Origin of the sequence: Pseudomonas sp. AAC (assembly GCF_000725445.1) — a bacterium.
GTDB lineage: Bacteria > Pseudomonadota > Gammaproteobacteria > Pseudomonadales > Pseudomonadaceae > Pseudomonas > Pseudomonas citronellolis.
The window spans coordinates 197607-428292 of the sequence record NZ_KL647094.1 but is presented as its reverse complement, the minus strand read 5'-3'; the positions used below and the strand labels follow the sequence as shown (position 1 = coordinate 428292).

The 230686-nt window shown below is 66.7% G+C and carries 164 protein-coding genes, 1 other RNA gene and 3 pseudogenes; 114 read left to right on the top strand and 54 right to left on the bottom strand.

Features of this window, described 5'->3' with window-relative positions; all coding sequences use genetic code 11:
* Nucleotides 1-53 precede the first annotated feature (53 nt).
* The 3 genes from FG99_RS01615 to metH form a co-directional block, all read right to left on the bottom strand.
* Nucleotides 54-707, bottom strand: coding sequence for a potassium channel family protein (locus FG99_RS01615; RefSeq protein ID WP_043266833.1), 654 nt, complete (start codon nt 705-707; stop codon nt 54-56).
* Nucleotides 708-1079: 372 nt separating this feature from the next.
* Nucleotides 1080-1430, bottom strand: coding sequence for a 50S ribosome-binding protein YggL (locus FG99_RS01610; protein ID WP_043266831.1), 351 nt, complete (start codon nt 1428-1430; stop codon nt 1080-1082).
* Between the two features lie 21 nt (nt 1431-1451).
* Nucleotides 1452-5144 carry a methionine synthase gene (gene metH, locus FG99_RS01605; RefSeq protein WP_043266829.1) on the bottom strand — a complete coding sequence of 1231 codons (3693 nt, stop codon included), beginning with the start codon at nt 5142-5144 and terminating at the stop codon, nt 1452-1454.
* A 175-nt stretch (nt 5145-5319) separates the two neighbouring features.
* Here metH and FG99_RS01600 point away from each other — a divergent pair, with 175 nt between their 5' ends.
* Nucleotides 5320-7608 (top strand): fatty acid cis/trans isomerase, encoded by a 2289-nt coding sequence (locus FG99_RS01600; protein WP_043266827.1) that lies wholly within the window; start codon nt 5320-5322, stop codon nt 7606-7608.
* 170 nt (nt 7609-7778) lie between these two features.
* Nucleotides 7779-8363, top strand: coding sequence for a Fe-S biogenesis protein NfuA (gene nfuA, locus FG99_RS01595; RefSeq protein WP_009619251.1), 585 nt, complete (start codon nt 7779-7781; stop codon nt 8361-8363).
* A 388-nt stretch (nt 8364-8751) separates the two neighbouring features.
* Here the strand turns inward: nfuA and FG99_RS01590 are convergent, their stop codons facing one another.
* The 4 genes from FG99_RS01590 to FG99_RS01575 all read right to left on the bottom strand — a co-directional run bounded on the left by FG99_RS01590 (nt 8752) and on the right by FG99_RS01575 (nt 11984).
* Nucleotides 8752-9921, bottom strand: a complete 1170-nt coding sequence (locus tag FG99_RS01590) for an MFS transporter (protein WP_141766251.1) — start codon at nt 9919-9921, stop codon at nt 8752-8754.
* 13 nt (nt 9922-9934) lie between these two features.
* On the bottom strand, nt 9935-10177 hold the full coding sequence (locus FG99_RS01585; RefSeq protein ID WP_009619253.1) for a DUF1272 domain-containing protein: 243 nt from the start codon (nt 10175-10177) through the stop codon (nt 9935-9937).
* Between the two features lie 23 nt (nt 10178-10200).
* Nucleotides 10201-11211, bottom strand: coding sequence for a GlxA family transcriptional regulator (locus FG99_RS01580; protein ID WP_043266823.1), 1011 nt, complete (start codon nt 11209-11211; stop codon nt 10201-10203).
* Between the two features lie 500 nt (nt 11212-11711).
* Nucleotides 11712-11984, bottom strand: coding sequence for a hypothetical protein (locus FG99_RS01575; protein ID WP_009619255.1), 273 nt, complete (start codon nt 11982-11984; stop codon nt 11712-11714).
* A gap of 350 nt (nt 11985-12334) precedes the next feature.
* Between FG99_RS01575 and FG99_RS01570 the strand changes: the two genes are divergently transcribed.
* From FG99_RS01570 to FG99_RS01515, 13 genes are all read left to right on the top strand, one after another.
* Nucleotides 12335-13459 (top strand): M14 family metallopeptidase, encoded by a 1125-nt coding sequence (locus tag FG99_RS01570; RefSeq protein ID WP_043266821.1) that lies wholly within the window; start codon nt 12335-12337, stop codon nt 13457-13459.
* Nucleotides 13460-13521: 62 nt separating this feature from the next.
* A complete protein-coding gene (locus tag FG99_RS32425; protein ID WP_009619258.1) occupies nt 13522-13677 on the top strand; it encodes a hypothetical protein in 156 nt (51 codons plus the stop codon).
* Between the two features lie 234 nt (nt 13678-13911).
* Nucleotides 13912-14928 carry a phosphate ABC transporter substrate-binding protein PstS gene (pstS, locus tag FG99_RS01565; protein ID WP_009619259.1) on the top strand — a complete coding sequence of 339 codons (1017 nt, stop codon included), beginning with the start codon at nt 13912-13914 and terminating at the stop codon, nt 14926-14928.
* Between the two features lie 96 nt (nt 14929-15024).
* Nucleotides 15025-15990 carry a phosphate ABC transporter permease subunit PstC gene (pstC, locus tag FG99_RS01560; RefSeq protein WP_371263856.1) on the top strand — a complete coding sequence of 322 codons (966 nt, stop codon included), beginning with the start codon at nt 15025-15027 and terminating at the stop codon, nt 15988-15990.
* A 1-nt stretch (nt 15991) separates the two neighbouring features.
* Entirely contained in the window at nt 15992-16864 is an 873-nt protein-coding gene (gene pstA, locus FG99_RS01555) for a phosphate ABC transporter permease PstA (protein ID WP_009619261.1), read from the top strand.
* Complete coding sequence (gene pstB / locus FG99_RS01550; protein WP_009619262.1) at nt 16864-17649, top strand: phosphate ABC transporter ATP-binding protein PstB; 786 nt, start codon at nt 16864-16866, stop codon at nt 17647-17649. Before pstA ends, pstB begins: the two co-directional genes overlap by 1 nt.
* A 286-nt stretch (nt 17650-17935) precedes the next feature.
* Nucleotides 17936-18406 (top strand): hypothetical protein, encoded by a 471-nt coding sequence (locus FG99_RS30705; protein ID WP_051878348.1) that lies wholly within the window; start codon nt 17936-17938, stop codon nt 18404-18406.
* 136 nt (nt 18407-18542) lie between these two features.
* A complete protein-coding gene (locus FG99_RS01540; RefSeq protein ID WP_256204824.1) occupies nt 18543-18944 on the top strand; it encodes a hypothetical protein in 402 nt (133 codons plus the stop codon).
* Between the two features lie 81 nt (nt 18945-19025).
* Nucleotides 19026-19478, top strand: coding sequence for a PaaI family thioesterase (locus FG99_RS01535; RefSeq protein WP_043266815.1), 453 nt, complete (start codon nt 19026-19028; stop codon nt 19476-19478).
* Between the two features lie 379 nt (nt 19479-19857).
* Nucleotides 19858-20772 (top strand): polyphosphate kinase 2, encoded by a 915-nt coding sequence (gene ppk2 / locus FG99_RS01530; protein ID WP_043266813.1) that lies wholly within the window; start codon nt 19858-19860, stop codon nt 20770-20772.
* Nucleotides 20773-20973: 201 nt separating this feature from the next.
* Nucleotides 20974-21243 (top strand): hypothetical protein, encoded by a 270-nt coding sequence (locus FG99_RS01525; protein WP_009619271.1) that lies wholly within the window; start codon nt 20974-20976, stop codon nt 21241-21243.
* 305 nt (nt 21244-21548) lie between these two features.
* Entirely contained in the window at nt 21549-22847 is a 1299-nt protein-coding gene (locus tag FG99_RS01520; protein WP_043266812.1) for an MFS transporter, read from the top strand.
* 59 nt (nt 22848-22906) lie between these two features.
* On the top strand, nt 22907-23560 hold the full coding sequence (locus FG99_RS01515) for an HAD family hydrolase (RefSeq protein ID WP_043266810.1): 654 nt from the start codon (nt 22907-22909) through the stop codon (nt 23558-23560).
* A gap of 860 nt (nt 23561-24420) precedes the next feature.
* Here the strand turns inward: FG99_RS01515 and FG99_RS01510 are convergent.
* The 9 genes from FG99_RS01510 to FG99_RS01490 form a co-directional block, all read right to left on the bottom strand.
* Nucleotides 24421-24816: a hypothetical protein gene (locus FG99_RS01510; RefSeq protein WP_043266808.1), complete on the bottom strand. Its 396-nt coding sequence runs from the start codon at nt 24814-24816 to the stop codon at nt 24421-24423.
* Nucleotides 24817-25835: 1019 nt separating this feature from the next.
* Nucleotides 25836-26234 (bottom strand): hypothetical protein, encoded by a 399-nt coding sequence (locus tag FG99_RS31880; RefSeq protein ID WP_141766249.1) that lies wholly within the window; start codon nt 26232-26234, stop codon nt 25836-25838.
* Between the two features lie 926 nt (nt 26235-27160).
* Nucleotides 27161-27553 carry a hypothetical protein gene (locus FG99_RS31875; RefSeq protein WP_134163409.1) on the bottom strand — a complete coding sequence of 131 codons (393 nt, stop codon included), beginning with the start codon at nt 27551-27553 and terminating at the stop codon, nt 27161-27163.
* Nucleotides 27554-27859: 306 nt separating this feature from the next.
* A complete protein-coding gene (locus FG99_RS31870) occupies nt 27860-28261 on the bottom strand; it encodes a hypothetical protein (RefSeq protein WP_141766250.1) in 402 nt (133 codons plus the stop codon).
* On the bottom strand, nt 28258-29337 hold the full coding sequence (locus FG99_RS01505; RefSeq protein WP_256204823.1) for a hypothetical protein: 1080 nt from the start codon (nt 29335-29337) through the stop codon (nt 28258-28260). Before FG99_RS01505 ends, FG99_RS31870 begins: the two co-directional genes overlap by 4 nt.
* Nucleotides 29338-29707: 370 nt before the next feature.
* Entirely contained in the window at nt 29708-30205 is a 498-nt protein-coding gene (locus tag FG99_RS01500) for a BRO-N domain-containing protein (protein ID WP_043266806.1), read from the bottom strand.
* Between the two features lie 436 nt (nt 30206-30641).
* Entirely contained in the window at nt 30642-31214 is a 573-nt protein-coding gene (locus tag FG99_RS31865; RefSeq protein WP_141766248.1) for a hypothetical protein, read from the bottom strand.
* A 116-nt stretch (nt 31215-31330) separates the two neighbouring features.
* Nucleotides 31331-32485: a catalase family protein gene (locus FG99_RS01495; RefSeq protein WP_043266804.1), complete on the bottom strand. Its 1155-nt coding sequence runs from the start codon at nt 32483-32485 to the stop codon at nt 31331-31333.
* Nucleotides 32486-32645: 160 nt separating this feature from the next.
* Nucleotides 32646-34541, bottom strand: coding sequence for a c-type cytochrome (locus tag FG99_RS01490; RefSeq protein WP_043266803.1), 1896 nt, complete (start codon nt 34539-34541; stop codon nt 32646-32648).
* A gap of 197 nt (nt 34542-34738) precedes the next feature.
* Between FG99_RS01490 and zapE the strand changes: the two genes are divergently transcribed.
* The 16 genes from zapE (at nt 34739) to FG99_RS01410 (ending at nt 54830) form a co-directional block, all read left to right on the top strand.
* Entirely contained in the window at nt 34739-35809 is a 1071-nt protein-coding gene (gene zapE / locus FG99_RS01485) for a cell division protein ZapE (protein ID WP_043266801.1), read from the top strand.
* Between the two features lie 238 nt (nt 35810-36047).
* On the top strand, nt 36048-36890 hold the full coding sequence (locus tag FG99_RS01480) for an IclR family transcriptional regulator domain-containing protein (protein WP_043266799.1): 843 nt from the start codon (nt 36048-36050) through the stop codon (nt 36888-36890).
* Nucleotides 36891-37821: 931 nt separating this feature from the next.
* Complete coding sequence (locus FG99_RS01475) at nt 37822-38325, top strand: GspH/FimT family pseudopilin (protein ID WP_081884545.1); 504 nt, start codon at nt 37822-37824, stop codon at nt 38323-38325.
* On the top strand, nt 38322-38867 hold the full coding sequence (gene pilV, locus FG99_RS01470; RefSeq protein ID WP_043266796.1) for a type IV pilus modification protein PilV: 546 nt from the start codon (nt 38322-38324) through the stop codon (nt 38865-38867). Before FG99_RS01475 ends, pilV begins: the two co-directional genes overlap by 4 nt.
* A complete protein-coding gene (locus tag FG99_RS01465) occupies nt 38868-39644 on the top strand; it encodes a PilW family protein (protein WP_043266794.1) in 777 nt (258 codons plus the stop codon).
* Nucleotides 39641-40183 carry a pilus assembly PilX family protein gene (locus tag FG99_RS01460; RefSeq protein WP_043266792.1) on the top strand — a complete coding sequence of 181 codons (543 nt, stop codon included), beginning with the start codon at nt 39641-39643 and terminating at the stop codon, nt 40181-40183. Before FG99_RS01465 ends, FG99_RS01460 begins: the two co-directional genes overlap by 4 nt.
* 23 nt (nt 40184-40206) lie before the next feature.
* Entirely contained in the window at nt 40207-44493 is a 4287-nt protein-coding gene (locus FG99_RS01455; RefSeq protein ID WP_043266790.1) for a pilus assembly protein, read from the top strand.
* An 11-nt stretch (nt 44494-44504) separates the two neighbouring features.
* Nucleotides 44505-44918 (top strand): type IV pilin protein, encoded by a 414-nt coding sequence (locus FG99_RS01450; protein WP_043266788.1) that lies wholly within the window; start codon nt 44505-44507, stop codon nt 44916-44918.
* Nucleotides 44919-45151: 233 nt separating this feature from the next.
* Nucleotides 45152-46105, top strand: a complete 954-nt coding sequence (locus FG99_RS01445) for an AraC family transcriptional regulator (protein WP_043266786.1) — start codon at nt 45152-45154, stop codon at nt 46103-46105.
* A gap of 360 nt (nt 46106-46465) precedes the next feature.
* A complete protein-coding gene (benA, locus tag FG99_RS01440; RefSeq protein ID WP_043266784.1) occupies nt 46466-47830 on the top strand; it encodes a benzoate 1,2-dioxygenase large subunit in 1365 nt (454 codons plus the stop codon).
* Nucleotides 47830-48315, top strand: a complete 486-nt coding sequence (gene benB / locus FG99_RS01435; protein ID WP_043266782.1) for a benzoate 1,2-dioxygenase small subunit — start codon at nt 47830-47832, stop codon at nt 48313-48315. The genes benA and benB overlap by 1 nt, the downstream gene beginning before the upstream one ends.
* Before the next feature lie 10 nt (nt 48316-48325).
* Nucleotides 48326-49339, top strand: a complete 1014-nt coding sequence (gene benC / locus FG99_RS01430) for a benzoate 1,2-dioxygenase electron transfer component BenC (RefSeq protein ID WP_043266781.1) — start codon at nt 48326-48328, stop codon at nt 49337-49339.
* A gap of 246 nt (nt 49340-49585) precedes the next feature.
* Nucleotides 49586-50359 carry a 1,6-dihydroxycyclohexa-2,4-diene-1-carboxylate dehydrogenase gene (locus FG99_RS01425; protein ID WP_043266779.1) on the top strand — a complete coding sequence of 258 codons (774 nt, stop codon included), beginning with the start codon at nt 49586-49588 and terminating at the stop codon, nt 50357-50359.
* 165 nt (nt 50360-50524) lie between these two features.
* Complete coding sequence (locus FG99_RS01420; RefSeq protein ID WP_043266778.1) at nt 50525-51853, top strand: MFS transporter; 1329 nt, start codon at nt 50525-50527, stop codon at nt 51851-51853.
* 81 nt (nt 51854-51934) lie between these two features.
* Nucleotides 51935-53440: an amidase gene (locus FG99_RS01415; protein WP_081884544.1), complete on the top strand. Its 1506-nt coding sequence runs from the start codon at nt 51935-51937 to the stop codon at nt 53438-53440.
* Between the two features lie 43 nt (nt 53441-53483).
* Nucleotides 53484-54830 (top strand): OprD family outer membrane porin, encoded by a 1347-nt coding sequence (locus FG99_RS01410; RefSeq protein ID WP_043266776.1) that lies wholly within the window; start codon nt 53484-53486, stop codon nt 54828-54830.
* 9 nt (nt 54831-54839) lie between these two features.
* On the opposite strand, the gene FG99_RS01405 is transcribed toward FG99_RS01410, so the two are convergent.
* Nucleotides 54840-55712, bottom strand: a complete 873-nt coding sequence (locus tag FG99_RS01405) for a LysR family transcriptional regulator (protein WP_043266775.1) — start codon at nt 55710-55712, stop codon at nt 54840-54842.
* Nucleotides 55713-55866: 154 nt separating this feature from the next.
* On the opposite strand from FG99_RS01405, the gene FG99_RS01400 reads away from it, so the two are divergent.
* The 19 genes and pseudogenes from FG99_RS01400 to FG99_RS01315 all read left to right on the top strand — a co-directional run bounded on the left by FG99_RS01400 (nt 55867) and on the right by FG99_RS01315 (nt 75623).
* Entirely contained in the window at nt 55867-56988 is a 1122-nt protein-coding gene (locus tag FG99_RS01400) for a muconate cycloisomerase family protein (RefSeq protein ID WP_043266773.1), read from the top strand.
* A gap of 37 nt (nt 56989-57025) precedes the next feature.
* Nucleotides 57026-57316, top strand: a complete 291-nt coding sequence (gene catC / locus FG99_RS01395; RefSeq protein WP_043266771.1) for a muconolactone Delta-isomerase — start codon at nt 57026-57028, stop codon at nt 57314-57316.
* 54 nt (nt 57317-57370) lie between these two features.
* On the top strand, nt 57371-58300 hold the full coding sequence (catA, locus tag FG99_RS01390; RefSeq protein WP_043267893.1) for a catechol 1,2-dioxygenase: 930 nt from the start codon (nt 57371-57373) through the stop codon (nt 58298-58300).
* Between the two features lie 317 nt (nt 58301-58617).
* Nucleotides 58618-59817 (top strand): benzoate/H(+) symporter BenE family transporter, encoded by a 1200-nt coding sequence (locus FG99_RS01385; protein ID WP_043266769.1) that lies wholly within the window; start codon nt 58618-58620, stop codon nt 59815-59817.
* Between the two features lie 199 nt (nt 59818-60016).
* Nucleotides 60017-61283 (top strand): annotated as a pseudogene (locus tag FG99_RS01380) (OprD family porin).
* Between the two features lie 177 nt (nt 61284-61460).
* Nucleotides 61461-62921, top strand: a complete 1461-nt coding sequence (locus tag FG99_RS01375; RefSeq protein WP_371263851.1) for a 2-hydroxymuconic semialdehyde dehydrogenase — start codon at nt 61461-61463, stop codon at nt 62919-62921.
* 15 nt (nt 62922-62936) lie between these two features.
* On the top strand, nt 62937-63740 hold the full coding sequence (locus FG99_RS01370; RefSeq protein WP_043266766.1) for a 2-keto-4-pentenoate hydratase: 804 nt from the start codon (nt 62937-62939) through the stop codon (nt 63738-63740).
* A gap of 147 nt (nt 63741-63887) precedes the next feature.
* Nucleotides 63888-64820 carry an acetaldehyde dehydrogenase (acetylating) gene (locus FG99_RS01365; RefSeq protein WP_043266764.1) on the top strand — a complete coding sequence of 311 codons (933 nt, stop codon included), beginning with the start codon at nt 63888-63890 and terminating at the stop codon, nt 64818-64820.
* Entirely contained in the window at nt 64817-65830 is a 1014-nt protein-coding gene (gene mhpE / locus FG99_RS01360; protein WP_009619332.1) for a 4-hydroxy-2-oxovalerate aldolase, read from the top strand. Before FG99_RS01365 ends, mhpE begins: the two co-directional genes overlap by 4 nt.
* A 199-nt stretch (nt 65831-66029) precedes the next feature.
* On the top strand, nt 66030-66818 hold the full coding sequence (locus FG99_RS01355; protein WP_009619334.1) for a 2-keto-4-pentenoate hydratase: 789 nt from the start codon (nt 66030-66032) through the stop codon (nt 66816-66818).
* Entirely contained in the window at nt 66815-67240 is a 426-nt protein-coding gene (locus FG99_RS01350) for a RidA family protein (protein WP_043266762.1), read from the top strand. The genes FG99_RS01355 and FG99_RS01350 overlap by 4 nt, the downstream gene beginning before the upstream one ends.
* 20 nt (nt 67241-67260) lie before the next feature.
* On the top strand, nt 67261-67833 hold the full coding sequence (locus tag FG99_RS01345) for a 3-hydroxyanthranilate 3,4-dioxygenase (protein WP_043266760.1): 573 nt from the start codon (nt 67261-67263) through the stop codon (nt 67831-67833).
* Complete coding sequence (locus FG99_RS01340; RefSeq protein ID WP_043266758.1) at nt 67830-68816, top strand: amidohydrolase family protein; 987 nt, start codon at nt 67830-67832, stop codon at nt 68814-68816. Before FG99_RS01345 ends, FG99_RS01340 begins: the two co-directional genes overlap by 4 nt.
* Nucleotides 68817-69006: 190 nt before the next feature.
* A complete protein-coding gene (locus tag FG99_RS01335; RefSeq protein WP_051878337.1) occupies nt 69007-70002 on the top strand; it encodes an MBL fold metallo-hydrolase in 996 nt (331 codons plus the stop codon).
* Nucleotides 70003-70088: 86 nt separating this feature from the next.
* The gene (locus FG99_RS01330) at nt 70089-71351 is read left to right on the top strand and encodes an OprD family porin (RefSeq protein WP_043266756.1); all 1263 of its coding nucleotides are present in this window, start codon (nt 70089-70091) and stop codon (nt 71349-71351) included.
* Nucleotides 71352-71384: 33 nt separating this feature from the next.
* Nucleotides 71385-72725 (top strand): MFS transporter, encoded by a 1341-nt coding sequence (locus tag FG99_RS01325; RefSeq protein ID WP_043266754.1) that lies wholly within the window; start codon nt 71385-71387, stop codon nt 72723-72725.
* A gap of 47 nt (nt 72726-72772) precedes the next feature.
* Nucleotides 72773-74452 (top strand): arylsulfatase, encoded by a 1680-nt coding sequence (locus tag FG99_RS01320; RefSeq protein ID WP_043266752.1) that lies wholly within the window; start codon nt 72773-72775, stop codon nt 74450-74452.
* A 68-nt stretch (nt 74453-74520) separates the two neighbouring features.
* Nucleotides 74521-74646: a hypothetical protein gene (locus FG99_RS32705; protein WP_255314656.1), complete on the top strand. Its 126-nt coding sequence runs from the start codon at nt 74521-74523 to the stop codon at nt 74644-74646.
* 20 nt (nt 74647-74666) lie between these two features.
* A complete protein-coding gene (locus tag FG99_RS01315; protein ID WP_043266750.1) occupies nt 74667-75623 on the top strand; it encodes a LysR substrate-binding domain-containing protein in 957 nt (318 codons plus the stop codon).
* 247 nt (nt 75624-75870) lie between these two features.
* On the opposite strand, the gene antC is transcribed toward FG99_RS01315, so the two are convergent.
* Genes antC through antA form a run of 3 tightly spaced genes read right to left on the bottom strand, consistent with a single transcriptional unit; the run spans nt 75871 to nt 78780 of the window.
* Entirely contained in the window at nt 75871-76887 is a 1017-nt protein-coding gene (gene antC / locus FG99_RS01310; RefSeq protein ID WP_043266748.1) for an anthranilate 1,2-dioxygenase electron transfer component AntC, read from the bottom strand.
* Between the two features lie 10 nt (nt 76888-76897).
* Complete coding sequence (gene antB, locus FG99_RS01305) at nt 76898-77389, bottom strand: anthranilate 1,2-dioxygenase small subunit (protein WP_009619357.1); 492 nt, start codon at nt 77387-77389, stop codon at nt 76898-76900.
* On the bottom strand, nt 77386-78780 hold the full coding sequence (gene antA, locus FG99_RS01300; protein WP_043266746.1) for an anthranilate 1,2-dioxygenase large subunit: 1395 nt from the start codon (nt 78778-78780) through the stop codon (nt 77386-77388). The genes antB and antA overlap by 4 nt, the downstream gene beginning before the upstream one ends.
* Before the next feature lie 339 nt (nt 78781-79119).
* Here antA and FG99_RS01295 point away from each other — a divergent pair, with 339 nt between their 5' ends.
* Nucleotides 79120-80127 (top strand): AraC family transcriptional regulator, encoded by a 1008-nt coding sequence (locus FG99_RS01295; protein ID WP_043266744.1) that lies wholly within the window; start codon nt 79120-79122, stop codon nt 80125-80127.
* Nucleotides 80128-80425: 298 nt separating this feature from the next.
* Here FG99_RS01295 and FG99_RS01290 read toward each other — a convergent pair whose 3' ends face one another.
* Nucleotides 80426-80707, bottom strand: a complete 282-nt coding sequence (locus FG99_RS01290) for a pyrimidine/purine nucleoside phosphorylase (protein WP_043266742.1) — start codon at nt 80705-80707, stop codon at nt 80426-80428.
* Between the two features lie 87 nt (nt 80708-80794).
* On the bottom strand, nt 80795-81334 hold the full coding sequence (locus tag FG99_RS01285) for a 3'-5' exonuclease (protein WP_009619365.1): 540 nt from the start codon (nt 81332-81334) through the stop codon (nt 80795-80797).
* A 132-nt stretch (nt 81335-81466) separates the two neighbouring features.
* Here FG99_RS01285 and FG99_RS01280 point away from each other — a divergent pair, with 132 nt between their 5' ends.
* Entirely contained in the window at nt 81467-82339 is an 873-nt protein-coding gene (locus FG99_RS01280) for an NAD(P)-dependent oxidoreductase (RefSeq protein ID WP_043266741.1), read from the top strand.
* Between the two features lies 1 nt (nt 82340).
* Here FG99_RS01280 and FG99_RS01275 read toward each other — a convergent pair whose 3' ends face one another.
* Entirely contained in the window at nt 82341-82682 is a 342-nt protein-coding gene (locus FG99_RS01275; RefSeq protein WP_043266739.1) for a DMT family protein, read from the bottom strand.
* Between the two features lie 174 nt (nt 82683-82856).
* Between FG99_RS01275 and FG99_RS01270 the strand changes: the two genes are divergently transcribed.
* Nucleotides 82857-83111 (top strand): YkgJ family cysteine cluster protein, encoded by a 255-nt coding sequence (locus FG99_RS01270; protein WP_043266737.1) that lies wholly within the window; start codon nt 82857-82859, stop codon nt 83109-83111.
* A gap of 136 nt (nt 83112-83247) precedes the next feature.
* Nucleotides 83248-83856, top strand: coding sequence for an START domain-containing protein (locus tag FG99_RS01265; RefSeq protein WP_009619372.1), 609 nt, complete (start codon nt 83248-83250; stop codon nt 83854-83856).
* 799 nt (nt 83857-84655) lie between these two features.
* Here FG99_RS01265 and gltA read toward each other — a convergent pair.
* Entirely contained in the window at nt 84656-85942 is a 1287-nt protein-coding gene (gene gltA, locus FG99_RS01260; RefSeq protein ID WP_009619373.1) for a citrate synthase, read from the bottom strand.
* 356 nt (nt 85943-86298) lie between these two features.
* Between gltA and sdhC the strand changes: the two genes are divergently transcribed.
* The 10 genes from sdhC to brnQ all read left to right on the top strand — a co-directional run bounded on the left by sdhC (nt 86299) and on the right by brnQ (nt 99381).
* Nucleotides 86299-86685 (top strand): succinate dehydrogenase, cytochrome b556 subunit, encoded by a 387-nt coding sequence (gene sdhC, locus FG99_RS01255; protein ID WP_009619374.1) that lies wholly within the window; start codon nt 86299-86301, stop codon nt 86683-86685.
* Nucleotides 86679-87047, top strand: coding sequence for a succinate dehydrogenase, hydrophobic membrane anchor protein (gene sdhD, locus FG99_RS01250; RefSeq protein ID WP_009619375.1), 369 nt, complete (start codon nt 86679-86681; stop codon nt 87045-87047). The genes sdhC and sdhD overlap by 7 nt, the downstream gene beginning before the upstream one ends.
* Before the next feature lie 3 nt (nt 87048-87050).
* Nucleotides 87051-88823 carry a succinate dehydrogenase flavoprotein subunit gene (gene sdhA, locus FG99_RS01245; protein WP_043266732.1) on the top strand — a complete coding sequence of 591 codons (1773 nt, stop codon included), beginning with the start codon at nt 87051-87053 and terminating at the stop codon, nt 88821-88823.
* 11 nt (nt 88824-88834) lie between these two features.
* The gene (locus FG99_RS01240; protein WP_009619377.1) at nt 88835-89542 is read left to right on the top strand and encodes a succinate dehydrogenase iron-sulfur subunit; all 708 of its coding nucleotides are present in this window, start codon (nt 88835-88837) and stop codon (nt 89540-89542) included.
* 249 nt (nt 89543-89791) lie between these two features.
* On the top strand, nt 89792-92623 hold the full coding sequence (locus FG99_RS01235; RefSeq protein ID WP_043266730.1) for a 2-oxoglutarate dehydrogenase E1 component: 2832 nt from the start codon (nt 89792-89794) through the stop codon (nt 92621-92623).
* 42 nt (nt 92624-92665) lie between these two features.
* Nucleotides 92666-93907 carry a 2-oxoglutarate dehydrogenase complex dihydrolipoyllysine-residue succinyltransferase gene (gene odhB / locus FG99_RS01230; RefSeq protein WP_043266728.1) on the top strand — a complete coding sequence of 414 codons (1242 nt, stop codon included), beginning with the start codon at nt 92666-92668 and terminating at the stop codon, nt 93905-93907.
* An 81-nt stretch (nt 93908-93988) separates the two neighbouring features.
* The gene (gene lpdA / locus FG99_RS01225; protein WP_043266726.1) at nt 93989-95425 is read left to right on the top strand and encodes a dihydrolipoyl dehydrogenase; all 1437 of its coding nucleotides are present in this window, start codon (nt 93989-93991) and stop codon (nt 95423-95425) included.
* A 161-nt stretch (nt 95426-95586) separates the two neighbouring features.
* The gene (sucC, locus tag FG99_RS01220; protein ID WP_009619383.1) at nt 95587-96753 is read left to right on the top strand and encodes an ADP-forming succinate--CoA ligase subunit beta; all 1167 of its coding nucleotides are present in this window, start codon (nt 95587-95589) and stop codon (nt 96751-96753) included.
* The gene (gene sucD, locus FG99_RS01215; RefSeq protein ID WP_009619384.1) at nt 96753-97634 is read left to right on the top strand and encodes a succinate--CoA ligase subunit alpha; all 882 of its coding nucleotides are present in this window, start codon (nt 96753-96755) and stop codon (nt 97632-97634) included. Before sucC ends, sucD begins: the two co-directional genes overlap by 1 nt.
* Nucleotides 97635-98073: 439 nt before the next feature.
* Nucleotides 98074-99381, top strand: coding sequence for a branched-chain amino acid transport system II carrier protein (gene brnQ / locus FG99_RS01210; RefSeq protein ID WP_043266724.1), 1308 nt, complete (start codon nt 98074-98076; stop codon nt 99379-99381).
* Nucleotides 99382-99667: 286 nt separating this feature from the next.
* On the opposite strand, the gene FG99_RS01205 is transcribed toward brnQ, so the two are convergent.
* Nucleotides 99668-100198, bottom strand: a complete 531-nt coding sequence (locus FG99_RS01205) for a fimbrial protein (RefSeq protein ID WP_009619388.1) — start codon at nt 100196-100198, stop codon at nt 99668-99670.
* Nucleotides 100199-100499: 301 nt separating this feature from the next.
* Between FG99_RS01205 and FG99_RS01200 the strand changes: the two genes are divergently transcribed.
* Entirely contained in the window at nt 100500-101246 is a 747-nt protein-coding gene (locus tag FG99_RS01200; RefSeq protein WP_009619389.1) for a DUF599 domain-containing protein, read from the top strand.
* A gap of 55 nt (nt 101247-101301) precedes the next feature.
* Here the strand turns inward: FG99_RS01200 and FG99_RS01195 are convergent, their stop codons facing one another.
* Complete coding sequence (locus FG99_RS01195; protein ID WP_009619390.1) at nt 101302-101520, bottom strand: hypothetical protein; 219 nt, start codon at nt 101518-101520, stop codon at nt 101302-101304.
* Between the two features lie 161 nt (nt 101521-101681).
* Between FG99_RS01195 and FG99_RS01190 the strand changes: the two genes are divergently transcribed.
* The 5 genes from FG99_RS01190 (at nt 101682) to FG99_RS01170 (ending at nt 106644) form a co-directional block, all read left to right on the top strand.
* On the top strand, nt 101682-102149 hold the full coding sequence (locus FG99_RS01190) for a PaaI family thioesterase (RefSeq protein WP_043266722.1): 468 nt from the start codon (nt 101682-101684) through the stop codon (nt 102147-102149).
* Nucleotides 102146-102592 carry a PaaI family thioesterase gene (locus FG99_RS01185; protein WP_043266720.1) on the top strand — a complete coding sequence of 149 codons (447 nt, stop codon included), beginning with the start codon at nt 102146-102148 and terminating at the stop codon, nt 102590-102592. The genes FG99_RS01190 and FG99_RS01185 overlap by 4 nt, the downstream gene beginning before the upstream one ends.
* Nucleotides 102593-102606: 14 nt before the next feature.
* On the top strand, nt 102607-103836 hold the full coding sequence (locus FG99_RS01180) for a hypothetical protein (protein ID WP_043266719.1): 1230 nt from the start codon (nt 102607-102609) through the stop codon (nt 103834-103836).
* A 98-nt stretch (nt 103837-103934) separates the two neighbouring features.
* A complete protein-coding gene (htpG, locus tag FG99_RS01175; RefSeq protein ID WP_043266717.1) occupies nt 103935-105839 on the top strand; it encodes a molecular chaperone HtpG in 1905 nt (634 codons plus the stop codon).
* Between the two features lie 73 nt (nt 105840-105912).
* Complete coding sequence (locus FG99_RS01170; RefSeq protein ID WP_043266715.1) at nt 105913-106644, top strand: dienelactone hydrolase family protein; 732 nt, start codon at nt 105913-105915, stop codon at nt 106642-106644.
* A 251-nt stretch (nt 106645-106895) separates the two neighbouring features.
* Here the strand turns inward: FG99_RS01170 and FG99_RS01165 are convergent, their stop codons facing one another.
* Both FG99_RS01165 and FG99_RS01160 read right to left on the bottom strand, forming a co-directional pair.
* On the bottom strand, nt 106896-108146 hold the full coding sequence (locus tag FG99_RS01165) for a sugar MFS transporter (RefSeq protein ID WP_043266713.1): 1251 nt from the start codon (nt 108144-108146) through the stop codon (nt 106896-106898).
* Nucleotides 108147-108188: 42 nt separating this feature from the next.
* Nucleotides 108189-109055 (bottom strand): pirin family protein, encoded by an 867-nt coding sequence (locus FG99_RS01160; protein ID WP_043266711.1) that lies wholly within the window; start codon nt 109053-109055, stop codon nt 108189-108191.
* A gap of 446 nt (nt 109056-109501) precedes the next feature.
* Between FG99_RS01160 and FG99_RS01155 the strand changes: the two genes are divergently transcribed.
* Together FG99_RS01155 and FG99_RS01150 are read left to right on the top strand one after the other, a co-directional pair.
* Nucleotides 109502-111475 (top strand): DUF1302 domain-containing protein, encoded by a 1974-nt coding sequence (locus FG99_RS01155; protein WP_081884543.1) that lies wholly within the window; start codon nt 109502-109504, stop codon nt 111473-111475.
* Nucleotides 111476-111498: 23 nt separating this feature from the next.
* The gene (locus FG99_RS01150) at nt 111499-112869 is read left to right on the top strand and encodes a DUF1329 domain-containing protein (RefSeq protein WP_043266710.1); all 1371 of its coding nucleotides are present in this window, start codon (nt 111499-111501) and stop codon (nt 112867-112869) included.
* A gap of 382 nt (nt 112870-113251) precedes the next feature.
* Here FG99_RS01150 and FG99_RS01145 read toward each other — a convergent pair whose 3' ends face one another.
* The 4 genes from FG99_RS01145 to FG99_RS01130 all read right to left on the bottom strand — a co-directional run bounded on the left by FG99_RS01145 (nt 113252) and on the right by FG99_RS01130 (nt 118397).
* Nucleotides 113252-114664 carry an efflux transporter outer membrane subunit gene (locus FG99_RS01145; RefSeq protein ID WP_043266708.1) on the bottom strand — a complete coding sequence of 471 codons (1413 nt, stop codon included), beginning with the start codon at nt 114662-114664 and terminating at the stop codon, nt 113252-113254.
* Entirely contained in the window at nt 114661-115728 is a 1068-nt protein-coding gene (locus FG99_RS01140) for an HlyD family secretion protein (protein WP_043266707.1), read from the bottom strand. The genes FG99_RS01145 and FG99_RS01140 overlap by 4 nt, the downstream gene beginning before the upstream one ends.
* Nucleotides 115729-115744: 16 nt before the next feature.
* On the bottom strand, nt 115745-117316 hold the full coding sequence (locus tag FG99_RS01135; protein WP_043266705.1) for an MFS transporter: 1572 nt from the start codon (nt 117314-117316) through the stop codon (nt 115745-115747).
* A gap of 157 nt (nt 117317-117473) precedes the next feature.
* Entirely contained in the window at nt 117474-118397 is a 924-nt protein-coding gene (locus FG99_RS01130) for a LysR family transcriptional regulator (protein WP_009619405.1), read from the bottom strand.
* Between the two features lie 143 nt (nt 118398-118540).
* Here FG99_RS01130 and FG99_RS01125 point away from each other — a divergent pair, with 143 nt between their 5' ends.
* Entirely contained in the window at nt 118541-118963 is a 423-nt protein-coding gene (locus FG99_RS01125) for a universal stress protein (protein ID WP_009619406.1), read from the top strand.
* 486 nt (nt 118964-119449) lie between these two features.
* On the opposite strand, the gene guaD is transcribed toward FG99_RS01125, so the two are convergent.
* The 5 genes from guaD to FG99_RS01100 all read right to left on the bottom strand — a co-directional run bounded on the left by guaD (nt 119450) and on the right by FG99_RS01100 (nt 127129).
* On the bottom strand, nt 119450-120748 hold the full coding sequence (gene guaD / locus FG99_RS01120) for a guanine deaminase (protein WP_043266704.1): 1299 nt from the start codon (nt 120746-120748) through the stop codon (nt 119450-119452).
* Nucleotides 120749-120811: 63 nt separating this feature from the next.
* On the bottom strand, nt 120812-121663 hold the full coding sequence (gene xdhC / locus FG99_RS01115; protein ID WP_043266702.1) for a xanthine dehydrogenase accessory protein XdhC: 852 nt from the start codon (nt 121661-121663) through the stop codon (nt 120812-120814).
* Between the two features lie 91 nt (nt 121664-121754).
* On the bottom strand, nt 121755-124145 hold the full coding sequence (xdhB, locus tag FG99_RS01110; RefSeq protein WP_043266700.1) for a xanthine dehydrogenase molybdopterin binding subunit: 2391 nt from the start codon (nt 124143-124145) through the stop codon (nt 121755-121757).
* Nucleotides 124138-125601, bottom strand: coding sequence for a xanthine dehydrogenase small subunit (gene xdhA / locus FG99_RS01105; RefSeq protein ID WP_043266698.1), 1464 nt, complete (start codon nt 125599-125601; stop codon nt 124138-124140). Before xdhA ends, xdhB begins: the two co-directional genes overlap by 8 nt.
* 394 nt (nt 125602-125995) lie before the next feature.
* Nucleotides 125996-127129: an alkane 1-monooxygenase gene (locus FG99_RS01100; RefSeq protein ID WP_043266697.1), complete on the bottom strand. Its 1134-nt coding sequence runs from the start codon at nt 127127-127129 to the stop codon at nt 125996-125998.
* Nucleotides 127130-127302: 173 nt separating this feature from the next.
* Between FG99_RS01100 and FG99_RS01095 the strand changes: the two genes are divergently transcribed.
* The 6 genes from FG99_RS01095 to FG99_RS01070 all read left to right on the top strand — a co-directional run bounded on the left by FG99_RS01095 (nt 127303) and on the right by FG99_RS01070 (nt 135854).
* Nucleotides 127303-127962, top strand: a complete 660-nt coding sequence (locus FG99_RS01095) for a GntR family transcriptional regulator (protein ID WP_043266695.1) — start codon at nt 127303-127305, stop codon at nt 127960-127962.
* Nucleotides 127963-127972: 10 nt separating this feature from the next.
* Nucleotides 127973-131461, top strand: coding sequence for a chromosome segregation protein SMC (smc, locus tag FG99_RS01090; protein ID WP_043266694.1), 3489 nt, complete (start codon nt 127973-127975; stop codon nt 131459-131461).
* Between the two features lie 299 nt (nt 131462-131760).
* The gene (zipA, locus tag FG99_RS01085; RefSeq protein WP_043266692.1) at nt 131761-132657 is read left to right on the top strand and encodes a cell division protein ZipA; all 897 of its coding nucleotides are present in this window, start codon (nt 131761-131763) and stop codon (nt 132655-132657) included.
* 110 nt (nt 132658-132767) lie between these two features.
* Entirely contained in the window at nt 132768-135152 is a 2385-nt protein-coding gene (gene ligA, locus FG99_RS01080) for an NAD-dependent DNA ligase LigA (protein WP_043266690.1), read from the top strand.
* 33 nt (nt 135153-135185) lie between these two features.
* A complete protein-coding gene (locus FG99_RS01075; RefSeq protein WP_009619418.1) occupies nt 135186-135464 on the top strand; it encodes an HU family DNA-binding protein in 279 nt (92 codons plus the stop codon).
* 12 nt (nt 135465-135476) lie between these two features.
* Nucleotides 135477-135854, top strand: coding sequence for a cbb3-type cytochrome c oxidase subunit 3 (locus FG99_RS01070; RefSeq protein WP_043266688.1), 378 nt, complete (start codon nt 135477-135479; stop codon nt 135852-135854).
* A gap of 41 nt (nt 135855-135895) precedes the next feature.
* Here the strand turns inward: FG99_RS01070 and FG99_RS01065 are convergent, their stop codons facing one another.
* Nucleotides 135896-136270, bottom strand: a complete 375-nt coding sequence (locus FG99_RS01065; RefSeq protein WP_009619420.1) for a fimbrial protein — start codon at nt 136268-136270, stop codon at nt 135896-135898.
* Between the two features lie 234 nt (nt 136271-136504).
* Between FG99_RS01065 and ffs the strand changes: the two genes are divergently transcribed.
* The 3 genes and pseudogenes from ffs to FG99_RS01060 all read left to right on the top strand — a co-directional run bounded on the left by ffs (nt 136505) and on the right by FG99_RS01060 (nt 138168).
* An RNA gene (gene ffs, locus FG99_RS30970) (signal recognition particle sRNA small type) lies at nt 136505-136601 on the top strand.
* A gap of 82 nt (nt 136602-136683) precedes the next feature.
* Nucleotides 136684-136818 (top strand): annotated as a pseudogene (locus tag FG99_RS33135) (DUF6538 domain-containing protein); the annotation flags it as partial.
* A 366-nt stretch (nt 136819-137184) separates the two neighbouring features.
* Nucleotides 137185-138168, top strand: coding sequence for a site-specific integrase (locus FG99_RS01060; RefSeq protein ID WP_254475832.1), 984 nt, complete (start codon nt 137185-137187; stop codon nt 138166-138168).
* A gap of 72 nt (nt 138169-138240) precedes the next feature.
* Here the strand turns inward: FG99_RS01060 and rnhA are convergent, their stop codons facing one another.
* From rnhA to FG99_RS01045, 3 genes are all read right to left on the bottom strand, one after another.
* Complete coding sequence (gene rnhA, locus FG99_RS01055) at nt 138241-138726, bottom strand: ribonuclease HI (RefSeq protein WP_043266684.1); 486 nt, start codon at nt 138724-138726, stop codon at nt 138241-138243.
* A gap of 204 nt (nt 138727-138930) precedes the next feature.
* On the bottom strand, nt 138931-139875 hold the full coding sequence (locus tag FG99_RS01050; protein ID WP_254475830.1) for a hypothetical protein: 945 nt from the start codon (nt 139873-139875) through the stop codon (nt 138931-138933).
* 3 nt (nt 139876-139878) lie between these two features.
* Nucleotides 139879-140499, bottom strand: a complete 621-nt coding sequence (locus FG99_RS01045; RefSeq protein ID WP_043266682.1) for a hypothetical protein — start codon at nt 140497-140499, stop codon at nt 139879-139881.
* 1671 nt (nt 140500-142170) lie between these two features.
* Between FG99_RS01045 and FG99_RS01040 the strand changes: the two genes are divergently transcribed.
* The 3 genes from FG99_RS01040 to FG99_RS01035 are packed head-to-tail and all read left to right on the top strand — an operon-like array spanning nt 142171 to nt 148205.
* The gene (locus FG99_RS01040; RefSeq protein WP_051878332.1) at nt 142171-143733 is read left to right on the top strand and encodes a type I restriction-modification system subunit M; all 1563 of its coding nucleotides are present in this window, start codon (nt 142171-142173) and stop codon (nt 143731-143733) included.
* On the top strand, nt 143730-145007 hold the full coding sequence (locus FG99_RS30965) for a restriction endonuclease subunit S (RefSeq protein ID WP_081884542.1): 1278 nt from the start codon (nt 143730-143732) through the stop codon (nt 145005-145007). The genes FG99_RS01040 and FG99_RS30965 overlap by 4 nt, the downstream gene beginning before the upstream one ends.
* 15 nt (nt 145008-145022) lie before the next feature.
* A complete protein-coding gene (locus FG99_RS01035) occupies nt 145023-148205 on the top strand; it encodes a type I restriction endonuclease subunit R (RefSeq protein ID WP_043266681.1) in 3183 nt (1060 codons plus the stop codon).
* Between the two features lie 72 nt (nt 148206-148277).
* Here FG99_RS01035 and FG99_RS01030 read toward each other — a convergent pair whose 3' ends face one another.
* Both FG99_RS01030 and FG99_RS01025 read right to left on the bottom strand, forming a co-directional pair.
* Nucleotides 148278-148838, bottom strand: coding sequence for a recombinase family protein (locus FG99_RS01030; RefSeq protein ID WP_043266679.1), 561 nt, complete (start codon nt 148836-148838; stop codon nt 148278-148280).
* Between the two features lie 204 nt (nt 148839-149042).
* Nucleotides 149043-149888: a helix-turn-helix transcriptional regulator gene (locus FG99_RS01025; RefSeq protein WP_043266677.1), complete on the bottom strand. Its 846-nt coding sequence runs from the start codon at nt 149886-149888 to the stop codon at nt 149043-149045.
* Nucleotides 149889-150544: 656 nt separating this feature from the next.
* Here FG99_RS01025 and FG99_RS01020 point away from each other — a divergent pair.
* The 14 genes from FG99_RS01020 to FG99_RS00955 all read left to right on the top strand — a co-directional run bounded on the left by FG99_RS01020 (nt 150545) and on the right by FG99_RS00955 (nt 194397).
* Nucleotides 150545-151264 carry a response regulator gene (locus tag FG99_RS01020; RefSeq protein WP_306153398.1) on the top strand — a complete coding sequence of 240 codons (720 nt, stop codon included), beginning with the start codon at nt 150545-150547 and terminating at the stop codon, nt 151262-151264.
* A 336-nt stretch (nt 151265-151600) separates the two neighbouring features.
* Nucleotides 151601-162949 (top strand): Ig-like domain-containing protein, encoded by an 11349-nt coding sequence (locus FG99_RS01015; protein WP_043266675.1) that lies wholly within the window; start codon nt 151601-151603, stop codon nt 162947-162949.
* 288 nt (nt 162950-163237) lie between these two features.
* Complete coding sequence (locus tag FG99_RS01010) at nt 163238-166312, top strand: Ig-like domain-containing protein (RefSeq protein WP_043266673.1); 3075 nt, start codon at nt 163238-163240, stop codon at nt 166310-166312.
* A gap of 1062 nt (nt 166313-167374) precedes the next feature.
* A complete protein-coding gene (locus FG99_RS01005) occupies nt 167375-176572 on the top strand; it encodes an Ig-like domain-containing protein (protein WP_043266671.1) in 9198 nt (3065 codons plus the stop codon).
* 1060 nt (nt 176573-177632) lie between these two features.
* Complete coding sequence (locus FG99_RS01000; RefSeq protein ID WP_051878329.1) at nt 177633-181721, top strand: VCBS repeat-containing protein; 4089 nt, start codon at nt 177633-177635, stop codon at nt 181719-181721.
* 289 nt (nt 181722-182010) lie between these two features.
* Complete coding sequence (locus tag FG99_RS00995; RefSeq protein WP_043267881.1) at nt 182011-183267, top strand: HlyD family secretion protein; 1257 nt, start codon at nt 182011-182013, stop codon at nt 183265-183267.
* 13 nt (nt 183268-183280) lie between these two features.
* Nucleotides 183281-185425: a peptidase domain-containing ABC transporter gene (locus FG99_RS00990; protein ID WP_043266669.1), complete on the top strand. Its 2145-nt coding sequence runs from the start codon at nt 183281-183283 to the stop codon at nt 185423-185425.
* Entirely contained in the window at nt 185422-186831 is a 1410-nt protein-coding gene (locus FG99_RS00985) for a TolC family protein (RefSeq protein ID WP_043266667.1), read from the top strand. Before FG99_RS00990 ends, FG99_RS00985 begins: the two co-directional genes overlap by 4 nt.
* A 354-nt stretch (nt 186832-187185) precedes the next feature.
* The gene (locus FG99_RS30700) at nt 187186-187578 is read left to right on the top strand and encodes a hypothetical protein (RefSeq protein ID WP_051878328.1); all 393 of its coding nucleotides are present in this window, start codon (nt 187186-187188) and stop codon (nt 187576-187578) included.
* A 120-nt stretch (nt 187579-187698) separates the two neighbouring features.
* Complete coding sequence (locus FG99_RS00975) at nt 187699-188016, top strand: hypothetical protein (RefSeq protein WP_043266665.1); 318 nt, start codon at nt 187699-187701, stop codon at nt 188014-188016.
* 294 nt (nt 188017-188310) lie between these two features.
* Nucleotides 188311-189723: a TolC family outer membrane protein gene (locus FG99_RS00970; RefSeq protein ID WP_043266663.1), complete on the top strand. Its 1413-nt coding sequence runs from the start codon at nt 188311-188313 to the stop codon at nt 189721-189723.
* A complete protein-coding gene (locus tag FG99_RS00965) occupies nt 189720-191885 on the top strand; it encodes a type I secretion system permease/ATPase (protein ID WP_009619434.1) in 2166 nt (721 codons plus the stop codon). Before FG99_RS00970 ends, FG99_RS00965 begins: the two co-directional genes overlap by 4 nt.
* Before the next feature lie 53 nt (nt 191886-191938).
* Nucleotides 191939-193138 (top strand): HlyD family type I secretion periplasmic adaptor subunit, encoded by a 1200-nt coding sequence (locus tag FG99_RS00960; protein ID WP_009619435.1) that lies wholly within the window; start codon nt 191939-191941, stop codon nt 193136-193138.
* Nucleotides 193139-193149: 11 nt separating this feature from the next.
* Nucleotides 193150-194397 carry a tetratricopeptide repeat protein gene (locus FG99_RS00955; RefSeq protein WP_051878324.1) on the top strand — a complete coding sequence of 416 codons (1248 nt, stop codon included), beginning with the start codon at nt 193150-193152 and terminating at the stop codon, nt 194395-194397.
* Between the two features lie 76 nt (nt 194398-194473).
* Here FG99_RS00955 and FG99_RS00950 read toward each other — a convergent pair whose 3' ends face one another.
* The gene (locus FG99_RS00950) at nt 194474-195196 is read right to left on the bottom strand and encodes a substrate-binding periplasmic protein (protein ID WP_043266659.1); all 723 of its coding nucleotides are present in this window, start codon (nt 195194-195196) and stop codon (nt 194474-194476) included.
* A 140-nt stretch (nt 195197-195336) separates the two neighbouring features.
* Here FG99_RS00950 and dnaX point away from each other — a divergent pair, with 140 nt between their 5' ends.
* From dnaX to FG99_RS00930, 4 genes are all read left to right on the top strand, one after another.
* Nucleotides 195337-197493, top strand: coding sequence for a DNA polymerase III subunit gamma/tau (dnaX, locus tag FG99_RS00945; protein ID WP_043266657.1), 2157 nt, complete (start codon nt 195337-195339; stop codon nt 197491-197493).
* 43 nt (nt 197494-197536) lie between these two features.
* A complete protein-coding gene (locus FG99_RS00940) occupies nt 197537-197863 on the top strand; it encodes a YbaB/EbfC family nucleoid-associated protein (RefSeq protein ID WP_009619439.1) in 327 nt (108 codons plus the stop codon).
* A 127-nt stretch (nt 197864-197990) separates the two neighbouring features.
* Nucleotides 197991-198587, top strand: coding sequence for a recombination mediator RecR (gene recR, locus FG99_RS00935; protein WP_009619440.1), 597 nt, complete (start codon nt 197991-197993; stop codon nt 198585-198587).
* Nucleotides 198588-198692: 105 nt separating this feature from the next.
* Nucleotides 198693-199841 (top strand): acyl-CoA dehydrogenase family protein, encoded by a 1149-nt coding sequence (locus tag FG99_RS00930; protein ID WP_043266655.1) that lies wholly within the window; start codon nt 198693-198695, stop codon nt 199839-199841.
* Between the two features lie 848 nt (nt 199842-200689).
* Here FG99_RS00930 and FG99_RS00925 read toward each other — a convergent pair.
* Nucleotides 200690-201574: an SDR family NAD(P)-dependent oxidoreductase gene (locus FG99_RS00925; RefSeq protein WP_043266653.1), complete on the bottom strand. Its 885-nt coding sequence runs from the start codon at nt 201572-201574 to the stop codon at nt 200690-200692.
* A pseudogene (locus FG99_RS00920) lies at nt 201571-203155 on the bottom strand (flavin-containing monooxygenase). Before FG99_RS00920 ends, FG99_RS00925 begins: the two are co-directional and overlap by 4 nt.
* A gap of 78 nt (nt 203156-203233) precedes the next feature.
* Between FG99_RS00920 and FG99_RS00915 the strand changes: the two are divergent.
* On the top strand, nt 203234-203923 hold the full coding sequence (locus FG99_RS00915) for a TetR family transcriptional regulator (RefSeq protein WP_043266649.1): 690 nt from the start codon (nt 203234-203236) through the stop codon (nt 203921-203923).
* A 580-nt stretch (nt 203924-204503) separates the two neighbouring features.
* Here FG99_RS00915 and FG99_RS00910 read toward each other — a convergent pair.
* A complete protein-coding gene (locus FG99_RS00910; RefSeq protein WP_043266648.1) occupies nt 204504-205334 on the bottom strand; it encodes a metal-dependent hydrolase in 831 nt (276 codons plus the stop codon).
* A gap of 423 nt (nt 205335-205757) precedes the next feature.
* Nucleotides 205758-206687 carry a LysR family transcriptional regulator gene (locus tag FG99_RS00905; RefSeq protein ID WP_009619446.1) on the bottom strand — a complete coding sequence of 310 codons (930 nt, stop codon included), beginning with the start codon at nt 206685-206687 and terminating at the stop codon, nt 205758-205760.
* A 166-nt stretch (nt 206688-206853) separates the two neighbouring features.
* On the opposite strand from FG99_RS00905, the gene FG99_RS00900 reads away from it, so the two are divergent.
* Nucleotides 206854-208062: an acyl-CoA dehydrogenase gene (locus FG99_RS00900; RefSeq protein ID WP_043266646.1), complete on the top strand. Its 1209-nt coding sequence runs from the start codon at nt 206854-206856 to the stop codon at nt 208060-208062.
* 526 nt (nt 208063-208588) lie between these two features.
* Here FG99_RS00900 and FG99_RS00895 read toward each other — a convergent pair.
* A complete protein-coding gene (locus FG99_RS00895) occupies nt 208589-210703 on the bottom strand; it encodes a putative bifunctional diguanylate cyclase/phosphodiesterase (protein WP_061561337.1) in 2115 nt (704 codons plus the stop codon).
* Nucleotides 210704-210737: 34 nt separating this feature from the next.
* On the bottom strand, nt 210738-210908 hold the full coding sequence (locus FG99_RS31860; RefSeq protein WP_156060048.1) for a hypothetical protein: 171 nt from the start codon (nt 210906-210908) through the stop codon (nt 210738-210740).
* Between the two features lie 220 nt (nt 210909-211128).
* Between FG99_RS31860 and FG99_RS00890 the strand changes: the two genes are divergently transcribed.
* The gene (locus FG99_RS00890) at nt 211129-211476 is read left to right on the top strand and encodes a helix-turn-helix domain-containing protein (RefSeq protein ID WP_009619450.1); all 348 of its coding nucleotides are present in this window, start codon (nt 211129-211131) and stop codon (nt 211474-211476) included.
* A gap of 38 nt (nt 211477-211514) precedes the next feature.
* Here FG99_RS00890 and FG99_RS00885 read toward each other — a convergent pair whose 3' ends face one another.
* The 3 genes from FG99_RS00885 to FG99_RS00875 form a co-directional block, all read right to left on the bottom strand.
* Complete coding sequence (locus tag FG99_RS00885) at nt 211515-211700, bottom strand: hypothetical protein (RefSeq protein WP_009619452.1); 186 nt, start codon at nt 211698-211700, stop codon at nt 211515-211517.
* Nucleotides 211669-212709: a TerC family protein gene (locus tag FG99_RS00880; RefSeq protein ID WP_009619453.1), complete on the bottom strand. Its 1041-nt coding sequence runs from the start codon at nt 212707-212709 to the stop codon at nt 211669-211671. The genes FG99_RS00885 and FG99_RS00880 overlap by 32 nt, the downstream gene beginning before the upstream one ends.
* 199 nt (nt 212710-212908) lie before the next feature.
* Nucleotides 212909-214288, bottom strand: a complete 1380-nt coding sequence (locus tag FG99_RS00875; RefSeq protein ID WP_043266644.1) for a substrate-binding domain-containing protein — start codon at nt 214286-214288, stop codon at nt 212909-212911.
* 166 nt (nt 214289-214454) lie between these two features.
* Between FG99_RS00875 and FG99_RS00870 the strand changes: the two genes are divergently transcribed.
* On the top strand, nt 214455-218042 hold the full coding sequence (locus tag FG99_RS00870) for an ATP-binding protein (RefSeq protein ID WP_043266642.1): 3588 nt from the start codon (nt 214455-214457) through the stop codon (nt 218040-218042).
* Here the strand turns inward: FG99_RS00870 and xthA are convergent, their stop codons facing one another.
* A complete protein-coding gene (gene xthA, locus FG99_RS00865) occupies nt 218043-218855 on the bottom strand; it encodes an exodeoxyribonuclease III (protein WP_009619456.1) in 813 nt (270 codons plus the stop codon). It lies immediately after the preceding gene.
* A 149-nt stretch (nt 218856-219004) separates the two neighbouring features.
* Here xthA and FG99_RS00860 point away from each other — a divergent pair, with 149 nt between their 5' ends.
* The 7 genes from FG99_RS00860 to mgtA all read left to right on the top strand — a co-directional run bounded on the left by FG99_RS00860 (nt 219005) and on the right by mgtA (nt 230278).
* A complete protein-coding gene (locus FG99_RS00860) occupies nt 219005-219652 on the top strand; it encodes a GNAT family N-acetyltransferase (RefSeq protein ID WP_009619457.1) in 648 nt (215 codons plus the stop codon).
* A 115-nt stretch (nt 219653-219767) separates the two neighbouring features.
* Nucleotides 219768-221465, top strand: a complete 1698-nt coding sequence (locus FG99_RS00855; RefSeq protein WP_043266640.1) for an autotransporter assembly complex protein TamA — start codon at nt 219768-219770, stop codon at nt 221463-221465.
* A complete protein-coding gene (locus FG99_RS00850; protein WP_043266639.1) occupies nt 221462-225127 on the top strand; it encodes a translocation/assembly module TamB domain-containing protein in 3666 nt (1221 codons plus the stop codon). Before FG99_RS00855 ends, FG99_RS00850 begins: the two co-directional genes overlap by 4 nt.
* A gap of 113 nt (nt 225128-225240) precedes the next feature.
* Nucleotides 225241-225852 carry a CDP-alcohol phosphatidyltransferase family protein gene (locus tag FG99_RS00845; protein WP_043266637.1) on the top strand — a complete coding sequence of 204 codons (612 nt, stop codon included), beginning with the start codon at nt 225241-225243 and terminating at the stop codon, nt 225850-225852.
* A gap of 50 nt (nt 225853-225902) precedes the next feature.
* Entirely contained in the window at nt 225903-226532 is a 630-nt protein-coding gene (locus FG99_RS00840) for a lysophospholipid acyltransferase family protein (protein ID WP_043266635.1), read from the top strand.
* Between the two features lies 1 nt (nt 226533).
* Nucleotides 226534-227466: a phosphatidate cytidylyltransferase gene (locus tag FG99_RS00835; RefSeq protein ID WP_043266633.1), complete on the top strand. Its 933-nt coding sequence runs from the start codon at nt 226534-226536 to the stop codon at nt 227464-227466.
* A 91-nt stretch (nt 227467-227557) separates the two neighbouring features.
* Complete coding sequence (gene mgtA, locus FG99_RS00830; protein WP_043266631.1) at nt 227558-230278, top strand: magnesium-translocating P-type ATPase; 2721 nt, start codon at nt 227558-227560, stop codon at nt 230276-230278.
* The last annotated feature ends 408 nt before the right edge of the window (nt 230279-230686 follow it).

Genomic DNA, 230686 nt, shown 5'->3' with positions numbered 1-230686 from the left:
GCCTAGCGTAACGGGCGCGGCGATGCCCGCTCGATCGTCGCGCGGGCCCGGCTTCAGCGACGGCTGACGCTCATGGCGATCAGCCGCGAAACCACCAGGGCGAGGTACATCACGCCGGCAAATTCCTCGATCATCACCAGCGAGCGGGCCGCGGGCGTCAGCGGCAATATGTCGCCCAGGCCGACCCCGGACAGGGTGGTGAAACTGAGGAACAGCAGCTCGGTCCAGGTGCGCGGCTCATCGGCGTCCAGCGCGGCGCTGAAGCTGCCGGGGACGGCCAACTGGCAGAAGCTGAACAGATGGGCGAAGGCCCAGGCCAGCAGGGTGAAGGTGGCGCCGGCGGCGTACAGCTCGTCGGTGGTGGCGCGCTGGTCGGCGTTCATGTACGCGATCAGGCTGGCCGCGGCATAGAAGTAGAAGGCCGCCTCCAGCGCCGGCACCAGCAGCTCCAGCATGCGGCTGGCCAGCCAGAGGTCGAGCAGGCCGAGGGTGAGCACCAGCAAGGCCAGCACCGCGGCGACCCAGCTATGCACCGGGCTGCGCTTGACCACCTGCAGCGCCAGGCCCAGCACCAGCAGGCCGAAGGCGCCGAACAGCGCGCGGCCCAGGGGGCTGTCGTCCATCCAGGGGTAGAGCAGCACGCCGAGCAACTGGACGAACAGCAGGATGGCGGAGGGGTGGCGCTTGAGGTGGGCGAGGGCGGGCATGATGTCGCTCGGTTACGGGTCGACTTAACCATAGCCGCTGCCGGCCCTGCGGGCCGGATCGCGGACAAGGTCCGCTCCTACGGGGAAACACCATGCCTCCCGGGGCGGATTGTAGGAGCGGGCCCTGCCCGCGATTCGCGCGCAGGGCGCGCTCCTACAGGGAATGGTGTGGGTGGGGTGGTGTAGGCGGATCTCATCCGCGAATCGCGCCGGAGGTTCCGGTTATCGCGGACAAGGTCCGCGGGGCAGGGGCGCCGAGGTGCTTTTCGTAGGATGGGTTGAGCTTGCGATACCCATGCGGTCACGGTGATGGGTATCGCTTCGCTCAACCCATCCTACGGGGTGTTTTGTCTCCGCCCGTCCGCGATTTCGTCAGTCGAGCAGCCCGTGCCAGCAGTCGCTCAGCTCGCCGAGCTCGGAGGAGGTGCACCAGGTCTGGCTCTGCAGCCACTGGCGGACGGTTTCACGGTCGGCTTCGTCGAGGCTGCCGACGGCATTCAGGCACAGGTAGCCGGTGAACTCGCCGTCCTCGGTGGCGCCGCCGACGAACAGCCAGCCCTGGGATTCGACGAAGGCGATCCACTGGTCCAGCACTTCGTCCAGGTCGCCGCTGTAGTTCACTTCCAGGCTGAAGCCCAGTTCCTTGAACTCGGCCAGGCGCAGTTTCTTGCGCAGGCGGCGCTTGCGCGGTTTTTCCATCTGTTCGGGGGTGAGGTATTTCATCTTTCGCTCCTGGAAGGCGGATCAGGCGTCGTAGCCCAGGTTCGGCGACAGCCAGCGTTCGCTGACCGCCACGTCCTGGCCCTTGCGGGCGCTGTAGGCGTCGATCTGGTCCTTGTCGACCTTGCCCACGGCGAAGTACTGCGCCTGCGGATGCGCGAAGTACCAGCCGCTGACCGCGGCCGCCGGGAACATGGCGTAGTGTTCGGTGAGGGTGACGCCGGACAGGCCCTTGGGGTCCAGCAGCTGGAACAGGGTGCCTTTCTCGGTGTGGTCCGGGCAGGCCGGGTAGCCGGGGGCCGGGCGGATGCCGACGTACTGCTCGCGGATCAGCGCGTCGTTGTCCAGGTGTTCTTCGGGCTGGTAGCCCCAGTATTCCTTGCGCACGCGCTCGTGCAGCCATTCGGCGCAGGCTTCGGCGAGGCGGTCGGCCAGGGCCTTGACCATGATCGCGTTGTAGTCGTCGCCTTGGGCCTCGTAGGCCTTGGCCACTTCCTCGGCGCCGATGCCGGCGGTGGTGATGAAGCCGCCGACGTAGTCCTTGATGCCGCTGTCTTTGGGCGCGACGAAGTCGGCCAGGCTGAAGTTCGGCTTGCCGTCGGGCTTGATGGTCTGCTGGCGCAGGTGGTGCAGGGTGGCCAGCTTGTGGCCGTCCTCGGCGTACACCTCCAGGTCGTCGTGGTTGACCTGGTTGGCCGGCCAGAAGCCGAACACGGCGCGGGCCTTGATCAGCTTGCCGTCGATCAGCTTGCGCAGGATGTCCTGGGCGTCGTTGAACAGGCTGGTGGCGGCTTCGCCGACCACTTCGTCGCTGAGGATGCGCGGGTACTTGCCGGCCAGGTTCCAGGAGACGAAGAAGGGCGTCCAGTCGATGTACTCGGCCAGCACGTTCAGGTCGATGTCCTCCAGCACCTTCACGCCGGTGAAGGTGGGCACCGGCGGCTGGTAGCCGGCCCAGTCGAACTGCGGCTTGGCGGCGATGGCCGCCGCGTAGCTCAGGCGCTCGGTGCGGGCGCTGCGGTTGGCGGTGCGCTCGCGGACCTCGGCGTACTCCTCGCGCAGCTTGCGTGCGTAGTCGGGCTTCATTTCCTTCGACAGCAGGGTGGTGGCCACGCCCACCGCGCGCGAGGCGTCGGTGACATAAACCACCGCGTCGTTGCTGTACTGCGGGTCGATCTTCACCGCCGTGTGCGCCTTGGAGGTGGTGGCGCCGCCGATCATCAGCGGCAGGCTGAAGTTCTGCCGCTGCATTTCCTTGGCGACGTGGACCATCTCGTCCAGCGACGGCGTGATCAGCCCGGACAGGCCGATGATGTCGCACTTCTCGGCGATGGCGGTCTGCAGGATCTTCTCCGCCGGCACCATCACGCCGAGGTCGACGATGTCGTAGCCGTTGCAGCCCAGCACCACGCCGACGATGTTCTTGCCGATGTCGTGCACGTCGCCCTTCACCGTGGCCATGAGGATCTTGCCCTTGGCCTCGGGCTTGTCGCCTTTCTCCGCCTCGATGAAGGGGATTAGGTGGGCCACCGCCTGCTTCATCACCCGGGCCGACTTGACCACCTGCGGGAGGAACATCTTGCCGGCGCCGAACAGGTCGCCGACCACGTTCATGCCGCTCATCAGCGGGCCTTCGATGACCTCGATGGGCCGCGCACACTTCTGCCGGCATTCCTCGGTGTCTTCGACGATGTAGGTGGTGATGCCCTTGACCAGGGCGTGCTCCAGGCGCTTCTCGACGCTATGGCTGCGCCATTCCTCGTCTTCCACTTCCTTGGCTGCGCCGCCGCCCTTGTAGTCGTCGGCGATGGCCAGCAGCGCCTCGGTGGCGTCCGGGTTGCGGTTGAGCACCACGTCCTCGACCTTGTCGCGCAGCTCCTTCGGGATCTCGTCGTAGATCTCCAGCTGGCCGGCGTTGACGATGCCCATGGTCAGGCCGTTCTTGATGGCGTAGTAGAGGAACACCGAGTGGATGGCCTCGCGCACCGGGTTGTTGCCGCGGAACGAGAAGGACACGTTGGACACCCCGCCCGAGGAGAGCGCGTAGGGCAGGTTGTCGCGGATGTAGGCGCAGGCGTTGATGAAGTCGACCGCGTAGTTGTTGTGCTCCTCGATGCCGGTGGCCACCGCGAAGATGTTCGGGTCGAAGATGATGTCCTCCGGCGGGAAGCCCACTTCGTTGACCAGGATGTCGTAGGAGCGCTGGCAGATTTCTTCCTTGCGCGCCTGGGTGTCGGCCTGGCCGGCCTCGTCGAAGGCCATCACCACCACCGCGGCGCCGTAGCGCCTGCACAGGCGGGCGTGGTGCTTGAACTGCTCGACGCCTTCCTTCATGGAGATGGAGTTGACGATGCCCTTGCCCTGGATGCACTTGAGGCCCGCTTCGATCACCTCCCACTTGGAGGAGTCGATCATGATCGGCACGCGGGAGATGTCCGGCTCGCCGGCGATGAGGTTGAGGAACTTCACCATCGCCGCCTTGGAGTCGAGCATGCCCTCGTCCATGTTGATGTCGATCACCTGGGCGCCGGCTTCCACCTGCTGCTGGGCCACTTCCAGGGCCTCGGCGTAGTTCTCCTCGCGGATCAGCCGGGCGAACTTCGCCGAACCGGTGATGTTGGTGCGCTCGCCGACGTTCACGAACAGCGAGCTGCGGTCGATGGTGAACGGCTCAAGGCCCGACAGCCGGCAGGCCCTGGGGATTTCCGGGATCGCCCGCGGCGGGTACTTGGCCACCGCCTCGGCGATCGCCTGGATGTGCGCCGGGGTGGTGCCGCAGCAGCCGCCGATGATGTTGAGGAAGCCGGACGCGGCGAACTCCTCGACCACCTCGGCCATCTGCGCCGGGGTCTCGTCGTACTCGCCGAAGGCGTTCGGCAGGCCGGCGTTGGGGTGCGCGGAAACGTGGGTGTCGGCCTTGGTCGCCAGCTCCTCCAGGTAGGGGCGCAGGTCCTTGGCGCCGAGGGCGCAGTTCAGGCCGACGGAAATCGGCCTGGCGTGGCGCACCGAGTTCCAGAAGGCCTCGGTGGTCTGCCCCGACAGGGTGCGCCCGGAGGCGTCGGTGATGGTGCCGGAGATCATGATCGGCAGCTCGAAGCCGAGCTCGTCGTAGACGCCCTGCACGGCGAAGATCGCCGCCTTGGCGTTGAGGGTGTCGAAGATGGTCTCGATCAGGATCAGGTCGGCGCCGCCCTCGATCAGGCCGCGGGTGGCCTCGCTGTAGTTCGCCACCAGCTCGTCGAAGGTGACGTTGCGGTAGCCCGGGTCGTTGACGTCCGGGGAGATCGAGCAGGTGCGGCTGGTCGGGCCGAGCACGCCGGCGACGAAGCGCGGCTTGTCCGGGGTCTCGGCGGTCTTGGCGTCGGCCACTTCGCGGGCCAGGCGCGCGCCCTCGACGTTCAGCTCGTAGACCAGTTCTTCCATGCCGTAGTCGGCCTGGGACACCTGGGTGGCGTTGAAGGTGTTGGTCTCGAGGATGTCGGCGCCGGCGTCCAGGTAGGCTTTCTCGATGGCCTGGATGACGTCCGGGCGGCTGAGCAGCAGCAGGTCGTTGTTGCCCTTCACGTCGCTCGGCCAGTCTGCGAAGCGCTCGCCGCGGTAGTCCTCTTCCTGCAGCTTGTAGCTCTGGATCATGGTGCCCATGCCGCCGTCGAGGATCAGGATGCGCTCCTTCAGGGCTTTCTGCAGGGCTTGCTGGCGGGCGGCACGATCGGACATGGGAACTACCTGGAAACGGCTGTGGCAAAGGGTCGCTGATGATAGCAAACCTGCAGGGGATTTGAGCCGACCGGGCTTTTACATGAGCGCAGTTCATGTTGTACCGGCCATCGGTTGGCCGCAAAAGCCCGCGGAGCCGCTAGAATCCGCCTATTCACGAGGTATGGAGTCCCCGATGTCCTTGCGCGCATCCTTTGCGTTGACCATTGCGTTCATGCTGCTTTCAGCCGTTGCTCAGGCAGCCGGCATTTCCTACAGCAAGGACATACAGCCGATCTTCACCGACAAGTGCGTGGCCTGCCACGCCTGCTACGACTCGCCGTGCCAGCTCAACCTGAGCGCCGCCGAGGGTGCCCAGCGCGGCGCCAACAAGCTGCCGGTGTACGACGGCACCCGCACCAAGGCCCAGGAAACCACGCGCTTGTTCCTCGATGCACACGGCGCCGACGCCTGGCGGCGCAAGGACTTCTGGTCGGTGCTGGACGCCCGCGGCGGCCAGGCGGCGCTGATGCAGCGCATGCTCGACTTGGGCCAGGCCCACCCGCTGGTGCCCAACGCGAAGATCCCCGAAGGCCTGGACCTGTCGATCGACCGCAGCAACCAGTGCCCAACGCCGGACAGCATCGACGAGTTCGTGCAGAAGAACCCGCGCAGCGGCATGCCCTTCGCCGTCACCGGCCTCAGCGCCCAGCAGTACGCCACCCTGAAGCAATGGCTGGCCGAGGGCGCGCCGGTGGACGAGCAGGCCTGGCAGCCCGGCGCCGGCGAGGCGCGGCAGATCGCCGAGTGGGAGCGCTTCCTGAACCAGCCCGGCGCCCGCGAGAGCCTGGTTTCGCGCTGGCTCTACGAGCACCTGTTCCTCGCCCACCTGTACTTCGAAGAGCAGGGCGCGCCGGGGCACTTCTTCCAGTTGGTGCGCTCGCGCACGCCCAGCGGCCAGCCCATCGACCCCATCGCCACGCGGCGGCCCAACGACGACCCCGGCGCGGCCTTCTACTACCGCCTGTGGCCGATCCAGGGCGTGATCGTGCACAAGACGCACATCACCTACCCGCTGAGCCCCGCGAAGCTGGCGCATACTCGCGAGCTGTTCTTCGCCGGCGCCTGGGCGGCCGACAAGGTGCCCGGCTACGGCCTGCAGCACCGCGCCAACCCCTTCGAGACCTTCGCCGCCATCCCGGCGCGGGCGCGCTACCAGTTCATGCTGGACAACGCCGAGTACTTCGTCCGCACCTTCATCCGCGGCCCGGTGTGCCGCGGGCAGATCGCCACCGACGTGATCCGCGACAACTTCTGGGCGATCTTCCAGGACCCGGCCCACGACCTCTACGTCACCGACCCGGCCTACCGGGCCAAGGCCACGCCGCTGCTGGGCCTGCCCGGGCAGATCGACGACATGGGCCAGATGCTCCAGCAATGGACCAGCTACCGCGACAAGCGCAACGAATACGAGGCGCTGCGCCTGGACGCCTACGAAGAGGCCGCGGCGCCGACCTGGGCGGACATCTGGCACGGCAACGACAACGCGCTGCTGTCGATCTTCCGCCAGTACGACAGCGCCTCGGTGCGCAAGGGCCTGATCGGCGGCGTCCCGCAGACGCTGTGGTGGATGGACTACCCGCTGCTGGAGCGCACCTACTACCAGCTGGTGGTCAACTTCGACGTCTACGGCAACGTCTCGCACCAGGCGCAGACGCGCCTGTACTTCGACCTGATCCGCAATGGCGCCGAGCAGAACTTCCTGCGCCTGATGCCGGTGGCCGCGCGCAAGCACCTGCTCGACGACTGGTACCAGAACAGCGGCCGGCTGAAGATGTGGCTGGACTACCAGAACCTCGACAACGACGCGCCCAGCGGCCTGGACCTGCCGGAGAAGGGCGCCAAGAATGCCTTCGCCGTGCAGTTGCTGAGCCGCTACGCCAGCCTCGATGCGCGGCCCGACCCGATCAACCTGTGCCAGGACGGCGGCTGCTACCGGCGCAACGTCCCGCGCCCGCTGCAGGACGCCGAGCAGGCCTTCAGCCGCCTGGTCAGCCGCCCGGCGGCGGGGCTGAAGGTGATCGAGCAGTTCCCCGAGGCGACCATCCTGCGCGTCGAACTGCCCGGCGGAAAACGCGAGATCTACACGGCGCTGCGTAACCGCGCGCACAGTAACGTCGCCTTCATGCTCGGCGAGTCGCTGCGCTACCAGCCGGGGCTGGACACCCTGACCATCTACCCGGGCGTGCTCTCCAGCTACCCGAACTTCATGTTCGACCTCAAGGCGGAGGAGGCCGGCGACTTCGTCTCGGCGCTGGAGCAGGTGCAGAGCCAGGAGAGTTTCGACAAGGTGGTGGAGCGCTGGGGCATCCGCCGCAGCAACCCGCAGTTCTGGCGCTACTTCCACGACCTCGACGCCTACCTGCGCGAGACCGAGCCGGTGGAGGCGGGCATCCTCGACATGAACCGCTATGAAAATCTTTGAGGCGGCTGCAGGCTGCAGGCGGCAGGCAAGAGCGCTTTGGAGCCTGCGGCCTGAAGCTTGAAGCCTGAAGCCTGAAGCCGCTACTTGCGAACTATTCCTACTAAATTGGTAGGGCTTTATCCGGGGCGGGCGAATGGCGTAAACTGCCTCCACGTTTGCGAGGAGTTGCCATGAGCGCCATCACCATTACCGAAGCTGCCCAGGATTACCTGGCCGAACTGCTGGTCAAGCAGGACACCCCCGGGATCGGCATTCGCATCTTCATCACCCAGCCGGGCACCCAGTACGCGGAAACCTGCATCGCCTACTGCAAGCCGGGCGAACAGAAGCCGGAAGACACCCCGATCGGCCTGAAGGACTTCACCGCCTGGGTCGATGGCATCAGCGAGCCCTTCCTGGAAGACGCCGTCGTCGACTACGCCACCGACCGCATGGGCGGCCAACTGACCATCAAGGCGCCGAACGCCAAGGTGCCGATGGTCAACGAAGACAGCCCGATCAACGAACGCATCAACTACTACCTGCAGACCGAGATCAACCCCGGCCTGGCCAGCCACGGCGGCCAGGTCAGCCTGGTCGAGGTGGTCGAGGACAACATCGCCGTGCTGCGCTTCGGCGGCGGCTGCCAGGGCTGCGGCATGGTCGACATGACCCTCAAGGACGGCGTCGAGAAGACCCTGATCGAACGCATCCCGGAACTGAAAGGCGTGCGCGACGTCACCGACCACAGCAACAAGGAAAACGCCTACTACTGAGTGGTGGGTGTTTCGGCAAAACAGCCGCCCTTCGGGGCGGCTTTTTTGTGGTTCTACCTGGAGCGGGCCCTGCCCGCGAAATCGCGCGCAGGGCGCGCTCCTACAATGGGAATGGCGCGGGTGGGGCAGCGTAGGAGCGGACTTTGTCCGCGAATCGCGCCGGGATGGCCGGCTATCGCGGACAAGGTCCGCTCCGGGGGAGGAATACCGTGGCTCCCGGCGACCTGTAGGAGCGGGCCCTGCCCGCGAAATCGCGCGCAGGGCGCGCTCCTACAATGGGAATGGCGCGGGTGGGGCAGCGTAGGAGCGGACCTTGTCCGCGAATCGCGCCGGGATGGCCGGCTATCGCGGACAAGGTCCGCTCCTACGGGGGGAGGAATACCGTGGCTCAGGCGCTGGCCGGCTGGCGTCGGCGCGCCGGCCAGAGCAGCGCCAGGGCGAACGCCAGCACCGGCCACACCAGCAGGTTCACCGCGCTCCAGCCCAGGCTGGTGATGAGCGCGCCGGAGCTGAACGACATCAGCGCCGCCATCAGGCTGTTGCCTTGCTCCATCAACCCCTGCGCCTGGCCGCGCTCGTCCGCGCCGTGGCCTTCGCCGAGCAGGGTGGTGCCGGCCACCAGCAGCAGGTTCCAGCCCATGCCCAGCAGCAGCGAGCTGGCCAGGAAGTGGCCGTGGTCCAGGCCGGCCAGGGCCACGGCTGCGCTGGCCGCCAGCAGGGCGATGCCGAGCAGGGCCACGCGGCGGCTGCCCAGGCGGTCCACCAGCGGGCCGGCGACGAAGGCCGGGAGGAACATGCCGAGGATGTGCCACTGGATCACGCTCGCCGAGCTTTCCAGGGACAGCCCGCAGAACTGCATGGCCAGCGGCGTGGCGTTCATGATCAGGATCATCAGCCCGTGGCCGGCGGCGGTGCAGGCCATGGCCGCGCGCACCAGCGGCCGGCCGAGCAGCGCGCGCATCGCTGCGATGCCCCCGTGCGGCGGGCGTGGCGCGGTGCCTTCGCGCAGGCGCGCCATCAGCAGCAGGCCGACGAGCGCCAACGCGGCGATGGCCAGGTAGGCGCCGACGAAGGGCGTGGGCAGCGCCGTGCGGGCCCATAGCGCCAGGCCCGGAGCTAGCAGTGCGGCCAGCACGCCGCCGCCGATCACATAGGCGCTGGCTCGACCTTTCTCGGTCTCGCCCACCGCTTCCAGGGCGGCGAAGCGGTAGTACATCGCCGAGGCCTGGTAGCCACCGATCGGCAGGGCGCCCAGGCACAGCAGCCAGAACGAGCCCAGTTGCACGCCCAGGGCGCAGGTCAGCCCGCCGAGCACGCCGCCGGCGGCGCCGAGCATCAGCCCGGGGCGGCGGCCATGGCGCTGCATGAACAGCGACAGCGGCTGCACCGCCAGCAGGTTGCCCAGCACCAGCAGGGCCAGGGGCAGGGTGGCCAGGCCGTTGAGCGGTGCCAGTTGCGTGCCGATCAGCGAGGTCAGGGTGATGCCGATCAGCGAGCACGACCAGTACAGCGCCTGGCCGAGGAACAGCAGGCGCAGCGCGCCGTTGCGCAGTAGCAGCATGTCCGCGCCCTCAGTTCCGGCAGCCGCCGGGCTTGAGCACCCGCTGCGTCGAGGCCGGGTGGCGCAGCAGCGCCTCGCTCGGGCGCCGTGGCCGTTGCAGCAGCTCGCCGCCGCAGTTCGGGCACTGGCCGCCGAGCACGCTTTCGGCGCAGTCGCGGCAGAAGGTGCATTCGAAGGTGCAGATGCGCGCGTCCGTGCTATCGGCCGGCAGGTCGCGGTCGCAACATTCGCAGTTGGGGCGCAGTTCGAGCATGGCGAGGTCCTTCTGGCTGGGGATCAGGCGTCGGTGAGCTGGCCGAAGCGTTCGGCGTATTCCTGGGGGCTCACCGCAAGGTGCTTGTGGAAAGTGCGCCGCAGGTTCTCCGGGTGGCCGAAGCCGCACAGCCGGGCCACGGTGGCGATCGACGCCCGGGCGTCCTGCAGCAGGGCGCGGGCGGCCTCCAGGCGCACCTTCTCGACATAGCGGCCGGGCGCCACGCCCAGCTCATTGATGAACACCCGCGACAGGGTGCGCGGGCTCATGCAGGCCTGCTCGGCCAGGGCTTCCAGCGACAGGTCGGCGCCGAGGTTGGCCGGAATCCACTCCAGCAACGCGGCCAGGCGCGGTGCGCGCACCGGCTCGGGCGTCAGCCAGGCGCTGAACTGCGCCTGCCCGCCGGGGCGCCTGAGGAACATCACCAGGCGCCGGGCCACGGCCAGGGCCAGCGGGCGGCCGAGGTCGGCCTCCACCAGCGCCAGGGCCAGGTCGATGCCGGCGGTGACTCCGGCGGAGGTGAACACGTGGTCGTCGCCGTCGCGGCGGCTGGGGTCGTAGGTGTGCAGGCGGTCGCCCTGCACGTGGACTGCGGGGTGGCACTCGCGCAGGGTGTCGACGTCGGCCCAGTGGGTGGTGGCGCTGCGCCCGTCGAGTACCCCGGCGGCGGCCAGCAGCAGGGCGCCGGAGCACACCGAGCCGAGGCGCCGCACCTGGCCTTCGGCGGCGCGCAGCCAGGCCAGCAGCGCGGGGTTGGCGCACTGCGCCTCCACGCCCAGGCCGCCGGGGACCAGCAGGGTGTCGAGGCTGGCGGCGTCGGTATCGGCCCAGGCGGCGTCGGCGCAGATGCGTAGGCCGGCGGAGGTGGCCACGGGGCCTTCGTTTTCGCCCAGCACCAGCAGTTCGTAGGGCGCCGGCAGGCCCTGGCGCTGGCGCTCGACGTTGGCCGAGGCGAACACCTGCAGCGGGCCGGTGACGTCCAGGCTCATCACGTCGGGGTAGATCAGGCAGGCGATGCGGCGGGTGACGGGCATGGCGGGCGACTCCCGGGGTTTGCCGGGAGTGTGCGCCGGGTGGGGAGTGGCGGCAATGACATGGGCCCCACGGATCTTGCCAATCGCTCAGCCGCTTTTCGTAGGAGCGAGCTTGCTCGCGAACAGCGTTTCCTGGGATGCAGGTATCTTGGATTGACTCCGCTCCCTCACCCCAGCCCTCTCCCAGAGGGAGAGGGGGCCGTTTGGAGCGAGCTGGAAGTTCGGCATTCTCCTGACAGTCCCATCAGCCAACTGCAGCCACAGGACTACGCCGAACCCACAACCTGCAGAGGACAGCCCCCTCTCCCTTCAGGGAGAGGGTTGGGGAGAGGGGACGGAGTTCAGCCGGGCTCCGAAATAACCGGGAAACTCTGTTCGCGAGCAAGCTCGCTCCTACAACAGCCCCCGCTCCCCAAAACGCCCTGCCGGAAATAAAAAACGCCGTTTCCCTCCCCGAGGAAAACGGCGCTTTTCAAGCACCGGGCCACAAGGCCTGGGCTTCACTCCGGCATATGCCATTCCTGCAGGTCATAGCCTTCGCGGTTCAGCTCTTCGCGGGCCTGGGTCAGCAGGTCGGCCAGGCGCGCCGGGTCGGAGTATTCGGTGCAGGGGATGCGCGTCAGGCCCAGCAGGCGCGTGCCGGTGCGGTCGAGGACGGACAGGTCGAGGCTGCCGTCGCCGCCGGACTGGTCGATCCAGGTGACGCAGTGGAAGGGTTGGAAGGCTCGTCCGGTGATCAGCAGAGCCTCGTTGAAACGAAGGGTCGCGTTCATGGTGGTTACACTCTCTGCGCAGGTCATCCATTGCTCTGTTAAGGGGACGGCGCTTCACTGATCCGTCCGATCTGAGCCCATTGACACCGCGAGCCGCGCAAAAAGTCACAACGCCTGTCGCTTTTGTGCACAAGGTTGTCGCATTGGAAACCGGAAAATTGCCGGCAATCTTCCGGGAAACCGCCGGTAAATGGCTCTGCCACGCGGCTTTCATCGAACTTGCGGGGTGCGCCGTTGCGTCGCAGGGGGCGCGAGCCCTTGGGCCGGCTTTTCCACGGCCAATTCGTGACAGCCGGGGCAGGGCGCCGCAAGATAGGGGCTTTGCATCCGCTTTTGCCTGAGGAGGTTTCATGGAGATTCGCTGCGACTTCGACAGCGGCAACATCCAGGTGCTGGATGCCAGCGACCCGCAGGACGTGCGCCTGGCCCTGCGCCCGGACCTGAACAGCCCGCACTTCCAGTGGTTCCACTTCTGCGCCGACGGCCTGACCCCGGGCCAGCGCTACACCTTCGACCTGACCAACGCCGGGCACTCCAGCTACACCGGCGGCTGGCCGGGCTACCGCGCGCTGGCCTCCTACGACCAGCGCGACTGGTTCCGCGTGGACAGCAGCTACGACGGCCAGTCCCTGCGCTTCAGCCTCGACGCCGAGCAGCCCCGGGCCTGGTTCGCCTACTTCGAGCCCTACAGCCGCGAGCGCCATGCCGCGCTGGTGCGCCAGGCCATCGAGCAGGCCGGCGCCGAACTGGTGGCCACCGGGCGCAGCATCGAGGGCCGCGACATCCCGCTGCTGCGCATCCGCCGCAACCCGCAGGCCACGCGCAAGCTGTGGCTGATCGCCCAGCAGCACCCCGGCGAGCACATGGCCGAATGGTTCATGGAAGGCCTGATCGAGCGCCTGCAGCAGAAGGATGCGGAACTCGACTACCTGCTGCAGCACGCCGAGCTGTACCTGGTGCCGAACATGAACCCCGACGGCGCCTTCCGCGGCCACCTGCGCACCAACGCCGCCGGCACCGACCTCAACCGCGCCTGGGCCTCGCCCAGCGCCGAGACCAGCCCGGAAGTGCTGTTCGTCCAGGCGCACATGCGCCAGCAGGGCGTCGACCTGTTCCTCGACATCCACGGCGACGAGGAAATCCCCTACGTGTTCGCCGCCGGCTGCGAGGGCAACCCCGGCTACAGCGAGCGCCAGGCGTACCTCGAAGCGGAGTTCCGCAAGCGCCTGGAGGAGCGTGGCGAGTTCCAGAGCCTGCACGGCTACCCGCGCAGCGCGCCGGGCAAGGCCAACATGACGCTGGCCTGCAACCACGTCGGTGAAACCTACCAGTGCCTGGCGCTGACCCTGGAGATGCCGTTCAAGGACCACGACCTGGCCCCGGATGCCCGCACCGGCTGGAGCGGCGCGCGCGCCAAGCGCCTGGCCGGCGCGGTGCTCTCGACGCTGTCGAGCCTGGTGGAAGAACTGCGCTGACTGGAATCTTCGCCGCCGCGTGCCAGTCTAAAGCTGTGAGGAACTTGCATGCGGAGGTGTCCATGTACAGGACGCGCAAGCTGTTGACCCCCCAGGAGATCGAGGACCTGCAGGAACGCATGGAGGCCATGGAGGAACTGGACTTCCGCGAACGCCGCGAAGTCCGCAAGAACCGCACGGGCGACCATCGCCCGCGCCTGGCCGCAGCGCCGGCCTGACCGGCGCGCCGCGCACCCGGCCGCCGGCCGGGTGCGTATAGGGCGCCTGCTCTGGCAGCCGTGGCCGGGGCACGTGGCCGGGGAGGGCGGACACCCGCGCTGCCATTAAGTTGCCAGTACGCGGATTATTAATCTCGCTGTCATAAAGCGTACATATTCACGGCATTAAATCATCACGTCTTCTAACCAACCGGGGACTTCCCGGACTTCCTCCCATATTGAGGTATTGACGTGATGCTGCTCAGCAAAACCCGCTTGTCCGTCCTGCTGGCTTCCATGGCCCTGACCGGCCTGGCCCATGCCACTGATGTCACCGGCGCCGGCTCCAGCTTCGTTTACCCGGTGCTGTCGAAGTGGTCCCAGGAATACAGCAAGTCTTCCAGCAATCGCATCAACTACCAGTCCATCGGCTCCGGCGGCGGCATCGCCCAGATCAAGGCCGCCACCGTCGACTTCGGCGCCTCCGACGCCCCGCTGTCGGCCGACGACCTGAAAGCGGCCGGCCTGGGCCAGTTCCCCAGCGTGATCGGCGGCATCGTGCCGGTGGTCAACCTGGACGGCGTCGAGCCGGGCAAGCTGCACCTGGACGGTGAAACCCTGGCCAAGATCTTCCTCGGCAGCATCACCGACTGGAACGACCCGGCCATCGCCGCGCTGAACCCCGAGCTGAAGCTGCCGGCCACCAAGATCACCGTGGTCCGCCGTTCCGACGGTTCGGGCACTTCCTACAACTTCACCAACTACCTGTCCAAGGTCAGCCCGGAGTGGAAGGACAAGATCGGCTTCGGCACCACCGTACCCTGGCCGGTCGGCATGGGCGGCAAGGGCAACGAAGGCGTCTCCGCCTACGTCAAGCAGATCAAGAACTCCATCGGCTACGTCGAGTACGCCTACGCCCTGCAGAACAAGATGGCCTACGCCTCGCTGAAGAACGCCGCCGGCAAGTTCGTGCAGCCCAACACCAAGAGCTTCCAGGCTGCCGCCGACACCGCCGACTGGGCCAACGCCAAAGACTTCAACCTGCTGATGACCAACGCCCCGGGCGACACCGCGTGGCCGATCACCGCCACCACCTGGATCATCATGTACAAGCAACCGAAGAACGCGGAACAGGCCCAGGCCGCCTTCCACTTCTTCAAGTGGTCCCTGGAGAACGGCCAGCAGCAGGCCGCCGCCCTGGACTACGTGGCGCTGCCGGAATCCCTGGTCAAGCGCATCGAAGGCTACTGGAAGTCGGACTTCGCCCGCTGATCGGGTGAATGACCAGGACCGCCGCCCGGAACCCCCGTGCGGCGGTTCGCTTGCTTGGATGAACCGATGTCTACCGAATCCTCACCGTCCCTCGCCATGCCCAACCTGAAGGCCGCCGAAGCCGAAGACCGCGCCCAGCGCGACCAGCGCCACGATCGCTGGTTCCGCAACGCCATGTTCGGCTCCGCGCTGCTGGTGCTGTTGCTGCTCGCCGGCGTCGCCGGCTCCACCCTGTGGGGCGGCAGCCTGGCCTTCTCGCACTTCGGCCTGGACTTCCTCACCAGCACCGAATGGGATGCGGTGAACAACAAATTCGGCGCCCTGGTACCAATCTACGGGACCCTGGTCACCTCCTTCCTGGCGCTGCTGATCGCCGTACCGGTCAGCTTCGGCATCGCCATCTTCCTCACCGAGCTGGCGCCGCCGTGGCTGCGCATGCCGGTGGCCGCGGCCGTCGAGCTGCTGGCCGGCATCCCCTCGATCATCTACGGCATGTGGGGCCTGTTCGTCTTCGGCCCGTTCATGGCCCAGCACATCGCCCCCTGGCTGAACGACTACCTGGGCGCGCTGCCGCTGATCGGCGGCCTGTTCCAGGGCCCGCCGCTGGGCATCGGCATGCTCAGCGCCGGCATCGTCCTGGCGATCATGATCATCCCCTTCATCACCTCGGTGATGAACGAAGTGTTCAACAGCGTACCGACCACCCTGAAGGAATCTGCCTACGCCCTGGGCAACACCACCTGGGAAGTGGTCTGGGACATCGTCCTGCCCTACACCCGCTCGGCGGTGGTCGGCGGCATCTTCCTCGGCCTCGGCCGCGCCCTGGGCGAGACCATGGCGGTGACCTTCGTGCTGGGCAACTCGCAGCACTTCTCCGCCTCGCTGCTGATGCCCAGCAGCTCCATCGCCTCGGTGATCGCCAACGAATTCAACGAGGCCTACACCGACCTGCACCGCTCCTCGCTGATCGCCCTGGGCTTCCTGCTCTTCGTGGTCACCTTCATCGTTCTCGCCGCCGCTCGCCTGATGCTGCTGCGCCTGGCCCAGAAGGAGGGCAAGTGACATGGCCGGCAACGAAAGCCTGTATCGCACCCGCGCGCTGAAGAACCGCGCCGCCATGCTGCTCAGCTGCGGCGCCACCCTGTTCGGCCTGATGTGGCTGGCGTGGATCCTGCTGACCACCATCAGCCACGGCATCGAGGCGCTGAACCTCAACCTGTTCACCAAGATGACGCCGCCGCCGGGGGCCGAGGGCGGCCTGGCCAACGCCTTCTACGGCAGCGTGCTGATGAGCGCGCTGGCGCTGCTGATCGGCACCCCCATCGGCCTGATGGCGGGCATCTGGCTGGCCGAATACGCCCGCCACACCCGCATGGGCACCGTGGTGCGCTTCATCAACGACATCCTGCTGTCGGCGCCGTCCATCGTCCTGGGCCTGTTCGTCTACACCAGCGTGATCCTGCCGCTGAACTACCTCACCGACCACCGCGTGGGCTTCTCCGCCATCGCCGGCGCCCTGGCCCTGGCCCTGCTGGTGATCCCGGTGGTGGTGCGGACCACCGACGAAATGCTCCAGCTGCAGCCGACCACCATGCGCGAAGCCGCGCTGGCCCTGGGCGTGCCGCAATGGAAGCTGACCCTGCAGATCGTCCTGCGCGCCGCCCGCGCCGGGGTGATCACCGGCATCCTCCTGGCCCTGGCGCGCATCACCGGCGAAACCGCGCCGCTGCTGTTCACCGCCTTCGGCAACCAGTTCTGGAGCAGCGACCTGCTCAAGCCCATGGCCAGCGTGCCCGTCGTGGTCTTCCAGTACGCCATGAGCCCCTTCAGCGACTGGAACGCCCTGGCCTGGGCCGGCGCCCTGGTGCTGACCCTGTTCGTACTGCTGCTCAGCCTCACCTCCCGTCTCATCCTTCTGCGCAATAGGGCATCCTGATGACTGCCATGACCACCGCCATCGCCGCCGAACGCACCAAGATCCGCGTTCGCGACCTGGAGTTCTTCTACGGCGAGCACCGTTCGCTCAAGTCCATCAACATGGACATCCCGGAGAAGTGCATCACCGCCATCATCGGCCCGTCCGGCTGCGGCAAGTCGACCCTGCTGCGCATCTTCAACCGCATCTACTCCCTGTACCCGAAGCAGGAAGCGCGCGGCGAGGTGCTGCTCAACGGCGAGAACATCCTCGCCCCCGGCTACTCCATGAACCGCCTGCGCAGCCAGGTGGGCATGGTGTTCCAGAAGCCGGTGCCGTTCCCGATGACCATCTACGAGAACATCGCCTACGCGGTGCGCCACCATGAAAAGGTCAGCCGCCGCGAGATGGACGACCGCGTCGAGCAGGCCCTGCGCGGCGCGGCCCTGTGGGACGAGGTGAAAGACAAGCTGAACGCCAGCGCCCAGGGCCTTTCCGGCGGCCAGCAGCAGCGCCTGTGCATCGCCCGCACCATCGCGCTCAAGCCCCAGGTGCTGCTGCTCGACGAGCCGACCTCGGCGCTGGACCCGATCTCCACCGGGCGCATCGAGCAGCTGATCACCGAGCTCAAGCAGGAGTTCACCGTGGTCATCGTCACCCACAACATGCAGCAGGCCGCGCGCTGCTCGGACTACACCGCCTTCATGTTCCTCGGCGACCTGATCGAGTTCGGCGACACCGACACCCTGTTCACCAAGCCGGCCAAGGAGCAGACCGAGGACTACATCACCGGTCGCTTCGGCTGAGCCCAGGCGTTAACCCGACGCCCGCCACGGTGCAAGCCGCGGCGGGCGTTTTCATTGTGGATTCCGGCAAGCCCTTGCCACCCACGGCAGGCGCTTGCCGACGGCAGGCTCTTCGTAGGAGCGAGCTTGCTCGCGAACGGCTTTTCCCGGCTGCACCGCTGCCATGCGGTTCGCGAGCAAGCTCGCTCCTACAGGGGAGGGCGGCGCCGTCATGACCGCCGGCCGGCATCCTGGCGTGTTTCTTGCCCGATACAAGCTTCCCTTCTTCGGCACGGGAGACCTGCCCATGAACATCATCGACGGCCTGAGCGGCATCGGCCTGGCGAGCAAGCTGGTGCGCGGCGTGGTCGCCGGCGCCAGCGAGTTCGCCAGCTACCTGGCCAACGCCAGCAGCGCGAGCGCGACGACGAGCGGTACGAGCGAGGCGCCCTCCGGCGCGGTAGCATCCTCCGGCGGCGCCGCGCAGAGTGGCGGCGGCCCCCTGGACGAATTCCTCGCCTACATGAAGCTCAGCCCCGGCGAAAAGCTGCGGCACAGCGTCATGCAGGACATGGACGTCACCCAGGAACAGCTCGACGCCATGCCCGCCGAGGACCGCGAGCGCATCGAGAACGAAATAGCCCAGCGCATCAGGGAAAAGATCACGCAGCAGGCCGACTCCGGCAGCCAGCCGGTCGCACCCACTGCCACTCCGGTGGCCCTGAAGCAGATGTATGGCGTCGAACGAACCCAGCCCAGCCTCGACCTCCTCGGCTGACCCCGCCCCGGCCGGCCCTCGCGCCGGCCTCAAGCCTTGTATCGGAACCGATATGGGACGCTACCCGATGCTGGCTGCATCGCTGAACTCCCTTGCCTAGACTGCGGTCTTCCGCAGTGAACCCACGTTTGTGCACATGTCTTCCATGCAATCCCACAGCAGACTCATCAGCCACGTTCCCCGGCACCTGATCCAGCAGGCCGTAGCGAAGAAGGTCGGGCGCGGCTGGCGCGCCGACTTCAACGTCGCGGTGTGGCTGCACCTGGCCACCACCGGCGACGCCCAGGTGACGCTGAAAGTCAGCTACCAGGACGGCGAGACCGTCCGCGAGCAACTGATCGACCGCGGCCGCGTCGGCTTCAACCAGCGCATCCTGCTGTGCGGCATCGCGCGCCTGGAATACAACCAGGCCATCGAATCCATGAGCCTGTCGCTGCTGTGCGAGGAACCCATCCAGACGCTGATGGTGGACGAGCTGTTCGTCCAGGCGGTGGAACTGCAGCGCGACGGCGAGCGCAACCGCAAGGGGCGGCGCTGAAGATTCATCCGAAGGAGTGATACGCCGGGGCTGGCCGATGCGTTGAAATGATCCTGCCCGTCAACTTCCACCGGATGGCCCATGAGCTTCGACCCTTCGCACCTGCAGTCCTACACCGAATACCGTGGCATCGAGATTCCCTTTCTCGACCACCTGAAGTTCCGCTACCAGCCGGCCGGCGCCGGCGAGCACGACGGTCACCTGGTGCTGCGCGTGGAGCGCGAGCACCTCAATGGCTGGCGCAACGCCCACGGCGGCGTGCTCATGAGCCTGCTCGACGTGGCCATGGCTCTGGCCTGCAGCCATGCCGACGAGGAAGGCCGCGGCTGCGTGACCGTCGAAATGAAGACCAGCTTCCTGCGCCCCGGCGGCGACGTCGGCGAAGTGCTCGAAGCCTTCGGCCAGGTCCGCCACCGCACCCGCTCCATCGCCTTCTGCGAAGCCGAAGTCCGCAACGCCGCGGGCGAAACCGTGGCCACCGCCAGCGGCACCTTCAAGTACCAGAACAAACAGCGCCCGGTGATCGACGCCTGAACCTGCGCCCCGGAGTGACTGTAGGAGCGGACCTTGTCCGCGATAACCTGAACCACCGGCGCGATTCGCGGATGAGATCCTCCTACGCTGCCCCAGCCGCGCCGCTCCCCTGTAGGAGCGCGCCCTGCGCGCGAATCGCGGGCAGGGCCCGCAGCTGGGAAATCGCAGTGTTCCCCCCGTAGGAGCGGACTCCGTCCGCGATTCCCTCCCATGGCACCCTGCCACCCCCAACCGCTCTGGTCCGCAGCTTTTCGTGAGGCGAAAGGCCCTTTTGTCATGATTCTGTCATCAGTCGTAACTACATTTTTCTGTCATGAAAATGTCACGCCTGAGTGACGGAGCCAGTGACGGCCCATACCGACTTGCGAGTGCTGACCCCATGCTGCTCAACGACAAGACCCTGCCCCAGCGCATCCGCCAGGAGGCGCTCGACGACCGCGACGAGGAACTCGAACTCGACTGGCAGGAGCTCTACGACCTCGACGGCCTGCGCGCCGACACCCTGGAAAACTTCGAACAGCACCTGCTGCGCCAGCGCTACTTCGGCGAACTGTTCCGCCTGCAGGGCGAACTGGTGAAACTGCAGAACTGGGTGGTCAAGACCGGACACAAGCTGGTGGTGCTCTTCGAAGGCCGCGACGCCGCAGGCAAGGGCGGGGTGATCAAGCGCATCACCCAGCGCCTCAACCCGCGCGTGTGCCGTGTCGCCGCGCTGCCGGCGCCGAACGACCGCGAGCGCACCCAGTGGTACTTCCAGCGCTACGTCTCGCACCTGCCGGCGGCGGGGGAGATCGTGCTGTTCGACCGCAGCTGGTACAACCGCGCCGGGGTGGAGCGGGTGATGGGCTTCTGCAACGACGAGCAGTACGAAGAGTTCTTCCGCAGCGTGCCGGAGTTCGAGCGCATGCTGGCGCGTTCGGGCATCCAACTGGTCAAGTACTGGTTCTCGATCACCGACGAGGAGCAGCACCTGCGCTTCCTCAGCCGCATCCACGACCCGCTCAAGCAATGGAAGCTCAGCCCCATGGACCTGGAATCGCGGCGGCGCTGGGAGGCCTACACCAAGGCCAAGGAAACCATGCTCGAACGCACCCACATCGCCGAGGCGCCCTGGTGGGTGGTGCAGGCGGATGACAAGAGGCGCGCGCGGCTGAACTGCATCCACCACCTGCTCGGCCAGGTGCCCTACGAAGAAGTGGCGCACAAGCCCATCGAACTACCGGCGCGCCAACGCCACGCCGACTACGTGCGAATCCCCACGCCAGCGGAAATGCTGGTGCCGGAGCAGTATTGAGCCCAGGCCTGGCGTAGGGCGTATAACGCCTCTGGCGTTATCCGCCGTTTGACCTTGGTTACCGGCCCGCTCGGTGTCGAGCCTGACCTCGGCCACCGTCCACTCGGCATCGAACCTGGCATTACCACCCCGACCAGCGGCCCCCCACCCAGGCGACGACCTGCGCCTTCCCGTAATAAATGTGTGGCTATGCTTGGGCCCATGGACATCCGGATCGAACAGACCGATGGTGATCCGCCCGCATGGAAGGTCTTCCTGGGGACGTTCTTCATCGTATGCGCCAGTGAAGACGAAGCCTCAGCCTGCGCCGAGGCCGCGCGCCGCTACGCCAGCGCCAACCCCGCCATCCACTGCGACCTGCCCAGCCCGCCGGCGGCCGTGGCGCCGTTGCGCGCCGGCTGCCGCCCACCCAGCGGCACCGAACTGGAGGCCTGGGAGCTGCGCTGGCCGGAGCGCTACCTGGGCACCTGAGCGCCAACGCCAGGCAAACGCCCTCTGAATCCCGGCCCGCCGCCAAAGCCCCGCCCGTCACCTGCCCACGCCACACTCTTGCCGGAGACGGGCGGATTTCCGACAGTTCTGCCTCGCCCTTGCCGTAGCTGATTTCCGCAATTGCGCCGAGCGTTGTGGGACTTGACCCCAGGGGTTCGCCGCGTGAGCCGGCGGTCAAGTTCTGCGCGGCGCGCCACCCCTAAGATCGCCCCCACGCGCCGGACCAGGCCTTGCCGTGCACCGGTCGCACCCACGACAAGAACAACCAATGGGGGACCACCACCATGCAGATTCGAAGCGGCGGCTGGACGGCCCGGCAGCGCTGGCGCATCCAGATCTTCGCCATCACCTGGCTGGCCTACGCCGCCTTCTACTTCACTCGCAAGGCCTTCTCCGTAGCCAAGCTCGGCATCGGCGAAGACCCCGGCTTCGTCCTCGACAAGGCGGCCATGGCCGACCTGGACGCCCTTTACCTCGCCGCCTACGCCGTGGGCCAGTTCGTCTGGGGCAGCTTCGCCGACCGCTTCGGCCCGCGCGTGGTGGTGGGCGGCGGGCTGTTCGTCTCGGCCCTGGCGGCGCTGGCCATGGGCACCTTCGCCACCGTGCCGATCTTCGCCACCTGCATGGTCGTCCAGGGCCTGGCGCAGTCCACCGGCTGGTCGGGGCTGTGCAAGAACATGGGCGGCTTCTTCTCCACCGCCGAGCGCGGCCGCGCCATGGGCTACTGGAGCACCTGCTACGCCTTCGGCGGCCTGGTGGCCACGCCCTTCGTCGGCTGGTGCGCCTACCAGCTCAGCGACGACTGGCAGGTAGCTTTCAGCGCCTCCGCCGGCGTGGTGCTGGCCGTGGGCTGCCTATTCCTGCTGCTGCAACGCAACCGCCCGGAAGACGTCGGCCTGCCGCCAGCGGACGACGAACAGGAAACGCAGGCGCAAGCCACCACCGGCCTGTGGGACTCACTGCGCCAGGTGCTGCGCAACCGCACCGTGCTGGTCCTGGGGCTGGCCTACTTTCTGCTCAAGCCGGCGCGCTACGCCATCCTGTTCTGGGGCCCGGTGATCATCTACGAACGCATGCCGGAAATCGGCAAGGTCGCCGCCGCCGTCGTCCCCACCGCCTTCGAGGTCGCCGGCCTGCTCGGGCCCATCCTCATCGGCCTGGCCTCGGACCGGCTGTTCGGCGCCCGGCGCATGCCCACCTGCGTGCTCAGCCTGCTGGCGCTGGCGGCGTGCCTGGCGCTGTTCACCCCGGTGCTGCTCAGCGGCAACCTGTACCTGGTGGTGGGGCTGCTGTTCCTCATGGGCGTCACCCTCTACGGCCCCGACTCGATGATCAGCGGCGCCGCCGCCATCGACTTCGGCACCCGCCAGGCCGCCGGTACCGCCACCGGCTTCGTCAACGGCTGCGGTTCGGTGGGGGCGATCCTCGGAGGCCTGCTGCCCGGTTACTTCGACACCTTCTCGGTGTTCATCCTCTTCACCTGCGCCGCGCTGACCGCATGCCTGCTGCTGGTGCCGTTCTGGCACAGCCTCCCGCAGGGGAGGGCAGGCGCCGCACCCGCCACCGCCCTGCAAGCCCGCTGAGCCACCACCGGGCCGCCCGCGGCCCGGCCAGCATTCCCGACTAAACAAGGAGAACGCCCATGGCCCTCGCACTCTTCGACCTGGACGACACCCTCATCGACGGCGACTGCGCCAGCCTGTGGAGCCGGCACATGGCCGACCTGGGCTGGGTGGAAGGCGACGCCTTCGTCCGCCACGAACGGGCACTCATGGCCCTGTACGCCGAAGGCCGGCTGGCGATGGAAGACTACATGGCCTTCACCCTGGCGCCCTTGGCCGGGCGCACCGCCGAAGCCGTTGCCGCGGCGGTCGAACCCTTCGTCACGGAAGTCATAGGCCCCTGCATCCGCTTCGACGCCATGGGCTGCCTGAACCAGCACCGCGAAGCCGGCGACCGCCTGCTGGTCATCTCCGCCTCGGCGCACTTCCTAGTCGCCAGCATCGCCGCCCGCCTGGGCGTGGCCGAAGTCCTGGCCATCGACCTGGAGCAGCACCAGGGCACCTACAGCGGCCGCACTCAGGGCACCCTGACCTACCGCGAAGGCAAGGTCACCCGCCTGCAAGCCTGGCTGCAAGAGCAGAACGAAAGCCTGGCCGGCGCCCACTTCTACTCCGACTCCCGCAACGACCTGGCCCTGCTATCCCTGGTCCAAAACCCCCGCGCGGTAAACCCCGACCCAGCCCTGCGCCACCACGCCGAAACCGCCGGCTGGCCGATCCTCGACTGGCGCTGAAACACCCACCGCCACTTAAAGGCGACTCTAGCGTTGCAGGCCGATGCCGACCCTCCCGCCCACACCAAACGGCCCCCTCTCCCTTCAGGGAGAGGGCTGGGGAGAGGGAGCGGAGTCCCCCCCAAACACCGCAATCACCGGGAAACGCAAGCCCCTACAACCCAGCACTTCACACCGTACCCCTTGTAGGAGCGCGCCCTGCGCGCGAATCGCGGGCAGGGCCCGCTCCTACAGGTCGGCACCGACCCTCCCCGCCACGCCGAACGACTCCCTCTCCCTTCAGGGAGAGGGCTGGGGAGAGGGAACGGAGTCATCCCCAAACGCTGCAATTACCGGGAAACGCAAGCACCTACAACCCAGCACGTCACACCGCCCCCCTTGTAGGAGCGCACCCTGCGCGCGAATCGCAGGCAAGACCAGCTAACGTTACAGGCAACCACGGCTTTTCGTAGGAGCGAGCTTGCTCGCGAACAAACGCGGTGCCATGCGGTTCGCAAGCAAGCTCGCTCCTACGAAAACCACCTACCTCAACCGCCGAGCCCACTCCCGCCAACTCGCTCGCGCTTCAGCAGACCCCCGCACCACCCGCGGCAACTCCGCCATGTTCACCCACAACTGCCCCTGCCAATCCAGCACCCGCACACCCTGCCGCCTCCAACTCAGGCACAACTGCCGCGGCCCGCCATCGCCGCCCTGACAACGCACCTCCGGCACCCCCTGCGTACTGATCCACCGCCGCTATTTTTCCCTGCAATCTCCCCGTCTCATTCGCCGCCTACGTAATTTTCAGCTTCCGCCATCAGAAATTTCTAAGTGGTGAAGCTTTACGTACCGATGAGACCCGAACTGCATGGGGTCTGTTAGTTCACACCACTTAGCTTCAGTAGGGCGAGCATCAGGCCCAGCCAAGCCATTCCCACGATAACCATCCAGGTTGAAATCAGTAGGCGGCGCCTGAGTGCGGGCGGGAAGTTGCGCATGTCCTCCCTATCAAGAAGGCCTCGGCGAATACTCCTGTCGGGAAGCAGAAGGGCGCCGCCGATGGAGCTGACCAGATGGCAGCGAGAGATAAGGTCTTGGCTACCCAAGATGAGACTTGTTCGTTTGGGTAGCTCGCTATTTGAAAGCGCTACCAGTATGCCCTTGAAGTCGCGGCTGCAAGCAATGTAGATGCCAAGAGCCATACCGGACAGGCTAACTAGGAATGGGCTGAGCATGAATGAAAATGCCCACCATGAATTCCAGAATTCGTTCATATTGTTGTTTGTAGTATGTAAATTTGATTTGTGATTTCTGCAAAGCTCATCCTTCGGCCTGAAAGGATTTCAGTGCTTCAGGATGGATGGAGGGATGGTTAGCTAAATAATAGTGATCCCGTGATTATCCATGTCAGACTTATGCCAAGTAGCCAAGACGATAGAAGTGCTCTGAACTTAATATTTTGGGGGACGTTTAGTAGTTCTTCGTGCTCAAGCTCTCCGCGGCTCAGGTAGTACCGGGACATGAGTATTGCCCCGCATATTGTATTTAGCTGCATGTAGCGAGAGAGAAAGCCAGAGCCTTTCCAGATTATAGTCTGTCTTTTCACGTAGATGCTTTTTGGAAATACTGAGAGCAATGTTTCAAGATCGTGCCTGACCATGAAGAGAGTGATTAACTTTCCTGCTACCCCTATAGCGAAGGGCGTTAAGAAAAAAGTTATCTGTAATAATAATGGCCAATCGTCAAACCAGCTTTCAAAGCTCACTTCTTGTGGACTCCTTCATAGATTTTCTCTCCAGCCGTTTCACCAAATTTCTCACCGGTCGAGCCTGCTGCAAATGAGGCACCTCCAACTACAAGAACTACGCAAACAGCACCGCCAATTCTCGCAGAGCCGAGTCCAATCGCTGCGCAGATCGGTATGGCAGCAAAACGGCCAACCAGAGGAACGGCAATTGCGCCTCCTCCAAGTCCTCCTACGAAACTCCCTGTTTCAGTAAATCGCGCTCTTTCGCAAGCCTCGGACTCTCCAGCCCGACACACCTCCTGCACCTTCAACGCAGACGCAGTAGCCCCAAAGCCAATGCCGATATAGCCGCCGTACTTCAGATATCGCGCCGCCTTGTCCACCTCTTCGATATGTGTGGCATAGCCGGGAATCTGTCCGGGGGCGCCGGAGCGGCTCCAGTGGTGGGCCAGGCTGCGGGTGGAAATGCCCAGGTCGCGGCGCAGCAGGGGGTGGTGGCCGAGACGGCCTGGGGGCTTTTCTTTCTCTGCGGAATGATGAGGGGGGTCATTTCACGCCGCTGAGTTTGAGCAGGCTGAATCCAATGGCTGCCCAAGCTACTCCCGTAAATACAAAAACAAGGGAAACGACCAGAAGACGTTTGATGGCGGGAGGGAAACTGCGTAGTTCTTCAGGATCCAGGGTGCCCCGACGAAGATGGGAGCCTGGCCAGAGGATGATGCCTCCCATCATGGATACCTGAATAAGACGCGCCCCCAGGCTCGAGCCGGACCAGTTCCCGACGAAACCCCGAACGATCGGGCTTCTCTGAAAGCCTGCGGTGATTTTCTGGTGGTGGTAAAGCGCTATGTAAACCTGAATAGCCATGCCGGGAGTTCCTATTGCCACTGGCGCAATAAGAAAGGCAATCCGGGCGTAAGGGTGCCAGCTGTAAAAGTCAATCATTGGAGCACCCTGTAGATTTCTTCACCTGCCATTTCGCCACCCCATTCTCCACCTTTGCCACTGATGTAACTGCCTATGCCTATCAATACCAAGCTGCAGACAAACCCTCCGGCCCCGGCAGAGGCGAATCCGATGGCACCACAAAGGTAAGGAGCACTTGCGGTCGTTGCCGCTGTACTGAGTCCTCCAAGCCCAATCCCGCCGAAAAAGCTGGCTGTTTCAGTGAAGCGTGCCTTCTTGCAGGCCTCGGTTTCTCCACCCCGACAGACTTCCTGTACTTGCAGCGCAGACGCCGTACCCCCCAACCCGATGCCGATATAGCCGCCGTACTTCAGATATCGTGCGGTTTTGACCCTCTCCTCTATATGTGTGGCATAGCATGAGGGCATCATTTAAGGAGACCAAGTTCATCGGGCATCGCTCAGTCGGATGAGGCCAATACCGACAAGCAACCAAAGGGATCCAATGATGCAGAGCCACCAGGCAATCCATATCAGACGTCTAACGGAGCAAGGAAACCTCCTAATCTCCTCGGCATTCAGTTCTCCACGTTGTATCGCTCCCCTCGGCCATAACACGAAGCTGGATATGGTGATGACTTGTAGATGTCGAGCCTGGAAACTGGGGGCCGCCCAGAATCTGGCGGTATTTCTCACGCCTGCACTATTCGGGAGGGCAGTGGTAATGGTTTTATAATGACGATTGGAGATATAGCCAATTAGTGTTACTCCCGCGACACAGATGATGAAAAGGGATTAGTCCAAACGCAATCTGAAGGCTTAGCGGCCAAGTGTTGATGTTAGTCAAATTTGCACCTTGTAAACTTTTCTCCTAGCCAACCACCAAAACCTTCTCTTTCCACACCTCTCAGGTAACTTCCTGCTCCAATCGGAGCCAATCTGCAAAGCACACTATCGAAGTCGGCGCTACGATGAATAGCTGAGCTTGAGTAGTAAAACACTTAATACTCCCCAGAGAACCCCGGTAATCATGAGGCCAGCAGAAATACTCATGATAAGCCTTATGGAGTAGGGGAAGTTACGTATTTCTTCAGGGTCGAGGTCTCCGCGTCTAATATGAATGGTTGGCCAGAGAATGATGCCGCTAACCATGGATGTTTGAATGAGGCGCGCTGGAATACTATGGCCCATCCATGTTGCCATGTGGTTTCGAATAATTGGACTGTTGGGGAAGGCTCTAGTGATTGTTTCACGGTGGCGAAATGTAACGTAGATATGAGCCGCCATGCCTAGAATTCCAATAGCATAAGGAGCAGTCATGAAGAAAAAGGCCCATTCTGAACTCCAGAATTTACTCATCTCCTGCTTTGCTCATATATATGCTCCCCAATCCACTCACCCCCTGTCCCTCCACTCTTTCCCCCTATATAGCTTCCTATTCCGATCAGCACTAGGCTGCATGCCACTGCACCGGCTCCCCCCCGAAGGAACTCCAAGTGCTGCACAAATATATGGCGTGATCATGCCTGTCGCTCCTGCGCTGAGTCCGCCAAGCGCGAGGGCTCCAGTAAAGCTCGCTGTCTCGGTAAGTTGAGTTCTTTCGCCAGCCTCGGTTTCGCACATCTTTTGCGCCTTGGCGCAGGCTGGTATTGCTGGCTGGTCTGGTCACTTCACGCCACTGAGCTTGAGCAGGCCCACAAGTAGAAACAGCCATGCTGAACCCACGAGCAGAAGGCTGCCTGAAATGAGCATGAGCCGCCTGATATCAGGTGGGAAATTACATAGGTCTTCGGGGCTCAGATGGCCACGACGAATATTGATTTTTGTCAGCAGAAGTACGAAGCCAGCTGTGCTGGAGACCTGCATACAGCGCGAGCGGAAACTGGAGCCCGCCCATATTCGGTTGTAATTATTGACGCCAGGACTATTGGGAAACGCAGCGAGGATCCGCTCATAGTGGCGGTGCGTTGTATAGGCCAGGACCGCTGCGCCGGACAGCAAGATTACGAAGGGTGAAAGAAGGCAAGCTATTCGGAGATAGGGATGCCAACTGTAGAAATCGATCATCGTTGCACCTTATAGACTTCTTCGGCAGCCAATTCTCCTGCCCATTCGCCGCCTTTGCCGCCTGCGTAACTTGCAACGCCTACTACCACTAGGCCGCAAACGACACCGCCAACTCCACCTGCAATCCCGAGGGCAGTGCAGACCGAACCTGCTGTCCCACCGGAGAGCAGCCAGCCGGCGGCGGCTCCCCCGGTCAAACCGCCAACGAAACCTCCCGTCTCGGTAAACCGAACCTTCTTGCATTGCTCGGTATCACCGGCTCGACACACTTCCTGCACTTTCAGTGCAGACGCCGTACCCCCCAACCCGATGCCGATATAGCCGCCGTACTTCAGATACCGTGCCGCCTTGGCCACCTCCTCGATGTGTGTGGCATAGCCAGGAATCTGCCCCGGCGCGCCGGAGCGGCTCCAGTGGTGGACCAGGCTGCGGGTGGAAATGCCCAGGTCACGGTGCAGTAGGGGGTGGTGGCCGAGGTTGAGTTGCTTGTTCATGAAGGTGGCCTTGAGCTGGGAGTCCAGGTGGGTGAGCAGCTGGCGGCGGCTGACGAAGAAGTTATGGCTGCGCAGGTGGCCATGGGTGGCGAATTCGGTCTGGTGCAGGTATTCGATGTCGCGCAGGGTTTCGCCGATCTGCCGCAGGCCCTTGTCCAGCACGTCCTTGGTCAGCCCCAGCGAGGTGCCGGCGCCGCCGAGGATGTTGGCGATCTCGGCCTGGTGCCTGACCATGAAATCCGCTTCCTCCTCGCTCAGCGGTTCCAGGGCCGTGCGTACTTGAGCGGCGGCGGCCATCAGCTCGGCTTCTTCGCGCAGGCAGGCGGTAGGGTTGAGCAGGTCGCCGATCACGAAGATTTCCCCGGCCTTGAAACCCTGGGCATGAGTGGGGTTGAGCGCCTTGAGGCGGCTGATGAGGTAGGAATGGGCCTTTTCGGGGAAGAGGTGCGCCAGCAACTGCTCGAAACTCATGCTGCGCTGCACGATATGGAAGCCGGGCTCCAGCTTGGCCGGGCGCTTGAACAGGCCGGATGGTGGCTGGCCGACCTCGGGTACGCGTTCGGGCTTGGGCTCCCAGGCCACGAAGGAGGCGCCGCCGTTGTCCTGGCGGCGCCTGGGTGGTTCGGTGAAGCGGCTCCAGCCCTTGTCCGGTGCCCAGCTGCGGTCGGTATGCCAGTCGCTGGAAGGCTTCCAGTCGGGCTCTGGGGCCCAACTGCGGTCGAAGGGGTAGGCGGCTGCTCGGAAATCATCCGCACTCATGCTTGCTGCCCTGCTTGGCCGGGGTGAAGCGGGCCAAGCTAGACAAGCGATCGAGCCTTGAATGTCGGGCGGATTCCTAGGGTGGGATTAGCTGCTTGTGGGAATTTTCCGTTCGATCAGCATATATGGCGTCGGTAGCATTCAGGCCGGTGTGAGCACTAGCCCGTAATGGGCATCGCGCTCTGTATAAGCCCTACCTCAACCGCCGAGCCCACTCCCGCCAACCCGCCCGCGCCTCGGCAGACCCGCGCACCACCCGCGGCAACTCCGCCATGTTCACCCACAACTGCCCCTGCCAATCCAGCACCCGCACACCCTGCCGCCCCCAACTCAGGCACAACTGCCGCGGCCCGCCATCGCCGCCCTGACAACGCACCTCCGGCACCACCTGCGTACTGATCCACCGCCGCAACCCACCCAGATCGGCATGGGCGAAATGGAACAACAACGCATAAGCACCGGACTCGCTGACCAGCAGCCGCTCCAGGCTGCCGCCATCGTCCAGGCGCAGCCACTGCGTGCACAACTGGTCATCCTCCAGACGCCTGGCCAGCCGTTCGCAGCTGGGATGGCCGATCAACCGGCGCAGATCGTCCAGCACGAACCAGACCTGGTCGTCAAGCAACAGGGCGCGGAGGGTGCGGTGCTTGTGGAAGAAGTAGAGCGGGGTGGGGAGGGTGGATTCGTCCATGGGAATGGTCCTTTCTTTGGTCTGAAAGTCCGCCGCCAGGCCGCTGCTAACCGGAGTTGGAGGCGGAGCCGTACGGGGTTAGCAGACCGGGACCAAAGGACCGGCAGACCCGAAGGTCTCCCCATACGGCCCGCCATTGCGGCAATTTCAGCGCGAGTTCCATCGCGGTGATTCGCCGAGGCGTTTCCGTCCTTTGGTCATTCGGGCTGCTAAACCCGGCCCCGTCGTTTTTACGGGGCGGGTAGAGGGTAGGGACGAGATGAGGTGCGGTCAAGAGAAGTTATGGTCTATTCAATGGGTGTAGCAAGGAGTCAGAGAGCGTTAGGCGATTACTGAAAGAGTCATGAATTCGAATGAAAGCTTCTCAAAACCAAATTTCTTGGTTCTATATTTGCCAAGTGAGAATTGCCGTGCGCTTTATTGGCTTTTGGCTAAGTTAATTTGGTGTTTTATGCCAGATTGTCGCCATTCGCAACATTTGGTACGCATTGTCACTATCCAGCGCATATGCCGGTTGCTTGGTGAAGGGCAGCGAACTCATGGTGAAAACCAGTAGCGGTTCGTCCGTTCCTCGCTCTTGCACTACACGAGCCTCGATCGAAGTGAACTCTTCACGGTTATTGAGGGCTTCGAGGGTCTTTAGACGCTGTGCTGCTGGCAGTTCACTCCAAGCCAGGAATTCAGTGATGGGCTCCAGGCCGTCGGGGAAGGTAGCGCGTTCGATACGTTTTCCAAAGGTTATGTATTTGGGACCGAGGTCATCGGTGAAATCCATCCATTTGTCATTATCCGCAATTCGCATTGGCAGCATGCGAGGAGCACGGCTAGCCGAGCGTACGCCCGTATCTTCATCGAAATCACTATAGCGGATGTCGGTTTTATACAGTTCGAAGAAACGCATGGTCGCGACTTTGTCGAACGCTGAAACATTGTGTCCAACTTGCTCCCAGCTGCAGCCGGAAAGTGTAAGAGTCAAGGCCAGCGGTAGAATGCCAAGGTATTTACGCATGTTTTTCCCTTCAGGATTGAAGCGTTCCGTGCAACACGAGCTTCAAGTCGTACCGGTTTACCGTATCGGGGAGGGCTGCAGATCGCTATTTAGAGGAGTCGCACAGCCGGGGCAACTCACTCCCCACCCACCCCATTCCTCTCATGCCGATAAACACTCACCGCCTCATAAACCGCCTTGCGCAACCGGTTGATCCCACCAATCGGCCGGTGCTCCGGCAGGGCGTGCCAGGGGTTGAAGGAGAGGTTGTCGCACATCAGGTTTTGGTCGCGGCTGTCGAAGTCCTGCGGGGGGATGCTGACCAGGGCGACGGTCTGGAAGGGGGAGTCCTTTTCTTTCCATTCCACGCTGGTGTCTTCGATGGGCATGTATTTGCTGGCGTCCTGTTTTTGCACCTGTAGCGCGAAGCAGGCCGGGACGCGGTCTATCGAGAGCTGCTGGTAGAGCGCGGTGCGCAGGAAGTTCGGCAGTTTTTCGTTGAGCTTGGGCAACTGGTAGTTGGGGCAGGCGCCCGGGGCTGGGACGCTGCGGAATTTGATGTTGTTCTGTTCGCCGAGCTTGTACGGGGCTATGCCGAAGTAGCTGGCCTGCAGCGGGCTGGCCGGGGCCGGGGCGAGGGTTTGCAGGGCGATCAGCAGGTGGCGGAGTTCCCAGGTGTTGGGCTTCCAGCTGGGGAAGAAGGCGAGGATCTTCTGGCCGTTGGCCTGGGCGTTGAAGTTCTGCCGGTATTCGGCCACGTCGCGGACGAAGAACACCGGGTGGTTGAACATGACGAAGTCCTGCTCGCCGTCGTGGCCCTTGCCGGGCATCAGTTTGGCGCCGGGCACGTCGAGCAGCTTGATGGCCATGCCGCGGGCGTCGTTGGCGCTGTCCTGCTGCGGGTAGGCGTTGCCGTTGGAGAAGCGCACCCAGGCGTTCCACACCTTGCCCGGCTGGGCGAACACGCCCTGGCGCAGGTCGGTGGGCAGGTTGGGGTTGACGGTGACTTCGGCCTTCACGCAGCCGTGGGCCTTGGCGTGGGCGTCGCGCAGCACGCGGGTGTTGTCGCGGTGCTGTTCGACGATGCGGATGGCGTCTTCGATGATGGCCTGGGTCTGTTGGGCTTCGTTCGCCGGGATCTGTTCCTGGGTCGAGACCGGGCCGCTGAACTTGATGCTGTAGTACACCCAGCCGATGCCCAGGCCGACGAGGCCGAGCAGGGCCAGGCAGAGGATGGGCAGCGCCACCCATTTGCCGAGGAGGTTCCAGATCCGGGTGAGCAGTGCGCGCATGGGGGCGGTCCTTTGCGGGGGGGCTTTCTTGGTTTTCTTCTGTGGGTTGGGTGCGGCGGGGGAGGTGGGTTCCCTCTCCCCAGCCCTCTCCCTGAAGGGAGAGGGGGCCGTATGGCGCGAGGTGGGGCTACATCGTCAGCCGGTCAGCTCCGCTCGGGCATCACTCGCAGTTCGGGCCTGGTGTCCAGGGTGGGGTGGGTTCGTCGGTCAGGCGGCTTTCGTAGGCCGGGTTGCCCAGGACCTTCAGGTATTCCACCAGCGCCCAGCGTTCGTCCGGGCTCAGGGCGCGGCCGATGGCGCCGTCCTTGCGGCAGCCGTCGCGGAATTCGTGGCCGCGGTTGCTGTTGCCGGTGACGCCGGTCTTGTACAGGAAGCCGCCGGGGAAGCGTTCGGTGCGGTAGCCGACGAATTTCGGGTCGAAGTCGAAGGTGCCGACGTAGAACTGGGTGTCGCGCTCGGCCACCGGCGAGAGCAGCTGGAACAGGTTGGGCACCGAGCCGTTGTGCAGGAACGGCGGGGTGGCCCAGACGCCGTCCAGCGGGCGGGCCTTGTAGGCGGTCAGTTCGCGCACGCCGATCTCCAGGCCGTAGCCGTTCATGCGCTTCTGCTCCTCGGGGCTGGTGTTGGCGTCCTTGTAGGCGCGCTGCTCGACGTAGGCGGTGATGTAGGCCAGGCCCTTGGCGGCGGAGAGCCTGGACAGGTCCAGCGGCTGGCTGGGCGGCGGCATCAGCACCACGTTGAGTTTGTCCAGCTCGTCGAGCTGCCATTTCAGCGGGGTGAGGTCGTAGGTGTGGTTGGCGATGTTGTCCGCGGTGGTCGGGTCGGTGCCGATCACCGCGGTGGGGATCATGCTCATCTTCCATTCCGGGTCGCGCGCGGGGGCCAGGCGCTGGTCCGGTTCCACCACGTGGGGGCCGTGGCAGCGCTGGCAGTTCTCGCGGAACAGCGCGCGGCCCTGGGAGGCGCGCTTGAGGTCGATGGCGCCGAACACCTGCTCCGGCCAGGCCGGCGGCTTGAGGGTCTTGAGGCCTTCTTCCAGGGCATGCAGGTCCTGCACCCGCACGCTGGAGGCATAGCGCGCGTCGCCCAGCACCGGCTGGCCGTCGGCGTCGAGCAGGCCGAGGGTGGCGCCCACGCCCAGGGCCTCGCCGATGTTGCGGGCCATGGGCTGCATGGCCGAGCCGTTCCACTGCACCCAGTCGAACTTCCAGATGTCCCACAGCTGCGGGTAGTTCACCGGGGCGTTGGCCACGCGGTAGTTGTCGGCGCTGATGTGGTCGCCGAACACGCCGTTGGCGATGCGCCCGAAGGCGTCGGCGCGGCCGGGGCCTTCCTCGGTGGGGTAGAGGCGCCGGCGGCTGTCGTTCCAGGCGGTGCCCAGCAGGGTGCCGAGCACGTCCTTGAAGCCGGCGCGCAGTTCGGCCTTGGCCTCTTTATCAGGGTTCTTGCCCAGCACGTCTTCGGCGAAGCGGTCGAACTTCCAGGGGTTGATGTAGGTGAACAGCATGCTCATGCCCAGCGCCTGGCCGAAGGCGCCGCCGCGCACGGTGGGCACGGTGGAGGCGATGGAGTGCATGGCCGCGCCGCCGTCGATGCGCACGGCTTGGCCGTTGTAGCGCAGCTCGCCGGTATGGCAGGCGGAGCAGGTGATGTCGAGGTATTCCGGGCCGTTCTCGCCGTTGCGGTGGCGGGCGAAGCCCACCGGCAGGTTGCCGGGGTTGTTCGGGTCGAGCTTGCGCTCCTTCGCCGGCTTGAGCTGCTCGGGGTCGATGAGGAAGCCGTAGCGGGCGAGGTTGGCCGGATCGGCGAATTTCTCGCTGGAGAAGGGCTGGCGCAGGTGGATGAACCAGTCGTAGAGCAGGCCCTTCACCTGGGTGCCCTGGGGCGTGTAGTAGTAGTGCTCGCGGGCTTGCTGGTCCCATTGCGGGAGGAGGTTGAGCTTGTCCGGTGCGGTGTACTGCGGCACGTTGGGGTGGGCGACGTACCACAGCAGCACGCCGCCCACGAGCAGGAGCAATAGGACGATAGCGAGTATGATCCGTCCGATTATGCGCATCGCAACTTCCTTGTTTCTTGAGGCCCGGGGCCATCGTTATGCCAATACCGGCACCGGTTGGCAAGGTGATGCCGCACACAAGCCAGGGTTTTTGCCTGCCACCATGCCACCCCGCAGCAGGCACAGGCCAGGTCCGTTCGCGGTTTATCCGCTGTTTTGCAAGGGACATCACTGTCGGTGATGTCGAAAGGTGTGTCTTGAGTTCCGACCATTCCCTCGACGACGAATCGGTGGCCGCGCGGGTGCTGCGGCACTTCCGCGTGGCCCTGGACGAGCGCGGCTACAGCGCCGACGGCTCGCAGCAGTCGGCCATCGAGCACCTGGCCGACTGGCTGGACGGCTTCCTCGGCGGCCGCCGCTCCTGGCTGCGCAAGCCGCCCGCGGGCGTGTACCTGTGGGGCAGCGTGGGCCGCGGCAAGAGCTTCGTGATGGACTGCTTCTATGCCGCTGCGCCGCTGCAGGCCAAGCGCCGCGTGCATTTCCACGCCTTCCTGCAGGAGCTGCAGCAACGCATGATGGCCTTCGCCGGCCAGGCTGACCCGCTGGCGCGGGCCGCCCGCGACATAGCCGCGCAGACTCGGCTGCTGTGCTTCGACGAGTTCCACGTGCACGACATCGGCGACGCCATGCTGCTCGGGCGCATGCTCAAGGTGCTGGTGGAGGAGGGCGTGGGCATGGTCTGCACCTCCAACTACGAGCCCGAGGGCCTGTGCCCCAACCCGCTGTACCGCGAGCGCTTCCGTCCGGCCATCGAGCTGATCGAGAAGCGCTTCGACGTGGTGCCGCTGGATGGCGGCGAGGACTATCGCCTGCGCGCCACGCCCCTGGAGAACTGGGGCAGCTACCTGTGGCCGGCGCGCGCCGACGATCTGGACCTGATCGGCAAGCGCCTGGGCCTGGACGAGCAGGCGCAGTTCGACCAGGTGCTGGACGTCAACCATCACCCGCTGCGCATCCACGCCCTGGAGGAGGGGCGCGCCTGGCTCGACTTCAGCGAACTGTTCGAACGCCCGCGCTCGGCGGCCGACTACCTGTGGCTGATCGAGCACTTCCCGCGCATGGCGGTCAGCGGCCTGGGCCCGCTGGGCGACTACCCGCCGGACGTGAGCATGCGCTTCCTCAACTTCATCGACATCGCCTACGACCGCCAGCTGCGCCTGCAGCTGTTCGCCAGCGTGTCGCTGGAGCGCCTGGCCGAAGGTGGCACCGCCATCGATTTCGGGCGGACCCTGAGCCGCTTGCGGCAGTTGAAGCTGGAGCCGTTGTAGGGGAATCGGGCCCGGCTTCGGCGGGGCGGGTGTGCCTGGTGTATCGGCGTACAGGTCGATCATGGCGTAGGGCGAATAACCGTTCGCGGTTATCCGCCGCCTGACCTTGGCATGACCCACCTCGGGCTCGGCCCGGACTGCCCCTCTGCAGGTGTGGGCGATTATCGCCCCATTTCATTTGCGATTATCGCCCGACGCTTCGATAATCGGCCGAATCTGCCGCCAACAGGACCTCGCCATGACCGACGAACATTCCGCCAGCCAGGCCACCCTGGCCCCGCCCATCGTCGCTTCGCCGGCCAAGCGCATCGAGGCCTTCACCGGCGATCCCAACTTCATGACCTCGCTGGCCCGCGGCCTGGCGGTGATCCATGCATTCCAGGAGCGCAAGCGCCACCTGACCATCGCCCAGGTCAGCCACCGCACCGAGATTCCCCGCGCCGCCGTGCGCCGTTGCCTGCACACGCTGATGAAGCTGGGCTACGTGACCACCGACGGGCGCACCTATTCGCTGCTGCCCAAGGTGCTGACCCTCGGCCATGCCTACCTGTCCTCGACGCCGCTGGCGGTCACCGCGCAGCCGCTGCTGGACCGCGTCAGCGAGCAGCTGCGCGAGGCCTGTTCCATGGCCACGCTGGAAGGCGACGAGATTCTCTACATCGCCCGCTCGGCCACGCCGCAGCGGCTGATCTCGGTAGACCTCAGCGTGGGCAGCCGGCTGCCGGCCTACTGCACGTCCATGGGCCGCATCCTCCTGGCCGGGCTCGACGACCAGGCCCTGGAGGACTACCTGGCCCACGCCGACCTGCAGGTAAAGACCAGCCGCACGGTGTGCACCCCGGAGGGCCTGCGCGCGAGCATCGCCGAGATCCGCCGGCAGGGCTGGGTGATCATCGACCAGGAGCTGGAGATGGGCCTGCGCTCGGTGGCGGTGCCGCTGAAGGACTCCGCCGGCCAGGTGCTGGCGGCGCTGAACGTCGGCACCCACGTCGGCCGGGTGTCGCGCCAGGAGCTGGAGACGCGCTTCCTACCGGTGCTGCTGGAGGCCAGCCGGGAGCTGAGCACGCGGCTGTTCCACTGAGCGCCAGGGTTTTGGTCGATAACCGCCCGCAATGGCGATTATCGAATTGAAGCTCTGACAGGCAATTCGTACTGTGGGCCGTCCGCCCGCGAGGGCATCGAATAACAACAATGAGTGACGGCCGCGATCGCCAGCGCGGCGGTGGTGATGATGGGTATCGCTTCGCTCAACCCATCCTACGACGGTGTTCCGCCACCCGTAGGGCGGATAACGCCTAAGGCGTTATCCGCCGTTTGGCCTTGACTCCCAGCGGCTCCAGGGTTGGCCCGGGCGTTGGTCGTGGCCTCGGTGTATCGGCGGATAACCGCGAACGGTTATTCGCCCTACGCTCCCGGGAGGCTCCGTCGCAGGGGCGACTGTCTTGCCGGCTGCGCCGAGGCGCTTTTCGTAGGATGGGTTGAGCCTTGGCGAAACCCATTCGGTCGTGGTGATGGGTATCGCTTCGCTCAACCCATCCTACGACGCTGTTTCCCCACCCGTAGGGCGCATAACGCCTAAGGCGTTATCCGCCGTTTGGCCTTGACTCCCAGCGACTCCAGGGTTGGCCCGGGCGTTGGTCATGGCCTCGGTGTATCGGCGGATAACCGCGAACGGTTATTCGCCCTACGCTCCCGGGAGGTTCCGTCGCAGGGGCGACTGTCTTGCCGGCTGTGCCGAGGCGCTTTTCGTAGGATGGGTTGAGCCTTGGCGAAACCCATGCGGTCGTCAGCCCCGGCAAACCCCCTTCGCGAGCAAGCTCGCTCCTACGAAGAGCCGCCCCGAAAAACGACAACAGACGAGCGGTCACCCCCCACCTGCGAGCGGTAGCGAATGTATCGCCGATGAAAAATTAAGGACACATCCCGCCGCTAACGCCGGCTCGACAATAGGCCCATCGCATCCCGGCCCTCGGCCGGGGTTTCACGCAACTGTCGTTCGAGCGGTTCGGGCCATGAGCTTTGTCATTCACCCGCGCAGACCTGTACCCAGGGAGGGGGCCGGCGGTCAGCGTGCCTTCACCCTGATCGAGTTGATGGTGGTCGTCGCCCTGGTGGCGATCTTCGCCAGCATCGCCGTGCCGGCCTTCGGTTCGCTGATCGAGTCCAGCCGGGTGAAGTCCTCCGCCTCGGCGCTCTATCGTCTGCTCCAGGCCGCCCGCGCCGATGCCGTGAGCACGCGCACCGCCACCAGCCTGTGCCAGAACGGCAGCGCCTACGAGTGGCTGCTGCTGCGCGCCGGCAGTTGCGCCTCGCTCGATTCCAGCCTGGTGTCGCAGCGCCTCAGCCTGCCGACCAGCATCGGTATCAGCAGCAGCGTCAGCGCACTGACCTTCCATGCCGACGGCAGCGCCGCGGTGGCCAGCCTGAGCCTCAGCGGCAGCAAGAGCGGCAGCAGCTACAGCATCAAGGTCGCCGCTTCGGGCTACATGAGCTTTGGCTCGGGGAGCAGCCAATGACGCGCCGTGGCCTGGCCGGCTTCAGCCTGATCGAAGTGCTGGTGGCGCTGCTGGTGATCTGCGTCGGCGTGCTGGGCATGCTCGCCATGCAGGGCAGGGCGATCGCCTATTCCCAGGACATGGCGGTGCGCGGCACGGCGGCGGCGCTGGCCGACGAGCTGATGGAGACCCTCCGCACCGACCTCTATTCCACCCAGGACGCCGGCACGCCGCTGACCCCGCCGGCCAGCTCCGACTACTACAAGGCCACCGGCAGCGCCTTCCCCGCAGCACCGAGCAGTTGCGCCTCGCTGGCCGCGCTGAGCTCCTCGCAGCGCCTGGGCTGCTGGGCGCAGCGGGTGCAGCAGGCGCTGCCCGATGCCGCCAGCCTGATGAGCAGCGACTTCCACATCTGTCGCAGCAACGGCGCCAGCACCTGCAGCGGCACCGGCTCGGCCATCGAGATCCAGCTGGCCTGGCGGGTGAAGTCCGGCGAGTGCCTGGAGGCCAGCCCCGGCAGCGACCCGACCATCTGCCACTACGTGCTGCGCGAGGAGCCCTGAATGCCCGCCCATTCCCGCCGCCAGGCCGGCCTCTCGCTGGTCGAGCTGATGGTGGCCATGACCCTCGGCCTGTTCCTGATACTGGGCGTCACCCAGATGTACCTCGACGGCAGCATCCGCACCCGCTACTTCGCTGGCCAGTCCGAGAACCTCGACAACGCCCGCTACCTGCAGCAGGTACTGGACGCGCGCCTGTCCCGGGCCGGCTACCGGCGCCAGCCGTCGGCGCGCATGAGCACCGCCTTCCCGGCGCAGAGCAAGAACGGCTGCAGCTTCGCCGCCGGCCAGGCGCTGGTGCGGGTGGACGCCAACACCCTGTGCCTGCGCTACCAGCCGCGCGACGCCGCCGACACCGACTGCACCGGCGCCTCCCTGGCCAGCCTGCCGGGGCTGACCACGCCCTACGCGACCTTCAGCCCGAGCAACGACGTGGTGGAGAAGATCGGCCTGGCCAGCGGCCAGCTCAGCTGCAACGGCAGCGTGCTGGCCGACAACGTGGCGGCGGTGCACTTCGACTACGGCGTGGACATCGGCACCGACGAGAACGCCCGCCAGGTCGCCAAGTACGTCGCCAGCCCGGGCAGCGCGCAGACCGTGCGCAGCCTGCGCTACACGCTGCTGCTGGCCAGCAGCGGGAGCAACCTGACCGGCGGCATGAGCACCACCACCTGCGCCAACTGGACGACCCTGAGCGGCGGCAGCGCCTGCACCGACGGCGACGGCACCCTGCGGCGCATCGTCAGCGGCAGCAGCATGTTGAGGAACCTGATGCCATGACTATTTCCGTGCACGGGCGGCAGCGCGGCGCCGTACTGTTCGTCGCCCTGGTGATGCTGCTGGTGCTGACCCTGCTGGCGGTCGGCGGCATGCGCGAGATGCAGCTGGAAGGGCGGATGACCGGCAACCGCCTGGAGCTGCAGCGGCTGACCAGCGCCGCCGAATCGGCGCTGCGCGAAGGCGAGGGCAGGGTGAGCCAGAGCAGCCGCGCGCTGGAGGCCTGCTCGTCGTCCAGCCCCTGCTACACCGGCCTGGCCAGCAGCTATGCCGCGGACTTCTCCGGGGCCACGGTCTACACCGGGCTGGACGGCGCCACCAGCCTGCCGCGCAATGCGCGCTGGTACCTGCGCTACATCGGCAACAGCTGCAAGGGCGGCTCCGGCGGCAGCGCCAACGCCTACCTGTCCAAGGGCCAGGCCGGCTGCACCTATTACTACGAAGTCAACGCCCAGGCCTACAAGGACAGCGCCAGCGTCAGCACCGGCTGCGCCGCCAACACCCTGTGCCTGCGCTCCAGCACCGCGCTGGTGATCCCATGAGGCCCGCAAGGAGGCTCCCCGCCATGAAACCGCTGCGCATGCTGGCGCTGTTCCTGCTGTCCTGCCTGCTGTGCGCCGGCGCCCGGGCCTCGGTGCTGGCGCAGACGCCGCTGTTCGTCAGCAACATCGCCCCGCCGATGAACATGCTGGTGGTCGGCCGCGACCAGAAGCTCTACTTCCCGGCCTACAACGACGCCTCGGACATCGACGGCGATGGCCAGCTGGACATCTACTACAAGCCGAGCATCGACTACACCGGCTATTTCGACTCGTACAAGTGCTACAGCTACGACAGCAGCAACAACGTCTTCGTCCCGAAGAGCGTCACCAGCACCAAGAAATGCAGCAGCCAGTGGAGCGGCGACTTCCTCAACTACCTGACCATGTCGCGCCTGGACGTGCTGCGCAAGGTGCTCTACGGCGGCTACCGCTCCACCGACAGCGCCACCGCCACGGTGCTGGAGCGCACCTTCATTCCCAACGACGCGCACAGCTGGGGCAAGGAGTACCAGAGCGTCACTCGCGACGGCTACAACATCGCCGACTACGCGCCGCTGACCGCGCCTGGCAGCGGCAAATACATCCTCTTCGCCAACACCTCGCGGCCGGCCAGCGGCACGTCCACGCTGACCGGCTACAGCAGCAGCGCCGTGCCCAAGCTGCGGGTGATCAGCAATACCAGCTACCGCATCTGGAACTGGGTTTCGCGGGAGGACCCGCAGGCCACCAACACCATTTCCTCCAGCGCCAGCGTCACCCCCAGCCCGGACATGACCGTGCGCGTGCAGGCCTGCGTCAGCGGCCTGCTGGAAAGCAACTGCGTGCAGTACGGCAGCGTCTACAAGCCCACCGGCGTGCTGCACGACTACGGCGCCTCGAACAAGATGTACTTCGGCCTGATGACCGGCACCTACACCAACAACCTGCGTGGCGGCGTGCTGCGCAAGGCGCCGGCCAGCTTCGGCGACGAATACACCGCCAGCAACGGGCGCTTCCTCACCGACTCCACCTCCGGCACCGGCTGCCTGAACTCGCGCTGCTACGTGAACAACAGCGGCATAGTCGCTAACCTCGACCGCCTGGTGTATTACCAGCGCTGCACCGACTCCAACGCCTACAACCTCAACCCGCTGACCAATGGCAAATGCCCGGACTGGGGTAACCCGCTGGGCGAGATGGCCTACGAGGCGCTGCGCTACTACGCCGGCAAGAAGCTCAACAGCAACTACGCGGCGGGCAGCACCGACACCACCCTGGGCCTGTCCAGCGTGGCCACCTGGAGCAACCCCTACTCGACCTATCCGTCGTGCACCCGGCCGTTCATGACGCTGATGAGCGACATCAACCCCAGCTACGACTCGGACGTGCCCGGCAGCACCCTGGGCAGCGACGTGAAGCCCACCGACGACATCGGCTTCGACTTCGCCACCCTGGGTTCCACCCTGTGGAGCAAGGAGGTGGGCGCCAGCGCCAAGGTCAACATCGGCGAATCCTCCGGCACCACCAACGACTCGGCGCCCACCGCCAAGTCCGCCAGCAGCTTCGCCAGCATCCGCGGCCTGGCCGAGGAGCCGACGCGCCAGGGCAGCTACAGCACCGCCGCGGTGAGCTACTTCGGCAGCCAGACGGTGCTGACCACTGCCGGATCGAACAAGGTGCAGAGCTTCTCCATCGCGCTGTCTTCGACCTTGCCCAACATCAAGATCACCACCAGCAAGGGCAGCCTCAAGCTGGTGCCCTTCAGCATGGACGTGACCCAGGGCGTGGTCAGCCAGATCACCGGCTTCTACATCGACACCCTGACCAAGGACAGCAGCGGCAACATCAGCACCATCACCTTCCGCGTGGTCTACGACGACTCGGCCCAGGGCAGCGACTACGACATGGACGCCATCGTGCTCTACACGGTGACGGCCAACAGCGACGGCACCGTGTCGGTCACCTCCAAGACCGAATATTCGGTGGCCTCCTACGAGTCGCACATGGGCTACACCATGTCCGGCACCACCAAGGACGGCGTCTACCTGGAGGTCACCGGCGGCGGCAGCGGGACCACGCGCTACAAGCTCGACACCCCGGACGGCAAGTACCCCGGCGACTGCTCGGCGACCAACGCCAACTGCAGCTACCTGCCGGGCCTGGCGAACAACAGCGCGAGCATCAGCGGGCGTTCCGACTCGCACACCCGAACCTTCACGCCATCCACCTCCACCGCCGTCACCACCCTGCAGGACCCGCTGTGGTACGCCGCCAAGTACGGCAAGAGCGACCTCAGCACCTGGGATACCGACGGCGACGGCACCCCGGACAACTACTTCCTGGTGAGCAACCCGAGCAAGCTGGCCAGCCAGCTGAAGTCGGCCTTCGACGACATCCTCCAGCTCAACGCCTCGGTCACCGCGGTGGCGGTGGACTCGCAGTCGCTGGACGACGGCGACTACGTCTACAGCACCAACTTCAGCTCCAGCGACTGGACCGGCGACCTGATCAAGAAGCAGAAGATCAAGACCACCTCCAGCAGCGGCGCCACCAGCACGACCACCACCACCCTGTGGAAGGCCTCGGCGCAGTTGCCCAGCAGCCGCAACATCTACTTCGCCAAGAACGGCAGCCTGACCTCGTTCACCTGGGCCAACCTCAGCAGCGCCCAGCAGACCGCGCTCAACCGCACCGCCGCCGGCGTGGTCGACAGCAAGGGCTCGACCCGCGTGGACTTCCTGCGCGGCAGCAACACCAGCTTCCGCAGCCGCTCCTCGCTGCTCGGCGACATCGTCAACTCCTCGCCGGTGCTGGTCAGCGGCGCCGACTACATCACCGCGCGGGCCGACGCCCTGGAAGGCAGCACCAGCTACGCCGCCTACGCCAGCGAGCAGGCCGCCAAGCCGGCGGCGGTCTACGTCGGCGCCAACGACGGCATGTTGCACGCCTTCAACGCCAGCAGCGGGGCCGAGCTGTTCGCCTTCATCCCCAGCGCGGTGATCGCCAACCTGAACATCCTCACCGCCAGCGACTACGGCCAGGACGAAGGCACCGAGCACCGCTACTTCGTCGACGGCACCCCGGTGGTGGCCGACGTCTACTACGGCTCGGCCTGGCACAAGGTGCTGGTCGGCAGCCTCGGCGCCGGCGGCCGCGAGGTGTTCGCCCTGGACATCACCGACCCGGCCTCGCCGAGCCTGCTCTGGGAGTTCACCAGCGACAACGACGCCAGCCTCGGCTACACCGCCGCCAAGCCCAGCATCGCCCGCCTGCATGACGGCAAGTGGGTGGCCCTGGTGCCCAACGGCTACGAGAGCGGCAGCAACAGCGCCTCGCTGCTGATCATCGACATCCAGAGCGGCGCCCTGCTGAAGAAGATCACCGCCACCCCCAGCCTGACCACCACCGACACTGGCGCGCTCGACAGCCTGGCCAACGGCCTGTCGCGGCTCTACGTGGCCGACGTGAACAGCGACGGCATCGCCGACTACGCCTACGCCGGCGACCTGCTGGGCGACCTCTGGCGCTTCGACCTGATCGACACCAGCGCCAGCAGCCCGCTCACCGCCAGCGCCGCCGACGCCAAGTTCGCCGTGGCCTTCGGCGGCAACCCGCTGTACGTGGCGCGCAACGCCAGCAACGTGCGCCAGCCGATCACCGCGGCGCCGAGCCTGGTCGAACATCCCAGCGGCACCGGCTACATCGTCGCCTTCGGCAGCGGCCGCTACCTGACCACCTCAGACAAGACCTCCACCGCCACCCAGAGCGTCTACGGCATCTGGGACCGCAAGACCGCCGGCGAGGCCACCAGCGCTTCGCTGACCGCGGCCAGGACGCGCAGCGACCTGCAACAGCAGACGCTGACCGCCGGCACCACCGACGGCACCACCACCTATACCCTGAGCGAGAGCGACGTCGCCTGGTACGACAGCAGCGGCAACACCGCCGACGCCAACGTCGCCACCTGGGGCTGGTACTTCGACTTCCCGCGCACTGGCGAGCGGCTGATCTACGACATGACGCTGTACGGCTCCAGCCTGATCTTCGCCAGCTCCACGCCGCAGACCGGCACCTGCGCCGCGGGGTTGTCCGGCACCGTCTACGCGGTGGACCCGGAGAGCGGCGGCAAGACCGACTACAACGTCTTCGACCTGAACAGCGACGGCACCTACGAGTCGATATCCGGCTTCGTCACCGACGGCGGCGACATCACCCTGTCCGGCGGCTACACCTGGGGCAACTCCGAAAATACCCTCGACGGCGTGGCCACCAACACCGGCACGGTCAGCGGCCGGCGCAGCTGGCAGGTACTGCCGAGCGATTCCAACTGAAAGGGCCAGCGATGAAACCTGCACAGCGAAGCCGCGGCTTCACCCTGATAGAAATGATGATCGTCGTGGTCATCCTGGCGATACTCGCGGCCATCGCGCTGCCCAGCTACCAGAAGTATGTGCTGCGCAGCCACCGCGCCGAAGGCCAGGCGCTGCTCAGCGAGGCCGCGGCGCGGCAGGAGCGCTACTTCGCGCAAAACAACAGCTACGCCAGCAGCGCCGCGGCGCTGAACATGACCAGCTACGTCGCCGGCCTGCAGTACTACGGCCTGGCCATCTCCAACGTCAGCGCCTCGACCTACACCCTGACCGCCACGGCCACCGGCAGCCAGGCCAGGGACAGCGAATGCCTGACGCTCACCCTCGACCAGGCCGGCACCCGCGGCGCCACCGGCACCGGCACGGCCAGCAGTTGCTGGCAATGAGCCGGGGCGAAAGCGTGCGATAAGCGAACACTGCGCCACAGGTCGAATTGCGCCGCCCGCCTTCCGGCCTTTAGGGTGGCCGGACGGCAGGCGGGCCAGCCGTCCCCGATCCGGGGTGGCCCGCACGACCGTCCATCTCTGCCGGGCCCCGCCATCCCGGCCCCGGCATAGACTGGACGGGCACGAGCCGCGACGAAGAGCGCGGACGACAACAACAAAGAGTGAGTGCCTGTATGGAGAACCTGCTGAGCGAGCGCAGCCGGGTATTCGAGCGAGCCGACCCCTACGCGGTGTCCGGCTACGTCAACCAGCACGTCGGCAACCACGCCCTGCGCATGCCCGCCCACGGCCGCCCCGAGGCCAGCCTCAACCACCGCAAGTTCGCCAGCCTCGACCTCTGCCGCATCCGCTACGGCGCCGCCGTGCGCGTCACCTCGCCGGCGCTGGAAACCATCTACCACCTGCAGGTATTGCTGCATGGCCACTGCTTGTGGCGCGGCCAGGGCCGGGAGCACTACCTGGAGCCCGGCGAACTGCTGCTGATCAACCCGGACGACCCGGTCGACCTGACCTACTCGGACGACTGCGAGAAATTCATCATCAAGATCCCCACCGCGGTGCTCGAAGGCATCTGCGCCGAACAGCGCTGGGCCCACCCGCGCCAGGGCCCGCGCTTCATCGAGAGCCGCTACCGACTGGGCGAGCTGGAAGGCTTCGTCAACCTGCTGGGCATGGTCTGCATGGAAGCCGAATCCAGCCAGCGCCTGCCGCGCATCGAGGAGCACTACCAGCAGATCGTCGCCAGCAAGCTGCTGACCCTGCTGCAGACCAACGTCAGCCGCGAATGCCTGGCCGCGCCCATGGCCTGCTTCGAGCGCATCGACGACTACATAGGGCGCAACCTGCGGCAGGACATCGACATCGAGGAACTGGCCCGCCAGGCGAAGATGAGCCTGCGCTCGCTCTACGCCCTGTTCGAACGCCACGCCAGCGCCACCCCGCGCCAGTATATCCGCCGGCGCAAGCTCGAACGCATCCGCGCCTGCCTCGCCGACCCCAGCTGCAACGTGCGCAGCGTCACCGAACTGGCGCTGGACTACGGCTTCCTGCACCTGGGGCGCTTCTCCGAAAGCTACCGCCAGCAGTTCGGCGAACTGCCCTCGGAAACCCTCAAGCGCCGCGGCTGAGCCTGGGCGACCCGCACATTCCTGTCCCTCTGCGTAGGGCGCATAACGCCTACGGCGGATAGCCGCGAACGGTTATGCGCCCTGCACCGGAGTGCTTTTCGTAGGATGGCGTTGAGCGAAGCGATACCCATCAGCGCAACCGCATGGGTTTCGCAAGCTCAACCCATCCTACGAAAAGCCACGCTCGCTCATGCCCTGCGGATTTCCAGGGAAATCTCCGCGCGCCCCCAGAAGCGCCCCGAAACACCCCGCAACCCCGCCTGCAAAAACCGGATAACGCTCTGCACAAAGCGGATATTGCCCCCGCCCACCCAGCCCTAACCTGAGCCTGCCTGAACAATAACAACGGAGGCCCCGGCCATGACCCTGGGTATCGACTACTTGCGTTCCCTGCTCGAAGAAGACCCCGCCAAGGGCGTCTACCGCTGCAAGCGCGAAATGTTCACCGACCCGCGCCTGTTCGAACTGGAGATGAAGCACATCTTCGAAGGCAACTGGGTCTACCTCGCCCACGAAAGCCAGATTCCCGAGAAGAACGACTTCCTGACCACCATGATCGGTCGCCAGTCGATCTTCATCGCGCGCAACAAGGATGGCGTGCTCAATGCCTTCCTCAACGCCTGCAGCCACAAGGGCGCCATGCTCTGCCGGCACAAGTCGGGCAACCGCTCCAGCTACACCTGCCCGTTCCACGGCTGGACCTTCAACAACTCCGGCAAACTGCTCAAGGTCAAGGACCCGGCCGAGGCCGGCTACCCGTCGAGCTTCAACTGCGAAGGCTCCCACGACCTGACTAAGGTCGCCCGCTTCGAGTCCTACCGCGGCTTCCTCTTCGGCAGCCTCAACCCCGACGTGCGCCCGCTGGTGGAGCACCTGGGCGAGTCGGCGAAGATCATCGACATGATCGTCGACCAGTCCCCCGAAGGCCTGGAAGTGCTGCGCGGATCGAGCAGCTACATCTACGAAGGCAACTGGAAGCTCACCGCCGAGAACGGCGCCGACGGCTACCACGTCAGCTCCGTGCACTGGAACTACGCCGCCACCCAGAACCAGCGCAAGCAGCGCGAGGCCGGCGAGGAAGTGAAGACCATGAGCGCCGGCGGCTGGGCCAAGCACGGCGGCGGCTTCTACTCCTTCGAGCATGGCCACATGCTGCTCTGGACGCGCTGGGCCAACCCCGAGGACCGCCCGGCCTTCGAGCGCCGCGAACAGCTCGCCGCCGACTTCGGCCAGGCCCGCGCCGACTGGATGATCCAGAACTCGCGCAACCTCTGCCTGTACCCCAACGTCTACCTGATGGACCAGTTCAGCTCGCAGATCCGCATCGCCCGGCCGATCGACGTCAACCGCACCGAAATCACCATCTACTGCATCGCGCCCAAGGGCGAGAGTGCCGAGGCCCGCGCCCAGCGCATCCGCCAGTACGAGGACTTCTTCAACGTCAGCGGCATGGCCACCCCGGACGACCTGGAGGAGTTCCGCTCCTGCCAGCAGGCCTACCAGGGCAGCGCCGAAGGCTGGAACGACATGTCCCGCGGGGCCGCGCACTGGATCGACGGCGCCGACGCCGCCGCGCAGGAAATCGACCTGCACCCGCAGCTCTCCGGCGTGCGCACCGAAGACGAAGGCCTGTTCGTGCTGCAGCACAAGTACTGGCTGCAGGCGATGAGCGAAGCCCTGGCCGCCGAAGAAGCCAGGCGCATTCCGCTCGAGGAGGCCGTGTGATGAGCCGCTACGAAACCGTCCGCGACTTCCTCTACCGCGAAGCCCGCTACCTCGACGACAAGGACTGGGACGCCTGGCTGGAGCTGTACGCCAGCGACGCCAGCTTCTGGATGCCGGCCTGGGACGACCGCGACGAGCTGACCCAGGACCCGCAGCGGGAAATCTCGCTGATCTGGTACGGCAACCGCGGCGGCCTGGAAGACCGCGTGTTCCGCATCAAGACCGAACGCTCCAGCGCGACCATGCCGGACACCCGCACCTCGCACAACATCAGCAACATCGAAGTGCTGGGCGAGGAAGACGGCATCTGCCAGGTGCGCTTCAACTGGCACACCCTGAGCTTCCGCTACAAGACCACCGACAGCTACTTCGGCACCAGCTTCTACACCCTCGACCTGCGCGGCGAGAACCCGCTGATCAAGGCCAAGAAGGTGGTGCTGAAGAACGACTACGTCCGCCAGGTCATCGACATCTACCACATCTGAGGTGGCCGCCATGAGCTATTCGATCGCACTGAACTTCGAAGACGGCGTCACCCGCTTCATCGACGCCAACCCCGACGAAACCGTCGCCGACGCGGCCTACCGCCAGGGCGTGAACATCCCGCTGGACTGCCGCGACGGCGCCTGCGGCACCTGCAAGTGCTTCGCCGAAGCCGGCCGCTACGACCTGGGCCAGGACTACATCGAGGATGCGCTGAGCGAGGAAGAAGCCGAGCAAGGCTACGTGCTGACCTGCCAGATGCGCGCCGAAAGCGACTGCGTGGTGCGCGTGCCGGCGGCCTCGGACGTCTGCAAGACCCAGCAGGCCAGCTACCAGGCGGCCATCAGCGAGGTGCGCCAGCTGTCCGAGAGCACCATCGCCTTGTCGGTCAAGGGCGAGTCCCTGAGCAAGCTGGCCTTCCTGCCGGGGCAGTACGTCAACCTGCAGGTGCCGGGCAGCGGCCAGAGCCGCGCCTACTCCTTCAGCTCGCTGCAGAAGGGCGGCGAGGTCAGCTTCCTGATCCGCAACGTGCCCGGCGGGCTGATGAGCAGCTTCCTCACCAGCCTGGCCAAGGCCGGCGACAGCCTGGAATTGGCCGGCCCGCTGGGCAGCTTCTACCTGCGCGACATCAGGCGGCCCTTGCTGCTGCTGGCCGGCGGCACGGGCCTGGCGCCCTTCACCGCGATGCTGGAGAAGATCGCCGAGCAGGGCAGCGAACACCCGCTGCACCTGATCTACGGGGTGACCAACGACTTCGACCTGGTGGAGCTGGACAAGCTCGAAGCCTTCGCCGCGCGCATCCCCAACTTCAGCTTCAGCGCCTGTGTGGCCAACCCCGAGAGCAACTACCCGCACAAGGGCTACGTCACCCAGCACATCACGCCTGCGCATCTCAACGAAGGCGAGGTGGACATCTACCTGTGCGGCCCGCCGCCGATGGTCGAGGCGGTGAGCGCGTACATCCGCGAGCAGGGGATCACGCCGGCGAATTTCTACTACGAGAAGTTTGCGGCGAGTGCGGCTTGAACGGGTGGCTAAGAGCCCCTCTCCCTAACCCTCTCCCTGAAGGGAGAGGGGACTGTCCTGAGCTGCTGGTCTGCATGGCTTCAGCCGGAGGTTTCGGCATACACGGAGCTGCCGGTTGAAACCTTGGATGACGCAGGCACGGACAAGCTCCCTCTCCCTTCGGAGCGGGGCGCGCAGCCAGGGCGGGGGGAGAGGGCAGCCAGGCCACGCACGTAATCCCAGGACGCAACCCCAACCGAGGTACCCATGAACAGATTCCCCCACAAAGTCGCCCTGGTCACCGGCGCCGCCCAGGGCATCGGCCGCCGCGTCGCCGAGCGTCTGGCGGAGGAGGGCGCCCGCCTGGTCGCCGTGGACCGCTCCGAGCTGGTCCACGAACTGCAGGACGAACTCGGCCAACACGCCGAAGTGTTGACCCTCACCGCCGACCTGGAGCAATTCGCCGAAGCCCAGCGCGTGGTCAACGAAGCCGTGCAACGCTTCGGCCGCCTGGACATCCTGGTCAACAACGTCGGCGGCACCATCTGGGCCAAGCCCTTCGAGCACTACGCCGAACACGAGATCGAAGCCGAGGTGCGCCGCTCGCTGTTCCCCACCCTGTGGTGCTGCCGCGCCGCCCTGGTGCCGATGCTGGAGCAGGGCGCCGGGGCCATCGTCAACGTCTCCTCCATCGCCACCCGCGGCGTCAACCGCGTGCCCTACGGCGCGGCCAAGGGCGGGGTGAACGCGCTGACCGCCTGCCTGGCCTTCGAGACCGCCGAGCGTGGCGTGCGAGTGAATGCCACCGCGCCGGGCGGCACCGAGGCGCCGCCGCGGCGCATCCCACGCAACACCGCCGAGCAGAGCGCGCAGGAGAAGGTCTGGTACCAGCAGATCGTCGACCAGACCGTGAACAGCAGCCTGATGAAGCGCTACGGCAGCATCGACGAACAGGTCGGCGCCATCCTCTTCCTGGCCTCCGACGAAGCCTCCTACATCACCGGCGTGACCCTGCCGGTAGGCGGTGGCGACCTGGGCTGAAAACCCGACCCGAACCAACCCGTAGGATGGCGTTGAGCGCAGCGATACCCATCACCCGAGGCGATGGGTAGCGCCTCCGGCCCAACGCCATCCTACGCAAAGACGGACCGCCCACGACGCGGCCCCAACGGCTTCTCGCACAACAACAAAAAAGAGAGTGATGCCATGCGGAAAATCGACGTACACGACGTCATCGACAACGCGCGCTTCGGCCGCTTCCACTGGATGGTCATGGCCTGGTGCGCCTTGCTGCTGATCTTCGACGGCTACGACCTGTTCATCTACGGCGTGGTGCTGCCGGTGCTGATGAAGGAGTGGGGCCTGACCCCGCTGCAGGCCGGCGCGCTGGGCAGCTACGCGCTGTTCGGCATGATGGCCGGGGCGCTGTTCTTCGGCCCGCTGGCCGACAAGGTCGGGCGCAAGAAGGGCATCGCCATCTGCTTCGTGCTCTTCTCCGGCTTCACCGTGGTCAACGGTTTCGCCAGCAACCCCACGCAGTTCGGCATCTGCCGCTTCATGGCCGGCCTCGGCATCGGCGGGCTGATGCCCAACGTGGTAGCGCTGATGAACGAATACGCGCCGAGGAAACTGCGCAGCACCCTGGTGGCGGTGATGTTCAGCGGCTACTCGCTGGGCGGCATGCTCTCCGCCGGCGTGGGCATCTACATGCTGCCGCGCTTCGGCTGGGAGGCGATGTTCTTCGCCGCGCTGCTGCCGCTGCTGATGCTGCCGCTGATCCTCTGGCAGTTGCCGGAGTCGGTGGGCTTCCTGTTGCGCCAGGGGCGTACCGAACAGGCCCGCGCCATCCTCCGCCGCATTTCCCCGGAAACCACCCTGGAGGAGGCCGCCGAGCTGCACCTGGGCGAGAGCAAGCCACAGGGCGCGCCGGTGCTTGAGCTGTTCCGCGAGGGTCGCGCGCTGCGCACCCTGATGCTCTGGGTGGCGTTCTTCTGCTGCCTGCTGATGGTCTACGCGCTCAGCTCCTGGCTGCCGAAGCTGATGGCCAACGCCGGCTACAGCCTGGGTTCGAGCCTGTCGTTCCTGCTGGCGCTGAACTTCGGCGGCATGTTCGGGGCCATCTTCGGCGGCTGGCTGGGCGACCGCTTCAACCTGCCCAAGGTGGTGGCGCTGTTTTTCGTCGCCGCTGCCGTTTCCATCACTCTGCTGGGCTTCAACACGCCGATGCCGGTGCTCTACCTGCTGATCGGCATCGCCGGGGCCACCACCATCGGCACGCAGATCCTGCTCTACGCCACCGCCGCGCAGTTCTACGGCCTGGCCATCCGCTCCACCGGCCTGGGCTGGGCCTCGGGCATCGGCCGCAACGGCGCCATCGTCGGCCCGCTGCTGGGCGGCTCGCTGCTGGCCATCGAGCTGCCGCTGCACCTGAACTTCATGGCCTTCGCCATCCCCGGCGCGCTGGCGGCCCTGGCCATGTACCTGGTCAGCCGCAGCGAGCGGGTGCTCGCGCCCCTGGCCGAAGCCCGGGCCTGAACCGACAACGGAAGGGCGGGGCCGGCCACTCCGGCACCCGCCGCAGGCTTCCGCGCTGACGGGAGCCAAGGAGGGAACAGCATGCAACGCAGAGATTTCATGACCGGTGCCGCGGCCTTGTTCGCCGGCTTGTTGCTCGGCAGGAACGCGCTGGCCGCCAGCGTGAAGCAAGGGCAGGCGGCGCTCGCGCTGCCGGATGCGCCGCTGTGGCAATGGCAGGCCAGCGAGCTGGCCGCCGGCATCGCCAGCGGCGCCATCAGCAGCCGGGAGGCGGTGGAAAGCTGCCTCGGGCGCATCGCCGAGGCCAACCCCGGGCTCAAGGCGGTGGTCCACGAGATGCGCGACGAGGCCCTGCGCGCGGCGCAGCGCGCCGACCAGCGGCGGGGTAGCGACGCGCTGCCGCCGCTGCACGGGGTGCCGGTCACCGTCAAGGTCAACCAGAACGTCGCCGGCCAGCCCAACACCAACGGGCTGCTGGCGCGCCGCGACAACATCGCCGCCGACAACAGCCCGGTGGTGCAGAACCTGCTGGACAACGGCGCGGTCATCATCGGCCTGACCAGCACGCCGGAGTTCTCCTTCCGCTGGTACACCGAAAGCCCGCTGTACGGCCGCACGCTGAACCCCTGGCGCGCCGACATCACCCCGGGCGGCTCCAGCGGCGGCGCGGCCTCGGCCGTGGCCGCGGGCATGTGCCCGATCGCCCACGGCAACGACATCGCCGGCTCCATCCGCTACCCGGCCTATGCCTGCGGCGTGGTCGGCCTGCGCCCCAGCGTCGGGCGCATTCCCACCGGGCTCGGCCTGGGCTTCGCCGGTCAGCAGATCGCCACCCAGGGGCCGCTGGCGCGCAGCGTGGCCGATGCGCGCCTGGCCTTCCTGGCGATGGCCAGCAGCGGCGGCGCCGACCCCAACTGGGTGAGCCCCGTGGCGTCGCCCGAGGCGCGCGAGAAGCGGGTGGTCGGCCTGGTCAACGAACTGCCCGGCATCCCCCTCGACGCTTCGGTGCGGGACAACCTGGCGGCGGTGGCGAAGATGCTCGAGGACGCCGGCTACCGCGTCGAGCCGGTGAGCCTGCCGGACCACGAGCTGGCCACCCAGACCTGGCTGCGCATCGTCATGACCGAGATCCGCCTGCAACTGCTGCCGGTCATGCGGCGCGAGGGCAGCGAGGCGCTGCAGGCGGCCGTGCAGGGCATGCTGGAGGCGACGCCGGAGACCGGCCTGGACGAATACGTCGTCGCGCTGGCCACCCGCAACAACCTGCGGGTGAAGTGGCGCGCGCTGTTCCAGCGCTACGACGCGCTGATCGCCCCGGTGTCCGCCAGCGCGCCGCTGCCCTGGGGCCTGGATGCCCAGGGCGGCGCGGCCATGGCACAGATCATGCGCCAGCAGGCGATCCTGATGAGCGTCGCGCTCAGTGGCCTGCCGGCGCTCAGCGTGCCCAGCGGCCTGCAGGGCGAGCGCCTGCCGGCCGGCGTGCAGGTCATCGCCGACCACTACCGCGAGGACCGCTGCTTCCAGGTGGCCGCCGTGATCGAGGCGGCGGCGCGGATGCCGCGCGCCTATCAGACCGGGCCCGTCTGAGCGCCCATGCCAGACGACAACAACAATGAAGAGGCATGACCCGATGCACATAAGCGAAACCCGGGCCCGGCGCTTCGCCGGCCCCCTGGCGCTGCTGGCGCCCTTCACCGCCGAACTGGCCCTGGCCGACGAGCGCCGCCTGTTCGAAGATAGCTCGCTGGTGCTGAACACCCGCCACTGGTATTCCCATGAAATCGCCCGCAAGGACAGCTACTTCCGGGTGCCCGACGACGAGGGCGGGCGCCCGGTGCGCGACCGCGTGGCCTGGCTGCAGGGCCTGAAGCTCGACTACCGGTCCGGCTACAGCCAGGGCGAGCAGGGCCTGGGCATGGACTTCTCGCTGTACGGCGCGGTGGCCCTGGAACGCAGCCGCGAAGCGGTGGCCGGCGGCAGCACCCGCCTGCTGGTGGAGCGCGACGGCGAGGTGGTGGACCAGTGGGGCAAGGTGGGCATCGCCGCGCTCAAGCTGAAAGCCGGCGAAACCGAGGCGAAGCTCGGCCGCCAGCAGATCCGCACGCCGGTGATGAGCTACGCCGACACCCGCACCCTGCCGGCCTCCTTCGATGGCTTCTCGCTGGAGAGCCATGACCTGCCCGGGCTGACCTTCAAGGCCGGGCACTTCCAGCGCGCCACGCCGCGCACCGGCGCCGGCAGCCAGGACCTGAGCCTGACCTTCGCCACGCGCCTGGTGGAAAGCGACTGGATCGCCTATGCCGGCGGCGACTACCGCCTCGGCGAGCGGGGCCGGGCCAGCCTCTACCTGTCGCGTTTCGACGACATCTGGGACCGCACCTACGCCGGCTGGGCGCAGCGCTACCGCCTGGGCGAGCTGGACCTGGGCCTGCGCCTGGACTTCTACGACACCCGCTCCAGCGGCCGCGAGAACGCCGGGCGCATCGGCCAGCGGGCCTATGGCGCGAGCGTCGCGCCGGGCTACGCCAACCACACGTTGAAGCTGGCCTTCCAGCAGATCGACGGCGACGAGTACTTCGACTTTCCCGCCGAGTCCAACGCCTTCGACCTGCCCAACGCCATGCTCTCGTACTACAACGGGCCCAACGAGCGCTCCTTCCAGGTCAGCTACGGCACCGACTGGACGCCCTACGGCCTGCCGGGCTTCAAGAGCCTGTTCTGGTACGTCAAGGGCTGGGGCATCGACGGCAGCGGCTACGACGGCGGTCCCCGCGCGGCCTACAACTCGGTGCTGGGGCAGAAGGGCGAGAGCCACTACGAGGTCGGCGGCCTGTTCAGCTACGCCGTGCAATCCGGGCCGCTGCGCGGCGTCGGCCTGTCGACCGGCTACATCTGGCACCGCGCCAGCGCGGGGCAGATCGAGGGCAACCTGGAGGAGTTCCGCCTGATCATCGACGCGCCCCTGAGGCTGCTCTGAGTGGCATGCTCAGTGGTTGACCTGCTCGATCAGCGCCAGGCAGCGCTGGACCATGGCGCTGACATCGCCGGCGCGGCGGCTGAGGACGATCGGCGACACCGCCTCGGGTTCCAGCACGGCGACGTAGCCGATGTCCGGGCGGTGCTGCTGCTGCACCGAGGCCGGCACCAGGGCCACGCCCAGGCCGGCGGCGACCAGGCCGATGGCGGTCTGCAGCTCGTTGGCCCACTGCGCCACGCGGATGCCCAGGCCGTGGTTGGCGAACAGCGCCAGCACGTGGTCGGCATAGCTCGGCCGCGGGTTGGCCGGGTACAGCACGAAGGGCTCGCGGGACAGCCGCTGCAGGCTCACCGGCGCGCCCAGCAGCGGGTGCCCGGTGGGCAGCACCGCCACCAGCGGGTCCTCGCGCAGCACCTGCTGGTGGATGGCCGGGTCGTCGAAACGCATGCGCCCGAAGCCGATGTCGATGCGCCCGCTCTTCAGCGCCTCGACCTGCTGCAGGGTGGTCATTTCCTGCAAGCCCAGCTCCAGCTCGGCGTCGCCGCGCAGCTCGCGGATCAGCTCCGGCAGCACCGCGTAGAGCGTCGAAGGCGCGAAGCCGATGCCCAGCCACTGGCGCTGGCCCAGGCCGATGCGGCGGGTGTTGTCGCAGATGTTCTGCAGCTGTTCCAGCAGGGTGCCGCTCTGCTCGTAGAAGAAGCGCCCGGCCTCGGTCAGGCGCAGCGGCCGGCCGCGTTCCAGCAGCTCGACGCCGAGCAGTTCCTCCAGCTGCTGGATCTGCCGGCTCAACGGCGGCTGGGCGATGTGCAGGCGCTCGGCGGCGCGGGTGAAGTTGAGGGTTTCGGCGACCGCCTGGAAGTACCGCAGGTGTCGAAGCTCCATGATACCTCCAGGGTATGGAACGAGAGGGCAATGATATTGGACTGCTCGCAACCGCTGGCGCAATCCTTCGGTGTGCAACAAAAGACCTGGAAGGTATCGGCCGCACCAGACGGCCGGGCCTCGACAAGCAGCCTAGCGTGATATGGAACCCGAGATGACCCAAGCCCTGATCGAACGCCTCGAAGCGATCATCGTCGACCTGCCGACCATCCGCCCGCACAAGCTGGCGATGCACACCATGCAGCAGCAGACCCTGGTGATCCTGCGCCTGCGCTGCAGCGACGGCATCGAGGGCCTCGGCGAGGCCACCACCATCGGTGGCCTGGCCTATGGCAACGAAAGCCCGGAAAGCATCAAGGCCAACCTGGAGGCGCACTTCGCGCCGCTGCTGATCGGCCAGGACGCCTGCAACATCAACGCCGCCATGCAGCGTCTGGACAAGGCCATCAAGGGCAACACCTTCGCCCGCTCGGCGGTGGAAACCGCGCTGCTCGACGCCCAGGGCAAGCGCCTGGGCCTGGCCGTCAGCGAACTGCTCGGCGGCCGCGTGCGCGACGGCCTGGAAGTGGCCTGGACGCTGGCCAGCGGCGACACCGCCCGCGACATCGAGGAAGCCGAGCGCATGCTCGACCTGCGCCGCCACCGCATCTTCAAGCTGAAGATCGGCGCCCATGCGCTGGAGCAGGACCTCAAGCACGTGGTGGCGATCAAGCGCGCCCTGGGCGAGCGCGCCAGCGTGCGCGTGGACGTCAACCAGTACTGGGACGAATCCCAGGCCATCCGCGGCTGCCAGGTGCTCGGCGAGAACGGCATCGACCTCGTCGAGCAGCCCATCTCGCGGATCAACCGCGCCGGCCAGGTGCGCCTGAACCTGCGCAGCCCGGCGCCGATCATGGCCGACGAATCCATCGAGAGCGTCGAGGACGCCTTCAGCCTGGCCGCCGACGGCGCCGCCAGCATCTTCGCCCTGAAGATCGCCAAGAACGGTGGCCCGCGCGCCGTGCTGCGCACCGCGCAGATCGCCGAGGCGGCCGGCATCGCCCTGTACGGCGGGACCATGCTCGAAGGCGCCATCGGCACCCTGGCCTCGGCCCACGCCTTCCTCACCCTCAAGCAGCTGACCTGGCACACCGAACTGTTTGGCCCGCTGCTGCTGACCGAGGAGATCGTCAGCGAGCCGCCGGTGTACCGCGACTTCCAACTGCTGGTGCCCAACGCCCCGGGCCTCGGCCTGAGCCTGGACGAGGAGCGCCTCAAGCGCTTCCGCCGCCCCTGAATTCCGCTGCCCCTGATTTCGAGAGAGGAGAAGCCCCATGCTGTTCCACGTGAAGATGACGGTGAAACTGCCCGTCGACATGGACCCGGCCCGCGCCGCCCAGCTCAAGGCCGACGAGAAGGAACTGGCCCAGCGCCTGCAGCGCGAGGGCAAGTGGCGCCATCTGTGGCGCATCGCCGGGCACTACGCCAGCTACAGCGTCTTCGACGTCGCCAGCGTCGAGGAACTGCACGACACCCTGATGCAACTGCCGCTGTTCCCCTACATGGACATCGAGGTCGACGGGCTCTGCCGCCATCCGTCCTCCATCCATGCCGATGACCGCTGAGCCCTGAACCCCAACGACGAAACCCTTGTATAAGAACAAGACGAGGTGAACATCATGACCGTGAAGATTTCCCAGACTGCCGAGATCCAGAAGTTCTTCGAAGAAGCCGCCGGCTACGGCAACGACAACGGCAGCCCGCGCCTTAAGCAGATCGTCCTGCGCGTGCTGCAGGACACCGCGAAGATCATCGAGGACCTGGAAGTCACCGACGACGAATTCTGGACCGCCGTGGACTACCTGAACCGCCTGGGCGGCCGCGGCGAAGCCGGCCTGCTGGTGGCGGGCCTGGGCATCGAGCACTTCATCGACCTGCTCAACGACGCCAAGGACGCGCAGATCGGCAAGACCGGCGGCACCCCGCGCACCATCGAAGGCCCGCTGTACGTGGCCGGTGCGCCCATCGTCGAGGGCGAGGCGCGCATGGACGACGGCAGCGAAGACGGCGTGGCCACCGTGATGTTCCTCGAAGGCCAGGTGCTGGACCTGGACGGCAAGCCCATCGCCGGCGCCACCGTCGACCTGTGGCACGCCAACACCAAGGGCAACTACTCCTACTTCGACCAGAGCCAGAGCGAGTACAACCTGCGCCGCCGCATCATCACCGACGCCGAGGGCCGCTACCGCGCCCGCAGCATCGTCCCCAGCGGCTACGGCTGCGACCCGCAGGGCCCGACCCAGGAATGCCTGGACCAGCTCGGCCGCCACGGCCAGCGCCCGGCGCACATCCACTTCTTCATCTCGGCGCCGGGCTACCGCCACCTGACCACCCAGATCAACCTGTCCGGCGACCAGTACCTGTGGGACGACTTCGCCTACGCCACCCGCGACGGCCTGGTCGGCGAAGTGAAGTTCGCCGAGAACGTCCGCGGCATCGACGGCCGCGTGGCCGAGCTGGAATTCAGCTTCCAGCTGCAGAAGGCTGCCAGCGCCGAAGACGAACAGCGCAGCCAGCGCCCGCGTGCGCTGCAGGTGCAGGGCGCCTGAGGCGCTGTCCACTGGGTTCCCGCCTGCGCGGAGACCCAGAAACAGCGTAGGAGCAACTGTCTTGCGCCGAAGCGCTCTTCGTAGGATGGGTTGAGCTTGCGATACCCATCGGACCCTGGCGATGGGTATTGCTTCGCTCAACGCCATCCTACGAAAAGCCGTGCTTCCTGGAACCGTAGGACCTTGTCCGCGATAGCCGGAACCACCGGCGCGAATCGCGGATGAGATCCGCTACGGTGTTACCCCCAGGCATCGTCCCGAGCCGGCTTGCCGGCACGGCGAAGCCTTGCGTGCAGAACAAGAAAAAGTGAGGCGCCATGAAAGACCTCATCCGCGACTTCTCGCTGTCCGCCCTGGTGGCCGGGTTGATCGCCACCCTGATTTCCTATGCCGGCCCCCTGGTGATCATCTTCCAGGCGGCCAAGAGCGCCGGCCTGCCCGACGCCGCGGTGTCGTCCTGGGTGTGGGCGATCTCCATCGGCAGCGGCGTGCTCGGCATCCTCCTCAGCCTGCGCTACAAGGTGCCGCTGGTGATCGCCTGGTCGGCGCCCGGCTCGGCGCTGCTGGTGGCGCTGCTGCCGGGCATCAGCCTGAACGAGGCGGTGGGCGCCTACCTGGCGTCGAGCCTGATCATCTTCCTGGTGGGCATCTCCGGCGCCTTCGACCGCGTGGTCGGCAAGCTGCCGCCGGCCATCTCCGCGGCCATGCTGGCCGGCATCCTGTTCAGCTTCGGCACCCAGCTGTTCGTCTCGCTGCAGGCCAAGCCGGCGCTGGTGCTGGCGATGTTCGTCGCCTACCTGCTGGGCAAGCGCCTGGCGCCGCGCTACGCGGTGGCCCTGGTGCTGCTGGTGGGCTGCGCCATGGCCATCGGCGGCGGCGAGCTGAACGCCTCGGCGCTGGTGATCGGCCTGGCCACGCCGCAATGGATCGCCCCTGAATTCAGCCTCCATGCGCTGCTCAACATCGCCCTGCCGCTGGTGGTGGTGGCGCTCACCGGGCAGTTCGTGCCGGGCATCGCCGTGCTGCGCAACGACGGCTACCAGACCCCGGCGCGCCCGCTGATCGCCAGCAGCGCCCTGGGCACCTTGCTGCTGGCGCCCTTCGGCTGCCACGGCCTGAACCTCGCCGCCATCACCGCGGCCATCTGCACCGGCCGCGAGGCCCACGAAGACCCGGCGCGGCGCTATGTCGCCGGGGTGGTGGGCGGCGTCGCCTACCTGCTGCTGGGGCTGTTCGGCGCCACCCTGGTGTCGCTGTTCAGCGCCTTCCCCCGCGAGCTGATCGCCGCGCTGGCGGGCCTTGCGCTGTTCGGCGCCATCGGCGGAGCCCTGGCCGGCGCCATGGGTGTGCCGGAGGACCGCGAGGCGGCGCTGATCACCTTCCTGGTCACCGCCTCGGGCATGTCCTTCCTCGGCCTGTCGGCGGCCTTCTGGGGCCTGATCTTCGGCCTGGCCGCGCACCTGCTGCTGGTGCGCCGCCGCGCTCCTCGACGCGAGGCGCGCGCCGTGCGCGCCTGACCACCGGGCAACGGCAAGCGGGCGCCCGGCCGGGGCGCCCGCCCAAGGCAACACGGCAGCGGAAGCAGGGCAGGGCGGCTGAGCGAAGCGGACAGCCCCGGGCCCCCGTCGCCGGTACATGACTCCCCGCCCTGCGCCAAGCCGCGGCCCTCCGGTCGCTCGGCAGGGGATCGCACAACCATAAGAACAAGAGAAAACCATGAGCAATCGCGTATGCGTGACCGCCGTCGCGCTGGGCATCGGCGTGGCCGCCGCCCAGCCGGCGGCCGCGGCCGAAGGGCTGATCGAAGGTGCCAGCGCCACCCTGCAGGCACGCAACTACTACTTCAGCCGCGACTTCTCCGACATCGTCGGGCCCAACCGGCAGTCCAAAGCGGAGGAGTGGGCCCAGGGCTTCATCCTCGACTTCCGTTCCGGCTACACCCCTGGGCCCATCGGCTTCGGCCTGGACGCCATCGGCGTATTGGGCCTGAAGCTGGACAGCAGCCCCGAGCGCACCAACAGCGGCCTGCTGCCGGTGGGCGGCGACGGCCGCGCGCCGGACGACTACAGCCGCCTGGGCGTGGCCGGCAAGATGAAGTTCTCCAAGACCGAGCTGAAAATCGGCGAGCTGCAGCCCAACCTGCCGGTGCTGGTGTTCAGCGACATCCGCCTGCTGCCGCCCAGCTACCAGGGCACCTCGCTGACCTCCAGCGAAATCCCCGGGCTGACCTTGCAGGCCGGGCACCTCACCTCCACACACCTGCGCAACGAGGGCGGCGACGAGAAGATGCTCGCCATGCTCAGCTACCAGCCGCAGCGCCAGGCCGAGAGCGATGCCTTCAACTATGCCGGCGGCGACTACGACTTCAACGCCAAGCGCACCCGCGTCAGCGCCTGGTACGGCCAGCTGGAAGACATCTACAAACAGCGCTTCCTCGGCCTCAAGCACGCGCAGCCGCTGGGCGACTGGGTGCTGGGCGCTGGGCGCCAACCTCGGCTACTTCGACGCCAGCGAGGACGGCAAGCACCTGCTCGGCGACATCGACAACCGCGCCTTCTACTCGCTGTTCTTGGCCAGGCATGGCGGGCACACCTTCTACCTCGGCTACCAGGGCATGTTCGGCGACAGCGCCTTCCCCCGGGTGTTCGCCAACGTCTCGCCGCTGGGCAACGAGGTGCCGACCTACGAGTTCGCCTCCACCGACGAGCGCTCCTGGCAGGCGCGCTACGACTACGACTTCGTCGCCCTCGGCGTGCCCGGCCTGACCACCACCGTGCGCTACATCAGCGGCAACAACGTCGACACCGGGCAGGGCTTCGAGGGCAAGGACCGCGAGCGCGACCTGGACATCGGCTACACCGTGCAGAGCGGCCCGGTGGCCGGGCTCAACCTGCGCGTGCGCAACGTCATGGCGCGCTCCAACTACCGCAGCGACATCGACGAGAACCGCCTGATCCTCAGCTACACCTGGAAGCTGTTCTGAACCTCTCCGGGGCCGCTTGGCCCCCTGTCCGCCCCGGCTACCGGGGCGGATGGAGGAGGGCGCCCGAGGGTATTTCCGGTATTCCTGTAAGGGATACCTGAGAGCGCTTTTTTGATTATCCGCTTATAGGCGGTCTCCCTAGACTCGGCGAAAAACAAGCCTATGCAGGAGGTCGCCGTGTCCCATTCCTTGCTCCGCCACTACATCGCCGGAGCTTTCGTAGCCAGCAGCCGCACCTTCGACAACGTCTCCCCGGTGGATGGCCGCGTCCTCGGCCAGGTCTGCGAGGCCGGCGAGGTGGAGGTCGATGCCGCGGTCAGCGCCGCCGCGCAGGCACAGAACGGCCCCTGGGCCAGCTACAGCGCCGCCCAGCGCGCCGAGCTGCTGGAACGCATCGCCGACGGCATCGAGCGGCGCTTCGAGGACTTCGTCGCCGCCGAGGTGGCCGACACCGGCCGCCCCGTGCACCAGGCCCGCAGCCTCGACGTGGCCCGTGGCGTGCAGAACTTTCGCACCTTCGCCGACCTGGTGCGCCAGGGCGGCAGCGAGTTCTTCGAGATGCGCACCGGCGACGGCAGCGACGTGTTCAGCTACACGGTGCGCAAGCCTCATGGCGTGGTGGCGATCATCTCGCCGTGGAACCTGCCGCTGCTGCTGCTCACCTGGAAGGTCGCGCCGGCCCTGGCCTGCGGCAACTCGGTGGTGGTCAAGCCCTCGGAAGACACGCCCTCCAGCGCCACCCTGCTGGCCGAGGTGATGCACGAGGTGGGCGTGCCCGCCGGGGCCTTCAACCTGGTCCACGGCTTCGGGCCGAACTCCGCCGGCGAGTTCCTCACCCGCCACCCGGAAGTCGACGCCATCACCTTCACCGGCGAGTCGCGCACCGGCTCGACCATCATGCGCGCCGCCGCCGAAGGCGTGCGCGAAGTCTCCTTCGAACTGGGCGGCAAGAACGCCGCGGTGGTCTTCGCCGACTGCGACTTCGACGCCGCCGTGGCCGGGGTGCTGCGTTCCAGCTTCACCAACTCCGGGCAGGTCTGCCTGTGCTCCGAGCGCGTCTACGTCGAGCGGCCGATCTACGAGCGCTTCGTCGCCGCGCTCAAGGCGGGCGCCGAGCAGCTGAAGATCGGCTACCCCGACGAAGACGGCGTGAACATGGGCTCGCTGATCTCCCACAAGCATCGCGACAAGGTGCTGGGTTACTTCCAGCTGGCCCGCGAGGAGGGCGCCACCGTGGTCAGCGGCGGCGGCGTGCCGAAGTTCGGCGATGCGCGCGACAACGGCGCCTTCGTCCAGCCGACCATCTGGACCGGCCTCGCCGACGACGCCCGCTGCATGCGCGAGGAAGTCTTCGGCCCGGTCTGCCACATCGCGCCCTTCGACAGCGACGAGGAAGTGCTGCGCCGCGTCAACGACTCCGCCTACGGCCTGGCCGCCTCGCTGTGGACCCGCGACCTGGGCCGTGCGCACCGCGTCTCGCGGCGCATCCACGTGGGCATGGTGTGGGTCAACACCTGGTTCCTGCGCGATTTGCGCACGCCCTTCGGCGGCGCCCGGCTGTCCGGCCTGGGCCGCGAGGGCGGCCGCCACTCGCTGGATTTCTATTCCGAACTCACCACCATCTGCGTCAACCCCTGAGGCCAGGAGAAGCCCATGCATCCAGCCATCGCCGAAGCCGCCGCGCGTCTGCGCCAGGCCCGTGAACAGGGCCAGCCGTGCGCGCCGGTGCGCGACCTCGTCCAGCAGGCCGCCAATGAACAAGGGGCTGCCGCCCTCGACCTGGCCTACGCCGTACAGCAACGCAACAACGTCGCCGACATCGCCGCCGGCTGGCGCCCGGTGGGCCACAAGATCGGCCTGACCTCTCGCGCCGTGCAGCGCCAGCTGGGCGTCGACCAACCGGACTTCGGCCGCCTGTTCGCCCAGATGGCCCGCGGCGACGGCCAGCCCATCGCCTGGACGGACTGCCAGCAGCCCAAGGTGGAGGCGGAAATCGCCCTGGTCCTGGAACACGACCTGTGCCACGAGCGCCACACCCTGGCCGACATCATCCGCGCCACCGCCTTCGCCCTGCCGGCCATCGAGGTCGTCGGCAGCCGCGTCGCCAACTGGGACATCAGCCTGCTCGACACCGTGGCGGACAACGCCTCCTCCGGGCTCTTCGTCCTCGGCAGCCGTCCGGTGCGCCTGGAGCGGCTGGACCTGGTGAACTGCGGCATGAGCCTGAGCCTGCGCGGCGAGCCGGTATCCGTCGGCGCCGGCGCCGCCTGCCTGGACAACCCGCTGAACGCCGCGCTCTGGCTGGCCGACACCATGGCCCGCCTGGGTGAGCCGCTGCGCGCCGGCGACGTGGTGCTCACCGGCGCCCTGGGGCCGATGGTGGCGGTGCGCCCGGGCGATGTATTCAGCGCCGAAATCCAGGGGTTGGGGCGCGTTACTGCGGCCTTCCAGGGCTAAGAGCCGAAAAAAGCGCTGAAGGCTGGAGGCTGAACGACAAGCGATCCCTGCCACGGCGGAGGTCGGTGCTCTTTCGTCCAGCCTCCAGCCTCCAGCGCTCTTAATCGAGCTCTTTGCTCTTGATCGAATGCTTTTCGAGGGGTGTTTATGAGTAAGAAGAGAAAAGCCGCCATCATCGGTTCCGGCAACATCGGCACCGACCTGATGATCAAGATCCTGCGCAACTCGCAGCATCTGGAAATGGCCGCCATGGTCGGTATCGACCCGGCCTCCGACGGTCTGGCCCGCGCCGCCCGCATGGGCGTGGCGACCACCCACGAGGGTGTCGAAGGGCTGGTGAAACTGCCGGTGTTCGCCGACATCGACTTCGTTTTCGATGCCACTTCCGCCAGCGCCCACGTGAAGAACGACGCCTTCCTGCTCGGCGTTAAGCCCGGGCTGCGGATAATCGACCTGACTCCGGCCGCGATTGGTCCCTATTGCGTGCCGGTGGTCAACCTGGAGCAGCACCTCACGGCCAGCAACGTGAACATGGTGACCTGCGGTGGGCAGGCGACCATTCCGATGGTGGCTGCCGTGTCCCGTGTGGCCAAGGTCCACTACGCGGAAATCATCGCTTCCATCGCGTCGAAATCCGCCGGCCCCGGCACCCGCGCCAATATCGACGAGTTCACCGAGACCACCTCGAAAGCCATCGAAGTGATCGGCGGCGCGGCGAAGGGCAAGGCGATCATCATCATGAACCCGGCGGAGCCGCCGCTGATCATGCGCGACACCGTGTACGTGCTGAGCGAAGCGGTGGACCCCTCCAAGGTCGAGGCCAGCATCGAGGAAATGGCCGCCGCCGTGCAGGCCTACGTCCCCGGCTATCGCCTGAAGCAGAAGGTCCAGTTCGACCTGGTGACCGACCTTAACATCCCCGGCCACGGCAGCTTCAGCGGCCTGAAAACCTCGGTGTTCCTCGAAGTGGAAGGCGCCGCCCACTACCTGCCGGCCTACGCCGGCAACCTCGACATCATGACCTCCGCCGCGCTGGCCACCGCCGAGCGCATGGCACAGGCAATGGAGGCTTCGGCATGAGCCAGAAACTCTATATCTCCGACGTGACGCTGCGTGACGGTATGCACGCGATCCGTCACCAGTACAGCCTGGAAGACGTGCGGGCCATCGCCGCCGCCCTCGACCTCGCCAAGGTGGACTCCATCGAAGTGGCTCACGGCGATGGCCTGCAAGGCTCGTCCTTCAACTATGGCTTTGGCGCCCACACCGATCTGGAATGGATCGAAGCGGCGGCGGACGTGGTGAAGCACGCGAAGATCGCCACGCTGCTGCTGCCGGGCATCGGCACCATCCACGACCTGAAGAACGCCTACAACGCCGGCGCTCGCGTGGTTCGCGTGGCGACGCACTGCACCGAGGCCGACGTCTCCAAGCAGCACATCGAATATGCCCGCGAGCTGGGCATGGACACCGTCGGCTTCCTGATGATGAGCCACATGCAGACGCCCGAAGGTCTCGCTCAGCAGGCGAAGCTGATGGAGAGCTACGGCGCCACCTGCATCTACGTGGTCGACTCCGGTGGCGCGATGAACATGGACGATATCCGCGCGCGCTTCCGCGCCGTGAAAGCGGTCCTGAAGCCCGAAACCGAAACCGGCATCCACGCCCACCACAACCTCAGCCTCGGTGTGGCGAATTCCATCGCCGCGGTGGAGGAGGGCTGCAACCGCATCGACGCCAGCCTGGCCGGCATGGGCGCGGGCGCCGGCAATGCGCCGCTGGAGGTGTTCATTGCCGCCGCCGACAAGCTCGGCTGGCACCACGGCACCGATCTCTACGCGCTGATGGATGCGGCGGATGACCTGGTGCGCCCGCTGCAGGACCGCCCGGTGCGCGTCGACCGCGAAACCCTCGCCCTGGGCTACGCAGGCGTCTACTCCAGCTTCCTGCGCCACGCCGAAGTGGCCTCGGCCAAGTACGGCATCAAGGCGGTGGACATCCTCGTCGAACTGGGCAAACGCCGCATGGTCGGCGGCCAGGAAGACATGATCGTCGACGTGGCCCTGGACCTGCTGGCCGCCCGCGCCTGACCTCGACCTCGACTGTAGGAGCAGGCCCTGCCTGCGATTCGCGCGCAGGGCGCGCTCCTACAGAGGAACGACGTGGCGGAGGCGCAGGAGAAACACCTCCGTAGGATGGGTTGAGCGAAGCGATACCCATCGCCATGCCCGATGGGTTTCGCAGGCTCAACCCATCCTACGAAAAGCCTAAATCGCAGGAGTAGTGCACATGAGCACCGACATCCCCCGCATCGCCCAGGCCCTCGACCAGGCCGCGCGGCATGCCGAACCGCTGGCGCAGTTCAGCGCCAGCACGCCCTTCAGCCTGGATGACGCCTACCGCATCCAGCGCGCTTCCATGCAGCGCCGCTACGACGACGGCGAGCGCAGCATCGGCGTCAAGCTGGGCTTCACCAGCCGCGCCAAGATGGTCCAGATGGGCGTCGACAGCCTGATCTGGGGCTGGCTCACCGACGCCATGCTGGAAGAGGACGGCGGCCTGGTCGACCTGGCCCGCTACATCCACCCGCGCGTCGAGCCGGAAGTCTGCTTCCTCACCCGCCGCGCCATCGATCGCCCGCTGACGCTGCTGGAAGCCGCCGACTACATCGAGGCCGTGGCCCCGGCGCTGGAGATCATCGACTCGCGCTACCAGGCCTTCAAGTTCAGCCTCGAGGACGTGGTGGCGGACAACTGCTCCTCCGCCGGCCTCACCGTCGGCCCCTGGTCGCGGGACTTCGGCGCCCTGGCCAATGCCGGCGTGGTGCTACGCCTGGACGGCCGCGTGGTCCAGGCCGGCTCCACCGCCGCCATCCTCGGCAACCCGCTGCGCAGCCTGGTGCAGGCCTCGCGCCTGCTGCACCAGGCGCAGATCGAACTGCCCGCCGGCAGCCTGGTGATGGCCGGCGCCGCCACCGCCGCCGAGGCGCTGCGCCCCGGCATGCACGTCAGCGTCGAAGTCCAGGGCCTGGGGCAGAGCAGTTTCAGCGTCCGCAACCCTCAAGGAGCAGCAGCATGAGCGAAACCAAATCCACCGTGGTCGCCGGCAAGGCCACCCCGCGCGGGCGCTTCCCGCACATCAAGCGCGCCGGTGATTTCCTCTTCGTCTCCGGCACCAGCTCGCGGCGCCCGGACAACAGCTTCGTCGGCGTCGAGGTGGATGCCATGGGCACCACCAACCTCGACATCCGCGCCCAGACCCGCGCGGTGATCGAGAACATCCGCGACATCCTCGCCAGCGAGGGCGCCAGTCTGGCGGACGTCGTGGAGATCAGCAGCTTCCTCGTCGATATGAACGACTTCGGCGGCTACAACCAGGTCTACGCCGAGTTCTTCGACGAGAACGGCCCGACCCGCACCACCGTGGCCGTGCACCAACTGCCGCACCCGCACCTGCGCATCGAGATCAAGGCGGTGGCCTACGCCCCCCGCACCCGTTGAACCGCTGGGAGACAACAACAATGGACAAGCACCACTTCAGCGCACCCTTCAATTTCAACCGCTGGCTCGACGAGCACGCCCACCTGCTCGAGCCGCCGGTGAACAACCAGCAGATCTGGCAGGGCAGCGACTACATGGTCACCGTGGTCGGCGGCCCCAACCAGCGCACCGACTTCCACGACGACCCGGTGGAAGAGTTCTTCTACCAGTTCAAGGGCAACGCCTACCTGAACATCTGGGACCGCGGCCGCTACGAGCGGGTGGACCTCAAGGAAGGCGACATCTACCTGATGGCCCCGCACGTCATCCATTCGCCGCAGCGCCCCGAGCCCGGCAGCCTGTGCCTGGTCATCGAGCACCGCCGCCCGGCGGGCCAGCACGATGCCCTGCAGTGGTCCTGCGCGCGCTGCGGCTGCCTGATCAAGCGCTACGAAATGCAGTTGCAGAGCATCGTCGCCGACCTGCCGCCGGTGTACGAGCAGTTCTACGCCACCTCCGACGAGGAACGCCGCTGCCACGAATGCGGCGAGATCCACCCCGGCCGCGACTGGCAGGCCTGGCACCAGACACTCAACGAGTTCCATCGCCCATGAAGATCGACATCCACTCGCACTTCTTCCCGCGCATCACCCAGGCCGAGGCCGCGCGCCTGCACCCGCAGAGCGCGCCCTGGCTGCACACCGAGGGCCGCCACGGGCAGATCATGCTCGGCGACAAGCCGTTCCGCCCGGTGCACGACGTGCTCTGGGACGCCCAGCGGCGCATCGAGCACCTGGACGAGCAGGGCCTGGACGCCCAGGTGATGTGCGCCACCCCGGTGATGTTCGGCTACGACCAGCCCATCGAGCGCGCCTTGCCCTGGGCGCAGTTGATGAACGACCGCGCCCTGGAGATGACCGCCATCGCCCCGGAGCGCCTCAAGGTGCTGGCCCAGGTGCCGCTGCAGGACATCGACGCCGCCTGCCGCGAAGCCAGCCGGGCCATGGCCTGCGGCCACGTCGGCGTGCAGATCGGCAACCACGTCGGCGAGCGCGACCTGAACGACTCCGGCCTGGAGATCTTCCTGCGCCACTGCGCCAACGAAGGCATCCCGCTGCTGGTGCACCCCTGGGACATGATGGGCCGCGAGCGCATGAAGAAGTGGATGCTGCCCTGGCTGGTGGCCATGCCGGCGGAAACCCAGCTGGGCATCCTCTCGCTGATCCTCTCCGGCGCCTTCGAGTGCCTGCCCGAGTCGCTGCGCATCTGCTTCGCCCACGGCGGCGGCGGCTTCGCCTTCCTGCTCGGCCGCGTGGACAACGCCTGGCGCCACCGCGACATCGTCCGCGAGGACTGCCCGCAGCTGCCGTCCAGCTACGTCAAGCGCTTCTTCGTCGACTCGGCGGTATTCGACCCCGGCGCGCTGCGCCTGCTGGTGGACGTGATGGGCGCCGACCGCGTGATGCTCGGCTCCGACTCGCCCTTCCCGCTGGGCGAACAGAGCATCGGTGCCGGCGTGCTGGAGCACCCGCAGCTCAGCGAGCAGGACAAGGCGCGCATCTGCGCCGGCAACGCCCAGGCTTTCTTCGGTCTTTGAAAGGGGATACGGCGGCGGCTTCCGACCCGGCGGCCGCGAGCCGGGCGGCGTGGCGAGCGCAGCGGCACTCAGCGGATCGAAGCCGCCGACTATGCGGATAGACCGGCAGGGCGCGGCGGCCGGTAATGGCTGGGCGTGCCGGGCCGGTACCGGCCAAGTGACCCATAACAACAATAGAAGGTAGAACACGATGAAAGCTCTGCGCATCCTGGGCGCCGTCGGCGCCGCCTTGCTGGCGCTGCATGGCGCCCCCGCCTCCGCGGCGGCGGAAGACAGCATCAAGGTGACCCTGCTGGGCACCGGGACCCCCATCCTCAACGTCAACCGCTTCGGCATGAGCACCCTGGTCGAGGCCGGCCCGCACAAACTGCTGTTCGACGCCGGGCGCGGCGCGGCCATCCGCCTGCACCAGTTGCAGGTGCCGCTGCGCGATATCGAGGCGGTGTTCATCACCCACCTGCACTCCGATCACCTCACCGGCCTGCCGGACCTGTACGCCACCGCGCCGCTGCCTACTGACGACGGCCGGCGCACCCAGGCCCTGCCGGTCTATGGGCCCAAGGGCATCGACAGCGTGGCGCGGGGCATCGAGCAGATGTTCAGCGAGAACAACCGCATCCGCGGCAAGGAGACCAACGCGCAGGCCGCGCGTATCGCCGACCAGGCCATAGCGGCGGACGGCGGCGTGGTCTTCGACAAAGAGGGGGTGAAGGTCACCGCGTTCCTGGTGGACCACGGCTACGTGAAGCCGGCCTACGGTTATCGCATCGACTATGCGGGGCGGTCGGTGGTGCTTTCCGGCGACACCACCTACGCCCCCAACCTGGTTAGCCAGGCCAAGGGCGTGGACCTGCTGGTGCACTCCCTGTCGATCGCCAGCCATCAGTTGGAAAAGGCCTACCCCGACTACGTGAAGCACTTCTACGACTACCTGGCCAACCCGGAGACGGTGGCGAAGGTGCTCAGCGAAACGCGCCCGCGCGATGCGGTGTTCTCGCACATCTCGCTGTACAGCCGCGGCGACATCGGCCGCGCTTCCGAAGAGGACATCCGTTCGCGCGTGGCCCAGGGCTACGACGGTTCCTTCGTCATCGGCCAGGACCTGATGGCCTTCGAGCTGACGCCCAAGGGCGTAGTGCGCGAGCCCTACGACGCCGCGTTGCGCCAGCGCGAACCGGTGAACTGACGATTCCGCTACCGACTCATTCCTGCCGCCGGGCTGCCGGTGGCAGGGGACGCTTTGCCTACAACAACGAGAAGAGTGCAAGCAGCATGAGCAATCACCCCAAACTGTCCCTGGCGGTGCTCGCCTCCGGCACCCTGGCGGCGCTGCCCCAGGTCGAGGCCGGCGAGGGCCTGGTCGAGGGCGCCAGCGCCACCCTGCAGGCGCGCAACTACTACTTCAGCCGCGACTATTCGGACATCGTCGGCGCCAGCCGGCAATCGAAGGCGGAGGAGTGGGCCCAGGGCTTCATCCTCGACTTCCGTTCCGGCTACACGGCGGGGCCCGTGGGCTTCGGCGTGGACGCCATAGGCCTGCTCGGCCTGAAGCTGGACAGCAGCCCGGACCGCGCCAACACCGGCCTGCTGCCGGTGGACGGCGACGACCGCGCGCCGGACGACTACAGCCGCCTGGGCGTGGCGCTGAAGGCGAAGGTCTCGCACAGCGAACTCAAGCTCGGCGAACTGCAGCCCAACCTGCCGGTGCTGCCGGCCAGCGACAACCGCCTGCTGCCGCCGACCTACCAGGGCGCCATGCTGGCCTCCGCGGAGATTCCCGGCCTGGCCCTGCAGGCGGGCCGGCTGAAGTCATACAGCATGCGCAACGAGGCCGGCACCAGCGACCTGCAGGCGATGGTCGGCGCGACGCCCTACCGCCAGGTGGAAAGCGACGCCTTCAACTTCGCAGGCGGCGACTACGACTTCAACGCCAAGCGCACCCGCGCCAGCCTGTGGTACGGCCAGTTGGAAGACATCTACCGCCAGGGCTTTGTCGGCCTCAAGCACAGCCAGAGCGTCGGCGACTGGGTGCTGGGCGGCAACCTCGGCTACTACGACGCCAACGAGGACGGCAAGCGCCTGCTCGGCAACCTGGACAACCGCGCCTTCTACGCGCTGCTCTCGGCCAGGCGCGGCGGGCACAGCTTCTACGTCGGCTACCAGGGCATGTTCGGCGACGACGGCTTCCCGCGGGTGTTCCCCAACGTCGCGCCGCTGGGCAACGAGGTGCCCACTTTCATGTTCGCCTCGGCCGACGAGCGTTCCTGGCAGGTGCGCCACGACTACGACTTCGCCGCCCTCGGCATCCCCGGCCTGAGTACCACGCTGCGCTACCTGCGCGGCAGCAACGTCGACACCGGCAGGGGCTTCGAGGGCCGCGACCGCGAGCGCGACCTGGAGCTGGCCTACACGCTGCAGGGCGGCCCGCTGGCCGGGCTGAACGTCCGCCTGCGCAACGCCGTGGCCCGCTCCAACTACCTCACCGACGTCGACGAGAACCGCCTGATCCTCAGTTACACCTGGAAGCTCTTCTGAGCCGGCCCACCCCCTAGCAACGAGAAGAACGCCATGAACAGACAAACCCTGCGCGTCAGCGACCTGATCGACAACAGTCCGCTGTCCGCCCTGCAGATCCGCGTGTTGCTGCTGTGCTTCCTGGTGGTGGTGCTCGACGGCTTCGACACCGCCGCCATCGGCTATATCGCCCCCGAGCTGATCCGCGACTGGGGCATCACCCGCGGCCAACTGGCCCCGGCCTTCGCCGCCGGGCTGTTCGGCATGCTGGTGGGCAGCGTCGGCTTCGGCCCGGTGGCCGACCGCAAGGGGCGCAAGTTCGTCCTGCTGCTCAGCCTGGGCATAGTCGCCCTGGGCACCCTGGCCTGCGCCCTGGCGCCGAACATCGAGGTGCTCACCGCGCTGCGCTTCTTCACCGGCCTGGGCCTGGGCGGCGTGCTGCCCAATGCCATCACCTTGAGTTCGGAATACTCGCCGGCGCGGCGGCGCATGCTGCTGGTGACCCTGAGCTATTCCGGCTTCACCCTGGGCCTGGCCCTGGGCGGCTGGGTGGCCGGCCTGCTGCTGCCGCTGGTGGGCTGGAAGGGCCTGCTGCTGTGCGGCGGCCTGACGCCGCTGGTGCTGTTGCCGGCGCTGGTCCTGGCGCTGCCGGAGTCCACCTGCTTCATGGCCGGCAGCCCGGCGCACGCCCAGCGGCTGCGGGCGATCCTCGGGCGCATCAGCGCTCGCCAGGACCTGGACGAAGTGACCCTGGTCGGCGACGTCGCCGCCGCGCAACAGCGCTCGCCGGCCTCGACCCTGTTCGCCGAGGGCCGGGCGCTGCGCACCCTGATGCTGTGGCTGACCTTCTTCTGCTGCCTGTTCGTTTTCTACCTGCTGACCAGCTGGCTGCCGACCATCCTCCGCGGCAGCGGCTACGGCACCCAGGAGACCTCGCACATCGCCGCGATGATCCCCTTCGGCGGGGTGATCGGCGGCATCGTCATGGCCCTGCTGATGGACCGTTTCGGCGCCCAGCGCCTGCTGCCGCCGCTGTGCCTGTGCGCCGCCGTGGCCCTGGCGCTGACCGGCACCCAGCTGGGCAACGGCCTGGCGCTGCTGCTGATGGTCTTCGCCGTGGGCTTCACCCTCACCGGCGCGCTGAACAACCTGAGCATCCTCGCCGCCACCCTGTACCCCACCCACGCCCGCGCCACCGGCGTGAGCTGGGCGCTGAGCGCCGGGCGCGCCGGCTCGATCATCGGTTCGCTGCTCGGCGCCTGGCTGTTCGAGGCCGCCGGTGGCCTGCAGGTGTTCTTCATCTGGCTCGCCGCGCCGGCGCTGCTGGCCAGCCTGGCGCTGTTCGTCATGGCCCTGCGCCGCGCACCGGGCGCCGCGCGGGGTGAACTCGCCTGAGGCGCCCGCGGCTGGCCGACAACGACAGGAAGGAGGGCCTCATCCCCATGCATACCTTGCTCAAGTGGCTGGCCGCTGCGCTGCTGGCCAGCGCATTACCCTTCGCCCAGGCCGCCGACGGCGGCCAGCGGCCCAACGTGCTGCTGATCGTCGCCGACGATCTGGGCTTTTCCGACATAGGCGCGCTGGGTGGCGAAATCGCCACCCCCAACCTCGACCGCCTGGCCCGCCAGGGCATGACCTTCCTCGACTTCCACGCCACGCCCAGTTGCTCCACCACGCGCTCGGCGCTGCTCTCGGGCAACGACCCGCACCTGGTCGGCGTCGGCATGATGGCCGAATGGCGTGGCCGCCTGCCACCTGCGCAGCGCGAACGCCTGCGCCCCGGCTACGAAGGTGTGCTGGCGGCCAGGGTGCCGACCCTCGCCGAGCTGCTGGGCGATGCCGGCTACCACACCTACATCGCCGGCAAGTGGCACCTGGGCAAGCAGCCGGAACTGCAGCCGCAAAAGCGGGGCTTCGAGGAGTCCTACGTGCTGCTCGAAGGCGGCGCGGCCAACTTCAAGCAGGCCAACATGGCGCTGCTGCCCAACTACAGCACCACCTACCTGCACGACGGCCAGGGCATCGAGCTGCCGGATGATTTCTATTCCAGCACCTGGTACACCGACTGCCTGATCGAGATGATCGACCGCCGCGCCGGCGACGGCCGGCCGTTCTTCGCCTTCGCCGCCTACACCGCGCCGCACTGGCCGCTGCAGGCGCCGGATGCCTACCTGGCGAAGTACCGCGGGCGCTACGACGCCGGCTACCAGGCCATCGCCGACCAGCGCCTGGCGCGCCAGCGCGAACTGGGGCTGATCCCCGAGGGCTATCCCTTGCAGGCGCAACTGGAAGGCGTGCCGGCCTGGTCCACGCTGAGCGAAGAGCAGCGGCGCCAGTCGGCGCGCACCATGGAGGTCTATGCGGCCATGGTCGAGGCCTTCGACGCCGAGGTCGGCCGTCTGCTCGACCACCTGCGCCGCAGCGGGCAACTGGACAACACCCTGGTGCTGTTCATGTCCGACAACGGCCCGGAAGGGCGCGACAGCATGGACGCCAGGTGGGTGGCGGAGCACTTCGACAACCACCTGGAAAACTATGGCCGGCGCGACTCCTTCCTGCTGCAGGGCAGCGCCTGGGCGCAGGTCAGCGCGTTGCCCGGGCGGCGCTACAAGATGACCACCTACCAGGGCGGCTACCGGGTGCCGCTGTTCGCCTACATGCCCCAGCGCATCGCCGCCGGGCGCACCACGCAGCTGGCGCGGGTGCACGACCTGCTGCCGACCCTGCTGGAGCTGGCCGGCGCCGAGCAGCCCGGGCCGCGCTACCGGGGCCGCGAGGTCATCCCGCCGCAGGGCCTGTCGATGCTGCCGCTGCTGTTCGGCCGCGACGCGCGCGTGCATGCCGCCGACGAGCCGCTGGGCTGGGAGCTCAATGGCAACGCCGCCCTGCGCAAGGGCTCGCTGAAGCTGCTCTACGACGTCAAGGACGCCCAGGCGCGCTGGCGCCTCTACGACCTCGCCACGGACCCGGGCGAGCGCCACGACCTGGCCGCGCAGCGGCCCCAGGCGCTGGCCGAACTGCTGCGCGACTGGCGCGCCTATGCCCAGCGCAACAACCTGCGCCTGGACGCGCAGGGCAGGCCGCTGGTGCCGCAGTTGCTGGAAGCCGCCAGCAGCCGATGAACCCCTTTGCAGGCCCGGTCATTACGGCCGGGCCACCTCCGTTGCCATTTCCGACATGAGGACCGCCCATGCCGATGCTCGCCCGCATCCCGAAGAAAACCACACCGTTCACCCCCAGGCCGGGCCTGCCGGCGCTCACCCGGGCCGGCGACGGCACGGCCTGCCTGTCGATGCGTGGTACTTTCCGTTTCTGAGCCGGATGTCGGGGTAGCCCATGAAGTCGAGTGTGGTATCGGTCGCGCGCAAGCTGAAGTTCTACCAGCTGGTGGTGCTCGACCAGGTGGTGCAGAGCGGTTCGCTGCTGCGCGCGGCGCAGGTGCTGAACCTGACCCAGCCGGCGGTGACCAAGGTCATCCACGAGCTGGAGTCGTACTTCGATGCGCCGCTGCTCGAACGCAGCAACCGCGGGGTGAAGGTCACCGAACTGGGCGAGCTGGTGCTGCGCCGGGCGCGCTCGATGCTCGCCGAGCTGCGGGCCCTGAGCGACGAGGTGGAGGCCTTCCGCGACGGCACTTCCGGGCACGTGGTGGTGGGTACCCTGATCTCCGCCTCCACCTCGCTGTTGCCGCGCGCCCTGCGCCTGCTCAAGAGCCGCGCGCCGCGGGTGCTGGTGTCGGTGCGCATCGGCCAGTTCGACCAGCTGTTCCCGGCCCTCATCGGCGGCGAGGTGGACCTGGTGGTGGGCCGCGTGCCGGACGACTGGCAGGCCCGCGGCGAGGCGCGGGCGCTGGGCGTGGACGTGCTCTACGACGAGCGCCTGTGCATCGTCGGCGGCCATGGCCACCCGCTGCATGCCGGCGGCGCGGTGAGCCTGGCCGAGCTGCACGCCTACCCCTGGGTGCTGCCGCCGCCCGGCTCGCTGCTGCGGCAGACGGTGGACCACCTGTTCGCCCAGGCCGGCCTGGCGCTGCCGGGTAATGTCATCGAGTCGCTGTCGGTGCTCACCAACGTCGCCCTGATGCAGGACCAGCAGACCGTCGGCCTGCTGCCCCTGGAAACCGCCCGGCAACTGGCCGATGGCGGCGGCGTCCGCGCCTTCGAGCTGGACATAGCGTTGCGCTTCGGCGACATCGGTTGCTTCCACCCCAGCGGCCGCGAACTGGGCCCGGCGGCGCGGCTGTTCCGCGAATGCCTGCGCGCCGCCAGCGAGGAGCTGGGCGAGGAAGGCTGAGGCCGCCGCTTTCGTAGGATGGGTTGAGCTTGCGAAACCCATGGGGCCGTGGTGATGGGTATCGCTTCGCTCAACGCCATCCTACGAAAAACCGTGCTTCCTGGAACTGTAGCGGGCCCTGCCCGCGATTTCGCGCGCAGGGCGCGCTCCTACCAAACAATGCAGGGCCGCGGTGTTTCGGGACAACGGCGGATAACCGCGAACGGTTATTCGCCCTACGCCCAGCCCACCCGCGGTGTTTGTGGGATCAATTGTTGCTCTGGGTGAATTTCTCCAGATACAGCCGGCCGTTCTCCAGGCCCTGCGCCTGCAACCATTCCTTCACCGACTCGACCATCGGCGGCGGGCCGCACAGGTACATGTCGAAGGGCACATCGCGCAGGGCCGCGGCGTCGAAGTGCTCGGTGACGTAGCCGCGCTTTCCATCCCAGCCGGCGTCATCGCTGATCACCGGGGTGAAGGCGAAGCCCGGGATGCGCTCGGCGTAGGCTGCGATGCGCTCCAGCTCGCAGAGGTCCGCCGCCTGGCGCACGCCGTAGTACAGGTGCACCGGCTGGCCGCAGCCGCCGGCCTCGGCCAGTTCGTCGAGCATGCCGAGGAAGGCCGACAGCCCGGTGCCGCCGGCCACCAGCAGCAGCGGGCGTTCGACGTGGCGCAGGTAGAAGGCGCCCAGCGGCGCCTCGAAGCGGATTTCGTCGCCCGGCTGGCAGCGCTCGCGGATGTAGTCGCTCATGGCGCCGTCGGGCAGCAGGCGGATGAGGAACTGCAGCTGGTTCTGCGCGTTGGGCCGGTTGGCGAAGGAGTAGGAGCGCACCGCGTCCGTGCCCGGCACGCGCAGGCGCGCGTACTGGCCGGGCAGGTAGTCCAGCGCCGGGCCTTCGACCTGCAGGCGCAGGATGGCGGTGCTCGCCGAGACCTGCTCGACGCCGCTGACCACGCCGCGGTGGCTGGCCGGGCCGGCGGCGCTGCACAGGCTGGAGTCGAAGTCGAAGTAGAACGCGGCGTCGGACTGCACGCGGGTCTGGCAGCTGAGGATCTTGCGCTGGGCCAGGTCCTCGGCGGAGAGGGTTTCCTCGTCGGCGTAGTCCATCGCGTAGCTGCCGGATTCGCAGCGGCCCATGCAGGTGCCGCAGACGCCTTCGCGGCAGTCCAGGGGGATCTTGATGCCGTTGCGCAGCGCCGCGTCGAGCAGGATTTCGTTGCCCTGCACGGGGAAGAACAGCGTCTTGCCGTCGGCGAAGCTGAAGGCGACCTTGTGGTTCATCGGGCCATCCTCACAGGTGGTAGAAGTCGAGCACCGAATCGATGCGGTCGTTGAGCAGCAGCACGTGCTTGCGGGCGATCAGCCAGCTCTCGCCATGGGGGCGCAGGCGGTAGGTGGCGTGGCCGAAGAACTGCCCGGGCGTCTCCAGGCGGTAGAACAGTGTGTGCCAGTTGGCCCGCACCTCCAGCTCGCCGCCGTCCAGTTCGCGGATGCGCACGTTGTCGATGCCATGCAGGGTGCGCGGCATGGGGATGGTCGAGGCGGCCTTGCCGGTGCGGATGCGGAACACCCGGTCCTCCAGGCCGGCGCGGCTGGGGTAGTAGATCAGCGACATGCCGCGCTTCGGGTCGGTGGTGTAGACGTGCTCGGAATCCCACTGCGGGACGTGGAACTCGCTGTCCTCGCTGAACATGTCGAGGTAGGCGTCCCAGTCCTGGGCGTCGCAGGCCTCGGCGTTGCGGTAGAGGAACTGTTCCACCCGGTATTGCAGTTGCGCGTTCATGCCTGCACCTCCTTGGGCTGCAGGGCCTTGCGTTCCAGGCCGTCGAGGAGGAAGCGCTGCCAGTGCTGGTGCTGGTTGACGTAGAGGCCTTCGTGGGTGATCTCGGTGCCGGTGAGCACCGGGGCGATGCCCAGCGTCTGGCTGTTCGGCGTCGGGCCCCCGACCCATTTGCCGTGGCCGCGGGAGATGTCGCTCCAGCGCTCCAGGCGGCCCTGGAAACCGCGCTGCTGCTCGCGGAATTCCACCAGGTCGTCCGGGGTGCCCATGCCGGAGACGTTGAAGAAGTCCTCGAACTGGCGGATGCGGTTCTCGCGGTCCTGGTCGGACTCGCCCTTCACGCCGATGCACTGGCTGATGACTTCGGTCCGGTTCCAGGCGATGGGGCGGACGATGCGCAGCTGCGAGCTGATCTGGTCCATGAAGAACAGGCTGGGGTAGATGTTCAGGTTGCGCAGGCGGTGCATCATCCACTCGGCCCTGGCCTGGCCGTGTTCCTCTACCAGGCGCGGCATCACGCTGGCGTAGCCGGGGCGCACGGCGGGGTTGGGCATGTCGCTGAACAGCACGCTGTGGCCGTTGCGGAAGCTGAACCAGCCGTCGTCGGTCTGCGCGTCGCCGGCGCCGAGCTTGCTGTAGTCCAGGGTGCCGCTGGCCGTGCCGTTCTCCACGTTGACCTGCTGGCGGTGCTGCACGGTGGCCACGTAGTTGTAGTGCACGGTGCTGACGTGATAGCCGTCCAGGCCGTTCTCGTTCTGCAGCTTCCAGTTGCCCTCGAAGGTGTAGGCGGAGCGGCCCGGCAGCACTTCCAGCTCGCCGGTGGGGGACTGCGCCACCATCATGTCGAAGAACACTTTCGCATCGCCGAGGAAGTCTTCCAGGCTGTCCGTGGCGCTCGCGTCCAGGCTGATAAAGACGAAGCCCCTGTAGCTGTCGATGCGCGCCTTCTTCAGGCCGCGGCTGGCCTTGTCGAAGTCCGCCGGGTATTCGCCGGGCGCCTTGATCTTCACCAGGCGCCCGTCGCTCTTGTAGCACCAGGCGTGGAAGGGGCAGGTGAAGGTGGACTGGTTGCCCTTGCACACCCGGGTGAGGGTGGAGCCGCGGTGCTGGCAGGCGTTGACCAGGGCGTTCAACTGGCCGCCGGCGTCGCGGGTGACGATCATCGGCTGGCGCCCGGCGCGCAGGGTGATGAAGTCGTTGGGATTGGGGATTTCGCTTTCGTGGCAGGCGTAGATCCACTGCTTCTCGAAGATCAGCTCCATCTCCAGGTCGAACAGTTCCGGCTCGGTGAACATGTCCCGGGCGATGCGGTACACCCCTTCGGCGGGGCGGAAATCCAGGCAGCCACGGATGTAGTCCTGCCACTGCGCAAGGCTCTTGCTTGGTGCGTTCATTGTTGTTGTCCCATCGGGCGGATCGGTGGCGCCATTTCACGGCCGGCGCGCCATGGCGGTCTATCCGCCCAGTGGGGGAAGGCGATCCGCAAAATTGGCGGCGGCGGGGTAACACCGCGGTGCGGGGGCTGGGTAGAAGCTGCCCAGCCGCGCTGCGCCGGGCGGCGGCGGAGGGGGCGGGTGGGGCGCCGGCGGGGTGCGAATGGTCCGGAAAATGGTCGAACACTATCCGCATACTGAGGCTTTGCCGACGATCCGTGGCCCGCGGGTACGCGTCTTGCTGCACACTGGGCGCAAGCGCCGTCAGAGCCGCCCCGAACAAGCCGTGAGTGCCCAGCGATGAATCCGAAGAACCCCGGTCACTTCCGTGACATCCACGCCGATCGCCTCGACCTTGCCGCCGCCCGCAACTGGATGTCGGCCATCTGCGGGCCCCACCGCCTGCACGCCGGCCACCCCGAGGCGGTGCGCTTCCAGCACAGCGGCAGCGTGCTCAAGGGCATGTCCACCACCCTGGGCTGCATCGAGTACGGCACCGAGGTGACCATCGGCATCGTCGAGACCGAGTGCTTCAACAGCTACAGCCTGAGCCTGCCGCTGGTGGGCGAGCAGGAGCTGAGCGTGGCCGGGCGCTACCTGCAGTCGAACCCGCAGCGCGGGGTGATCGTCTCGCCCAACCAGAGCCAGGAGCTGAACATCACCGGCGACTGCCGCAAGCTGCAGGTGGTGATTCCGCTGCTGGCCATGCGCCGGACCCTGGAGGAAATGCTCCAGCGCCCGGCCGAGCAGCCCCTGGTGTTCGAGCCGGAGATGGACGCCCATGACGGCGCGGCGGCCGCCTGGTGGCGCATGGTCCGCCACCTGAACGAGGAGATGGCGCTGAGCGAGCTGTTCGGCCAGGCCTTCTTCAGCCGCGACCTGGAGCGCGCGCTGCTCAAGGGGCTGATCCTCGCCCAGCCGAACAACTACAGCGAGGCGCTGCGCCGCTGCCTGGCCGAGAAGGTGCCGCACTACCTGCTGCGCGCCCGCGAGCACATCCATGCCCATGCGCGCGAGGCCCTGTGCCTGGATGACCTGGAGGCGGCGGCCGGGGTATCGCGGTTCAAGCTGTTCGAGGGGTTTCGCAAGTACTTTGGCAGTGCGCCCATGACCTATCTGAAGCATTACCGGCTGCATGGGGTGCGCGAGGACATTCTTGCGGGCGGGGCGCGCAGCATTTCCGAGATCGCGATGGGGTGGGGCTTTGCTCACCTGGGGCGTTTTGCGGGGGATTACCGCAAGTTGTTCGGGGAGACGCCCAGTGCAACGCAGCAGCGGTTGCAGAGGCTTGGTGGGAGAGGCGTGTAGGAGGGGCTTGCTCGCGAATGGTGCTTACCGGTTACTCCGGCGCCTGGGGTAACTCCGCTCTCTCTCCCCAGCCCTCGGCTGCGCGCCCCGCCCTGAAGGGAGAGGGGGCCGTTCGGTGTGCTCTGGTAGTCAGGCTTAAGCCGGAAACTGCAGGAGTGCGCTGATGCTTCGATTGGCAGAGGACAGTCCCCTCTCCCTTCAGGGAGAGGGCGCTCTTCGGCATTACGCCACTGCTTTCGCAAGCCACCCAATAAAAAACCGGCCCCAAAGGCCGGTTTCTTCACCACACCACCCGAACTCAGCGGTACTCGCAGAGGTAAGCAGTCTCCACCGCAACCTTCAGCTGGAACTTGCTGTTCCCCGGCACGGTGAACTGGCTGCCGGCGGCGAAGGTTTCCCACTCGTCGCTGCCCGGCAGCTTGACGGTCAGGGCGCCGGCGACCACGTGCATGATCTCCAGCTGGGCGGTGCCGAATTCGTACTCGCCGGGGGCCATCACGCCGATGGTGGCCGGGCCCTCGGTCATGCCGAAGGCGATGGATTTGACGGTGCCGTCGAAGTACTCGTTGACCTTGAACATGGGGCTGCTCCTGCAACAGGGGGTAGGGAGGGCGAAAAAAGGAGCGCCAGTATGCCCAAGGCGATGGGCAGCGTCACTACGCGGCCGTCACAGCGCCAGCGGCAGCAGCCGGGCGGTGTTGCGCGCGTCTTCCAGGGCGCGGTGCTGCTGGCCCTGGAAGTGCAGCCCGGCCAGTTGCAGCGCGGTGTTCAGGCCCACCGGGCGCTTGAGCTGGCGGGCCTGGGCGAAGCGCTGCTTGAGGTTCAGGTGCGGCACCTGGCTGAGGTGGCTGTCGATGTGCTGCTGGCGCCATTCCAGTTCCAGCTGGCGGCGGTCGTAGTCGCCCCAGCTGGCCCAGCCGGCCAGGCGCGGGCTGTGCTGCGCGAGCCAGCGCTCGAACTGCGGCCAGACCTCGGTGAGCGGTGCGGCGCCGTCGACGTCGGCCTGGCTGATGTGGGTGAGTTCACGGCAGAAGCTGGTCAGCAGCGGGCGGCGCTGTGGCCGCACGAAGCGCTGGAAGTGGTCCAGCTCGCGGCCGTCGGCGGCGGCCACGAGGCTCGCGCCGATCTCGATGATCTCCATTTCCTCGACCGGCCAGCCGCCTTCCTCGGTGGTGGCTTCCAGGTCGATCACCAGCCAGTGGGGCATAGGGCCTGCTCGTGCGCTGAAGTGGGACGGTCCGGACCGCGTGCGCGGTGCCTGGCATGCAGTATGGAAGGCCTTTCGGGGCTCGGCAAACCGCTGCTAGGCTAGCCCGATCGACAACAGGGGAACCGAGCCATGGCGAAAGTCGCGTTCATCGGCCTGGGCGTCATGGGCTATCCCATGGCCGGGCATCTGCAGGCCAAGGGGCATGAGGTCTGCGTCTACAACCGTACCCCGGCGCGCGCCGCGCAGTGGGTCGCCGAGCACGGCGGCAGCAGTGCGCCCACGCCGCGCGAGGCTGCGGCGCAGGCGGAATTCGTGATGTGCTGCGTGGGCAACGACGACGACCTGCGCAGCGTGGTGCTGGGGCCGGACGGCGCCCTCGCCGGGATGCAGCCGGGCAGCGTGTTCGTCGACCACACCACGGCCTCGGCGGCGGTGGCCCGGGAGCTGGCGGTGCAGGCCGCCGAGCGCGAGCTGGGCTTCCTCGATGCGCCGGTGTCCGGCGGCCAGGCCGGCGCCGAGAATGGCGTGCTGACGGTGATGGTGGGCGGCGAGGAGGTCTTCTACCGGCGCGCCGAGCCGCTGATCGCCGCCTATGCGCGGATGGTCCGGCTGATGGGCCACAGCGGCGCCGGGCAACTGACCAAGATGGTCAACCAGATCTGCATCGGCGGCCTGCTCCAGGGCTTGTCCGAGGCCCTGCATTTCGCCCAGTGCGCGGGGCTGGACGGCGAGGCCGCCATCGAGGTCATCAGCAAGGGCGCGGCGCAGTCCTGGCAGATGGAGAACCGCCACAAGAGCATGCTGGAAGGGCGCTTCGACTTCGGCTTCGCCGTGGACTGGATGCGCAAGGACTTCGGCATCGTGCTCGACGAGGCGCGGCACAACGGCGCGCAATTGCCGGTGACGGCGCTGGTCGACCAGTTCTATGCCGAGGTGCAGGCCGCCGGCGGCGGGCGCTGGGACACTTCCAGCCTGATCACCCGGCTGAAGCCGCGCGGGTGAATCAGCTGCGGAAGATGAAGTAGACCGCGCCCATCAGGCACAGGCCCGCCCACAGGTAGTCCAGCTTCAGCGGCTGCTGCATGAAGAACACGCTGAAGGGCACGAACACCGCCAGGGTGATGACCTCCTGCATGATCTTCAGCTGGCCCACCGACAGCGCGGTATAGCCGATGCGGTTGGCCGGCACCTGCAGCAGGTACTCGAACAGCGCGATGCCCCAGCTGACCAGGGCGGCGATGATCCAGGGCTTGGTGTTCAGCGTTTTCAGGTGGCCGTACCAGGCGAAGGTCATGAACAGGTTGGAGAACGCCAGGAGGGTGGCGGTTTGGGCCCAGACCGGCATGGGGAGCTCTCGGAGGTGAGGAGGGCGCCAGCCTAAATCGCCGCGCTCGCGCCGCCAAGGGGGAGGGCGATGCAAGGCCCTTGGCGGCGGGCGTCGCTGGGCTTATCCTTCGCGCCGCGCACCGGCCCTGCGGTGCGCGATCTTCCTCCGTGCCTTTTTATGAGCCCAGCAACGATGCAATGCCGTGCCGGCTGTGGCGCCTGCTGCGTGGCGCCGTCGATTTCCTCGCCCATCCCCGGCATGCCCGGCGGCAAGCCCGCGGGCGTGCGCTGCGTGCAACTGGACGAGCGCAACCTCTGCCGCCTGTTCGGCCGGCCCGAGCGCCCGGCGGTGTGCGCGGCCTTCGACGCCGACGCCGAGGCTTGCGGCAGCAGCAACGAGGAGGCGCTGCACATCCTCACCGAATGGGAACGGATCACCGCCGCCTGAGTGACTTGGAAGTCACGTTTCCAGGGGCCATACTGGCGCCCATCCTGACTGCCGAACCGCTCAGGATCGCGGATTTGCAACGGGTACGGCCCTTCGCCGGCCCGGCCAGACCAACAATAACCAGAGGAAGATGACGATGCGTGGCATCCTGCGTATGACCCTGTTGAGCGCCGCCCTGCTGGGCGCCTCCGGCGCCGCCATGGCCGAGGACTGGCAACTGGCCAAGGACGAGGACGGCGTCAAGGTCTACCTGAGCAGCGTCCCGGGCTCCAAGTACAAGGCCTACCGCGGCGTGGTCGACATCAAGGCCGACGTGGCCAGCATCAACGCCCTGCAGGAAGACGTGAAGGGCTCCTGCAAGTGGATCCATGCCTGCGCCGAGATGCGCCTGCTCAAGAGCGAGGGCGACAATTCCTGGACCTACTCGAAGATCGACATGCCCTGGCCCGTGACCGGCCGCGACGTGGTGATCCACGTGACCACCGAGAAGACCGCCGACGGCGGCCTCATCCGCCACCTGCAGGCCGAGCCGACCTACATCCCGGAAGAGAAGGGCGAGATCCGCGTGCCCAAGCTGGTCGGCGAGTGGAAGCTGGTGCCCAAGGGCGCGGGCGTCACCGAGGTGACCTACCAGGTGCAGACCGAGCCGGGCGGCAGCATTCCGTCCTGGCTGGCCAACAGCTTCGTGGTGGATGCGCCGATGAATACCCTGAAGGGGCTGCGTGCGGCGGCCGAGAAGCGCTGAGGCTTGGCGTTATGGAAAAGGCCGCCTGGGCGGCCTTTTTTTGTGTTTGGGGGGAGGGGAGAGGGCTCGCTCGTGAATGGGGTTTGCCGGTGGCTGCGGAGTTGGGGTTAAGAGCGCCCTCTCCCCAACCCCCTCTCCCTGAAGGGAGAGGGGGCTGTCCTGAGCTGCCGGGAAGCCCAGAGTCATCCTGATACTCCTCACTCCCCCTCGCCATTCCCGCGAACGCGGGACGCGGCTCCATCGCGAACAGCGCTTGCGCTGGCCCGAAGGGGAATAACCCAGTGACGGGCGGTTCGCGAGCAAGCTCGCTCCTACGAAAAGCAAAAGCGCGTTTGCTCTTGGACTTCCAGAGAAATAGCCGAGCGCACCGGAGTGCCCCTTCAGAAGGCCGAGCGAAACCCGCGCTCAGGAGGTCATGCGACATGGATGTCGCGAGAGCCCCGATGGGCTACAGGGACGTACCCTCGGGGCGGGCCTCCGTGGCGGGGGAATTCGTGAGGGTAGCCCGACTGTGTCGGGCCCGTATGTCGGGGCAAGCCTTCTTGGTTACTTCTTTGGCGTTTGAAAGAAGTGACTCGCCCGAGGGGGCGAAACAAGACGGTCGGGCAAACTCGGAGCGGCGCAGAAACACCCAAGCCAAGGCAGCTGGGTTATTCCCCGTCGGGCCAGCGCAAGCGCTGTTCGCGATGGAGCCGCGTCCCGCGTTCGCGGAATGACAGGTTTGAGTTGCGGAGTGAGAAAGGAGGGCAGGGCAACAAAAAAGGCTGCCGAAGCAGCCTTTCCCGTATCCCGGCGAAACTTACTTGCGAGCGCCGAGCTCGACGAAATCGCGCTGGGTGTGGCCGGTGTACAGCTGGCGCGGGCGGCCGATCTTGTACGGGCCGGAGAGCATTTCCTGCCAGTGCGAGATCCAGCCCACGGTACGCGCCAGGGCGAAGATCACGGTGAACATGCTGGTCGGGATGCCGATGGCCTTGAGGATGATGCCCGAGTAGAAGTCCACGTTCGGGTAGAGGTTGCGCTCCACGAAGTAGGGGTCGTGGCGGGCGATCTCTTCCAGCTTCATGGCCAGTTCCAGCTGCGGATCGTTGATGCCCAGCTCGCTGAGCACCTCGTCGCAGGTCTGCTTCATGACCTTGGCGCGCGGGTCGAAGTTCTTGTACACGCGGTGGCCGAAGCCCATCAGCTTGAACGGATCGTTCTTGTCCTTGGCCTTGGCCACGAACTTCTCGATGTTCGAAACGTCACCGATCTCGTCCAGCATGCGCAGTACCGCTTCGTTCGCACCACCGTGGGCCGGGCCCCAGAGGGCGGCGATGCCGGAGGCGATGCAGGCGAACGGGTTGGCGCCGGAGGAGCCGGCCAGGCGCACGGTCGAGGTCGAGGCGTTCTGCTCGTGGTCGGCGTGCAGGATGAAGATGCGGTCCATGGCCTTGGCCAGCACGGGGCTGATCGGCTTGGTCTCGCAGGGGGTGTTGAACATCATGTGCAGGAAGTTTTCTGCGTAGCTCAGGTCGTTGCGCGGATACATCATCGGCTGACCCATGGAGTACTTGTACACCATGGCGGCGATGGTCGGCATCTTGGCGACCAGGCGATGCGCGGAAATCTCGCGATGCTTGGGATTATTGATGTCCAGGGAGTCGTGGTAGAAGGCGGAGAGGGCGCCGATCACGCCGCACATGATGGCCATCGGGTGGGCATCGCGGCGGAAGCCGTTGAAGAAGGTCTTCAGCTGCTCGTGAACCATGGTGTGGTTCTTGATGGTGCCGACGAACTGTTCCTTCTGCTCGGCGGTGGGCAGTTCGCCCTTGAGCAGCAGGTAGCAGGTTTCCAGGTAGTCGGATTTCTCGGCCAGTTGCTCGATCGGATAGCCGCGGTGCAGCAGCACGCCCTTGTCGCCGTCGATATAAGTGATCTTCGACTCGCAGGAGGCGGTGGACATGAAGCCAGGATCGAACGTGAAGTGGCCCGTGGAGGTCAGACCCCGCACATCCACTACATCGGGGCCCAGCGTGCCGGAGAGGACGGGCAGTTCGACGGGGGCTGCGCCCTCGATGATCAACTGCGCTTTCTTGTCAGCCATGATTAGGCCTCCTATTAATGCTTGAAATCATCTGTACGACCCCCCACGCAGGGCCCGCACCACTATAGAGAGATAAATCCGATTGTCAATTTGCAAGAATCGGTAGCGGACAGCCCCTCCAACTGCCTGTTTTGGCGAAAAAAATCGCCTATTTACGCCTTTTATGGGGGTGCGGCAATAAGTCCTTAGGCGAAGGCGATTCCGTTGTCATTAGGAGCCTAACTGTCTATACTCGGCGACCAGCCGCCGGGGCCCTCCAGGCCTCGCTCCACAGGCGGTTGTCACTCCCGAAGGTGATGGGTACCTGACAAGTGCACCTCCCGACAACTAGCCCTGCAGTTCGAAGGGCTCTCAGTGTGAAAAAAGCCGTGAATAGCAAACGACCTGTAAACCTAGACCTAAGGACCATCAAACTCCCTGTCACTGCTTACACGTCCATTCTCCACCGCATCTCTGGCGTCATCCTGTTCCTGGGCATTGCCGTGCTGCTGTTCGCGCTCGACAAGTCCCTCGCATCGGAAGACAGCTTCGAGCAGGTGAAGGCGTGTCTGGCCCATCCGTTGGCCAAGCTTGTGATCTGGGGCCTGCTCTCCGCGCTGCTGTACCACCTGGTAGCCGGCATTCGTCACCTCGTCATGGACGCAGGTATCGGCGAGACGCTGGAAGGTGGCAAGCGTGGTTCGAAAATCGTCATCGCCATTGCCGTGGTGCTGATCGTTCTGGCGGGGGTCTGGGTATGGTAACTAACGTCACAAACTTCTCGCGTTCCGGCCTCTACGACTGGATGGCCCAACGCGTTTCTGCGGTCGTTCTCGCGGCTTATGTGCTTTTCCTGCTGGGTTACCTGATCGCACACCCGAACATCTCCTACGAGGAGTGGCATGGTCTGTTCTCCCACGGCCTGATGAAGATCTTCAGTCTTCTCACGCTGGTTGCCCTGAGCGTGCACGCCTGGGTCGGCATGTGGACCATCACCACCGACTACCTGACTCAGATGGCGCTGGGCAAGCCCGCGACCATCGTGCGTTTCCTCGTCCAGGCGGTATGCGGCATGGCCATGTTCGCATTCTTCGTCTGGGGTGTGCAGATTCTCTGGGGTAACTGATCCATGGCAAGCATTCGCACTCTCTCCTTCGACGCCATCATCGTGGGTGGCGGCGGCGCCGGCATGCGTGCCGCGCTGCAACTGGCCCAGGGTGGTCACAAGACCGCCGTGGTGACCAAGGTCTTCCCGACCCGTTCGCACACCGTTTCCGCCCAGGGCGGCATCACCTGCGCCATCGCCTCGGCCGACCCGAACGACGACTGGCGCTGGCACATGTACGACACCGTCAAGGGCTCCGACTACATCGGTGACCAGGACGCCATCGAATACATGTGCTCCGTCGGCCCGGAAGCCGTGTTCGAGCTGGAACACATGGGCCTGCCGTTCTCCCGTACCGAGCAGGGCCGCATCTACCAGCGTCCGTTCGGTGGCCAGTCCAAGGACTTCGGCAAGGGTGGCCAGGCCGCCCGTACCTGCGCCGCGGCCGACCGTACCGGTCACGCCCTGCTGCACACCCTGTACCAGGCCAACCTGAAGAACGGCACCTCCTTCCTTAATGAGTGGTACGCCGTCGACCTGGTGAAGAACCAGGACGGCCACGTGGTCGGCATCATCGCCATCGACATCGAGACCGGCGACACCATCTATATCCGCTCCAAGGCCGTGGTCCTGGCCACCGGCGGTGCAGGCCGCATCTACGCCTCCACCACCAACGCCCTGATCAATACCGGCGACGGCGTGGGCATGGCCCTGCGCGCCGGCGTACCGGTGCAGGACATCGAGATGTGGCAGTTCCACCCGACCGGCATCGCCGGCGCCGGTGTACTGGTCACCGAAGGCTGCCGCGGTGAAGGCGGCTACCTGATCAACGCCCATGGCGAGCGCTTCATGGAGCGTTACGCGCCGAACGCCAAGGACCTGGCTGGCCGCGACGTGGTCGCCCGCTCCATGGTCAAGGAAGTGATCGCCGGCAACGGCGTGGGCCCGAACAAGGACCACGTGCTGCTGAAGCTCGACCACCTCGGCGAGGAAGTCCTGCACAGCCGCCTGCCCGGCATCTGCGAGCTGTCCAAGACCTTCGCCCACGTCGACCCGGTGGTCGCGCCGATCCCGGTCATCCCGACCTGCCACTACATGATGGGCGGCGTCGCCACCAACATCCATGGCCAGGCCCTGACCATGGACGCCAACGGCAACGACACCATCGTCGAAGGCCTGTTCGCGGTCGGCGAAGTCGCCTGCGTATCGGTTCACGGCGCCAACCGCCTGGGCGGCAACTCGCTGCTCGACCTGGTGGTCTTCGGCCGCGCTACCGGCCTGCACCTGGAAAAGGCCCTGAAAGAGGGCATCGAGCACCGCGGTGCCTCCGAGTCCGACCTGGAAGCCTCCTTCAAGCGCCTGAACGGCGTGAACGAGCGCACCAGCGGCGAAGAAGTCGCCCCGCTCAAGCGCGAACTGCAGCAGTGCATGCAGAACTACTTCGGTGTATTCCGTACCGGCGAATACATGCAGAAGGGTATCGCTCAACTGGCTGACCTGCGCGAGCGTATCGCCACCGTCAAGATCAACGACAAGAGCCAGGCTTTCAACACGGCGCGCATCGAAGCGCTGGAACTGCAGAACCTCCTCGAGGTGGCCGAAGCCACCGCCATTGCGGCCGAAAACCGCAAAGAGTCCCGCGGCGCCCATGCCCGCGAAGACTTCGAGGAGCGCGATGACGAGAACTGGCTGTGCCACACCCTGTACTTCCCGGGTGAGAAGCGCGTTGCCAAGCGTGCCGTCAACTTCGCGCCGAAGACCGTTCCGGCATTCGAACCCAAGGTTCGTACTTACTAAGGGTGCCCGTCATGTTGAAAGTAAGTGTTTACCGCTACAACCCGGAGAAGGACTCTGCACCCTACATGCAGGACTTCGACGTCGATACCCAGGGCAAGGACGTGATGGTCCTGGACGTGCTGGCGCTGATCAAGGAACAGGACGAGGGCTTCTCCTATCGTCGTTCCTGCCGTGAAGGCGTTTGCGGCTCCGACGGCATGAACATCAACGGCAAGAACGGCCTGGCCTGCATCACTCCGCTGTCGGCCGCCGGCCTGAAGGGCGGCAAGCTGGTGCTGCGCCCGCTGCCGGGCCTGCCGGTGATCCGTGACCTGGTCGTCGATATGCGCATCTTCTACAAGCAGTACGAGAGCGTTAAGCCGTACCTGCAGAACAAGTATGCCGCGCCGGCGATCGAACGCCTGCAAACCCCCGAAGAGCGCGAAAAGCTGGACGGTCTGTACGAGTGCATCCTGTGCGCCTGCTGCTCGACCTCCTGCCCGTCGTTCTGGTGGAACCCGGACAAGTTCCTCGGCCCCGCCGCGCTGCTGCAGGCCTATCGCTTCCTGGCCGACAGCCGCGACACGGAAACCCAGGCGCGCCTGGCGAGCCTGGACGATCCGTTCAGCGTGTTCCGTTGCCGTGGAATCATGAACTGCGTGAATGTCTGCCCGAAAGGCCTGAACCCGACCAAGGCCATCGGTCACATTCGCAACATGCTGCTGCAGAGCGGGACCTGATCCCACTTCGCCGTCGCGTGCGACAAGAGCAATACCCGTGCCGCCGGAACATTGTCCGGCGGTGCGGTTGCAACGGGCCCCAGCCCACAAAGCCGGGGTCTGACTCGAAAACGTATATATGACCAGCAGGGGCATCCGGGCTGGTACCCGGACTATCTGCGGGAACCTTTGTGGCTACCAGTCGCTGCACAGGGCTGGGTCCCCCGAGAGTTCCATCAGGTGGAGTCCCCTTACCGAGGGTGACCAAGCATGCACGAAAGCGTAATGCAGCGGATGTGGAACAGTGCCCATTTATCCGGTGGGAACGCTGCCTACGTCGAAGAGCTCTACGAGCTCTACCTGCACGACCCGAACGCTGTGCCAGAAGAGTGGCGCACATACTTCCAGAAGCTCCCCGCCGACGGCAATCCCGCTCCCGACGTCTCGCATTCCTCCATCCGTGATCATTTCGTGCTCCTGGCCAAGAACCAGCGCCGCGCCGCGCCCGTTTCCGCCGGCAGCGTAAGCACCGAGCACGAGAAGAAGCAGGTCGAAGTCCTGCGCCTGATCCTGGCGTACCGGCTGCGTGGGCATCAGGCCGCGAAGCTCGATCCGCTGGGCCTCTGGGTGCGTACCGCACCTTCGGACCTGTCGCTGGATCACTACGGCCTGACCGCCGCCGACCTCGACACCACCTTCCGCACCGGTGAGCTCTACATCGGCAAGGAAGAGGCGACCCTGCGCGAGATCATCGACGCCCTGAAGCAGACCTACTGCAGCACCATCGGCGCCGAGTTCATGCACATCGTCGATTCCGAGCAGCGCCACTGGTTCGCCCAGCGCCTGGAAAGCGTGCGCGGTCGTCCGGCGTACTCCACCGAGGCGCGCGCCCACCTGCTGGAGCGCCTGACCGCGGCCGAGGGCCTGGAGAAGTACCTGGGCACCAAGTACCCGGGCACCAAGCGTTTCGGCCTGGAAGGCGGCGAGAGCCTGATCCCGATGGTCGACGAGATCATCCAGCGCTCGGGCTCCTACGGCGTCAAGGAAGTGGTCATCGGCATGGCCCACCGCGGCCGTCTGAACGTCCTGGTCAACACCCTCGGCAAGAACCCGCGCGACCTGTTCGACGAGTTCGAGGGCAAGAAGCTGGTCGAGCTGGGCTCCGGTGACGTGAAGTACCACCAGGGCTTCTCCTCCAACGTCATGACCCCGGGCGGCGAAGTCCACCTGGCGCTGGCGTTCAACCCCTCGCACCTGGAGATCGTCTCTCCGGTGGTCGAGGGCTCGGTACGCGCCCGCCAGGACCGTCGCAAGGACGGCAGCGGCGACAAGGTCGTGCCGATTTCCATCCACGGCGATGCCGCCTTCGCGGGGCAGGGCGTGGTCATGGAAACCTTCCAGATGTCCCAGACCCGTGCCTACAAGACCGGCGGCACCATCCACATCGTGATCAACAACCAGGTCGGCTTCACCACCAGCCGCCAGGACGACGCGCGCTCCACCGAGTACGCGACCGACGTTGCCAAGATGATCCAGGCGCCGATCTTCCACGTGAACGGCGACGACCCGGAAGCGGTGCTGTTCGTTACCCAACTGGCCGTCGACTACCGCATGCAGTTCAAGCGTGACGTGGTCATCGACCTGGTCTGCTACCGCCGCCGCGGCCACAACGAGGCCGACGAGCCGAGCGGCACCCAGCCGCTGATGTACCAGCAGATCGCCAAGCAGCGCACCACCCGCGACCTGTATGCCGACGAGCTGATCGCCGCCGGCGTGCAGACCGCCGAGCAGGCCCAGGAGAAGGTCGACGAATACCGCGACGCCCTGGACAACGGCCTGCACGTGGTGAAGAGCCTGGTCAAGGAGCCGAACAAGGAGCTCTTCGTCGACTGGCGTCCGTACGTCGGCCATGCCTGGACCGCGCGTCACGACACCCGCTTCGACCTGAAGACCCTGCAGGAGCTGTCCAACAAGCTGCTGGAGACCCCGGACGGCTTCGTCATGCAGCGCCAGGTGCAGAAGATCTACGAAGACCGCGCCAAGATGTCGGCCGGCGGCATGCCGATCAACTGGGGCTTCGCCGAGAACCTGGCCTACGCCACCCTGCTGTTCGAAGGCCACCCGGTGCGCATGACCGGTCAGGACGTCGGCCGCGGCACCTTCTCGCACCGCCACGCGGCGCTGCACAACCAGAAGGACGACTCGGTCTACATCCCCCTGGCCCACCTGTTCGACGGCCAGCCGCGCGTCAGCCTGTACGACTCCTTCCTCTCGGAAGAAGCGGTGCTGGCCTTCGAATACGGCTACGCCACCACCATGCCGAACGCGCTGGTGATCTGGGAGGCCCAGTTCGGCGACTTCGCCAACGGTGCGCAAGTGGTGATCGACCAGTTCATCACCAGCGGCGAGACCAAGTGGCAGCGCCTGTGCGGCCTGACCATGCTGCTGCCGCACGGCTACGAAGGCCAGGGCCCGGAGCACTCCTCCGCGCGTCTGGAGCGTTACCTGCAGCTGTGCGCCGAGCAGAACATCCAGGTCTGCGTGCCGACCACCCCGGCGCAGGTCTACCACATGCTGCGCCGCCAGGTGATCCGTCCGCTGCGCAAGCCGCTGATCGTCATGACGCCGAAGTCGCTGCTGCGCCACAAGCTGGCCATCTCGACCCTGGAAGAGCTGGCCAACGGCTCGTTCCAGACCGTCATCAACGAGATCGACAGCCTGGATCCGAAGAAGGTCGACCGCATCGTCCTGTGCAGCGGCAAGGTGTACTACGACCTGCTGGAGAAGCGCCGCGCCGAAGGCCGCGAGAACATCGCGATCGTCCGCCTGGAACAGCTCTACCCGTTCCCGGAAGACGACCTGGCCGAGGTCCTGTCGCAGTACAAGAACCTCAAGCACATCGTCTGGTGCCAGGAAGAGCCGATGAACCAGGGTGCCTGGTACTGCTCGCAGCACCACATGCGCCGTGTCATCGCCGCGCACAGGAAGGGCCTCAACCTGGAATACGCCGGCCGCGACGGCTCGGCCGCCCCGGCTTGCGGCTACGCTTCGATGCACGCCGAGCAGCAGGAAAAACTGCTGCAAGACGCCTTCACTGTTTAACGCCAACGCGCAGTAGATACCGAATTTAAGGAAACACACAGAATGGCTATCGAAATCAAAGCCCCAACCTTCCCGGAATCGGTTGCCGACGGCACCGTCGCCACCTGGCACAAGAAGGTCGGTGAAGCCGTCAAGCGTGATGAACTGATCGTCGACATCGAGACCGACAAGGTGGTCATCGAGGTGCTGGCCGAGGCCGACGGCGTACTGGCCGAGATCGTCAAGAACGAAGGCGACACCGTCCTCTCCAACGAACTGCTCGGCAAGCTGAGCGAAGGCGGCGCCGCTGCCGCCGCTCCGGCCCCGGCCGCCGCCGCTCCGGCTGCTGCCCCGGCTGCCGCTGCCGCTGCCGCTCCGGCCGCCGCCGGCGAAGACGCCATCCTCTCGCCGGCCGCGCGCAAGCTGGCCGAAGAGAACGGCATCGACCCGAACAGCATCGCCGGCACCGGCAAGGGCGGTCGCGTGACCAAGGAAGACGTGGTTGCCGCCGTCGAGGCCAAGAAGAACGCCCCGGCAGCCGCTCCGGCCGCCGCCAAGCCGGCCGCTCCGGCCGCCGAGGCCCCGGTGTTCGCCGCCGGCGACCGCGTCGAGAAGCGCGTGCCGATGACCCGCCTGCGCGCCAAGGTCGCCGAGCGCCTGGTCGAAGCCCAGTCCTCCATGGCCATGCTGACTACCTTCAACGAAGTCAACATGAAGCCGATCATGGACCTGCGCAACAAGTACAAGGACCTGTTCGAGAAGAAGCACAACGGCGTGCGCCTGGGCTTCATGTCCTTCTTCGTCAAGGCCGCCACCGAAGCCCTGAAGCGCTTCCCCGGCGTCAACGCCTCGATCGACGGCAACGACATCGTCTACCACGGCTACCAGGACATCGGTGTCGCCGTGTCCAGCGACCGCGGCCTGGTGGTGCCGGTACTGCGCAACGCCGAGTTCATGAGCCTGGCCGAGATCGAGAACGGCATCGCCACCTTCGGCAAGAAGGCCAAGGACGGCAAGCTGTCCATCGAAGACATGACCGGTGGTACTTTCACCATTTCCAACGGTGGCGTATTTGGTTCCCTCTTGTCGACTCCGATCGTCAACCCGCCGCAGACCGCCATCCTCGGCATGCACAAGATCCAGGAACGCCCGATGGCCGTTAACGGCCAGGTGGTGATCCTGCCGATGATGTACCTGGCGCTGTCCTACGACCACCGCATGATCGACGGCAAGGAAGCGGTGAGCTTCCTGGTCGCCATGAAGGACCTGCTGGAAGATCCGGCTCGTCTGCTGCTGGACGTCTGATTCGTCATTTCACCTGACGGCCCCGTACTACACGACGGCCCCGCGAGGGGCCGTCCGCTTCACCGGAATAAGGATTGAGATATGAGCCAGAAATTCGACGTGGTTGTGATTGGTGCCGGCCCCGGCGGCTACGTGGCTGCCATCCGTGCCGCCCAGCTCGGCCTGAAGACCGCCTGCATCGAGAAGTACATCGGCAAGGAGGGCAAGGTCGCCCTCGGCGGTACCTGCCTGAACGTAGGCTGCATTCCGTCCAAGGCGCTGCTGGACAGCTCCTACAAGTACCACGAGGCCAAGGAAGCCTTCGCCGTCCACGGTATCGAAGCCAAGGGCGTCACCATCGACGTACCGGCCATGGTCGCGCGCAAGGCCAACATCGTTAAGAACCTGACCGGCGGCATCGCCACCCTGTTCAAGGCCAACGGCGTCACCTCCTTCGAAGGCCACGGCAAGGTGCTGGCCAACAAGCAGGTCGAAATCACCGGCCTGGACGGCAAGGTGCAGGTCCTGGAAGCCGAGAACATCATCATCGCCTCCGGTTCCAAGCCGGTCGAGATCCCGCCGGCCCCGCTGACCGACGACATCATCGTCGACTCCACCGGCGCCCTGGAATTCCAGGCCGTGCCGAAGAAGCTGGGCGTGATCGGCGCCGGCGTCATCGGCCTGGAGCTGGGTTCGGTCTGGGCCCGCCTGGGTGCCGAAGTCACCGTCCTGGAAGCCCTGGACAAGTTCCTCCCGGCCGCCGACGAGCAGATCGCCAAGGAAGCCCTGAAGGTCCTGACCAAGCAAGGCCTGAACATCCGCCTGGGCGCCCGCGTCACCGGCACCGAAGTGAAGAAGAAGCAGGTCACCGTGACCTTCACCGACGCCAACGGCGAGCAGAAGGAAACCTTCGACAAGCTGATCGTGGCCGTGGGCCGTCGCCCGGTGACCACCGACCTGCTGGCCGCCGACAGCGGCGTGACCCTCGACGAGCGTGGCTTCATCTTCGTCGACGACCACTGCAAGACCAGCGTTCCGGGCGTGTTCGCCATCGGTGACGTGGTCCGCGGCGCCATGCTGGCGCACAAGGCCTCGGAAGAGGGCGTGATGGTCGCCGAGCGCATCGCCGGCCACAAGGCGCAGATGAACTACGACCTGATCCCGTCGGTCATCTACACCCACCCGGAAATCGCCTGGGTCGGCAAGACCGAGCAGCAGCTCAAGGGCGAAGGCGTCGAAGTCAACGTCGGCACCTTCCCGTTCGCCGCCAGCGGCCGCGCCATGGCTGCCAACGACACCACCGGCCTGGTCAAGGTCATCGCCGATGCCAAGACCGACCGCGTCCTGGGCGTCCACGTGATCGGCCCGAGCGCTGCCGAGCTGGTCCAGCAGGGCGCGATCGCCATGGAATTCGGCACCAGCGCCGAAGACCTGGGCATGATGGTCTTCTCCCACCCGACTCTGTCCGAAGCGCTGCACGAAGCGGCCCTGGCGGTGAATGGCCACGCCATCCACATCGCCAACCGCAAGAAGCGCTGAGGCGGTAGGACCACGGCGGGGCAGGGCGGCAGTCATTCGCGAGGGGCTGTCGTGACCACCCCGCCGGATTCCCGCGCCGCGGCGCGGGAATCACAGGTGGTGCGGCGCCACGAGCGCTGCGCCGAATGCGCAATACCCAAGACGAAAAACGGTAGACAAGCATGAATCTCCACGAGTATCAGGGTAAGCAGCTGTTCGCTGAGTACGGCCTGCCCGTATCCAAGGGCTTCGCCGTCGACACACCCGAAGAGGCCGCAGAAGCCTGTGAGAAAATCGGTGGCACCGAGTGGGTCGTGAAAGCCCAGGTGCACGCCGGTGGCCGCGGTAAAGCGGGCGGTGTGAAGCTGGTCAAGAGCAAGGAGGACGCCAAGGCGTTCGCCGCCAACTGGCTGGGCAAGCGTCTGGTGACCTACCAGACCGACGCCAATGGCCAGCCGGTCAGCAAGATCCTGGTGGAATCCTGCACCGACATCGACAAGGAGCTGTACCTCGGCGCCGTCGTCGACCGTTCCAGCCGCCGTATCGTCTTCATGGCCTCCACCGAAGGTGGCGTGGACATCGAGAAGGTCGCCCACGACACTCCCGAGAAGATCCTCAAGGCCACCATCGACCCGCTGGTCGGCGCCCAGCCGTTCCAGGGCCGCGAGCTGGCCTTCCAGCTGGGCCTGAAAGGCGACCAGATCAAGCAGTTCGTGCACATCTTCGTCGGCCTGGCCAAGCTGTTCCAGGACTACGACCTGGCCCTGCTCGAAGTCAACCCGCTGGTGATCAAGAAAGACGGCAACCTGCACTGCCTGGACGCCAAGATCAACATCGACTCCAACGCCCTGTACCGTCAGCCCAAGCTGCGCGCCATGCACGACCCGTCCCAGGACGACGCCCGTGAAGCCCATGCGCAGAAGTGGGAACTGAACTACGTCGCGCTGGAAGGCAACATCGGCTGCATGGTCAACGGCGCCGGCCTGGCCATGGGCACCATGGACATCGTCAACCTGCACGGCGGCAAGCCGGCCAACTTCCTCGACGTTGGCGGCGGCGCGACCAAAGAGCGCGTGACCGAAGCGTTCAAGATCATCCTCTCCGACAGCAACGTCGCTGCCGTACTGGTGAACATCTTCGGCGGCATCGTCCGCTGCGACATGATCGCCGAAGGCATCATCGGTGCCGTTAAAGAAGTCGGCGTGAAGGTTCCGGTTGTCGTCCGTCTGGAAGGCAACAACGCCGAACTCGGCGCCAAGGTACTGGCCGAAAGCGGTCTGAACATCATCGCGGCGACCAGCCTGACCGACGCTGCCCAGCAAGTCGTCAAGGCCGCGGAGGGTAAGTAATGAGCATCCTGATCAACAAAGACACCAAGGTCATCTGCCAGGGCTTCACCGGCTCGCAGGGCACCTTCCACAGCGAACAGGCCATCGCCTACGGCACCAAGATGGTCGGCGGCGTGACCCCCGGCAAGGGCGGCACCACTCACCTGGGCCTGCCGGTGTTCGACACCGTCAAGCAAGCCGTCGAAGCCACCGGCGCCGAAGCCTCGGTGATCTACGTTCCGGCTCCGTTCTGCAAGGACTCGATCCTGGAAGCCGCCTTCGGTGGCATCAAGCTGATCGTCTGCATCACCGAAGGCATCCCGACCCTCGACATGCTGGACGCCAAGGTCAAGTGCGACGAGCTGGGCGTGCGCCTGATCGGCCCGAACTGCCCGGGCGTGATTACCCCCGGCGAGTGCAAGATCGGCATCATGCCCGGTCACATCCACCTGCCGGGCAAAGTGGGCATCGTGTCGCGTTCCGGCACCCTGACCTACGAAGCCGTGAAGCAGACCACCGACGCCGGCTTCGGCCAGTCCACCTGCGTGGGCATCGGCGGCGACCCGATCCCGGGCTCCAACTTCATCGACATCCTGAAGCTGTTCCAGGAAGACCCGAAAACCGAAGCCATCGTCATGATCGGCGAGATCGGTGGTTCGGCTGAAGAAGAAGCCGCTGCCTACATCAAGGCCAACGTGACCAAGCCGGTGGTGTCCTACATCGCTGGCGTCACCGCACCGCCCGGCAAGCGCATGGGCCACGCCGGCGCCATCATCTCCGGTGGCAAGGGCACCGCGGACGAGAAGTTCGCCGCTCTGCAGGACGCCGGTGTGAAGACCGTGCGTTCCCTGGCCGACATCGGCAAGGCCCTGGCCGAGCTGACCGGCTGGGCGACCAAGTAAGCGTTTCGCTTATTGCTCGTCGCGAGAGGCCACCTTCGGGTGGCCTCTTGTTTTGGCGAGGCGTCGCAAGAAGTGTCGTTCAGGCGACACGCCCTTTCATCCCGCCGACGAGCTGACATACGTCAGTACAGCTCATCGGGATAGATCGTTAGGCTAGCAATTATCCCCAGCACTGCGTTCCCCACAAGGGAAGGCGTGCTAACCGCCAACTCCTACCCGGAGCGGCGGCTATTCCGGACCGTCATGGATGGCGGGACAACCAGAATGCAGGAGCAAAGGGGCCACGAGCCCATGGAAAACCTCTGCTATCGGACTTCCAAGAACAATCCCCCGTGCAGGTATGAACGCAGGCATCCCCGATGCGGCTGCGCCGTGCCCGTTCGGCTGTTGTGCCTTGGGAGGCCACGAAACCCGTTTAAGCACTGTGGTATTCCCCTAAATGAACGTCTTGAAAGGCCAGGACATCCTGGCGCTCGGCTTTATGACCTTCGCCCTGTTCGTCGGGGCCGGCAACATCATCTTCCCGCCCATCGTCGGCCTGCACTCCGGCCCGCACGTATGGATGGCGGCCCTCGGCTTCCTGATCACCGCGGTCGGCCTGCCGGTCATCACCGTGGTCGCCCTGGCCAAGGTCGGCGGCGCCATGGACACCCTGAGCCACCCCATCGGTCGCGTCGCCAGCGGCTTGCTGGCGGCGGTCTGCTACCTCTCCGTGGGCCCGCTGTTCGCCACCCCGCGCACCGCCACCGTGTCCTTCGAAGTCGGCCTGGCGCCGCTCACCGGCGACGGCCCGCTGCCGCTGTTCCTCTACAGCCTGGTGTACTTCGCCATCGTCCTGGTGATTTCCCTGTACCCCGGCAAGCTGCTGGACACCGTGGGCCGCTTCCTCGCCCCGCTGAAGATCATCGCCTTGGCCGCGCTGGGCATCGCCGCCTTCATGCTGCCGGCCGGGACCATCGGCCAGGCCGAACCGAGCTACGAGCACGCGGCCTTCTCCCAGGGCTTCATCAACGGCTACCTGACCATGGACACCCTGGGCGCCCTGGTCTTCGGCATCGTCATCGTCAACGCCATCCGCTCCCGCGGCGTGCAGTCGCCGCGCCTGATCACCCGCTACGCGGTGATCGCCGGGCTGATCGCCGGGGTAGGGCTGGCGCTGGTGTACATCAGCCTGTTCCGCCTGGGCTCGGGCAGCCACGACATCGCCGCCCGCGCAACCAACGGCGCGGCCGTGCTGCACGCCTATGTGCAGCACACCTTCGGCTCCCTGGGCAGCGGCTTCCTCGCCGTGCTCATCGCCCTGGCCTGCCTGGTCACCGCCGTGGGCCTGACCTGCGCCTGCGCCGAATACTTCTGCCGCATCCTGCCGCTGTCCTACCGCAGCCTGGTGGTGATCCTGGCCGGCTTCTCGCTGCTGGTGTCCAACCTCGGCCTGACCAAGCTGATCCAGTTCTCGGTGCCGGTGCTGACCGCCATCTACCCGCCGTGCATCGTGCTGGTGGCGCTGAGCTTCTGCGCCGGCCTGTGGAAGTCGCAGACGCGCATAGTCGCGCCGGTGATGGCGGTGTCGCTGGCGTTCGGCATGGTCGACGCGCTCAAGGGCGCCGGCTTCGCCGTGCCGGAATGGCTGGCCCATCTGCCGCTGTCCGAGCAGGGCCTGGCCTGGCTGATCCCCTCGGTGGCCATGCTCGCCGTGATGGTGGTGATCGACCGCCTGCTCGGCGAACCGAGCGAAGCCGTGGCCTGACCGGGCCCGCCGCAATGAGAAAGGCCGCCCACGAGGCGGCCTTTTTCGTTGCGCGACTGCCTTGCCGACGCGCCGAGGTGCTTTTGCTTGCTCGCGAATGGGAGTCGTCGGTGGCTACAGCGTTGGGTGTAAGAGCGCCCTCTCCCCAACCCTCTCCCGCAAGCGGGAGAGGGGGCTGTCCGGCGTGGGTGGTGAGTCCGGAGTCATCCGGATGCTCCCCAACCACGCGAACACGGGAACGTAGGGCGTATAACCGTTCGCGGTTATACGCCGTTGGACGTGCCTCTCAGATGTACTCCACCGAGAACTCCAGCTTCGCCGTGACGCGGCCGCTTACGGTGCCCGTGGTCCCGGCGCGGTAGTAGTGGGCGTGGTAGTCGAAGGTCATGACCGAGTCGGCCACCTGCGGGGAGTTGTTTTCGTTGGTCATCAGGTCGATGGTGGCGTAGGTGCCGTTGCGCAGCTGGATTTCGATGTCCGAGTTGCCGTCGCCGCTCTGGTTCCGGAGGTTGCCGGTCGCGGGGTTCACCCCGGTGGAGGCGAACTTGGGGCGGACCCAGGCCGGCGCGCCGCTTTCACCGCAGCCGGTGAGGGTGATGGTGAATGGCGTGTCGCCGGCGAAATCCCCGGCGTTCTGCAGCTTTTCCCAGCCGACCGGCTTCAAGGTCACGGCGCCATGTTCGCCCTGGCCGTTGACGGCGACGGCGCAGGTGGAAGGGGTGATGTATCCGTCGAAGCCCACCGAGCCTGCGGCGGCTTGGGCGTTGCTGGCCAGTAGGGTTGTGGACAGGGCGAAGGCAAAGGCAATTGTTTTCATTTTGGTCCAACTACAAGTGAGGGATGTCGGGTTTGTGCGCTTGCTCACGACTCACTGGGCGATCTGCACAGATGCGCCGGCAATGCCGTGATGGCCGCCGCGATTCTAGGACAGGGCTTTTGAGGGAAAGGCTCGTTTGCTTGTAGGAATTGCCTTCGGTTTGGGGCGGTCAAGTGTCCCGATGGGGGAGGTGACGCAGCTTCGTGTCTTCCAGCCGACATCCGGCGTCTATCTGCCGCGTTCTCCCTCAATCACCCGATCAACAGGCCCGGCCCGCCGACAGGGTCCGCCAAGGAAGCCCATGACCGACGTCGTCGACCTCTTCGATATCCAGTACCTGTGGAACCTGCTGGCCATGCTCTGGTTCGCCTTCTGCTGGGTCGGCTATGCCCGCTACGCCAGCCACAGGGCCCGCGACACCGCGTGCCTGGCCAGCGTGCTGCACCTCTACCGCAAGGACTGGATGCGCCGCCTGCTGCTGCGCGACAACCGCGTGGCCGATGCCAGCGTGATCGGCAACCTGGAGCGCAACGCCTCGTTCTTCGCCTCCAGCACCCTGATCATCCTGGCCGGCATCCTCACCCTGCTGGGCTCGGCCGAGCGCACCGTGTCGGTGCTGGCCGACCTGCCTTTCGTGGCCTCGCCGACCCGCGGGCTGTCGGAGTTGAAGCTGCTGTGCCTGGCGGTGGTGTTCGTGTATGCCTTCTTCACCTTCAGCTGGTGCATGCGCCAGTACAACTTCGCCGCGGTGCTGGTGGGCTCGGCGCCGATGATCGGCGAGCGCCACGTCGGCGAGCAGGAGCGCAACGCCTTCGCCGAGCGCGCCGCGCGGGTGGTGTCCATGGCCGCGCACCAGTTCAACCAGGGCCTGCGTTCCTACTACTTCGGCCTGGCCATGCTGGCCTGGTTCATCAACCCGTGGATCTTCATGCTGGTCACCGCCGGGGTGGTCGGGGTGCTGTACCAGCGCGAGTTCCACTCCGACGTGCTCAAGGTGATGGTGTTCACCCCCACGCCCCACGCGGAGCCGGCGAAAGAGCCGGAGTGAAGAAACGACAAGGCCCGCGAATGCGGGCCTTGTGCGTTGTACGGGGAGCGGGCGGTTACTTCTGCTCCTCGTTGGACGGCGCCGGCGCGGTGTCCGGAGCCGGGGTGGTCGGCGCCGGAGCGGCTTCGTTGGCCGGCGGCGTGGTCGGCGCGGGGGTCGCCGGCTGCTCGGTGCTCGGCGCGGCCGGCGGGGCCTTGGGCTCTTCTTTCTTGTCGCAACCGGCCAGAGTCAGGCCTGCAACCAGCATCAGAGCGAAGGGAAGGGTTTTTTTCATCGTGGAGCCTCCATGTGCGGCGTTCCTGGTGTTAGCCCTTTGAGCTGAGGCCCGCCTCAGAAGTTCAACGCAAGTTTGCGCCGACGCTACGATTATTCACTGCAGGGCCCGTTGGCGGCGGAGTATCATGCGCTTTCGAGCAGCCCGGGGCCCCGATCCGCATGAGTGAAATGTCCATTCTAGAGCGTGCGCAGCGCTTCCTCGCCGTCCTGCGCCATTGCCAGGTGCTGGGCATCGCGGCCCATGCCGCGGACGAAAAGGGTTTGACCCTGCGCCTGCCTTATAGCGAAGCGATCGTTGGCAATCCGGAAACCGGCGTGATCCACGGCGGCGCCATCACCACCCTGATGGACACCACCTGCGGCATCTCCACCATCTGCGTGCTGCCGCAGTTCGAGATCTGCCCGACCCTCGACCTGCGCATCGACTACATGCACCCGGCCGAGCCGCACAAGGACATCTTCGGTTTCGCCGAGTGCTACCGGGTGACGCCCACCGTCATCTTCACCCGCGGCATCGCCTACCAGGACGACCCCGAGCAGCCCATCGCCCACGTGGTCGGCACCTTCATGCGCCTGGGCAAGGGCGCCACCGGCGCTACGGCGGGCGCCAAGGGGGAGGGCGCATGAGCACGCCGGACATCGAGCAGCTGCTGCGGCAGATGCACCAGGACAACGACTTCAGCCCGCTGCTGGACATGATCCCCTACGCCCGGCTGATCGGCATCCGCTGCCTGCGCCTGGGCGAGGAGGTGATCTTCCACCTGCCGGCCAGCCGCGACAACATCGGCAACCCGACGTTGCCGGCGCTGCACGGCGGGGTGATCGCCGGCTTCATGGAGCACGCGGCCATGCTGCACCTGCTGATGCTCATGGGCGTGCCGCACCTGCCGAAGATCATCGACTTCTCCGTCGACTACCTGCGCGCCGGGCATTTCCGCGACACCTACGCCCAGTGCCAGGTGTGGCGCCAGGGCCGGCGCGTGGCCAACGTCGCCATCACCGCCTGGCAGACCAGCCGCGCCGAGCCGATCGCCACCGCGCGGGCGCATTTCAAGGTCGACGGCGCCTGAGGCCGGGGGGCGCGATGGATACGCTGCTGATCCTCGGCGGGCTGCTGCTGATCCTGGCCGGCTACGCCTGGCTGGTCATGCTGGCGTTCGCGCGCGGCCCGCTGTGGGGCCTGGCCTGCCTGCTGCCGCCCCTGGCGCCGGTGTTCCTGGCGCGGCACTGGGGTTTCGCGCGCAAGGCGCTGTTCCTCGGCGCCCTGGGCTGCATTCCCCTGGTCGTCGGCCTGGCCATGCTCGCCAGCCGCGACAGCGCGCGGTTGGAGGCCATCCTCAGCCTGCAGTGGCTGCGCAGCGAGCCCGCGGCGGCGCCGGAGCTGGACATCGCCCTGCGCGGCGAACTCGATGGCCAGGCCTTCGCGCCGCAGCAGGCGGAGCTGATCGACGGCGTGCTCAGCCTGCGCGAGGGCCAGGACTTCTATGCCCACCGCGAGGTGCGCATCCGCCTGGCCGCCCAGCCGCACGGGCCGCTGCGCCTGGACGTGCTGCCGGACGACCGCGGGCCGCGGCCCGTGGTGGAGGTCAGCTGGCTGGCGCCGGGCGCCGACCTGCCCGAGGCCGTGCGCCTGGAACGCGGCTACAGCCTGCACCTGGACCTGCGGCCCGAGGCGCCCAACCGCCTGCGCGGCGACTTCCACCTGGTGCTGCCGACGCAGTACCGCACCACCCTCAGCGGCCGCATCGAGCTGTACACCGACCGCCTGCGCTACCGCGACGGCCAGGTGGACACCCGTTTCGACTCCGCCGACACCCTGGCCTACGTCCTGCGCGACTACCTGCAGCGGCGCTTCCCGGGCCGCCAGCTGGAATTGCCCGCATCGCGCCTGGAGCCCCTGGGCCCGATCATGCAGGTGCCGCTGGACTTCCGCCTGGACGGCGAAGCGCAACACCTGGACCTGGAGCTTGCGCGCAGCGCCAACCGTGGCTGGGCGGTGCGCGGCGACCGCTACCCGAAGCTGGCGCCGCGCGCCGAGGCCAGCGCCCCGGCGGCCGAACCCGGGCCCGCCGCGCCGCAGCCCGGCAGCGCGACGCGGCCGCTGAGCCTGGAGCGCCTGCAGGCCGAGCCGCAACGCTACGTCAACCGCGGCATGCGCGTGACCACCGAGCGCGGGCGCGTGGCCGAAGGCGTGTTCACCGGCCTGGACGCGAACGGCCGGGTGGTCATCCGCCACCTGCTCACCGGCGCCGGCCAGGCCAGCTACAGCCTGCGGCCTGCGGAGATCAGCGCCATCGAACTCCTGCCGCAATGACGTTCGTCGCGGCAAGCCCTTGAAAAGCTTCAGGAAGCCCCCATCTCGCTGACATCCGCCGCCCGATGCGGCTTTTGTCATCCTCGGAGCGAGAAACGATGAGCGTGGAGACTCAAAAAGAGACACTGGGCTTTCAGACCGAAGTGAAGCAACTGCTTCACCTGATGATCCATTCCCTGTATTCGAATAAGGAAATCTTCCTCCGCGAACTGATTTCCAACGCCTCCGACGCGGCCGACAAGCTGCGTTTCGAGGCCCTGGCCAAGCCCGAGCTGCTCGAAGGCGGCGCCGAGCTGAAGATCCGCGTCAGCTTCGACAAGGACGCGAAGACCGTCACCCTCGAAGACAACGGCATCGGCATGAGCCGCGAGGAAGTGATCGCGCACCTGGGCACCATCGCCAAGTCCGGCACCGCCGACTTCCTGAAGAACCTCTCGGGCGACCAGAAGAAGGACTCGCACCTGATCGGCCAGTTCGGCGTGGGCTTCTACAGCGCCTTCATCGTCGCCGACAAGGTCGACGTCTTCACCCGCCGCGCCGGCGCCCCGGCCAGCGAGGGCGTGCACTGGTCGTCCAGGGGCGAGGGCGAGTTCGAAGTCGCCACCATCGACAAGCACGAGCGCGGCACCCGCATCGTCCTGCACCTGAAGAGCGGTGAGGAAGAGTTCGCCGACGGCTGGCGCCTGCGCAACATCATCAAGAAATACTCCGATCACATCGCCCTGCCCATCGAGCTGCCGAAGGAATTCCACGGCGAAGAGAAGGACAAGCCGGCCGAGCCGGAATGGGAAGTGGTCAACCGCGCCAGCGCCCTGTGGACCCGTCCGCGCACCGAGATCAAGGACGAGGAATACCAGGAGTTCTACAAGCACACCGCCCACGACTTCGAGAACCCGCTGACCTGGAGCCACAACAAGGTCGAAGGCAAGCTGGAGTACACCTCGCTGCTCTACGTGCCCGGCCGCGCGCCCTTCGACCTGTACCACCGCGAGGCCCCGCGCGGGCTGAAACTGTACGTGCAGCGCGTGTTCATCATGGACCAGGCCGAGCAGTTCCTGCCGCTGTACCTGCGCTTCATCAAGGGCGTGGTGGACTCCAACGACCTGTCGCTGAACGTCTCCCGCGAGATCCTCCAGTCCGGCCCGGTGATCGACTCGATGAAGTCGGCGCTGACCAAGCGCGTGCTGGACATGCTGGAGAAACTGGCGAGCAGCGACGCCGAGGCCTACAAGGGCTTCTGGAAGAACTTCGGCCAGGTCCTCAAGGAAGGCCCGGCGGAAGACTTCGCCAACAAGGAGAAGATCGCGGGCCTGCTGCGCTTCGCCTCCACCCACGACGACTCCGGCGAGCAGAGCGTGTCCCTGGCCGACTACATCGGCCGCATGAAGGAAGGCCAGGACAAGATCTACTACCTCACCGGCGAGAGCTACGCGCAGGTGAAGAACAGCCCGCACCTGGAAGTCTTCCGCAAGAAGGGCATCGAGGTGCTGCTGCTCACCGACCGCATCGACGAGTGGCTGATGAGCTACCTGCCGAGCTTCGACGGCAAGGACTTCGTCGACGTCGCCCGCGGCGACCTGGACCTGGGCAAGCTGGACTCCGAGGAGGACAAGAAGGCCCAGGAGGAAGTGGCCAAGGCGAAGGAAGGCCTGGTGGAGCGCCTGAAGGCCGCCCTCGGCGAGGAAGTCGCCGAAGTGCGCGTGTCGCACCGCCTGACCGACTCGCCGGCGATCCTCGCCATCGGCGAGGCCGACCTCGGCCTGCAGATGCGCCAGATCCTCGAGGCCAGCGGGCAGAAGGTGCCGGAGTCGAAGCCGATCTTCGAGTTCAACCCGGCCCACCCGCTGATCGAGAAGCTCGACGCGGAGCCGGACGAGGACCGCTTCGGCGAACTGGCGCACATCCTCTTCGACCAGGCCGCCCTGGCCGCCGGCGACAGCCTCAAGGACCCGGCCGCCTACGTGCGTCGCCTGAACAAGCTGCTGGTGGAACTTTCCGCCTGAGCCGGTAACCTCACACAAAGCCCGCCTTAAGCGGGCTTTGTGCTTTTCCTACTCCCACTGAAGGAAGTCACCCATGAGTCAGATCAGCGTCCAACCCGTCGCTTATGAAGTCGATGGCGTGTCCTTCGAAGGTCAACTGGTGTTCGACGCCTCCAGCACCGTGCAGCGCCCCGGCCTGCTGATGGCGCCGAACTGGATGGGCGTCGGCCAGGGCGCGCTGGACATAGCCCGCCAGGTCGCCGGCCACGGCTACGTGGTGCTGGTGGCCGACCTCTACGGCAAGGACGTGCGCCCCAACGGCCCGGAGCAGGCCGGCGCCGCCATGATGCCGCTGAAGAACGACCGCGCCGCCCTGCGCCGCCGCATGCAGGCGGCCTTCAAGGCGCTCCAGGCCCAGGCCGGCAAGGCGCCGATCGACGGCGCCAGGCTGGCCGCCTTCGGCTTCTGCTTCGGCGGCTGCTGCGCTCTGGACCTGGCCCGCGACGGCGCGCCGCTGGCTGCGGCGGTGTCCTTCCACGGCACCCTGGATTCGCCGAATCCGGCGGATGCGAAGAACATCAAGGGCTCGGTGCTGGTCCTCGACGGCGCCATCGACCCGCTGGTGCCGCGCGAGCAGCTGCTCGACTTCGCCAAGGAAATGAACGACGCCGGCGTGGACTGGGCGCTGACCAGCTACGGTGGCGCCGCGCATTCCTTCACCGATCCGCAGGCTCAGATTCCGGGCAAGATGCAGTACGACGCCAAGGTGGCCCGCCGGGCGTTCCAGGCGATGTACGACCTGCTGGATGAGAAGTTCGGCGAGTAGAGCGGTTTCGTTCTGCCATGCAAAAGTCCGGCACACCGGGGCGTCCGGTGCGGCCGCTGAGTCCAATCGCGGACAAGGTCCTCCTACGCCCGTGCTTCCCTGCGGACCGCACCGAGGCGCTCTTCGTAGGATGGTGTTGAGCGAAGCGATACCCATCAGCGCAACCGCATGGGTTCGCAAGCTCAACCCATCCTACGAAGAGTCATGCTCGCTCATGCTGTAGGAGCGGACTCCGTCCGCGATTGCCCCCTTCAGCGCACCCCTTCCACCCGCGTCACCCTGGCCTCATCCGCCCGATACCCCCGCGCGCCGAACCAGCAGATGTACAGGTAGCACACCAGCGGAATGGCGAAGGACTGCAACAGGCCGATATGGTCGGCAAAGAAGCCTTGCACCAGCGGCACCAGGGCGCCGCCGACGATGGCCATGCACAGCAGGCCCGAGCCCTTGCTGGTCAGGTTGCCCAGGCCTTCCAGGGCCAGGGAGAAGATGGTCGGGAACATGATCGAGTTGAACAGGCCGATGAGGATCAGCGCCCACATCGCCACATGGCCGCCCATGCCGATGGCCACCGCCAGCAGCACGGCGTTGGTCACCGCGTTGAAGGCCAGGATGCGGTTGGGGCGGATGCTGCGCATCAGCACGCTGCCGATGAAGCGGCCGATCATGGCGCCGCCCCAGTATAGCGAGAGGAACTTGCTGGCCTGCTCGCCGGGCAGGCCGGCGATGTCCGGTTGGCCCATCAGGCTGACCAGGTAGCTGCCGATGGCTACCTCGGCGCCGACGTAGGCGAAGATGCCGACCACCCCGTACACCAGGTGCCGATGGGCGAGCAGCGACTGCCGGCCGGCGGCCGCGCCGTCGCTGGGCTCGTCGTGGCTGATGCGCGGCAGGCGGAACAGGCCGATCAGCACGGCGATGGCGAACAGCAGGGCGGCCAGCACCAGGTAGGGCATCTTCACCGAGTCGGCCTCGGCGGCGGCGCTGCCCAGTTCGCTGGCCGCGCCCGCGCCAATGGCCAGGATGGTCACCGAGCCCACCAGCGGGCCGACGGTTGTGCCCAGGGAGTTGAAGGCCTGGGTCATGTTCAGCCGGCTGGCCGCCGACTGCGGGCTGCCGAGCACGTTGACGTAGGGGTTGGCCGCCACCTGCAGCAGGGTGATGCCCGAGGCCAGGATGAACAGCGCGGCGAGGAACGCCGGGTAGGACTGCGCGCCGGCCGCCGGCAGGAACAACAGGCATCCGACGCCGGCGGTGACCAGGCCGACGATGATCCCGCGCTTGTAGCCCAGGCGCTCCACCAGCCGCCCGGCCGGGAAGGACATGACGAAGTAGGCGGTGAAGAAGCTGAACTGCACCAGCGACGCCTGCACGTAGTTGAGGGTGAACACCGCCTTCAGGTGCGGCACCAGGATGTCGTTCAGCGAGGTGATCAGGCCCCACATGAAGAACAGCACGGTGAGCACCGTGAGTGCGCCGCTGTGACGATTCTGCTCTGGCATGGCAGCTCCAGGACGTGGAAGGAAAGGGGGGAGGGCCGCGGCTCAGCGCGGCAGCTCGATGCGCTCGCGCTCGCCGGGGACCGTCGGCCAGTCGCCGGCGGCCCAGCGCCGGCGGGCCTCGTCGATCAGCGCGGGGTCGCTGGCGACGAAGTTCCAGTTCATCCGCCGCGCGCCGTCCAGCGGCTCGCCGCCGATCAGCACCGCGCGGCAGTCGGCGCAGGCGCTCAGCACCGGGCTTGCGCCCTCGGGCAGGACCAGCAACTGGCGCAGCGGCGCGGGATCGTCGTCGAGCAGCGCCTCGCCTTCCAATAGATAGAGCGCCCTTTGCGGATGTTCAGGCGGCAGCGTCAGGGTGCTGCCGGCGACCATCTGGATGTCGGCGTACAGCGTCGGCGACAGCACCGGCACCGGCGAGACCAGGCAGAAGCCGCTGCCGGCGATCAGGCGGATGCGCACCCCCAGGCTCTCGCTCTGCGGCAGGCTGGCCACCGGGTGATGACTGTAGCTGGGCTCGCGGCCTTCCTCGGCCTGCGGCAGGGCCAGCCAGACCTGCAGGCCGTGCAGGCGCGAGCCGCTTTCGCTTAGCGCCCGCGGGGTGCGCTCGACGTGGGCGACGCCGCGTCCGGCGGTCATCCAGCTGACGTCGCCGGGCAGCACCAACTGGTCCGAACCCAGGCTGTCCTTGTGCTGCACCTGGCCTTCGAACAGGTAGGTGAGGGTGGACAGGCCGATGTGCGGGTGCTGGTTGATGTTCATGCCCTGGCCCGGCGCGAAGTCGGTGGCCAGCATGTGGTCGAAGAACACGAAGGGGCCGATGCTGCGGAATTGCGCGGAGGGCAGGGCGCGCAGGATGGGCATGCCCTCCACGTCGTCGGCGTGGGGGCGGATGGCGAAGGGGGCGGCGGTCATGGCGAGGCTTCCGGAAGGCTATGGCCAATAGGATAGCCGCTCGCCGCCGCAGCGCTGCGCCCGGGCGCGGGCCGCCTCGTTTCGTGCGCCGGCTGCCTGCCGCCGCCGGGCCGACGGTCAGATTTGTGAGTCGCAGTGGCGCGACCTGTCATTGCGGAGCCTTCGCTGCCTGAAGTCCAATCCGTCTGGATCGCGCTTTCGTGCGATGGGCGTTCATGCTTTCGGGTTGGCAAGTGGGGAAACAGTTTGTTACCTTGCTTGTACTATCGTGCCAGATTCCGCGTGCAGGGGATTCGCCAGAGGAGCCAGCCGGCGCCGGCAAGCGCCATCCGAGGAGTTGTACTGCTGGGCCGCCAGACCGGCCAGCAGCCGAGAAACGAATAAGAACAGCGCCGGACGCAATGCCCGGGGCGATAAATCTTGGCCGTCATGGAGGTAATGCTTCGATGAACCGTCGTATGTGCATCGAAAGGGGTTGGGGCAACCCGTCGTTCTGGGCGCCCAGGCGCGCCGGCGCGCTCATGGGGCTGCTGCCGTTGCTGGTGGCGGGCAGTGTCCAGGCCGTCGAGTTCAGCTTCGCCGACAACCAGGTCACCGGCTCCCTGGACAGTACCCTGTCGTACGGCGCCATGTGGCGCGTGCAGGGCCGCGGGACCGAGAACATAGACGACATCAATACCGACGACGGCAACCGCAACTTCGACAAGGGCCTGGTCTCCCAGGTGTTCAAGCTCACCTCGGACCTCTCGGCCAAGTACCAGAACTACGGCCTGTTCATGCGTGGCACCGCCTACTACGACACGCAGATCATGGACAAGCGCAACGACTACCTGAGCACCACCGACGGCGTCGAGCGCCCCAGCCAGTCCTACCCCGACGACGACCGTTTCACCGAGGACACCCGCCACATCGCCGGGCGCAAGGCCGAGCTGCTCGATGCCTACCTCTCCGGCGACTGGGACGTCGCCGAGCACCCGGTCACCGGCCGCGTCGGCCGCCAGGTGCTGAACTGGGGCGAGAGCACCTTCTACCGCGGCGGCATCAACACCATCAACCCGGTGGACGCCTCGCGCTTCCACCTGCCGGGCTCGGAGCTCAAGGAAGTGCTGGTGCCGGTGGAGGCGCTGAGCTTCAACCTGGGGCTGACCGACAACCTGTCGATGGAAAGCTACTACCAGTGGAAGTGGAAGGAGACGCGCCTGGACCCGGTGGGCACCTACTTCGCCGACACCGATCTGTTCGCCGACGGCGGCGATGTCGCCTACACCACCGAAGACAGCCCGGAGTTCAAGCAGCTGCTGGCCGGCTACCCGCTGGTGGCCGGGCTCGGCCTGCTGGGCAACGGCCCGGCCGGCCCGAACGCCTACCTCAACCCCAACACCGGCACCTTCAAGGTGGCCAGCATCGGCAAGGACCTCGACGCCCGCGACAGCGGCGAATACGGCGTGGCCTTCCGCTACATCGCCGAGGAACTGAATTCCACCGAGTTCGGCCTGTACTTCGTCAACTACCACGCCAAGGAACCCCAGGTGGCGGTGGACCTGCGCAGCTACCAGGGCGCCGACATCGCCGCCCTCAACGGCGTGCTCGGCCCGCTGGGCCTGGGCGAGGCGGTGCCCGGCCTGGCCACCCTGGACCTGGCCAGCAACGCCCAGGCGCGGCGCGACTACGTCGAAGACATCCGCATGTACGGCTTCAGCTTCAACACCACCCTGGGCGACGCCTCGGTGGCCGGCGAGCTGGCCTACCGGCCGAACATGCCGATCAGCATCGCGGCCACCAACGACCTGCTCGGCGACCTGCTGACCCAGGGCGTGCTCGGCCAGACCAACCTCTACGACGCCAACACCCCGGCCGACCAGGCCTGCGCGGCGGTGTCCGGCAAGCAGTTGTGCCGCGGCTCGCTGTTCCAGAACTACGAGCGCGCCGAGACCTACAACGCCTCGCTGACCGGCATCTACAACTTCGGCCCGCACATGACCTTCGACTCGGTGGTGGGCGTGGCCGAGCTGGCCGGCGAGTTCATCCGCGGCAGCAGCCTGGAGTACACCGCCTGGGACGGCAGCAAGCGCCGCTTCGTCGGCGCCCAGGACAAGTCCTATGTCGGCGGTTCCGACGACGGCGACCAGATCAGCCGCGACAGCTACGGCTACACCCTGCTGCTCAGCGGCACCTGGAACGACGTGTTCGCCGGCGTGAAGCTCAGCCCCTACGTGGTCTACCAGGACGACTTCAAGGGCAACTCCGACCGCACCGGCAACTTCATCGAAGGGCGCAAGGCCTACACCCTTGGCGCCGACGCCACCTACCTGAACACTTTCCAGGTGGGCATGCAGTACACCAACTACTACGGCGCCGGGGTGAACAACTCCATGCGTGACCGGGACAACGTCTCGATCAGCGCCAAGTACTCGTTCTGATCAGCCAGGTGATGGAGACTCGCATGATCGCCAAGAAACCCATGATCGCGCTGCTGGCCCTGGCGGCCCTGGTGGCGACCGACGCCCGCGCGGCGGTGAGCGCCGACCAGGCCGCACAGCTCAAGAGCAGCCTGACGCCGCTGGGCGCCGAGAAGGCCGGCAACGCCGCCGGCAGCATCCCCGCCTGGAGCGGCGGCCTGACCCAGGCCCCGGCCGGCTACAAGGGCCCGGGCAGCCACCACGTCGACCCCTTCGCCGGCGACAAGCCGCAATTCACCATTACCAAGGCCAACCTGGAGCAGTACAAGGCGAACCTGACCCCCGGCCAGATCGCCCTGTTCAACACCTACCCGGACAGCTTCCAGATGCCGGTCTACCAGACCCGCCGCAGCGGCGCGGCGCCGCAGTGGGTGTACGACAACACCTTCCGCAACGCCACCAGCGGCAAGCTGGTGGAAGGCGGCAACGGCTTCGCCGACGCCTACGGCGGCATTCCCTTCCCGATCCCGCAGAGCGGCCTGGAAGCGCTGTGGAACCACATCGCCCGCTACCGCGGCAGCTACATCGAGCGGCGCTCGGCGCAGACCGGCGTGCAGCGCAACGGCGCCTACTCGCTGGTGACCAGCCAGGACGCCGCGCTGTTCCGCTTCTACGATCCGAAAGGCAGCTTCGAGCAGTTGGGCAACACCCTGTTCTACTACATGACCTTCACCACCGCGCCGGCGCGCCTGGCGGGCGAGGGCGCGCTGGTGCAGGAGACCCTCGACCAGGTCAAGGAGCCGCGCCAGGCCTGGGGCTACAGCCCCGGCCAGCGCCGCGTGCGGCGCGCCCCGACGCTGGCCTACGACACCCCGATCGAAGACTCCGACGGCCTGCGCACCGCCGACGACACCGACATGTATAACGGCGCCCCGGACCGCTACAACTGGACGCTGGTGGGCAAGAAGGAAATCTACATTCCCTACAACAACTACCGGGTCACCAGCCCCGAGGTGAAGTACAAGGACCTGCTCACCCCCGGCCACATCAACCCGAAATACACCCGCTACGAGCTGCACCGGGTGTGGGTGGTGGAAGGCAAGCTCAAGCCCGGCGCGCGGCACATCTACAGCAAGCGCACCCTGTACCTGGACGAAGACAGCTGGGGCGCGGCGGTGGTCGACCAGTACGACGGCCGCGGCGAGCTGTGGCGGGTGTCGATGGCCTACCTGAAGAACTTCTACGAACAGCCCATGGTCTGGACCGCGCTGGACACCTTCCACGACCTGCAGTCGCGGCGCTACAGCGTGCAGTGGCTGGACAACGAGGAGCCGGGCACCGCCGACTTCAGCAAGCCCGCGCCGGACGTGGCGGAGTTCAGCCCGGCGGCTTTGCGGCGCAAGGCCTCCCGCTAGGACGCGCTTTTTGTAGGAGCGAGCTTGCTCGCGAACAGTGCCTCCCGGTTGGCGCGGTGTGTTGGATTGACCTCGCAACCCTCTCCCTGAAGGGAGAGGGGACCGTTCGGTGCGGTCGGATGTTTCGGCGTTAGCCGGCTTGTACCGAGTGCCCGGCTAACACCAAATCCTTTCTCGGCACGGACAAGCCCCCTCTCCCGCTTGCGGGAGAGGGCTGGGGAGAGGGTGCTCTCGCATCGCACAAAAGCCCCGGCAAACGTAGGGCGAATAACCGTTCGCGGTTATCCGCCGCCTGACCGTGGCCCCACAACGCTCCGGCCCCAACCACGAAGCCAGCCACGAGATAGCTGTAACGGCGTACAACCGCGAACGGTTGTACGCCCTACGACTCCCATCCCCCACCCAACGCCTTGTACAGCAGCGCCAGGTTCACGCCCACCGCCTCGCTACTGCGCACCTGGCGCTCCTCGCTGGCCAGCAACTCACGCTGCGCACTCAGCACATTGAGGAAATCCACCGCCCCCGCCTTGTACTGCTCGCGGGCATTGGCCAAGGCCGTGCGGCCGTGCTCCACCGCTTCATCCAGGGCCGCCAGCTCGCGCTGGTCGGCGGCGTAGTCGCTCAGCGCATCGTCCACCTCGCGCCAGGCATTGAGCACTGTGCGCCGGTAGGCGATGGCTGCTTCCTTCTGCTGCGCCTCGCGCAGGGCCAGGGTGCCTTTCAGCCGGCCGCCTTCGAAGATCGGCAGGTGCAGGCTGGGGCCGATGCCGAAGGTGCGGCTGTTCCAGTCACCGAAGTTGGCCAGTTGCAGGGCCTGGAAACCGAAGTCGCCGTTGAGGCTGATGCGCGGATAGAAGTCCGCCTGGGCCACGCCGATGCTGGCGGTGGCCGCATGCAGCACGGCCTCGGCCTGGCGGATGTCCGGGCGCCGTCGGGCCAGTTCCGCCGGCAGGCCCACCGGCACCGCCTGGGGCGCGCGCGGGATGGGCGCGGCCTGGGCCAGTTCGGCGGTCAGCGCGCCGGGTTGTTCGCCGAGGAGGAAGGCCAGGGCGTTGAGCAGGCGCGCCTGGCGTTTCTGGCTGCCGGGCAGCTGCGACTCGATCACCGCCACCTGGGCCTTGGCTTCGGCCACGTCAAGCTCGGTGGCCACGCCCTCGGCGCGGCGCAGCTGGGTCAACTGCAGGCTGTGCCGGGCGATGTCCAGGTTGCCGCGCAGGATCGCCTCGCGGCCTTGCTCGCCACGCAGTTGCACATAGTCGCGGGCGCTTTCGGCCAGCACTGCCACCAGCACGTCATGGCGGCTCGCCTCGCTGGCCTGCACCTGCGCATCGGCGGCCTCCAGTTCGCGGCGCACGCGGCCCCACAGGTCCAGTTCCCAGCTCAGGGTGAAGCCGGCGTCGAGCTGATTGAAGTTGTGCCGGCCAGCCTCGCCGGACGGGTCGGACAGGCCCACCTCGCTGTTGCGCTGGCGCGCATAACCGGCGCTGCCGTCCACCTGCGGCACGGCGTCGGCGCCCAGCGCCCGGCGGATCGCCCGGCTCTGTTCCAGGCGCGCGGCGGCGGCCTGCAGGTCGAGGTTGCCGGCGGCCACGCGGGCCTGCAGGCGGTCCAGTTGCGGGTCGTTGAACAGCTTCCACCACTGGCTTTCCACGGCGCCGCCGGCGGGGCGACTGGCGACGTCGTCGCCCTTGGCGCTCCAGGCGGCCGGCGCCCGGGCGTCGGGTTGGCGGAAGTCCGGGCCGAGGCTGCAGGCGCCCAGGGCCAGGCAGGCGAGCAGGAGCGGGGCGTGCTTCATTGCGCGGCCACCTGTTCGCCGCCAGCGGAGGCGGTGTCGATGCTGGCCACCACCGACATGCCCACGCGCAGGCGGGCCAGCAGCGCCTGGTTCGGCTCCAGGACGATCTTCACCGGGATGCGCTGCACCACCTTGGTGAAGTTGCCGGTGGCGTTGTCCGGGGCGATGGGCGCGAAGCTCAGGCCGGTGGCCGGGGCGATGCTGTCGACGTGGCCGCGCAGCACCTGGCCGGGGAAGGTGTCCACGCGCACTTCGACCGCCTGGCCGGGATGCACCTCGGTGAGCTGGGTTTCCTGGAAGTTGCCGACCACATAGGCCTGCTGCAGCGGCACCACTGCCAGCAGCGGGCTGCCCGGGGTGACGTAGGCGCCGACGCGCACGCCGCGGCGGCCGACCATGCCGTCGAAGGGCGCGCGGATCTCGCAGTAGGACAGGTTCAGTTGTGCCTGTTGCAACTGCGCCTCGTCGCGCTGCACCGCGCTCTGCGCCTCGGCCTGCTGGGCCCGCAGCACGTCCAGCTGCTTGCGTGCGGCCAGGTTGGCGGCGCGCGCCTTGTCCAGCGCGGCCTGGGCGTTGTCCAGGCGCGAGCGCGCCTGCTGGGCGTTCTGCAGGGTGCCGGCGCCCTGGCTGGCGAGGTGCTGGTAGCGCTGCAGTTCCTGCTGGGCGAAGCGCTGGGTGGCCTGGTCGGCCGCGACCTGGGCGGCGCTCTGGGCGATCACCGCCTGCTGGCGCTCCAGGTCGGCGCCGACGTGGCGCAGGCGCGCCCGCGCCGAGAGCAGGTCGGCCTCGGCGGCGGCCAGCGCGGCCTGGTAGTCGCGTGGGTCGATGCGCGCCAGCACCTGGCCGGCCTTCACCGACTGGTTGTCTTCCACCAGTACGCTGTCGACGATGCCGGCGACCTTGGGCGCCACCAGAGTGAAGTCGGCGCGCACGTAGGCGTCGTCGGTGCTCTGTTCGCGCTCCGGGCCGAGCAGGCGCAGCAGCAGCCAGGCCAGGGCGGCGAGCAGCAGCAGCGTGGCCATTGTCAGGCTCGCGCGGCGGGAAGTGAGGAATGTCTTGGACATGATGGCTTTCCGGATTTCAGTGAGCGGGGGCGACCGGGCGCGGCGGGTAGACCCGCAGCGGCATGACGGCGATCAGCGGGAGCAGGGCGGCGGCCAGCCAGGCCATGCACCACAGGGTGTCGGCGGCGGCCAGCACCGAGGCCTGGCCGTGGACCTGTGCGGCCAGGCGCGGCAGGCTGCCGTCGAGCTGGTCCAGGCGCAGCGCCAGGGCCTGGGGCGCGGCGCCCAGGTGGTCGACCAGGCGGTTGGAGTGGTAGTGCTCGCGGGCGGTCATGAGGATGCCCACCACGGCGCTGCCGACCACCGAGGCGAAGGCCCGCACGCTGTTGAACCAGGCCGAGGCGAAGGGCCCTTCGACGGGCGCCACCACGCTGGTGGAGGACATCAGCAGTGGCACTACCGCCATCGGCTGGCCGATGATCTGCAGGCTGAGCAGCAGGTAGAAGTTGTCCCGCGTCCAGTCGCCGGTCAGTTGGCTCATGCCGTAGGCGGAGAGGCCGCACAGGGCGATGCCGATGGCCAGCACCCAGCGGCAGTCGACGCGCGGGATGTTGCACAGCGCGGCCACCAGCGGCAGCGTCAGCAGTTGCGGCAGGGCCACCAGCAGGGCCATGGGCGCGCTCTGCAGCGGGCGGTAGCCGTGGGCGGCGGCCAGGTACGAGGCCGGTACGCCGGCGCAGGCGCCGAGCACCACCAGGATACCGGCCAGGGTCAGCAGCGAGTGGCTGAGGTTGCGCCGCTTGAGGATGTCCAGGCGGAAGAACGGCAGCGGGTGCGTCCATTCGTTGAGGAAGAAGGCCGCCAGCAGCGCCGCGCCGCCTACTACCAGGAGGGCGGCCAGATCGGACTCGAACCAGTCCAGGCGCTCGCCCTGCAACAGGCCCAGCACCAGCATGAGGATGCCCGGCAGGCCGAGGGCCACGCCAAGCCAGTCGAACTGGCGGAAACGCTCCAGGCGCAGCGGGTCCTGGGGGATGCCCCAGGCCACCGCGGCCATGGCCAGGGCGCACAAGGGAATGACCTGCCAGAACACCCACTGCCAGCCGACATACTCGGTCCACAGTGCCGCCAGGGGCATGCCCAGGTTGGGCGCGAAGGTGGCGGTCAGGGCATAGGCGCCCAGGCCGTAGAGCTTGATGCCCGGCGGCAGGAAGCGCAGTGCCACGGTCATCAGCATCGGCGGCATGCAGCCGCCGGCCAGGCCCTGCAGGGCGCGCAACAGGTACAGCGTGTGCACGTTGGGGGCGAAGGGGCAGAGCAGCGCCAGCAGGGCGAAGGCGGCGATGGCGCCGAGGGTGAAGCGGCGCAGCGAGAAGGTCACCGAGAACCAGGGCGCGAAGGCCATGCCGGCGACCTGGAAGGCGGCGTACAGGGCCAGCAGCCAGGTGCCTTCGTCGTGGCCGATGGCCAGCGCGCCGCGCACGTCGTTCATCGCAAGGTCGGTGACCTTGTCGTTGAGCCCGGCGCTGAGCGAGGCGAGCAGCACGCCGAGCATGCCCACCAGGATGCGCGGGCCGAAGGGCTGGGCGGCGGGCCTGGCCGGCTGCGCGGCGGCCGGGGTGGCGAGCGGGGTGAGCGCGGCGGTCATGGCCGGGCCTCGCGGGGGAGGCCAGGCGCCGCGCAGAGGGGAGTGCAAGGCATGGCGTCACTGGATTCTGGGGTTTTGCCCAGTCTAGGGAGCGCTGATCAGTGTGAAAATTGAAATGACTAAAACAAATTAGTGCGTTTAGTGCACTTATTGGCCCTCAAGGCAGCAGGCCCGCGCTTTCCCGCAGCTCGGTGCACACCCGCTTCACCGTCTGCCGCAGCCAGCGGTGCGCCGGGTCGTTGTCGAAGCGCGGGTGCCAGGCCTGGATCACCACCACCGTCTTCAGCGGCAGCGGGATGTCGAACTTGCGCAGCGCCAGGCCCAGACGGTCCAGGCGCCACAGCGAGTGCTCGGCGATGGGCAGCACCAGGTCGGATTCCAGCAGGGCGAAGATCGAGGAATGGAAGGTCGGGGTGATCAGGCGGATGTCGCGGCGCAGGCCGAGGTCGGCCAGGGCGTCGTCCAGCGGCCCGGTGGCGCGGCCGCGGCGCGACACGCTGATCTGCGGGTAGGCGACGAAGCGCTCGGGGGTGATCTCGGCGTCGAAGATCGGGTGGTCGCGCCGGGCCAGGCCGACGAAGCTGGTGGTGAACAGCGGCTGGGTGCGGATTTCCGGTTCCAGGGTGGAGGTGGCGCCGAGGTAGAGGTCGATGCGGTTCTGCCGCAGGGCCTCGTCGTCGATCTCCGCTTCCGGGACCAGGCGCAGGGTGCAGCGCGGCGCCTCCTCGCGCATCACCGCCAGCATGCGCGCGGCGAAGCCGCCCACCAGCACGTTGTTCGAGCGCAGCACGAAGCAGCGCTCCAGTTGGTCCATGCGCAGGTTCTCGCGGGCGTTGAACAGGCAGGTGGCCTGCTCCACCAGTTGCGCCACTTCCTCGCGCAACTGCAGCGCCCGCGGCGTGGGCACCAGGTTGCGCCCGGCGCGGACCATGATGGGGTCGCCCACCGCCTCGCGGATGCGCCCCAGGGTGCGGCTCATGGCCGGCGGGCTCAGGTGCAGGCGGCGCGCGGCGCCGACCACGCTGCCTTCTTCGAGCAGCACGTTGAGGGCGACCAGCAGGTTGAGGTCGGGCAGGGCCATGGTGCCTCCGGGAGCATTGGTTCCCAGGGATGCTCGGCGATACGTGCGTGTGGTGCAACTCTGGCGTGCGGCCAGGATGCCTTTACGCACTCCGCGGGAGCCCGAAGAATGATCGGCGTGCACCGTTTCATTAAGGAAACCCCATGTTCGAACGCATCCTGGTCGCCATCGACGGCACCCCGCAGGCCCAGCGCCTCATCGCCACCGCCGCGCAACTGGCCGGGGCCGGCACGCCGCGCCTGGAGGTGGTCTGCGTGGTCGACCGCGCCTTCGCCCTGCCGCAGCCGGACGTGCTCGACTACCCGCCGGCCGAGCACGAGCAGCACGAGGCCCAGGCCCTGCTGGACGCCGCGCTGGCGCAACTGCCGGCGGGCCGCGCCACGGGGCGGATACTGGCCGGCGACCCGGCGCGGGCGATCCTGCGCGAGGCCGAGCGCCTGGGCTGCGACCTGATCGTCATCGGCCACCGCCACCTGGGGCGCATCGAGCGGCTGCTGGATCCGTCGGTGGGGCAGCGGGTGATCGAGCGGGCGCCTTGTCCGGTGTTGGTGGAGGTGCGGGGGTAGCGCGGGGCCGCTTTTGTAGGAGCGGACTCCGTCCGCGATGGACCGGGTGCAGGCGCGGATCGCGGATGAATCCGCTCCTACGCCCTCCGGCAAACACAAGACCCGTAGGATGGCGTTGAGCGAAGCGATACCCATCGCCACGGCCGCATGGGTTTCGCCAAGGCTCAACCCATCCTACGAAAAGCCATGCTCGCGAATGGAGCTTCCCTTGGGCTTTGCTGTGAGGACTCTCTCGCATCGCACGAGGCCCTCGGCCAGCGTAGGGCGAATAACCGTTCGCGGTTATCCGCCGCCTCACCTTTCTCATCGCTGAATGCGTGGCTGGGCCGGGGGCTCCGTGCTCGACTGGGACCAAGGCCAAACGGCGGATAACGCCGTAGGCGTTATGCGCCCTACGGTTCGACCCCGTCCCCCCCCCGGGAAATGAAAAGCGGCCACACCGGCCGGCGGTCCTGAGCGAGGGCCCGGCCGGGGTGACCGTAAGCGTCAGCCGCGCTGGTGCACCGAGCGGCCGTGGGCGAAGGTCTCGCGGACCGTGCGGTCGTCGCCGAGGATGATCAGGGCGAAGAGTCTTTCCTCCAGGCTCTTCGCCTGCCGCAGGCGGTAGTCCAGCAGCGGGGTGGCCTTGTAGTCCAGCACCACGAAGTCCGCCTCGTTGCCCTGGGCGAAGCTGCCCACCTTGTCCTGCAGCTCCAGCGCGCGGGCGCCGCCGAGGGTGGCCAGGTACAGCGACTTGAACGGGTCGAGCTTGATGCCCTGCAGCTGCATCACCTTGTAGGCCTCGTTCAGCGACTGCAGCTGGGAGAAGCTGGTGCCGGCGCCGACGTCGGTGCCCAGGCCGACCTTGACCTTGTGCTTCTCCAGCTTCGCCAGGTCGAACAGGCCGCTGCCGAGGAACAGGTTCGAGGTGGGGCAGAAGGCCACCGCCGAGCCGGTCTCGGCCAGGCGTTGGCATTCGCCGTCGCACAGGTGCACGCCGTGGGCGAACACCGAGCGCGCGCCGAGCAGGCCGTGGTGGTCGTAGACGTCCAGGTAGCCGCTGCGCTCGGGGAAGAGTTCCTTCACCCACTCGATTTCCTTGCGGTTCTCCGACAGGTGGGTGTGCAGGTACACGCCCGGGTGCTCCTTGAGCAGGCGGCCGGCGGCGTCCAGCTGTTCGGGGGTGCTTGTGGGCGCGAAGCGCGGGGTCACCGCGTAGAGCAGGCGGCCCTTGCCGTGCCAGCGCTCGATCAGCGCCTTGCTGTCGCGGTAGCTGCTTTCGGCAGTGTCGGTCAGGTAGTCCGGGGCGTTGCGGTCCATCATCACCTTGCCGGCGATCAGCCGCAGGTCGAGCTTCTCGGCAGCATTGAACAGCGCGTCCACCGACTGCGGGTGCACGCTGCCGAACACCAGGGCGGTGGTGGTGCCGTTGCGCAGCAGTTCCTTGAGGAAGATGCCGGCGACGTCCGCGGCGTGGGCCGGGTCGGCGAACTGTTTCTCGGTGGGGAAGGTGTAGGTGTTCAGCCAGTCCAGCAGCTGTTCGCCGTAGGAGGCGATCATGCCGGTCTGCGGGTAGTGGATGTGGGTGTCGATGAAGCCGGGGGTGATCAGCGCGTCGCGGTATTCCTCCACTTCCACGCCGCCCAGTTGCGGCAGCAGTTCGGCGGCGTGGCCGAGGCGGGCGACCTTGCCGTCTTCCACCAGCAGGATGCCGTCTTCGAAGTACTGGTAGGACTTGTCGACGCCCACTTCGGCGGGGTCGGCGATGCTGTGCAGGATGCTGGCGCGGTAGGCTTTGCTGGTCATGTCGTTCTCTCGATCTGGGAATCGATGGGTATCGCTTCGCTCAACCCATCCTACGAATGTCGGTTACCTGCCGTTTTCGGCGGTACGGGCGCGGCGGCTGCTGGGCAGGAGTTTGGCCACCGAGTGTTCACCGCTGGTCTTTTCCTGGCCGAAGGCGGCGTTGTAGGTGGCGATCACTTCGCCGGCGATGGACACGGCGATCTCCACCGGCAGCTTGCCCTTCACCTCGGCGATGCCCATGGGGCAGCGCATGCGTTGCACGGTCTCGCTGGCGAAGCCGCGGTCGCGCAGGCGGTGTTCGAACTTGGCGCGCTTGGTGTCCGAGCCGATCAGGCCGAAGTAGCCGAAGTCGTCGCGTTTGAGTATCGCCGCGGTCAGCTCCAGGTCCAGGGCGTGGTTGTGGGTCATGACGATGTAGTAGCCGCCCGCCGGCATATTCTCGACCTCATCGAGCACTTCGTCATTCAGCACTTTCTCGACGCCGGCCGGGATGCTTTCCGGGAACTCGGCTTCCCGCGAGTCGATCCAGCGCACCTTGCACGGCAGGCTGGCCAGCAGCGGCACCAGCGCGCGGCCGACGTGGCCGGCGCCGAACACGGCGATGTGCGCCTGTGGCTGGCCCATCGGCTCGAACAGCAGCACGGTGGCGCCGCCGCAGCACTGGCCGAGGCTGGCGCCCAGGCTGAAGCGCTCCAGGCGCGGCTGCCGGGTGCGCTGCCGGAGCATTTCGCGGGCGATCTGCAGGGCCTTGAACTCCAGGTGGCCGCCGCCGATGGTGTCGAACAGCCTGTCGGCGCTGACCACCATCTTCGAGCCGGCGTTGCGCGGCGTGGAGCCGAGCTCCTCGATGATGGTCACCAGCACGGCGGCTTCTCCGCGTTGCTGCAGGTCGGCGAGGGCGCTGATCCAGTTCATGACGTCTACCTCGGTAGATGGCTTTTCGTAGGAGCGAGCTTGCTCGCGAAGGGTGGTTGGGTTGTTCGCGAGCAAGCTCGCTCCTACAGGGTTACGCTGGTTCGGCTTGGGTTTGGGTGGTCTCGGCCTGCGCAGCTTTCAGCCTGCGCATCTGCTCCACCCCCCAGAGCACCCGCTCCGGCGTCGCCGGCGCGTCGATCTGTGGCTGCACGCGGTAGTCGGCCAGGCTCGCCACCGCGTCCTTGATGGCGCAGAACACCGAGATGCCGAGCATGAACGGCGGCTCACCCACGGCCTTGGAGTGGAACACCGTCTGCTCGGGGTTCTTGCGGTTCTCCACCAGCTTCACCCGCAGGTCCATCGGCATGTCGGCGATGGCCGGGATCTTGTAGCTGGCCGGGCTGTTGGTCATGAGTTTGCCCTTGGCGTTCCACACCAGCTCTTCCATGGTCAGCCAGCCCATGCCCTGGACGAAGCCGCCTTCCACCTGGCCGATGTCGATGGCCGGGTTCAGCGAGTCGCCGACGTCGTGGAGGATGTCGGTGCGCAGCATGCGGTACTCGCCGGTGAGGGTGTCGACCAGCACTTCCGAGCAGGACACGCCGAAGGCGTAGTAGTAGAACGGCCGGCCGGCGGCCTTGTCGCGGTCGTAGTAGATCTTCGGCGTGCGGTAGAAGCCGGTGGAGGACAGCGACACCTGGCCGAAGTAGGCCTGCTGGATCAGCTCCTCGAAGGGCACGATCAGGTCGCGGATGCGCACCTGGTTGTTGCGGAACTCGATGTCTTCCTCGGTGACCTTCCAGTGCCGCGCGGCGAATTCCACCAGGCGCTGCCTGATGGTCTCGGCGGCGTTCTGCGCGGCCTTGCCGTTGAGGTCGGCGCCGCTGGAGGCCGCGGTGGGTGAGGTGTTCGGCACCTTGTCGGTGTTGGTCGCGGTGATCTGCACGCGGTCGATGTCGACCTGGAAGACTTCCGCCACCACCTGCGCCACCTTGGTGTTCAGGCCCTGGCCCATCTCGGTGCCGCCGTGGTTCAGGTGGATGCTGCCGTCGGTGTAGATGTGGATCAGCGCGCCGGCCTGGTTGAGGAAGGTGGCGGTGAAGCTGATGCCGAACTTAACCGGGGTCAGCGCCAGGCCCTTCTTGAGGACCGGGCTGGCGGCGTTGAACGCGCGGATCTCGGCGCGGCGCCTGGCGTACTCGGCGCTGGCCTCCAGCTCGGCGGTCATCTCCGCGATGAGGTTGTGCTCGACCTGCTGGTGGTAGTGGGTGACGTTGCGCTCGTCCTTGCCGTAGTAGTTGCGCTTGCGCACTTCCAGCGGGTCCTTGCCCAGGTGGCGCGCCACCGCGTCCATCACTTCCTCGATGGCGACCATTCCCTGCGGGCCGCCGAAGCCGCGGTAGGCGGTGTTCGACGCGGTGTTGGTCTTGCAGCGGTGGCCGTTGATGGTGGCGTTGCCGAGGAAGTAGGCGTTGTCGGAGTGGAACATGGCGCGGTCGACGATGGAGCCGGAGAGGTCCGGCGAGTAGCCGCAGTTGCCGGCCTGGTCCATGTGGATGCCGTGCAGCAGGCCGTCGTCGTCGAAGCCCACGTCGTACTCGACGTAGAAGGGGTGGCGCTTGCCGGTCATCTGCATGTCTTCGACGCGCGGCAGGCGCATCTTCGCCGGGCGCCCGGTCAGGCGCGCGATCACCGCGCACAGGCAGGCGGGCGCGGCGGCCTGGGTTTCCTTGCCGCCGAAGCCGCCGCCCATGCGGCGCATGTCGATCACCACCTTGTTGAAGGAGATGCCCAGCACCTCGGCCACCAGCTTCTGCACCTCGGTGGGGTTCTGTGTGGAGGTGTAGACGATGACGCCGCCGTCCTCGCTGGGCATCACCGAGGAAATCTGCGTCTCCAGGTAGAAGTGCTCCTGGCCGCCGATGTGCAGGGTGCCCTGGATGCGGTGCGGCGCGCTGGCCAGCTGGGTGGCGGAATCGCCGATCCTGTGGGTGTGGCTGTCCAGCACGAAGTGCTTCTTGCGCAGCGCCTCGACCACGTCGAGCACCGGCTCCAGGTCCTCGTACTCGATGATCGCCGCCATGGCCGCCTTGCGCGCGGTTTCCAGGCTGTCGGCGGCCACCGCGATGACCATCTGGCCGACGTACTCGACCTTGCCGTCGGCCAGCAGCGGGTCGCCGGCCACCACCGGGCCGATGTCCAACTGGCCGGGCACGTCGTCCTTGGTGATGGCGATGGCCACCCCGGGGAAGGCGTAGCAGGGACTGACGTCCAGCCGGGTGATGCGCGCGTGGGCGCGGTCGCTCATGCGGGCGTAGACGTGCAGCTGGTTGGGGAATTCCAGGCGGTCGTCGATGTAGACCGCCTCGCCGCTGACGTGCTTGGGCGCGCTTTCGTGCTTGACGCTCTTGCCCACGCCGGTGGTCAGGTCGGCGCGGAACAGCGCCTGGAGTTCTTCCTGGGTCTTGTTGTGCTTATGCATATGCGGTCACCCGAGTCACGGCCTGGGGCGCTTCCAGTTCGAGGAAGCATTTGCGCAGCAGGTTCTGCGCGGTGAGCAGGCGGTATTCCTTGCTGGCGCGGAAGTCCGAGAGCGGGGTGAAGTCCTCGCCCAGGGCGATTGCCGCGCGTTCGAAGGTGGCGGCGTTGAACGGCTGGCCGAGCAGCGCCGCCTCGCAGGCGCGGGCGCGCTTGGGGATCGCCGCCATGCCGCCGAAGCCGCTGCGCACGGCGCTGATGCGGCAGTCTTCGACGGTGATGCTGAAGGCCGCGCAGACCGCCGAGATATCGTCGTCCAGGCGCTTGGACACCTTGTAGGCGCGGAACGCCTGGTTGGCCTGTGGACGCGGGACTATGACCTTCTCGATGAACTCGCCTTCCTGGCGCGCGGTGACCTTGTAGTCGATGAAGTATTCGTCGATCGGCAGTTCGCGGCTCTCGCCGCCCTTGCGCAGCACGATGCGCGCGCCCAAGGCGATCAGCAGCGGCGGCGAGTCGCCGATGGGCGAGGCGTTGCCGATGTTGCCGCCGAGGGTGCCCTGGTTGCGGATCTGCAGCGAGGCGAAGCGGTGCAGCAGCTCGCCGAAGTCCGGGTAGTCGTGGGCCAGGGCCTCGTAGCAGTCGGTCAGCGGCGCGGCGGCGCCCAGCTCGATGCGGTCGGCGAGGACTTCGACGCGTTTCATCTCCTCGACGTGGCCGACGTAGATCATCACCGGCAGCTCGCGGTGGAACTGGGTGACTTCCAGGGCCAGGTCGGTGCCGCCGGCCAGCAGGCGCGCCTGCGGGTTGGCGCTGTAGAGGTCGGCCAGGTCGGCGATGGTCAGCGGCAGCAGGCAGCGCTTGTCGCCGCTGTTCAGCTCGGCGGTCTCGCGCGGGGCGATGGCCTTGAGCTGGGCGATGGTCTGCTGCTGGGCTGCATCGAACTGGTCCGGGCGCTTCTGGCAGCAGGACTGCTCGGCGGCGTCGAGGATCGGCCGGTAGCCGGTGCAGCGGCACAGGTTGCCGGCCAGCGCCTCGTAGGCCTCGGCCTTGCGTTCTTCCGCGGTTTCGCCAGTGCTGTTCTTCTGCAGGGCGAACAGCGACATGACGAAGCCGGGGGTGCAGAAGCCGCACTGCGAGCCGTGGCAATCCACCATGGCTTGCTGCACGCCGTGCAGTTCGCCGCGGTGCTTGAGGTCGTCGACCACGATCAACTGCTTGCCGTGCAGGGCGGAAACGAAGGTCAGGCAGGAGTTGAGGGTGCGGTAGCGGATGCGCTCAGCGCCCTCGGCGCCGACCAGTTCGCCCACCACCACGGTGCAGGCGCCGCAGTCACCGGAGGCGCAGCCCTCCTTGGTGCCGGTCTTGCCCAGGTGCTGGCGCAGGTAGTTGAGCACGGTGAGATTCGGGTCGAGGCGGTCTTCGACACGCAGCTCGCGGTTGAGCAGGAACCTGATCAAGGCATGCCTCCAGGCTTTCTTGTTGTTGGGCGGGGCGCGATGGAGGTGAATCTAGGAAAAGCTGACTTTTAAGTCAACAAAAATTCTGATCTTTCGGTCAGCTATTTCCGGCAGAGCGCTTTTTCGCAGGAGCGGGCATTGTGTTTACCGGCAGGTGTAGGAGCGGGCCCTGCCCGCGATTCGCGCGCAGGGCGCGCTCCTACATGGGTATGCCATGGCTGATGCAGCGCAGTAACGTAGGGCGAATAACCGTTCGCGGTTATCCGCCGATACACCGAGGCCACAGCTAACGCCCAGGTCAACCCCGGAGCCGCCGGGAACCAAGGCCAGGCGGCGCAAAAAAAACGGCAGCCGGGGGTACGTGGCTGCCGCAAAGGCGTGGAACCCGTTGGAATCAGGCGCGCTGGGTATCGCTCAGCTGGTATTCCTCGCCGGCGTAGTAGGCGCGCACGCGGGGATTCATCACCGCGCGCCACAGCGGCGGGAACAGCGCCAGGACGATCATTCCGGCGTAGCCGTTGGGCAGCTGCGGGCTGTCGTCGTAGTGGCGCAGCACCTGGTAGCGGCGCTTGGCGTAGGCGTGGTGGTCGGAGTGGCGCTGCAGGTGGAAGAGGAACAGGTTGGTCAGCAGGAAGTTGCTGTTCCACGAATGCTCGTGGGTGGTGCGCTCGTAGCGGCCGTCGTCCAGGCGCCGGCGGTGCAGGCCGTAGTGCTCGACGTAGTTGACGATCTCCAGCAGGGTGAAGGCCATGGCCGCCTGGCCGAGGAAATACACCGCGCCGAGCCAGCCGAAGGCCAGGCTGAAACCGAGCAGGAAGAGGGCGCTGACGGCGTACCACCAGATCAGCTCGTTGCGCCAGTGCAGCGCCGGCAGGCCCTTGCGCTTCAGGCGCTGGGCCTCCAGGCGCCAGGCGTTGAGGAAGTTGTGCTTGTAGGCGTGGGGCAGGAAGGCGTACAGGCTCTGGTCGTAGCGCGAGGAGGAGGCGTCCTCCGGGGTGGAAACGTGCACGTGGTGGCCGCGCACGTGCTCCACCTTGAAGCCGGCGTAGCACACCGCCGCCAGCAGCAGGCCGCCGGCGCGCTGCTCCAGCTGCGGGTCCTTGTGGATCAGCTCGTGGGACACGGTGATGCCGATGGCGCCCATCACCGTGCCCACCGAGAGAGTCCAGCCCAGCTTGCCCACCCAGTTCCATGCCTCGTAGTGGGTGATCACCCAGCCGCCGTAGACCAGCATGCCCAGCAGCAGCGGCACGGTCATCAGGCTGAGGAAGCGGTAGTAGCCCTCGCGCTCCAGTACTGGCACTTCACTGGCCTCGTCGGGGTTGGCCGGGTCGCGGCCGACGATGGCGTCGAGCACGGGGATGACCAGGAACACCACGGCGATGACGAACCAGGCCCAGGCGTTGGGGTGGTCGCTGCCGTAGGACCACCAGTAGCTCAGCGGAATGCCGAACACCGGCACCAGCCAGATCCAGTAGCCGGCCTTCTTCAGGCGCAGCATCCAGGCAGGGGGAAGGAAGGCGAACATGGCGCGATTCTCGTTGTAGGATTGTCAGACAATCCTGCGCCCAATCCTTTCTTCGTACGCACCAACCTTCGTTCAGTCGAGCCCCTTGACCGGGGCGTTGCCGGGTAACACCCTGTGTTACACTTCGCGGCCGCAAGCCCCATTCCATCAGCCCTCCAGCGATAAGGACACCCATGACGTTCAAGGCCCCGGACAGCCTGGCTGAGCAGATTGCCCACCACCTCGCCGAACGCATCATCCGGGGCGAGCTCAAGGAGCGCGAACGCATCCAGGAGCAGAAGGTCACCCAGGCCCTGAACGTCAGCCGCGGCTCGGTGCGCGAGGCGCTGCTGATCCTCGAACGCCGCCACCTGGTGGTGATACTGCCGCGCCGCGGGGCGCAGGTCTCGGAGCTGTCCGCCAGCCACGTGGAAAGCCTCTACGGCCTGGTCATGGAGCTGTACATCATGCTCGCCAGCGCGGTGGCGCGGACCTGGCGCGAGGAGGGCGACCTGCAGCCGTTCCTGGCCATCCAGCAGCGCCTGCTGGAAAGCCTGCAGCGCGGCGACATCGACGCCTTCGTCGAGTCCAGCTTCGACATCATGCGCGCGGCCTTCCCCTTCGCCGCCAACCCCTACCTGCAGGAGACGGTGGAGAACCTGCTGCCGGCCATCAGCCGCACCTATCACCTGGCCCTGGAACGGCGCAAAAGCGAGATGAGCCAGTTCCTCGACAGCTTCGCCCGCCTGCTGCAGGCGGTGATCGACCGCGACGAGGCGGTCATCCGCGAGGTGCTTCTGGACTACGGCCGCCACAACAGCCAGCTGGTGCTGGCTGCCCTGGCCGAACGCTGAGGAGAGCGGCATGCGCCTCAAATGCATCAAGCTGGCGGGCTTCAAGTCCTTCGTCGACCCCACCACCGTCAGCTTCCCGAGCAACATGGCCGCCGTGGTCGGCCCCAACGGCTGCGGCAAGTCCAACATCATCGACGCCGTGCGCTGGGTGATGGGCGAAAGCTCGGCGAAGAACCTCCGCGGCGAGTCGATGACCGATGTCATCTTCAACGGCTCGAATACGCGCAAGCCGGTGACCCAGGCGTCCATCGAGCTGATCTTCGACAACAGCGACGGCACCCTGGTGGGCGAATACGCCGCCTACGCCGAGATTTCCATCCGCCGCCGCGTCACCCGCGACGGCCAGAACACCTACTTCCTCAACGGCACCAAGTGCCGGCGCCGCGACATCACCGACATCTTCCTCGGCACCGGCCTGGGCCCGCGCAGCTACTCGATCATCGAGCAGGGCATGATCTCCAAGCTGATCGAGGCCAAGCCGGAGGATCTGCGCAACTTCATCGAGGAAGCCGCCGGCATCTCCAAGTACAAGGAGCGCCGCCGCGAGACCGAGAACCGCATCCGCCGCACCCAGGAGAACCTGGCGCGCCTGACCGACCTGCGCGAGGAGCTGGAGCGCCAGCTCGAACGCCTGCACCGCCAGGCCCAGTCGGCGGAGAAGTACCAGGAATACAAGGCCGAGGAACGCCAGCTCAAGGCCCAGCTGGGCGCCCTGAAATGGCGCGAGCTGAACGAGCAGGTGGGGCAGAAGGAGCGGGTGATCGGCGACCAGGAGGTGGCCTTCGAGGCCCTGGTGGCCGAGCAGCGCAGCGCCGATGCCAGCATCGAGCGCCTGCGCGATGGCCACCATGAGCTGTCCGAGCGCTTCAACCAGGTGCAGGGCCGCTTCTACTCGGTGGGCGGCGACATCGCCCGCGTCGAGCAGAGCATCCAGCACGGCCAGCAGCGCATGCGCCAGTTGCAGGACGACCTGCGCGAGGCCGAGCGCACCCGCCAGGAAACCGAATCGCACCTGGGCCACGACCGCACCCTGCTGGCGACCCTGGCCGAGGAGCTGGAAATGCTCGCGCCCGAGCAGGAAACCAGCGCCGCCGCCGCCGAGGAAGCCAGCGCCCTGCTGGAGGAATCCGAGGCCGGCATGCACGACTGGCAGCAGCGCTGGGACGCCTTCAACCAGCGCAGCGCCGAGCCGCGCCGCGAGGCCGAGGTGCAGCAGTCGAGCATCCAGCACCTGGAACACAGCCTGGAGCGCCAGGGCGAGCGCGAACGCCGCCTGAGCGAGGAACGCGCGCAGCTGGCCGCCGACCCGGAAGGCGCGGCCATCCTCGAATTGAGCGAACAGCTGGCCGCCGTCGAGCTGCAGCTGGAAGAGCTGCAGGCCGAGGAACTGGAACTGGTCGAGCGCCTGGAGCAGGTGCGCCAGGGCCTGCAGGACGGCAACGCCGCGCAGCACCAGGCCCAGGGCGAACTGCAGCGCCTGAACGGCCGCATCGCCTCCCTGGAGGCCCTGCAGCAGGCCGCCCTGGACCCGGGCGCCGGCGCCGCCGACTGGCTGCGCGAGCAGGGCCTGGAGCAGCGTCCGCGCCTGGCCGAGGGCCTGCGCGTGGAGCCGGGCTGGGAGCTGGCGGTGGAAACCGTGCTCGGCGCCGACCTGCACGCCGTGCTGCTGGAGGATTTCGCCGGGCTGCCCTATGCCGGCCTGGAAAAGGGCGAGCTGCGCCTGCTCGACCTGCCGCGCGGCGCCGCCAGTGCCGCCGGCAGCCTGCTGGACAAGGTCAGCGCCGACCACGACCTGTCGCCCTGGCTGGCCGGCGTGCGCCCGGTGGAAAGCCTGGAGCAGGCCCTGGAACTGCGCGCCTCGCTGGGCGCCGGGCAGAGCCTGGTCAGCCGCGACGGCTACTGGGTCGGCAAGCATTTCCTGCGCGTGCGCCGCGGCGACTCTGCCGAATCCGGCGTGCTGGCCCGCGGCCAGGAGCTGGAGCGGCTGTACGCCGAACGCGAAGAACTGGAAGAACGCCTGGCCGCCCTGGAAGAACAGCTGGAAGCCCAGCGCCAGGCCCAGCGCCAGGCCGAGGACGGCCGCGAGCAACTGCGCCGGCGCATCCAGGAGGAGGGCCGCCGCCACGGCGAGCTGAAGGCCGCGCTCTCGGCCCAGCAGGCCAAGGTCGAACAGCTGACCCTGCGTCGCCGCCGCCTCGACGAGGAACTGGCCGAACTGGCCGAACAGCGCGCCCTGGAGCAGGAACAGCTGGGCGAGGCGCGCCTGCACCTGCAGGTGGCGCTGGACGCCATGGCCGAGGACACCGGCCGCCGCGAGGCGCTGCTGGCCGAGCGCGACGAACTGCGCGAACGCCTCGACCGCATCCGCCAGGAAGCCCGCCAGCACAAGGACCACGCCCACCAGTTGGCGGTGCGCGTCGGCTCGCTCAAGGCCCAGCACGAATCCACCCGCCAGGCCCTGGAGCGCCTCGACGTGCAGGCCGTGCGCCTGGTCGAGCGCTGCGAGCAGCTCAGCCTCAACCTGGAGGAGGGCGCCGCGCCCCTGGAAGAACTGCGCATGCGCCTGGAAGAGCTGCTGGAGCGGCGCATGGGCGTGGAAGAGGAACTCAAGACCGCGCGCCTGACCCTGGAAGACGCCGACCGCCAGCTGCGCGACGCCGAGAAGCGCCGCACCCAGGCCGAGCAGCAGTCGCAGCTGCTGCGCGGCCAGTTGGAGCAGCAGCGCATGGAATGGCAGGCCCTGACCGTTCGTCGCAAGGCGCTGCAGGAGCAGCTCGGCGAGGACGGCTACGATCTGCACACGGTGCTCGGCACCTTGCCCCACGACGCCGCCGAGAAGGTCTGGGAAACCCGCCTGGAGGAACTGGCCGGGCGCATCCAGCGCCTGGGCGCGATCAACCTCGCGGCCATCGACGAATACCAGCAGCAATCCCAGCGCAAGCGCTACCTGGACGAGCAGAACGACGACCTGGTGGAAGCCCTGGACACCCTGGAAAACGTCATCCGCAAGATCGACAAGGAAACCCGCAACCGCTTCAAGGAAACCTTCGACCAGATCAATGCTGGCCTTCAGGCATTGTTCCCCAAGGTGTTCGGCGGCGGTCACGCCTACCTGGAACTTACCGGCGAAGATCTACTCGATACAGGGGTGGCGATCATGGCGCGCCCGCCGGGCAAGAAGAACAGCACCATCCACCTGCTGTCCGGCGGCGAGAAGGCGCTGACCGCGCTGGCCCTGGTGTTCGCCATCTTCCAGCTCAACCCGGCGCCGTTCTGCATGCTCGACGAGGTCGATGCGCCGCTGGACGACGCCAACGTCGGGCGTTATGCCCGCCTGGTCAAGGAAATGTCCGAGAAAGTGCAGTTCATCTATATCACCCACAACAAGATCGCCATGGAAATGGCCGACCAGTTGATGGGCGTGACCATGCACGAACCGGGATGTTCGCGCCTGGTGGCGGTCGACGTGGAAGAAGCCGTGGCACTGGCGGAAGCCTGACGAAGTGCCTCCTGGACAAATTTCGTACAGTATTCGCCAGCGCCGGGCGCTGACTTGTGCTGTACTGGGGGATATGCCTAACCCCTTGATTCGATTGGGGTAAGCCTGATCTTGGGCGGGCTCGGGAAAAGTTGCGATTATTGCTGCGGACAACAGCCGCAGACGGTGTAAAAGTTGTGTCGGGCATGCTAGCTTAATGCCCACTTTGTTACACGCGAACATACAACTCGAGGTTCGCGTTTTACCGGGATAGGACATCCCTTTTTCATCATCATTTTTATCAGGGGCACTGGGATTAGATGGATATCGGTCTGCGCGAATGGCTGATCGTCATTGGGCTTATCGTGATCGCCGGCATTCTGTTCGATGGCTGGCGGCGCATGCGGGGCGGAAAGGGCAAGCTGAAGTTCAAGCTGGACCGCCACTTCGCCAACCAACTGGACGACGATGACGACGGCGGCAGCGCCGAGGTGCTGGGCCCCTCGCGGGTGGTCGAGCACCACGAACCTTCGCTGGACGAGCACGACCTGCCCAAGGTCAGCGCCAAGGACCCGGCCCGCGGCAAGCGCCGTGGCGAGCCGCGCCAGGGCGACCTGGCCCTGGACGACCCGGCGCCGAACCTGCTCGGCCCGCTGGACGAGGAAGACTTCCCCGACCCCCTGGCCGAGGCGCCCAAGGAAAAATCCCGCGGCAAGGAACGCAGGAAGGACAAGGAAAAGGACAAGGAGCGCCCGGCGCCCGCCGCCGCCCCGGCTCCGGCTCCGGTGGAAGAAGTGCTGATCATCAACGTGATCTGCCGCGACGAGGGTGGCTTCAAGGGCCCGGCCCTGCTGCAGAACATCCTCGAGAGCGGCCTGCGCTTCGGCGACATGGACATCTTCCACCGCCACGAGAGCATGGCCGGCAACGGCGAAGTGCTGTTCTCCATGGCCAACGCGGTCAAGCCGGGCACCTTCGACCTGGACAACATCGACCAGTTCAGCACCCGCGCGGTGAGCTTCTTCCTCGGCCTGCCGGGCCCGCGCCATCCGAAGCAGGCCTTCGACGTGATGGTCGCCGCCGCCCGCAAGCTGGCCCACGAGCTCAACGGCGAGCTGAAGGACGAGCAGCGCAGCGTGATGACCGCGCAGACCATCGAGCACTACCGCCAGCGCATCATCGAGTTCGAACGCCGCGCGCTGACGCAGAAAAGATAAGCTGGAAGCCTAAAGCCCGAAGCCGGAAGCGACCCCTGTCCTTCCGGCTTTGCTTTTTGGCTTTCAGCTTCCAGCTTCCAGCTTCCAGCCTTTCGCTTATGGCTTCTTCTATGACCACCCAGACCGCCGCCCAACGCATCGCCCAGCTCCGCAGCGAGCTGGACGCGCACAACTACCGCTACTACGTGCTCGACGAGCCCAGCGTGCCGGACGCCGAGTACGACCGCCTGTTCCGCGAACTCAAGGAACTGGAGGCCGAGCACCCCGACCTGGTCACCCCCGAATCGCCGACCCAGCGCGTGGGCGGGGCCGCCGCCTCGGCCTTCGGCGAAATCCGCCACGAAATCCCCATGCTCAGCCTGGGCAACGCCTTCGAGGAACAGGACCTGCTGGACTTCGACCGCCGCGTGCGCGAAGGCCTGGCCGACCTGCTGCCGGGCGGCGACCTGCTCGGCGGCGGCGCCGAGGTGGACTACAGTTGCGAGCCCAAGCTCGACGGCCTGGCGGTCAGCCTGCTGTACGAGAACGGCCGGCTGACCCGCGGCGCCACCCGCGGCGACGGCACCACCGGCGAGGACATCAGCGCCAACGTGCGCACCGTGCGCAACATCCCCCTGCGCCTGCACGGCGAGGGCTGGCCGGCGGTGCTGGAAGTGCGCGGCGAGGTATTCATGTCCAAGGCCGGCTTCGAGGCGCTCAACGCCCGGCAGATGGCGGCCGGCGCCAAGACCTTCGCCAACCCGCGCAACGCCGCGGCCGGCAGTCTGCGCCAGCTCGATCCGAAGATCACCGCCAGCCGCCCGCTGGAGCTGTGCGCCTACGGCTTCGGCCGCGTCGAGGGCGGCAGCCTGCCGGACACCCAGATCGGCATCCTCGAAGCCTTCAAGGCCTGGGGCATCCCGGTCAGCCGCGAGCTGAAGCTGGCCCGCGGGGTGAAGGGCTGCCAGGACTACTACGCCGACATCGGCGAGCGCCGCGACAGCCTGGCCTACGAGATCGACGGCGTGGTGTTCAAGGTCAACCGCATCGACTTCCAGCGCGAACTGGGCTTCCGCGCCCGCGAGCCGCGCTGGGCCATCGCCCACAAGTTCCCGGCCCGCGAGGAGCTCACCGAACTGCTCGACGTGGAATTCCAGGTCGGCCGCACCGGCGCCGTGACCCCGGTGGCGCGCCTGAAGCCGGTGCAGGTGGCCGGCGTCACCGTGTCCAACGCCACCCTGCACAACATGGACGAAGTGGCGCGCCTGGGCCTGATGATCGGCGACACCGTGATCATCCGCCGCGCCGGCGACGTGATCCCGCAGGTGATGCAGGTGGTCGTCGAACGCCGCCCGGCCGACGCGCGCCCGGTGCACATTCCCGAGACCTGCCCGGTATGCGGCTCGCAGGTCGAGCGCACGCAACTGGTCAAGCGCGCCAAGGGCCGCGAGTCGGTCAGCGAAGGCGCCATCTACCGCTGCGTCGGCCGCCTGTTCTGCCAGGCGCAGCTCAAGCAGTCGATCATCCACTTCGTCTCGCGCCGGGCCATGGACATCGACGGCCTAGGCGACAAGATCGTCGAGCAACTGGTGGACAAGGGCCTGGTCAAGTCGCCGGCCGACCTCTACCGCCTGACCTACGAGCAGGTGATCGAGCTGGAAGGCTTCGCCGAGGTGTCCAGCAACAAGCTGCTCAAATCCATCGCCGACAGCCGCCGGCCGAGCCTGGCGCGCTTCGTCTACGCCCTGGGCATCCCCGACGTCGGCGAGGAGACCGCCAAGCTGCTGGCCCGCGCCCTGGGTTCGCTGGCGCGCATCCAGAAGGCCCTGCCGGAAGTGCTGACCTACCTGCCGGACGTCGGCGCCGAGGTGGCCTACGAGATCCACAACTTCTTCGCCGACGAGCACAACCGCAAGGTGATCGCCGAACTGCTCGACGCCGAGCACGGCGTGCAGTTGCAGGAGGAGGGCGAGGTGGCTGCCGAGTTCGCCGCCTGCGCCACCCTGGCCGGCTTCATCGACAAGCTCAACATCCCCTTCATCGCCGCCACCGGCGCGGAAAAGCTGGCCAGCCGCTTCGGTTCGCTGGAAGGCATCATCCACGCCGACTGGCTCGACCTGCGCCAGGTCGAGCGCCTGCCCGAGCGTGCGGCCAAGAGCCTGCGCGAGTTCTTCGACGACGCCGGCAATGCCAAGCGCACCCGTGAGATCGAGGAGCAACTGCGCGAGTTCGGCATGCACTGGGCGAGCGAGAAGAAGCAGGCCGAGGGCCTGCCGCTGGCCGGGCAGACCTGGGTGCTCACCGGCACCCTGGAGGCCATGAGCCGCGACGTCGCCAAGGAGAAGCTGGAAAGCCTGGGCGCCAAGGTCGCAGGCTCGGTGTCGGCCAAGACCCATTGCGTGGTGGCCGGCCCCGGCGCCGGTTCCAAGCTGGCCAAGGCCCAGGAACTCGGCGTGGCGGTGATGGACGAAGAGGGGCTGCTGAAGCTGCTGGCCGACCACGGCCTGAACGCCTGAACCCATTCCCAAGACCATTCGGAGAAGCAACACATGGCAATGACCAAGGAACAACTGGTACGCGACATCGCCGAGTCCCTCGACCTGACCCAGGCCTCGGTGCGTGGCGTGTTCGAGCAACTGGCGCAGATCGTCCAGGACAGCCTGGAGAACGACGGCGAGCTGACCCTGCCGGGCATCGGCAAGCTCAAGGTCAGCGAGCGCGCCGCGCGCACCGGGCGCAACCCGCAGACCGGCAAGAGCATCGAGATCGCGGCGAAGAAGGTGGTGCGCTTCGTCCCGGCCAAGGCCCTGGCCGACAGCCTCAACTGACCGGAGGCGGCGATGGACAAGGCTAGAAAGCAGCGGCTCGCGGGGCTGATCGCCCTGGTCCTGCTGTTCGCCCTCTACGTGGCCTGGACCGAGCGTCCGCAGATCCAGCTGCACTACGACGCCAACGCCAGCGCGCCGGCGAGCTACAGCTTCAAGGAGAACGGCGAGGAAACCCTCTCCGGGGAAATCCAGCCGGGCGCCGTGCTGAACTTCCCGCTGCGCCTGCTGCGCGGCAGCGACTACCGCGTGGCCTTCACCTTCCACCGCGGGCAGGAGAAGTACGCCAGCTTCAGTAGCCGGCCCGGCTTCGAGAAGAGCGACCTCTACCTGGGGCCGAACCTGGAGGTCTCCACCCAGCCGATTCCCGGCGGCATGATCCGCGCCGAATGAGGCTATCCCCCACGCCGCCGGGCGAGTGGGGGAGGGGAAACTCAGAGGTAGGTGATGTTCAGCATCAGCGGCCGCCCGCTGCTGCGGCCGTCCAGGTTGCGCAGCACCAGGTTCATGCCGCCGTCCTGCGCCTCGTTCTCGGCGCCGAGGTCGACCTTGCGGCCGTCCAGGTCGGTCACCGCCAGTTGGCGGGCCGCTTCCTGCCCGGACGGTTCGCTGAACGACAGGCGCGAGGTCTCGCCGCAGCCGGCCAGGTCCAGGCGTGCCTGTTGCGTGCTGGCCTGGCTGGTGAAGTCGATGATCTTGCACGGCGGCGAGTAGACATGCCCGCTGAAGCTGATGGTGCCGCCATTGGCGAAGGCAGTGGAAGAGAGAGACAGGCCCAGGGCCAGAACAGCGAAAGCAGACTTGATCATCGGAATTCTCCCAAAGCGTTGAGGGCTGAAGCGCCGAGGGGGAGTCCTTCCCCTCCACCTCACCAGTGCCATGGCAGTGTGCCATCATGTCGCGGAGCAAAGTGATATCAAAATGCTATTTATGTGTATGCCATCGCGGAATTCACCGGTAAGTGCTTGAAGTGCTTGTAACTTGCGCTGGGCTCGGTACAATGTCGCCGCCCGCCACCTAGGCGGGCTTCGTTATGGTGGCCCTGTCGGTCCCCCCGCAACGATCAGCCGTGAACCCGGTCAGGCCCGGAAGGGAGCAGCCGCAGCGGTGACATCGTGTGCCGGGGTGTGGCTGGCGGGGCCGCCTCCATTTGTTCTTTCTTCTTGAATCTCGACGGTTTTTTGCTCTTTGGCGCGCTAGTGATCCAAAGGGTGATCCAATCGTGCCTTCCAGTAGCAACTCTCTACCGTCCTACCTCTGGCGTTCCCGACACTCGATCTTCTATTTCCGGATCGTTGTGCCCGAAGTCATACGCCCGCTTTTCTGTCGCACCGAGATCCGCAGATCCCTTCAGACGCGCTGTAAGCGTGAAGCCCTGATCCGTGGCCGAGAGTTGCTGCTTCAAGTCCAGCAGCTCTATGTCCGAGCGTTTCAAGGCATTCGGCCTTCCCTTGATCAACTGCGTGGTGCCTGGGAGGCGGGCGGAAAGCGAGTCGCCAGTTGGGCCTCGTGGCTTCGTCAGCAGCAGCTGGTTTGGATCGCTTCTGGCGTCCCCCCGCAGGGGCAGCCCATAGCGAACGCTGAAGTAGTGCAAGGTGAAGTGATCGGCAGCCCTCAGAAGCCCCGCAGAGCCTCTACACGAGCATCTTCCGATCAAGGTGTGGGATTGGTGCCGGATGCTCCCAGCTCGTCTCCTAGCTTCTCCAAGGTGGTCGAGGAGTGCTTGAAGCAGCAGGGTAGGGAAGGAGTCTCTTCCAAGACGCTCGATGACAAGCGAGCAGTTGCCTTGCTCCTGGTGCGGATCATTGGGGATCTGCCAATTGACCTGATCACCCGGAAGGATGCCCGCAGATTCCAGGAGACCGCCCTCAAGCTGCCTCCCAGGATCAACCAGCTTCCCAAGAATCAATCCATAGAGACGATCATCAAGGAAGCAACCGCCACCATCAGCCTCACCACCTTCAACAACTACGTGAAGAACCTGACCACGTTCTTCAGCTATGCCATTCGAGAGGGATACTGCGAGCGGAATCCCTTTGATGGTTTGCGCGTGAAGCAGCGTGGCAAGGTCAGCGAGGATCGAAGCGTATTCACCGAGGAGGATCTCCGGCGGTTGTTCTCGAAGGAGATCTACACCTCGGTTCATACGAAGAAGCCCAACCAGTACTGGCTGCCTCTGCTTGGTCTCTACACGGGTGCTCGCCTCAACGAGCTATGTCAGCTGTACCTCGATGACGTGGTTACCATCAACGGAGTGGACTGCATCCATTTCCGCGCATCGCGCCCTGACCAGAAGCTGAAGACTGCATCCTCTGAACGCCTGGTGCCCATCCACTCGAAGCTGAAGGCGATGGGCTTCCTGGAGTTCATCCAGAAGCAACGTGTTGCGGGACACGCTCGTGTCTTCCCTGAACTGACCTGCCACAAGAAGCATGGCTACAGCGCTGCTCCTTCGAAGTGGTTCACTCGGGTTCGAGAGCAGCTGGGTTTCAAGGACGGGGAGGAGCAGAAGGACTTCCACAGCTTCCGTCACACCGTTGCGGATCATCTGAAGCAGAAGGGCGTCAGCGAGGCACTCGTGGGCGGACTGCTGGGGCACCAGACGGGGGGAATCACCTTCAGCCGCTACGGAAAGGACTTCCGGCCCGAGGTGTTGGCCCCGGTGGTGGAGATGGTCGACTTCGATGCTGAGCAGTGGCTGCGTTGATCGCAAGCTGGCAGGGATGGCGAGGCAGGTGCAGGGCCGACTGCGGCTAGGTGGAGTTTCGGGCGCCTGAGGTCACTCGTTGCTATACCGCTGGACGTGCTCGCCCATGGCTGCTCGTTGGGCCAAGGCATCAGCTCGCTCGTTCTCGGGATGCCCGCTATGGCCTTGTACCCAGGTGAAGTGAACTTTGTGCCTTTCCAGCAACTGGTCGAGAACCTGCCAGAGATCAGAGTTGGCTACGGGCTTGCGATCTGATGTTCGCCAGCCGTTCTGCTTCCATTTTGGGAGCCAGGATGTGCAGCCGTTCTTCACGTATTTGCTGTCAGTCACTACCTCGACCTCCGATGCAGGGACTTTCAGGGATTTCAGTCCCTTGATCACTGCCGTGAGTTCGGCCCGGTTGTTGGTCTGCTGGTTACCTTCGAGCGGCCCTGCGATCTCTTTCGTTTGCCCCTCAGGGTTGCGGAGAATTGCTGCCCAGCCTCCACGGGCCTGAGGTTGGCCGTTATGAAGGCAAGCGCCATCGGTGAAGATCTGGATGATGCGTTGCTGTTGCATGAATGTGGATTTCCTCTTAGTTCTGCCGCCTGTGGTCGCCACCGCCTACGCCCACCAGCGCCCACCACATAGGGCGGCGCAGACGGACACAAGCGGCAGGACTAAACGGGCTGGTGTTGATTGAAATGCAGTGGCGAAACTGCAGGGAGGGAAACCAGAGGCGCGTCTGGCAATGCGTCTATAAAGGCTTGGAAGTCGGTAGGGTTACCTGATGATGTTTTCGAGGATTGAATCAGCCCCGATCACATCACGCCGTCCACACTCAATCAGATAGCGGAAGACAGCCTTGGCCTCTTCTCTGTCTCGCGGGCGGATTTCAGCCAGTAGGCCGAACACGAACCACTCCCGCGAAGACGCCTCCTCAAGCGGCTGGCAATATTCCTTGCACGATGCGCTCCTAAGCCCATGAAGGTGCTCCCAATACTTCAGTTCGTGTAGGCAGTCGGCCAGAGTCTGAGGTATCAGCTCAGGGTGGGCCTTGAAACGCTCAGCCACAGAAGCCTCATCAAACGGAGGGTGAGTTCCAGTGAACTCCAGCCCGGCCAACACTTCTACACAGAACGCTTCAGCGGGCGTATCACTCATGAGCCTGTCCCCGAATCGAGCAATAGCCTCGACTTGCAGTCGTTGACGCTCGATTGCTGCGATTGCAAGTCTCTCCAAATCACAGAACCCATACGCCCCCAAAGCAGCCAACGGCTCGTCAGGGTATGCATCAATCAAGTACTGCTTATAACGCTGCTGCAAGACTGGCAGAGGTGTCTTAATCTTCTTGGCGCCTTCCATAGCCCGCTCAATCAATGCAGCATTGCCAGTGTCGATCACCCGATGCAGCCACAGAACTGCGTCTATCTCTCTATCTCCGGTGACGATCTCTTGGGGCGGCAACTCCGGCACACTTGGCAGGGATTCTTCGCTCTCGCGGATCGGCGGTAAGCTGAACAGCTCTCGGTGCTTGGCGTTATCGCGGAAGTTCCCAGATCGTGAAACCAGGGTTTTCACTGTTCCGAGCGACAGCCCGGTCATTGCAGCAACCTCGCGGAGGGAATGACTCCGGCGCAGATCGAGCACCCGCTGGCGTATGTCGTCGGCGATGCGCTGCTTGGCTTTGCAGGGTGAATCCCCCAGTTTCATCTGCTCATGCTTCATCGATCAGCCCTCCATCACTTCTTGCTCAATCGAGGACAACTGCACAGCGGCTGCCGCATACCAGTTACTGATTGCTGAAGTCTGGAGGTATCGGGCGCCTCGCCATGCGTACCAAGGGTTGACGCGCACCCTTAGCGTTCCCAGGTTGCGGACGGGCTCAGCTCTAACCAGCATCGGCTGAAGCGAAGACCAAGCCCGATAGACGCTCGCTCGACCGCATTCATCGAACTCGGTGAGCAGTTCAGCTACTCGACCGAACCAGTAGTTCCAACCATCGAGTCGCTCGCAGATGAAGCGAAAGACCTTGACCGCCAGGACAGAGTGTCCGGCATCAAGCAGTCCAAGAAGCCGGTCGTACTCAATGTTGAGGTCTGCAAGATACGGGTCATGAACGGATATGGCTTCGAACAGCTCTTCAGGGTTTCTTGCTTCGGTGGGGAAACGCGTATCGATCCCAACCTGTGCCTTGATGTGACGCCGCGAGAGCGCACCAGTCGTTACCTGCTGATCAATGACACACCCTGTTTCAGGGTCGATGGCGTAGAGACCGTCCCGTGTCCGCACGGGAACGCATAGCGGCAGATCAACTTTTTCTGATGACGAATGGATGAACGAGAGAATCATGGCGACATTCTCCTTCGGAGTTCTGTGGTGGTATTTGCTGAATCAGGGGGTTGCAGGAAGGGCGAGAATCTCCTTCCTTATATAGAAGGGCGGTTACTGGCCCCGGAGTTATTGGGCTAGAGGTAGATTCCAGTCTCAAAGATGAGACGGGGCCGATCTCGGGGAAAAACAGGCGGCGTTGTCGTTACAACTCTGGGGGCTAAAAACAGAGGACAGGGATTGCTGGTCGTAGTGCAACCCCTGGTTTCAAAGCCTTGTTCTCCTTAAGTGCGCCCTAATCCGAACTGGCCCGGAACTGGCTACTACCCTGATGCTCATTGCCTCCGCGAGATGTCTTATTCCGCACGGTAAGCTTCACGCCCAGTGTGAGCTGGATGAGAAGCAAGTAGGCCAGCGGCATGACGAGCCAAAGGGTCGCTGCGATGACGAAGAGCATTTCTATAAGCCGCATGTTCAGGCTGCCTCCAGTTGCAAGTGGAGCTGGATCAGCTCAGGTAGAAGCTCGGTCGCAATATGTAACCTCATGGTGTAGGTATTCCTCTTTGTGCAGCCGTCAGAGTCCCTTCCGTCCACGCCACCAGCTCCCACCTACTTGGGAAACATGGACGGCTCGAACGGCTGGACAAAACGGGCTGGGTTTGAACGAGGCAGCAAGGGAAGCTGCGGTTTGTTGCGAAGGGATGTTCCTGGCGGAACGATGGCTCCCCCGTTATCTGAGCAACGCACGGGCCATGGCCTGGGCGAAGTAGGTTCCTAGGTGGCTACTTGGCTGGGGCGGTGGCTGATGTGATGCAGCGATAGCAGGGGAGCTGAAAGGGGTGCCTATAGAGGCAACTTAGGCTGGACCTTTGGGTTGGGGTGAAGGCCGTGGTTGATGAAGATGGCGGTTGCAGACAATTCCCGACACGAGGACCTGACGGTGATTTCTGTCGGATGGCTCGGTGGGGTTGGATTCGTCAATTCCACACTCAACCTCGAAACTGGTCTCGACCTCGTTGAGCGGAGTGCATCAAGTTGAACTTGCGGCGAACCTATCGGATTAGCTTTGGTGGTCCACAAGTACAGCTTGATGATTGAGTCCCAAGGGTTTCATCTCAAGGAAGGTTATGGGATGAAGGTATTGGTGAAGGAAGTGACTGTAGATCAATCTTTAGTTGTTCTTTGCCATCCACTATCACCCTGTCAGATCAACAGGTAGCCATGCCTCGACCGGGGGCCATCACCTCCCCAGCCAGCAACGTCAGGTTCTCTTCCGTCGAACTGCCATCCAGTAGTCGGATGCGTTTATCGGTTCTACATGCCTGAAGCTCAAAGTAGCGGTATGTCATCGGCAGCGAAGGTGTCCGTGGGGGCGCTTTCTGCCTTGATCGTGGAAGAGCCTTCTCCTCCATAAGTGCGCCCTTTTCGAACGTCGTCGATCTTGCTGCGAACTTGCATCGCACGGTGCCGGTGGCTGAGAGAGCTGAGCGTGAGGCCTTCGTACAGGCACGACGGAGTCTTGGTGGGGATGCTGCAATGCGTCGCGGGGCCGTTTAATCCTGCCTGATGGCCAATGGAATGTGTCTCAGGCGGAGCTTGTACCAGCCTCGCTGGGGCTGCGTGCTTCTGACGGAACGATCCCCTGCTGTAGTAAGCTCCGCGCACGTTTTTGGCTGCGATTGGAGATGTGCGTTGGTCAGCGGAGATGTAGAAAAGCGGTTGTGGGCTGTGGCCGACCAACTATGGGCTAACACCGGGCTGAAGCCTTCTGAGTTTTCGGTCCCCGTCCTGGGGCTGATCTTCCTGCGGTATGCCGAGAAGATGTATGCCGCGGCTGAAGAAAAGCTGGGGCCAATTGGTTCTGGAGGCCGCCGTAAGGTCAGCAAGGACGACTATCTCGCTGAGGGCGTCATCTTCCTTCCTGAGAAGGCTCGTTTCTCTTACCTGCAGACCCTCACCGAAGGCGATGTTATCGGTCTTGCCGTCAACGATGCGATGAAGGCCATCGAGGAAGAGAACATCGGTCTCAGAGGCGCGCTGCCCCGGAACTACATCCAGCTTGGTAACAAGGTTCTTCTGGAACTCATAAAGCTGCTCGGTCCGGTTGACCTTAGCGGCGATGCGTTCGGCAAGATCTATGAGTACTTCCTGAGCAACTTCGCGTTGAAGGAAGGCCAGAAAGGCGGCGTCTTCTATACTCCCGAGTCAATCGTGAAGCTGATCGTCGAAATCATCGGGCCCTACCACGGGCGGATCTTCGACCCAGCTTGCGGTTCTGGCGGCATGTTCACCCACTCGGCTGACTTCGTGACGCGACATCACAAGACGGCGATGGAGGAGATCTCGGTCTTTGGCACCGAGAAAGAGCAGGTCACCGTCAACCTGAACAAGATGAACCTGGCAGTGCATGGCCTCTCTGGCGATGTGCGTGTGGCGAACACCTACTACGAAGATCCTCACGAAGCCGTTACACGTGAGGGCGGCCGCTTCGACTTCGTGATGGCCAACCCCCCCTTCAACATGTCGGGTGTCGACAAAGAGCGCCTGGAGGGAGATCTCCGGTTCCCCTTTGGCCCACCAAAGACAGACAACGCCAACTACCTCTGGATCCAGCTCTTCTACGCATCGCTGAACAAGAGCGGGCGTGCTGGTTTCGTCATGGCGAACTCGGCGGGTGATGCCCGAGGCAGCGAGCAAGTGATCCGCCAGAAGCTCATCGAGACCGGCGCTGTTGATGTGATCGTCTCGGTAAGCTCGAACTTCTTCTACACCGTGACCCTGCCCTGCACCCTGTGGTTCTTCGACCGGGCTAAAGAGAATGATGCAGAGCGAGCAGATAAGGTGTTGTTCATTGATGCTCGTCACATCTACCGGCAAGTCGACAGGGCTCACCGTGACTTCAAGCCTGAGCAGATCGAGTTCATTGCCAACATCGTGCGGCTTTATCGAGGCGAAGCGCCGGAACTGGAGCAAGGCAGCGCTGAGTTGCTTGCTGAAAAAGGGCTGCTTGCCGGCTACGTGGATGTGCCAGGGCTTTGCAAACTAGCGACTCGCGAGCAGATTGAGGCGCAGGGTTGGTCGCTGAACCCTGGGCGGTATGTTGGGGCTGCTGCAAGGGAAGCCGAGGATGTGGACTTCACAGAGCGATTAGAAGAACTGGCTGAAGAGTTGGAAATTCTGAATGCCGAAGCCCGAGAGCTTGAATCCAAAGTCGCAGATAACATTGCAGTGATCCTAGATGGAGCATCCGCATGACTGCAGAGACTTCTTGGGAGGAGGTTAATCTAGAAGACTATGTTGACTTGGTAGCGGGGTATCCATTTAAAAGCGCGGGTTATACAGACGATCAGAACGATGTGCGCTTACTGCGTGGCGACAATGTTGCTCAAGGAGAGTTGCGCTGGGATAAGGCCAAAAGATGGCCTGTTGCTGATTACCAAAGATACGATGCGTTTCATCTTAGGGAAGGCGACATAATTCTCGCGATGGATCGACCCTGGATTAGCGCTGGATTGAAGTATGCCAGGATTAAGCGTAGTGACACTCCTGCGCTCTTGGTTCAACGTGTCGCGCGTCTGCGAGGTGCTAAAACCCTTCAGACCGATTATCTGCGTTGCATAATCGGAAGTCCAGGATTTACCGATTATGTACTCTCCATTCTAACTGGCGTCAATGTCCCGCATATAAGCGCTAGGGATATTAAGCGATTTCGATTTTTGTTGCCGCCTGTGGCTGTTCAGAAGAAGATTTCAATAGTTATAACAAGCTACGACGATCTCATCGAAAACAACACGCGCCGCATCGAGATCCTCGAAGAAATGGCGCGGCGATTGTATGAGGAGTGGTTCGTTCAGTTCCGCTTTCCGGGGCACGAGGAGGTGGAGTTCAAGGAGAGTGAGCTTGGGTTGATTCCTGAAGGGTGGGGTGTTGTTAAGTTAGAAGAAGTCTGCGACCTGATTACTGATGGAGCACATAAAAGCCCTCCAACTGCAGAGACTGGGATGCCCATGGCTTCGGTTAAAGACATGCATGACTGGGGTGTTGATGTCTCTAAGTGCAGAAGGATATCTCAATCGGATTATGATGAGCTTGTAAGGAATAATTGCAAGCCGATGGTTGGCGATATTTTAGTTGCGAAGGATGGAAGCTACCTAAAGCACATCTTTTCGGTCGAGAAAGATCAGGATTTGGTCTTGTTGTCATCAATTGCAATTCTTCGCCCGGCCAATAAGTCTGTGTCGGATCTCTTGGTTTGTTTGCTTAGGCACCCTGAAACTATCGCTCGAATGAAAGGCTGTGTTTCTGGTGTTGCAATTCCCAGGATAATTCTGAAGGACTTTAGAAAGTTCCAAATTGTGCTTCCGGATCAAGGTCTTCAAGAAGCATGGTTAGCTATAGCAAGCCCATTGATGCGCTTATGCCGTAAGCTAGTGGAGAAAAACACTAACCTTCGAGCCCAGAGAGACCTGCTCCTTCCCAAGCTAATCTCCGGTGAGATCGACGTATCCGATATCCCCATGCCGACCTAAAAGGAGTTCAGGCGCATGAGTCCAGCAGCACCGCATTCGCACGACTATTCCGAGGACACGTTGGTCGAGCAGCCAGCCATCGCGCTGTTCGAGTCTCTCGGTTGGGAAACCGGAAACCTCTACGCAGAGTGGACCGGTAGTTCCTCCAGCGAAGGTCGCCAGACCCAGCAGGATGTGGTGCTGGAGGGGCGTCTGCGGGCTGCGCTCGGCAACCTGAACCCTGATCTGCCTAGTGAGGCCATCGACCTGGTGGTCGAGGAATTGACCAGAGATCGCTCCAAGCTGCTGCCGGTCAACGCCAATCAGGAGGTCTACCGGCTGCTAAAGGATGGGGTGCCTGTTTCGGTTAACGATGAGTACGGGCATAACACGCTCAAGGTGGCCAAGGTCATCGACTGGGGCAATGTTGAGGAGAACGACTTCTTCCTCGCCTCCCAGTTCTGGGTGAAGGGGGACTACCACACCCGACGCACTGATCTGCTTGGCTTCGTGAACGGTATCCCGTTGTTGTTCGTCGAGTTGAAGGCGACGCATAAGACGCTCAAGGCCGCCTACGATGACAACCTCACCGACTACCGCACCGTCATCCCCCAGCTCTTCACCTACAACGGCGCGCTGATTCTGTCGAACGGCTCTCAGACGGTGGTGGGTAGTACCTTCTCGCCCTGGGAGCATCTGTTCGAGTGGAAGCGGATCAACGATGAGGGGGAGAAAGGCGTTGTATCCCTTGAAACGGCGATCAGGGGAATTGGTGAGCCATCGCGGATCTTGGATATCATCGAGAACTTCACCGTCTTCGAGGACGTGGCTGGTGGTGTGATCAAGAAGATCGCCAAGAATCACCAGTACCTCGGGGTCAATAAAGCCATTGCTGAGGTCTGGCGTACGAAGGATCGCCCCAAGGATCAGGCTGGGCGGCTGGGTGTCTTCTGGCACACCCAAGGGTCAGGCAAGTCTCTGTCGATGGTCTTCTTCGCTCAGAAGATCCTGCGCAAGATCCCAGGCAACTGGACGTTCGTGATCGTCACTGACCGCAACGAGCTGGACGAGCAAATCTACAAGACCTTCGCCGCTACAGGTGCTGTGGGTGAGGTCGAGGCACATGCTACCAGCGGTGCTCATCTCAAGCAGTTGCTCAGCGAAGATCACCGCTACGTCTTCACCTTGATCCAGAAGTTCGGCACCAAGAAGGGCGAGGTCTACCCGAAGCTCTCTGATCGCCAGGACATCATCGTCATCACCGACGAAGCTCACCGCTCCCAGTACGACACCCTGGCCATGAACATGAGGACGGCACTCCCCAATGCCGCCTTCCTGGGCTTCACCGGGACGCCGCTGATGGCTGGCGAAGAGAAGACCAAAGAGGTCTTCGGTGACTACATCTCGGTCTATGACTTCGGCCAGTCCATCGCTGACGGTGCCACGGTTCCGCTGTACTACGAGAACCGCATTCCCGAGATGCAGCTCATCAACGACAACCTCAACGAGGACATGGCGGCGCTACTCGAAGAGGCCGAGCTGGATGAGGAGCAGGAGCGCAAAGTCGAGCAGGTCTTCGCCCGTGAGTACCACCTGATCACCCGAGAGGATCGCCTTGAGGCCATCGCCAAGGATCTGGTGAACCACTTCGTTGGTCGTGGTTACCAGGGCAAGGCCATGCTGGTATGCATCGACAAGGCCACCGCCGTCCGCATGTACAACAAGGTTCAAGATCACTGGAAGACGTATCTAGCTGATCTGAAGGCTCAGCTCGCAAAGGCTCCCAAGGAGCAGCAGGAGGAGTTGCAGCACAAGATTCAGGTGATGACATCGACCGATATGGCTGTGGTTGTCTCCCAGAGCCAGAACGAAGTGAAGGAGCTAGCCGACAAGGGGCTGGACATTCTTCCGCACCGTAAGCGCATGAACGAGGAGAACCTGGGCGAGAAGTTCAAGGACTCGAAGGATCCCCTGCGCTTGGTCTTCGTATGTGCCATGTGGATCACCGGCTTTGACGTGCCATCTTGCTCGACCATTTACCTCGACAAGCCCATGAAGAACCACACCCTGATGCAGACCATCGCTCGGGCCAATCGGAAGTATCCTGGTAAAGAAGCGGGGCTGATCGTCGACTATGTGGGTGTCTTCCGTAAGCTGCAGGAAGCCTTGGCGATCTATGGTGGGGCTTCTTCTGGTGAAGGTGGTGAGGGTGAGCCGATCAAGAACAAAGCCGAGCTGGTCGAGTACTTGAAGCACCTGCTTGCTAGGGGGATCACGTTCCTGTCCGAGCATGGTGTGAATGCACAGGCCATCAAGGATGCTCAAGGCTTCGAGAAGGTGGCCAAGCTAGACGATGCTGTTGAGCAACTCATTGCCAATGAGGAAATCAAGAACAGCTTCATGAGTCAGGCCAGGATTGTGTCTCGGGTCTATCGAGCGATTCTTCCTGATCCAGATGCCAATGAGCTTGCTCCTGACGCTGTGCTGATCTCTGTCATTGCCCAGAAGATCAAGGCATTGGCTCCTCCCGTCGACATCTCCGAGGTAATGCAGCAGGTCGAGGATTTGCTGGATCGTTCCATTGCTCCGGTGCCTTACATCATCAAGGAAGGCGATGATCAGCCATTGCATGACCTCAGCAAGATCGACTTCGAGAAACTCAAGGAGAAGTTCAATCAGGGGCGCAAGCGCACCGAGGCCGAGAAGCTCCGGGCCTTGCTGAGCATGAAGCTGGAAACCATGCTGACCGAGAACCCCACTCGTAAGGACTTCATGGAGAAGTTCCAGAAACTGATCGATGCGTATAACTCAGGCAGCCTGAACATTGAGGTGTTCTTCAAGCAGTTGCTGGAACTCACTGCTGATCTGCAGATCGAGGATCAACGGGCTATCCGCGAGAACCTCTCGGAGGAAGAGCTGGCTCTGTTCGACATCCTGACCAAGCCAGTGCCTGAGCTTGCAGAGAAGGAAAGGGCGCAGGTGAAGAAGGTCTGCAAGGAGCTTCTGGAGACACTGAAGTCCGAGAAGCTGGTTCTCGATTGGCGCAAGAAGGACAGGGCTAGGAGTGATGTGCGGCGTACCCTTGAGATTGTCTTCGACCGTGGATTGCCTGAAAGCTACGACGAGGGCATCTACAACGAGAAGTGCGAGCTAGCCTTCCATCATATCTTCACGAGTTACTACGGGGCTGGTGAGAGTGTGTACTCGGCTGTTCGGTGAGACTGGTGCCTTGAGGGGTATGGTGGAGCGAAAAAACAAATACGCCCCACCAGTCATCGACGCCTCCTGCAATCAGGCAGTGGCTCCCTGCTTTGCCAGCCTGTAGACGGACTGGCGGCTGATGCCCAGACGTTGTGCCACTTCAGTTGCCCCCAGTCCTGAGTCCAGTAGCTCCACCACCTGGGCTGCGTCAATGCTCGCGGGCCTTCCTTTATAGATGCCCTTGGCTTTCGCCTTCGCAATTCCCTCGGCCTGTCTCCCTCGAATCATCGCCCGCTCAAACTCCGCACATGCTCCGATGACGTGAAGCATCATCTTGGCGAACGGGTCTTCCTGATCCGGGCGGAAGGTGAGGTTCTCTTTGTGGAAGCGAACCGATACTCCATCACTGGTCAACCTTTGGACGATGTCGCAGAGGTCTCGAAGGTTTCTCGCCAGCCGGTCGATGCTGTGAACGTGGACGGTATCGCCTGGGCGAACAGCCTTGAACAGATCCGTCAGGCCAGGACGAGAGGCGTCCTTCCCGCTCGCCTTGTCGCTGAAAACCCGGAGGAACTCCAGGCCTGAATCCGCCAGCTGTCGATCAGTGTCTTGGTCTGTGCTGCTTACTCGCAGGTAGGCAATGTCTGCCATGTCGAGGCCTCCTATTGGTGTAACTAATGGGTGTGTCACTAAAATATCAGTGTCACATAACCTGAAGTCAACCCATACGTTACGTGAAGGCGGGGGGAGGCGGAGGGTGGGGTGGTGTAACGCCAGGGTGTACCCAAAAAATACAAGGCTGCACTCAGCGGGATGATGGCTAGAGTGCAGCTCGATTGCGACGAACGCTGCTTGCTAGGTCTCTGATTCGATTTTTTTCAGTGCAGCGGCCACTTCAAGGTATGGCAGCTCTAGCAAGCTCAGGCGCTCAGCAGGGACGAGTTTTATGGATTCGTCATATGTGGTCAGATCAACAAACTTCCTCTGCTCGAGCCCATCAATCAGGAGCAGATGCATGGTCCAGAGCAGATTTTCGGATACGTTTGCCTTTCCGATGGAGTCATCGCTAAGGATGTAGGATGCTCTGTGAAGCCAGCCGTAGATCTGCTCTTCGCCTTTCTCACGGATTAGTGCGCTTGCGCGGTCGACTAGCTCCCTGCTGTACGGATAGCTCTCAGAATTGATTTCGTCTTGGGTAGGTATCCCTGACAGCGCCAGTTCAGAGGCCGCACGGTATACCTCCTCATGCTCAAAGCTCGGCATTTCTTCTTGGGCTTCGTCGACCCAGCGAATCGAATTTAGAGAGCGGGTGTTGATGTACACGACTCGTTGATCGAGCGTTTCGATGAACTCCCAATTTTTCATCGGAAGATAATCTTTGCTCAGTCGTTGAAAAAGACCATTGACCTGGGACCAGCCTGTCGGGTAGCTCAGCAAGTGATTGCCGACTGAAAAATGGACAGTTCCGATTGGGCCATCAGGGAATTTCATCGTGGGAACGTCGAAAGTCGCAGGGTCGTCCTTCAGGAATTCGGAAATACTCATCCCGAGCTTGATCACAACGTCCCTCAGATGCTTCCTGGGGATTTCATCTGTGGCCTCCCAGCGTGCGACTGTCTGTTGAGATACCCCTAGAAGTTCTGCCAATGCCTTCTGGGTGAGTCGCAGTTCTTCGCGTCGTGCTTTGAGAGCCCCTTTCATGTTTACTCCTTTTGTGAGTTGTTTACCCACAAAAAGAGTATTCTCGCTCGGTACCCTTTGGCAAGTGGGTGGTGGTGAATTTATCGGCGGGGGTAGGGGCAGAGGGGGGGAGGGCTCGGTGTGCATTAGGGCTATTTGCCCTCAAAATTTTGCTCAAAAATTATCCGGACTAGCCGCGCTTGGGTGATCCAAAAGTGACCCAAAGGTAATCCACCGAGGTGATCCAGGGTGACTTCCGATTGGTTTGGGGTTGTTGCTAGAATCTGCGTGTCTTAAACCAAATGCGCGTCACGCAGAAAACGCTGAAATCTCGGTATGACGCGGTTTGTCGGCTGCTCGCAACGACGTCTCAAGGTGCTTGGTCGTACCCGGAAGGGTGGACTACAGGAGCATCATTGTGCTGACCGGGTGGCTGGCGGGGCCACCTCCATTTTCGGGGGGCGCTTTTCCTAGCCACAATTCCCCGTGTACGCCTTCCACCTCCCCCCTTTTTGCCTTCGGGCTCGTCTGATTTTTCCCTACGGCATAGCCGACCTCTCTGTTCCTGTTGAACGAACCCGTAGCCGCGCGTCGGCCTTGGTCCGCCTTGTTTTCCGTCATCCACTGGTACTTGGGTGCCATGTGGGATTTTTCTTATATTGATTGAATAGGCGCTTTTGAGGTGCCGTTTTTCAGGAGCTTCCATTAGATTAGGCAGCCGAGAAAGTTTGCTGTTGTATCGAGTTATCGTCGTTTGTGAGGTTTCCTTGAAAAAGATCAAGATCGTTCTGGCGGATGATCACGCAGTCGTATTGATGGGAGTCCGTGGGATTCTGGAGCGCCATCCGCAATATCAAGTGGCATGTGAGGTGCGAACTTCTGGTGAGTTGGTCGAGGCATTGCGACGGGAACATTTCGATATCGCAATCATCGACTTCAGCATGCCCGGGGACGAAGTCTACGGGGACGGTGTGCGCTTCATCGGCTACCTGGTGCGCAACTTCCCCGAGGTGAGGTTCCTGGTCTTCACCATGCTGTCCAACCGCCTGGTGCTGGACCGCCTGTGCGAGCTCGGGGTGCAGGGCGTGGTGCGCAAGGATGCGGGCATGGCCCAGCTGCTGTCGGCCCTGGACGCCCTGTGCAAGGGCCGCCGGGTGCTCAACCCCTGCACGGGCGACGGCGGCGACCTGCACAGCCGCCTGACCTCGCTCTCGGTCAAGGAATACGAGGTGTTGCGGCTGTTCGTCTCGGGCTTGCGCGTGTGTGAAATAGCGCGCCTGCTGCGGCGCAGCGACAAGACCATCAGCGCGCAGAAGGCATCGGCCAAGCGCCGTCTCGGCGTGACCACGGACCAGGAACTGCTGGCCTGCTGCCTGGAGAAGCATTTCTTCGACTGATGGCCAACAACCTCCAGCCACTCGGAAAAAGCGGGCCTATGCAGCCCGCTTTTTTATTTCCATTTTTCATCCGTGGCGATGTGGCGACAGTTCGATTTTCAGAATGGGTTAAGAATTTTCCGATGGTATATCGGAATTTATCGGCTTGGGTTGGTTCAGGATAATCCTAATTATTGCCGGTGATGAATTTTTAATACTGCCCATCGCTGAAAAGGAATTTCCGAGTTCGCTATTGAATGGCCCGGGCTGGATATTACATGGCACTGGGACAATTCCTTTTCGAGTCATCCCGTGTTCACGAAATTGAAGAAATAGCCTTATCAGGCGGGAGCTCACATGGCCGCAATTCAACTGATTGCGAAAAGTTCGGGGCAGGTTACCGATGTCAGCGGCAAGAACCTGTTGTCGCTGGCGCACCCTTGCGTGGTGAAGATCGCGGCCGCGCCCGACAGCATCCAGTCCATCGGCCGAAATGGCGACAGCCTGGTGATCCGTTTGAAGAACGGCGAAGTCATCAATATTGACAATTTCTTCCAGGCCGTGAACGGCGTGCGCCACGACCTGGTGCTGGAGGCCCCCGGCGGCGAGCTGTGGCTGGCGGACCAGAACGAGCCCTGGGTGACCACCGAGCTGGACTCCATCGAGCAACTGCTGGCGGAACGCAGCGACGACACTTACGCCGTCTTCGGCGTGCTGCCGCTTGCCGGCCTCGGCGCCCTGGGTGTCGGCGGCCTGGCCGCAGCGGCGGGGGGCGGCGGTGGCGGCGGTGGCTCGGACGGCGGCACCGTTACCACCGTCGCCGATGAGAACGGCAACTGGGCATTCCCGGAGAGTCCGCTGGAAAACGGCGAGAGCGGCAGCATCACCGAGCCCCCGGGGAATGTCGGCCCGCCTATCGTGACCGAGCCGGCCGACGTGATCGCCCCGGAGCCGCCGGTCATCACCGACAACAATGGCGACGGCCTGAGCGGCACCGGCGAGCCGGAAGGCATCGTCACTGTCGAACTGCCGGACGGCAGCACCGTGACCACTGTCGTCGACGAAAACGGTAATTGGGAATTCCCGGAAAACCCGTTGGAGAACGGTGAGAGCGGGACCATCACCATCACCGATCCCTCGGGTAACGTCAGTCCGCCGACTACTACCGAACCGGCCGACGTCATTGCACCGGAACCGCCGGTCATCACCGACAACAATGGCGACGGCCTGAGCGGCACCGGCGAGCCGGAAGGCATCGTCACCGTCGAACTGCCGGACGGCAGCACCGTGACCACCGTCGTCGATGAAAACGGTAATTGGGAGTTCCCGGAGAACCCACTGGAAAATGGCGAGTCCGGCAGCATCACCATCACCGATCCCTCGGGCAACGTCAGCCCGCCGACCGTCACCGAACCGGCCGACGTCATTGCACCGGAGCCGCCCGTCATCACCGACAACAACGGCGACGGTCTGAGCGGCACCGGCGAGCCGGAAGGCATCGTCACCGTCGAGCTGCCGGATGGCAGCACCGTGACCACCGTCGTCGACGAAAACGGTAATTGGGAGTTCCCGGAAAACCCACTGGAGAACGGCGAGTCCGGCAGCATCACCATTACCGACCCCTCGGGCAACGTCAGCCCGCCGACCATCACCGAGCCCGCGGATACCGCCGCCCCCGATATCTCCCAGGCCGAGGCGGGCCTCAGCCTGATCGACGATGTCGGCGCCATCACCGGGCCTATCGCCCAGGGCGGCCATACCGACGACGACCAGCCCGAGTTCAAGGGCCAACTGGTCGGCGGCGATGCCGTGCTGGTGAACATCTACGACAACGGCGAGCTGATCGGCAGCAGCCTGGTCGCCGCCGACGGTAGCTGGAGCTTCATTCCCACCCAGACTTTGACCGATGGCGAGCACAACCTGCAGGCCAGCGCGATGGATGCCGCCGGCAATGTCAGCGAGCTGCTGCCGGCCGACGGCTGGCGCTTCACCGTAGACACCCTCGCGCCCGTCGAGCTGCCGGAGGAGGGCGGCTCGCTGAGCCTGCTCGACGACGTCGGCAGCGTCACCGGCGAGATCGCCCGCGGCGGCGTGACCGACGATGCCAGGCCGACTTTCGGTGGCAGCGGCGTACCGGCCGACATCGTCAGCGTGAACGTCTACGACAAAGGCGTGCTGATCGGCAGCGCCAGCGTCAGCGACGGCCAGTGGAGCTTCGAGCCGGCGCTGCCGCTGCTGGCCGGCGAGCACAACTTCCAGGCCGCGCTGGTGGATGCCGCCGGCAACGAAGGGCCGAAGAGCGCCGACTGGCCCTTCAGCCTCAAGCTGACGCCGCCGGCTGCGCCCTCCATCGAACACGTCATCGACGACCAGGCGCCGATCACCAGCGGCCACCTGCAGCCGGGCGCGCAGACCGACGACCGCAGCCCGACCGCCAAGGGCACCGCCGAGCCGGGCACCGTGGTGCACCTGTACGTCAATGGCAGCGAGGTCGGCAGCGTCGCTACCGACGCCGAGGGCAACTGGTCGATCGACCTGGCCGACCTCGGCGCCGACGGCCTGAAGACCCTGACCGCCAAGGCCGTGGATTCGGCCGGGCAGTGGAGCCCGGCCACCGGCGGCTTCGACATTCTGCTGGACACCAGCGCGCCGGCCACCCCGGACGCGCCGAGCGCCCAGGACAACGTCGGCGCCGTCACTGGCCCCATCGCCGGAGGCGTGACCGACGACAGCACCCCGACCTTCGGCGGCAGCGCCGAGCCGGGCGCCACCGTCACCATCAAGGATGGCGACAACGTGCTGGGCACCGCCATCGTCGACGGCGACGGCAACTGGAGCTTCACCCCGGCCGAGGCGCTGGGGGAGGGCGAGCACAGCATCAGCACAGTGGTCACCGATGCCGCCGGCAACGCCAGCGAGCCCAGCGATGCGCTGGTGCTGGTGGTCGACACCCGGCCGCTGCAGGTCAGCGTGGCCAAGGCGCTGGACGATGCCGGCAGCCTGACCGCCGAGCTGGGCAACGGCGCGGTGACCGACGACCGCACGCCGACCCTGGTGGGCAGCGCCACCGCCGGCGCCCTGGTCACCGTCATGGACGGCGCCAGCGTGCTCGGCTCGGTCGTGGCCGATGCCGCCGGCGCCTGGAGCCTGGAGCTGCCGGCGCAGGCCGATGGCAGCTACTTCTACAGCGTCACCGCCAGCAACGGCGCCAACAGCGCCAGCACCCGCTTCGACCTGACCATCGACGGCAGCGCGCCGGAGAAACCCGGCGCGATCCTCGCCGTCGACAACCAGGGCGACGTCACCGGCCCCATCGACAACGGCGTGACCGACGACTCCACCCCGACCTTCAGCGGCAACGCCGAGCCGGGCAGCGTCATCACCATCAAGGACGGCGACGAGGTGCTGGGCACCGCCATGGTCGATGGCGACGGCAACTGGAGCTTCACCCCGGCGCAGCCGCTCACCGACGGCGAGCACGCCATCAGCGTGAGCGCCAGCGACGCGGCCGGCAACGTCAGCGAGCCGAGCGACGTGCTGACGATCCTGGTCGACACCAGCGACGTGGTGGTCAGCATCGAGGCGGCCATCGACGACGTGGGCGAAACCCAGAGCCTGAGCAACGCCGCCCTGACCAACGACACCACCCCGACCCTGGTCGGCAAGACCCTCGCCGACGTGCTCGTGGTCATCTCCGCGGGCGGCGTCGAGATCGGCAGCGTCAGCGCCGATGCCGAGGGCAACTGGAGCTTCCAGTTGCCGGAGCAGGCCGACGGCGAACACAGCTATACCGCCAGCGTCTCCAACGGCGCCAACAGCGGCAGCGCCGAATTCAGCCTGACCATCGACGGCAGCGCGCCGGCGTCCGCGGAAGTGGTAGTGGCCACTGACGACCAGGGCCTGGTCCGCGGCCCGATCGCCGCCGGCGGCGTCACCGACGACGCCCTGCCGGTGTTCTCCGGCAGGACCGAGGCCGGGGCCATCGTCACTCTCTTCGATGGCGCCGAGGTGCTCGGCAGCGTCACCGCCGACGCCAATGGCGACTGGAGCTTCACCCCGGGCCAGCCGCTGGCCGATGGCGAGCACAGCATCCGCGCGCAGGTCGCCGATGCCGCCGGCAACGCCAGCGAGCCCGGCCCGGCGCTGGCGTTCAGTGTCGATACCGCGCCGGTCAGCGTCAGCGTGATCAAGGCCAGCGACAACGTCGGCGCCAAGCAGGGCGACCTGGCCGACAAGGCGCTCACCGACGACAACCGCCCGAGCCTGGCCGGCACCGCCAGCGCCGGCGCCATCGTCAGCATCCTCGACGGTTCGACGCTGCTCGGCTCGGTGCTCGCCGACGCCGCCGGCCAGTGGAGCCTGGAGTTGCCGGAGCAGGCCGACGGCAGCCACGTCTACGACATCCTGGCCACCGCCGCCAACGGCAACGAAGCCAGCACCCGCTTCGAGCTGACCATCGACACCCAGGCCCCGGACGCCCCGGCGCTGGTCGTGGTGACCGACAACGTCGGCACACAGCAGGGCGCCCTGGAGGCGGGCGCCGCCAGCGACGACAGCGCCGCGGTGATCAGCGGCAGCGGCGCCAACCCCGGCGACCTCATCACCATCCACGACAACGGCAGCCCGATCGGCAGCGCCATCGTCGACGCCAACGGCAACTGGAGCTACAAGCCGGAAACCCCGCTGGCCGAAGGCGAGCACGCGATCAGCGCCTCGGCCACCGACGCCGCCGGCAACGAAAGCGCGCAGGGCCCGGCGCTGAGCTTCGTGGTCGACACCACCGCGCCGGGCGCCATCACCGACCTGGAATTGCTCGACGACGTGGAAGGTGGCGCCTTCGGCGGCATCGCCCAGGGCGAGCCGAGCAACGACGCCACGCCGACCTACAGCGGCCATGTCGAAGGCGGCGCCGTGCTGGTGCGCATCTACGACAACGGCGAGCTGATCGGCTCGGCCAGCGTGGACGAAGCCGGCAACTGGAGCTTCGAGCCGCAGACGCCGCTGGCCGATGGCGCGCACAGCTTCCAGGCCGAGGCGCTGGACGCCGCCGGCAACCTCGGCCCGCGCAGCGAGGCCTGGGACTTCGTGGTCGACACCGCGCTGCCCGAGACGCCGCGCATCACCCGCGTGCAGGACGACTTCGGCCCGCAGCAGGGCGACCTCGACAAGGGCGCCAGCACCGACGACGCCAACCTGAACCTCAGCGGCACCGGCAGCGCCGGCGCCACCCTGTTCCTCTACGTGCGCCTGAGCGACGACCCGCAGGCGCCCAGCGAACTGCTGGGCTCCACCGTCATCGACGCCAACGGCGAGTGGAGCCTGGCCACCGACGACCTCGCCCGGTTCGGCGGCGACGGCATGAAATACTTCTGGGCCAGCTCGCAAAGCCCTTCGGGGCAGCTGAGCGAGGCGCCCAGCGAGGACTTCCCGGTGGCGCTGCACACCGCGTTGCCGGAGGCCCCGCAACTGTTGGCGCTGGAGACCGAGGCCTTCACCAGCCAGGTCTGCGGCAACCTCACCAGCGACGCCACGCCGAGCATTTCCGGCAGCGGCGCGCCGGGCTCGCTGGTGCTGGTCTACGACAACGGCCAGGCGCTCGGCTCGGCGCTGGTGGACGAGGCCGGCAACTGGAGCTTCACCCCGCAAGAGCCGCTGGCCGACGGCCCGCACGCGCTCACCGCGACCCTCACCGACGCGGTGGGCAACGTCACCGAGCCCAGCGCGCCCTGGTTGTTCGTGATCGATACCCTGGCGCCGAACGTCGGCCTGGACATCAACACCGCCGAGCAACTGGCCGGGCAGACCGAGCCGGGGGCGATAGTCACGGTGATCGACAAGGCCGGCACGGCGCACAGCGTCACCGCCGACCAGAACGGCCGCTGGAGCCTGCAGCCCAACCCGCTGGGCCTGGGCGAGGACGGCAGCATCTCGGTGGCGGACGCGGCGGGCAACCAGTCGCAGCCCATTGTCATCCAGGGCGACGTGCTGGCCAGCTACGACCTCACGCGCTACACCAGCCAGGTGAACACCACCGAGGCCGGCCCGCAGGCCAACCCCAGCGTCACCACCCTGGCCGACGGCAGGATAGCGGTGGTCTGGCAGGGCGGCGATACCGCCAGCAACAATGCCGAGGTTTATATGCAACTGTTCGAGGCCGATGGCGTGACGCGCATCGGCGGCGAGCAGCAGGTCAACCAGCGCAGCAGCTACAACCAGGACAGCCCGCAGGTGGTGGCCCTGGCCGATGGCGGCTACCTGGTGGTCTGGGAGTCCTGGCTGGCCGGCCCGGACACCAGCAACGACGGCATCATGGCGCGCCGCTACGGCGCCGATGGCAGCCCGCTGACCGACGAATTCGCCGTCAACCAGCTGACCGCCGGCGGCCAGCTGTCGGTCTCCGTGGTGGCGCACCCGGGCGGCGGCTATACCATCTCCTGGATCAGCGATCCCGATGGCGGTTCCACCGATAGGATCGTCCAGCGCAGCTTCGATGCCGACGACCAGCCGCTCGGCGGTGACGTGGTGGTGGGCAGCGGCACCGGCTATGGCGCCGAGGGCGCGCCGGCCATGGCGGCGTTCGTCGATGCCGCGCACCAGGGCATGTACGTGACCGTGTGGAGCGGCCGCAACGGCCCGGGCGACAGCTCCGGCACCGGCGTCATCGGCCAGCTCCACGCGGCCGACGGCACCCCGCTGGGCGGCAACTTCCAGGTCAACACAGAAACCGGCAACAACCAGGACTACCCGGACGTGATCACCCTCAAGGACGGCAGCTTCGTGGTGATCTGGGAGGGCAACCCGCCGGGCAGCAGCGGCTTCGATGTCTACATGGCGCACTACAGCGTCGACCCGGTCACCGGCGCCGTGCAGCAGATCGGCCCGGGCGATGTGCGCGTCAACACCGGCATCGCCGGCGACCAGTACAAGCCCACCGCGGTGGCGCTGGACGACGGCGGCTACCTGGTCATCTGGGGCTCGGCCGGCGGCGACGGCAGCGGTTCGGCGATCTTCGCCCAGCGCTACGACGCCCAGGGCCACAAGCTGGGCCGCGAGTTCCTGGTCAACCCGACCACCGAGGGCAACCAGGGCTGGGCCGGCGACAACGTCGACATGAAGAACCTGCTGGACGCCACCCTGATGGCCGACGGCAGCGTCTACGTGACCTGGCAGAGCGACAAGGCCGACAACAGCGGCTGGGGCATCGAGGCCACGGTGATCGACATCGACGCCGGCTACTACTCCGAATTCCGCGTCAACGGCACCCTCGGCGGCGCCCAGGACCATTCGGCCACCGCGAGCCTGCCCAATGGCGGCTTCGTGGTGGTCTGGGAGTCGGCCTCGGGCGATGGTTCCAGCGACTGCGTCATGGCCCAGCTGTTCGATGCCAGCGGCATGCCGCTGGGCGGCGAGTTCGTGGTCAACGCCACGACCGGCGACTTCCAGGGCAAGCCGGCGGTGGCGGTGCTGGCCGACGGCAGCTTCGTGGTCAGCTGGACCAGCTACGCCGGCGGCAACGACGCGATCATGCAGCAGAAGTTCGGCTACACCTACGACCTCGACGGCAACATCAGCGGCGCGCAGCCCCAGGGCGGCGAGTCCAGGGTCAACCTCAACGATGCCGACAGCCAGCGCTATTCCAGCATCACCGCGCTGGAAGACGGCGGCTACATGCTCAGCTGGAAGTCCTGGGAGGGCGGCGGCTGGCGCATCTACGCCCGCCAGTACGACGCCGACGGCTCGCCGGCCAGCGGCGACCTGCTGGTCAGCGCCACCCACTACACCAGCGACATCATCGGCGCCTCCATCAGCACCCTGGCCGATGGCCGCGTGGTGTTCACCTACGCGCGCAACCTCGGCGGCGGCGACGCCTACTTCCGCATCTACGATCCGAATACCCAGAGCTTCGGGCCCGAGATCGTCGCCAACCAGACCACCGCCAACAGCCAGGCCTCGCCCAGCGTGTCGGGGCTGGCCAACGGCAACTTCATCGTCACCTGGGATTCCAACGACCACAGCGGCCCGGACCAGTCCGGCTACGGCATCTGGGGGCGCATCTTCGACGCCGCCGGCGTGCCGGTGGGCAACGAGTTCCTGCTCAGTACCAGCACCCTGGGCGACCAGGCCATGCCGGTGGTGGTGCCGCGCGCCGACGGCAGCTTCGTCGTGGTCTACCAGTCGGCCACCGACGCGGCGCCGGGCGCCGGCACCTGGGGCATCTACGCACAGTTCTTCGACGCTGCCGGGCGCAAGGTCGGCCAGGAACTGCACATCAACCAACTGGTGAGCGGCGACCAGACTCAGGTCGACGCCACCTTCCTCGACAGCGGCAAGCTGTTCGTCAGCTGGACCGACAATGGCGTCGGCGATGGCAACGGCAGCGCCATCAAGGGCAGCCTGGTGGACCTCGACGAGAGCCTCGGGCTGATTCCGCCGCCGCCGCTGGGCGAGGGCGCCACCGGCCTCGACTACGTGCCGGCCAGCCCGCCGCAGATCAGCGTGCTCAGCGTCGGCCTGGACACCAACAGCGCCGAGCGCCTGGGCGGGCGCACCGAGCCGGGGGCGACCGTCAGCGTGGTCGACGCCCAGGGCGTCAGCCACACGGTGGTCGCCGACCAGTACGGCCGCTGGGACTTCTACCCCAACCCGCTGGCCCAGGGCGAGCAGGGCAGCCTGTCGGCCCATGACGGGGCCGGCCACCAGGCGCCGGCGGTGGCCATCCAGGGCGCGGCCCTGGCCGACTACCAGCTGGACCGCCACACCGTGGAAGTGAACAGCACCGAGGCCGGCCCGCAAACCAACCCGAGCGCGGCGACCCTGGCCGATGGCCGGATCATCGTGGTCTGGCAGAGCGGCACCGGCACCGACGTGTTCATGCAACTGTTCGAGGCCGACGGGGTGACCCGCGTCGGCAGCGAGCAGCAGGTCAACCAGCGCAACAGCGGCGACCAGGACGGCCCGCAGGTGGTGGCCCTGGCCGACGGCGGCTACCTGGTGGTCTGGGAGTCCTACGAGGCGGGCCCGGACACCAGCGGCGACGGCATCATGGCGCGCCGCTATGGCGCCGACGGCACGCCGCTGACCGACGAGTTCGCGGTCAACCTGGGCACTGCCGGCGACCAGCGCCACCCCAGCGCCGTGGCGCACCCGGACGGCGGCTACACCATCAGTTGGACGAGCAATCCCGACTCCGGCTCCACCGACCTGGTGGTGCAGCGCACCTTCGATGCCGACAACCAGCCACTCACCGGCGATGTGCTGGCGGGCAGCGGCCAGGCCTATGGCGCCGAGGGCGCTCCGGCCATGGCGGTGTTCGGCGATGCCGCGCACCAGGGCATGTACGTGGCCGTGTGGAGCGGCCGCAACGGCCCGGGCGATGCCTCCGGTACCGGCGTCATCGGCCAGCTCCACGCGGCCGACGGCACCCCGCTGGGCGGCAACTTCCAGGTCAACGCCGGCGCCGGCAACGACCAGAACAACCCTGAGGTGATCGTCCTCAAGGACGGCAGCTTCGTGGTGGTCTGGGAAGGCAACCCGCCGGGCAGCAGCGGCTTCGACGTCTACATGGCGCACTACAGCGTCGACCCGGCCACCGGTGCCGTGCAACTGATCGGCCCGGGCGACGTGCGCGTCAACACCGGCATCGCCGGCGACCAGTACAAGCCCACCGCGGTGGCGCTGGACGACGGCGGCTACCTGGTCATCTGGGGGGCGGCCGGCGGCGACGGCAGCGGTTCGGCGGTCTTCGCCCAGCGCTACGACGCCCAGGGCAACAAGCTGGGCCGCGAGTTCCTGGTCAACCCGACCACCGAGGGCAACCAGGCTTCGAACGAGGCCGGCTCGAACGTGCTGGATGCGACGCTGATGGCCGACGGCAACGTCTACGTGACCTGGCAGAGCGACAAGTCCGACAGCAGCGGCTGGGGCATCGAGGGCACGGTGATCGACATCGACGCCGGCTACTTCTCCGAGTTCCGCGTCAACGGCACCCTGGGCGGCGCCCAGGACCATCCGGCCACCGCGAGCCTGCCCAACGGCGGCTTCATCGTCGTCTGGGAATCGGCCACGGGCGATGATTCCAGCGACTGCATCATGGCCCAGCTGTTCGATGCCGCCGGCATGCCGGTGGGCGGCGAGTTCGTGGTCAACGCCACGACCGGCGACTTCCAGGGCAAGCCGGCGGTGGCGGTGCTGGCCGACGGCAGCTTCGTGGTCAGCTGGACCAGCCATGCCGGCGGCAACGATGCGATCATGCAGCAGAAGTTCGGCTACACCTACGACCTCGACGGCAACATCAGCGGCGCGCAGCCCCAGGGCGGCGAGTCCGGGGTCAACGTCAACGACGTCGGCCAGCAGCGCTTCTCCAGCATCACCGCGCTGGAAGACGGCGGCTACATCGTCAGCTGGAGCGCCAACATCAGCGGCACCAGTGGCAAGTGGCAGATATTCATGCGCCAGTACGCCGCCGATGGCTCGCCGGTGGGCGGCGACCGGCTGGTGGGCGACGCCACCTACCACACCACGGCGGGGCCGGACGCGGCATCCCTGGCGACCCTGCTGGACGGCACCGTGGTGATCGCCTACAACCGCGACGTCGGCGGCGCAGCGGGGGTGGAGTCCTACTTCCGCCTCTACGACCCGGCGACCGGGCTGCTGGGCGAGGAAATCCGCGCCAACCAGACCTCGGCCAACAAGCAGTCCTCGCCGGCGGTGTCGAGGCTGGCCAACGGCAACTTCATCGTCACCTGGGATTCCAACGACCACAGCGGCCCGGACCAGTCCGGCACCAGCACCTGGGGGCGCATCTTCGACGCCACCGGCGCGGCGCTGGGCAGCGAGTTCCTGGTGTCCAACAGCACCACCGGCGACCAGTCCGAGCCCATGGTGGTGGCCCGCGAGGGCGGCGGCTTCGTGGTGGTCTACGTGTCGCGCAGCGAGGCGGCGCCGGGCTCCGGCAGCTATGGCGTGTACGCCCAGTTCTTCGACGATGCCGGGCGCAAGGTCGGCCAGGAACTGCACATCAACCAACTGGTGAGCGGCGACCAGACGCAGGTCGACGCCACCTTCCTCGACAGCGGCAAGCTGTTCGTCAGCTGGACCGACAGCGGCGTCGGCGATGGCAACGGCAGCGCCGTCAAGGGCCGCCTGGTGGACCTGGACGAGACCCTCGGGCTGGCCCCGGCGGTGGCCGAGGGCGGCGCCACCCTCGTCGACTACCTGCCGGTCTCCGACGCCGTGGGCACGGCCGCCGACGACATGCTCGACGCCCGCGGCTACACCACCGCCAGCGGCGGCGAAGGCAACGACGTCATCCTCATCGACGGCACCGGCTTTGCCCACATCGACGGCGGCGCCGGCTACGACATCCTGGTCTGGGCCTCGCGCAATGCGCTGGACCTGGGCCAGGTCGCCGACAGGCTGGAGGGCATCGAGGCCATCCACCTGAGCGAAGGGCTGAGCCAGTCGCTGACGCTGAGCCTGGCCGACCTGCTGAAGGTCACCGAGCCCGACGGCGAGGCCCGGCACAGCCTGAGGATCACCGGCGACAGCGGCCAGAACGGCGTGGTCGACAGCGTCGACATCGACCTCGCGGACTGGGTTCGGCAGGCGCAGCAGGTCACCGAGGGCGCCGTCACCTACGACGTCTACACCTCGAAGAGCGCGTCTTATGCGCACCTGCTGATCCAGGAGGGCCTGTACGTGGTCTGAGTCGCCCGGCGCCGGGGCGGCCGCTCCCGGCGCGCTGGCTCCCACCTGCGGCGCGAACCTCGTTCGCGCCGTTTTTCATTGCGGCCGGCGCGCCGGCCCGAGTCCGAAAAACAGCGGGCGGCTTGAGGGATTTCCTAAAAGCCCGTCCCGGGCGTCGGAGTTCCTACGGCTTTAGGGAGTTTCCTAACCCATGCGCCGGCTTGCTGCTCTAGTCTGCCCGCGGTTCGTGGCGAGTACCCATGGCGCATGGGCGATGTCACTTCATTCACTTCGGGGAGAAATTACCAGATGGACGCAATTGAACTGATCGCGAAAAGCTCGGGGCAGGTGACCCCCGTGACCGGCAATGGCCCCCTGAGCCTGTCGCGGCCCGGCGTGGTGAAGATCGCCGCGGCGCCGGAGGACGTCCAATCCCTCAGCCGCAACGGCGACCACCTGCTGGTGCGCCTGAAGACCGGCAAGGTCATCACCGTCGAGAACTTCTTCCAGGGCTTCGATGGCGTACACAACGACCTGGTGCTGCAGGCGCCGGACGGTCAGCTGTGGCAGGCCGGCTACGAGGAGCCCTGGGACGGCATGGAACTGACGCGCCTGGACTCCGTCGACGAACTGCTGGCGTTGCAGTCGGACGACCACAACGTCGCCTTCGGCCTGCTGGTGCCGGCGGCGGGGCTGGGCGCCATCGGCGTGGGCAACATGCTCACCCAGCGCGACGGCGGTGGCGGCGGCAGCCCGCGCTCGGTGGGCCCGTTGCCGGAAGGACAGGCGCCGGGCGCGCCGCAGATCCTGTTCAACAACCAGCAGGGCCTGACCGGCACCGCCGAGCCCGGCAGCCTGATCACCCTGACCCGCCCGGACGGCAGCACCGAGACCGCCACCACCAATGCCGATGGCACCTGGAGCTTCCTGCCCAACCCGCTGGAGGACGGCCAGTCCGGCAGCGTCACCGCGTCCAACGGCGACGGCGCCAGCCCGGCGGTGGACACCGGCCCGGCGGACCTGACGCCGCCGAAGGACCCAGTCGTCAGCGAGAACAACGCCAATGGCCTGTCCGGCACCGGCGAGGCGGGCGACACCATCATCCTCACCAAGCCCGATGGCAGCACCGTCACCACCGTCGTGGACGAGAACGGCAACTGGAGCTTCCCGGAAAACCCGCTGGGCAATGGCGAGTCCGGCTCGCTGGTGGAAGTGGACCCGGCCGGCAACTCCAGCGGCAGCGTCGATACCGGTCTGGCCGACCTGGAAGTGCCGGAGCCGCCGGTGGTCACCGAGAACAATGGCAATGGCTTGGGCGGCACCGGTGAGCCGGAAGGCATCGTTACCGTCGAGCGGCCGGACGGCAGCACCGTGACCGCCATCGTCGATGAAAACGGCAACTGGGAATTCCCGGAGAACCCGTTGGAGAACGGCGAAAGCGGCAGCATCACCATTACCGACCCCGCGGGCAACGTCAGCCCGCCGACCGTCACCGAGCCGGCCGACGTGGTTGCGCCGGAACCGCCCGTAGTCACCGAGAATAACGGCAACGGCCTGGGCGGCACCGGCGAGCCGGAAGGCATCGTCACCGTCGAGCTGCCGGACGGCAGCACCGTGACCGCCATCGTCGATGAAAGCGGCAACTGGGAATTCCCGGAAAACCCGCTGGAGAACGGCGAGACCGGCAGCGTCACCATTACCGACCCCGCGGGCAACGTCAGCCCGCCGACCATCACCGACCCGGCCGACCTGCTGCCGCCCGTGCTGCCTGAAGGGCACGAGTGGCTGCAACTGATCGACGACATCGGCGAGGTGACGGGCGAGATCGCCAAGGGCGGCGTGACCGACGACGCGCGTCCCGAAGTGATTGGCGACTGCGGCGCCGACAGCGATGCCGTGCTGGCCTTCATCTACTTCGACGGCGCGCTGCTGGGCAGCGCCACCATCACCGCGGGTAAATGGAGCTTCCCCCTGGAAAGCGATCTTGCGGCGGGCGCCCACCAGTTCCAGGTGGAACTGCAGGACGCTGCCGGCAACCGCAGCGCCAAGAGCGAACCCTGGGACTTCACCCTGGAGCTTCCCGATGCGCCCGAGGCGCCAAGCATCGACTGGGTCCAGGACGACCAGGAGCCGCTGGTGGTCGAACTGCAACCCGGGGACAGCACCAACGATCGCAGTCCCATCGTCGGCGGCAGCGGCGTGCCGGGCAGCCTGCTGACCCTGTACGTCGACGACCAGGCCGTGGGCAGCGTGACCGTGGGCGAGGACGGCAAGTGGGAAATCGCCATCGCCGACCTGGGCGCCGATGGCGCCAAGCGCATCAGCGCCGACCAGGCCAGCGCCGGCGGGCCGAGCGGCCCGCGCAGCGAGGTGGTGGAGATCGTCCTGGACACCCAGGCGCCGGCCCGGCCGGTCATCGAGCGGGTCTACGACAACCTCGGGGACCAGCACGGCGACATCGAACCCAATGGCGTGACCGACGATTTCTGGCCGGAAATCAGCGGCCGCGTCGAGGGTGGCGATGCGACTTACGTGAAGCTCTTCGACAAGGGCATGCCGATCGGAACCGCCACGGTCAACGCGGACGGCACCTGGTCCTTCACCCCCGTATCGTCGCTGGGCATAGGCCAGCACAGCCTGCAGGTCATCGCGGTGGACGCGGCAGGCAACGAGAGCCCGTTGAGCGACGCCTGGTCCTATGAAACCTACGTGCCGCCGTCGTTGGAACCGAGCATCACCGGCGTCCGGGACGACTACGGTGCCGAACAGGGCGCCCTGCAGAAGGAAGACTTCACCGACGACAGCACGCCGGTGGTGCGTGGCACCGGGCGTCCCGGTGATGTCATGGAGCTCTACCTGCAACTGGAGGACGGCGCGCTGAATCTGGGAACCGCCTACCTGGTGGGCTCGGCCGTGATCGATGCGAAGGGCCACTGGCAGATCGAGTCCGACGACCTGGCCCAGTATGGCGGCTATGGCATGAAGTTCCTCTATGCCTCTTCCTATAACGAGGGTGGCGACCGCCCGGCGCCCACCGGGGCATACCCCATCTACCTGGAGGATCCCGCCGCGCCGGAGCAGTTGCGTTCGTTGTCATCGGCGCTGGACGAACCGCAGGAGCCGGGCGTGGCGGAGGGCGAGGGCGCCGGGCTGATCCAGCAGGTGCTCGGCCTGGCCGTGGGCACGGGGGCCGCGCTGCCGGCCGGCCCCGAGCCGGACCTGGCCGGGTTGCTGACCGATATCCGGCTGCCGCGGCAGTTCCAGTTGGAGGCTGATGGGCCCCGGGACATCACCGAGCCCACCGGCGAGGTCTTCGCGCCGCTGTCGTCGGGCGAGCGCCTCGACCTGCTCGGCCTGCAGCACAGCCAGCAACTGGTGCTCTGACGCCCGGCTCCCGCCGCCCGCGGCGGGGTTCGTCACGAAGGGCGCGAACCTTGGGTTCGCGCCCTTTTTTGTTCGCGGCGGGCGCTTTCCGGGCCTTGTGAGGGCTTGCCCTTCGCGTGCGCTGGCCCGAAGGGGAATAACCCAGAGACTTTTGGGTTGGGGGTTTGGTGTAGCGCGCCGCTCCGAGTGCTCGGATGTTTCTTGTTTCGCCCCCTCGGGCGAGTCCCTTTTGTCAATCGGTGGAAGGCCACCCCCGCAAAAAGGAACCAAAAAGGCTTGCCCCGACATACGGGCCCGACAGAGTCGGGCTACCCTCACGAACTCCCCCGCCACGGAGGCCCGCCCCGAGGGTACGTCCCTGTAGCCCATCGGGGCTCTCGCGACATCCATGTCGCATGACCTCCTGAGCGCCGGTTTCGCTCGGCCTTCTGAAGGGGCACTCCGGTGCGCTCGGCTATTTCTCTGGAAGTCCAAGAGCAAACGCGCTTTTGCTTTTCGTAGGAGCGAGCTTGCTCGCGAACCCCGCAGTCACTGGGTTGCCGCGTTCGCGGGAATGACGAGGTGGGGGCAGGTGTTTCAGGATGACTCAGGATTCTCCCTTCGCTCAGGACAGCCCCCTCTCCCGCTTGCGGGAGAGGGCTGGGGAGAGGGCGCTCTTTGCAGAGCCCCAATCCCTGCCGCAACCCCGTCGGAAATCCGTAGGATTCATCGGCCACGCCGGACGCTCCGGTGGCACGAAACAGCCCCCTCTCCCTCCGGGAGAGGGCTGGGGTGAGGGCAACGGACTCCGCCGCTACTCCATCGCCAAACCTGCACTCCGTCCCCCAACCCTCCCCGCAAACGGGGCAGGGTACCGCCACGCCGTGCTTCCACCCACCCCTCAGACATCCACCTGAATGCCCCGGCCTTTAAGGGATTCCTGAAGGGAGGTCGCTGGCGATTTGCCTAGGATCGCCGGTGGGGCATCGCCGGCGGCGCCGGCGTTCGTTGCCCGCTGATTTCAGCCTCCCGCACACCGGGTGGCGATGACTGCCAATTGACGATTTGAAGGAGTCTCGGCGCATGACCGACAAGAACTGGAACGACGATCAGGACCGGCCGCAGGCCAGCCTGCCCTTTGCACAGGACGCATCCGCCGGACAGGGCGCGCCCGCGCCGCGTGCGGACAAGCCCCAATTCCTCATCGTGGACGATATCGGCAAGCTCAAGGGCGTGGTCGAGTCGGGCGGATATACCAACGACAAGACGCCGACCTTCACGGGCTCCGGCCTTACGGTGAACCAGGAAGTGTTCATCCGCGTCGTTCTCGAATCCGGTGAGGTGCAGGACCTGGGCAGCGCCGTGGTACGCAAGAACGGCACCTGGTCCCTGGACATCGACATGCCGTTCCAGGATGGCGTGGTCGATTTCTACATCACCGTCGACGGCGTCGATTCCGACCCCTACCGGGTGACCTTCGATAACCAGTTGCCGGAGCCGGTCGAGCTGGAAGAGCCCCTGCAAGTGCTGGCCGGCGAGCGCCCGTTGGCGATGGACGGTGGCCAGGTGCAGGCCAATGCGCAGCCGAGCTTCGTGGGCAAGTTCGCCGGCCAGGCCAGCGTAGCGGACATGCATGCCGTGCTGCTGGAAATTCACTATGGCACGGAGAAGGTCACTGTCACGGCCGAGATCGGCAGTGATGGTTCCTGGCGCTGTGAGTGGCCAGATGAGCTGGCGGAGCAGCAGGGGGACTATACGCTCAAGTTCTTCATGATCGATGCCGCCGGCAACGTGCATACCGAAGGGGGGCAGTACAAGCCCTTCCAGCAACTGGAACTGACGCTCGACACGATCCCGCCCGATGACGATGCCGTGGTGAGCTTCATCCTGCACGACGACTTCGGCCCGGTCACCGGGGTCATCGCCGCCGGCGGCAAGACCGACGACACCACCCCGAGGCTCGAGGGCCAGGTGGCGAACGCTGCCGACAACGGCGTCAAGTGGGTGGAAATCCTCCTCGACGGCAACGTCCTGGCGCGGGTGCTGGTGGATGATCTGGGCAACTGGGAGTACACCCCGGACGCACTGGCTTCCGGCGCGCACCACCTCGAAGTCTTCCCGCTGGACGCCGCCGAGAACTATGGCAAGAGTGCCTCCATCGACTTCGAAGTGGCCGGGCCGGATGTGCCGCCCTTGTCGCCGCCGGTCATCGAGGAAATCCGTGACGACCAGGGCTCGGTCAGCGGCCTGCTGAACGATGGCGACGTCACCGACGACACCAGCCTGTCGCTCAAGGGCCACGCCGAGGCCGGCAACCTCGTATTGCTGTATGTCGGTGGGGTACTGGCCGCCAGCGCAGTCGCCGACGAAAACGGCAACTGGACCGCCGAACTGCCGCTGGCCGGCGATGGCGAGCATGTCATCATCGCCAAGGCCCAGGACGACTTCGGTCGCCACAGCGACGAAACCGCCCCGGTGTCCATCACCCTCGACACCATAGCGCCGGAACAGCCGGGCATGGTGGATGCCCAGGACAACACCGGCGCCATCACCGGCCCCATCGAGCCGGGCAGCGTGACCGACGAAACCCAGCCGACCCTCAGCGGTTCGGGCGAGCCGGGCGACACCGTCAGCATCCTCGACAACGGCGAGGTGATCGGCACTGTCGTGGTCGATGAAAACGGCCAATGGGAATTCACCCCGGAACAGCCGCTGGAAGAGGGCGACCACAGCATCAGCGTGGTGGTCACCGACCCGGCCGGCAACGCCAGCGAGCCCAGCGAGTCCCTGGACTTCAGCGTCGACAGCAGCGTACCGGCCATGGTCATCGACCATCTCGAACTGCAGGACGACTTCGGTCCGGTAGTCGGCGCCATCGCCAACGGCAGCTCCACCGACGACGCCACCCCGACCGTGGTGGGCCATGTCGAAGGCGAAGCCGCCTGGGTGGAAATCTACGATGGCGAGACCCTGCTGGGCACCGCCCTGGTGGACGGCGACGGCAACTGGAGCTTCCAGGCGCCGGAACTGGAGAGCGGCGAGCACAGTATCTCCGCCCGTCCGGTGAACGCCATCGGCCAAGTGGGCGAGGCCAGCGACAGCATCGGCTTCACCGTGGTGGGCGAGGAAACCCCGCTGCCGCAACTGCCGGTCATCGATGAAATCCTCGACGACCAGGGCTCGGTCACCGGCCTGCTGAACGATGGCGACCTCACCGACGACGCCAGCCTGTCGCTCAAGGGCAGCGCCGAAGCCGGCAAGCTCGTGCTGCTGTACGTGAACGGCGAACTGGCCGCCAGCGTGGTGGCCGACGAGCAGGGCAACTGGACTGCCGAACTGCCGCTGGCCGGCGATGGCGAACAGGTCATCACCGCCAAGGCCCAGGACGATGCCGGCCGCCACAGCGACGAAACCGCTCCGGTATCCATCACTCTCGACGCCACCGCGCCGGACAAGCCGGAACAGGTGGGCGCCGACGATAACGAAGGCGTGGTGCAGGGCCCGATCACCCAGCATGGCGCCACCAACGACAACACCCCGGAATTCAGCGGCCAGGCCGAGCCGGGCTCCACGGTCATCATCAGCGACAACGGCGTGCCCCTGGGCAGCGTGGTGGCCGATGCCCAGGGCAACTGGAGCTACACCCCCGAGCCGCCGCTGGCCGACGGTTCGCACAGCATCACCGTGCAGGCCCAGGACGCCGCCGGCAACCTCAGCGAGCCCAGCGACGCGCTGGAATTCAGCGTCTGGAGCGAGGCGCCGCAGGTGAGCATCGACCACGCCCTGGACGACGTCGAGCCGGGCCTGGAGAACGTGGCCAGCGGCGGCATCACCAATGACCTGCAGCCGACCCTGGTGGGCACCGCCACCGCCGGCGCGCTGGTAGTCCTTTCCGAGGCCGGGCTGGTGCTCGGCAGCGCGGTCGCCGACGCCGAGGGCAACTGGAGCATCACCCTGGACCGTAACCAGTCCGAAGGACCCCACACCTACACCGCGGAAGTCCGTTGCGCCACCGGCGAGTTCGCCCAGGCCGACTTCGTCCTGGTGATCGACAACAATGCCCCGGACCGCCCGATCCTCGACGCCGTGCTGGACAACGCCGGCCTGGTCCAGGGCGCGCTGGCCAGCGGCGACACCACCGACGACGCCACCCCGACCCTGCAGGGCGGCGAGGCCGAGCCCAACGGCCTGGTCAAGGTCTACGACAACGGCACCCTGGTCGGCAGCACCCTCGCCGACGAGAACGGCGACTGGAGCCTGGAGCTGCCGGAGCTGGCCGATGGCGCCCATAGCCTGACCGTCACCTCCAGCGATGCCGCGGGCAACGAAAGCAAGCCGACCCGTCCGTTCGAACTGACCGTGGACACCGCGGTGGCCGACCTGGTCATCGACAGCATCGAGCTGGTGGACGACTTCGGTGAGGTCCAGGGCCTTATCGCCGACGGCGGCAAGACCGACGACACCACGCCGCTGCTGCAGGGCCACGTCGAAGGGACGAATGCCGCCTACGTGGAAATCTACGACGGCGAAACCCTGCTGGGCACCGCCGCGGTGGACGCCCAGGGCAACTGGAGCTTCCAGGCGCCGGAGCTGGCAAGCGGCGAATACGCCTTCAGCGCCGTACCGGTGGACAGCCTCGGCAAGACCGGCGAAGCCAGCGAAACCATCCGCTTCGAAGTGGTGGGCCCGGAGGTCGCCCTGCCGAACGCACCTGTCATCAGCGAAATCCTCGATGACCAGGGCTCGGTCAGCGGCTTGCTGAACGACGGAGACCTCACCGACGACACCAGCCTGACCGTCAACGGCAGCGCCGGTGCCGGCAACCTGGTGCTGCTGTACGTCAACGGCGAACTGGCTGCCAGCGTGATAGCCGACGAGCAGGGCAACTGGACTGCCGAACTGCCGCTGGCTGGCGATGGCGAACAGGTCATCACCGCCAAGGCGCAGGATGAAGCTGGCCGCCACAGCGACGAGACTGCACCGGTCAGCGTCATCCTTGACACCACCGCGCCGGAACAGCCGGGCATGGTCACCGCCGAGGACAACACCGGCGCCATCACCGGCCCCATCGAGCCGGGCAGCGTGACCGACGAAACCCAGCCGACCCTCAGCGGTTCGGGCGAGCCGGGCGACACCGTGATCGTCCTCGACAATGGCGAGGTGATCGGCACGGTCGTGATCGACGAGAACGGCCAGTGGGCGTTCACGCCTGAGCAGCCGCTGGAGGAGGGCGACCATAGCATCAGCGTGGTGGTCACTGACCCGGCCGGCAATGCCAGCGAGCCGAGCGAATCCCTGGACTTCAGCGTCGACAGCAGCGTGGCGCCGATGGTCATCGACCATCTCGAACTGCAGGACGACTTCGGTCCGGTAGTCGGCGCCATCGCCAACGGCAGCTCCACCGACGACGCCACCCCGACCGTGGTGGGCCATGTCGAAGGCGAAGCCGCCTGGGTGGAAATCTACGACGGTGAAACCCTGCTGGGCACCGCCCTGGTGGACGCCGAAGGCAACTGGAGCTTCCAGGCGCCGGAACTGGAGAGCGGCGAGCACAGCATCAGCGCCCGCCCGGTGAGCGCCATCGGCCAGGTCGGCGAAGCCAGCGACAGCATCGCCTTCACCCTGGTGGGTGAGGAAACCGATCTGCCGCAGCCGCCGGTCATCGACGAAATCCGCGACGACCAGGGTTCGATCACCGGCCTGCTGAACGACGGCGACGTCACCGACGACACCAGCCTGACCGTCAACGGCAGCGCCGATGCCGGCAACCTGGTGCTGCTGTATGTGAACGGTGAACTGGCCGCCAGCGTGGTGGCCGACGAGCAGGGCAACTGGACCGTCGAACTGCCGCTGGCCGGCGATGGCGAACAGGTCATCACCGCCAAGGCGCAGGACCCGGCTGGTCGCCACAGCGAAGAGACCGCTGCGGTCTCCGTCACCCTCGACACCACCGCGCCGGAACAGCCGGGCATGGTCATCGCCGAGGACAGCACCGGCCCCGTCACCGGGCCCATCGAGCCGGGCAGCGTGACCGACGAAACCCAGCCGACCCTCAGCGGTTCGGGCGAGCCGGGCGATACCGTGAGCATCCTCGATAACGGCGAGGAGATCGGCACCGCCACCGTCGACGAGAGCGGCAACTGGACGTTCACCCCGGAACAGCCGCTGGAGGACGGCGACCACAGCATCAGCGTGGTCATCACCGATGCGGCCGGCAACGTCGGCGAGCCCAGCGAGGCCCTGGACTTCGTGGTGGATTCCACGCCCGTGTTCGTCACCATCGACATGGCCCTCGATCAGGTCGAGAGCATCACTGGCGAGGTGGCCAACGGCGGCATCACCAATGACCGGCAGCCGACTCTGGTGGGCACCGCTACCGCGGGCGCGCTGGTGATCCTCTCCGAGGCCGGGCTCGTTCTCGGCAGTGTGGTCGCCGATGCCGAAGGCAACTGGAGCCTGCGCCTGTCGGTGGGCCAGTCCGACGACGAGCACCACTACACCGCCGAGGTGCAGAGCGTCACCGGCGCCACCGCCCAGGCCGAGTTCAGCCTGCTGATCGACACCGATGCCCCGGACCGTCCGATCCTCGACGCCGTGCTGGACAGCGCCGGCCTGCTCCAGGGCGCGCTGGCCAGCGGCGACACCACCGACGACGCCACCCCGACCCTGCAGGGCAGCGAGGCCGAGCCCAACGGCCTGGTCAAGGTCTATGACAATGACGTCCTGGTCGGCAGCACCCTCGCCGACGAGAACGGCGACTGGAGCCTGGAACTGCCGGAACTGGCCGATGGCGCCCATAGCCTGACCGTTACTTCCAGCGATGTCGCGGGCAACGAAAGCAAGCCGACCCGTCCGTTCGAACTGACCGTGGACACCGCGGCGGCCAACCTGGTCATCGACAGCATCGAGCTGGTGGATGACTTCGGTCCGCTCACCGGCCTGATCGCCGATGGCGACAAGACCGACGACACCACGCCGCTGCTGCAGGGCCATGTCGAAGGCGAGGCGAAGTACGTGGAGGTCTACGACGGCGAAACCCTGCTGGGCACCGCCGCGGTGGACGCCCAGGGCAACTGGAGCTTCCAGGCGCCGGAGCTGGAAAGCGGCGAGCACGCCTTCAGCGCCGTACCGGTGGACGCCCTCGGCAAGACCGGCGAAGCCAGCGAAAGCATCCGCTTCGAAGTGGTGGGCCCAGAGGTCGCACAGCCGGAGGCACCGGTCATCAGCGAAATCCTTGATGACCTGGGTTCGGTCAGTGGCCTGCTGAACGACGGCGACGTCACCGACGACACCAGCCTGACCGTCAACGGCAGCGCCGATGCCGGCAACCTCGTACTGCTGTACGTGAACGGTGAACTGGTCGCCAGCACCACCGCCGATGAACAGGGCAACTGGAGCGCCGAGCTGCCGCTGGCCGGCGATGGCGAGCACGCCATCACCGCCAAGGCGCAGGACCCGGCTGGTCGCCACAGCGAAGAGACCGCTGCGGTCTCCGTCATCCTCGACACCACCGCGCCGGAACAGCCGGGCATGGTGACCGCCGAGGACAACACCGGCGCCATCACCGGCCCCATCGAGCCGGGCAGCGTGACCGACGAAACCCAGCCGACCCTCAGCGGTTCGGGCGAGCCGGGCGACACCGTGAGCATCCTCGACAACGGTGAAGTGATCGGTACGGTCGTGATCGACGAGAACGGCCAGTGGGAATTCACTCCCGAGCAGCCGCTGGAGGAGGGCGACCATAGCCTCAGCGTGGTGGTCACCGACCCGGCCGGCAACGCCAGCGAGCCGAGCGAGTCCCTGGACTTCAGCGTCGACAGCAGCGTACCGGCCATGCTCATCGACCGCATCGAGCTGATCGACGACGTCGATCCCGTCACCGGCGCCATCGTCAACGGTGACTCCACCGACGATGCCGCGCCGCTGGTACAGGGCCATGTCGAAGGCGAAGCCGCCTGGGTGGAAATCTACGATGGCGAGACCCTGCTGGGCACCGCCCTGGTGGACGGCGACGGCAACTGGAGCTTCCAGGCGCCGGAACTGGAGAGCGGCGAGCACAGCATCTCCGCCCGCCCGGTGAACGCCATCGGCCAAGTGGGCGAGGCCAGCGACAGCATCGGCTTCACCGTGGTGGGCGAGGAAACCCCGTTGCCGCAGCTGCCGGTCATCGATGAAATCCGCGACGACCTGGGCTCGGTCACCGGCCTGCTGAACGACGGCGACGTCACCGACGACACCAGCCTGACCGTCAACGGCAGCGCCGATGCCGGCAACCTGGTGCTGCTGTATGTGAACGGCGAACTGGTCGCCAGCGCCACCGCCGACGAGCAGGGCAACTGGAGCGCCGAACTGCCGCTGGCCGGCGATGGCGAGCACGCCATCACCGCCAAGGCGCAGGACCCGGCTGGTCGCCACAGCGAAGAGACCGCTGCGGTCTCCGTCATCCTCGACACCACCGCGCCGGAACAACCGGGCATGGTGACCGCCGAGGACAACACCGGCGCCATCACTGGCCCGATCGAGCCGGGCAGCGTGACCGACGAAACCCAGCCGACCCTCAGCGGTTCGGGCGAGCCGGGCGACACCGTGAGCATCCTCGACAACGGCGAGGTGATCGGCACGGTCGTGATCGACGAGAACGGCAACTGGGAGTTCACCCCGGAACAGCCGCTGGAAGAGGGCGACCACAGCCTCAGCGTGGTGGTCACCGACCCGGCCGGCAACGCCAGCGAGCCCAGCGAGTCGCTGGACTTCACGGTACAGGCCCAGGTGCCGACCCTCAGCCTCGATTCGGTCTACGACGATGTCGAAGGCATTCTCGGCGAGATCGCCCAGGGCGGGCTGACCAACGACGCCCAGCCGATGCTCTCCGGCACGGCCGGCAACGGCGCGGTGCGGGTGCTCATCCATGACGGCCAGACGCTGCTGGGCAGCGCACTGGTCGATGGCGACGGCAACTGGCAGTTCGAGCTGCCGGAACTGGCCGACGGCGAGTACAGCCTGAGCCTGGTGGCCGAAACCGCCAGCGGCACGCCGAGCGAAAGCCTGGAGTGGAGCTTCACCGTCGACACCCAGGCACCGGAAGCCGTCACCGGCCTGGACCTGGTCGACGACGAACCGCTGATCACCGGCACCATCGAGCAGAGCGGCCTGACCAACGACGCCACGCCGACCTTCAGCGGCCAGGCCATCGGCGCCAAGTGGGTGAACATCTACGACGGCAGCCTGCTGATCGCCAGTGTTTCGGTGGACGCCGAGGGCAACTGGAGCTTCACGCCGGAGGAGGCGCTTTACGAAGGCGTGCATCGCTTCAGCGCCGCCGCCGTGGACGAGGCCGGCAACGAAGGCGAGCGCAGCGTCGGTTGGAACTTCACCGTGGATGTCACCGCACCGGGCCGTGTCACCAACCTGGGGCTGTACGACATGATCGGACCGAACCCCGAGACGGACTGGGGCGATGTGCCGAAGGGCGGGAAGACCGACGACCCCTGGCCGAACTTCTATGGCCAGGTCGACACCTTCGGCGTGAAGTACGTGTACGTCTACGACGATGGCAAGTTCCTCGGCTCGGCCACGGTCAACCAGACCACCCTGGAGTGGGCGTTCGAACCGCGCCTGCCGCTGCAGTCGGGCAAGCACAGCCTGCAGGCCTGCGCGGTGGACGAAGCCGGCAACGTGGGCCCGCTCAGCGAGCCCTGGGACTTCACCATCGCCCTGCCGATCGCTGCCGACCCGTCGATCATCAACGTGCGCGACGACGTCGCTGGCGTCTACCTGCAGAAGGAGGACTTCACCGAGGACGTGACTCTGACGGTCAAGGGTTCCTCGCCGCTGGGCACCACAGTGACGCTCTATGCCAACGGCGTAGCGGTGGGCTCGCAGACGGTGGATGAGGATGGTTACTGGTACATCACCACCAGCGACCTGAGCCTTCTGGCCAACCCCGACGGTTCCGTGAGCCTGGTGGCCGAGGCCGAAGGGCTGGCGCCCACCGGTCCGTTCACCATCTTCCTCGAGGACAGCGTGCTGCAACCGCAGGTGCTGGCCGAGCCCCTGGGGGGCGAGGAAGCGCTGATGGCCGGGCTGTTCGCGGCGCTGGAACTGCACCAGGAGCCGGTCGCGCAAGCGCAGCCGCTGTCGTTGCAGGGCCTGCTGCAGGCACCGGCCGGGGCACAGGCTCCGGGCGTGGCGGCAACCCCGCCGGCAGCCGAGGCGCCAGTGCCCGACAGCATGCTGGTGAAACAGGACCTGCTGGCGCTGCAACAGCAGCAGCTGGTCTGACCGACCCGGCCCGTCCGGCGCTTCGGCGCCGGGCGGCCCGGTTTTCAGGCGGCATGGGCGCAAGCCCGTGCCGTTTTTTTTCGCCTGAAAAACACGCTGCGCCCATTATCGAGCGGGCCTGTAGGCGCGCGCCCTGCGCGCGAATCGCGGACAGAGTCCGCTCCTATCGGCGCTGGGAAAATACTGTCGTAGGATGGGTTGAGCGAAGCGATACCCATCGCCATGGTTGGCCGGCGGACGGAGGTTCAATGATGGAGCATCGGCGAAGTCCGTTGCCCTCACCCCAACCCTCTCCCGGAGGGAGAGGGGGCTGTCCGTGCCGAGAGGATAAATGGTTTCAGCTGGAAATCTCTGTGCTAGCCGGCTGACACCAGAACGTCCGACCCTGCCCAACGGTTCCCTCTTCCTGAAGGGAGAGGGGGCTGTCCGTGCCGAGAGAGGGAATGGTTTCAGCTGGAAACCGCCGGAGCTGCCGGCTGACTCCAGAATGCCCGACCCTGCCCAACGGTCCCCTCTCCCTTCAGGGAGAGGGTTAGGGAGAGGGCGCTCTTCGAAGCCACGTCATGCCTTCCCGGCGGAACTCCATTCGCGAACAACGGCGCCAGGTTCAACTCCGGAGCCGTGTTGATGTCCGTAACCCTCTCCCCAGCCCTCTCCCGCAAGCGGGAGAGGGGGCCGTTCGGAGCGAGCGGTGAATTCGGAGTCATCCTGAAACTCCCAGCCCCCTCGTCACTCCCACGAACGCGGGACACGCCACGACCATGCGCCCCTGGAGCCGCCGGCCAGAACACCGCTCCCCATGGGGGCGCCGAGGCTCCCCCCATCCCGCCATGAACGCCCCACCCCCTCCGCGAACAACCTTTTCCGCCCCCCCACCGACAGCCGCCGACCAATGCTGCCGGACTTTAGGGAGCGCCTTAGATACACGGCAGCGATGGCCTTTTAGCATCCTCCCTCGCCTGCCGGACGCCCGCACAGACGGGGCCAAGCGGCAGGCCTGCCAAACGAACGGCGGCGGGCCCGGCCCGCCGCCGTTCGACACTAGACTCAGGAGTACCACATGACTGTCAGCAAGAACCTGTCCCGCGAGGCGGCCGCTTCCGTGCTCGCCCAGAACGATCCGCTAGAAGTGCCCGTGGCGCCGCCCGCCCCGCACATCAGCTACGTGCTCGACGATGCCGGTACGCCGGCCTACCAGGGCATCGTCCAGCTCAACGGCTACACCGACGACACCACGCCGACGCTGATCGGCAACGGCGCGGCCGCCGGCGACCTGATCAAGGTCTACCACGGCGACCGGGTGATCGGCAGCACCATCGTCCAGGGCAACGGCTCCTGGCGCTTCACCCCCTCCGAGGAACTGCGCGAGGAGGGCGTGCAAGTGCTGCGCGCCACCGCTACCGACAGCAGCAACGGTCTGGAAAGCGACTTCAGCCCGCCCTTCAGCTTCATCCTCGACCTGACCCCGCCCAGCGCCCAGGCCACCATCCAGAACGTTTCCGAAGCCCTGCCCGAGCAACCGCTGGTCACCGTGGACTCCACGCCCATGCTGTTCGGCAGCCTGAGCACCGCCCTGGCCGCCAACGAGAAGCTGCAGATCAGCCTGGACACCGGCGCCACCTGGCAGGACGTCGCCTCCGTCAGCGGCGCCTACTGGCAATACCAGGACGTGCGCGAGCTGCAGAACGGCAACTACACCTACCTGCTGCGCACCATCGACGCCGCCGGCAACCAGGGCGCCATGACCGCCCAGCAGATCACCATCAGCCGCGAGGTGACCCCGCAGCCGGTGGAAGGCATCAAGGTCAGCATCATCGGCATCACCCCGGACACCGGCGTGGAAGGCGACTACATCACCAGCGCCTCGAAGATCACCCTGCTGGGCACCCTCAGCGAGGAACTGCCGGCCGGCGCCAAGCTGCAGGTCAGCGTCGATGGCGGCAACAGCTGGAAGACCGTGCAGGCCTTCGGCACCGACTGGATCTACATCGACCCCAGCGTGCACAACCTCGGCACCCAGGTGCGCTACGAAATGCGCGTGCTGGACGCCCAGGGCAACCCGGTGGCCAGCAGCTACGCGGCCCAGGACGTGGTCTTCGACGCCGGCAACCCGCTGCCGGACATGTACTCCAGCATCGAGCTGGGCACCGACACCGCGGTGGAGATCGCCGGCCAGTACAGCAACGCGCAGAGCGCGCAGAACAACGACTTCATCACCCGTGACAACAGCGTCACCCTGTCCGGCAAGCTCAGCGCCGCGCTGCAGATCGGCCAGCACCTGCAACTGTCCCTGGACGGCGGCAAGACCTGGGAGACGCTGATGTCCAACGGCGGCCAGCTGTGGAGCTACACCAGCGAACCGCTGTCGGCCAGCCAGCAGCTGGGCGTGAAACTGCGGGTGGCCGACAACGCCGGCAACAGCGTCGAGCTGGGCGAGCGCACCCTGGTCGTCGACATCGACTCGCCAGTGCCCTTCGCCTTCGCCCCGCAGCTCGGTGAGCAGGCCTTGAGCGGCGAGCGCGCCTACTACTCCAGCGCCCAGTACGGCCTGGCCGAGGCCGGCGCCACCGTGGCCCTGGTGCAGGACGTCAACCGCGACGGCCGCTACCAGGAAGGCCTGGACAAGATCGTCGGCTACGCCGTGGCCGGCAACGACGGCCGCTGGAGCTTCGACGCCATCCTGCCCGAAGGCCAGCAGCAACTGGGCTTCGTCACCTGGGACGTGGCCGGCAACAACTCCGGCTTCGGCCCGCAGGTGCTGACCGACGCCCACCGCCCGGTCAACGAGGCCGGCTTCAGCGTCCATGACACCGGCTGGGGCGGCACGGTCGCCTCGGTGCGCGGCTCCAACACCGCGGCCATGGCCATGAGCGCCGACGGCACCTGGTCGTTCTTCCAGAGCACCGGCTACGCCCTGAGCTCCACCGCCTACAAGAACGCCGGCCACGTCTTCAGCGGCCTGGACCGTGACGAGTACCGCGCCAGCTACCTGAGCGAGCCGCTGAAGGTCACCTCGGACGGCAACGGGCACATGATCTCCAAGGCCACCTTCGCCGACTACAACCGCGACGGCCTGATGGACGTCATCGCCAATGTGAGTGGCAACTCCGCGGACCTGCCGGTATGGACCGCCAAGGCGGACGGCACCTACAGCGCAGGCTCGGTCAACAACCCCAACCGGCTGAACATCGGCGGCGTGATCGCCTGGGACGGCAACGGCGACGGCTACACCGACTTCATCGTGGTCGACAACACCATCGGTAGCTGGGGCTTCAACCTCATCCACAACGACAACGGCGTGCTGAAAGGGGAGCGCAAGGGCAACACCTGGTGGGGTTCGGAGATCAGCGGCGTCGACCTCAACAACGACGGCGCCGTGGACCTGGCCGGTCACAACGACCAGCACGGCAACACCGCCCTGAGCGTATTGCTGACCCAGAGCGACGGCAGCTGGAGCAAGGAGCAGACCTTCGGCAGGATGTTCCGCAGCGATAGCGCCGGCAGCACGGAATACAGCAACCTGGCCACCTCCATGACCTGGGCCGACTTCGACGGCGACGGCGACCTGGACCTGTTCCTGGCCCGCGGTGCTCGCAGCTCCACCGGCCATAACGGCAATTCCGACGACAGCCGCATCTACCTGAACAAGGGCACCGATGCCAACGGCAAGTGGCTGGGGATGGACAACGACAACCCGCTGTTCTTCAACGACGCCCTCGGCCAGGACCAGAAAGGCAACCTGGTGCACTTCGACGGCGGCCCGTCCTTCGCCGTGGACTGGAACCATGACGGTAAGATGGACGTCATCGAGGCGCCGCGGCAGAACGCCGCCTGGTCCTCCACCAATGCCGCCATGACGCCGGTGCTGTTCATCAACCAGGGCAATGGCGACTGGATGAACAGCGGCCAGCTGCTGGGCAACGAGGCCTACGACAACGTCACCGGTGCGGTGGCGGTGGACTACGACTTCGACGGCGCCGTGGACCTGCTGCTGTACCGCACCTCCGGCAAGGACCATGTGGGCCTGGATACCGCTTCGTCGCCCACGGTGCTGATCCGCAACGAGAACCACGTGGCGGAAGGCACCAGCCTGATCCTGCGCATCCTCGACAAGAACGGCATGAACAGCTACTTCGGCAACACCGTGCAGCTGTTCGACGCGGCGGGCCGCCTGGTCGCCACCCAGATCCTCAACCCGCAGTCCGGGGTGACCAACGACAGCTCCGGCCTGGTGTACTTCTACGGTCTGGACGCGAACCAGACCTACAGCGCCAAGCTGCTGGCCGAGCCTGCCATCGGCAACGGCAACATGGTCCCGGGCCGCTTCGAAGAGGACCTGGGCCTGATCAACCCGACCTGGGGCAACCTGGTCACCGGCGCCGCCGAGCACGCCTACGTGCTGACCGCCGGCAAGCCGACCGTGAGCTTCGACAGCCAGGGCGCCGGCACCGTGGGCACCGGCTACAACGACAGCTTCATGGCCACCGAAGGCAACGACGTCATCAACGGCGGCGGCGGCTGGAACCTGCTGGCCGACGGCAGCAAGCAGTGGAGCGCCACCCAGGGCCTGGACGAAGTGGACTACCAGTTCGCCAAGCAGGGCGTGCAGGTCAACCTGCAGAGCGGCCAGTCGCTGGGCATGGGCAACGACACCCTGATCGGCATCGAGGCCGTGAAGGGCAGCTGGTACGCCGACGCCTTCATGGACAACGCCGCCAGCAACCGCTTCGAAGGCCGCGGTGGCGATGACGTCTACTACCTCTTCGGCGGTGGCAACGACACCCTGGCCTATCGTCCGGTCGATGCCTGGGACGTTTCCGCCGATGGCAGCAACGGCCATGACATGGTGTTCGGCTTCGGCCTGGGCAACGTGCTGAACAACAGCAACGCCGACATCATCGACCTGCGCGGGATGCTCGGCTACGGCGGCCCGGTCAGCCTGGTCCGGGATGACGGCGTGCTGCAGCTGGATGCCTCGTCCCAGGGGCTGCTGGACTACCTGTCGAGCCGCGTCGAGGGCAACAACACCATCATCAGCGTCGACCGCGACGGCATCGGCCAACAGGTCGGTTCCACCGACCTGATCACCCTGATGGGTGTGCGTACCGACCTGCTGAACCTGATCCAGAACCACCAGATCATGGTCTGAGGCCCTGAACCGCCCCGGCGCTTGCGCCGGGGCACCGATTCGTTTTCAGCGGCGCCGAATTTTCTCCCCCTTGGTGGCGCCGCTTTTTTCTTTCCGGGCGCGAGCAGGCTCGTGACCCCACATCGGCCTGGCGGCCTTTCTTCGAAGTTCAGAAAAATCTGGCTGATGTAGGTCGTTTTGCTTCCCCAGATTCGGACATCCCCGGTGTTTCCGCCCGGGCTCCATCGGTAGAAAGACCCATCGCCGAACGACAACCCAAAGGCTCCTGACCTTGAGTACCGAAACACCCCTGTTCCGCACCGAGGCCCTGCAAGGGCAGGGCGCCCACTGGCTGGGCCCGATTATCCTCATACGCCCGCTATCCTTCAGCGTGCTCACCGCCCTGGCCACCCTGTTCGCCCTGCTGGTGGCGGGTCTCTTTATCTGGGGCAGCTACACCAAGCGCAGCACCGTGGTCGGGCAACTACTGCCGGTCAACGGCCAGGCCAAGGTGCACGCGCCGCAGATGGGCGTGATTATCGAGAAATCCGTCCGCGAAGGGCAGAAGGTCGAGCGCGGCCAGACCCTCCTGCGCCTTTCCAGCGAACGCTACAGTGGCCAGGACCAGGCGGTGCAGGCCGGCATCAGCCATCAGCTGGAGGCCAGCCGCGAGTCCCTGGAACAGCAGCTGGAGAAGCTGCAGCGGCTGCAGGCCGACGAACGCCGCAGCCTGCAGGCCAAGGTCGTCAGCCTGCGCGAGGAGCTGGCCACCCAGGCCGCCCAGCTGCAGAGCCAGCGCAAGCTGCTGGCCATCGCCAGCGACGCCGAGGGCCGTTACCGCGGGCTGATGGAGAAGGGCTACATCTCCATGGACCAGTTCCAGCAGCGCCAGGCCGAGCTGCTCGGCCAGCGCCAGACCCTGCAGCGCCTGGAGCGCGAGCGCACGGCGCTGCAACAGCAACTGCGCGAACAGCAGGCCACCCTCGACGGGCTCGATGCGCGCCACGCCAACCAGCGCGCCGAGCTGCAACGCCAGCTCAACGGCGTGCGCCAGCAACTGGGCGAGAGCGAGGCCAAGCGCACCCTGCGCATCGTCGCGCCGGAAGCGGGCATCGCCACCGCCGTGCTGGCCGAGGTCGGCCAACTGGTCGACCCCTCGCGGCCGCTGCTGAGTATCGTCCCCGAGAATGCAGAACTGATCGCCGAACTCTATGCGCCGAGCCGCGCGGTGGGCTTCATCAAGGTTGGCGATACGGCGCGGATCCGCTACCAGGCCTACCCCTACCAGAAATTCGGCCAGTACAACGGCAAGGTGCTGTCCATCTCGCGCACCTCGCTGCCGTACAACGAGCTGGCGGCCATGGCCGGCAGCGTGCCGGGCGTCGGCCAGAGCGGCGAGCAGTACTACCGCATCCGCGTGCGACTGGACGAACAGCAGGTGCGCGCCTACGGCCAGCCGCGCCCGCTGCAGAGCGGCATGCTGCTGGAGGCCGACCTGCTGCAGGAAACCCGCAAACTCTACGAATGGGTCCTCGAACCCCTCTACAGCCTGTCCGGCAAACTCTGAGGTATCGCGCCGTATGGCTATCTTCGACTCCCTCGCGCTGCGCTTCGGCCGGCGCCTGCCCAGCATCCAGCAGACCGAGGCCGCCGAGTGCGGCATCGCCTGCCTGGCCATGGTCGCCGGCTACCACGGCAGCCACCACGACCTGCGCGAAATGCGCCAGCGCTTCAACGTCTCGCTCAAGGGCATCACCCTCAAGCAACTGATCGAGGCGGCGCAGCAGATGGGCATGGCCACGCGCCCGCTGAAGCTGGGCCTGGCCGACCTGCCCAAGCTGCGCACCCCGTGCATCCTGCACTGGGACTTCAAACACTTCGTCGTGCTCAAGTCGGTGAGCCGCCGCGGCGCGGTGATCCACGACCCGGCCCACGGCATCCGCAAGGTGGGCGTGGAGACGCTGTCGCGCTCCTTCACCGGCGTGGCCCTGGAGCTGTGGCCTGACGCCGCCTTCGAGAAGAAGGAGGCCAAGCCGAACCTGCGCCTGCTCGGCATGCTCGGCAAGGTCAGCGGCCTGTACCGCTCCCTGGGCCAGGTGCTGCTGCTGTCGCTGGCCCTGGAGGTGTTCGCCCTGGTCAGCCCGTTCTTCATGCAGTGGACCATCGACAACGTCATCCCCAGCAACGACCGCGACCTGCTGACCACGCTGCTGATCGGCTTCGGCCTGATGATGCTGATGCAGCAGATCATCGGCGCCGTGCGCCAATGGGTGGGCATGCACATGGGTACGCTGCTCAACGTGCAGTGGCGGGCCAACGTCTTCACCCACCTGCTCAACCTGCCCACGCAGTATTTCGAGAAGCGCCACCTGGGCGACATCGTCTCGCGCTTCGGCGCCGTCGACAGCATCCAGTCGACCCTGACCTCGGCCTTCCTGGTGGCGGTGCTCGACGGCCTGATGACCATCGCCACCCTGGGCATGATGCTGGTCTACAGCCCGCTGCTGGCCAGCATCGCCATCGTCTGCATGGTGCTCTACGCCCTGGTGCGCTGGGTCTCGTACCAGCCGCTGCGCAACGCCACCGAGGAAGAGATCATCCATGGCGCGCGGCAGCAGACGCACTTCCTCGAAACCATGCGCGGCGTGCGCCCGCTGAAACTGTTCCAGCGCCAGACCGAGCGCCGCGCCACCTGGCTGAGCCTGCTGGTGGAGCAGGTCAACGCCGGCCTGCGCACGCAGAAGCTGGGGCTGCTCTACGGCCAGGTCAACGGCCTGCTGTTCGGCATCGAGAACCTGCTGGTGATCTACCTGGGGGCGAACATGGTGATGGACGGCCACTTCACCGTGGGCGCGCTCATGGCCTTCCAGTCCTACAAGGGCCAGTTCGACAGCCGCGTGGGCAGCCTGATCGACAAGTTCTTCGAGCTGCGCATGCTGCAGCTGCAGGGCGAGCGCCTGGCCGACATCGTCCTCGAAGCGCCGGAGCAGGGCGGCAGCGGCATCGACCCCGACCTGCTGCGCCAGCGCGAGTTCGGCATCGAGCTGCGCGGCCTGCGCTACCGCTACTCGGAACACGAGCCCTACGTGCTCGACGGCATCGACCTGGACATCCGCGCCGGCGAGTCGGTGGCCATCGTCGGGCCCTCCGGCTGCGGCAAGAGCACCCTGGTCAACATCATGCTCGGCATCCTGCCGCCATCCGACGGGGCGATTCGCGTGGCCGGCATGGAACTGTCGCAGATCGGCCTCGACGGCCTGCGCAGCGTGGTCGGCACGGTGCTGCAGGACGACAGCCTGTTCGCCGGCTCGCTGGCGGAGAACATCGCCTTCTTCGACCCTGCGATGGACATGGAGTGGGTGATGGAGTGCGCGCGCCTGGCGGCCATCCACGACGAGATCATGATTGCGCCCATGGGCTACAACACCCTGGTCGGCGACATGGGCACGGTGCTCTCCGGCGGCCAGAAGCAGCGCATCCTGCTGGCCCGGGCGCTGTACAAGCGGCCGCAGATCCTGTTCCTCGACGAGGCCACCAGCCACCTCGACGTGGACTGCGAACGCCGCGTCAACGAGGCCATCCGCTCGCTGAACATCACCCGGGTGATGGTCGCCCACCGTCCCGAGACCATCGCCTCGGCCGACCGCGTGGTGGTCATCGCCGGCGGCAAGGTGGTGGGCGAGCGGGCCGTCGACCCCGGGCTGCTGGAGGGCGAGCCGGCATGAAGCGCATCCTCCCGTTCGCCCTGGCGTTGGCCGCGGGCCCCGAGGCCCTGGCCGGGCCGGACGTCTTCCGCACCGAGCGCACGCTGCCCCAGGCGCCGGTCAGCGAGGCGCGGCACGGCGGCGTGCCCTGCCTGTTCAACGGCGTCCAGGCGGAACTGGCGCTGGACGAGGCCATCGAGCGCATGCTCTGCCAGGACCCGCAGACCCGCCAGGCCTGGGCCGAGGCCAAGGCCCAGGCGGCGCAGATGGGCGTCGCCTGGTCGGCCTACCTGCCGCGCCTGGGCGCCAGCGTCGGCGCCAGCGACGGTCGCAGCCGCACCGACTACCTGGACTTCGACGGCGTCGAGACCTCGACCCGCCAGAAGAGCCTCGATGCCCGCCTCGACCTGAGCTGGGTGCTGTTCGACTTCGGCAAGCGCCGCGCCGCGCTGCGCAGCGCCCGGCACCTGCTGGTGGCGGCCAACGCCAGCCACGACGCGATACTGCAGAACGCCTTCGTCAACGCCGCCCAGGTCTACTACGACGCCCTGGCCGCCCAGGATGCCCTGGCCGCGGCGCAGCAGGTCAAGGACATGGCCGAGGAGAACTTCCAGGCCGCCGACGCCAAGTACCGGGCCGGCGCGGCGGCGCTTTCCGACCGCCTGCAGGCGCAGACCGCCGCGTCCCAGTCCGAGCTGCGCCTGGTGCGCGCCCGCGGCAACCTGGACAACGCCCTGGGCACGCTGGCCTTGCGCATGGGGCTGGCGCCGGACAGCGCGCTGAAGCTGTCCAGCGAACTGACGCCGATGCCCGATACCGGCTTCGTCGGCGCCATCGACCGGCTGCTGGCCCAGGCGCGTAGCCACCATCCCGAGCTGATCGCCGCCCAGGCGCGGCTGGACGCGGCCCAGGAAAAGGTCCGCGAGGCGCGCGCCGAAGGCCGGCCGACCCTGGCCCTGACCGGCAGTCTCAGCCATGCGCGCAACGACCTGCCGCTGGCGCTGAACGGCGACACCCGGCAGCGCGATTCGAGCCTGGGCCTGCAACTGAACATCCCGCTGTTCGAGGGCTTCGAACGTAACTACCGGGTGCGTGGCGCACGGGCCCAGGTCGAGGCCAGCCGCGCGGCCCTGGCCGGCGCCGAGCAGCAGGTGTCGCTGCTGGTGTGGGGCAGCTACCAGCGGCTGATGGTCGATACCCGCAGCCTGAAGAGCACCGACGCCCTGGTCGAACAATCGCGCCAGGCCCTGGAGGTGACCCGCGGGCGCTACCGTTCCGGGGTCGGCAGCATGATCGAACTGCTCAACGCCCTGAGCGCCTACGCCGATGCCCAGGAGCAGCACATCCGCGCCCTGGCCGACTGGCAGAATGCCCGCCTGCAACTGGCGGCGGGATTGGGCCGCCTGGGGTTCTGGGCGTTGCAGTGAGGAGCGGCGGCAAGTAGCGGGTATTTCCGGTCGCTAAAACAAAAGCCGCTTCGGTATGAACCGAAGCGGCTTTTTTGTCTTCAGGAGACGCTGGGTTATTCATATATTCGGCTCGCGAACTATCTTTCGCGACCATTATCCGCTCACCATTCATAAGATTATTTTGTACGAAACTTCCAGGTTCGCTGGTTGTATTTTTATGGCCTTTTGCCAGGAAATCTGAATGGCGATTTAGTTCGCCGATTTAAGGTTGTCATGGGTATTTCCATACAGAACAATCACCTGGTCGCGCCACATAAGTGGTAGCGCAGCAAGAAAGCCAACATAAGCACTCAATGTGCAAGGAGTACGAAAATGCAAGAGTTGAACATTCACGAAGTAGAGATGGTCGCCGGCGCTGGCATCATCGATGACGTTATCGGTCGCATCGGCGCCGCCATCATGCTGATTCCGCTGTCCCTCAGCACCGGCGTGGCGAAGGGCGTGGTAACCGGTGGTTCGGTGGGCGGCATTCTGGGCGTTGGCGTCGCCAGCGGTGCCTTCGGTGGCGTCATCGGTGGCGTTCTCGGCGTTATCCATGCCGTTACCTACGGCCTGGTGAATGGCTGGGGCATGTCGCTGGAAACCTTCAACGCCAACGCCGAAGGTTGGTGGAGCATGAACGTTCCGGCCCCGCAGGTCGGCCAAGGCGGCGGTCTGCTGGGCAGCCTGGTGGGCGGCGGCGGTTCCTCCACCGGCCCGCGTTGATCCGGCATCGACCCGAATGAATGCCACCGCTTGGCTGGGTGGCATTCCCATCTGTTCGGTGGAACAGGGAGCCTGCCGGTATCCGGCAGGCTCCTCTATGCGCTCGATGATGGAGGCATGATGAAAGAACTCAATGGGCAGGAACTGGAAATGGTCGCCGGCGGAGCCTCTTCCGGCTTCCTCGACAGCATCGGCGGTGCGCTCTTCGGCACCTTGAGCGGTGCGCTGGGGGGCATCACCCAGGGGCTTTCCAGCCTGCTGGGCGGCAACCCGATCGGCGCTATCCTCAACGTCACCGTGGGCACGATCTTCGGTGCCATCTCCGGGTTGTTCAATGGCCTGGCACAGGGGACTTCCTCGCAACTCCAATCCTTGGGAAGTCTCTTGGGCAATCCATTCTCCGGCAATAATTCCGGCTCTGGAAACGGGCCGCGTTGATATCGCCAGTACGCTGTCTTATCGAAAATAAGCCACTACTTCGGTAGTGGCTTTTTTGTTGTCTGGCGATAGTCCCTGGTTGATTTCTTAAATATATCAATCGGAATTTTCTTAATTTTATCTATAAGAGATTTCCTACAAGTCAGGTTGGATTTCTCCACTGTCTGGCTATTCGGCTCGCGTAATAGCCTATTGCCTGATTCTTTAGCGGTTCGAGGCTTTTTCAGGATATCCCCGAAGAATGTCCACGACCTGACTCGTAGCATTGCGGCTCGATTTTTCAGGGTGGTTCAGATGTTTCTCAACAAGTTGCATTGGGGTGCGCTGGCCTGGCTGGCATTCACCCCGCTGGTGGTCCTCGGCGCCGAGCCGGAGGGCAAGGGCGGCAAGCGCCTGCTCTGCCAGCCCGAATGCGGGTGGCAGGATGCCCCGCGGAAGAAACTGGACCTGTCGGTCGACCACCTGACCCGCGACTGGCAGTCGTCGGACGCCGGAGCGGGGCAGGGCGGTACCCTGGACCTGTGGCATGCGGTCAGCCTGGCGGTGCAGACCTACCCGTCGATCCGCGATGCCGCGGCCCAGCTCGACCAGCAGCGCGAGGCCATCAACGTGGCCAGGGCCGGCTACCTGCCGACCATCCAGACCGGCCTGAACACCGGCAAGCAGGGCGCCTACGGCAGCGGCCAGAACCTGTCGCTGTCCGCCTCGCAGATGATCTACGACTTCGGCAAGGTGGCCAACGCGGTCAAGGGCGCCGAAGCCGGCGTGCAGGTGCAGCGCTTCCAACTGATGAGCGAGGTGGACGAGGTCGCCCGGCAGTCGGCCCAGGCGCTGATCGAAGTGGCCCGCTACCGCGCCCTGCGCGACAGCGCCCGGACCCTGGTGGACGGCCTGCAGCGCCTGCGCCAGTTGGCCCGGCAGCGCGCCAGCGAAGGCGCCAGCACCCAGGCCGACCTGATCCAGGCGCAGTCGCGGGTGGAGGCGGCCGAAGCCTCGCTGCTGGCCATCGAGACGCAGCTGCGCCAGCAGAAGAGCAAGCTGCGCACCATGATCGGCCGCGAGGTGGACGAGGCCGCCGTGGACGTGCCCGCCGAGCGCCTGCAACAGGCCGTGCGGCTGATCGAGCCGAACCCGCGGATGCCGGTCGGCGTGCGCATGGCGGTGGCCGAGCGCGAGGAGGCCGAGGCCCAGCTGTCCCTGGCGCGCGCCAACACGCGGCCGACCTTCACCGTCGACGGCGGCGTCAACAAGTACTTCGGCAATGCCGGCGACATGGCCGGCGAACGCGTCTACACCCTGACCCTCGGCGTCAAGCACGACCTGTTCGCCGGCGGCGCGCCCTCGGCGCGGGTGCGCGGCGCCGGCCAGGCGCTGCGGGCGGCCGAGGAGCGCCTGCACACCCGGCAGCTGGAGGCCCGCGACCAGTGGGTCGCCCTGCAGGAACAGATGGGCGGCCTCGACGAGCGCCTGCGCGTGCTCGCCGACCGCCAGAAAAGCATCGTCGACACCCAGCGCCTGTACCGCGAGCAGTACCTCTCGCTGGGCACCCGCACGCTGCTCGACCTGCTCAACGCCGAGCAGGAGATCTACCAGGCGCAGAGCGATTCGGTGAACGCCCGCCACGACCTGTGGAGCGCCCAGGTGGCCTTCATCAACGCCACCGGGCGGATGCACGACGTCTTCCAACTCGAGAGTGATTCCCTATGACCGCGCAAGCGCAACGCCCGGATGCCGTCAGCAGCCCGTGGCTGGAAGCCATGCTGATGGTGGCCCGGCATTACCGCCTGGACGTTTCCGAAGAACGCGTCCGCGTCGGCCTGCAATGGCGCCAGGGCCAGGACCTGGACGGGCAGCTGCAGCACATGGCCCGCGACATGGGCCTGACGCTGCGCGCCGAGGCCCTGGACAAGGGCGTGCTCGACCCCTGGCGCCTGCCGGTGCTGGCGCAGTTCTCCGGCGGCCAGGTCGGCGTCATCGAAAGCATCGACGGCCAGGGCCGCGTCGGCGTGCGCCTGAGCGGCGAGCAGGGCGTGCTGCAGGCCCTGCCGGCCGAGGAAGTGGTCGAGCGGGTGGAGCGCGTCTACTGCCTGCGCCCGGAAGTCGCGGTGGCCGACGTGCGCGTCGACGACTACATCAAGCCCTACCAGCCCAACTGGTTCTGGAGCCTGGTGCTGCGCGACTGGCGGCGCTACGGCGACGTCATGCTCGCCTCGCTGGTGGCCAACGTCCTGGCCCTGGCCTCCATGCTGTTCTCCATGCAGGTCTACGACCGCGTGGTGCCGTCGCAGTCCGAGCCGACCCTCTGGGTATTGTTCGGCGGGGTGCTGCTGGCGGTGCTCATCGGCTTTGGCATGCGCCTGGCGCGCACCCACATCTCCGACCTGATCGGCAAGCGCGCCGACCTGCGCATTTCCGACCGCGTCTTCGGCCACGCCCTGCGCCTGCGCAACGAGGCCATGTCCAAGTCCACCGGCTCGTTCATCTCGCAGATCCGCGAGATGGAGCAGGTGCGCGAACTGATCACCTCGACCACCCTGGGCGCGCTGGCCGACCTGCCGTTCTTCTTCCTGTTCCTGGTGGTGCTCTGGTCGGTGGGCGGGGTCATGGCCCTGGTGCCGCTGGCGGTGCTGCCGCTGCTGCTGATCCCCGGCCTGCTGGCGCAGAAGCCGCTGGCGCGGCTGTCCAAGGAAGGCATGCGCGAGTCGGCGATCCGCAACGCCATCCTGGTGGAGGCGGTGCAGGGCATCGAGGACGTCAAGCAACTGCGCGCCGAGCAGCGCTTCCAGAACCAGTGGAACCACCTCAACGAGGTCTCGGCCACCGTCAGCATGCGCCAGCGCTTCATCTCCGGCGCGCTCATGGCCTGGACCCAGGAAGTGCAGACGCTGGTCTACGTGCTGGTGGTGCTGGTCGGCTGCTTCCAGGTGATGAGCGGCGACATGACCACCGGCGCGCTGATCGGCATGTCCATCCTGTCCTCGCGGATGATCGCGCCGCTGGCGCAGATCTCCGGGATCATGTCGCGCTGGCAGCAGGCCAAGGTCGCCCGCGAGGGCCTGGAGGAGCTGATGCAGCGCCCGGTGGAAAGCGCCGAGGGCGGCAAGCGCCTGCACCGCCCGGTGCTGCACGGCGACTACCAGCTCGAAGGCGTGCGCTTCCGCTACGGCCAGGACGACAAGCGCGCGGCCATCGAAGTGGGCCAGCTGCGCATCGCCGCCGGCGAGAAGGTGGCCATCCTCGGCCGCAACGGCGCCGGCAAGTCCAGCCTGCTGCAACTGCTGGCCGGCATGTACCGGCCGCAGGAGGGCAGCCTGCTGCTCGACTCGCTGCGCCTGGAACTGATCGACCCCTACGACGTGCGCCGCGACGTGGCCTTCCTCAGCCAGCAGGCCAACCTGTTCTTCGGCACCCTGCGCGACAACCTGACCATGGGCCGGCCCAACGCCAGCGACGAGGAACTGCTCGAAGCCCTGCGCCTGAGCGGCGCCCTGGGCATGGTGCAGGCGCTGCCCGACGGCCTGGAGCACATGGTCCAGGAAGGCGGCCGCGGCCTCTCCGGCGGCCAGCGCCAGAGCCTGTTGCTGGCCCGCACGCTGCTGCGCCAGCCGCGTGTGCTGCTGCTCGACGAACCCACCGCCTGGCTCGACGAGGTCGGCGAGCAGGGCCTGATCCGCCACCTGGAGCCCTGGCTGGCCTCGCGCACCCTGGTGGTGGCGACGCACCGCCCGGCGGTGCTCAAGTGGGTCGACCGCATCATCGTGGTCGACAACGGCCGCGTCGTCCTCGACGACACCAAGCAGGCGGTGCTGGCCAAGCTCGCCGGCGGGCCGGCGGCCAAGCCCGGCGAGAAGGCCCCGGCCGTCGCCTGAGCCACCACTGAATTCGCAGAGGACGCGGGCCCTGGCCCGCGTCGGGAGTGACCATGCAAGCCAATTCGATTCAAGCGCCCGGGGCCGCGCCCCTGGCCCCCTACTTCCAGGCGAAGGAGCACGCGCCGCGCGCCACCTGGCTGATCTGGAGCGTGCTCGGCGGCATGCTGCTGCTGTTCGCCTGGGCCTACCTGTTCGAGCTCGACGAGGTTTCCACCGGCACCGGCAAGGTGATCCCCAGCTCGCGCGAGCAGGTGGTGCAGTCGCTGGAAGGCGGCATCCTCGCCGAGCTGCGGGTCAAGGAGGGCGACCGCGTCGACGCGGGCCAGGTGCTCGCCCAGCTCGACCGCACCAAGACCGAATCCTCGGTGGGCGAGAGCACCTCGCGCCTGCGCGCCGCCCTGGCCATGGCCGCGCGCCTGCGGGCGGAAGTGGACGGCGGCGAACTGGTGTTTCCCGCGCAAGTGCTGGAGGAGCCGGACCTGGTGAAGTCCGAGACCGCCCTGTACAAGTCGCGGCGCAACAGCCTGGAGAAGAGCCTCAAGGGCATCAACGAGGCCCTGGCTCTGGTCGACAAGGAACTCAAGCTGACCACGCGCCTGGCCGAGATCGGCGCGGCGAGCAACGTCGAGGTGCTGCGCCTGAAGCGCCAGGCCAACGAGCTGGAGCTCAAGGCCACCGAGACGCGCAACCAATACTACGTCAAGGCCCGCGAGGAGCTGGCCAAGGCCAACGGCGAAGTGGAGGCGCAGCAGTCGGTGACGCGCGGCCGCGCCGACTCGCTGACGCGCCTGACCGTGCTCTCGCCGGTGCGCGGCATCGTCAAGGACATCGAGGTGAACACCGTCGGCGGCGTCATCCCGCCCAATGGCCGCTTCATGGTCATAGTGCCGGTGGAGGACCAGTTGCTGGTGGAGGCGCGCATCTCCCCGCGCGACGTGGCCTTCATCCACCCCGGGCAGCGCGCCACGGTGAAGATCAGCGCCTACGACTACGCCATCTACGGCGGCCTGGAGGGCAAGGTGACGCACATCTCGCCGGACACCATCCAGGACGAGGTGCGCCGCGACCAGTACTACTACCGGGTGTTCGTGCGCACCGAGACCGACTCGCTGCAGAACAAGGACGGCAAGAGCTTCCCGATCTTCCCCGGCATGGTCGCCACGGTGGACGTGCACACCGGCAGCAAGACCGTCTGGGACTACCTGACCAAGCCGCTCAACCGCGCCCGCGAAGCGCTGCGCGAACGCTGAGGAGGGCAAGCATGGCCAAGCAACGCACGCCCAGCTACCGCGAACGCCGCGAGGTCGAGGCCGCCGGCCGGCGCGCCAGCGCCCTCTACGCCCAGGGCCGGCACGAGCAGGCCCTGCAACTGTGCCTGCAGACCGCCCGGCGCTGGCCGCAGCTGGCGGTGGCCTGGACCGACGCGGCGGTGAACTGCATCAAGCTGGAGCGCTGGCAGGAAGCCATCGAGCATGCCGGCCGCGCCCTGGCCGCCGGCGGCGACAGCCTGGCGCTGTTCGACGCCCTGTCCCACGCCCATTGCGCCCTGCGCCAGTGGGACCAGGTGCGCCGCCATGGCCTGCACGCGCTGAGCCTGCGCGAGCGCCAGTTCGGCGTCGAACCGCCGATCGCCCATGCCCTGCCGGCATTGCCGCCGCCGCCCGGCGCCGCCACCCGCGAGCGCAACCTGATCGCCTTCTCGCTGTTCGGCGCCAGCGCCAAGTATTGCGAGACGGCGGTGCTCAACGTGCTGGAACAGCCGCGCATCTACCCGCACTGGACCTGCCGCTTCTATATCGACGACAGCGTGCCCGAGGCCATCGTCCGCCGCCTGCTCGACAACGGCGGCCAGGTGGTGCGGGTGGACGAGGCCGCGCGCCAGTGGCCGGGGCCGATGTGGCGCTTCCTCGCCCTGGACGACGCCCAGGCCCAGCGCATCCTGTTCCGCGACGCCGACTCGGTGATCAGCGAGCGCGAGGCCGAGGCGGTGGCCCAGTGGCTGGCCAGCGACAAGCACTTCCACGCGCTGCGTGACAACGGCACCCATACCGAACTGCTGCTGGCCGGGCTCTGGGGCGTCGTCGGCGGGGCGCTGCCGCCGCTGGCGCAACTGGCCCGGCTGTTCTTCGCCGAACCGGTGGCTTCGCAGCATTTCGCCGACCAGCACTTCCTGCGCCGCTACGTCTGGCCCTACGCCCGGCGCAGCCTGCTGCAGCACGACTCGATGTTCGGTTTCCTCGATGCCGCCGGCTTCCCCGGCGGGCCCATGCCGGACGACTTCCACGTCGGCTACGCCGAAGGCTCGCCCCGCTTCGAACTACCCTGCTCCCTGGCCGAAGGCAGCCGGGTGCGCTGGACCCTGTACCGGCGCGAAGGGGAGGGCGAGCAGGCGATCTGCGACTACGCCGCCACGGTGAACGCAGGCAGGGTGCAAGGGCACATCCCGGCACGCTACGCCGAGTGGATCCGCCGCGGCGAAGCCCGCATAGGGGTGGCCCCGGAAGCGTAGGGCGAATAACCGTTCGCGGTTATCCGCCGCTTCACCTTTCTCATCGCCAACGCCATCGCCAGCCCTGGCGCGGCCATCAGCGATAATGATCGAGGATGCGCTCGATTTCCCCGGAGGCCTTGAGCTCGGCCAGGGCATCGAGCACCGCCTGGGTCGGCAGTTGCGGATCGTCGAGGACCATGCAGCCCAGTTCGGCCTGGTCGAGCTTGGCGGCGGGGTAGAGGCGGCGCTCGGCCGGCCGCTGGAGGTTGAACCAGTTCAGCGCTACCTCGCTGGACACCGCATAGTCGTAGCGCCCGGCTTCCAGCTTTTTCAGCACCAGCTCCTGGTTGCGCGCATCGTCGCGGTGCAGGCGCCCGCTGGCGAACGAGCGCTGCAGGTGCGGGTAGGAGTAGCCCAGCACGGTGCCGATACTCTGCCCGGCCAGCGTGGCGACCTCCACCGGCGCCCGCTCCCGGGCCACCAGCAGGTCGCGCTGGGTCAGCAGCGGCACGCTCCAGCGGTAGTCGCTGAACGCCTCGCTGAGCCAGGCCGGGGCGATGTAGCAGCGCACGTCGATGCTGTGGCTGTGCAGCGCCTGTTCCACCCGGGCCCGCGGCAGGATATGGAAGGACGGTGCCATGCCGACCTTGTGCGCGGTGCGGGTGAACAGCTCGAAGAGGATACCGCCGGTCAGTTGGCCGTCCTCGACCTGCGCCAGCGGCATGGCCCAGCCCTCGATCACCGAGAAACTCAGCTGCCGGGGATCGGCCTGGGCCAGGCCGGCTACCAGCAGGAGGACGGGGAGGAGTGCGCGCATTCGGGCTCCGGACGTGCGGAAGCAGGACACAATGCCTGTTTCGGAGGGTTCTTGCCAAGCCTGGCCCGGCATCGGGTGCAATTTCCGGTCCTCTTCGCTAGGATTAGCCCACTTCCGCCTACCAGCCGCGATGGATTTCAATGAGTTATCAGGTTCTTGCCCGCAAATGGCGTCCGCGTTCGTTCCGCGAAATGGTCGGCCAGACCCACGTCCTCAAGGCCCTGATCAACGCGCTCGACAACCAGCGCCTGCACCACGCCTACCTGTTCACCGGGACCCGCGGCGTGGGCAAGACCACCATCGCGCGCATCCTGGCCAAGTGCCTGAACTGCGAGACCGGCATCAGCTCCACCCCCTGCGGCCAGTGCTCGGTGTGCCGGGAGATCGATGAGGGCCGCTTCGTCGACCTCATCGAAGTGGACGCCGCCAGCCGCACCAAGGTCGAGGATACCCGCGAACTGCTGGACAACGTGCAGTACGCGCCGAGCCGCGGGCGCTACAAGGTCTACCTGATCGACGAAGTGCACATGCTCTCCTCGCACTCGTTCAACGCCCTGCTCAAGACCCTCGAAGAGCCGCCGCCCCACGTCAAGTTCCTGCTGGCCACCACCGACCCGCAGAAGCTGCCGGTGACCATCCTCTCGCGCTGCCTGCAGTTCAGCCTGAAGAACATGCCGCCGGAGCGCGTGGTGGAGCACCTGACCCACGTGCTCGGCGCCGAGAACGTGCCCTTCGAGGAAGACGCCCTGTGGCTGCTCGGCCGCGCCGCCGACGGCTCCATGCGCGACGCCATGAGCCTGACCGACCAGGCCATCGCCTTCGGTGAGGGCAAGGTGCTGGCCGCCGACGTGCGCGCCATGCTCGGCACCCTCGACCACGGCCAGGTCTACGGCGTGCTCCACGCGCTGCTCGAAGGCGACGCCCGGGCGCTGCTGGATGCCGTGCGCCACCTGGCCGAACAAGGCCCGGACTGGGGCGGGGTGCTGGCCGAAATCCTCAACGTGCTGCACCGCGTGGCCATCGCCCAGGTGCTGCCGGACGCCGTCGACAACGGCCAGGGCGACCGCGACAAGGTGCTGGCCCTAGCGCAAGCGCTGCCCGGCGAGGACGTGCAGTTCTACTACCAGATGGGCCTGATCGGCCGCCGCGACCTGCCCCTGGCGCCGGACCCGCGCAGCGGCTTCGAAATGGTGCTGCTGCGCATGCTGGCCTTCCGCCCGGCCGATGGCGGCGCGCCACCGAGGTCACCGCTAAAGGACCTGGGGATCAGCACGGCCACGGCTGATTCCAACCGCAACCCAGTGGCCGGCGCCGCCGTTGCGGCGCCGGCAGCCGTTGCCAGCGCGGCCAGCGTGCCGGTGGTGTCCACCGTGCCCGCCGCCGTTGCGCAACCGGCCCCCGCGCCGCAGCCTGTGGCGGCTCCGGCTCCGGCTCCGGCTCCGGCTCCGGCTCCGGCTCCGGCTCCGGCTCCGGCTCCGGCTCCGGTAGCCGAGGTTGCGCCCGAACCTGCGCCGGCGCCTGTCGTCGAGGCTGCGCCCGCACCTGTCGAGCCCGCCCCGCAGGCCGTGCCCGTCGAGGTGCCGGCGGTCGAAGCGCAGGCCGTTCCGGCCGAACCGCCGCCCGTCGTCGACCTGCCCTGGGAAGAACCCGCCGCGCCGCCCGCCGCGCAGCCGCCGGTCGCGCCCGCGCCCCAGCCGGCCGCCGAGCCCGCTCCACTGCCCGAGCCCGCGCCTATCATCGCCATGGCCGACAGCGAGGACGACGACCGCGACGAGGAGCCGCCGCCGGCCGAGGACTACTATGAAGTCGACATGGACTCGCTCAGCTACCTGGAAGGCGGCGACGAGTCGCAGGCCAGCGCCCAACCCGAGCCCGAACCGGAACCGGCGGCCCTGCCGGCCACGGGCCTTGCCGCCGAGTGGCTGGACCTGTTCCCGCGCCTGGGCCTGGGCGGCCTGACCGCGAGCATCGGCGCCAACTGCACCCTGGTCGCGGTGGAGGACGACACCTGGCACCTGCACCTGGACCCGGGGCAGAGCGCGTTGTACAACGCCACCCAGCAGCGCCGCCTGAACGACGCGCTGAGCCAGTACCACGGGCGCACCCTGAAGCTGGAAGTGACCATCCAGAAGCCCGAGCAGGAAACCCCGGCCCAGGCCGCGGCGCGCAAGCGCGCCGAGCGCCAGCGCGAGGCCGAGCGCTCCATCGAGGCGGACCCTTACGTGCAGCAGATGCGGCAGCAGTTCGGCGCGGTGGTTCGCGCCGGTACCATCGAACCCCTGGCGGCGAAGGCCTGAAGGCCGGCGCCCAACCAACCCTGAACGACAAAAGGTGATCGAGATGATGAAAGGTGGCATGGCCGGCCTGATGAAGCAGGCCCAGCAGATGCAGGAAAAGATGCAGAAGATGCAGGAAGAGCTGGCCAACGCCGAAGTCACCGGCCAGTCCGGCGCCGGCCTGGTGAGCGTGGTGATGACCGGCCGGCACGACGTCAAGCGCGTCAGCCTGGACGACAGCCTGATGCAGGAGGACAAGGAAATCCTCGAAGACCTGATCGCCGCCGCGGTGAACGACGCCGTGCGCAAGATCGAGCAGAACAACCAGGAGAAGATGGCGGGCATGACCGCCGGCATGCAACTGCCCCCCGGCTTCAAGATGCCGTTCTAAGCAAGTGGGCTGGAAGCTGGAGGCCAGAAGCAAAAGCCGCAGGCTCTTCCAGCTTCCAGCTTCCAGCTTCCAGCTTCCAGCTTCCAGCTTTTAGCCCTTCTTCCACCCCTTGCAGTCAGATACTTCCATGAGCTTCAGCCCGCTGATCCGCCAACTCATCGACGCCCTGCGCATTCTCCCCGGGGTGGGGCAGAAGAGCGCCCAGCGCATGGCGCTGCAGTTGCTGGAGCGTGACCGCACGGGCGGGCTGCGCCTGGCCCAGGCGCTGACCCAGGCCATGGAAGGGGTAGGGCACTGCAAGCAGTGCCGCACGCTGAGCGAGGAGGAACTCTGCCCGCAGTGCGCCGACCCACGCCGCGACGACTCGCTGCTGTGCGTGGTGGAAGGCCCGCTGGACGTGTTCGCGGTGGAGCAGACCGGCTATCGCGGGCGCTTCTTCGTGCTCAAGGGCCACCTCTCGCCGCTGGACGGCCTGGGCCCGGAGGCCATCGGCATTCCCGAGCTGGAAGCGCGGATCAAGGCCGGCAACTTCGCCGAGATCATCCTCGCCACTAACCCCACGGTGGAAGGCGAGGCCACCGCCCACTACATCGCCCAACTGCTGGCCGGCAGCGGCCTGGTGCTCAGCCGCATCGCCCACGGCGTGCCCCTGGGCGGCGAACTGGAGCTGGTGGACGGCGGCACCCTGGCCCACGCCCTGGCCGGGCGCCGGCCGATTGTCTAGTCCAGAGGCATCGGGCCGAAACGGCCCAGGCGATGGCGCAAGTCTCGCCTTGAAAACCAAGCAAGCGCTCGGTAAGTTTTCAGGCAACCCGCCTGGAGGCCCGCCATGTCCGCATTCACCGAATACTTCGACGACAGCCACCGCCTGGTCCGCGACTCGGTGCGGCGCTTCGTCGAGCGGGAAATCCTCCCGCACATCGCCGATTGGGAAGAAGCCGAGGAGTTCCCCCGCGAGCTCTACCGCAAGGCCGGCGAGGCCGGCATCCTCGGCATCGGCTACCCCGAAGCCTACGGCGGCAGCCACGAGGGCGACCTGTTCGCCAAGCTGGCGGCCAGCGAGGAACTGATGCGCAGCGGTTCCGGCGGCCTGGTGGCCGGCCTGGGCTCGCTGGACATCGGCCTGCCGCCGCTGCTCAAGTGGGGCCGCGCGGAACTGCGCGAACGCATCGTGCCGCAGGTGCTGGCCGGCGAGAAGATCATGGCCCTGGCGGTCACCGAGCCCTCCGGCGGCTCCGACGTGGCCAGCCTGAAGACCCGCGCCGTGCGCGACGGCGACCACTACCGCGTGACCGGTAGCAAGACCTTCATCACCAGCGGCGTGCGCGCCGACTACTACACGGTGGCGGTGCGCACCGGCGGCGAGGGCTACGGCGGCGTCAGCCTGCTGCTGGTGGAGAAGGGCACGCCCGGCTTCACGGTGGGCCGCAAGCTGAAGAAGATGGGCTGGTGGGCCTCGGACACCGCCGAGCTGTTCTTCGACGACTGCCGGGTGCCGGTGGAAAACCTGATCGGCATGGAGAACATGGGCTTCGCCTGCATCATGGCCAACTTCCAGAGCGAGCGCCTGGCCCTGGCCACCATGGCCAACATGACCGCCCAGCTGGCCCTGGAGGAAGCCCTGAAATGGAGCGCCGAGCGCGAAGCCTTCGGCAAGCCCATCGGCAAGTTCCAGGTGCTCAAGCACCGCCTGGCGGAGATGGCCACCCAGGTGGAAGTCTCCCGCGAGTTCACCTACCGCCAGGCGGCGAAGATGGCCGTTGGGCAGAGCGTGGTGAAGGAAATCTCCATGGCCAAGAACTTCGCCACCGATGTCGCGGATCGGGTGGTCTATGACGCAGTGCAGCTGCTGGGTGGCATGGGGTATATGCGCGAGAGCCTGGTGGAGCGGTTGTATCGCGATAACCGCATTCTCTCCATCGGTGGGGGGACGCGGGAGATCATGAACGAGATCATCGCCAAGCAGATGGGGCTTTGAGGGGGCGGGCATTTCGTAGGAGCGAGCTTGCTCGCGAACCCATGGAGTTACCTGGCTGCGCTGGTGTATGGCCGGACCTCGTTCCCTCTCCCTAACCCTCTCCCTGAAGGGAGAGGGGACCGTTCGGAGCGCTTGGGTATCCCTGAGTCAGCCGGCAACTCCGATGGTTTCCGGTTGAAACCATTCCTTCTCTCGGCACGGACTGCCCCCTCTCCCTTCAGGGAGAGGGCTGGGGAGAGGGAGCGGAGTCAATCCCAAACACCGCAGCCGCCGGGAAACGCCATTGTTCGCGAGCAAGCTCGCTCCTACGAAAAGCCAAAACGCATTCGCTTTGGCTTTTGCTCTTGATACTTCCAGAGAAACATCCGCGCACTCCGAAACGCCCCTTCAGCAGGCCGAACGAAACCGGCGCTCAGGAGGTCATGCGACATGGATGTCGCGAGAGCCCCGATGGGCTACAGGGACGTACCCTCGGGGCGGGCCTCCGTGGCGGGGGAATTCGTGAGGGTAGCCCGACTCTGTCGGGCCCGTATGGCGGGGCAAGCCTTTTTGGTTCCTTTTGTGGCGATTGACAAAAGGGACTCGCCCGAGGGGGCGAAACAAGACGGTCGGGCAGACTCGGTGCGGCGCAGAAATACCCAAGCCAAGGCAACTGGGTTATTCCCCTTCGGGCCAGCGCAAGTATTGTTCGCGGCAATGACGAGCTTAAGGCCGGAGTGGGGCAAGCCTCGCGAGCCAAGCCATAACCCCAAATGAAAAATACCGTTTCCCCCAGGCAGAGAAACGGCATCCTTTCTTAAGTGAACAGCATTACGCTCCAAGAAGCGGGCTTCCCCTTTCACTACTCCCTACTTGGCCTCATACCCCTCCGTCCGCGCCTTGCCCTTGGGCGCAAAACGCGCCGCCAGACGCATGCTGACGGTAACCACCTTCTGGTACCACACCGGCAACACCCGCAGCATCACATCGATGGCATGGGCATCCGCGCCGATGAGGATGCGCCGTGCGTCGCGCTCCACGCCGCGGATGATCACCTGGGCCGCCTTGTCCGGGGTGGTGCGCAGCAGCTGGTCGTTGAACTGCTGGCGCGCGGCGTTGGCGTTCTGCCCGGTGACCTTGGCCAGGCTGTCGTTCATCCGCGCGGTCCGGGCGATGTTGGTCTTGATCCCGCCGGGGTGCACGCAACTGGCCGAGACCGCGCCGCCTTCCATGTCCAGCTCCTGGCGCAGCGATTCGGTGAAGCCGCGCACGGCGAACTTGGTGGCGTTGTAGGCGCTCATGCCCGGCTGCGAGAACAGCCCGAACACGCTGGAGACGTTGACGACGTGCCCCTCGCCGCTGGCCTTGATGTGCGGCAGGAAGGCCTTGGTGCCGTAGACCACGCCCCAGAAGTTGATGTTGGTGATCCACTCGTACTCTTCGTACTCGCTGCCTTCCACGGTGCCGGCATGGGCCACCCCGGCGTTGTTGAACACCAGGTTGACCTTGCCGTGCTCGGCCACCACCTTGTCGGCCCAGGCGTGGACCTGCTCGCGCTCGGCGACGTTGACCACCTCGGTGGAGATGCGCACGCCGTAGGAGGCCAGGGCTTGGCGGGTTTCCTCCAGCCCCGCGGCGTTGACGTCGGCCAGCGCCAGGTGGCAGCCGCGCGAGGCCAGCTCGCGGGCCAGGGCGCGGCCGATGCCGGAACCGGCGCCGGTGATGGCGGCGACTTTGTTCTCGAAGGACTTCATGCCGGGACCTCCTCGGCGCGGGGTTGCTGGGTGACTGCGGTTTCCTCGAACGGCCTGGCCTTCAGATGATAGGCGGCGGCGTCGAAACTGCGGGTGAGCAGGCGGAAGCGCCAGGTGAAGCCCGGCCACAGGGTGCAGTTGCGCCCGCTCACCGGGTGCAGGTACCAGCTCTTGCAGCCGCCGGTGTTCCACACGCTATGGTTGAGCCCGCGCTGCAGCTTGAGGTTCCAGCGCTGTTGCTCGTCTTCCTTGACCTCCAGGCTGAGCAGCTCGCGGCGCTGCATCAGCTTCAGCGCGCCGAGCACGTAGGCGATCTGCGACTCGATCATGTAGACCATGGAGTTGTGGCCCAGGCCGGTGTTCGGGCCCATCAGGAAGAACAGGTTGGGGAAGCCGCGGGTGACGGTGCCCTTGTAGGCCTCCGGGCCCTGCGGCCAGGTATCCAGCAGGTCCACGCCGCCGCGGCCGAACACGGTGCCGCGGGGGATGGGGTCGTTGGCGGTGAAGCCGGTGCCGAAGATGATCGCGTCCACCTCGCGCTCCTGGCCGTCGGCGGTGACGATGCTGTGCTCGCGGATCTCGCGGATGCCGTCGGTGATCACCGAGGCGTTCGGCGCGGCCAGCGCCGGGTAGTAGTTCGGCGACATCAGGATGCGCTTGCAGCCGATGGTGTAGTCCGGGGTCAGCTTGCGGCGCAGTTCCGGGTCCTTGACCTGCTGGTGAATGTAGCGCACCGCCAGCTTGCCGATCATCTTCATCGCCCAGGGCGCGAAGGTGAAGCCCAGCACGCGGCCTTCGAGCATGCTGTAGAGCGCGCCGCGCCAGAGCTTCTGCACCAGCGGGAAGTGCTTGAAGCGCGCCCGTTCCTTGTCGCTGATGGCGCGGTCGGGCTTGGGCAGGATCCACGGCGCGGTGCGCTGGTAGAGGTCCAGGCTGGCCACCAGCGGCTGGATTTCCGGAACGAACTGGATGGCCGAGGCGCCGGTGCCGATCACCGCCACGCGCTTGCCCTTCAGGTCGTAGTCGTGGTCCCAGTGCTGCGAGTGGAAGGCGTGGCCCTTGAAGCTGTCCAGGCCCTTGAGGTCGGGGATCGAGGGGATCGACAGGGCGCCCATGCCGGAGACCACCGCCTGGGCGGTGTAGTGGTTGCCGGCGGCGTCGCGCAGGTGCCAGAGGTCGCGCGCCTCGTCCCACTCCAGGCGCTGGATCTCGGTATTCAGCAGGGTGCGGCCTTCCAGGCGGTATTTCTTCCAGCAGTTCTCCAGGTAGCCGCGGATTTCCGGCTGGCGGGCGAACATGCGCGTCCATTCCGGGTTCGGCTCGAAGGAGAAGGAGTAGACGTGGGACTGCACGTCGCAGGCGCAGCCGGGGTAGTTGTTGACCCGCCAGGTGCCGCCGACGCCGGCGTCCTTCTCGAACAGCAGGAAGTCGTCCTCGCCCTCCTGGCTGAGGCGGATGGCCATGCCCAGGCCGGAGAAACCGGTGCCGATGATGGCCACCTTGCAGTGTCTGACCGCGGCAGTCTTAGGTTGAGTTCCCATTTACCTGGCTCCTGTTATGCTTGTGTGCAGGCGTATACAACTGTCTACGTGGTGCCAATGTAGACATCTGTATACTTCGCGGGCAACCAATCTTTAGGGTGGGCGAGGTGGGGCAAGGATGAGTCTGGAACCGGACGCGGTAACACAACGCCAGGATGCACCGGGCAAGCGCCTGCTGATGGAGGCGGCGCTGCGCCTGGCCTCCAGCCGGCGCAGCCTGAGCAGCATCGGCCTGCGCGAGCTGGCCCGCGAGGCCGGGCTGAACCCCAACACCTTCTACCGCCACTTCGCCGACGTCGACGACCTGGGCCTGGCGATCATCCGCGACATCGCCACCCAGCTGCGCCAGCCGCTGCGCGAACTGCGCCGCGAAGCGGCCGGGCGCGCGCCGGCGGCGGGCAGCGCGGCGGCCACCCCGCTGGGCCTGGACTTCGCCCGCGGCCAGCGGGTGTGCGAGGAGACGGTGCGGCTGTTCTTCGATTTCGTCGAACGCCACCCCGAGGCCTTCATCATCGGCGTGCGCGAGCTGCACGGCCCCTCGGTGGCATTGCGCGAAGCGCTGGGCCAGGTGATGGACGACTTCGGCGCCGACATGGCCGAGGACATCGCCCTGTTCCGCCTGCTGCCGGAGGTGCCGGCGCAGGAGGTGGCGCAGCTGTCGAGGCTGATCAGCCGGCAGCTGTTCCAGCTGTCGCTGGATTACCTGGAATTGCCGGAAGGGCAACGGGGCGAGGTCCGCGCACTGGCGGAGCGGCAGGTGCTGCTGCTGTTCACCGGGGCGGCGGTGTTGCAGGCGTTGGGGTTGTAGGAGCGTTCCTGTCGTGCAGGGTGCGGAACCCGACTCTGCTCCCTCACCCTAACCCTCTCCCAGAGGGAGAGGGGACCGTTCGGTGTGCTTGGTTGTCATGGCGTTAGCCGGCGACCGCAGAGGTTTCCGGCGCAATGCATTGCTCATCTCGGCACGGACGGCTCCCTCTCTCTCCCAGAGGGAGAGGGGACCGTTCGGTGTGCTTGGCTGTCATGGCGTTAGCCGGCGGCCGCAGAGGTTTCCGGCGCAATGCATTGCTCATCCCGGCACGGACGGCCCCCTCTCTCTCCCAGAGAGAGAGGGGGCCGTTCGGTGTGCTTGGCTGTCATGGCGTTAGCCGGCGGCCGCAGAGGTTTCCGGTGCAATGCATTGCTCATCCCGGCACGGACGGCTCCCTCTCCCTCTGGGAGAGGGCTGGGGTGAGGGAACGCGGTTGTTCCGAGATCCGTCCTCACAGGGAGAGTAGGGAGAGTCTGTTCGCGAGCAAGCTCGCTCCTACGAGAAGCCGTGCTGCACCTGTAGGAGCGCGCCCTGCGCGCGATTCGCGGGCAGGGCCCACTCCTACAGGTGAGGGGGCGGCTCAACCAGCGAAGTCGAGCTTGTCCTTCCAGTACTTCTCCAGCGTCTTGGTGTCGTGGTCGAAGGGGTGGAAGCCGGGGCGGAAGTAGTCCAGCCAGGGCAGCACGAGCTGGGTGAAGTAGCCGTTGCGCAGGCCGAACAGGGTGACCAGGCCGTGCTTCCAGCTGCGCCAGTTGAACAGCTGGCGGTCGCGGCGCAGCAGGTGGATCTGGAAGCCGCCGATCACGCCGAGGAAGATCACGGTGGTCAGCAGCATCACCGCGGTGCGGGTGAAGTAGCCGCCGTAGACCTGCTGGTAGACGTCGTAGGCCACCGCCTTGTGCTCGTTCTCCTCGATGGCGTGCCACATCCACAGCTTGTACATCTTCGGCGAGCGCATCTGCGTGCTCAGGTCCTCGCGGCGCAGCAGGCGCTCGGCCATGGTCGCGGTGAAGTGCTCCAGGGCGCAGGTGATGGCCAGGTCCTGCTTCTTGGTGGTGACCTTGCTGACCGCGCCGAGCAGGTGCTTGATGCGCAGCTCCAGGCGTTCCAGGTCGATGCCGTGTTCCTCGGCGTATTCGTTGTAGGCCGCGTGTTCCTTGGAGTGCATGGCCTCCTGGCCGATGAAGGCGGACACGTCCTTCTGCAGCTGCGGGTCCTGGATGCGGTCGCGCACGGCGCGCACGCTGTCGACGAAGAACTTCTCGCCATAGGGGAACAGCGAGGACAGGTTGTTCATGAAGTGCGACATGAAGGGCTGATCGTCCCACCAGTACTTCGGCGTCTCGGTGAAGCTGAAATCCATGCGCCGGACGGGGAAGTGGGCGCGGAGCGGTTCGGTCTGGGCGTTCATGGGCGACTCCTTGTTGTTGTTCGACGAGCCCCGGCGGCGGCATGGGCAGGCAGTGGCGCCGGCGGGACGGAGGGCCTGACACGGTGAATGTGTCATTGGTTGATGTAATTGTTGGAAGGATTGTCGGACAAGGGAGAGGTCCGATCCGGCCATGGAAGGGTTATTTGCGGCCAAGGAGGGGCCGGCCCGACCTTGGATAGGGGGGAAGGGGGCGCGGCTGTAGGAGCGAGCTTGCTCGCGAACGGTGTTTACCGGCGGCTACGGTATATCGGGTTGACACCGTCCCTCTCCCCAGCCCTCGGCTGCGCGCCCCGCCCTGAAGGGAGAGGGGGTCGTTCGGTGTCTGTGGGGAGAATGGAGTCAGCCGGCGACCCTGGTCATTCCGGCGAATGCGGGAACTTCGCGGACAGCCCCCGCGGCAGGTCAGCCTTGCTGCGCTTCCCGCGCCTCGCGGGCGGTGACCTGCTGGCACAGCTCGATCAGCTGCTCGCGCATCCAGCGGTTGGCCGGGTCCTGGTCGGTGCTTTCGTGCCAGTACAGGTGGGTTTCCAGCTTGGGCACGTCGCTCACCGGCAGGTCCACGTAGTGCAGGTTGTGGTGGCGGGCGAAGCGCTCGGGCACCGTCACCGCCATGTCGGTCTGTTGCACCACGTTGGAGGCCATCAGGTAGTGCTGCGAGCGCAGGGCGATCTTGCGCTGCAGGCCCATCTTGCCCAGCGACAGGTCGATATAGCCCAGGCCGCTGCGGCGGCTGGAGATCTGGATGTGCGTCAGCGACAGGTACTCCTCCAGGCTCAGCTTCGGCCTGGCCAGCGGGTGGCCGTGGCGCATGGCGCAGACGTAGCGGTCCTCCATCAGCTTGACGTGGCGCACCTGCGGGTCGGTGTTCAGCGGCGCGTCCACGGCGAAGTCCAGGCGCCCGGCGGCCAGTTCCTTGGTGGTCTCGCGGCGCTTGGAGAGGAAGCTCTCGATGTGCACGTTGGGCGCCTGGCGGCGCAGGCGCTGGAACAGCGGCGGCAGGATGATGGCCTCGGTGAGGTCGGTCATGCTGATGCGGTAGGTCTTGCTCGCCTGCTGTGGGGTGAAGGTGCGGCTTTCCTGCACCGATACGCGCAGCAGCTGCAGGGCGTTGCGCACCGGGCCGATGATGTTCTGCGCCATGGGCGTGGGCACCATGCCCTGGGCGGTGCGCACGAACAGCGGGTCGTTGAAGGTCTCGCGCAGGCGGGCGAGGGCGTTGGACACCGCGGGTTGGGTGATGCCGACGATCTGTCCGGCGCGGGTGAGGTTGGCTTCGGTGTAGATGGCATCGAAGACGATGAACAGATTCAGGTCGACCTTGTTCAGGTTCATCCCGTGGCTCCGCTTGTCATTGTTGTGGCCGGATCATACCCGGGATGGCGGACCATCATGCGGGTTATGAATGTTCATTGATTCGGATAATAGGCTAGGTAAATCGTGCTGCCTGTTCTAGCATCTTCCTCGACACAAGACAAACCCCTGCCAGAAGGTAGCCCCCATGGATTTCGCCTATTCCGCCAAGGTCCAGGACCTGCGTGAGCGCGTCACCGCGTTCATGGAAGCTTATGTATATCCCGCCGAGAGCGTCTTCGAGCAACAGGTAGCCGAAGGCGACCGCTGGCAGCCGACCCAGGTCATGGAGGACCTCAAGGCCCGCGCCAAGGCCGAGGGCCTGTGGAACCTGTTCCTGCCCGAGTCCGAATACGGCGCCGGCCTGACCAACATGGAGTACGCCCCGCTGGCGGAGATCATGGGCCGCTCGCTGATCGGCGCCGAGCCGTTCAACTGCTCGGCCCCGGATACCGGCAACATGGAGACCCTCGTCCGCTACGGCAGCGAGGAACAGAAGCGCACCTGGCTGGAACCGCTGCTGCGCGGCGAAATCCGCTCCGCCTTCGCCATGACCGAGCCTGGCGTGGCTTCCTCCGACGCCACCAACATGCAGGCCAACGCCGTGCGCGACGGTGACGAGTGGGTCATCAACGGCCGCAAGTGGTGGACTTCCGGCGCCTGCGACCCGCGCTGCAAGGTGATGATCTTCATGGGCCTGACCAACCCGGACGCGCCGCGCCACCAGCAGCACTCGATGATCCTGGTGCCCAGCGACGCCCCCGGGGTGAAGATCCTCCGCCCGCTGCCGGTGTTCGGCTACGACGACGCGCCCCACGGCCACGCCGAGGTGCTCTTCGAGAACGTCCGCGTGCCCTACGAGAACGTGCTGCTGGGCGAGGGTCGCGGCTTCGAGATCGCCCAGGGCCGCCTCGGCCCGGGCCGCATCCACCACTGCATGCGCTCCATCGGCATGGCCGAGCGCGCCCTGGAACTGATGTGCAAGCGCGCCACCAGCCGCACCGCCTTCGGCAAGCCGCTGGCGCGCCTGGGCGGCAACATCGACCACATCGCCAACTCGCGCATCGAGATCAACCAGGCCCGCCTGCTGACCCTCAACGCCGCGTACATGATGGACACCGTGGGCAACAAGATCGCCCAGAGCGAGATCGCCCAGATCAAGGTGGTGGCGCCCAACGTCGCCCTGCAGGTGATCGACCGCGCCATCCAGATCCACGGCGGCGCCGGCGTCTCCAACGACTTCCCGCTGGCCTACTGGTACTCCATGCAGCGCACCCTGCGCCTGGCCGACGGCCCGGACGAAGTGCACCGCATGGCCGTCGGCAAGTACGAGATCGGCAAGTACATGGGCAAGTGAGTGCTGGTTGGTAGTTGAGGCCCGGTGAGGGTCACGGGAACGCCGTTTCTCCGAAAGGGAAACGGCGTTTTTGTGTGTGGGTCGCATTCGGGCGGTTTTTTTGTAGGAGCGAGCTTGCTCGCGAATGGGGTTTCCCGGTGGCTGCGGTGTATCGGGTTGACTCCGCTCCCTCACCCCAGCCCTCTCCCGAAGGGAGAGGGGGCCGTTCGGAGTGGGCGGTGAGTCCGGCGTCATCCTGAAACGTAGGGCGTATAACCGTTCGCGGTTATACGCCGCAGCCTAACGGGGTTTCCCCGGTGGCTTAGGTGCTGGGGTTGAGAGCGCCCTCTCCCCAACCCTCGGCTGCGCGCCCCGCCCTGAAGGGAGAGGGTGCTGTCCTGAGTGGCTTGGAGGTCAGGCACCATCCTTCCCCCTCGTCATTCCCGCGAACGCGGGACGCGGCTCCATCGCGAACAGCGCTTGCGCTGGCCCGAAGGGGAATAACCCAGTGACTGCCCGGTTCGCGAGCAAGCTCGGTCCTACAGAATCACCCCGCCACCTGCCTCGCCTTCAGCCAGGCCGCGAACCCTTCGGCCGGTAGCGGTGGGGACAGCAGGTAGCCCTGGGCCACCCTGTAGCCCTGGGCTTCGAGGATGCGCAGTTGCTCGGGGTTCTCGATGCCTTCGGCGACCACCGTCATGCCCAGGCTGCGGCCGATGTTCAGCACGGCGTCGCTGAGGGTGCGGCTGGTGCTGTTGCTCTCCAGGTCGCGGACGAAGCTGCGGTCCAGCTTCAGTTCCTGCACCGGCAGGCGGTTCAGCCGGGCCAGGCTGGAGTAGCCGGTGCCGAAGTCGTCCAGGGCCAGGCGGATGCCCAGTTCGTGCAGCTGGTCGAGCACGCCCAGGGTGTCGCTGTCGGCTTCCATCAGCGCGCTTTCGGTGATTTCCAGGGTCAGGTCGGTGCCGTGCAGGCCGTGCTCTTCCAGGGTGCGCAGCACCGCGACGGGCAGTTGCGGGTCCTGGAAGTCGCCGGCGGACAGGTTGACCGATATCTCCGGCACCTGCAGGCCCGCGTGGCGCCACTCGGCCAGTTGCCGGCAGGCTTCGCGCAGCACCCAGCGACCCAGTTCGATGCTCAGCCCGCATTCCTCGGAGAGGGGAATGAAGCGCTCCGGGGAGATGTTGCCCAGCTGCGGGTGGTGCCAGCGGGCCAGGACCTCGGCGCCGCGCAGGCGGCCCGCGCGGATGTCCACCAGCGGCTGGTAGTTCAGGTGCAGGCGCTGCCTGGCGAGGGCTTCGCGCAGGGCGCTCTCCAGCGCCACGCGTTCCTGCGCCAGGCGCTCCAGTTCCTCGCTGAAGAACACCTGGCCGCCACGGCTCTTGCCTTTGCCCTTGGCCTGGTTCATCGCCATCGCCGCGTGGCGCAGCAGGCTCTGGAAGTCCTCGCCATCCTCCGGGAACAGGCTGATGCCGATGCTCGCCGAGGGGTTGTGGGGCGCGCCGGCGACGCGCCAGGGCGCGTCGAGGGCGGCCTTCAGGCGGGCGAGGTGGACGCCGGCCGCCGCGCGGTCGCAGGCCGGCAGCAGGACGACGAATTCGTCGTTGGCCTGGCGCCCGACGTGGTCCTCGTCGCGGCAGGCCTGGCGCAGGCGCCGGGCGATGGTGCGCAGCAGCTCGTCGCCGGAGGGGCGGCCGAAGGAGTCGTTGATCTGGCGGAAGCGGTCCAGGCCGATGTACAGCACCGCCAGGCCCTGCCGGCGCGCGGCGGCGCCGGCCAGTTCGGCGCTGGCCAGGTTCTGCAGCAGGTGGCGGTTGGGCAGGCCGGTGAGGTCGTCGTAGTAGGCGAGCTGGTGGATGCGCGTGCGCGCCTGGTCGCGCTCCAGCACCAGCGCGCAGAGGTGCGTGCAGATGTCCAGCAGGCATTGTTGCGTCGCGCAGGGCGCCTGTTCCCCCCGGCCGTAGCAGACGAAGCTGCCGATCAGCTGGCCGGTGCTGGAGCGGATCGGCGTGATGCTGCAGCTGCGCAGCTCCGGTGGCAGCAGGTGGCGGTAGGCGGACCACAGCGGATGGCGCTCGACCTCGCCGGCCCAGGCGCCCTCGCTGCCCGGGCCGTCGCCCAGGGGCAGGCCGTCCAGGGCCTGCAGGTAGGCGGGCGGCAGGCTCGGCCCGGCCAGCGGGTGCAGGCGGCCTGCGTTGACGCGCAGGACCGAGGCGCTGGTCCGCGGCAGCAGCCGTTCGATCTCCAGGCAGGCCGCTTCCATCAGGTGTTCCGGCGGCTCGTCGCGGGCCATGCCTTCGAGCAGGCGGTCCAGCAGCACTTCGTGGATTTTCGACTGGGTGATCTCGGTGAGCGCCAGCAACTGCAGGTCGGGCTCGCCCGTGGCGCGGTTCAGCCCGGTGCTGGCGATGCCGCACCAGATGCGCCGGCCGTCATGGCAGCGCACCAGGGCTTCCACGCGGTCGTTGGCCGCCGGCCGCGCGTCCACCAGCTCGTCGAACGGGCGGCCCACCAGGCTTTCCGGGGCATGGCCGAGCAGCCGGCCGAAGGCGCGGTTGCAGTACAGCAGGCGCTGCCCGTCGTCGTTGATGCAAAGAGCGGTCTCGGCATGCTCCAGGGCTTCGGAGAGCATCCGGGGGAGGTCGGGAATACTGCGGATCGGCATGCTTGCACTCCGGCCTGGTGGTCGAGGAACGGGGCTAGAGCTTGAAGCGCAGCACCATGTCGTTGAGCTCCACCGCCACGCGGTTCAGCGACTGGATCTGCTGGTCGCTGCTGCGGGCGCTGTTCCAGCCGGTGAGGATCGAAAGCAGGAGGGCGGCGGCCAGGACGATGAGCATTCCCGTGCGTATTTTCAGCTTGGACAACATTGCGGACTTCCTTTCGTGGCAAACCACCATCGGACCGGCTGCGCCATGGGGGCGAAGTGATGGCAATCAGCCCTATCCTGTTCCCCCGTGAAAAGGAAAGTCAATTAGTCAATGATCTATTAAGAAACATTTATAGACGTCATGCGTCCTTCAGCCGCACGCAAGCTCCCCTGAAAATGGCTTGAGGCGTTATATCGGATGATGTATGAGGTCAATTCGCATGAAAGGTCGGAGCGTGGTCCATGAAGTCGGCGCAGCCATCGCCAACCGCCGCAGGGCCAAGGGGCTGACGCAGGCACAGATAGCAGAGGGGATAGGGGTGGAGAAGGAAACCATCAGCCGCATGGAGAACGGTGTGATATCGCCGACCTTGCAGCGCCTGGGACAGATCGCGGAAATCCTCGAATGCCCGCTGAGCGACCTTTTCCGCAAGGATTCGATCGACGTCGCCGAGCAGGCCGAGGCCATCGGCGACCTGCTTCAGGGGTTGGCGGAGAGCGAGCGGGCGCTGGTGGTGAACCTGATCGGCGAGATCGTCAAGGTGCTCAAGGGCCGGCGCAGCCACTAGCGCCGCTGCGAGCGCCCCGCCGGCGGCGGGCGGGGGGCTCAGGTGCGTTCGTTGGGTTCGTCTTCGCCGCGCTGCTGCCACCACTGGCGGCGCACATGCAACTGGGCGGCGAAGGCGCGGGCCAGGGATTCCTGGGAAAAGCGCAGGCCGCGGCGGCCCAGGCGCACCAGCCACCAGGGCCGGCCCTGGACTTCAATGGCCTCGATCTTCACCTCGTCCTGCATGCAGGGTCTCCCGGCTGACGATTTCCAGCTCCTGCTCGCCTGCCTTGCGCGTCTTGAGCAGTGACAGCAGTATGCCACCAGCGAGCAGGCCGAAGGTTACCCCAAGCGAGAGCACGGCGGGAACCTTGCCGATGAAGCCGTGGGCGAAGATCTTCGCGCCGATGAACACCAGCACCAGGGCCAGGGCGTACTTCAGGTAGACGAAGCGGTGGATCATCGCCGCCAGCGAGAAGTACAGGGCGCGCAGGCCGAGGATGGCGAAGATGTTCGAGGTGTAGACGATGAACGGGTCCTTGGTGATGGCGAAGATCGCCGGCACGCTGTCCACCGCGAACACCACGTCGGCCAGCTCGATCAGGATCAGCGCCAGGAACAGCGGGGTGGCGAAGCGCACCAGCTTGCCGCTGGCGTCCGGCTTGCGCACGAAGAAGTGGTGCTCGTGGAGCTGCTCGGTGACGCGGATGTGCTTGCGCAAAAAGCGCAGCACCGGGTTGTTGGCCAGGTCGGGCTCTTCCTCGTGCCTGGCGAAGAGCATCTTCACCCCGCTGAACAGCAGGAAGGCGCCGAACACGTACATGATCCACTCGAACTCGCTGACCAGGGCGGCGCCCAGGCCGATCATGATGGCGCGCATGACGATGGCGCCGAGGATGCCCCAGAACAACACCTGGTGCTGGTAGCGGCGGGGGATGCCGAAGAAGCCGAAGATCATCGCCATGACGAACACGTTGTCCATCGACAGCGATTGCTCCACCAGGAAGCCGGTGTAGTACTCCATGGCGCTGGTGGCGCCGAACTCGTACCAGACGAAACCGCCGAAGGCCAGGCCGCAGCTGAAGTAGCCGGCCGAAAGCAGCAGGCTCTCGCGCACGCCGATCTCGTGGTGGTCGCGCTGCAGCACGCCCAGGTCGAGGAACAGGAGGAGGATGACGATGGCCAGGAACAGCAGCCAGAACCAGGCGGCGGTGCCGAGGAAGGGGGTGTTGAGGAAATCCAATAGGGGTGCCATGCGGGCCCTCTCTTGCTGTCGTTGTCGAAAGTGACTCCGACATGGCGGTCAGCGACCGTCAGAGGGGCCCGGCGTCACGGCGGGAAAAATAGCAGAGCAGGGTCGCGAGGCAAGCGGGGGAAAGTAACAAGTTCCTACGACCTATTCACTCCTACAGTAACAGCCTAGACCAGGGGCGAGCGCCCTGGGCTGCCCTGGGTCAGTACACCCAGACCTCCACGCGGCGGTTCTTCACCCGGCCTTCCTGGTCGTCGTTGGCCGCCACCGGCAGCGCCGCGCCCATGCCCTCGATGCCGTGGAAGACCACGCCTTCCCTGGCCAGTTCGCGGCGCACCGCCATGGCCCGCAGCTTGGACAGCAACTGCGCGCGGGCCGGGTCCTGGCGGGCGTCGCCGAAGCCGACCAGCACCGCCTTGCCGTCGAGCTTGTCGTGCTGGCGCAGGTAGGCCAGCAGGCGCTCGACGTCGCGCTGGGCCTTGTTGTCCAGGGTGGCGCTGCCCTCGTGGAAGCGGAAATTCACTGACAGCCGGCGGGCCTCGCGGGCCAGGGCCTTGTACTGCTCGGGCATGCCCTCGGCGGGCTGCACGCGCATGGCCTGCACGCGCTGGCCGACGAAGCCGCTGCCGCTGACCAGGGCCTGGCCGCGGTCGCCCTGGGCGAACTGCACCAGGGCCTGGGCCCAGGGGTTGCGCTCGTTGGGCTTGATGTACAGGTACAGGCGGCGCGACAGCGGGTAGTCCTCGGTGGCGATGCTGCCGGGGGAGGGCAGCATCGCCCGCGACTCGCCGTCGGCGATGGCCAGGGCGCGCGCCTTGAGCACCGAGGCCAGGCCGACGAAGCCGATGCCCTGCGGGTCCGCGGCGACCTGGGCCGACAGCGCGTCGCTGGATTCGAAGCGCTGGGCGGAGGCGGCGAGGGCCTTGCCCTGGCTGGCCAGCACCAGTTCCTTGAAGGTATCGAAGGTGCCGGAGTTGTCGTCGCGGGCGTACAGGTGGATGGCGCCGCCGCGGCCGCCGAGATCTTCCCAGGTCGTCACCTCGTCGGCGAAGACCTGGGCCAGCTGGGCGGTGGTCAGCTCGCGCAGCGGGTTGTCCGGGTGCACGACGATGGCCAGGCCGTCGATGCCGATCACCTGCTCGGCCTTGGCGCCGCGCAGGTTGCCCGAGGCGGAAAGGGCCGCGGCCTCGGCGTCCTTGATCGGCCGCGAGGCGGCGGCGATCTCGGCGCTGCCGTCCTTCAGCGCGGCGAAGCCGGTGCTGCTGCCGTGGGCGGCGATCTCCACCACGACGTCGCGGCCCTGGGCGTCGCGGGCGCGGACCCGCGTCTCGTTCTGCGCCTGGCCGGGTTCGGCGAGGATGGCCTTGTAGCCCTGTTCCAGCAGTAGCCCCTTCACCAGTTCCGGCAGCAGGTGCGCGCCTATGGTGTTGGAGCCCTGGATGCGCAGCACCGGCTGGCCCTCCGGGGCGGCGGGCAGGGCGGCGAAGGCGTGCCAGGGCAGGGCGTAGCAGACGAAGGCGATGATCAGCCAGGCGAGGGTGACGGGCCAGGCGTCCTTGTCGTGGCGCGTGAAGTGCGGCATCGGTGATTCCAGGGCGGTTGCGGACGAGGTCGGGAGCATAGGCGGGCAAGGTTTCAGTGCGGTGACGCCGGGCCTCGCGGGCGCGCCGGGTAGGCGCCGCCGCTTTGGCTATAGTCATTCAGCAGCGGCCTGTCCGGGCTGCCGAGCCATTCCCGCAAGGAGCGCCATGTCCCCAGTACGCGGCCTCATCTTCTGCTGTACCCTGCTGCTGGGCACGGCGCCGGCCCTGGCCATCGACCAGCCGCCGCTGCAGCCGCTGACCCTCTCCGGCTACAGCGCGCACATGCCCGACAGCTGGCTGAGCCCCGCCGAGCGGGCCTGGCTGGCGCAGCGCGGCCCGCTGCGCGTCGGCGTGGCGCAGATTGACCGGCCGCCGCTGCAGATCGTCGGCGGCGGCCGCCTGGAGGGCGTCAGCGCCGACTACCTGGGGCTGCTGGCCGGCGGCTATCAGCGCGTCTACGCCTACCCCTCGCGGGAGGCGGCCCTGGAGGCGCTGCGCAAGGGCGAGATCGACATGGTCTGCGGCGGCACCGCCAGCGAGGCCGAGGCCCGCGGCCTGCTGCTCAGCCGCACCTACCTGCAGGACCAGCCGGTGCTGGTCAGCGACGATGCCCGCCCGTTCGACGCCAGCCGCCCCGGCACCACCCTCGCGCTGGTGGCCGACTACCTGCGCCTGGCCCAGGTGCAGGCGGCCTATCCCAACAGCCGCGTCCTGCTCTTCGCCTCGCCGCTGCGGGCCCTGGAGGCGCTGAGCCTGGGCAACGTCGACGGCATGCTCGGCGATGCGCTGTCGGTGCACTACCTGATCAACATGAACTACCTGTTCAACCTGCGCATCGACAACTTCGCGCCGCTGGAGAGCGCCGGCTTCGGCTTCCTCATGCGCCCCGGCGAGGAGCGCCTGCTCGGCCTGGTGGACCGCGGCCTGGCGCGCATCGACGTGCAGCGCAACGAGGAAATCCTGCGCCGCTGGAGCGCCGGCGAGCGCCTGCGCCTGGGCGGCCAGCGGGTGGTGCTGACGCCGCGGGAAAACCGCTGGCTGGCCGAGCACCCGCGGGTGCCGGTGGTGGTCAACCGCCACAGCGGCTCGCTGGCCCAGGCCGACGCCGACGGGCGCGTCAGCGGCATCGCCCGCGATTACCTGGACCTGCTGGGCCAGCGCTCCGGCCTGCGCTTCGCCTATGCCGCGGTGGACGACTACGCCGACGTGTTCCGCGAGCTGCACGCCGGGCGCGCCTGGCTGACGCCGGTGGTGCCGCCGAGCAACGAGGGCCTGGCGCTGCTGCCGCCCTACCTGCGGGCCACCATGCTCCTGGTGATGCGCAAGGACGCGGCGGCCGTCCACGACCTCCACGACCTGGCCGGCAAGCGCGTGTCCATCGCCATCGACCCCTACCTCAACCGCGCGCTCATCGAGCGCTACCCGGACACCCGCCTGGAGTCGGCGGGCAACCAGCGCCAGGCCCTGCGCGAGGTGGCCGAGCAGCGCAGCGAGGCGGCCGTCAGCACCCTGTTCAGCGCCCGCGCGCTGATCGCCGGCGAGTTCAAGGACAGCCTCAAGGTCGCCGGCATACTCGAAGACCTGAGCACCCCCTTCAGCATCGGCGTGCGCCCGGACCAGCCGGAACTCTACTCCATCCTGGAGAAGGCCCAGCTGTCGGTGGACCCGGAGGAGGTGGCCGAACTGGTGCGGCGCTGGGAGCCGCGCCTGGCCTCCGGCGGCGGCGACTTCTGGGCCGAGCACCGCCAGGCGATCCTCAGCGGCGCCGCTCTGGCCGGCGCGCTGGTGCTGCTGTCGCTGGTCTGGGGCTTCTACCTCAACCGCCAGGTGCTGCGCACGCGGCGCGCCGAGCGGCGCCTGGGCGCCCAGGTGGGGCTGCTCAACGAATTGATCGAGGCGCTGCCCAACCCGGTCTACCGGCTCGACCGCGAGGGCCACCTGGACCTCTGCAACCAGGCCATGCTGCGCATGTTCGACGCGCGCCCGGAGGACTGCCTGGGCAAGGCCATCGGCGAGCTGGGCTGGTTCCCCGAGGAGGAGGCCGAGCGCCTGATGCAGGTGCACCGCCAGCAGGTGACCGACGGCGAGATGCCGGCGCCGGGCGACTACGTGCTGCGCCTGCGCGACGGCGATCACTACGTCTACCACTGGGCGGTGGCCCAGCACGATGGCGACGGCGTGGTGCAGGGCGTGATCGGCGGCTGGGTCGACCTGACCGAGCGCCAGCAACTGATCAACCAGCTGGAGCGCGAGCGGCAGCGCGCGGACCAGGCCAGCGCCGCCAAGAGCCAGTTCCTCTCGACCATGAGCCACGAGATCCGCACGCCGATGAACGCCATCGTCGGCCTGCAGGAACTGGTGCTGGAAAAGGCCCGCGACGGCGTGCTCGACCGCGAGGCGCTGGAGGTGGCGCAGGACGCCGCGCGGGCCCTGCTGATGCTGATCGGCAACGTGCTGGACCTGGCGCGCATCGAATCCGGGCGCATCGACTCCACGCCGCAGCCGGCGCTGCTGCGCCGCGAGATCGAAGGCGCGGTGGCGCTGTTCGCCGGCCTGGCCACGCAGAAGGGCCTGGGCCTGGACCTGGAAACCGAGGGCGAGCTGGACCACTGGGTGCTGCTGGATGCGCTGCGCTTCAAGCAGGTGCTGTTCAACCTGCTGAACAACGCGGTGAAGTTCACCGAGCGCGGCGGCGTGCGCGTGCGGGCCAGCGCCCGGCGCCAGGGCGAGCGCCTGGAGCTGCTGGTGGAGGTGATCGACAGCGGCATCGGCATTTCCGCCGAGGACCAGGCCCGGCTGTTCCAGCCCTTCGTCCAGGTGGAGCCGGGCGCCAGGGGCCAGGGCACCGGCCTGGGCCTGCACATCAGCCAGCGCCTGGTGCAACTGATGGGCGGCGCCTTCGGCCTGCACAGCGAGCCCGGCCAAGGCTCCTGTTTCAGCGTGCGCCTGCCGCTGGCGCTCACCGAGGCGCCGCCGGACACCGCGCAACCGGGCACCAGCGCCAGCGTCCCGGGCGGCCTGCGGGTGCTGGCGGTGGACGACCACCCGGCCAACCGCATGGTGTTCCGCCAGCAGTTGGCGCACCTGGGCCACAGCGCCACCCTGGCGGCCGGCGGCGAGGAGGGCTGGCAGGCCTGGCTGGCCGGCGACTTCGCCGCGGTCATCACCGATTGCCGGATGCCCGGCGTCGACGGCTACGAGCTGAGCCGGCGCATCCGCGCCCACGAGCGTGAGCAGGGGCGGCGGCCGTGCCGGGTGATCGGCGCCACGGCCAACGCCCAGGAGGAAGAAGTGCAGCGCTGCCGCGACGCCGGCATGGACCAGGTGCTGTTCAAGCCGCTGACCCTCGAGGTGCTGGCCCAGGCGCTGGCCGGCGCGCAGACCGCGGCGCCGGACGAGCCGGCCGACGATGCGGTCTTCGACCTGAGTGGCCTGTTCGGCCCGCAGCCGCTGGAGAGCGAGGCGGCGCGGGAGTTCGTGCGCACCCTGGCGCAGGCCAATGCCGGCGACATAGAGCAGTTGCACCAGGCCCGCAACCGTGGCGACCGCAAGGCGCTGGGCGACCTGGCGCACCGCCTGGCCGGCGCCGCGGCGATCATCGGCGCCGCCGAGGCGGAAGGGCATTGCCGCGCCCTGCAGCGAATCTGCGAAGGCGATGGGGAAGGACTGGAAGCGCGCCTGGGCCAGGCCGATGCGGCGCTGGCCGAACTGCAGCGCGCGCTGGCCGACTGGCTGGCGCGCGCCGCTGGCTGATCAGCTCAGCTTGAGCCAGATGGGCGCGTGGTCGGAGGGTTTTTCCATGCCGCGGATCTGGTAGTCGATGCCGGCATCGGCCAGGCGCGGGCGCAGCGCCTCGGAGGCGAGGATGACGTCGATGCGCAGGCCGCGCTTGGGCTCGTCCTCGAAGCCGCGGCTGCGGTAGTCGAACCAGCTGAAGCGGTCGTTCACCTGCGGGTGCAGCTGGCGGAAGCTGTCCACCAGGCCCCAGGCCTTGAGCTTGCCCAGCCACTCGCGCTCCTCGGGGAGGAAGCTGCATTTGCCGGTGCGCAGCCAGCGCTTGCGGTTCTCCTCGCCGATGCCGATGTCGCAGTCTTCCGGCGAGATGTTGATGTCGCCCATGATCACCAGGCGCTGCTCGGGCTTGAACTGGCTTTCCAGCAACTGCTGCAGGTCGGCGTAGAAGCGCTGCTTGGCCGGGAACTTCACCGGGTGCTCGCGGCTTTCGCCCTGGGGGAAGTAGCCGTTCATCACGGTGATCGGCTGGCCGTCGGCGTCGGCGAAGGTGCCCCAGATGAAGCGGCGCTGGGCGTCCTCGCCGTCGTTGGGGAAGCCGTAGCGGATTTCCAGCGGCGCCTGGCGCGAGAGCAGGGCCACGCCGTAGTGGCCCTTCTGGCCGTGGAAGTGCACCTGGTAGCCCAGGGCCTCGATCTCTTCGCGGGGGAACTGGTCGTCGGCGACCTTGGTTTCCTGCAGGCCGATGACGTCGGGCTGGTGCGTCTCGACGATCGCCTTGAGTTGGGCGGGGCGGGCACGCAAGCCATTGATATTGAAAGAGACGATTTTCATCCGCAGCGTCCTGGGCAAAGTGACGATGCTAGCCGCTGGCGCCGGCAGCGGCAAATGCCGCGACGGGCCGAAGGCGGCCGCTGGCGGTGCGGGCGCGGCGCTGCTAGGGTTCGGCTCTGGGCCCAAACACGATAACAAGAGGTGTCCGCATGCCTGAGACGCTCGCCGAAGTCCGCCTGCTGGGCGATTCCTACGCCCGGGAGATCCGCTCGCTGCTCTACCACGCCTACCGCCACGAGCCGACCTTCGCCTACCTGTTCGAAAGCGACCGCCCCGGCTTCGACCAGCGGGTGCGCGCCACCGTGCGCGAGCTGACCAACCGGCACCTGTCCGAAGACCTGCCGGTGCTCGGCCTGGTGATCGACGAGCGCCTGGTGGCGGTGGCGCTGATCGCCCCGCCGCAACGCCGCCTGGACATCACCGACAGCTGGGCCTGGCGCATGCGCATGCTGCTCACCACCGGCTTCCGCTGCACGCGGCGCTACCTGGCCTACCACGAGGCCGTGCTCGGCTGCCTGCCGCCGGGGCCCTACCACGTGCTGCCGCTGCTGGGCGTGCACCCGGAATTCCAGGGCCGCCACCTCGGCGAACAGCTGCTCGACGCCCTGCATGCCTGGTGCGTCGACGACGTGGATTCCCAGGGCCTGGTGCTGGACACCGGCAACGCCCGCTACCTGGATTTCTACCGCCGCCACGGCTACGAGGAGGTGGGCGAAGTGGCGCTGGGGCCGCTGCGCGAACACGTGCTGTTCCACCCCAATCCGCAGCCGGAAACGCGCCTGGCCCGCGAGGGCTGATAGCCCCTCGCCATCGCGCAAAGCCGCGGCGCAGGGGCCGCGGCGCTGGATTGTCACGGCCATCGTGCTAGCATCTCGCGCCATGAGACTCCAAGGAACGATTCGGCTAGCGCTGATGGGCCTGCTGTGCTGGATCGGCGCGGCAGTGGCAGCGGAAAGCCAGCTCGACGTACGTATCGACCCCGCCAACTCTGCGCTCAAGGCCAATATCGAGGCCTATGTGGGCAGCGTGGAAGGGCGCGACGAAACCGCCCTGCGACGCCTGCGCCGCACGGTCCAGCAGCAGGCCGTGCAGGCCGCCCAGGCGCTGGGCTACTACCAGGCGCGCATCCGCGTGCGGGTGCGCGGCGACGACAAGAACCCGCGCCTGCGCATCGACGTCTCGCCCGGCGAGCCGGTGAAGCTGCGCACGGTCGACATCCGCATCGAGGGGCCGGCGGCTAAGCTGAAGAGCTTCCGCGTGCCCGGCGGCGATACTTTGAAGCCCGGCGCGCAGCTCAACCACGGCACCTACGAGGACGCCAAGCGGCTGATCCAGAACCAGGCCTCGCGCTTCGGCTTCTTCCGCGGCCAGTTCACCCGCCAGCAACTGCGCGTCGACCCCGAGGCCGGGGTGGCCGACATCGAGCTGGTCTACGCCAGCGGCCCGCGCTTCGCCCTCGGCGCGGTCAGCTTCAGCGGCGACTACCCGTTCGACGAGGAACTGCTGCGGCGCATGGTGCCCTTCCGGCAGGGCGAGGCCTACGACTCCGAACTCATCGCCGACCTCAACCAGGCCCTGCAGTCCAGCGGCTACTTCGACGGCGTGCGCGTCGACGCCTCGCCGCTGCAGGCCAAGGGCGAGAGCATCCCGGTGGCGGTCCACCTCAGCGCGCGCAAGCCGCGCTCGCTCGGCGTCGGCCTGGGCTTCTCCACCGACGTGGGGCCGCGCGCCAAGTTCAGCTGGACGCGCCACTGGGTCAACCCCCAGGGCCACAGCCTGGGCACCGAGGCCGAAGTCTCCGGGCCGCGGCAGAACGTCGGCGCCTGGTACGAGGTGCCGCTGGACCCGCCGCTGACCGACAAGCTGCGCTTCACCACCGGCTACCAGAACGAAGACCTGGTGGACACCGAGAGCAAGCAGTTCACCCTCGGCGGCGAGTGGCTGCGCAAGCTGCCCAGCGGCTGGCAGCGCTCGTTCTCCCTGGGCTGGCTGCACGAGGAATACCTGCTGGGCGACGACTCGGGCAACAGCAGCTTCCTCATGCCCGGCTTCGGCTACTCCATCCTGCACGCCGACAACAAGGTCGACCCGCACCAGGGCTACCGCCTGCAGCTGGAAACCAAGGTAGCCAAGGAGGGTCTGCTGGCCGACGCCGACCTGGCCCACGTCAGCGCCATGGCCAAGGGCTTGACCACCTTCGCCGGCGGCCACCGCCTGCTGGGCCGTGCCCAGGTCGGCTTCATCGCCACCAACGACTATTCGAGTATCCCGCCGTCGCTGCGCTTCTTCGCCGGCGGCGACCAGAGCGTGCGCGGCTACGACTACCAGACGCTGTCGCCGAAGAACTCCCGGGGCGACCGCATCGGCGGGCGCTACATGGTCGCCGGCAGCGTCGAGTACCAGTACCCGCTGGCCGAGAAATGGCGCCTGGCGACCTTCATCGACCAGGGCAACTCCTTCAACTCGCTGGACTTCCCCTCGATCAAGACCGGCGTCGGCTTCGGCATCCGCTGGGTGTCGCCGGTGGGGCCGCTGCGCCTGGACCTGGCCGATGGCCTGGACGAGGGCGGCGGCTGGCGCATCCACTTCTCCATGGGGCCCGAGCTGTGAAGCGCCTGTTGAAATACCTGGTGGCCGCGCTGCTCGGCCTGATCCTGCTGCTGGCCGTGGCGCTGGCCGCCATCCTCGGCAGCGAGGCCGGCAGCCGCTGGGCCCTGGGCCTGGTGCCGGGCCTGCAGGTGCAGGGCTATGCCGGCCGGCTGGGCGGCGCCTGGCAGGCCGAGCGCCTGGCCTGGAGCGACGGCGCCACCGAGCTGGAGGTCGAGCGGCCGCAGTTCGCCTGGTCGCCCGCCTGCCTGCTGCAAGGCGCGCTGTGCATCGACCGCCTGATCGTCGAGCGCGTGCAGCTGCGCCTGGCGCCGGGGCCAGCGGAGCCCAGCGAGGGGCCGATCCAGCTGCCGGCGCTGAAACTGCCGCTGGCCGTGCGCCTGGGCGAGGTGCGCCTGGGCAGCTTCCTGCTGGATGGCAACGAACAGGTCAGCAACGTCCAGGCCAGCGCCCACTGGGAGGCCGACGGCCTGCACATCGACGTGCTCAAGGCCGCCCGCGGCGACTTGGCCGTGGACCTGAGTGGCCTGCTCACCCCGCAGGGTAACTGGCCGTTGCAGGCCCAGGGCAGCCTGCGCCTGCCGGCGCCCGGCGAGCAGCCCTGGGAGTTGAAACTGCAAGCCAAGGGCGAACTGCTCGGCCACCTGCTGCTGGAAGCCGACAGCAGCGGCTACCTGCAAGGCCACCTGAGCGGCGACCTGCAACCCCTGGCGGAGAACCTGCCGGCCAGCACGAAGATCACTGCCGACGGCTTCCGCGGCGCGGCGGACCTGCCCGACACCCTGGTGCTGAACAAGGTGCAGCTGCAAGCGGCGGGCGACCTGGCCGCCGGCTACCGCATCAGCGGCTCGGCCGTGCTGCCGGGGGAGGGCGGCGATGTCGCCCTGGCCTTGCAGGGCCGCGTCGACGCCAAGGGCGCGGATATCGCCGCGCTGAACCTCACCGCCGCGCCGGAACAGCGCCTGGGCCTGAGCGGCCGTCTCGACTGGCAGGAGGGTTTCGCCGCCGACGCCAAGCTGGACTGGCTGGACTTCCCCTGGCTGCGCCTGTACCCCATGGAGCCGCCGCCGGTCTCCATGCACCGCCTGCAAGCCGACCTGCAATACCGCGACGAGGCCTACCTGGGCAACTTCGCCGCCGAACTCAGCGGCCCGGCCGGCGCCTTCCAGCTCAGCAGCCCGGTGTCCGGCAACCTCGCCGAGGTGCACCTGCCGTCGCTGCAACTGGTCGCCGGGCAGGGCAAGGCCGAGGGCAGCCTGGGCCTGAAGTTCGCCGACACCCTGGCCTGGGACGCGCAACTGAAGCTGAGCGACTTCGACCCGGCCTACTGGGTCGCCGAACTGCCGGGCAAGCTCGGCGGGCCGCTGAGCAGCCAGGGCAGCTACAAGAACGGCGTGCTCGCCGTGCAGGCCAACCTCGACCTGCAAGGCCGTCTGCGCGGCCAGCCGGCGGTCTTCAAGACCGCCGCCAACGGCCAGGGCCAGAACTGGAAGGTCGACGGCCTGGAACTGCGCCTGGGCGACAACCGCATCAGCGGCCAGGCCAGCCTCGACCAGCGCCTGGCCGGGCGCCTGGACATCGCCCTGGCGCGCCTGGGCCAGCTCTGGCCGCAATTGCAGGGCCAGTTGAACGGCCGCCTCGACCTGGCCGGCAGCCTCAAGGCGCCCCAGGGCGAACTGAGCCTCAAGGGCCAGCGCCTGGCCTTCCAGGACAACGGCGTGCGCAGCCTCGACCTCAGCGCCCGCCTCGACGCCGCCCAGCGCGGCCGCCTGGAGCTGCTGGCCGACGGCGTGCGCGCCGGCGACACGCGCCTGGGCCAGTTCAAGGCCAGCGGCCAGGGCGACCTGCAACGCCAGCAGCTCGACCTGTCCCTGCAGGGGCGCCCGCTGGTGCTGGCGCTGGGCTTCGACGGCACTTGGAACGGCCGCGACTGGCGCGGCCGCCTGGCCAAGGGCGAGATCCAGAGCGGCGGCCAGGACTGGCGCCTGCAGCAGCCGGCGCGCCTGGAGCGCCTGGCCGACGGCCGCCTGAACCTGGGCGCGCACTGCTGGGCCTCCGGCCCGGCCAGCCTCTGCGGCGGCGAGCAGCGCCTGCTGCCGGAGCCACAGCTGCGCTGGCAACTGCGCGACTTCCCGCTGGACAGCCTGGCGCGCTGGCTGCCCGAGGACTTCGCCTGGCAGGGCAAGCTCAACGGCGACGTCAAGCTCGACCTGCCGGCCCGCGGCCCCAACGGCAACATCCTGCTGGACGCCGGCGCCGGTACCCTGCGCCTGAAAGAGCAGGACCAGTGGCTAGACTTCCCCTACCAGAGCCTGCGCCTGGAAAGCCGCCTGACGCCCACTCGCATCGACAGCAGCCTGCAGTTCCACGGCAACAAGCTCGGCACCCTGGAGGCCCAGGCGGTGCTCGACCCGCGGCCGAAGAACAAGCCGCTGAGCGGCAGCTTCACCCTCGCCGGGCTGGACCTGGCGGTGGCGCGGCCCTTCGTGCCCATGGTCGAGACGCTCAAGGGCCGCCTGGACGGCAACGGACGCATTTCCGGCGGCCTCATGCAGCCGCGCCTGGACGGCGAACTGCGGCTTTCCGGCGGCGAGCTGTCCGGCGGCGACCTGCCGACGCGCCTGGCCAACCTGCAGGTGCTGGCGCGCATCGCCGGCGAGCGCGTCGACCTCAGCGGCACCTGGAGCGGCGGCGACAAGGGCAACGGCAGCCTGGGCGGCTACCTGGCCTGGAGCCAGGGCCTGGACATGGGCCTGGCAGTGCGCGGCACGGACCTGCCGGTGAGCGTCGAGCCCTACGCCAACCTCGAAGTCACCCCGGACCTGGCGCTGCGCATGGCCGACCAGAAGCTCAGCGTTTCCGGCAAGGTGCAGGTGCCGCGCGGGGCCATCGTCATCCGCCAGTTGCCGCCCTCGACGGTGAAGCTCTCCGACGACACCCTGATCGTCGGCGCGCCGCCCAAGGAGCAGGGCGGCCCCCACCTGGCCATGGACGTGGACGTGCTGGTCGGCCAGGACAAGCTGACCTTCAGCGGCTTCGGCCTGAGCGCCGAGCTGGCCGGCCAGGTGCACATCGGCGACGACATGGACACCCGCGGCGAACTGAGCCTGAACAAGGGCCGCTACCGGGCCTACGGGCAGAAACTCAGCATCCGCCGCGCGCGCCTGCTGTTCGCCGGCCCCATCGACCAGCCGTACCTGGACATCGAGGCGATCCGCAAGGTCGACGACGTGATCGCCGGCCTGCGCCTGACCGGCAACGCCGAGCAGCCGCGCAGCGAGGTGTTCTCGGAGCCGGCGATGAGCCAGGAGCAGGCACTGTCCTACCTGGTCATGGGCCGTCCGCTGTCCACCGGCGAGGACAGCAACATGCTCGGCGAGGCCGCACTGGCCCTGGGCCTGGCCGGCAGCGCGCCGATCACCGGCGAGGTGGCCAAGCAGCTGGGCATCAAGGACTTCGAACTGGGCACCGAGGGCACCGGCACCAGCACCAGCGTGGTCGCCAGCGGCCAGCTCTCCGAGCGCCTGAGCCTGCGCTACGGCGTGGGCGTGTTCGAACCGGCCAACACCATCGCCCTGCGCTACCTGCTGAGCAAGAAGGTCTACCTGGAGGCCGCCAGCGGTTTGGCCAGTTCGCTGGACATCTTCTACAAGCGCGACTTCTGAGAGAGGCAGTCAGGTTGCGAATGATGTCAGCGAATTTTCGCGCATCATTCTCGGCCCATATCTGACTGCGACATGGATATCGTGACCGCCCACTCAACTCCACGGACGGCGCGATGGTTTCGGTCTATCAACTCAAATCGAGCTTCCAGAATCTGCTGCGGCCATTGGTGGTGCGCCTGCATGCCCGGGGCGCGACGGCCAACCAGGTGACACTGGCGGCCTGTGCGCTATCGATGCTGGTGGCCTCCTTGGTGGCTGGCCTGGCTGCGCACCCTTGGGTGTTTGCCCTGATCCCGCTGTGGATGCTCCTGCGCATGGCACTCAATGCCATGGACGGCATGCTGGCCCGCGAATTCGGGCAGCAGTCGCCCCTCGGCGCCTATCTCAACGAACTTACCGACGTGGTCGCCGATGCCGCGCTCTACCTGCCGTTCGCCCTGCTGCCTGGGGTGACCCCGGCCTGGGTGGTGCTGGTGGTGTTGCTGGCGCTGCTCGCCGAATACGCCGGCGTGCTGGGGCACATGGTCGGTGCCTCGCGGCGCTACGACGGCCCCATGGGCAAGAGCGACCGAGCGCTGTGCTTTGGCGTGCTCGGCGCCGGAATTGCCAGTGGCTTGTTGCCGACGGCCTGGATCGACCCAGCCATGTGGTTGCTGGCTGCGCTGCTGGCGCTGACCGTGGTCAACCGCGTCAGCCAGGGCCTGGCCGCGCCGCGTCAGGACTGATGGCCGCGCTCGTCTGCCGGTTCACCCTGGCCCCCTGAAGGAACCCACGGATGCTGGAAAAACTCCTCGCCTACGCCATCATCGCCAGCGCCCGCACGGTCACCGGCCTGCGCAGCCTGTGGCTGGGCACCACGCCGAAGGCGGTACAACGCATCTACTATGCCAACCACAGCAGCCATGGCGACTTCGTCCTGCTCTGGGCCTCGTTGCCGCCGGAGCTGCGCCCGCGTACCCGGCCGGTGGCCGGCGCCGACTATTGGGGCAAGCCCGGCCTGCGCGGCTTCGTCATCAACCGGGTGTTCAACGGCGTGCTCATCGAGCGCCAGCGCAGCGAAGCCGATGGCAACCCGCTGGCGCCGATCGAACGCGCGCTGGCCGCCGGCGACTCGCTGATCCTGTTCCCCGAGGGCACGCGCAACCTGGACGACGAGGTGCGCCTGCTGCCGTTCAAGAGCGGCATCTACCACCTTTCCCGCGCCCATCCGCAGGTGGAGCTGGTGCCGGTGTGGATCGCCAACCTCAACCGGGTGATGCCCAAGGGCCGCGCGCTGCCGTTGCCGCTGCTGTGCACCCTGAGCTTTGGCACGCCGCTGGCGGCGCAGGCCGACGAGGCCAAGGAGGCTTTCCTCGAGCGCGCCCGTGAGTCGCTACTGGCCCTGGCGCCGGCGGAGGGGCACTGAAATGGACGGGCAGACCTGGCTGCTGTTCGCCGGCATCGGCGCGATCCTCCTCGGCGCCTCGATAATCGGCGCCGTCCTGCGCTGGCGCGTGGCCCCCGGGCCGCACGCGGTGATCGACAACCTCAATGCGCGGATCAAGGCCTGGTGGGCCATGGTCGCGGTGATCGGCTGCGCCTTCGCCCTTGGCAACTGGGCGGTGATCCTGCTGTTCTATGGCGTGTCGTTCTACGCGCTGCGTGAATTCATGACCTTGATGCCGACCCGGCGCAGCGACTACCCGGCACTGGTGGCGGCGTTCTACTTCGTGCTGCCGATGCAATACCTGCTGATCGCCATCGACTGGTACGGGATGTTCTCCATCTTCATCCCGGTCCACGTCTTCCTCCTGCTGCCGATCCTGGCCTCGCTGGGCGGCGACGCCAAGCACTTCCTCGAACGCGCCTCCAAGGTGCAGTGGGGGCTGATGCTGGCGGTGTACTGCATTTCCTTCGTGCCGGCGCTGCTGACCCTGGACATACCCGGCTTCGAGGGACGCAACCTGCTGCTGATCGCCTACCTGGTGATAGTGGTGCAGCTCTCCGACGTGCTGCAGTACGTGTGCGGCAAGCTGTTCGGCAGACGCAGGATAGCCCCCAACCTGTCGCCGTCGAAAACCGTGGAAGGCTTCGTCGGCGGCGTGGCGCTGGCCACTGCGATCGGCACCGCGCTTTACTGGATCACCCCCTTCGCGCCCTGGCAGGCGTTGCTGATGGCGCTGCTGCTGAATGTGCTGGGCTTCTTCGGCGGCCTGGTGATGTCGGCGATCAAGCGCGACCGTGGAGTCAAGGACTGGGGGCACATGATCGAAGGCCATGGCGGCATGCTCGACCGGCTGGACTCGGTGTGCTTCGCCGCGCCGATCTTCTTCCACGCGGTGCGCTACTGGTGGACCTGAGGGCTGCCGGCCGCGCCTTCATGGCACCTTAAGGAACTCCTCGCAGACTCCCGCTGCCGCCGGTCAGGGCGGCAGTGATCGGGGAGTCGCCATGCATTTCGAACAGATCAGGACCCACCTGCTGGAGTTCCTCAACAAGGGCCTGCCCGCCCGGCAGCTGCGCCGGCTGGTGCTGCTCGACCTGCTGCGCGGCTCGGCGGCCGGGCGCCAGGCGCCGGCGCAGCTGGCCCAGGGCATGCTGGAATGGTCGGTGCTGGAGCCGCAGGCGCTGTTCGAGCGCCTGGGCAGCCGCCGCGAGGGCCTGAGCGAGGCCGAGGCCGCCGAGCGGCGGGAGAGCGTCGGGCTCAACGAGGTCGACCAGGAGCGCCCGATGCCCTGGTGGCGGCACCTGTGGCTGTGCTATTGCAACCCCTTCAACCTGCTGCTGAGCGTGCTGGCGCTGGTGTCGTTGTTCACCGGCGACAGCGAGGCGGCGGTGGTGATCGGCGCCATGGTGGGCATTTCCACGCTGCTGCGTTTCGTCCAGGAGAAACGCTCCAACGACGCCGCCGAGCAGCTCAAGGCCATGGTCAGCAACACCGCCACCGTGTTCCGCTACCCCGAGGGCGGGCAGGGCGCGGCGCAGCGCCTGGAGGTGCCGATCCGCCAGCTGGTGCCCGGCGAGGTGCTGTGGCTGTCGGCCGGCGACATGGTGCCGGCGGACGTGCGCCTGTTCAGCGCCAAGGACCTGTTCGTCAGCCAGGCGGCGCTCACCGGCGAGTCGCTGCCGGTGGAGAAGTTCGCCCAGGTCCGCGACGCCCGCCAGGGCAACCCGCTGGAGCGTGACAGCCTGTGCTTCATGGGCACCACCGTGGTCAGCGGTTCGGCCCGCGCGGTGGTGGTCGGCACCGGCGCGCAGACCTACTTCGGCTCCCTGGCCGAACGGGTGATCGCCAGCGACCACACGCCCACCGCCTTCCAGGCCGGGGTCAACAAGGTCAGCTGGCTGCTGATCCGCTTCATGCTGGTGATGGCGCCCATCGTCCTGCTGCTCAACGGCTTCACCAAGGGCGACTGGCTGCAGGCGGCGCTGTTCGCGCTGTCCATCGCCGTGGGCCTGACCCCGGAAATGCTGCCGATGATCGTCACCTCGACCCTGGCCAAGGGTGCGGTGGTGCTGAGCCGGCGCAAGGTCATCGTCAAGCGCCTGGACGCCATCCAGAACTTCGGCGCCATGGACATCCTCTGCACCGACAAGACCGGCACCCTGACCCAGGACCGCATCGTCCTGGAACGCCACACCGACGCTTTCGGCGAGGTGGAGGACCGGGTGCTGCAGCTGGCCTTCCTCAACAGCCACTACCAGACGGGGCTTAAGAACCTGCTGGACGTGGCCGTGCTCGAGCACGTGGAGCTGCGCCAGGCGCTGCGGGTGGACAGCCGCTACCGCAAGATCGACGAAATCCCCTTCGACTTCGCCCGCCGGCGCATGTCGGTGGTGGTCAGCGAGCGCGACGACCACCATCTGCTGATCTGCAAGGGCGCCCTGGAGGAAGTGTTGGCGGTGTGTACCTCGGTGCGCGAGCAGGAGCGCGTCGAACCGCTGACCGGCGAACGCCTGGCGTGCATCCGCGCGGTGGCCGAGGCGCTCAACCAGGACGGCCTGCGGGTGGTCGCGGTGGCTACCCGCGAACTGCCGACCAACCGCGACACCTACGGCCTGGCCGACGAGCAGGGGCTGTGCCTGGACGGCTACATCGCCTTCCTCGACCCGCCCAAGGAAACCACCGCCCCGGCCCTGCGCGCCCTGGCCGCCAACGGCGTGGCGGTGAAGGTGCTGACCGGCGACAACGAGCGGGTGACGCTGAAGGTCTGCCGCGACGTCGGCCTGCAGGTCGACGGCGTGCTGCTGGGCCCGCAGCTGGATGACATAGCCGATGCCGAGCTGGGCGAACTGGCCGAGCGCACCACGCTGTTCGCCAAGCTGACGCCGACGCACAAGGAACGCCTGGTCCGCGTGCTGCGCGAGCGCGGCCACGTGGTGGGCTTCCTCGGCGACGGCATCAACGACGCCCCGGCGCTGCGCAGCGCGGACATCGGCATCTCGGTGGACTCGGCGGTGGACATCGCCAAGGAAGCGGCCGACCTGATCCTCCTGGAAAAGAGCCTGATGGTGCTGGAGGAGGGCGTGGTGGAAGGGCGGCGCACCTTTGCCAACATGCTCAAGTACATCCGCATGACCGCCAGCTCCAACTTCGGCAACGTGTTCAGCGTGCTGGTGGCCAGCGCCTTCATCCCGTTCCTGCCGATGCTGCCGATGCAACTGCTGGTGCAGAACCTGCTGTACGACATCTCGCAGATCGCCATCCCCTTCGACGGCGTGGACGCCGAACAGCTGAGCCGCCCGCAGCAATGGAACCCCGATGGCCTGGGGCGCTTCATGGTGTTCTTCGGGCCGCTGAGTTCGATCTTCGACATCACCACCTTCCTGGTGCTCTGGCACGTATTCGGCGCCAACGCCCCGGTCCACCAGGCGCTGTTCCAGTCCGGCTGGTTCGTCGAGGGGCTGCTCTCGCAACTGCTGGTGGTGCACATGATCCGCACCCGGCGCATCCCCTTCCTGCAGAGCCGCGCCTCCTGGCCGCTGCTGGCGATGACCGCGGGCATCGGCGCGCTGGCGATCTTCCTGCCCATGGGGCCGCTGGCGCGCTACTTCCACATGCAGCCGCTGCCGCCGGGCTACTGGCCGTGGCTGGTGGCGATACTGCTGGGCTACATGGGGCTGACCCAGGCGGTGAAGGGCTGGTTCGCGCGGCGGTATGGGTGGTCGTAGGGCTTGAGAGATCGCGGACGGAGTCCGCTAGGTGCCAGGAAGCACGGCTTTTCGTAGGATGGGTTGAGCGAAGCGATACCCATCACCACGGCAGCATGGGTATCGCAAGCTCAACCCATCCTACGAAGAGCACCTCGGCGCAAGACAGTTGCTCCTACAGGAAGCACGGGCGGAGCGGACCTTGTCCGCGATGGCCGGACGTCCCGGCGCGGTTCGCGGATAAGAATCTCCTACGCTGCTCCACCCGCGCCATTCCCATGTAGGAGCGCGCCCTGCGCGCGATTCGCGGGCAGGGCCCGCTCCTACAGTTCCAGGAAAGCCCCCGTAGGATGGGTTGAGCGAAGCGATACCCATCACCACACTAAGCCACATCAAGCCCCTCCGACAGAACACCCTTCGCGAGCCAGC

What these genes read in the sequence shown, in the direction of transcription:
- FG99_RS01615 (WP_043266833.1), bottom strand. Translation starts at nt 707, where the DNA reads ATGCCCGCCCTCGCCCACCTCAAGCGCCACCCCTCCGCCATCCTGCTG.
- FG99_RS01610 (WP_043266831.1), bottom strand. Translation starts at nt 1,430, where the DNA reads ATGAAATACCTCACCCCCGAACAGATGGAAAAACCGCGCAAGCGCCGC.
- metH (WP_043266829.1), bottom strand. Translation starts at nt 5,144, where the DNA reads ATGTCCGATCGTGCCGCCCGCCAGCAAGCCCTGCAGAAAGCCCTGAAG.
- FG99_RS01600 (WP_043266827.1), top strand. Translation starts at nt 5,320, where the DNA reads ATGTCCTTGCGCGCATCCTTTGCGTTGACCATTGCGTTCATGCTGCTT.
- nfuA (WP_009619251.1), top strand. Translation starts at nt 7,779, where the DNA reads ATGAGCGCCATCACCATTACCGAAGCTGCCCAGGATTACCTGGCCGAA.
- FG99_RS01585 (WP_009619253.1), bottom strand. Translation starts at nt 10,177, where the DNA reads ATGCTCGAACTGCGCCCCAACTGCGAATGTTGCGACCGCGACCTGCCG.
- FG99_RS01580 (WP_043266823.1), bottom strand. Translation starts at nt 11,211, where the DNA reads ATGCCCGTCACCCGCCGCATCGCCTGCCTGATCTACCCCGACGTGATG.
- FG99_RS01575 (WP_009619255.1), bottom strand. Translation starts at nt 11,984, where the DNA reads ATGAACGCGACCCTTCGTTTCAACGAGGCTCTGCTGATCACCGGACGA.
- FG99_RS01570 (WP_043266821.1), top strand. Translation starts at nt 12,335, where the DNA reads ATGGAGATTCGCTGCGACTTCGACAGCGGCAACATCCAGGTGCTGGAT.
- FG99_RS32425 (WP_009619258.1), top strand. Translation starts at nt 13,522, where the DNA reads ATGTACAGGACGCGCAAGCTGTTGACCCCCCAGGAGATCGAGGACCTG.
- pstS (WP_009619259.1), top strand. Translation starts at nt 13,912, where the DNA reads ATGCTGCTCAGCAAAACCCGCTTGTCCGTCCTGCTGGCTTCCATGGCC.
- pstC (WP_371263856.1), top strand. Translation starts at nt 15,025, where the DNA reads ATGCCCAACCTGAAGGCCGCCGAAGCCGAAGACCGCGCCCAGCGCGAC.
- pstA (WP_009619261.1), top strand. Translation starts at nt 15,992, where the DNA reads ATGGCCGGCAACGAAAGCCTGTATCGCACCCGCGCGCTGAAGAACCGC.
- pstB (WP_009619262.1), top strand. Translation starts at nt 16,864, where the DNA reads ATGACTGCCATGACCACCGCCATCGCCGCCGAACGCACCAAGATCCGC.
- FG99_RS30705 (WP_051878348.1), top strand. Translation starts at nt 17,936, where the DNA reads ATGAACATCATCGACGGCCTGAGCGGCATCGGCCTGGCGAGCAAGCTG.
- FG99_RS01540 (WP_256204824.1), top strand. Translation starts at nt 18,543, where the DNA reads ATGTCTTCCATGCAATCCCACAGCAGACTCATCAGCCACGTTCCCCGG.
- FG99_RS01535 (WP_043266815.1), top strand. Translation starts at nt 19,026, where the DNA reads ATGAGCTTCGACCCTTCGCACCTGCAGTCCTACACCGAATACCGTGGC.
- ppk2 (WP_043266813.1), top strand. Translation starts at nt 19,858, where the DNA reads ATGCTGCTCAACGACAAGACCCTGCCCCAGCGCATCCGCCAGGAGGCG.
- FG99_RS01525 (WP_009619271.1), top strand. Translation starts at nt 20,974, where the DNA reads ATGGACATCCGGATCGAACAGACCGATGGTGATCCGCCCGCATGGAAG.
- FG99_RS01520 (WP_043266812.1), top strand. Translation starts at nt 21,549, where the DNA reads ATGCAGATTCGAAGCGGCGGCTGGACGGCCCGGCAGCGCTGGCGCATC.
- FG99_RS01515 (WP_043266810.1), top strand. Translation starts at nt 22,907, where the DNA reads ATGGCCCTCGCACTCTTCGACCTGGACGACACCCTCATCGACGGCGAC.
- FG99_RS01510 (WP_043266808.1), bottom strand. Translation starts at nt 24,816, where the DNA reads ATGAACGAATTCTGGAATTCATGGTGGGCATTTTCATTCATGCTCAGC.
- FG99_RS31880 (WP_141766249.1), bottom strand. Translation starts at nt 26,234, where the DNA reads ATGATTGACTTTTACAGCTGGCACCCTTACGCCCGGATTGCCTTTCTT.
- FG99_RS31875 (WP_134163409.1), bottom strand. Translation starts at nt 27,553, where the DNA reads ATGAGTAAATTCTGGAGTTCAGAATGGGCCTTTTTCTTCATGACTGCT.
- FG99_RS31870 (WP_141766250.1), bottom strand. Translation starts at nt 28,261, where the DNA reads ATGATCGATTTCTACAGTTGGCATCCCTATCTCCGAATAGCTTGCCTT.
- FG99_RS01500 (WP_043266806.1), bottom strand. Translation starts at nt 30,205, where the DNA reads ATGGACGAATCCACCCTCCCCACCCCGCTCTACTTCTTCCACAAGCAC.
- FG99_RS31865 (WP_141766248.1), bottom strand. Translation starts at nt 31,214, where the DNA reads ATGCGTAAATACCTTGGCATTCTACCGCTGGCCTTGACTCTTACACTT.
- FG99_RS01495 (WP_043266804.1), bottom strand. Translation starts at nt 32,485, where the DNA reads ATGCGCGCACTGCTCACCCGGATCTGGAACCTCCTCGGCAAATGGGTG.
- FG99_RS01490 (WP_043266803.1), bottom strand. Translation starts at nt 34,541, where the DNA reads ATGCGCATAATCGGACGGATCATACTCGCTATCGTCCTATTGCTCCTG.
- FG99_RS01480 (WP_043266799.1), top strand. Translation starts at nt 36,048, where the DNA reads ATGACCGACGAACATTCCGCCAGCCAGGCCACCCTGGCCCCGCCCATC.
- FG99_RS01475 (WP_081884545.1), top strand. Translation starts at nt 37,822, where the DNA reads ATGAGCTTTGTCATTCACCCGCGCAGACCTGTACCCAGGGAGGGGGCC.
- pilV (WP_043266796.1), top strand. Translation starts at nt 38,322, where the DNA reads ATGACGCGCCGTGGCCTGGCCGGCTTCAGCCTGATCGAAGTGCTGGTG.
- FG99_RS01465 (WP_043266794.1), top strand. Translation starts at nt 38,868, where the DNA reads ATGCCCGCCCATTCCCGCCGCCAGGCCGGCCTCTCGCTGGTCGAGCTG.
- FG99_RS01460 (WP_043266792.1), top strand. Translation starts at nt 39,641, where the DNA reads ATGACTATTTCCGTGCACGGGCGGCAGCGCGGCGCCGTACTGTTCGTC.
- FG99_RS01455 (WP_043266790.1), top strand. Translation starts at nt 40,207, where the DNA reads ATGAAACCGCTGCGCATGCTGGCGCTGTTCCTGCTGTCCTGCCTGCTG.
- FG99_RS01450 (WP_043266788.1), top strand. Translation starts at nt 44,505, where the DNA reads ATGAAACCTGCACAGCGAAGCCGCGGCTTCACCCTGATAGAAATGATG.
- FG99_RS01445 (WP_043266786.1), top strand. Translation starts at nt 45,152, where the DNA reads ATGGAGAACCTGCTGAGCGAGCGCAGCCGGGTATTCGAGCGAGCCGAC.
- benA (WP_043266784.1), top strand. Translation starts at nt 46,466, where the DNA reads ATGACCCTGGGTATCGACTACTTGCGTTCCCTGCTCGAAGAAGACCCC.
- benB (WP_043266782.1), top strand. Translation starts at nt 47,830, where the DNA reads ATGAGCCGCTACGAAACCGTCCGCGACTTCCTCTACCGCGAAGCCCGC.
- benC (WP_043266781.1), top strand. Translation starts at nt 48,326, where the DNA reads ATGAGCTATTCGATCGCACTGAACTTCGAAGACGGCGTCACCCGCTTC.
- FG99_RS01425 (WP_043266779.1), top strand. Translation starts at nt 49,586, where the DNA reads ATGAACAGATTCCCCCACAAAGTCGCCCTGGTCACCGGCGCCGCCCAG.
- FG99_RS01420 (WP_043266778.1), top strand. Translation starts at nt 50,525, where the DNA reads ATGCGGAAAATCGACGTACACGACGTCATCGACAACGCGCGCTTCGGC.
- FG99_RS01415 (WP_081884544.1), top strand. Translation starts at nt 51,935, where the DNA reads ATGCAACGCAGAGATTTCATGACCGGTGCCGCGGCCTTGTTCGCCGGC.
- FG99_RS01410 (WP_043266776.1), top strand. Translation starts at nt 53,484, where the DNA reads ATGCACATAAGCGAAACCCGGGCCCGGCGCTTCGCCGGCCCCCTGGCG.
- FG99_RS01405 (WP_043266775.1), bottom strand. Translation starts at nt 55,712, where the DNA reads ATGGAGCTTCGACACCTGCGGTACTTCCAGGCGGTCGCCGAAACCCTC.
- FG99_RS01400 (WP_043266773.1), top strand. Translation starts at nt 55,867, where the DNA reads ATGACCCAAGCCCTGATCGAACGCCTCGAAGCGATCATCGTCGACCTG.
- catC (WP_043266771.1), top strand. Translation starts at nt 57,026, where the DNA reads ATGCTGTTCCACGTGAAGATGACGGTGAAACTGCCCGTCGACATGGAC.
- catA (WP_043267893.1), top strand. Translation starts at nt 57,371, where the DNA reads ATGACCGTGAAGATTTCCCAGACTGCCGAGATCCAGAAGTTCTTCGAA.
- FG99_RS01385 (WP_043266769.1), top strand. Translation starts at nt 58,618, where the DNA reads ATGAAAGACCTCATCCGCGACTTCTCGCTGTCCGCCCTGGTGGCCGGG.
- FG99_RS01370 (WP_043266766.1), top strand. Translation starts at nt 62,937, where the DNA reads ATGCATCCAGCCATCGCCGAAGCCGCCGCGCGTCTGCGCCAGGCCCGT.
- FG99_RS01365 (WP_043266764.1), top strand. Translation starts at nt 63,888, where the DNA reads ATGAGTAAGAAGAGAAAAGCCGCCATCATCGGTTCCGGCAACATCGGC.
- mhpE (WP_009619332.1), top strand. Translation starts at nt 64,817, where the DNA reads ATGAGCCAGAAACTCTATATCTCCGACGTGACGCTGCGTGACGGTATG.
- FG99_RS01355 (WP_009619334.1), top strand. Translation starts at nt 66,030, where the DNA reads ATGAGCACCGACATCCCCCGCATCGCCCAGGCCCTCGACCAGGCCGCG.
- FG99_RS01350 (WP_043266762.1), top strand. Translation starts at nt 66,815, where the DNA reads ATGAGCGAAACCAAATCCACCGTGGTCGCCGGCAAGGCCACCCCGCGC.
- FG99_RS01345 (WP_043266760.1), top strand. Translation starts at nt 67,261, where the DNA reads ATGGACAAGCACCACTTCAGCGCACCCTTCAATTTCAACCGCTGGCTC.
- FG99_RS01340 (WP_043266758.1), top strand. Translation starts at nt 67,830, where the DNA reads ATGAAGATCGACATCCACTCGCACTTCTTCCCGCGCATCACCCAGGCC.
- FG99_RS01335 (WP_051878337.1), top strand. Translation starts at nt 69,007, where the DNA reads ATGAAAGCTCTGCGCATCCTGGGCGCCGTCGGCGCCGCCTTGCTGGCG.
- FG99_RS01330 (WP_043266756.1), top strand. Translation starts at nt 70,089, where the DNA reads ATGAGCAATCACCCCAAACTGTCCCTGGCGGTGCTCGCCTCCGGCACC.
- FG99_RS01325 (WP_043266754.1), top strand. Translation starts at nt 71,385, where the DNA reads ATGAACAGACAAACCCTGCGCGTCAGCGACCTGATCGACAACAGTCCG.
- FG99_RS01320 (WP_043266752.1), top strand. Translation starts at nt 72,773, where the DNA reads ATGCATACCTTGCTCAAGTGGCTGGCCGCTGCGCTGCTGGCCAGCGCA.
- FG99_RS32705 (WP_255314656.1), top strand. Translation starts at nt 74,521, where the DNA reads ATGCCGATGCTCGCCCGCATCCCGAAGAAAACCACACCGTTCACCCCC.
- FG99_RS01315 (WP_043266750.1), top strand. Translation starts at nt 74,667, where the DNA reads ATGAAGTCGAGTGTGGTATCGGTCGCGCGCAAGCTGAAGTTCTACCAG.
- antC (WP_043266748.1), bottom strand. Translation starts at nt 76,887, where the DNA reads ATGAACCACAAGGTCGCCTTCAGCTTCGCCGACGGCAAGACGCTGTTC.
- antB (WP_009619357.1), bottom strand. Translation starts at nt 77,389, where the DNA reads ATGAACGCGCAACTGCAATACCGGGTGGAACAGTTCCTCTACCGCAAC.
- antA (WP_043266746.1), bottom strand. Translation starts at nt 78,780, where the DNA reads ATGAACGCACCAAGCAAGAGCCTTGCGCAGTGGCAGGACTACATCCGT.
- FG99_RS01295 (WP_043266744.1), top strand. Translation starts at nt 79,120, where the DNA reads ATGAATCCGAAGAACCCCGGTCACTTCCGTGACATCCACGCCGATCGC.
- FG99_RS01290 (WP_043266742.1), bottom strand. Translation starts at nt 80,707, where the DNA reads ATGTTCAAGGTCAACGAGTACTTCGACGGCACCGTCAAATCCATCGCC.
- FG99_RS01285 (WP_009619365.1), bottom strand. Translation starts at nt 81,334, where the DNA reads ATGCCCCACTGGCTGGTGATCGACCTGGAAGCCACCACCGAGGAAGGC.
- FG99_RS01280 (WP_043266741.1), top strand. Translation starts at nt 81,467, where the DNA reads ATGGCGAAAGTCGCGTTCATCGGCCTGGGCGTCATGGGCTATCCCATG.
- FG99_RS01275 (WP_043266739.1), bottom strand. Translation starts at nt 82,682, where the DNA reads ATGCCGGTCTGGGCCCAAACCGCCACCCTCCTGGCGTTCTCCAACCTG.
- FG99_RS01270 (WP_043266737.1), top strand. Translation starts at nt 82,857, where the DNA reads ATGCAATGCCGTGCCGGCTGTGGCGCCTGCTGCGTGGCGCCGTCGATT.
- FG99_RS01265 (WP_009619372.1), top strand. Translation starts at nt 83,248, where the DNA reads ATGCGTGGCATCCTGCGTATGACCCTGTTGAGCGCCGCCCTGCTGGGC.
- gltA (WP_009619373.1), bottom strand. Translation starts at nt 85,942, where the DNA reads ATGGCTGACAAGAAAGCGCAGTTGATCATCGAGGGCGCAGCCCCCGTC.
- sdhD (WP_009619375.1), top strand. Translation starts at nt 86,679, where the DNA reads ATGGTAACTAACGTCACAAACTTCTCGCGTTCCGGCCTCTACGACTGG.
- sdhA (WP_043266732.1), top strand. Translation starts at nt 87,051, where the DNA reads ATGGCAAGCATTCGCACTCTCTCCTTCGACGCCATCATCGTGGGTGGC.
- FG99_RS01240 (WP_009619377.1), top strand. Translation starts at nt 88,835, where the DNA reads ATGTTGAAAGTAAGTGTTTACCGCTACAACCCGGAGAAGGACTCTGCA.
- FG99_RS01235 (WP_043266730.1), top strand. Translation starts at nt 89,792, where the DNA reads ATGCACGAAAGCGTAATGCAGCGGATGTGGAACAGTGCCCATTTATCC.
- odhB (WP_043266728.1), top strand. Translation starts at nt 92,666, where the DNA reads ATGGCTATCGAAATCAAAGCCCCAACCTTCCCGGAATCGGTTGCCGAC.
- lpdA (WP_043266726.1), top strand. Translation starts at nt 93,989, where the DNA reads ATGAGCCAGAAATTCGACGTGGTTGTGATTGGTGCCGGCCCCGGCGGC.
- sucC (WP_009619383.1), top strand. Translation starts at nt 95,587, where the DNA reads ATGAATCTCCACGAGTATCAGGGTAAGCAGCTGTTCGCTGAGTACGGC.
- sucD (WP_009619384.1), top strand. Translation starts at nt 96,753, where the DNA reads ATGAGCATCCTGATCAACAAAGACACCAAGGTCATCTGCCAGGGCTTC.
- brnQ (WP_043266724.1), top strand. Translation starts at nt 98,074, where the DNA reads ATGAACGTCTTGAAAGGCCAGGACATCCTGGCGCTCGGCTTTATGACC.
- FG99_RS01205 (WP_009619388.1), bottom strand. Translation starts at nt 100,198, where the DNA reads ATGAAAACAATTGCCTTTGCCTTCGCCCTGTCCACAACCCTACTGGCC.
- FG99_RS01200 (WP_009619389.1), top strand. Translation starts at nt 100,500, where the DNA reads ATGACCGACGTCGTCGACCTCTTCGATATCCAGTACCTGTGGAACCTG.
- FG99_RS01195 (WP_009619390.1), bottom strand. Translation starts at nt 101,520, where the DNA reads ATGAAAAAAACCCTTCCCTTCGCTCTGATGCTGGTTGCAGGCCTGACT.
- FG99_RS01190 (WP_043266722.1), top strand. Translation starts at nt 101,682, where the DNA reads ATGAGTGAAATGTCCATTCTAGAGCGTGCGCAGCGCTTCCTCGCCGTC.
- FG99_RS01185 (WP_043266720.1), top strand. Translation starts at nt 102,146, where the DNA reads ATGAGCACGCCGGACATCGAGCAGCTGCTGCGGCAGATGCACCAGGAC.
- FG99_RS01180 (WP_043266719.1), top strand. Translation starts at nt 102,607, where the DNA reads ATGGATACGCTGCTGATCCTCGGCGGGCTGCTGCTGATCCTGGCCGGC.
- htpG (WP_043266717.1), top strand. Translation starts at nt 103,935, where the DNA reads ATGAGCGTGGAGACTCAAAAAGAGACACTGGGCTTTCAGACCGAAGTG.
- FG99_RS01170 (WP_043266715.1), top strand. Translation starts at nt 105,913, where the DNA reads ATGAGTCAGATCAGCGTCCAACCCGTCGCTTATGAAGTCGATGGCGTG.
- FG99_RS01165 (WP_043266713.1), bottom strand. Translation starts at nt 108,146, where the DNA reads ATGCCAGAGCAGAATCGTCACAGCGGCGCACTCACGGTGCTCACCGTG.
- FG99_RS01160 (WP_043266711.1), bottom strand. Translation starts at nt 109,055, where the DNA reads ATGACCGCCGCCCCCTTCGCCATCCGCCCCCACGCCGACGACGTGGAG.
- FG99_RS01155 (WP_081884543.1), top strand. Translation starts at nt 109,502, where the DNA reads ATGAACCGTCGTATGTGCATCGAAAGGGGTTGGGGCAACCCGTCGTTC.
- FG99_RS01150 (WP_043266710.1), top strand. Translation starts at nt 111,499, where the DNA reads ATGATCGCCAAGAAACCCATGATCGCGCTGCTGGCCCTGGCGGCCCTG.
- FG99_RS01145 (WP_043266708.1), bottom strand. Translation starts at nt 114,664, where the DNA reads ATGAAGCACGCCCCGCTCCTGCTCGCCTGCCTGGCCCTGGGCGCCTGC.
- FG99_RS01140 (WP_043266707.1), bottom strand. Translation starts at nt 115,728, where the DNA reads ATGTCCAAGACATTCCTCACTTCCCGCCGCGCGAGCCTGACAATGGCC.
- FG99_RS01135 (WP_043266705.1), bottom strand. Translation starts at nt 117,316, where the DNA reads ATGACCGCCGCGCTCACCCCGCTCGCCACCCCGGCCGCCGCGCAGCCG.
- FG99_RS01130 (WP_009619405.1), bottom strand. Translation starts at nt 118,397, where the DNA reads ATGGCCCTGCCCGACCTCAACCTGCTGGTCGCCCTCAACGTGCTGCTC.
- FG99_RS01125 (WP_009619406.1), top strand. Translation starts at nt 118,541, where the DNA reads ATGTTCGAACGCATCCTGGTCGCCATCGACGGCACCCCGCAGGCCCAG.
- guaD (WP_043266704.1), bottom strand. Translation starts at nt 120,748, where the DNA reads ATGACCAGCAAAGCCTACCGCGCCAGCATCCTGCACAGCATCGCCGAC.
- xdhC (WP_043266702.1), bottom strand. Translation starts at nt 121,663, where the DNA reads ATGAACTGGATCAGCGCCCTCGCCGACCTGCAGCAACGCGGAGAAGCC.
- xdhB (WP_043266700.1), bottom strand. Translation starts at nt 124,145, where the DNA reads ATGCATAAGCACAACAAGACCCAGGAAGAACTCCAGGCGCTGTTCCGC.
- FG99_RS01100 (WP_043266697.1), bottom strand. Translation starts at nt 127,129, where the DNA reads ATGTTCGCCTTCCTTCCCCCTGCCTGGATGCTGCGCCTGAAGAAGGCC.
- FG99_RS01095 (WP_043266695.1), top strand. Translation starts at nt 127,303, where the DNA reads ATGACGTTCAAGGCCCCGGACAGCCTGGCTGAGCAGATTGCCCACCAC.
- smc (WP_043266694.1), top strand. Translation starts at nt 127,973, where the DNA reads ATGCGCCTCAAATGCATCAAGCTGGCGGGCTTCAAGTCCTTCGTCGAC.
- zipA (WP_043266692.1), top strand. Translation starts at nt 131,761, where the DNA reads ATGGATATCGGTCTGCGCGAATGGCTGATCGTCATTGGGCTTATCGTG.
- ligA (WP_043266690.1), top strand. Translation starts at nt 132,768, where the DNA reads ATGACCACCCAGACCGCCGCCCAACGCATCGCCCAGCTCCGCAGCGAG.
- FG99_RS01075 (WP_009619418.1), top strand. Translation starts at nt 135,186, where the DNA reads ATGGCAATGACCAAGGAACAACTGGTACGCGACATCGCCGAGTCCCTC.
- FG99_RS01070 (WP_043266688.1), top strand. Translation starts at nt 135,477, where the DNA reads ATGGACAAGGCTAGAAAGCAGCGGCTCGCGGGGCTGATCGCCCTGGTC.
- FG99_RS01065 (WP_009619420.1), bottom strand. Translation starts at nt 136,270, where the DNA reads ATGATCAAGTCTGCTTTCGCTGTTCTGGCCCTGGGCCTGTCTCTCTCT.
- rnhA (WP_043266684.1), bottom strand. Translation starts at nt 138,726, where the DNA reads ATGCAACAGCAACGCATCATCCAGATCTTCACCGATGGCGCTTGCCTT.
- FG99_RS01050 (WP_254475830.1), bottom strand. Translation starts at nt 139,875, where the DNA reads ATGAAGCATGAGCAGATGAAACTGGGGGATTCACCCTGCAAAGCCAAG.
- FG99_RS01045 (WP_043266682.1), bottom strand. Translation starts at nt 140,499, where the DNA reads ATGATTCTCTCGTTCATCCATTCGTCATCAGAAAAAGTTGATCTGCCG.
- FG99_RS30965 (WP_081884542.1), top strand. Translation starts at nt 143,730, where the DNA reads ATGACTGCAGAGACTTCTTGGGAGGAGGTTAATCTAGAAGACTATGTT.
- FG99_RS01035 (WP_043266681.1), top strand. Translation starts at nt 145,023, where the DNA reads ATGAGTCCAGCAGCACCGCATTCGCACGACTATTCCGAGGACACGTTG.
- FG99_RS01030 (WP_043266679.1), bottom strand. Translation starts at nt 148,838, where the DNA reads ATGGCAGACATTGCCTACCTGCGAGTAAGCAGCACAGACCAAGACACT.
- FG99_RS01025 (WP_043266677.1), bottom strand. Translation starts at nt 149,888, where the DNA reads ATGAAAGGGGCTCTCAAAGCACGACGCGAAGAACTGCGACTCACCCAG.
- FG99_RS01015 (WP_043266675.1), top strand. Translation starts at nt 151,601, where the DNA reads ATGGCCGCAATTCAACTGATTGCGAAAAGTTCGGGGCAGGTTACCGAT.
- FG99_RS01010 (WP_043266673.1), top strand. Translation starts at nt 163,238, where the DNA reads ATGGACGCAATTGAACTGATCGCGAAAAGCTCGGGGCAGGTGACCCCC.
- FG99_RS01005 (WP_043266671.1), top strand. Translation starts at nt 167,375, where the DNA reads ATGACCGACAAGAACTGGAACGACGATCAGGACCGGCCGCAGGCCAGC.
- FG99_RS01000 (WP_051878329.1), top strand. Translation starts at nt 177,633, where the DNA reads ATGACTGTCAGCAAGAACCTGTCCCGCGAGGCGGCCGCTTCCGTGCTC.
- FG99_RS00990 (WP_043266669.1), top strand. Translation starts at nt 183,281, where the DNA reads ATGGCTATCTTCGACTCCCTCGCGCTGCGCTTCGGCCGGCGCCTGCCC.
- FG99_RS00985 (WP_043266667.1), top strand. Translation starts at nt 185,422, where the DNA reads ATGAAGCGCATCCTCCCGTTCGCCCTGGCGTTGGCCGCGGGCCCCGAG.
- FG99_RS30700 (WP_051878328.1), top strand. Translation starts at nt 187,186, where the DNA reads ATGCAAGAGTTGAACATTCACGAAGTAGAGATGGTCGCCGGCGCTGGC.
- FG99_RS00975 (WP_043266665.1), top strand. Translation starts at nt 187,699, where the DNA reads ATGAAAGAACTCAATGGGCAGGAACTGGAAATGGTCGCCGGCGGAGCC.
- FG99_RS00970 (WP_043266663.1), top strand. Translation starts at nt 188,311, where the DNA reads ATGTTTCTCAACAAGTTGCATTGGGGTGCGCTGGCCTGGCTGGCATTC.
- FG99_RS00965 (WP_009619434.1), top strand. Translation starts at nt 189,720, where the DNA reads ATGACCGCGCAAGCGCAACGCCCGGATGCCGTCAGCAGCCCGTGGCTG.
- FG99_RS00960 (WP_009619435.1), top strand. Translation starts at nt 191,939, where the DNA reads ATGCAAGCCAATTCGATTCAAGCGCCCGGGGCCGCGCCCCTGGCCCCC.
- FG99_RS00955 (WP_051878324.1), top strand. Translation starts at nt 193,150, where the DNA reads ATGGCCAAGCAACGCACGCCCAGCTACCGCGAACGCCGCGAGGTCGAG.
- FG99_RS00950 (WP_043266659.1), bottom strand. Translation starts at nt 195,196, where the DNA reads ATGCGCGCACTCCTCCCCGTCCTCCTGCTGGTAGCCGGCCTGGCCCAG.
- dnaX (WP_043266657.1), top strand. Translation starts at nt 195,337, where the DNA reads ATGAGTTATCAGGTTCTTGCCCGCAAATGGCGTCCGCGTTCGTTCCGC.
- FG99_RS00940 (WP_009619439.1), top strand. Translation starts at nt 197,537, where the DNA reads ATGATGAAAGGTGGCATGGCCGGCCTGATGAAGCAGGCCCAGCAGATG.
- recR (WP_009619440.1), top strand. Translation starts at nt 197,991, where the DNA reads ATGAGCTTCAGCCCGCTGATCCGCCAACTCATCGACGCCCTGCGCATT.
- FG99_RS00930 (WP_043266655.1), top strand. Translation starts at nt 198,693, where the DNA reads ATGTCCGCATTCACCGAATACTTCGACGACAGCCACCGCCTGGTCCGC.
- FG99_RS00925 (WP_043266653.1), bottom strand. Translation starts at nt 201,574, where the DNA reads ATGAAGTCCTTCGAGAACAAAGTCGCCGCCATCACCGGCGCCGGTTCC.
- FG99_RS00915 (WP_043266649.1), top strand. Translation starts at nt 203,234, where the DNA reads ATGAGTCTGGAACCGGACGCGGTAACACAACGCCAGGATGCACCGGGC.
- FG99_RS00910 (WP_043266648.1), bottom strand. Translation starts at nt 205,334, where the DNA reads ATGAACGCCCAGACCGAACCGCTCCGCGCCCACTTCCCCGTCCGGCGC.
- FG99_RS00905 (WP_009619446.1), bottom strand. Translation starts at nt 206,687, where the DNA reads ATGAACCTGAACAAGGTCGACCTGAATCTGTTCATCGTCTTCGATGCC.
- FG99_RS00900 (WP_043266646.1), top strand. Translation starts at nt 206,854, where the DNA reads ATGGATTTCGCCTATTCCGCCAAGGTCCAGGACCTGCGTGAGCGCGTC.
- FG99_RS00895 (WP_061561337.1), bottom strand. Translation starts at nt 210,703, where the DNA reads ATGCCGATCCGCAGTATTCCCGACCTCCCCCGGATGCTCTCCGAAGCC.
- FG99_RS31860 (WP_156060048.1), bottom strand. Translation starts at nt 210,908, where the DNA reads ATGTTGTCCAAGCTGAAAATACGCACGGGAATGCTCATCGTCCTGGCC.
- FG99_RS00890 (WP_009619450.1), top strand. Translation starts at nt 211,129, where the DNA reads ATGAAAGGTCGGAGCGTGGTCCATGAAGTCGGCGCAGCCATCGCCAAC.
- FG99_RS00885 (WP_009619452.1), bottom strand. Translation starts at nt 211,700, where the DNA reads ATGCAGGACGAGGTGAAGATCGAGGCCATTGAAGTCCAGGGCCGGCCC.
- FG99_RS00880 (WP_009619453.1), bottom strand. Translation starts at nt 212,709, where the DNA reads ATGGCACCCCTATTGGATTTCCTCAACACCCCCTTCCTCGGCACCGCC.
- FG99_RS00875 (WP_043266644.1), bottom strand. Translation starts at nt 214,288, where the DNA reads ATGCCGCACTTCACGCGCCACGACAAGGACGCCTGGCCCGTCACCCTC.
- FG99_RS00870 (WP_043266642.1), top strand. Translation starts at nt 214,455, where the DNA reads ATGTCCCCAGTACGCGGCCTCATCTTCTGCTGTACCCTGCTGCTGGGC.
- xthA (WP_009619456.1), bottom strand. Translation starts at nt 218,855, where the DNA reads ATGAAAATCGTCTCTTTCAATATCAATGGCTTGCGTGCCCGCCCCGCC.
- FG99_RS00860 (WP_009619457.1), top strand. Translation starts at nt 219,005, where the DNA reads ATGCCTGAGACGCTCGCCGAAGTCCGCCTGCTGGGCGATTCCTACGCC.
- FG99_RS00855 (WP_043266640.1), top strand. Translation starts at nt 219,768, where the DNA reads ATGGGCCTGCTGTGCTGGATCGGCGCGGCAGTGGCAGCGGAAAGCCAG.
- FG99_RS00845 (WP_043266637.1), top strand. Translation starts at nt 225,241, where the DNA reads ATGGTTTCGGTCTATCAACTCAAATCGAGCTTCCAGAATCTGCTGCGG.
- FG99_RS00840 (WP_043266635.1), top strand. Translation starts at nt 225,903, where the DNA reads ATGCTGGAAAAACTCCTCGCCTACGCCATCATCGCCAGCGCCCGCACG.
- FG99_RS00835 (WP_043266633.1), top strand. Translation starts at nt 226,534, where the DNA reads ATGGACGGGCAGACCTGGCTGCTGTTCGCCGGCATCGGCGCGATCCTC.
- mgtA (WP_043266631.1), top strand. Translation starts at nt 227,558, where the DNA reads ATGCATTTCGAACAGATCAGGACCCACCTGCTGGAGTTCCTCAACAAG.